Raw genomic sequence first — 227,440 nt, forward strand, 5'->3', positions numbered from 1 at the left:
GCGCGCCACTGCGTCGCGTAATCGAGCAGTACCCGGAAGCTGCCTGCCGCCAGACCGGTCAGTGCGCCGACTACGGCCGCGGCGAGGACGAACCCGATGACGTTGCCGGCGCGTCCCTTATCCATCACAGCCCACCGCGGGCGACCAATTGCGCGGCGATGACGTTGCGCTGGATTTCGTTGGTGCCTTCGCCGACGATCATCAGCGGGGCGTCGCGGAAGTAGCGTTCGACGTCGTATTCGGTGGAATAGCCGTAACCACCGTGGATTCGGACCGCGTTGAGCGCGATCTCCATGGCGATTTCGGACGCGAACAGCTTGGCCATGCCGGCTTCCATGTCGCAGCGCTCGCCACTGTCGTAGCGTTCGGCGGCATACCGCGTCAGCTGGCGCGCCGCGGTGAGTTTGGTGGCCATGTCCGCCAGGTAATTGCCGACCGACTGGTGCTGCCAGATCGGCCGGCCGAAGCTCTCACGTTCCTGGGCGTACTTGAGCGCGTCCTCCAACGCCGCGGTGGCGACGCCGAGCGCGCGTGAGGCGACCTGAATCCGGCCTGTCTCAAGGCCTTTCATCATCTGGCCGAAACCCTTGCCGGGCTCGCCACCGAGGATCGACGACGCGGGCGTGCGGTAGCCGTCGAACGTCAGCTCGCAAGATTCGACGCCCTTGTAGCCCAGCTTGGGCAGATCGCGTGAGACCGTCAGCCCGGGACCGTGCTCGACGAGTACGACCGAAATGCCTTTGTGCCTTGGCTCGGCGGTGGGATCGGTCTTGCACAGCAGCGCGATCAGCCCCGAGCGGCGCGCGTTGCTGATCCACGTCTTGGACCCGTTGATCACCAGGTCGGTGCCGTCCCGGCGGGCAGTGGTCGACATGTTCTGCAGGTCCGAGCCACCGCCCGGTTCGGTGAGCGCCATGGTCGCGCGCAGTTCGCCGGTGGCCAGGCGCGGCAGATACGTCTGCTTCTGCTCCTCGGTGCCGAACAGACCGATCAGCTTGGCCACCACGGTGTGACCGCCCATGGCGCCGGCGAGGCTCATCCAGCCGCGCGAGAGTTCCTGCGTCACTTCGACATAACACGGCATCGACACCGGCGAACCGCCGTACTCCTCGGGGATGGCCAGCCCGTAGATGCCGATCTGCTTCATCTGCTCGATCCACGCCTCCGGGTACGTATTGGCGTGTTCGACGTCGCGCACCGTGGGCTTGACGTCACGGTCGATGAAGGCGCGCACGGTCTCGACAAGCAGGGCCTCTTCGTCGGTCAGCTGAGTGGACACGGCCACTACCTTGCCAGGGCGATGCCGCTGCCGAAGCCGGTCGGTCTAGGCGAGTTTCCGGTGCGCGGCCTGCTCGACGAAGAGTGGGATGAAGTCCCGCACCGCGTGATCGTGGAAATCGGCGTGAATACGGCGTACGACGGCCGTCACGGTCCGAGGGTCGATGTTCGGGTAGGTGATGGTCAGCTGCGCCACCAGCGCGTCGATGGCGGCGTATTCGGCGGCCCGCGCGGTCGTGAGATCGACCTCGGCCTCGTCGTCGATCTCGGTTCGGTCCGTGCCCTGGTGCTCGATCGCGAACGCGTCGTACGCGGCGACGACGCGTTCGGGCGTGGCGTCCGGGTGCTCGCGGGCCAGTGCGTCGAGCGCAATCCAGCAGGTCGGGCCCAGAATCGTGGTAGGTGGCGGCCGGTCTCCCCGCGTGATGGCCGCGGTGAGCAGATCCCGGAAGGTCTGCTCGGCGGGGCTCGTGGGTGCTTCGGACATGCCAGCGACTGTACGGATCGTTGGTTACCGCCAGGCGACGCGCACGTGAGATCGACTTTTCGCCCCACGGGGTGGGACAGACGCCGTCCGCGAACAGTGGTCCCGCCCACAATCGGCAGCGCCCGTCAACGAAGGAGCGCGAATGTACCTGCACGTCGACCCCACCCAGGTCCCACCGGCCGTCGAGGTGCGTGAACCGGACGACTTCACGGCCTTCAAGGTGGTCATCGAAGTGCCCGAGCACGCCTGGATCGCGCCGGACGTGCTGACCGAACTGGCCGGCCGGGGCGATGACGACGAATGGCGGCAGAACCTCGCCGGGATGCTGGCATACGCCGCGGGCAAGGGCTGGTGCGACGAGGCCGGCCGGGTCCGGGCCCATGTCGAGGTGACTAGCGCAGCACCGCACCGGGGTTGAGGATGCCGTGCGGATCCAGAGCGTCTTTGATGCGCCGGGTCAGCGCCATGGCGTCGTCCCCCAGCTGAGTGGGTAGCCAGTCCCGTTTGAGCCGCCCCACGCCGTGCTCGCCGGTGATGGTGCCGCCGAGCCCGATGGCCAGCTCCATGATGCGGGCGAAGGCGCGCTGGGCGCGGTCGGTGGCGTCGGGGTCGGTGGGGTCGTACACGATGATCGGGTGGGTGTTGCCGTCGCCGGCGTGCGCCACCATGTAGATCTGCACGTCGCAGGTATCGGCGATGTCCTCGACCCCGGTGACCAACGCGGGCAGCTGCGGTATCGGGACGCCCACGTCCTCGAGCAGCAAGCTGCCGAGCTTCTCGACCGCGCCGAACATGCCGCGGCGGGCGGCGGTGAACGCGGCGCCCTCGGCCGGATCATCGGTGGCGAAAACTTCGGTGGCACCGCACTTCTCGCAGTTGCGCACGATCGTCGCCACTTCTTCCGCCGCGGCCCCCGGCGCGTCGGACTGCATCAACAACATCGCCCGGGCCGACCGGTCCAGGCCCATCCGCATGTGGTCCTCGGCGGCGTTGATGCTCGCGTGGTCCATGAATTCCAGCATCGCCGGCTGGATTTCGCCGGTGATGGCGACCACCGCGTTGGCGGCATCCTCGACGGAGTCGAACAGGGCCACCACGGTCGACGCGGGCGGCTGTGCCGGGATCAACCGCAGCGTGAGCTCGGTGATGACCCCCAGAATGCCCTCGGAGCCGATGAACAGTTTCGTCAACGACAGTCCCGCAACGTCTTTCAGTAACGGACCACCCAGCCGCAACGCCGTGCCGTCGGCCAGCACGACCTCCATGCCGAGCACATAATCACCGGTGACGCCGTACTTCACGCAGCACAGGCCGCCCGCGTTGGTCGCGGCATTGCCGCCGATCGACGAGATGTCGATGGACGACGGGTCCGGCGGGTACCACAGACCGTGTTCGGCAGCCGCGCGCTTGACCTCGGTGTTGGTCAGGCCCGGCTGCACCACCGCAGTCCGGGTGGCCGGATCGATCCGGACGTCCCGCATCCGTTCGGTGCTGAGCACCACGCAGCCGTCGACGGCGTCGGCCCCGCCGGACAGGCCCGATCCGGCGCCGCGCGGTACCACGGCGATGCGATGTTCGGCGGCCCACCGCAACACCTGCTGCACGTCCGCGGTACCGGAGGGACGCACCACGGCGAGCGGGGTGCCGGCGTTCGGGTCGGCCGCCGAATCGCGGCGGTAGCGCTCGATGATGTCGGGATCGGTGATCAGCGCGCCGTCGGGCAGCACATCGGCAAGACGGTTCAGCGCGTCGGCGTGCATCGTCGGACTGTATCGAGATCGCGACCGCGACGGACCACACTGGTCCGCTGGGCGGATTTGTCGACGTTGCCTGCGCGGGCCCCACGGCGGGCCTACGATTTGCCCGTGTTGCTCACCGAGGGTCAGGTTTTCGCCGGATACACCATCCGGCGGAAATTGGGCGCGGGCGGAATGGGCAGCGTGTACCTCGCTTCGCATCCGCGGCTGCCGCGGCTGGATGCGGTGAAGGTGCTGTCGGCCGATCTGACGTCCGATCCGGAGTACGGACCGCGGTTCCTGCGCGAAGCGGACCTGGTGTCCACGCTGTCACATCCCAACATCCTCGGCGTCCATGACCGGGGCGAGTGCGACGGCCAGCTCTGGATTTCGATGGACTACGTGGCCGGGACCGATGCCGCGCAGCTGCTGCGTGAGCACTATCCCGCCGGCATGCCGCCCGAGGTGGCGCTACCGATCATCCAGGCCGTGGCGTCGGCACTCGACCACGCGCACCGGCGCGGACTACTGCACCGAGATGTGAAGCCGGCCAACATCTTGCTGGACGCCGAGACGTCCCGCATCTACCTCGCCGACTTCGGGATCGCCCGGCCGATGAACGACTCGGCGGGGCTGACCGCGACCAACATGGCGGTGGGAACGGTCGCGTACGCGGCACCCGAGCAGCTCCGGGGCGAGGGGATGGACGGCCGCACCGATCAATATGCGTTGGCCTGCACGGCATTCCAGCTCCTGACCGGGAATCCGCCGTACGCGGACAGCAATCCGGCGGTGGTCATCACCAAACACGTCACCGCACCGGCGCCGTCGCTGGGGGAGCACCGCCCCGAACTTCGCGGCCTGGATCCGGTCCTGGCCCGTGCCATGTCAAAGTCGCCCGCGGCCCGTTTCGCCAGCTGCGGGGAGTTCGCGCACGCCCTTGAGCAGCAGTCGCGGCAGCCGATACCGATGGTGTCCAACGATTTTCGCAATCAGCCGACCCTGGCCGCGCCGGTGCCGCCACCGCCCACGGGGTACGCCCCGCCGCTTCCGAACCCGCCGCAAGCGTTCCCCGCGCCACCGGCGCGGTCGTCACGCTCCGGTGTGCTCATCGCGGTCCTGGCGGTGATCGCACTGCTCGTCGTCGCCGGTGGCGTGTTCGCCGGAGTGAAGCTGCTGGGACGGGACGATCGCCCCACCGCGAAGCCCGCGGCGTCGAGCCCGACCGCCGCCCCGGCAGGCAACGGCTTCAGCGGCAGGTACCGCGCCGAATACGGTCCGGCCACCGATCTGCAGGGCACGGCGATTCCCGGCGGGCCGGCGATCACGGGTCAGTGGGACGTGCGGTCGTCGTGCGGCGCCAACGGCTGCATCGCCAACGCGTCGTACACCGGCAAGAGCGCCGTGCCCGTGGTGTCGAACATGACGTTCGACCAGGTATCCGGTGACTGGGTGGCCGTCGGCACCGGGGCCGTGAAATGCACCGACGCACCCAACGAGGCGCCCACCGAAGTCTGGGTGGTCTTCACCTTGACCCCCAAGCCCGACGGCACCTTGGCAGGTGAGACCACACGAAGCGCCGTCAACGGGTGCAGCAGCATGAAACGGACCGTCACGTTCACCCGCACCGGTGACGGCGAGTTGAGCGCCGTGGCCGACCCCGCCGGCCTGCCGCCGCGCACCACGTCGCCAGCCTCGACACTGCACGGCCGCTACCACGAGAACATCGTGTACACGGTCGGCGGCTTCGGCCCCGGTGCGGCCGATTTGCAGGTGCGCACGCAGTGCTTGCGCACCGGGGATCGGTGCATCAGCGCGTTCCACGCGGTGGACGGCGTGGTCACGTTGATCTTCGCCGGCGGCAAGTGGACCCGCACGGAGGAAGGGACCGTCCCGTGCGCGCTCGGCGGGACCACGCACGTGAAGATCAGCGCTGAATATCCGCTGCCGACCGACCTTCAGGATCCGATTCCGACGCTGGAAGGCCGCGGCACCAATACGTCGACGGGCGGCGAATGCAAGGGCGGCGATTTCACCGACAAGTTCATCCGCACCGGCGACTGACGGCTGCGCGCCGGAAAGCGCGGATCGCACAGCAGACCGAGGCCGACCGACTTAAGCTGACCACCAGCGATTTCGCCCAGATCATCCGGGCGCTGCGTGGTGACGAGTTCTCGGGGAGCTGACCATGGCCGAGCCGCCGGTGATCGAGATCCGCGAATGGGGCCGGCCGGCCCGCCGCATGACGCTCAGCAGGCCGGTGCAGTTCGGCCGCGAGTGTGATGGCGTCAACCTCGCCGACAATGAGGTGTCCCGCCGCCATCTGCGCCTGGTTCCGACCCCGACGGCGCTGTCGGTCGTCGACCTCGGCAGCAGCAACGGCAGCACCGTCAACGGGGTGCCACTGACCGGACGGGGCACGCTGTCGACCGGCGACGTGATCCGGCTGGGCCGCACCGAAATCATCGTCGTACACGCCCCGAAACTGTCGAGCGGGGAGCCGGCGCCGGTCGCCGCGGCCGCCCACGACCCCACGCGGACGATGCAGGTGATCAAGCTCGTCGATGTCCCGGTCCCGGCGGCTGCGACAGCCGAGGTCCGGCCGGCGGGGCTGCGGCTGGCCGAGCGGGCCCTGGGCATCGATCCGACCGGAACCCGGGACCTGTTCCCGTCGTACACCGAACTGCCACACAAGATTTCGCGCCAGGTCTGGCTCGCAGTCCGGGTCGGTAGCGTGCTGGCGTATCTCGCGGTGGTGGTGACGCTGTTCGTCCGGCCGGCCGCGGGTCTCTTCGTCTTCTTCCGCGTGATCGTGCCGCTGTGGCCGGCGTTGTTCTTCATCGCGCCCGGTGTGTGGCGCAACATCTGCCCGCTCTCGGCGTCGAATCAACTGCCTCGGGTGGCCGGGTTCAGCCGGGCCGCTACCGCGCCCGGCTGGTGGACGCGCAACAGTTTCCTGATCGCCGCCGCCCTGTTCTTCGGCATCGCGGGAGCGCGGCTGGCCGGCCTGGACCGCAGCGGACCGGCGATGGGCGTGGTGCTGGCCGTGATCATCGCGTCGGCGTTCGCCGGTGGGTTCCTGCTCAAAGGCAAGAGCGGCTGGTGTTCCAGCATCTGCCCGCTGCTACCGCTGCAGCGCACGTACGGGCAGACGCCGTACGTCACCTCGCCGAACAGTCACTGTGAGTCCTGCCTGGGCTGCGCCAAGAACTGTTACGACTTCAAGCCCCGGGCGGCCTGGCAGGCCGACATGGCCGACCCCGAACCGCGATGGAGTGCGCCGCGCGTGTTGTTCGCCGCCGCGTTACCGGGATTCATCATCGGGTTCTTCACGGTGCATGCCCAGCAGGGCGGAACGACGACCGAAAAGTACGGTGTGCTGGCGCTTTTCGTGTTGGTGAGCGTCGGGCTCTGCTATGTGCTGCAGGCGGTCACACCGCTGAGCCAGGCGATGGTGACGGCGATCTTCGCCGCGGTGGCGATCAACGCGTACTACTGGTTCTCCGGTCCCATCATCGTCGACTCGGTGCGACAGATCACCGGTCTCGACGCCCCCTGGTTGCGGTGGCTGATCACCTCGGCAATCGGTGTGTTGACGCTGTGGTGGCTGGCCCGAACCCGGGTCAGTGAGCTGCAATTCGCGTACGTCACCGGAGCGCGGCCCGAACCGGTGCTGCTGAACCAGCCGAAGGTGCCGGCGCGCGCGGACGGCGCCGGCGGCGAAACCGCCGCGGTGCGAGTGCGTTTCGAATCAGATGCCGAGCCGGTCGGGGCCGACATCGGCATGAGTCTGCTCGACGTCGCGGAAAGCAGTGGACAGCCGATCGAGGCGGGCTGCCGGATGGGGGTGTGCGGCGCCGACCCCGTGTCGATCGTCGACGGCATGAGCTGTCTGTCGCCGGCAGAGGCCGACGAGCTCAAGACGCTGAACCGGCTGGGTCTCGGCAAGTCCAGCCGGATGGCGTGCTGCGCCCGGATCCAAGGTGGCGACGTCACGGTGTCGCTGACACCTGAGCGCGCCGACACCACCGCGAGCAGGCCCGTCGGCTACGACCGCTCGATCGTCAGCATCGTGGTGATCGGCAACGGCATCGCGGGCGTGACGGCCGCGGACTTCCTGCGCCGCGGCCACCCTGACTGCGAAATCCATTTGGTGGGAGCCGAACCACACGGTCTGTACAACCGGATGGGCATCTCGCGCCTGGTGTACGGCCGGTCGGCGATGCAGGGGCTGTACCTGCTGCCCGAGCAGTGGTACGACGACCACGGTGTCACCGCCTGGCTGAACACGTGGGCATCCGGCATCCATCTGCGCTCGCGGGTGGTACGCCTGGGCACCGGCGAGACGCTGCCCTACGACAGGCTGATCCTGGCGATGGGGTCCAGCGCCTCGGTCCCTGACATTCCCGGACTGAACCGGCCCGGAAGCGTCGTGCTGCGCTCGGCTGCCGATGCGATGCGGATCCGCGCTTACGTGCAGGAACGGCGGGCCCGACACGCAGTGGTGGCCGGCGGTGGGCTCCTGGGGCTCGAGGCCGCGTACTGCCTGCATCAGCTGGGGCTGCACGTGACGGTGCTGGAACGCGGTACCCGGCTGCTGAGCAAACAGATCGACGCGCGCTGCTCGCAGCTCGTGGCCGAGCATTTCGCCCGCGCGGGAATCACCATCGCGCACAAGGCGGAAACGGCGGAAGTGCGCGGCGACCCCGCCGTCACGGGCGTGCGGTTCAAGGACGGCCGGATCCTGTCGTGCGAGCTGTTCCTGGCCGCCACCGGTATCCGGCCCAACATCGAATTGGCCAGGGACGCAGGACTTCCCGTCGGTAAGGGCGTGCTGGTCGACGATCGCATGCAGACCCGCGTGCCCGGCGTCTACGCCGCCGGCGACGTGGCCGAGCACGGCGGCCGGGTGCTCGGCCTGTGGCCGGTGGCCACCGAACAGGCCGAGGCGGCGGCGGTGAACGCGCTCGGCGGTGACCGGACGGTGCCGGTCGAGACCCCACCGACCATCCTCAAAGGTGTTGAACTGGAGCTGTTTTCGATCGGCCCGGTGGATCCCGGCGCCGGCGACGAGGTGGTCGTCATCGACCGGCCGGCGGTGCCGTCCTATCGCAGGCTGGTGGTGTCGAAGGGCCGCGCGGTCGGGGCGACGGTGCTGGGGCACCATCCGGCCGACCTCGCGGCCGCACAGAAAGCGGTCCGCGAGCAGCGACGTGTCGGTCCGGTGGCACTGGGGGTGTTGCGGACGGGGAACTGGGACATTCTGTCCGACACCGAAAGGCTTGCCTACTGACTCTGGGCCGGCACCTGGTAGGTGAGGATCTTCTGGCCGATCCGCAGGTAGCAGCCGGGGAGCAACTCGACGGGCTGGTCGCCGATCTGCGTCCAGGTCTGGTCTCCCGGCGACGCGATGTGCGTGCCGCCGACGGTCTGCGCGTCGCGGACCAGGACCATGCCGCCGTTGACCGTGACATACGCGTGCACGCGCGACACCTGCGGATCGTCGGGCAGGCTGATCGGCGACGCCGCCCCGCTCACCACCGCGGGGTCGATCATCGGATTGCGGCCGATGATGTACGCGCGGTCCAACGGGTACACGGCGCCGTCGTCGGCGGTCAGGTTGCCGGTGACGGGACGGGCGCGCGTGGTCGCGGGCGCCGGCTGTGGTGCGTGCTGGGCGGTGGACCGCGCCAGTCGCGACTGCAGTACGAAGCCGCCGCCGGGCACCACGCCGGCGACCAGATCGGTGTCCGCGCAGGGCACGAATGTCGTTGTGGTGCCGCAGATTGTGATCCGGTCGAACCAGGAGGCGACGGGCTCATCGACCAACGGCCGGCCGCCGCTGCTGAGGCGCTGCTGACCGCCCCCGGCCTCGACGTCGGCGATCACGTCGCCGCGCACGATGAGGTGCAGGCAGTCGCCGGCCGGTACCAGCGCGCCGAAGGGCGGCACCGTGTCGGATTCCGGCCCGTACGCGAGCGCGGCGAGCGCCTGGGGCAATGCCGGCGGCGCGACGGTGGTCAGCACGCGCAGAAGCGGGCGGGCTCTGGCGCCGTCGGCCACATATGTCAGTACGTCACCGAATCGGGCGACCAGACCTTCTCCGCGGCCGATGGCCACGTAGTGCCGCTTCTGTTCCACCTTGTCGCCGCCTCGGTAGTTTGCCGCAGATGCTGATGATAAGTCAGCGTCCGACCCCGTGCCATGTGGCGAGTGGGCTGCGTGATCCGATCGCGGTCATCGTCGACGGCCCAGATAGTTGTTGCGCCACGACAGCACTACGCCCTGCAGGACTGTGGTGGGATCAAGGGGTGGGCGTCGATCCCGAAGTTCGCACGACGGCGGGTGTGGTGCGTGGACAGTGGGAGTCCGCAGTTGCGGTTTTTCGTGGAATTCCCTACGCCCAGCCGCCCGTTGGTCCGCGGCGATTTCAGGCGCCTGCGCCCGCGCAGCCGTGGGACGGTGTGCGCGACGCACTGCGATTCGGGCCGCCGGTTCCGCAGCCAGGAATGTCCACTGTCATCGACGCGACCGGCGACGAAGACGCACAGTGGTTGACGCTCAATGTGTGGTCGCCGGATCTCAGCGCTTCCGGGTTGCCGGTACTGGTATGGATTCACGGCGGTAGATACATGGTGGGCGGCACTGCCAATCCGCACCAAGACGGCGCGGTGCTGGCCAAGGCAGGCGTTGTGATGGTCAGCATGAACTACCGCGTCGGTGTGGAGGGTTTCGCTCTGATCGGCGGCTGCCCGAACAACCGTGGGCTTCTTGATCAGATCGCTGCGCTGCGGTGGGTGAAGGACAATGTGGCCGCCTTCGGCGGAGACCCGGGCAACGTCACCGTCTTCGGTGAATCCGCCGGCGCTGGAAGTGTCGCGGCACTGCTCGCGATGCCGATCGCGGCCGGATTGTTTCGCCGCGCCGTAGCACACAGCGTGCCCGGCACCTTCTTCACCGAACGTCTCGCCGCCACTGTCTCCGCTGAGATTGCAGCTGAACTCGGTACGCGAGCCACCCGGGTGGAACTCGACACCATTCCGCCCCACGCACTAGTAGAGGCCAGCCAGGTAGTTCTGGAAAAGATGCCCAAATTCGCCGACTCGTGGGGTCCCATGGCTCTCACCCCGACACCTTTCTCGCCGGTGGTCGACGGTGCGGCACTGCCTGAAGTGCCGTGGCGTGCGCTGGCTGGCGGCGCTGCCCGCAGTGTCGAACTACTGGTCGGGCACACCCGCGACGAATACTCGCTGTTCAATACCTGGCGCGACAAACACATGACCGACGCGCAGCTGACGACAACCCTGCAGCGACTCGCCCCAAAACCACACGGGGCCAACGGATATCGCGCCGCCTACCCGGATGCGTCGTCAGCCGAGCTGTATGAAATCGTCAACGCCGACTGGCTCTTCCGCATGCCCAGCCAACAGCTCGCCGAGGCCCAACACGCAGGCCAAGGAGCGGCGTGGCTGTTCGAACTGTGCTGGAGCTTCAACCAAGACGAACGAGCCTCCCACGGGCTGGCCACCTTGCTGGTCTTCGGCACTCTCGGGACCGACGATGTGACAAATCATCGCTCAGCGCACCGGAACGCCAACATCGAACTCGGGCGTATATCCAGTGACATGCGCACCGAATGCGTGAACTTCGCCGCCCGCGGCAATCCTGGCTGGCCCCACTACGATTCGCACGCAAGACTCACCCGCGTCTACAACGCCGAACCGACCACCGAGCCGTACCCCGAGGAACCGTCCCGTCGCCTGTGGGCCGAGCACCGATTCGATGCCCTCGACCTCATCGGCCAGTAGGCACGTCACGGTCAAGTTCTGTCTACGTTGCGATGACAGCGCGACTTTCGCTGTCGGAGCGCTAACCGGAGTGGCCGTCCATGTGGGCGACTATTCGTTCGAGGGTGCGGCGGCAATTGGTGCTCATGATTGGGTTGCTCGCCGCGTAGTACCAGACTGCTCCAATTGCTTGTTGGAATGCCCATCCGCATCCACGTTGCCATTCCGCGTCGTTGCATCGCAGTTGGATTTTGAGTTGTTCGCGCCGCTGACTGTCAAGCAGATGCCATGCGCTGACCAGGTCCAGGGCGGGATCTGCGGCTTTGAAACCGCTGGTGTCAAGGATTCCGACGAGGTGCCCGTTCGTGGTCAGCATGTTGGGGGGAATGAGGTCACAGTGGCTCATCACGTCGGGGCTGTCGCCACGCGGAAGTTCGCGCAGGTGTTTCCAGATCGAGCTCAACTTGGGGACGTCGAGCAATTCGGTGCTGTTGGCGAGGCATTCCTGGACCCACTGGTCGTGGGCTAGCAAGACACCTCCGCGACCGTGCCCGTCGTGGGTCCGGCCGCGGGTACCGATTGAACGCACAGACTGTATGAAATCACCCAGATCTCTTGCAAAGAAATCAGATTCCGCGCAGCTGTCAGCGGTTGCGGTGTCTCCTGGTAGCCAGGAGTAGATCGACCAGGCAAGTGGATAGCCTGCACCCGGTTCGCCGATCGCGAGTGGCCTTGGGATGGGGAATCGTGTCTGACTGCCGAGTTCGTCAGCGGCGGATGCCTTTAGCCGCAGCGGTTCTCGCATATCGACGTCGCCGCTCGGCGTTAAGGGAAAGCGCGCCGCCATCTCCCCGCCGATGCGGAAAATCGCATTCGTGGTGCCGGCGCCGACCACGGGCCGAACGGATAGACCTGCCCACTGCGGGAACTGTCCAGCAATCAACACCCGCACTGTCTTCACGGACACTGACAACTGGTCGGGATGCATCTGCACGACGGCAGGCTCGCACGCAGTACTGATCTCTATCAAACAATTTCTTGATTTCCCAAGCGGAGTCAACTGGTTCGCGGCCTGGAACAGCTTGTGACTTCACCACCCCGTGAGGCGAATAATCTCAGCGGCGATGTCGGCTACGGCGCGATCGTCAGTGGGGATGTGATGGGCTGAGTCGGCAACGCCAAGCTGCAGTCTTGTACTCATGTCGGCGCTGGAGGCGAGATGCTGGTCGAGAGTTGAGCCGATCTCGCGTTGACCGAGGCGTTTGGCCGCCGTGGTGTCGGTACAAGTGAGTAAGACTGAGATGACGTTGGGGTTGCCGCCAATCGCGGTAGTGAGGCGTGTGATCTGTTCGGGCAGCACGCTGACGGTGTTGGTGTAGATCATGCGGTGATAACCCAGCGCGCGGTAATTCGCTGACATTGCGGAGAGATTGCGCTCAGCTAGGTCGTGCTCCCGGGGTGGCGGGTGGGCCATGTCGAGGAAGTCGCCGTCGATTAGGCAGTGTGAGATGTCGCTGGCACTGAGTTGGGCATGCATCTCGAAGCTGACGCTGGTCTTGCCGGTCCCGGATCGTCCACCGATGAACACCACGTCGCTGATCACGTACTGCAGTGTCGCCTGTCATAGCAGTGGTTCGCGAGAGGTTTTCTTATGCCGAACGCACCGCGGGTTCTAGAGCGGTGGATTGGAGCGCATGGCGACTCCGTTTGGCGACACCACTGACGCCTCGGTGGACTACGCCGGTTACATCGCAGTGGCATCTCGGGCGAGGTGCCGATCAATCTGTGAATTGCAGTGACCGCTGATAGCGCACTTCGTCGACGAGATGGTCGCCGATCGAGTCGGTGCGTTGTGTCCCGTCGTAGTACCAACCCGCCGATTCATAGAAGTGTCGGGCTCGGTCGTTCGCCGATAGAACCCACAGTGACGCCATGTTGTAGCCGCGACTCCGCAGGTGCGCGCAACCAGCGGTGATGAGGCGATGCCCGATTCCGCAGCCCCAGTTGTGCGGGTCGACGTAGATTGCCCAGATCTCGCCACCGCCTTGGAGGTCGTCGTCTCTACAACGACCTGTGGTGACGTGACCGCAGATCGTGTCCCCGTCAATAGCGACCTGAGTGAAGGGACCTTCGGGGTTCATCTGTTCGAAGGAGTACCGGCTGGCCCTGTCGTCGGGTCGCAAGGCATCAAGGTACGGAGCTGGAAGTAGACCGCGGTAGCCGATTTGCCATGACCGGACATGAGCCTCTGCAACAGCCATTGCGTCCGCAGCAACGGCTTCCCTGATGTTGACGGGCATGAGCAATCGTGACAGCACGGCTGCATTGGATTCAAAGGATTTTCATCGACCTCCGTTGGTGCACAATTGCACCGGTGACCCGGATGCGCGTAGCCGCTTACGTCATTCGCCGGGAACGACACACATGGGAGTTGCTCGTATTTGAGCAAGCGGGGATGCCAGAGGCTGGTGTTCAGATTCCCGCCGGTGGAGTTCGGACGGGCGAGACGCCCGAACAAGCTGTCCTGCGCGAAGTTGGCGAGGAGACGGGCCTCGTCGGGCTGAGGCTCCGCGCGCAGTTGCAAACGGAGAACAAGCCACACCCCGTGACCGGGCAATTACGGATGACCACGTTCTTCGTAATCGACGTGCCCCATCAGACCCCAGATGCGTGGTCGCACTCAGTCCTCGGTCTGGACGCCGACGCCGGGATGACCTTCAACTGTCGGTTCGTCGCCCTGCCTCTGCAGCGTCCGCTGGCCGATGATCAGGACGCCGGCCTCGGCTTGATCGACCCAGACCTTATGACGGTGGCCCGACGGCGATTGTCCTAGTTTGAACGCCGTGCTCCCAATGCGGTTCGATTGGCGGCGTCAACAGTTTGGGCGAGCAACACTGCGATAGTGGTGGGTCCGACGCCACCGGGAACGGGGGTGATCAGGCTGGCGCGTTGAGTGGCGGCGGAGTATTCCACGTCACCGATGTTGCCGGGGTTGTAACCGGCATCAAGGACAACGGCGCCGCGCTTGATCCAGTCGCCTTTGATGAGTTCGGGATGGCCAACGGCGGCGACAACAATGTCGGCTTCGGCGATGATGGCCGGCAGGTTGGTTGTCTTGGAGTGGCAGTAGGTCACCGTGGCGTTGCGCCCCAGCAGCAGCATCCCGATCGGCTTGCCCAAGATGGGGCTGCGGCCGATTACGACGGCATGGTGGCCGGCCGGGTCGACGTCGTAGGCATCGAGTAATCGCATCATGCCACCGGGAGTGCACGATTGAAATCCATTGCCACCCAGCGCCATAGTGGCAAACGATGCATAAGTGACTCCGTCGACGTCCTTGCCCGGTGTGATCGCCTCGAAGACCTCGCGCTCGTCAATCTGTCTCGGCATCGGGTGCTGCACCAGAATGCCGTCGACACCGTTGTCGTTGGCGAGCTCAGTGACAAGTTCGACGGCCTGGGCGGTGCTGGCCGTCTCCGGCAGATGGCGGCGTTTCGAATCAAGACCGATGCTCCGGCACCGGTTGGCCTTCATACGCACGTAGGTGTGTGAAGCAGGATCATCGCCCAGCAGGACGGTAGCTAGGCACGGCTTGCGGCCATGCGATCGTTCAAAATTCGCTGCCCGGTAACGGGTTTCGTTCAGAATCTGGTTTGCGACGGCGGTGCCGTCCATGACGGATGCGCTCATGCATTCTCCTCAAAGGTGAGGAGCACCCAGGCGGTCGATGCGTCCCAGTTCAGCTTCCCGGTGGTCACCCACCTGCGCCAGTCGCCTTTGCCGATCGTAGCCGCCGCGTCCAGCGGTGCTTGACATCATTTGATCCGTTGGCGACGCCCCCTAGTGGTCGACGTCAGGGATCGGAGCATCTTCCAGCTAGCTGCAACGCGGGAACGGGTGCTCGCCGGAGCGACAAACGTGCAGGTCAAGCCCGACGATGGAAGCACTCCGGAACTCCGGCTGTCGACGTGAAAGCGAGGACCGACCATGAAGATCACCGTCAAGCACTTCGCCCCCTGGCTGGCCGCTGTCGCCGCCATCGGAGCGTTCACCCTGGCACCTGTCGCCGGCGCAGACCGCGACGAGGCCAAACAGTCTGCCGGCGCGCTGGATCAGCCTCTCTGATCGCGCGTCCGGCGACCGGCCCGGCTCCACCGGACCAGTGTTTCTGCCTTCCAAGGGTTTTCGATGAGAAGGCGGTATCGAGGGGTGACATTGGTGGGGAGCCGGGCCGTTTCGGCTGTGTGGCGCGGCCCCGTGCGGCCCAGCGCAACTCGGGCCGTCAGGCGATGAGGGCGCGGATGGCGTCACCCGACAGATCGAGTTTCGGCAGGAACCTCGGGGGCGAGTCGGTCAACTCTGCGACGGGCAGTTCGGTGAAGGTCGAAGTCAGGATGGCCATGACGGTGGCGGTACCCGCGTGGGAGTTCAGTTGGGCGACAAGGTCGAATCCGCTCTCCTCGCCGAGGTTCACGTCCACCAGCGCGATGTCCGGCCGGAGCCGTTCGACGGTGTGCATCCCGTCCGAGAGCGACCGCGCCGTACCGACGACATCGATGCCGCCCTGTTCCAGGAGTGCCGTCGCCGCGGCGAGGTAGTCGGCGTTGTCGTCGACGATGACGCATCGCAGAGATTGGGCGTTCGTCATGTACTGCATTGTCGCGCGGGTGATGCCGTCGGGGCATTCCTGCTAGCTGCTATCTGTGCCGATGGCGACGGCTTCTTCCAGCGGCATCTCGGCGACCAGCGTGGTGCCGGCGCCCGCGATGCTGGACACACGGAGCTTGCCGCCGAGCGCTGCCACGCGGTCCTCGAGCCCGAGCAGGCCGCTGCCGGCGTCGAGGTTGGCGCCGCCGACCCCGTCGTCGGCGACGGCGATGCGCAACGACGTCGCGTCGGTGTCGACGTTCACGGTGACCACGGACGCCTGCGCGTGCTTGGCGGCATTCGTGAGGGCTTCGGCGACGGTGTAGTACGCGGCGATCTCGACGGCCTGCGGCAGCCTTACCGGGACATCGACATTGACCTCGACGGGCAGCGGCGCGCGCCGGCCGAGGTCGCGCAGTGCCGGACGCAGCCCGCCGCGCGACAGGATCGCGGGATGGACCCCGTGTGCGAGTTCGCGCAGCTCGTCGCTGGCGGTGCGCAGGCCGTCGCCGATGCCGGCGATCCGGGATTGCAGTTCGGCGGGATCCTCGGGGATAGCCATCTGGAGGGTGCGAACCTGCAGGGCCAGGGTGACGAGGCGCTGCTGGGCGCCGTCGTGCAGGTCGCGTTCGATGCCGCGCCGCGCGTTGTCGGAGGCGGTGACGATGCGGGCGCGGGATGCGACGAGCTCGGCGCGCGCATGCGCGTTCGCGATGGCCGTGGCGATGAGCTCGGCGAAGTCCTTCAGACAGTCTTCGGTATCGGCGGGCAGCGGATCGGGACCGGATGTGCCGACAATCATTGCGCCCCAGAGTTGTCCGTCGACCGTGATGGGCACGCCGACGCACGCGTGCAGCCCGAGGTCGCGGACGAGCGCCGCCGTCGAACCCCCGGCGTCGTCGTGGGTGTCCATGCGCGCCGGGCGGCCGGTCGAGCGGACCATCGCGATGACGTCGTCGCCGTCGAGGGGAAACGTGGTCCCGACGGAGATTGCCGTGAGTCCCGGCTCATCATGTGCCGCAACAAGAGTCGCGGTGCCGCTCGGCTCGTAGCGCACGAGCCCGGCGTTGCGGACGTGCAGTACCGCGGCGACTTCGTCGGCCACACCGGACAGGACGTCGGACGGTGATCTGCCTTCGGCGATCTGTGTCGCGACCCGTCGCAGCGCCCCCTGTTGATCGGCCAGTTCACGCACGCGCTCGGTGGCCTCGGTGGCGACCTGCCAGCTCTGGTACGCGTCGCGTGCGCGGTTACGCAGTTGCCAGCCAAGGACATTCGCGATCCCGGCAATGGGCAGGAACACCGAGACGGTGAGAATGTCGATGGGTTTGAGGGGCAGGAGCGGGCCGCCGTCCAGATGCACCCACAGATAGGCGACGGTGCTGGCGACGGTGGTGAGCAGTGACAGGCCCAGGCCCCAGCCCGCGCTCATGACCAGCACGCCGAACATGAAGACGATGGCGTAGGTGCTGTGCGGCGGCGGATCGCGCAACAGCTGCACCACTCCGACCTCGGCGGCGATCAGTCCTGCCGCGACCAGCAGCCCGACGTACCACGGCGGGGTGGAGACAGCCGGATTCCATCGTGCCGGGTTCATGGGCCGCCTCCCGCCTGGTCGCCTGATCTCGTCACGACCCTAACCGTGGTCAGGACGGCGCAGACGGCGACTTGGCCGAAGCGTCAGAACGACTGATCGATGTGGCCTGCCGGCGCGTTCGTGTTGTGTTCGCCGTTCTGGTACTGGCTGTAGGTGTCGGTGCCGGAGGGGACGGTCGGGTTGGTGTCCGCGGCGGCGACGGGTGCCACCACGAGTGCCCCGGCGACCGCGGCGATGGACAACCAGACAGTGGCGCGCTTCAGGGAGTTCTTCATGATCGGGGCTCGCTTTCGGTCGGACGGGAGGGTTCGGGATCAGGTCAGTGGTTGTGGAACAGCAGGAAGCCGTAGTCGCCGCCGAACGGCTGCTGCAACTGGCCGGCTTCCTGGGCTGCCGGGCCCGGCGTCGCCACGACCTGGGCGTTGCCGTTGCTCTGGGTGACGGTGGACCCGGTGGGCAGGGTGGCGGCCGCCGCGGTCGGGGCGACGACGATGGCCAGGGCCGCCGCTGCGGTCGCGGCCAGCGGGATGATCCGGGTGCGGGTGATATGCATTGTCCTCTACCAGCTTTCGGTGTTCTGAATTCTTCGGTTGGCCGTGTCCGGCTGGTATTCAGAATGCTCCGCGGCGTCGTCGGTGTCGTCGATGCCAGCGCCCAAATAGGGGGTAGGGCTAGCTGCAATACGAGCTCCCTGTCAGCGGGTCCGGGGCCGATTCACAGGACCGCGAGCGACGCGGGATCGCGGCCAGGCAAGATGAACGCAATGAGCGGCACGTCCGGCGTCTGACGGCACGGCGGCCATGGGTCGAGACGAACAGGACACAGGTGGACGCAGTGGAGGGGACGCGCGTCGTTGTCGCCGACGACGACGTGCTGCTTCGGGAAGGCGTGGCGAGCCTGCTGACCGGCGCGGGCTTCACCGTCGTCGGGCAGGCCGGTGACAGCGGCGAGCTGCTCACGTTGGTCCGGGACACCGTGCCCGACCTCGTGGTGACCGATATCCGGATGCCGCCGACGCACACGACCGAGGGCCTGGACGCCGCCAAGGTGATCCGCGGCGAACTGCCGAACGTCGCGATCCTGGTCCTGTCGGCGCACGTGGACGTCGAGCATGCGATGGAACTGCTCAGCGGCGGCCAGCGCATCGGCTACCTGCTCAAGAGTCGCGTCATCGATGTGACCGATTTCCTCGAGACGCTGCACCGCATCACCGGTGGTGCCTCGGTGGTCGACCCCGCCCTCGTGCAGGAACTCTTCGCGGCGCAGCGGCGGGAGGACCCGCTGGCGGTGTTGACCGAACGCGAGCACGAAGTGCTGGCCCTGATGGCGGAGGGCCGGTCGAACGCCGGCATCGCGCATCAGCTCTGGGTGACCGAAGGCACCGTCGAGAAGCACGTGCGCAGCATTCTCAGCAAGCTGAACCTGCCCGACACCGGTGAAGATCACCGCCGGGTGCTGGCCGTCATCACCTTCCTGGATTCGCGCTGACCTGCGGGCGGGAGACGCCGCCCAGCGCCCAGATGGTCACGTAGGCCAACCCGAAGAACGCGGCCACCGCCACCCCGACCCCGGTGGACTGCACGTACGACAGCGGCGCGCGCACCCACTCGAACGTGGCGGCCACGACGGCGTGGGGCCGGGTGACCAGGTCCCAGGAGTTCCACCGCTGAAAGCGGCCGATCACCACGCCGATCGCGCAGAGCCCCACGGACGTGACCACGGTCAGCCAGCCCCAGACCGGCCCGAACTCGCGATCGATCCGTTTGTGCACCAGTAACAGGGACACGGTGCCCAGCAGGATGCCGGTCCATGCGGCGAACCCGTACTGCAGGACGTGGCGCCACAGCTCGTCCTGCTCACCCAGATGCACCAGGTCGGTGACGAGGTACGGCGCATTCGGCAGGAACGCGAGCCAGGCCAGACCCAGCGGAAGCAGCCAGCGGCGGCGGGTCACTACCGAGAACGCGGCGGCAAAGCACATCGGGATCCAGGCCAGGAACATGTTCCAGACCAGGAACCGGGTCGGGTAGGACAGCGGCGCCTCGGGATCGGTGATCCCGAGGACCAGCGTCAGGGCGGTCGTGGCGAGCAGAGCGGCGACCAGCAGGTACCCGCGGAAATCCATCACCTGACCAGTGTGCCTGCGATTTCGACGAGTTTGCGGCTTCGAGGTTTCACCCGGTCCGTGCCCGGGTACGTGAACCCCAGGGCAGCGCCTGCCCTGAGCTGATCGAGCGAAGCCATGGAGGGGAGCAGTCCTTGACGGACGCGAGCGACAACTCAATACGGTCGATTCGACGCGTGGCGGCGATCGGTACAGAGGCGCCGACGGCAGCGGGCGCAATTGCGTGGTCCGCGCGCGTATCCCACTGTCCAATGAGGTAGTGGCACAGACATTTTGACGAGGTTAGTCGGCTACCGCGCAAGGCGGTAGCCGGCTGACCGGACTCCGCATCACGAAATCGATTGGAAATCAACAGGAAACTCCAGATGACGCCGCCGGAGTGCGGTCTGTGGGACGGGTACTTTCGTCGCCGTAAATCGGATCGCTGACAACTCAGCGAGCAAACATACTGCAGCAGAACAAATTTGAATCATCCGCACGTCGACGGTGCACATCGGGTACGGTGGAGCCGGAGACGTCCATCAAGGGAGCTGACTTCCACCATGTGCGGCATTGCCGGCGAAATCGCCTGGGGCCGTGGTGCTGATCTGGCGGCGGTTGCTGCCATGACCGACCGCATGGCACCGCGGGGCCCGGACAGTAGCGGATTGTGGGTGCGGGACGGGGTGGCGTTGGGCCACCGGCGTCTGGCAATCATCGATCTGTCCAGTCACGGACACCAACCCATGCACGATCCGGAGCTGGGCCTCACCGTCGTCTTCAACGGGTGTATCTACAACTATCCCCAACTGCGCCAAGAACTTTCGGGCAAGGGATACCGATTCTTCTCCCACAGTGACACCGAGGTGGTGTTGAAGGGATATCAGGAGTGGGGCGAGCGTGTCGTCGAGCATCTCTACGGGATGTTCGCCTTCGCGGTCGCGGAGATCGAATCGGGCCGGGTGCTGCTGGCGCGCGACCGCCTCGGCGTCAAGCCCCTGTACTGGTGTGAGGCCGCCGGGGGAGCGCTGCGCTTCGCGTCGTCGCTACCGGCCCTGGTTGCCGGCGGCGGCGTCGATACCGAACTCGATCCTGTTGCCCTGCAACACTATCTGAGCTTCCACTCGGTCGTGCCCGCTCCGCGCACCATCCTGCGTGGGGTGCAGAAGCTGCCGCCGGGCACCGTCATGCGCATCGAACGCGATGGCAAGCGCACGGAAACGACCTACTGGGAACCGGTTTTCGAGCGGTCGCTCGAGCGGGCCGACTGGACCGAGAACGACTGGCGGGACGCAGTGCTGGCGGCACTGCGCACCGCGGTCGAGCGTCGCCTGGTGGCCGACGTGCCGGTCGGCTGCCTGCTGTCCGGCGGCCTGGACTCCAGCTTGATCGTCGGCCTGCTCGCCGAAGCCGGCCAGCACGGCCTGGCCACCTTCTCCATCGGCTTCGAATCCGCCGGTGGCGAGGAAGGCGACGAGTTCAAGTACTCGGACATCATCGCCCGTCAATTCGACACCGATCACCACCAGATCCGTATCGACTCGTCACGCATGCTGCCTGCGCTCTCCGGTGCCGTCGAAGCCATGAGCGAGCCCATGATGAGCCACGACTGTGTGGCGTTCTACCTGCTGTCGCAGGAGGTCAGCCAGCATGTGAAGGTCGTGCAGTCCGGGCAGGGCGCCGACGAGATCTTCGCCGGCTATCACTGGTACCCACCGATGGCGCAGGCGATCGACAACGATCCAGCCGACGCGTTGCAGCGCTACCGCGCCGCGTTCTTCGACCGCAGTCACGATGCGGTCAACCGCCTGCTGCAGCCGAGGTGGCGGCTCGAGCACGATTCCGCGGGCGCGTTCGCGCTGCAGAACTTCACCCATCCCGGGGCGGGCACCGCGACCGACCGCGCATTGCGGCTCGACACCACCGTCATGCTCGTCGACGACCCGGTCAAACGCGTCGACAACATGACCATGGCCTGGGGTCTGGAGGGGCGCGTGCCCTTCCTCGACCACGAGCTGGTGGAGCTCGCGGCGACATGCCCGCCGGAACTCAAGACCGCCCAGGACGGTAAAGGTGTGCTGAAAGACGCTGCGCGCAAGGTCATTCCGGCCGACGTCATCGACCGGCCCAAGGGCTATTTCCCGGTGCCCGCGCTCAAGCACCTCGCCGGCCCGTACCTCGACCTGGTCCGCGATGCGCTGCACAGCCAGGCCGCGCGTGATCGTGGTCTGTTCGCCCCCGATGTGGTCGCGCAGATGCTGGACGACCCCAACGGCAACCTCACCCCACTGCGCGGGAATCCGTTGTGGCAGATCGGATTGCTGGAACTCTGGCTCGCCAACCACGTCGACGGAGCAGCCCGATGATGACAACGCAGAGCGGCGAGATGGCCGAGGGTGTCGTACAGGATATGGGTTGGGGGCGGCTGGTTTTCGGTCAGACGTTCCACGATCCCGACGAGTTCGGGACGGCGCTGCGGGAGGAGGGCAGCGGCCGCCGCGACATCGGGATGTATCTCGATGCGCCACACGTCTTCGTGGCGCTGCACGCCCACGAATTCTTCATCGACCCGAGCTTCACCTACCGGCTCGACCTGACGAAGCCCATGCAATATCGTCCGCCCGATGTCCCGGGATTGACGGTCCGCCAGGTGAATTCGATCGAGGACTGCATCGCGATCAATCACATCTACGTGCGGTGCCACATGGTGCCGGCCGACAGCGACCTCATGTGGACCAACAGTCAGACCGCGCCGCACGTGGTGTATCTGGTCGCCGTGGACGACGAGACCGGGCAGGTGGTCGGCACGGTCACCGGCATCGATCACTGCCAGTTGTTCGGGGACCGGGAGAACGGATCCAGCCTGTGGTGCCTGGCGGTCGAGCCGACCGGCACCCGGCCCGGCACCGGCGGCCTGCTGGTGCGCTCGCTGATCGAGGAGTTCAGCCGGCGGGGACGGTCCCAGATGGACCTGTCGGTGATGCACAACAACGACGGCGCGATCGCGCTCTATGAGCGCATCGGCTTCACTCGGGTGCCCGCCGCGCTCGGGATCAAACGCAAGAACGCCATCAACGAACCGTTGTTCGCCCCGGTGAAACCGGAGGAAGAACTGGGACAACTAAACCCGTATGCCCGGATCATCGCCGACGAGGCGATCCTGCGGGGCATCGCGGTGGACGTGCTCGACGCTCAGGGCGGCTACCTCCGGCTCACCCACGGTGGCACCAGCATCGTCACCCGTGAATCGCTGTCCGAGCTGACCAGCGCGGTGGCGATGAGCCGGTGTGACGACAAGCGCGTCGCCCGGGCCGTCGTCGCGGAGGCGGGCATCCGCGTGCCGGAGGGCTGCACCGCGACGTTCACCGACGAGGACTGCCGTTTCCTGGAGAAGGTGGGGACAGCCGTCGTCAAACCGGCCCGGGGCGAACAGGGCGCGGGCATCACCGTCGGCGTCACCAACCCCGATGATCTGAACCGTGCCATCGGCCTGGCCATGCAGCACTGCCCCGACGTCCTCATCGAAGAACGTTGTGAGGGTGAAGATCTGCGCATCGTCGTCATCGACGGGAAGGTCATCGCGGCGGCCATCCGCCGGCCGCCCGAGGTGATCGGCACCGGCACCCACACCATCCGCCAGCTGATCGAAGCACAGAGCCGGCGCCGGTCGGTGGCCACCCACGGGGAATCGGTGATCCCGCTGGACAGCGTCACCGATGACACCGTGCACAAGGCTGGTTGGCAGTTGGACGACGTGCTGCCCGCCAACGAACGACTGATCGTGCGTCACACCGCCAACCTGCACACCGGCGGGACCATTCACGACGTCACCGACGAACTCAACCCCATGCTGGCGAAAGTGGCGGTCGACGCGGCGGCTGCGATCGAGATTCCGGTGACCGGGATCGATCTGATCGTGCCGTCGGTGGGCGGCGAGGAGTACGTGTTCATCGAAGCCAACGAGCGGCCGGGCCTGGCCAATCACGAGCCGCGGCCGACTGCACAGGCGTTCATTGATCTGCTGTTCCCGCGAACCGCGGCGACGCCGTGGGCCTGGCATCCAGACCCGATCGAGCAACACTGACAATTGGAGAGATGATGGCTGAGCCCGACGATGCCGAGAACGTACGGATGTCGCCGGACGACCGAGGCTGGATGGTCGACACCCTGTTGGCGCTGCTGCAGACGCCGAGCCCGTCGGGTCGCACCGATGCCGTGATGCAACTGATCGGCCAGACCCTGACCAAACTCGGCGTGCCGTTCACGCTGACCCGGCGCGGTGCACTCATCGCCGAACTGCCGGGGCGGTCGCAGACCACCGACCGCGCCATCGTGGTGCACGCCGACACCATCGGCTGTATGGTGCGCGAACTCAAGGACAACGGCCGGCTCGCGCTCGTGCCCGTCGGCACCTTCTCGGCGCGATTCGCCACCGGCGCCCGGGTCCGCATCCTGCCCGACGACAACGACAAGTTCTTCACCGGAACCGTGATGCCGCTCAAGGCGAGTGGTCATGCGTTCGGCGACGAGATCGACACCCAGCCGACCAGTTGGGACGACGTCGAGGTCCGTGTCGACCGCAGCGTGTCGTCGCGCGCGGATCTCGAGCAGCTGGGGCTCAACGTCGGCGATTTCGTCGCGCTGGTCGCCAGCCCGGAGCTGACGGAAGACGGCTTCGTCGTCTCCCGCCACCTCGACGGCAAGGCCGGCGTGGCCGTCGCACTGACACTGGCCAAGGTCGTCGCCGAGCGCAACATCGTGCTGCCGCACCGCACCACGCTCATGGTGACGATCACCGAGGAGGTCGGCCACGGTGCCAGTCACGGCCTGCCGCCCGACGTCGCGGAACTGGTGTCGGTCGACAACGCGGTCTGCGCGCCCGGCCAGCAGTCGCTCGAACACGGCGTCACCATCCCGATGGCCGACATGCACGGACCGTTCGACTATTACCTCACCCGCAAGTTGTGCAAGCTGGCCCAGGAAAAGGGAATCACCCACGCCCGCGACATCTTTCGCTACTACCGCTCGGATGTGGCGGCGGCCATCGAAGCCGGCGCCGCGACCCGGGCAGCTCTCGTGGGATTCGGGCTCGACGGCAGTCACGGCTGGGAACGCACCCACCTCGATTCGCTCGAGGCGACGTATCTGCTGCTGTACAGCTGGCTCCGGACGCCGCTGACGTTCGCGATGTGGGATGCGCAGCCGTTCGGCGATCTGGAAGATTTCCCCGCCGAGCAGGCCGCGGCCAGCGAGCAGTGGGTGCCGCTGTCGCGCGGCGACTTCCACGACCCGGGCGCCGCGTCTCAGGGGCACCACTGGCCACCCGAGGAGGGCAGCGCCGACGTCTCGCCGCAGTAGTTCGGGCGTAATTGGAGGGTTTACTTCGCCGCGGATTGGGTCACAGAAGCTGGAAAACCGGCCGGACCAACCTTGGAGGGATTTTGATGAGAACTGTGTCGACGACCGCCACCGATGACGTCATCGACTACGTCAAGGCCCGGCACCTCATGGCGCGTGAGTTGTTCCGAAAGACGTTGCACGCGGCCGACGCCGCCGCGCGCCGGCAGCGCTTCGCGGAGCTGCGCGCCGCGCTGACCGCGCAGGAAGTGAGCGGGGAACTGCTGGTCCACCCGAGGGTGCGGCGGGAGCTGGTGGTCGAGTCGCTCCGCGGCGAGACCGATGACACCAAGGAACGGCTGGACCGTATGGCACGGCTGGACCCGGCCTCAGCAGAATTCGAGACGGCGCTGACCGACTTGCAGCAGGCCACCGAAGACCACACCCGGCGCGTCGAAGCCGAGGAATTTCCGCTTTTGACCGACCGCCGCTGATCAGCGCGGCGCGGACTATTCGACGCGGGGTTGCGCTGGGGAGTGGCCGAGCTTGCCCATGACGAATTGTGCTGCCTGGTCGGCCATTCCGTTGTCGGAGTACTCCACGTGGGCGGCATTGTCGCCGCCGCCCGTCGAACACACCGGGTCATCGGCGATGCACAGATCGAGGGTCTTCGACACGTAACGCGAACCGACCGTGATCGGGGGCGCGCCCGTGTAGACCATCTGCAGGAAGCCGGACGACGGCTTGCCGAACAGGACGACTGCCGCGACGTGGTCTGCCACGAATGCCGGCATCGGCCCGGTGATACCCATGGGCAGGGTGACACCGGCGGGGACGGCGTCTTCGGTGATGTAGGCGGCCACCGCCGCGCCCTGGGAATACCCGCCCAGCACGATCTTGGTGGTGGGGCAGACGGATGCAGCGCTCTGAACCCGGTTCGTCGCGTCAACGACCCCATCCGCGGCGGTCGCGAAGTCGAGCGACGCGGGGTAGTCCACCGGGGCCACATCGACCGTGCGGCCCGCGGCCCGCGCGGTGAGGGAGTCGACGAAGGCCTGGCCGGCCTTGCCCACGCCCGGCGGTTCCATCGTGCCACGCGCGAAAATCACTTGAATATCAGGGCACGGCTGCGCAGGCGCCGGAACGCTGCCCGCCGGCGCGGCCAGCATCAGGGTCGTCAGGGGCACCGCCGCTGCGATGCAACATGTGATGGTCTTCATGACGGAATCCACCGATCCTCGGCTCACCGGTCGGATCGCTCCATTGCGGTCGACGAATACGGCGGGTTTACCCCGCGTCCGAAGTTCTAAACCACCGTTCGCATCACTTGATGACTACCCGAATTGCCAACGGTCGGTGTTCGCCGACGGCCTGGCCGAGTGATCACCGGCCTGAGCGCAATGGTCGCAGCAGTACTGGCGGCCGTCGAGTCGTAAGCCGTGGCCCAAGATTCGGCATCCGCAGTGGCGGCACATCGGGGCCACCATGGTGGCCATGCATTCGATGCAGTCGAAGCTTGCGCTGCGCCCGTTCCAATTGACAGTGAACGACTCGTCGCAATCGGTTCCGCAGGTAATACATACCGCCATCGAAAAGAGCCGTTCCTGTCGAGGTTTTCAACTGTTGGTCGGTGCCGTTCCCGGGCATACCCTGGGGCGGTCCCGGCCAAACCTGTTCTGGCAGAAAAGTTTTTTGCCGCCTGACCAGCTGTGATGGCCGGTCGGCGCGGCGCCGCGGTGGTGCCTCGATGGGTTCGGCGGTATGGTCGGATGCAGCGTCAAGATGGCGCAGTTGCTTAGACCGAAGCGACGGCAGCTGAGCGCCACCGGTCCGGTACGCGGCCGCGGTCCAGATGAGGGCACGGCTGTATTGATGCCGTAGGTGGCGATCGGCGACGGCAGATTGCCGGTCCACCTCATTGGTGGAAACAACACGCATGCACGGCGCCGAGTCGATACTCAGGGAGCCGAATCTCCCGGTGCGTGTTGTAGGCCTGGGGAAGGCACGTCATGTCAACTTCGTTGCTGGAGCAGCGTTTACCTGCAGGAGCCCGCTACGCCGACGAGTATGCGGACGTACCGGAATTGGTGGCGGAGCTCCGCGCCCTGCCAGCCGAATCCGACGAGTTCGCTCGGCAGCGCGAGCAGATCGTCTTGCGGTGCTGCCCGTTGGCGGACCGGCTGGCGCGGCATTTCGATGGCAGAGGAGAGAACCTTGACGACCTGGTCCAGGTGGCACGACTCGGCCTGATCCAGGCGATCAACCGCTTCGATCCGGACAACGGTGCGGGGTTCGTCGCGTTCGCTGTCCCGACGATCATGGGGGAGTTGCGCCGCCATTTTCGCGACTATGGCTGGAAAGTCCACGTGCCGAGGAGCATTCGCGACATCCGTCAGCAAATCAAGGGCGCGACAACGGAATTGACGCAGCGGCTAGGGCGCACACCGACCGCCGGTGAACTGGCGGAAGCGTTGTCCGTCTCGCCGGAACAGATCGTCGAAGGCTTGCTGGCGGCCAATGCCTATCAGCCGCAATCGCTCGACACGCCCGTCGTCGACAACGAGGACAACGCGCAGTCGCTCTCCGACCTGCTCGGTGACGTAGACGAGGGGTTCGAGCGCATCACCGACCGCGAGTCGGTCAAACCGGTGCTGCAAGCGCTGCCGGTGCGCGAACAGCGGATCCTGTACCTGCGGTTCTTCGCGGCCAAGACGCAGCGCCAGATCGCGGAAAGCATCGGTGTTTCGCAGATGCACGTCTCGCGCATCCTGGAGCGCACCCTGCGGGACATCCGGGAGCAGGTCGCGCAGGCCTGACGGCGCTCTGGCGTAACGGGTTACGATGAATCAGGTCCGGTTCGCCGGCCGGATCGACGACCATGCCCGAGCACCGAGCGACGGATATGACGGATACGCCTGTCGACAGTCAGGAGTCGTGGGACGTCGCCGCCGTCTTCAGCGGCGGGGAGAATCAGCGCGTCGGCACATTCCAGTACTACGTCGCCGACCAGCGCTGGGTGTGGTCCGACCAGGTGGCCCGGATGCACGGCTACGAGCCGGGGGCGGTCGAGCCGACCACCGAATTGTTGTTGAGCCACCAGCATCCTGATGATCGCGCGAAAGTGGCGGAGATCCTGGACCGGGTCAAGACGGGCGGGCAGTTCAGCAGCCGCCACCGGATCATCGATGCCGCGGGCTGCACCCGCTGGATGGTCGTGGTCGGTGATCGGATTCTCGACGAGTCCGGTCACGTGATCGGCACCGAAGGTTTCTATGTCGACGTCACCGACAGTGTGCAATCTGATGTCACGAAGGCCATGTCCGGCGTCGTCGAGGCCCGTGCGCTGATCGAGCAGGCCAAAGGTGTGCTCATGGTGGCCTACGGTGTCGACGCGGACCGCGCCTTCGACATCCTGAAGTGGCGGTCCCAGACGACCCAGGTGAAGCTGAAGACCGTCGCAGCTCAATTGCTCGACGCGCTGATGCGCCAAGGCCTTTCGCCTGAGAGCACCAGCGTCGTCGATCGTCTGTTGGTCGCTGAAACGGGCCTCACGGACGTCTAGCCGTGCCCGCTGCCGCAACCCACTCCGGGAATGCAGCCGCTGCCGCCCGGAATGCCACCCGGGCCGGCGTTCACGCCGCCGGAACCGCAGGCCGTGCCCCATTGGGTGGGCACGCAGCCGGCACCTCCCGGGCCGCCTCCGGGTCCACCGTTCACGCCGCCGGAACCACACTGGCCGTTGACACAGCCGCCACCGCCCGGGCCGGGGCCGGGATCATCGACGGGCTGCAGGGGGTAGCTGGTGAGGACCGGATGGGCGCCCACGGTGCTCGGCACGATATCGGCTGACACGAACGAGGCGGCCACGCCAGCCGATGCGAACGCTCCGGCCGCCAGCAGGGGAATCAACTTGTTGGTGAACATATCTGGTTCATTGCCGTCTGACGGGGCGGTCAAACATCGGGGTCGTCGGATTCGCAGATCGGTCGTTCTGAGGCGCGTGCCAGCGGCTACTACGTTGTGTCGTAGGTCACGTCCAGTAATACTTGCATCGATCATGCTTATTTAAATAGCCTGGCAGGCAGGTGGAGGACGGGCATCGGCTAGTCGTCGATCCAGGTCGCGCCCACGCATTCACGACGAAGTGAGAGGTCCTGCCATGTTGTCCACGTCCACGTTGTCGCCGGCCCATGCCGAGGTTGTCAAAGCCACGTTGCCTGTCATCGGCGGTGCCGTCGGCGAGATCACGCCTGTCTTCTACCGCCGGCTGTTCGCGGCACATCCCGAGTTGGAGCGGGACCTGTTCAACCGCGGCAACCAGGCCAACGGGTCGCAGCAGAAGGCATTGGCCGGATCGGTCGCGATGTACGCCACGCTGCTCGTCCACCCTGACGCCCCCGGGGCGGACGTCATCGAGCGGATCGCCCACAAGCACGCGTCGCTCGGCGTGGCGCCGGAACAGTACCCGGTGGTCTATGAACATCTGTTCGCGGCGATCGTCGAGGTGCTCGGCGCCGACGTCGTCACCGCGGAGGTGGCCGAGGCGTGGACCGCGGTGTACTGGTCGATGGCCGACATGCTGATCGGCCGGGAACGGGAGCTGTACGCGGCGGCCGGAACCAGTCCGGAGCATGTCTGGATGCCGGTTCGGGTGGTCGAACGGGTGCAGCAGTCGCCGCTCACCGTCGCCTTTGGGCTCGCCGCCGTCGATGGTGCCGAACTTCCGGATTTTGCTCCTGGACAGTACATTTCGGTAGCCGTGCAGCTGCCCGACGGGGCACGGCAGATTCGTCAGTACAGTCTGTCCCACGCGGGTGCCGACGACCGGTGGCGCATCTCGGTGCGCCGCGACGGCGCGGTGTCGTCGTACCTGCACGAGTACGTGTTCGAAGGCGACGTGCTGCAGGTGTCGCACCCCTTCGGCGATATCACCCTGGACAGTCCGGCGGAGACGCCACTGCTGCTGATCTCGGCGGGCATCGGGATCACGCCGGTACTCGGCATGCTGTATTTCATCGCGGCCGAGCAGCCGGGACGCCAGGTGACCGTCGTGCACTGCGACCGCACCCGCGCCAGTCACGCCCACCGTGCCGAGTTGGCGGATCTGGTCGCGCAGATTCCCGGTGCCGCGCTGCACACGTGGTACGACGGACTGCCTGACGGCTATCCTCTGACGGAACCCGACCGGCGCGGTCGAATTGACCTGAGCGCCATCGCATTTCCGCCGGATGTCAACGTCTACATCTGTGGTCCGACGCCCTTCATGGAAGCGGCGGTCCGGCAGCTCGGGACGGCGGGCGTGGCGCGTGACCGCATCTGGTTCGAAGCGTTCAGCCCGCTGGCCGTCTAGCCGCGCCGCTGATGAGTACGCCGACTGCGATCCAGATCGCCATCACCTTCGTCTGGTTGGGGATGGTGCTCGCCATCTCCTTCCTGGAGGCGCCGCTCAAATTTCGGGCGCCGAACGTCACCGTGCCGATCGGTCTCGGTATCGGGCGTCTGGTGTTCCGGGCGCTGAACACCGTCGAGCTGGTGTTCGCTGCGGCAATTGTTCTGGCGGCCTTGATGAATCGGCCGTCGGTGACCGTCATGGTCGCGTTCGCCGTGGCCGTGGGGGCGCTGGCGGTGCAGCTGATTGCCGTGCGGCCGGGGCTCAACCGTCGGTCCGACGAGGTGCTGGCCGGGCGCGAAGGGCCGCGCTCCCGCGGTCACCACGTCTATGTGGTGCTGGAGTTGGTCAAGGTCGTCGCGCTCCTGGTCGCCGGCGTGGGTTTGCTCTAGTCGAGCCGTGCGAGCAGTGTCGGTCGGGCTACGTAGCCTGGGGCCATGAAGCAGCAAGTGCACTTCTTCACGCTGGCCACGGTCGATCTCGATGCCACCCGGCAGTTCTACGGTGCGCTCGGCTGGACGCCGACGCTCGATGTGCCGGGGGAGATCATCTTCTACCAGACGGCGCCGGGCCAACTGCTCGGGTTCTTCCTCGCGGAAAAGTTCAACGCCGATCTCGCGCAGGCTGCCGACCACTCACAGGTCAGAGGAATCACGTTGGCACACAACGTCGACAGCCAGGACGAAGTCATCGCGCTGGCGGCTGCCATGATCGCCGCGGGCGGCACCACGCTCAAGCCGCCACAACCCGGGCAGTTCGGTGGCGTGTTCCACGCGCATGTGCAGGATCCGAACGGCGTGATCTGGGAGATCGCCCATAATCCGAACTGGCGCATCAACCCGGACGGCACCGTCAGCCTGGGGTAGAAACCCTTACATCTTGATGGCAGGCAAGAGCCGGATCAGGTTCCAGGTCCGGTTGCGGCGGGCGCACAGACTCGAAATGCCCAGTGCGCCGAGCCAGATGCACACCAACACGATGATGGCCTGCCACAGTCGGCCGTCGATACCGCCCAAGATCAACTGGCGAAGTCCGTTGACGCCGAACGTCATCGGATCGAACTTGTGCATGACCTGGAACGGCCGGGACGTCGTCTCGACCGGATACATGCCGCCGGCGCTGACCATCTGCAGCATCAGCAGCGCCATGATCAGCACGCGACCGACGGCGGGCCCGACCAGCGCGTTGATGGCCTGCGTCGCGGCGACGAAGGCCAGCGAGATCAGCATCATGAAGCCGAGCATCGCCACGGGATGCGCCACCTGCATGCCGAGGGCGAACCGCACCACGCAGTACAGGATGATCGACTGGCCCAGTGCGAGAACCGCCGCGGGCAGATAGCTGGCGAACACCACACGGATGGCCAGCACCTCGGCCGCGATAGGACGGTTCTGCAAGGGCCGCAACACCATCCACAGCACGAGCGCGCCGAAGAACAGGGCCAGCGTCAGGAAGAACGGGGCCATGCCGGTGGCGAAGTTGGGGGCGCCGTTCTCGTGCGAGGACTCCAGATTCACCGGACCACCGATGGTGTCGGCGATGGCCTGCTTCTGCTGCTCGGTCCACGTCGGCACCTGCTTGGCGCCGTCGGCCAGCTTGGTGGCCAGCTCGTGGTTGCCGTCCTTGAGCTGAACGGTGCCGGACTTCAACTGGCGCGCCCCGTCATCGAGTTGCACGATGCCGCTTGCCAATTGCGCATTTCCGGTGGCCAGTTGCTGGGCGCCGTTGCGCAACTGGTTCAGCTTGTCGGTGAGCTGCTGGCCGCTGCTGCCCACCTGGTCGAGAGCAGTCCGGAGCGGGCTGCCGGGGGACCGCAGAGTCTCGGTCATCGAGATCGCGGCATTGCGGCCATCGGTGATCTGCTGACGGATCTGTGGCGTGAACTGATGGCCGTTCAGCTGGTCCTGGACGCCGCGCAGCGTGTTGACCGCACCGACCGAAACCGGGTCCTGGTTCACCGAAAGTTGTTGGATCACCGAACCGATCGCCGCTGCCGCGGTGTCTTGGGCGGTGGCGAGCGCACCGGCCTGGTCGGCGGCCTGCTCCAGCGCCGTCGCGCTCTGCTGCAACTGCTCGGTGCTTCCGCCGACCTGTGACAGGGCCTTGGTGACCTTCAACAGGGGGTCGGTGGCCTGGGTGATGCCCGAGGAGAGTTGTTTGGCTCCGGAGGACAGCTTGGCCGAGCCGTTGCGGGCGTTGTCGAGACCGCTGACCAACTTGCCCGCGCCGGTGTCGACCTGCGCTGCACCGTCGGCCAGTTTCTGTGCCCCGTCGGCCGCCTGCTTGATGCCGGTTCCGGACGAAACCACCACGGACAGAATCTGATTGACGGCCTGGCCGGAGATGCGGGTCGACACCGCGTTGAGCACCTGGCTCGTGGCAGTGCGCCCGATGGTCGAGGAGATGTAGTTGTTGGCGTCGTTGTACACCGCGATCAGCTGTGCTTTTTCGGGATTGCCCGTGACCGGTGAGGCGATGGCCTCGCTGAAGTTCTCCGGCAGCTCCAGCATGAAATAGAACTTGCCGTGCTCGACGCCGTCCCGCGCCTCCTTGTCGCTCACCACGTGCCAGTCCAGGCTGTGGTCGGCGGTCAGGCTCCGGGCGATCTCGTCGCCCGCGTTGACGTGGACGCCTTCGACGACAGCGCCGCGGTCGGCGTTCACCAGGGCCACCGGCATCTTGTTGACCTGGCCGAACGGATCCCAGAACGCCCACAGGTACAGCGCGCCGTACACCAGGGGCAGCAGCATCAGCACCACGATGGCGGCACGCGTCATGCGGCTGCGGCCGAATCGCTTGATCTCCGAGCCGAATGCGAGTCCAGCAAGCATGGTCAGGCCTTTCCGGTCTGCATACGGCGGTCATGCAGAACGTGGTCGGGGGCGTCGTCGCCCAGCGGGTTGGTCACACCGACGACGACGGTGCGGTGTTCGGCGAGGGCGCCGAGCCGCTGGACCGCGAGGGCGCGGCGTTCGTTGTCGCGGACCTGCTCGAGGTCGCCGACGACCAGCACCGGCCGGTCGGACATCAGCGCCAGGGTGATGCGCAGCAGGAAGAGCTCAAGATCGGACAGCCCGATGATGAAGGTCTTCGGCGACAACAGGGGAATGTCGTCGCCGAACACCGCCGCCATCTCCGGGACGTCCGACTGGACCGGGACCCACGCCGGGAACGGCGACACCCAGCGGCGCTGCTCGGTGATCACCGTCTGCACCGTCACCATTTCTTCGAGGTCGTCGATGTCCGCGAATGCGGCGATGGCACAGTGCTTCCGGATGCCGCGGGGCCCCGTCGCGCCATTGACGGTGACGGTGCCGCGCGTCGGCTTGAGCCGACCCGCGAGCGACAGCAACAGCGTGTGCTGAGCGGGACCGCCCGGCATCTGGATGGCGTGGAACCCCGGCTGCAGTTCGAGATCGACATCAGAGAAGAGCGCGCCGTGTTCGCCCACGACAGCGAGCCCCTGCGCGGTGATAACCGGCGGGCTGTCCGCTGTCTCGGGGGCGGCCGTCGTCTCGTCGTCCATTGCTGCTCATCTCCGGGGTCGAAGTAACGATGGCCAGTAAATCAGCGTGCAAGGGCAGAAACTCCGATAGCGGCGTTCTCGCAGGTGTGATGTCACGCGGGATTGGTGGCGATATGCCGTGGCGGACACAGCGGTCACGCTGACGTCGCGCGTCGCTTGCAGGTAATCTCTGTGCGGCCCATCACTCGACGTCTGTCAAGAATAAAATTCTCGATTTCGGGCAGCAATGATTTCGTGTATGAGAGTCCCATTGTTATCGTGCCGTTATGCATCGCTTCGGGGGAGTTCTTGCCGCATGTCTGCTCATCGGTTCATTGCTTGCGGGACCGCCCGCGGCCCACGCGGACGGCGACGAGCCGCAGTACGCCGAGTTCTACCTGCCGCCCGATCCGCTGCCGCCAGGCCGGCCCGGCGACCTGATCCGCACCGAACCCTCGCGCCTGGTACTCGAGCCGTCCGGCCAGCTCGGCGCCATCATGGCCACCGGCACGCGAATCATGTACCGCAGCACCGATGCCCGCGGAAACCCGGTCGCCGTGACCGGCACCTACTTCGAGCCGTACAACGACTGGCCGGGTAAAGGGCCGCGGCCACTGATCAGTTACGCGGTGGGCACGCAGGGCCAGGGCAACCAATGCGCACCGTCGCGGCAGTTCAACCAGGGCATCCACTACTCGGGTGGCTGGGACATCATGGTCAACTACGAAGAGGCGTTCATCGCCACGATGGTCGCGCGCGGTTTCGCGATCGTGATGACCGACTACGAGGGCCTCGGCACTCCCGGGATGCACACGTACGTCAACCGCGTCGCCGAGGCCGCCGCGGTGCTCGACGCGGCGCGCGCCGCCAAGAAGCTGCCGGGCACCTCACTGGATCCCGATGGGCCCGTTGCCTTCTGGGGTTACTCGCAAGGCGGCGGTGCCGCGGCGTCGGCGGCCGAGTTGGCGTCGTCCTACGCGCCTGAGCTGCATGTCGTCGGCACATACGCCGGGGCTCCGGTGGCCGACCTCAAGGAACTGTTCCCGTACACCGACGGCAGCGCGCTGGTCGGCGTGGTCGGGTACGCGCTCAACGGCGAGATCTACGCCTACCCGGAGTTCGCCGACCTGATCCGCTCCAAGCTCACCCAGCGCGGCAAGGACATGCTCGAGAGCGTCTCGCGGCAGTGCGTCGGGCAGACCATCGTCGACTTCATGTTCCGGCACCTGCAGCCGTACTTCACCGAGGACATCAACGTGCTGGTCGAGGAAGAGCCCTTCAAGACACTTTTCGAGATGCAGAAGCTCGGCAAGTACAAGCCCAACGCGCCGGTTCTCATCAACAGCAACCGATACGACCCGCTGGTGCCGTGGACGGCCGCCAATCAGCTCGGCCGGGACTGGTGCGACAAGGGCGCCGACGTCGAGTTCCGCACCAACGAGGAACCGCCGTTCCTGAACAAGCTGGTGATCAACCACGCCTTGCCGATGCTGGTCGACGGTGAGCCGGCGATGCAGTGGATCGCGGCGCGGTTCAACGGTGAGCCCACGTCGCCGAACTGCGGGACGTACTGAGCCGACGGCTCAGTCGCTGCCCGCTGCGGAGGCGCGGATCACGCGGTCGCGGCCCCGGCTCTTCGCTTCGTACATCGCCACGTCGGCGCGGCGGATCGCCGACCGCAACCCTGCCTTGTGCCCCAGCTGAGAGACCCCGATGCTCACCGTTCCGGCGAGCACGGCGTCGTTGTGGCTGAATGTCGCGGCGGCGAACGCCACCCGCAGTCGGTCGGCGATGACCGCAGCCTGACTTTCGTCCACGCCCGGCAGCATGGCGCAGAACTCCTCGCCGCCGATGCGGGCCAACAGGTCGCCGCTGCGCAGGTTCGACCGCGCCACGCAGGCGAATTCGGTCAGCAGCCGGTCGCCGGCCTCGTGCCCGAAGACGTCGTTGACGGCCTTGAACTCATCGAGGTCCATCACGATGACCGAGCACCGCAGCTGCCGTGCCACGCATTCCTCGGCCAGGCGCTGCGCCTGAATCATGAAACCGGCGCGGTTCAGCGTGCTGGTGAGCGAGTCGAGCATCGCGGCATCAGCCAATTGATCCTCGAGCCGTTCCCACCCCATCAGCGACAGGCACAGGTTGATGGCCATGACGGCGAACGCGAAGAAGAGCATCGGCACCGACACGACCGCGCTGGTCGTGGCGAACTGAACGGCGCCGGGGTCGAGATGCAGGCTCACCGAGCGGGCGACGGTCGCCGCGGCCGCGACGACATACAGGCCGATCAGGATGCGCCGTGACGCCAGACGCTCGACGCGCTGAGCCTTGATGCCGTCGACGACACTCAGCGTGAAATACCCGGCCAGTACGAGGGCGGTCAGGGACACCCGGGCCGGGATGCTGACGGTGAACGGCGGTATCAACTGGAATGCGGCCAGTACCGCCAGCGGTCCCGCGGCCATCACGCGGCCGCGGACCGGTTGGCCGTTGAAGGCGCACAGGCCGCCCCAGATCAACGACCAGCAGGTGATGATCAGGACGTTGGACACCGTCACCGACAACACCTCGGGGACGAACCCGCGCGCGCTCAGCAGCCCGGCGCCGAGGGCACCGGCGAAGTTGCCCGCGCCCCACAGCTGGACCGCCGGATGCCGCCGCTTACCGGCCCCCACCCAGACGTGCAGCAACCCGAAAATCAGGGCGGTCATGGAGACGACCATCCACAGGGTGCGCACGTCGGGATTCATGTCGCGCTACCGGGTGCGCCCAGGGGCGTGCGGCGTCGGGATCGGCTGAGGCATAGCGCAAACTTACTCGCCGCTGCCGACGACTGTCGGCAGCATTGGGTAGGGTCCAGCCCGTGAATTTGAGCGTCAAGTCCGTCGTCAAGTCTGTGAACGCCCGCCTGGCCGAAGAGTTGGCCGTCGCCGAAGGTCAGGTCGACGCCGCGGTACGGCTGCTGGACGAAGGCGCGACCGTGCCGTTCATCGCCCGGTACCGCAAGGAAGTCACCGGCAGCCTGGACGACGGTCAGCTCCGCACCCTCGAGGAGCGGCTCCGGTACCTGCGCGAACTGGATCAGCGGCGCGACGCCGTGCTGGCCTCGATCGAAGAACAGGGCAAGCTCACCGACGACCTGAAGGCGGCGCTGCTGGCCGCCGACACCAAGGCTCGCGTGGAGGACATCTACCTCCCGTACAAGCCGAAGCGCCGCACCAAGGCCCAGATCGCCCGTGAGGCCGGTCTGGAGCCGCTGGCGGACCGGCTGCTCGCCGACCCGACGCTCAACCCCGATGACGTGGCTGCCGAGTTCCTGGGTGAGGAGGTGGCCGACGTCGCCGCCGCGCTCGACGGGGCACGACACATCCTGGTGGAGCGGGTGTCCGAGGACGCCGAACTGGTCGGTGTGGTCCGTGAGAAGTTCTGGTCTGACGGCACCCTGACCACCAAGCCGTGGTCGGAGGAAGCGGCGAAAAGCCCTGCCGCGCAGAAGTTCCGCGACTACTTCGAGTACTCCGAGCCGCTGGAGGACATGCCTTCTCACCGCGTGCTCGCAGTGCTGCGCGGTGAGAAGGAAGAGGCGCTGTCGCTGAACTTCGACGGTGGCGACGAGACGCTGTACCAGGCCATGATCGCCCAGTCGCTGGGTGTCGACATGGCCGCCGGCGGCGCCGCCACGCCGTGGCTGACCGCGACGGTCGGCTGGGCCTGGCGTACCAAGCTGATGTTCTCGGCCGCCGTCGACGCCCGGATCCGGCTGCGGCAGCGCGCCGAGGAGGACGCCGTCGCGGTGTTCGCCAAGAACCTCAAGGACCTGCTGCTGGCCGCGCCGGCCGGGACCCGCGCCACACTCGGGCTCGATCCCGGGTTCCGCACGGGCGTGAAGGTCGCGGTGGTGGACGGCACCGGCAAGGTCGTCGACACCTGCGCCATCTACCCGCACCAGCCGCAGAACAAGTGGAACGACGCCAAGGCGACGCTGGCCGCCCTCGTCGCGCGGCACAACGTCGAGCTGATCGCCATCGGCAACGGCACCGCCTCGCGCGAAACCGATGCGCTGGCAACCGAACTCATCGCCGACCTGAAGGCGGCCGGCGCGTCCGGTCCCAAGCGGCTGCCGACCAAGGCCATGGTCAGCGAAGCCGGGGCGTCGGTGTACTCGGCGTCGGCCTACGCCGCTCACGAACTGCCCGAGTTGGACGTGACGCTGCGCGGCGCGGTCTCGATCGCCCGTCGGCTGCAGGACCCGCTCGCCGAACTGGTCAAGATCGAGCCGAAGTCGATCGGTGTCGGGCAGTATCAGCACGACGTGACGCCGGGAACCCTGGCCCGCAGCCTCGACGCGGTGGTCGAGGACGCGGTGAATGCCGTCGGCGTCGACCTCAACACGGCCTCGGTGCCGCTGCTGGCCAAGGTCTCCGGCGTGACGGAATCGCTGGCCGAGTCGATTGTGTCGTATCGCGACAAGACCGGACCGTTCCGGAGCCGCAGCGGCCTGCTCGACGTTCCGCGCCTGGGCCCCAAGGCCTTTGAGCAGTGTGCAGGCTTCCTGCGTATCCGTGAAGGCGACGACCCGCTGGACGCCTCGGGCGTGCACCCCGAGGCCTACCCGGTGGTGCGGCGCATCCTGGACCGCGCCGGCGTCACCCTCGCCGAACTGATCGGCGATGAGCGCAAGCTGCGGGCGCTCAAGCCGGGCGATTTCGCCGACGAACGCTTCGGCATCCCGACCGTGACCGACATCCTGGGCGAACTGGAGAAGCCGGGCCGCGACCCGCGCCCCGCGTTCTCCACCGCGACCTTCGCGGCCGGCGTCGAGAAGGTCTCCGACCTCAAGGTCGGCATGGTGCTCGAGGGCGTCGTGACGAACGTGGCCGCGTTCGGCGCGTTCGTGGATGTCGGCGTTCACCAGGACGGCCTGGTGCACGTGTCGGCGATGGCCGACCGCTTCGTCTCCGACCCGCACGAGGTGGTCAAGTCCGGCCAGGTCGTCAAGGTCAAGGTGCTCGAGGTCGATGTCGAGCGGCAGCGCATCGGGCTGAGCCTGCGGCTGAACGACGACCCGCAGCGCGCCCGCGACGGCAAGCGGCCCGAGCAGGGTGGCGCTCCCCGGCGTGATGGTGGTGGTCAACCGCGACGCGATGGCGGCAACCGTGGCGGCGGCGGTGGCAACAGCGGCGGCCAGAACCGCGGCAACCAGGATCGTGGACGTAATCCGCAGCGCGGCAACGGCGGTGGCCGCCGCGAGTCGGCGCCGTCCGGTTCGATGGCCGACGCCCTGCGCAAGGCGGGCTTCGGTAAGTAGCGGTGTTCTCGCGAGAAGACATAAAACTGTCGATACCCCAGTGATTTTCGACAGTTTTATGTCTGCTCGCGAGCGGGAGGTGCCCCCAGCTCCGCGAGAAGAGATCAGGAATCGAGAAGCACGGCCGATCGGCGCCCGATTAGCGTGTGGGTATGCCCAGCAGAACGCGTGCCGCTGACAGCCATGACCTCATCCGCGTAGTCGGTGCCCGGGAGAACAACCTCAAGGACATCAGCGTCGAGATCCCCAAGCGGCGGCTGACTGTCTTCACCGGAGTGTCCGGCTCCGGCAAGAGCTCGCTGGTGTTCGACACCATCGCCGCCGAGTCGCAGCGGCTGATCAACGAGACGTACAGCGCGTTCGTCCAGGGCTTCATGCCGTCACAGGCCCGCCCCGACGTCGACGTGCTGGAGGGCTTGACCACCGCGATCATCGTCGACCAGGAACGGATGGGCTCCGACCCACGTTCCACGGTCGGCACGGCCACCGACACCGGTGCGCTGCTGCGCATCCTGTTCAGCCGGATCGGTGAACCGAACATCGGCTCGCCGCAGGCGTTTTCGTTCAACGTCGCTTCGATCAGTGGGGCCGGCGCGGTGACCATGGAACGCGCCGGACGCACCGTCAAGGAACGTCGCGACTTCAACATCGTCGGCGGCATGTGTCTGCGGTGCGAGGGCCGCGGCGCGGTCAACGACATCGACCTCACCGTGCTGTATGACGACAGCAAGTCGATCAACGAGGGCGCCATCACCATTCCCGGCTTCAGCACGGAGGGCTGGTACGGCCGAATCTTCAACGGCTGCGGCTTCTTCGACCCCGACAAGCCGATCCAGAAGTTCACCAAGAAGGAACTGGACGCCCTGCTGCACAAGGAGGCGACCAAGATCAAGGTCGACGGCGTCAACCTCACCTACCTGGGTCTGATCCCGCAGATCAAGAAGTCGTTCCTGAGCAAGGACGTCGAGGCGATGCAGCCCCATATCCGGGCGTTCGTCGAGCGTGCGGTGACGTTCACGACATGCCCCGAGTGCGAGGGCACCCGGCTGTCGGAGCTGGCACGCTCGTCAAAGATCAAGGGCGTCAACATCGCTGAGGCCTGCGCCATGCAGATCACCGATCTGGCCGAGTGGGTCGGCGCGCTGGCCGACGACAAGCGCCTCGGCGCCGGCGTGGCGCCGCTGTTGGCGACGTTGCGGCACACGCTCGATTCGTTCGTCGGCATCGGGCTGGGCTATCTGTCCCTGGCGCGGCCCGCCGGCACGCTCTCCGGCGGAGAAGCCCAGCGGGTCAAGATGATTCGTCATCTCGGCTCGGCGCTGACCGACGTCACCTACGTGTTCGACGAGCCGACCATCGGACTGCACCCGCACGACATCACCCGCATGAACGAACTGCTGATCCAGTTGCGGGACAAGGGAAACACCGTACTGGTCGTCGAACACAAGCCGGAAGTGATCGCCATCGCCGACCACGTGGTGGACCTCGGTCCCGAGGCGGGCTCGCGCGGCGGTGAGGTGGTCTACGAAGGCACGGTGAAGGGGTTGCGCGGCAGCGGCAGCATCACCGGCCGGCATCTCGACGACCGGGCGGCGCTGAAGGATTCGGTGCGAGAGGCCAACGGGGCGTTGGAGATTCGCGGTGCCAACACCAACAATCTGCAGGACGTCGACGTGGACATCCCGCTCGGTGTGCTCGCCGTGATCACGGGCGTGGCGGGCTCGGGCAAGAGCTCTCTGCTCGACGGCTCGGTGGCCGGGCGTGACGGCGTCGTCACCATCGACCAGGCACCGATCCGGGGATCGCGACGGAGCAACCCGGCCACCTACACCGGACTGCTCGACCACATCCGCAAGGCATTCGCGAAGGCCAACGACGTCAAACCCGCACTGTTCAGTTCGAATTCGGAAGGCGCCTGCCCGGCGTGCAACGGTGCCGGCGTCATCTACACCGACCTGGGAGTGATGGCGACCGTCGAGTCCCGGTGTGAAGAGTGTGAGGGCCGCCGGTTCGGTGCCTCGGTACTCGAATACACCCTGGGCGGGCAGAACATCGCCGAAGTGCTGGCCATGCCTGTCGCCGAGGCCGCGCAGTTCTTCTCCGACGGCGACGCGAAAGTGCCGGCCGCAGAGAAGATCCTCGCTCGGATGGTGGACGTCGGGCTGGGCTATCTGACGCTCGGGCAGCCGTTGACCACGCTGTCCGGCGGGGAGCGGCAACGACTCAAGCTCGCCACGCAGATGGGGGAGAAGGGCGACGTCTACATCCTCGATGAGCCGACCACCGGCCTGCACCTGGCGGACGTCGAGCAGCTGCTGGCGCTGTTGGACCGGATCGTCGACAGCGGCAAGTCCGTGATCGTCATCGAACATCACCAGGCTGTCATGGCCCATGCCGACTGGATCATCGATCTCGGTCCCGGTGCAGGTCACGACGGCGGGCGGGTGATTTTCGAGGGCTCTCCTGCAGACCTGGTCGCGGCCGGCAACACGTTGACCGGGTCCCACCTGGCCGAGTACGTCAAATAGCAGTCAAGGCTGCCACCGCTGAGCGGTGGCAGCCCTGACTGTGAAACAGAGGGGTCGTCGAACGGTTAGACGGGCATCTCCGGGCCCTCGGGAGCCGGCGCCGGCGCCTCGGGAGCCGGGGCCGGGGCCTCGGGGGCAGGCGCGAAGTTGGCCGCCTCGATGATCTCCGGGGCCGGGAGGTCGGCCGGACCTGCGGGAGGAGCCAGCGGCGCGTCCAGCGGGCCGTCGAGGGGCAGATCGGCGGGGATGTCCTCACCCGGGGCGATGGGCAGGTGCATGTGGTGGGTGAACTGGCGCTGGAAGGCGCCGCCGCCACCGATGCGGACGCCGCCGCCCTCGCCGCTGGACACCGGGGTGCCGTCCGGCAGCGTCACGGCCGTGTGGCCGCCGTTCCAGCCGATGTTCAGGGCGCCGGGCGCGGTGCCGGGCAGGAAGCCACGAGCCCGCAGAGCGGCCTCTTCGTTGCCGGTGTTGAACCGGTTGCCGTAAACGGGGCGGCCGGTGGCCGCGTTGGCCACCCAGGAGGCCAGTCCGGAGCAGTCAGTGCCGCGTGCCGTGTCTCCGCCGGAGATGTACGGCGTACCCGAAACCTGGTTGACCAAAGCCAGCAGCGATGCGGTCGCAATAGCAAACATGGCGATGAACGCTAGCAACGGAAAATCGACAGCGTCAAAATTCCGTGTCCGCCATCACGTTTCGCGAATCCTGTGGTGTGCGTTACATCCACGTTTATTCGCGTCTTGTTGGGGCAGAGGCGATTTCACGTATTCGCAGGTGAATGCACAAAACATACTGCCATACACAGCTTTTGCGCAAATGCAAGGTCGTCACGGTCGTTGCGAGGTCGTGACCAGCTAATTCCGAAAGGGCTCTGCGAGGCCTCAGCGCGGTTTTGGCGCCGATTTCGACGCCCGGCCCGGCAGCTCGTGCCGCCGATCCGGCGGATACTGGCTGACCATCTGAAACGGTCAAGTTACGGTGGGTCGATGTGGCTGTCGCAGTCCCGGTTCGAGCTGACGGAAGGGGTGCCCGGGGCGCCCGATGGCGTCCGCACCTTCTATACAGATCTGGCGAACATGAAGCTGGTGCATCCGCTCGTCGTCGCGGTGGACTGTCTCGCCGATCAGCAGGATGTGCGGGGCCGCCGTCGTGACTATCGGGTGCGGGATCGCATCCCATTCGGCCCGTTCAGTCTGCGCGTGACCTACCGGGCCACGGTGCTGATCGCGCCCGACGGCGTCGTGCACACCGAGGCGCGCCAATTTCCGTCCGTGCGGCTCAGTGGCACGGTTACCTTCGCACCTGCCGGCGCCGGCACCACTGTCGCCGAGGCGGTGGATATAGAGGCGCCTTTTCCGCTTATGGTCTTCACTGCCGCGCAGGCGGAGAAAGCGCACGCGGCGATGCTCTCGGCTATCCGGCGTCACTTTGAGGAAAGCTCGGCCTGATCCAGGCGGCTGGATGGGGTGCCGCGCTGGATGGCTTCATATACCTGGCTCGACGGCGACTCTCTCGAAAAAACTTTGGTCACTTTGTTTTCAATGGTCGCAGAAGGTAACTAGTGGCCCATTCGTCACAGCGACTTGTCGGTGATTCGAACTAATGTTCGAGTATGGCCATCGACTCCGCTACCGTCCTCAACGCCTACGCGGCGCTTGAGGATGCGATCGCCACGGTCAACGGCCTGGACTACAGCGGGTTGCCCATCAAAGTCCTGTTGGAGCTGCAGTCCCGCCGCGAAACCCTGAAGTGCGCCGCCGAAGCCGTCGATCACCAGATCCTGGCGGCCGCCCAAACCCAGGCGACGGCGAAGGAGATCGGGGCCAAGGATTGGCCTGAGGTGTTGCATGTGCGGCTGCGGATCAGCCGGGAGGAGGCCCGTCGACGGGTGCGGGACTGCGACAACGTGGGTCCGCGCTCGGCGATCACCGGGGAGGCGTTGGGCCCGGTGTGGGAGTTGGTCGCCGCGGCGCTGGCTGAGGGTGCGATCAATGGCGAGCACGTCGCGGTGATCACCTGGTTTTTCGGCAAGGTCCCGTTGTGGGCGGCTGATCCGGTCACCCTGGCCCAGTGTGAAACAGATCTGGTGGCCGACGCGAGGGTGAAAACCCCCGAAGACCTCCGCAAAGCCGCGGCGGATTTGTTGTACCGGCTCGATCAGGACGGGCCCGAACCCGACGACACTGAGCCGGACTCGAAACGCTCGTTCGTCATGGGCAAGCAGCGCCCTGATGGCCGTACCGACGTCACCGCGGAACTGGATCCCGAAGGCCGTGCCTACTGGCAAGTGCTGTTCGACAAGTACGCCGCCCCGGGCATGTGCAACCCCGCCGACCCACACCCCTGCTACTCCGGGACGCCCACCCAAGAACAGATCGACAACGACACCCGCACCCTAGCCCAGCGGCAGTACGACGCCTTCAAATTCGTGGGCCGGATGATGCTGGCCACGGGGACCTCCGGGGTGCACAACGGATTCCCGGTCGCGGTGATCGGCACCTGCACCGTCACCGACCTCGAGAAGCGCACCGGAATGGCGCTCACGCACACCGGCACGAAACTCCCGGTCAAAGACCTGGTTCAGATGGCCGCCAGCGGAGCCGACCACTACCTCGTCGTCTTCGACGACCACACCGAACAACCGCTGTACATGGGCCGAGCACGTCGCACCGCCACTGTCGCCCAGCGTTTCGCCCTCTTCGCCCGCGACCTGGGCTGCACCAAACCCAACTGCACCGCCCCCGCATCCCGCTCCCAGGCCCATCACGTCAACACCAACTGGCGTGATGACGGCCCTACCGACATCACCAACCTCACCCTGGCCTGCGGACCCGACAACCGCCTGGCCGACACCGGCGGCTGGACCACCACCATGGGCCCCGGCGGGCGCACCCACTGGACCCCACCACCCCTACTCGATGTGGGCCAGCCAAGGACTAATCGCTACCACCACCCCACGCTGTATCCGACCGAGGGTGAGGACGCAGATGGCGAAAGTGATAGTCCCGCAAGGTGATACGGCGCACTGAGCTGGTCGCGTCGGGTCGGCGCGCGCCTTGGGTGGGATCGACGGCCCCGCCGTGTGAGCCGTGGGGCTGCGGGGTTATGGCAACCACGCTGCGCGGCGCCACCGACTACCAACGGATGACGACAACCACGAGAGGCGAAGATGTTGCGTTGCAGCCGAATCGGCTACTCACTACCGCCAGGGGTAGGAGGAGCCGGCAGGCTACCAGCGCTGATTGCGCGGTGTGGCGATCAGGCGGGTGGCGTGGTCAGGCCGGGAGGCGGTCAGCTCGGGAAGAACCCGTCACCGGTCTTGAAGCCGGGCTGCCAGCCGGCGGGACCGAGGCACAGCAGCGGGCGGCCGTCGGGGGCCTGCGCCGCGGTCTGCGGGCCCGGGCACGGAGAACCGATGTCCTTCACACCCTGGATCGCATAGGAGTATCCCCAGAACCCGGTGTCGACCGGCGGCCACTGGTTGGGGATCCAGTGACAGGCCATGGAGGCGCCGCCCGGGCCGCGGCCGAAGATGAAGATGTCGTGGTTGTCGCACGGCGCACCGTTGACAGCCTGGTAGTTCATGCCGGGGACGTCGGTGGGGTAGCGGCCGGGATCGTCGCTGCCGCCCAGGGCCGGATCGGCGTTCGCGAAAGGTGCCAGCCCGATGGCGGTTCCGGCGATCGCGGCGGCCACCGTCAGTACCCGAAACATCCTGGTCATCTCCCCTCGCACTACTGCCACACGACAATGTGGCAAAGCGTAGCGTGTCAGCCGCGTCGCCGGGGATATTGTCGGCAGGTCAATATCAGTGGGGTTCGTGCCGCGGCGTCTGATCGTCGTCATGCGGCTGCGGACCGGCCTGCTCGGGCGCGTCCAGCACGCTCACTCCGATGCCGTAGGGCAGGAACCTGACCTTGCGGGAGGGATCGATGTTGTTCTTGTTGGCCCGCAGGGCTTCGAGTTCGGAGGGGTAGACCTCCTCGACGTGCGCTCCGCCGTCGGCGGCCACGGTGTACACCACCCACACGCCGTCGCCCGTGTCGCCGGTGGTCTCGGGCTGGGTTGCGTGCCGCGGCGTGCGGGTCAGATCGTTGACCACATTGGCCCAGGCGGCGCCGCGGCCGAGGCGGTCGAACACGCCTCGGATGCCCTCGCCCGTCTCGCGCAGGACGCGATCGAACTCTTCCGGATCGATGCCGAACGGGCCGTTGTTGCTCATACCGACCAGTGTGCGCGACATCGGCGACATCTGCCACGACCATCTGGCCGGCCATCCGCTCGCAGCGGAACTCGGCGGTGGTGGACGATGGAGACATGTCCGTACCGCAATCGCCGACCCGCGACGACCTCCTGGCCACCGTCGAGCGCTCGCCCGCCGCCACGGCCGCGCATGACAAGGCCGCCTGGGTGGGGCTGTTCAGCGCCGACGGACGCGTCGAGGACCCGGTCGGCTCGCGGCCGCACGTCGGGCGCCGCGCTATCGCGCAGTTCTACGACACCTTCATCGGGCCCCGCACCATCATGTTCCACCGGGACGCCGACATCGTGCTGGGCAATACCGTGGTGCGTGACCTGGAGCTCGAAGTGCACATGGGCTCGAAGGTGCAGCTGCGCATTCCGGTCTATCTGCAGTACGACGTGGTGACCGAGGGCTCGGACCCGTCGCTGAAAATTTCTCGGCTGCAAGCATTTTGGGAGCTGCCGGGCATGGTCGCGCAGTTCGTGCGGTGCGGCGCCGCGGCGCTGCCGGCCGGATTGGGGCTCTCGGGGGCGCTGCTGCGTAACCAGGGCCCCGGCGGCGCGCTCGGTTTCCTTGCTGGCCTGCGCACCGGTGGTACGCGGGCAAAACGGTCGCTCACCGGGCTGTTGGCCGATGCGGCGAATGGAGACGAACTCGCGGTGAAGCGCCGGCTCAGCGAGCCCGTGCAGATCACCCGCGGCCTCGACACCCGGCTCAGTGTCTCCGAACTGGTCGAGGAGCTGACCGGCAGCCGCGTCGCGAAGGTGATAGCCGCGGGCCGGTACGTCCTGGCCGGCGTCCGACGGGACGGCTACCGCGGGGTGGTCATCGCGGAGCTGGGCCTCGGCGGCCGGGGCATCATCGGCCTGCGACTCTTTGCCGAATGAAGCCGCCAGTTGCCGCGGCTTCCGTCCCCGACATGAGAACGTAGTTACACCATGCCAGTGCAACCACAACACGAATACATGTCCTACGAGGAATTCGGTCGACGATTCTTCGAGGTCGCCGTCAGTGAGGAACGTGTCGCGGACGCGATCGGCGGCATCGCCGGTGAAGCCTTCGACATGGGTCCCATTGCCCAGGGCCCCGGCGGGCTCGCGAAGGTCACCGCGCGCGTGCAGATCAAACACCCCGTGGTGGCCAGGACGCTGGGTGAGGAGATCACCTTTGCGATCCGCATCCCGCTGGAAATCGACATGACGCTCGACCTGCGCATCGACCGGCCCCGATTCATGGTGTTCGGCGAGATCAATCTGACCGCGACCGCGCGGGCCGCTCATCCGCTGCTGCTCGTCATCGACGTCAAGACGCCGCGGTCGTCGGACATCGCCATCCACGTCACGTCGTCGTCGATCCGCGCCGAGCTGCTGCGCATCGTCGGCAACGTCGACGGCGAGATTCGGCGGTTCATCGCCCACCACGTGGCAGGCGAGATCAACAGCGCAGATGCCAAGGTCATCGACATCGGAACCCGGATCGCGAGCGCCTGGACGGGTGTCTGAGACGGCCGTGAGGCGGCATCGGCAACATGCTTCCCTTATGATGAGGGCATCATGAAGAGCACATTCGGTACCGCTATCGCAATCGCAGCTACCACGGCCGGCATCGTGGGCAGCCTCGTCACGGCCGGTCCGGCCAGCGCCGATGCGGGTGTCGACGCCTTCAACAACGCGCTCAGCAACGCCGACATGATGCTGCCGAACGGCTCTGATCCGGTCGCGCTCGGCCAGTCGGTGTGCCCGATGCTGGCTCAGCCCGGCCAGAGCCTGGCTGACGCGGCGGCCAAGGTCGCCGACTCATCCGGCATGTCGCTGGGCCCGGCCACGATGTTCACCGGCTTCGCGATCTCGTCGTTCTGCCCGGGGGTTGTCGGCGCGCTCGGCCGCGGCGAGTCGCCGCTGCCTTTGGGTCTACTCGGCCTCGGATAACGCAGGGCTGGCGTCGAGCGGCGCCATGACCGGGCGCTTCGGCTCGAGCCCCTTGCCCCGCGAACTGCCCAGCGTGTGCCGCCAGACCCAGGGCATCAGCATGTTCTGCGCCCACATCAGCTGCGAATACATCCGCTCGCGCAGTCGCGGCAGCACAAGTTCACCCTCTACCTCTGCCCAGCGGTGATCGCTGCCGGGCAAACCCAGCGCCTCGGCAGCGGCGTCGGCGAACAGCTGATGGCCGTGCGGGGAGCCGTGCACCCGGTCGACGGCCCAGGTCGCGGGGTCCAACATGGAGGTGGCCGTCGACAGATCGACCAGCCGGAAGCCGAAGTGGGCCGAGTCGGACCGGATGACCTCGTTGATCCGGCGCAGCCGGCCGCTCAGTACCCGCCCGACCGGCAGGATGCGGGCGATGTCGGGAAACGTCGTCGTGACCACGGTCGCGCCGGTGGCGGCGAGTTCGGTATGCACGCGCCGCATGTCCTCGAGCGCCTTGTCGAAGCTGCGCACCGGCCGCGTGACGTCGTTCATCCCGATGCAGCTGGTGATCAGGTCGGGGTTCATGTCCCGGGCCAGCGGCAGCTGCCGGTCCAGCACGTCACTGATGCGACGGCCCCGCACTGCGAGGTTCGCGTACTGAAGTCCGGGCTGTAACGCGTTGAGTCGCCAGGCCAGGCGGTCGGCGAAGCCTCGAACGGCGCTGTCGTCCGTACCGTCCATGTCCAACAGGCCCTCGGTCTGGCTGTCGCCGAGCGCGACATATCGGGAATAGCCGATGGTCACGACCGTGACTGTAATGAAGGATCGGCAAATCTTCAGCGCGGCGGGTCAGCTCGGCCAGATCACGTCGAGCGGACGGCCCACCACACTGAGTTGGTTGATCAGCTCGTCCAGTACGGCGCGTGGCAGGTCGAACCGCCATTCCGGCAGCGTCGCACCGACCCGTACCACCCCCGGACCGAGCTCCACCGAGGTCAGGGTCATGCCGTACGGCAGCTCGGGCAACCGCACCGGGTAGGCCGGGGCGAGTCCGGGCACCGGCACCCGGGCCGTACCCAGCGTCAGTCCACGGGGCTTGAGCCACAACGTGTTGCCGTGCAGGTGGGGATCGACCTCGACGACGCCGGAACGGAAGCGCGACAACCGGATTCGGGCGACGCCGTCCTCGCCGATCTCGGTGCTGACGCGCGGTTCGGCGGCCTGGATCAGCTCGTCGAGCGAGTCGGACGGCACCTCCACCGTCAACTCGACGGGCGCGGCGGCCAGCATCGGTGGCACCGACGGCCGGATGTGCAGGTTGTTCAGCTTTGCCGAGATCGTATTCAGCACGGTGCCAGCCCATTTCACCTTGTGGGCGGTGATGTTGACGGTGCCGATGTGGCCGACGGCGAAGATGCTGGCATCCCACCTGGAATCGAACTCGGCCACCGTGAGGGCCAGGTCACTGGTGCGCAGGCGGACGGTGATCCGGCGCCCGATCACCAGCGGTCGCACCGTCAGCAACGCCGTCCGATAGGCGGCGGCCGCCCCGGTGCTCATCGGCAGCACCGCGGCGGTCGACACCACCGAGGTGAACAGATCGAGCGGTCGGAGCGGGTCCCACCGGCGCGGCGGACGCGTCATGGGCTCCAGCATGCCTGGATCTGCCGCCGGTGCACCACTCGGTGCCCGGGGAACGGGCTCCGGGTAGCGTCGAGTCGTGGCTGAGTCTGATGAGCTGTACCGGCAGCGCGACCGAGCTGATTCCTTCGGAGGCGCCGCCCGGTCCTATGACCAACACCGGCCCCGCTATCCGGAGGCCATGCTCGACGAACTGGTCGGGACGGGCTCGGTCCGGGTGCTCGACGTCGGCGCCGGCACCGGGATCGCGTCCCGCCAACTGATCGCTCACGGTGCGGAACTGGTTGCGCTGGAACCGGATCCGAGGATGGCCGAGATCGCCGCCGAGCACGGCGTCACAGTCGAGGTGGACACCTTCGAGGACTGGGACGACGCCGGCCGGACCTTCGACGTGGTCCTGTTCGCCCAGTCGTTCCACTGGGTCGACCCGGCGGCGGCACTGCCGAAGATTCGCCGGCTCCTCGTGCCGGGCGGCCGGCTGGCGCTGGCGTGGAACCGGCTGTTCCCGGTCCAACCGTCGCGCGCGGACTTCGCGGAGGTGTACCGCGACTTCCTCGATGCCGCTTCACCTTTGGTGACCGGGACCCCCACGGGCGGGACGGGATCGGGGATGGACAGCGGCGACGTGGTGGCTGACCTGGAGGCCGCCGGATTCGCCGTGCAACAGCTGACCTACGCCCGTGGTGAGCAGTACAGCCGCGACCAGTGGCTGGACCTGGTGTTCACCTACTCCAACCACCTGGTACTGCCCGCCGACCGGGCCGCGGAGCTGCGGGCGCGGCTGGGAGCGGTGATCGGCGACGGCGGCGTGCAGGTCGGCGGCGACACGCTGCTGATCGTGGCGCAGCCGACGTAGACGGCGGCTAGTCCCGGAGGCGGCGGATGGGCCGCGTCTCGATGGCGTTGAGCGTCAGGGCACGGCGCCGGATGCGCCAGCCGCCGCCGGTCCGGGCGTACTCGTCGTCGTACCTCAGATGCCACACCAGATCGGTGACGACGGAGTCGGCGTCGCGGGTCCAGTGGTGGGCGACGCACGTGATGCGCCCACGGGCGTGGTCGGAAGCGTCGGTGTAGACCTCGCCGACGATCTCGTGCTGGGTACGGGCAACACCCGCCAGGGCGGCCATCGCCGCCCGCACCCCGTCTGGCCCGTGTTCGGTCCGTACCGGGTCGAGGGATCGGGGCGGGTCCGGAAGGACCAATTCCGCTGTGCTGGTGAAGAGTTCGACGACGTCGTCGAACCGGCGGTCGTCGACGGCCGCGGCGTAGCGGTGCACCAGGTCCGTCAGCGCCAGCCGGTCGGCCACTGTCAGCGGCACGGCGTGAGCCCCAGCCGTTCGGCGCACGCCGACAACATGTCCTTGGCCTCGTCGATGTCGGTGACGGGCGGCATCGCCAGCACGATGCGGTCGGCGCCGAGCTCCGCGAGCCGGCCCGCGCGATCGGCGTCGACCTTGGGGACCAGGTGTCCGAGGGACAGCTCGAGGGCCCCCGGGTCGCGGCCGGCGCGCTCGGCCGATTCCCGCATCAGCGCGATCAACCCCGATAGTTCCGCGCCGGCGACGCCGAGCGGCTGCAGACCGTCACCGCGCCGGCCGGCCCGGCGGGCCGCAGCCCGGCTGTGCCCACCGATGTGGATCGGGATCGGCGAAACCGGCTTGGGATAGCAAGCGGCGTTGGCGAATTCGAAGAACTCACCGGAATGGGTGGCGCCCTCGGGCTGGTCCGACCACAGCAGCCGCAGGACGTCGATCTGCTCGTCGGCCCGGCGGCCGCGGGCATCGAACGGGGCCCCGCACGCCTCGATCTCCTCGCGCAGCCAACCCATGCCCACGGCCAGGCGAATACGCCCGCCGGACAACGCATTCAGGGTCGCGACACGTTTGGCCAGCACCACCGGGTGGTGGTTCGGCAGCACCAGCACGCCGGTCGCCAGGCCCAGTGTGCTCGTCTGCCCGGCCAGGAACGTCAGCAGCTCCAGGGGATCCGGGACGGCGCAGTCAGCGGGGATGTCCACCCGGCCCGAGGCGTCGTAGGGATACACGCTCGAGTACTCGGTCAGCAGCACTGTATGTTCCACGGCCACAATGGATTCGAAGCCGCAGCTCTCCAGGTGGCGGGCGAACTGCGTCATCCAGACCGGGTCGGCGGTGACGCCGGCCGCGACCGGCGCGACCACGGCGAACGTGGGCGACATCAGCGCCTCCGCTCGCTACGGCGAATCTCTTCCCAGCACTGCAGCCGCGTCATCCCGGTCCGGTCCATGCATTCACGGATCGGCGTTTCCTGTTCGGGCGCAGGCGTTTCGGTGGTGGTCGGGGTCGTCGGCGGCGGTGGCGCGGTGGTGGTCTCGACCGTCACCGTGCTGGTGACCGTCGCCTCGGTCGGCTCGGCGGGAGACTCGGTGGGCGCGACGGCCGATGTCGGGCTCGGCGGCGCCTCGGTGGTCGACGGCGAGGGGGTCACCGGGGGAGCCGTGGTGGTCGTCGCGGCGGGACGGGGCAGTGCCGGCTGCTCGTCTTTGGCGCGAGTGAACTCGATGGCCGCGAAGACGAGTGCGGCTATCAACAGCACCGTGAGCACGACGGGGAGAATCAGCGACCGGCGCGACCGGGTGGTCTTGTCGGGCTGCAGGACCTGCGTGCGACCCGCCGCGGCGGGAGCCAGGATGGTGGCATCGGCGCCCGGCACGCCGAGCCCGTGCTGAAGGGCGCGGGCGAAATCGGCGCACTTGTCGTACCGGGCCTTGGGATCCTTGGCAAGTGCCTTGGCCAGCACCGGGTCCAGGGCAGCGAGATCGGGCCGGCTCTGGGACAGTGACGGCGGGGGAGCGCTGAGGTGCTTGCCGATGATCACCGCGGCATTGGAGTTCTCGAACGGCGGCGCCCCGGTGAAGAGCTGAAACGCGGTGGCCGCCAACGCATATTGGTCGGCACGACCGTCGATGATGCTGCCGGTCAGCTGCTCCGGCGCGGCATAGAACACGGTGCCGACGGTCATGTTCGTCGCGGTCAGTCCGGCGGAGTCATTGGCGCACCGCGCAATGCCGAAGTCGGCCAACTTGATTCGCCGGCTCGCCGGATCGGTGTCGCTGATCAGGATGTTGGCGGGCTTGACGTCGCGGTGCAGCAGATCGTGCTGGTGCGCGTAGTCGAGCGCGTCGGCCACGGCGCTGATGATCGCGACCGCCTGGTCATCGGATACGCCGCCGGCGCCCCGGAGCAGCCGGCTGACGTCGGTGCCGTCGACGTACTCCATCGAGATCCACAACTGGCCGTCGAACTCGCCGCGGTCGTAAACCCCGACGATGTTCGGATGCGACAGCGCGGCGGTCAGATCCGCCTCGCGCAGGAATCGCTCGCGGAACTCCTGATTGGTGGACATCTCGGGACGCAGGACCTTGAGCGCGTCCTGCCGGGGAAGTCGCGGGTGCTGGGCGACGTAGACCTCGCCCATGCCGCCGGAACCCAGGCACCGGACGATGGTGTACCCGGCGAAATCCGTCCCCTCGGCCATTGGCATTGGGGCATCGTAAACCGATGGTCGATGGCATCGGCCGTTGGCTTGTGTTCGAGAATCGGTGAAACTCCCGAACACAAGCCAAGACTGACGGCTACAGGTCCAGTGTCAGGGGGCCGTCGCCCTGTGCCCGCGACACACAGATCAGCGCCTGACCGGCCTCGCGTTCGGCCTCGGTCAGCAGGCCGTCACGGTGGTCGACCGCACCGGCGAGCACCTTCACCCGGCACGTGCCGCAGAAGCCCTGCTGACACGAATACGGTGCGTGCACACCGGCTTTGATCAGGGCCGTCAGCAAGGTTTCGTCGGCCGCGACGGCGACGGTCTGGCCCGTCGAGGCGACCTCGACCTTGAACTCGTGGCCATCGGTCACCGGCGGCGCGGCGAAGCGCTCGAAGTGCAGCTCGATGTCGTCCGCCCCGACCAGCCGCGCGCGGATGGCATTGAGCATCGGCGCCGGACCACACGTGTACACCGAGGTCCCCGGCCGGCAGTCGCCCAGCAGGTCGTCGGCCGTCGGCAGGCCGTCGACGTCGTCGGTGCGGATCTGCACCCGGTCGCCGAACCGCGTCAGCTCGTCGAGAAACGGCAGACTGTCGCGGCTGCGGCCGACGTACAGCATCGACCAGTCGATGCCGAACTGCTCGGCGCGCGCCAGCATGGGCAGGATCGGCGTGATGCCGATACCACCGGCGATGAACCGGAGCGTGCGGGTCGGCGAGCCGAAGCCGGGCACCGCCAGCGGGAAGGCGTTGCGCGGCCCGTTGGTGGTGATCACGTCCCCGACCGCAAGCTCATGCGCCTCGATGGAGCCACCGCCGCCATCGGGTATGCGCCGCACGGCAATTCGGTATGCGCCCTGCTCATCGGGATCGCCGCACAGCGAGTACTGGCGGACCAGGCCGCTGGGCAGGTGGATGTCCAGGTGTGAACCCGGGTGCCAGCTGGGCAGTTCCGACCCGTCGGCGCTGACGAACGTCAACGCCACCACGTCCTGATCGTGCGCGACCACCTGACGGTCGGCGATCTTCAGCGCGATGGTGCGTTCGACGACGGCCGGTACCGGGGGCTTGCGCACCCGCGTCGATACCCAGAACGTGCTGCTGACGACGGCGTCGGCCACGGTGACCAGCAGGTCGTGCGGCAGCAGGCCCATCACGCTGGGCGGTGCCAGACGTGACCGGAAGCGGCGCGCCCTCACAGGTGTGCGGCGCGGGCGGCGGGCGAGGCGGCCAGGTACGCCACGGCCTGCGCGGTCGAGCCCATCTCTTCCGGGCTGTAGTTCGGCTTGAAGTACACCAGTGTCTGGGTCAGCAGCAGGTTCCGGTACTTCGGCAGGAGCCCCAGCTTGGAGTCGCGCATGCGCAGGCGCTGCGATTTCCACCAGCCGAGCTTGAGCTGCGGGTCGCTCTTGACCAGGAACCGCATGCCGCGCTGGAAGAACACGTACATCAGGACCGCCACGACGCTCATGGCGCGGATGCGGTCGAAGTAGCTGTTCCGGAAGTACACGGCGACCTCGTGGGCCACCGAGCGGTGCTCGACCTCTTCGGCGCCGTGCCAGCGGAACAGGTCCACCATGACGGGGTCGGCGTCGTAGTTGTCCCACGTGCAGTTCAGGACGAAGTCGCCGAGGACGGCGGTGTAGTGCTCGACGGCCGCGATGAACCAGAGCCGCTCGATGAGGTTGTTCATCTTGCGGCGCGGGTCGTCCGTATTGGCCGGCGCGAGGATGTCCTCGAACACGAACTCGACCTGATCGAGCAACGGCGTGACGTTCATGCCACTGCGCACCAGGTAGTCGTTCATGACGGTGTCGTGCGCCTCGGCGTGCATGGCCTCCTGGCCAATGAAGCCGCGAACGTCGTCGGCGAGCTTCGGATCCTTGATGAGCGGCAGCGCCTCGTTGAACGTCTCGATGAACCAGCGCTCACCCGCCGGAAGCAGGATGTTCAGCAGGTTCACCACATGCGAGGCGACAGGGTGGCCGGGAATCCAGGACATCGGCTTGTCCGCGGTCTCGAAAGCCACGTTGCGGGCCTGGATCTGCACCGGACCCGGGTCTACCTCGTGAGTGAAACGTTGTGGTCGCAGCATGGAACAGCTACCTCCGGATCCTCAAGCATCGTTGCGAGTGGATTCAGTGTAAGCGTTTTATGTGGGAACGGCGGTACTGGGTTTTGCCGTGATACGCCGAAGCGGCATCCCAGCAGCCAAAAACTATGTCTTGACCTCCTGGAATGCCGCTTCTGCAAACAGTTACATACCGGGGACCGACATGCCCGGCTGCGGGCCGACCGGCGTCGCCTGGACCGTCGTCACGCCGTTGGCGCCGACGTGCGGGCCCTGCGGAGCGCCCGGAGCGCCGCCGGCCGCACCGGCCGATGCGGGTGCACCGGCCTGGGCGTTCTCGACGGCCTTGGTGGTGCAGTTCAGCATCAGGATGACGCGGCCATGGCTGCCCATCTTCTCCTGATCGACGATGCACTGTGCCTGCGGCACGTCGCTGCCGACCGATCCACCGAACGTGGCCTTCACGCCCTGGCTCTTGAGAATCGAGACGGCGCGGGCGTAGGACTCACCCACCACATTCATCGAACCGGCACCACCGGGATCTGACGCGGCCACCGACGAGCCGAACATCGCGGTGGCACCCACCGCCACCGCACCTGCTGCCACGGCGCTTGCCGTCAGCATCTTCAGCTTCTTCACCTGACCTCCTCGAGTACAGCGAAGATAGCGCAGATGGCGGGGTGGAGAAACTCGAATCAACTCAATCCCGGTGTCACGGCGTCGGCCATCACCTGCGCCAACGCGGCCGCACGAGCATCGGAAAACAGGTCTTCGAGGAGGATTTTCCGGCCGTCCGGACCCGCCAGCGGTACCCGCCAGTTCGGATATTCGTCGGTGGTGCCCGGCTGATTCTGGGTCCGCACGTCGCCGACCGCATCGGGCAGAGCCAGCGCCAGCAGCCGCGACGGGGTGCGGGTGAGATAGCGGTACAGGGCCAGGACGGTCTGGTCGGCGTCGATCGCCTCGGGCGCGTTCGGTGGCAACAATCCCGCCGCCCGTAGGACGTCCAACCAGCGCTGCTGGTCGGCCCGGTCGGCCGCGACCTCTTCCTTGTACGGACGGGTCAGCAGCCCGAGGTCGCGGCGCAGCCGCAGATGCGCACCGGCGAGGTAACCCGCCGTCGGTGGCAGGTCATGCGTCGTCACCGCCGACAGGCAGTACTCGCGCCACCGCGGCGCGGGCAGCGGTCCGCCGTCCTGATCGGCCTCGAACCACAGGATCGAGGTGCCGAGCAGGCCGCGGTCGCGCAGGTAGTCGCGAACCCACGGTTCGACGGTGCCGAGGTCCTCGCCGACCACGACCGCACCGGACCGGTACGCCTCGAGCGCCAGGACGCCGATCATCGCCTCATGGTCGTAGTGGACGTAGGTACCGTCGACCGGCGTCGCACCGTCGGGAATCCACCACAGCCGGAACAGGCCGATGATGTGGTCGATGCGGACGCCGCCCGCGTGCCGCAGCACCGCCCTGACGACGGCGCGGAACGGTTCGTACGCCCGCTCCACGAGTTCGTCCGGACGCCACGGTGGCTGTGACCAGTCCTGCCCGAGCTGGTTGAACTCGTCCGGCGGCGCCCCGGCCGACACCCCGGTCGCCAGCACATCCTGCAGAGCCCACGCGTCGGCGCCGCCCGGGTGCACGCCGACCGCCAGATCGTGGACGATGCCAAGGGACATGCCCGTCTGGACCGCGGTGGCCTGGGCGGCGGTCAGCTGGTCATCGAGCTGCCACTGCAGCCATCGATGGAAATCGATACGGCTGCTGTGCTTTTCGCCGAATGCCCGCACCGCCGGATGGTCGGGGTGCTGAAACTCCGCCGGCCAGTCGCGCCAGTCGTCGCCGTGCTTCTCGGCCAGCACGCACCACGTCGCGAAGTCGTCGAGCGTCCGGCCGGTCCGTTGCCGGTAGCCGTCGTACGCGAGGGCCCGCCCCGCCGAGCGGTGGGCCCGATACACCTCCTTGAGCGCGTTGCGCTTGGACTTCCACGCGGCGTCGCGATCGATGAACTCGTTCTTGTCGGCGCGGGACTGTGCGTCGGCCCGCGCCTTGCGCAGCGTGGCCGGGGTGCGGACGGCGGTGTATTCGGGGATGGCCTGCACCCGCAGATAGAGCGGGTTGGCGAACTGGCGCGACGTCGGCAGATAGGGCGACGGCTCCATCGGGGCCACCGGACCGGCGGCGTGCAACGGGTTCACCAGGATGAAATCGGCATGATGCCGGGCGGCCGACCACACGGCGAGGTCGGTTAGGTCCGTGAGGTCGCCCGTACCCCAGGAGTTCTGCGAACGCACGCTGTAGAGCTGGGTGGCCAGGCCCCAGGCCCGGCCGCTGCCCAGGCGGCTCGGGAGCGTCAGCGCATCGGGGGTGACGATCAGGACGGCATCGGCGTCCGCGGCGGCGCCGGCCTGGACGTGCAGCCGGTGGTAGCCCAGCGGGAGATCGGCGGGCAGCTCGAAGGTCGCCTCGCCGACCAGGCGGCCATCGAGATCGAAAGGCGGCCGGTTGTTCTCCAGCTGGCGCAGCCCGGCCCGCACCGAACCGTCTTCCAGCCGGATCCACACGCCGACGGGTGCGCCGTGGGTGACGTGCACCCAGAAACTCGTCGGCTGGCCCGACCGGGCGACGATGGTGGGGTACAGGGTGCGCTGCCAGTACGCGCGCTCGTGGTCGGCCAGGGCCGCCGCGCGCGCCTCCTCGGAATCGGCCGGTACGCCGAGCGCCGCGAGCACGGCGACCAGTGTGGACGCGGCGACGGCGTGTTGGGCGCCGCTCCAGTCGACGTACTCGGTGGCCACACCGTGGCGTCGGGCGAGCTCGACGAGCGACGCGGTGCGATCAGTCATGGGCGCCATCTTGCCGCGATTCGGAGCACCATGGGAGCTGAGCGCGGGCCGTCCGGAAGGCGAGGTTGCGGGCGCATTTCCGGCCGGCGGACGGTGTGCGTCCGGATACGCTGCGCGCGGAGGTGTCGACGTGAGTTCCGATCTGCTGTCCGACGTGTTGCCCACCATGCTGCACGACCCGGTCTCGTACGCCATTCCGTTCTTCGTGGTGGCGCTGCTGCTGGAGTGGGGCGCGGCCCGCAAGCTGGCGTACGACGAGCAGCGGCCGCCGTCCGGCGCCTATCTGCGCGCCGACGCCTGGGCCAGCATCTGGATGGGCGCGGTGTCGCTGTTCACCAGCGGTGTGCTGAATTTCCTCGCGCTGGTCGGCTACGCGGCGCTGTACGTGTACGTCGCGCCGTGGCACCTGCCGGGCGACGCCTGGTACACGTGGGTGATCGCGATCCTCGGCGTCGACCTGATCTATTACACCTATCACCGCATGGCCCACCGGGTGCGGCTGTTCTGGGCCACGCACCAGGCGCACCACTCCAGCGAGTACTTCAACCTGTCCACCGCGCTGCGGCAGAAGTGGAATCCCTCCGGCGACCTGGCGATGAAGGCGGTCTTGCCGGCGCTGGGCGTGCCGCCGTGGATCGTGTTCGCCAGTTTCTCGCTGAACCTGGTGTACCAGTACTGGATTCACACCGAACGTATCGGGAAGCTCTGGCGGCCAATCGAATACGTCTTCAACACGCCGTCGCATCACCGTGTGCACCACGGCCGGGACCAGCAGTACCTCGACAAGAACTACGGCGGCATCCTGATCATCTGGGACCGGCTGTTCGGCAGCTTCACGCCCGAGACCGCCCGGCCGAACTACGGATTGACCAAACCTGTTGGCACGTATGACATCTGGAAACTACAGACGCACGAATACGTCTCGATGGTCCGAGATGTGCGCCAGGCCAACGGATTCGGTGACCGAGTGGGTTACGTGTTCGGTCCGCCGGGATGGCAGCCGGCGGGACCGGGGTCTGCGCCGGTTCGCTGACAGGGGCGTAAACGCTATCAGAACGCTGTGAATCCTTCGCGATAACTCATTGTTTGCCAACTGTTTTGATTTGGGCGAGCGCAAACGCTGGCGTTCCCCGGAACCGCCGGTACTGTCGATGAGCGACAGGGTGAATCGAACCAAAAGGAGCTGGACTTCATGGGTGACACACTTCAGAAGGGCGAGAAGCTCGAGGTCGGCCAGTCGCTGACGTCGAACAACGGTGCGTACCGGCTGGTGCTGCAGGACGACGGCAACCTGGTGCTGTACGCAGGGGAGCAGTCCGTGTGGGCCACCGCAACCGACGGCCAGGACGTCAAGCGCGCCGAGGTGCAGGAGGACGGCAACTTCGTGCTGTACACCCCGGACAAGCCGGTGTGGGCCAGCCAGACCGCCGGCGCCGACAACGTCCGTCTCGTGCTGCAGGACGATCGCAATCTTGTGCTCTACAGCGGTGACGACGCCAAGTGGTCGTCCGAGACCCACACCGACGAGGCGCCCCCGGCGCCGGTCGAGGCGGCCCCGGAGCCCGCCCCCGCGCCCGAGCCTGAGGTGGCTGCCGAGCCGGTCGCTGAGGTCGTTGCCGAGCCCGAGCCCGCCCCGGTGCCCGAGGCCCCCGCCGCACGCACCTACACCGTGCAGTCGGGTGACACCCTGTGGGCCATCGCCGAGCAGTTCTACGGCGACGGCAACCGCTACCCGGAGATTGCCGGCGCCAGCGGAATCGACAACCCGGACCTGATTCAGCCCGGTCAGCTCCTGACCATTCCCTGACCTGGTCGGACCCTGGCGGCCCGGATCGAAAGATCCGGGCCGCCAGCGCATTTCAGGGGCAGCTTGTTTGCTGGTGCGGGACGGTCGCCGGCCGCCCGGGGCGGGGGCTTTCCCGTCCCGTGTTCGGGTTTGCGGGGTAGGCTGGCGCGACGTCCGTCCCGAGGTGATGGGAGCAAGGTCATGTTTGTGGGGGGTATGCGGGCCGTGGCAGTAGCCGCGGTCGCTGTGCCGATGTTCGCTGTGGGCGGCCCGGCGCCGGTCGCGTCGGCTGATCCCGGAGTGCTCGTCTACCCGGGCATGGAGATTCACCAGGGCACCACGCGCTGCACGCTGGGTTATGTGGACCCGGTCGCGCGGACGGGCTACACCGCAGGTCACTGCCGTGGCAACGGCCCCGTCACCGACAAGGATGGCCGCTTCATCGGCACCATGATCACGTTCCGGGACAACACGCCGGACGGCGCCACCATCGCGACCGACCATCAGATCTCCGACTGGGAGTCCATCAACATCGCCGGCGACGTCATGGTGAACAACATCCTGCCGGGCGGCCGGATGCTCGTCACCGATCCCGCGGTGAATCCGCAGCGCGGCGCACCCGTCTGCCACTTCGGCGTCGTCACCGGTGAGACGTGCGGCACTGTCGACGCGGTGAACAACGGCTGGTTCACCATGTCCAACGGCATCGTCAGCCAGAAGGGCGACTCGGGCGGGCCGGTGTACACCGTCACCCCCGACAACCGGGCCGTCCTCGTCGGCGTCTTCAACAGCACGTGGGGGCATTTCCCCGCGGCCGTCTCGTGGAGCGCGACCGACCAGCAGACCAATGATGCCGTCGTGCAGCAGGCTGCCGCCGGGGGCTGAGCGCCCTCAGGCGTGCAGCTCGAAGATTGGGATGCTGGACGCCGCCTGGCTGATTTCAGATTCGGTCGACTGCGGCGTCAGCTCTGCGCAGTGGCCTTTGACCTCCCAGTACCACCGATCCAGATAACGTTGCAGCAGAGGCGTTTTCGCTGCGTCCGGCACCTCTGTGACCCTGAGGTTGCGGCTGCGCCAGCGGGGGCCGAGCTCGACTTCGCCGGCGGCGCGGACGTTGCGGACCCACTCGGTGTTGCCCCGTGGTGAAACCAGGTACCTACGGCCGTCGACGGTGAGCACGTTGATCACGACGCCGCGGAGCTTGCCTGTGCGGCGTCCCCGTACCCGCAGCGCGCTGGTGCCGGCCAGGCTGATCCCGGCCTCGGCAAGCCGGCGGATCACTTCGTTGCCGGCGCGTGCGATGGTTCCGGGCTCGTCATAGCGCGTGGTCATGTTCGTCCTTTCGATGAGAATTCGAGAAACCAGAGCAGTGCTCTCTAATTACGATGGCACGCGAGACCGGGTAAATCAAGAGCAGTGTTCTCGTTTTATGTCAGACTGGCGGGCGTGGGTAAACGTCAGGACTCCCGGGATCGGATCGAACGTCAGATCATCGAACTCGGCCGTAGGCACCTCGAGACCGACGGCGCTGCGGGGCTGTCCCTCCGGGCCATCGCCCGCGACCTCGGCATGGTCTCCTCGGCGGTCTACCGGTACGTGCCCAGTCGTGACGAACTGCTCACCCTGCTGCTGGTGGACGCATACACCGAGTTGGCCGACGCCGTCGACGCCGCCCGGGCGGAGGCGGGAGCGGACTGGCGCGAACAGATCACGGCGACCGCTCGGGCGGCACGCGCCTGGGCGATCGAACAGCCGGCCTGTTGGGCGCTGCTGTACGGCAGCCCCGTGCCCGGCTATCACGCCCCGGCCGAGTCGACCGTGGGGCCGGGTACCCGGGTGGTCGGAGCGTTGTTCGATGCGGTGGCCGCCGGCATTGCGGTGGGGGATATCCGATCTCCGGGCCATGTTGCGCCACAGTCGATTTCGTCTGATTTCGCGCGGCTGAAAGATGGATTCGGGTTCTCGGGCGACGACGCCGCGGTGACCCGGTGTTTCGTGCTGTGGGCGGCGATCGTCGGGGCGATCAGCTTGGAGGTGTTCGGCCAGTACGGACCCGACACGTTGACTGATCCAGCGGGGGTCTTCGGCCTTCAGCTCGACGTGCTGATCGGCATGCTCGCCGCGTGATGGACCGGTCGCACCGGCGAAACTAGAACGCGTTCTAGCCATGGTCTCGTCTCGACGTTATTGTCTAGTCGATCGCTGATCGGACACGTGTCCAGATCCACCGAGACCGGCCCAGGAGAGACGATGCAAACAGTTCCCGAGATCGTCAACGTTGCCGACGTGACCGAATGGTCCGACGAGGCCGACGTCGTCGTGATCGGCTTCGGTATCGCGGGTGGCTGTGCCGCGGTCAGCGCTGCCGCCGCGGGCGCCAAGGTCCTGGTGCTGGAGAAGGCGGCCGGTGCGGGCGGCACGACGTCCATGGCCGGCGGTCACTTCTACCTCGGTGGCGGCACGGCGGTGCAGCAGGCCACCGGCCACGACGACACCGCCGACGAGATGTACAAGTACCTGGTCGCCGTCGCCCACGACCCCGAGCACGACAAGATCCGGGCCTACTGCGACGGCAGCGTCGAGCACTTCAACTGGTTGGAGGACTTGGGTTTTCAGTTCGAGCGCAGCTACTACCCGGGCAAGGTGGTGGTGCCGCCGGGCACCGAGGGCCTGTCCTACACAGGCAACGAGAAGGTATGGCCGTTCTGCGAGCAGGCCAAGGCCGCACCCCGTGGGCACTCCGTCCCGGTGCCGGGTGAGCTGGGCGGCGCGGACATGGTCATCAAGCTGCTGCTGAAACGGGCGGACGAACTCGGCGTCGAGATGCGCTACGAGACCGGCGCGACGAACCTCGTGCTCGACGACACCGGTGCTGTCGCCGGGGTGGCATGGAAGAACTTCGGCGTGACGGGCACCGTCAAGGCCGGTGCGGTGATCATCGCCGCGGGCGGTTTCGCGATGAACCCCGAGATGGTGGCCGAGCACACGCCGGCGCTGGGCCAGAAGCGAAAGACCAAGCACCACGGCGAAGTCGAGCCCTACATCCTGGGCAACCCGAACGACGACGGGCTGGGCATCAAGCTCGGCGTCTCGGCCGGCGGCGTGGCCAAGAACCTGGACCAGCTGTTCATCACCGCTGCCGCCTACCCGCCGGAGATCCTGCTCACCGGCGTCATCGTCAACCAGAACGGCCAGCGCTTCGTCAACGAGGACTCCTACCATTCGCGCACATCGGCTTTCGTGCTCGAGCAGCCCGACCAGGTGGCCTACCTGATCGTCGACGAAGCGCACACCGAGATGCCGGCGATGCCGTTGATCCGGTTCATCGACGGCTGGGAGACGATCGCGGAAATGGAAGAGGCACTGGGCATTCCGGCCGGGAACCTGGCGGCGACGCTGGAGCGCTACAACGCCAACGCCGCGGCCGGCGCCGACCCCGACTTCCACAAGCAGCCGGATTGCGTTGCGGCCCAGGACAATGGGCCGTGGGCGGCATTCGACCTGTCGCTCGGCCGGGCCTTGTACTCCGGATTCACCATGGGCGGCCTGTCGGTCAGCATCGACGGCCAAGTGCTGCGCGCGGACGGCAGCGCGGTGCCGGGGCTGTACGCGGCGGGCGCCTGCGCGTCCAACATCGCGCAGGACGGCAAGGGCTACGCCAGTGGCACCCAGCTGGGCGAGGGATCGTTCTTCGGCCGCCGGGCCGGCACCCACGCCGCCACGCGGTGATCAGACGCCGGCGGGCACGCCGTCGTCTTCGATCCGGGTGAGCCGCCAGTTGCCGTCGCCCAGCAGCTCCAGCTCCTGCTGGTGATGCTGTTCGACGGTGCTGCGGTGGCTGACGCTGACCACGGTGGTGTCGGGCAGTTCGTTCCGAACCAGTTGGTACAGCATCATTTCCAGGCCTTCGTCGAGTGCCGAGGTGGACTCGTCGAAGAACACGGCCTTGGGCCGGGTCAGCAGCACGCGGGCGAAGGCGACGCGCTGCTGCTCGCCGGGGGAGAGGACCTTGGCCCAGTCGTCCACCTCGTCGAGCCGGTTCGCCAGGTGCGGCAGGGCGACCTTGCGCAGGACCTCCTGCAGCTGCTCGTCGGTGTGGGCGCCCACCTTGCTCGGGTAGGACACCACCGCGCGCAGATCGCCCAGTGGCACATACGGCAACTGCGACAGGAACAGCGTCTCGTTCTCGTCCATCGGGAAGTGCATGGCGCCGTGGCAGAAGGGCCACAGCTTGGCGAGGCTGCGCAGCAGTGTCGTCTTGCCGCTGCCGGACGGGCCGGTGACCACCAGTGCTTCGCCGGGGTACAGGCACAGATCCAGCGGCGAGATGAGTTCGCGGCCGTCCGGGGTGCTCACGGTGACCTGCTCCAGCGTGATGGTGTCGTCGGGGCAGTCTTCGGTGGCGAGCTCGGGTAGGTGCCGCGCCGCGTCGTTGGCCGTCACCAGGCCGTGCAGACGGATGATGGCGGCGCGGTAGCCGGCGAACTGGTCGTACACATTGCGGAAGAAGGACAGGCCGTCCTGGATGCTGCCGAACGCCGACGCCGTCTGGTTCATGTCGCCGAGCTTGATCTCGCCGGCGAGGAAGCGCGGGAACTGCAGGACGTACGGCAACGGCACGATGATCTGGCTCATCGACAGGTTCCAGCCGTTGAGGCCGATCATCCGGTTGACGTACCGCTTGTAGTTGTCGACGACGGGCGCGAACAACCGGCGCAGACCCGTCCGCTCGGCGAGCTCACCGTGGTAGAAGGCGACGGCCTCGGCCGCATCGCGCATCCGCACGAGCGCGTAGCGGAAGGCGGCGTTGAAGCGTTCGTTGTCGAACGACAGCCAGATGATGGGACGGCCGATCCAGAAGGCGACCACCGAGGCGATCAGGACGTAACCGAGTCCGATCCAGAACATCGCCTTGGGGATGGTGAGCCCGGCGATGGTCAGCGTGCCGGACAGGTTCCACAGAATCGCGGTGAACGAAAGCATCGATGCGATGGCGTTGATGGCGCCGAACAGCAACGTGGAGGTGGTCATGTTGTTGGGCGTGTTGGGCAGCGGGCCCACGCCGGCGGTGAAGATGTCGATGTCGCTCTGGATGCGCTGGTCCGGGTTGTCGATCGTGTCGTCGATGAACCGCGACCGGTAGTACGCCTTGCCGTCCAGCCAGTCGCCCGTGAGCCGGTCGGTCAGCCAGGCGCGCCACCGCAGGATGAACCGCTGCGTCATGAACAGGTCCAGCATGATGCGGCAGACATGCAGCACGGCCAGCAGCGAGAAGATGCCGATCGACATCCAGAACCCGTGTGCGCCAGAGTCCTTCACGGCCTGGTCATGGCCGGCCAGGCCGGAGGCCACCACCTGGAAACTGGTCATCAGATCGTTGCTCTGATAGCTGAAGAGCACCGTGAGCCGGACGCCGGTGATCACCGACAGCAGCAGCGCCGCCAGCCACAGCCACACGATGATGCTGTCGCGGCCGACGAAGTACGCGCCGGTGATGCGCCAGAACTGCCGTCCCCAGACCGTGAACCGGCCGATGGCGGTCACCACCACCAGCGTCGATACCGCGGCGATCAGCCAGGCTTTCGCGATCCACCACAGCGAGGTAGTGAGCTCACTGCCCCATTCGAGGGTCGGGGTGAACAAATCCATCCCCGCAAGGTACCCGTGACCTATTGACGTTCGCGCTGCGACAGGCAATGACGTGAGACGCCGGTCACCTTCCGCGGGTCTCCGGCAGGTGGACGGCTGCAGCAGAGCGGCCGGACGGGACCGGTACCTTTGACCTGTGGCGAAAACCAGCACCGCGAAATCCGGCCGGCTGAGCAGCAAGTTCTGGAAGCTGCTCGGTGCTTCCACCGACAAGAACCAGAACCGATCGATGAATCAGGTTCGGGCGTCGGCCGAATTCGACGACAAGGCCGCGGGGCTGGACGACGAGCAGATCACCAAGGCCGCCAAGCTGCTCGAGCTGTCCGAGCTCGCCGATGCCGCCGACATCCCGCAGTTCCTCGCCATCGCCCGCGAAGCGGCCGAACGCACCACGGGCCTGCGGCCGTTCGACGTTCAGCTCCTCGGCGCGCTGCGCATGATGGCCGGCGACGTCGTCGAGATGGCCACCGGTGAGGGCAAGACCCTGGCCGGCGCGATCGCGGCTGCCGGCTACGCGCTGGCCGGCCGGCACGTGCACGTCATCTCCGTCAACGACTACCTGGCCCGCCGCGACGCCGAGTGGATGGGACCGCTGCTGGCGGCGATGGGCCTGACGGTCGGCTGGATCACCGCCGAGTCGACGGCCGACGAACGGCGCGCCGCCTACGAATGCGACGTCACCTACGCCTCCGTCAACGAGATCGGATTCGACGTGCTGCGCGACCAGCTGGTCACCCACGTCGACGACCTGGTGTCGCCGCGGCCCGACGTCGCGCTGATCGACGAGGCCGACTCCGTGCTCGTCGACGAGGCGCTGGTGCCGCTGGTCCTCGCCGGCACCACCCACCGCGAGACCCCGCGCATGGAGATCATCCGGCTGGTCGGGGAGATGACCTCCGAGAACCGGGTCGACGACTCGCTGCAGTACTACGACACCGACGCCGACCGCCGCAACGTGCACCTGACCGACGCCGGGGCGCGCAAGCTGGAGAAGGCGCTCGGCGGCATCGACCTGTACTCCGAGGAGCACATCGGCACGACCCTGACCGAGGTCAACGTGGCCCTGCACGCGCATGTGCTGCTGCAGCGCGACGTGCACTACATCGTGCGGGACAACGCCGTTCACCTCATCAACGCCTCGCGCGGCCGCATCGCGTCGCTGCAGCGCTGGCCCGACGGCCTGCAGGCGGCCGTCGAGGCCAAGGAAGGCATCGAGACCACCGAGACCGGCGAGGTGCTCGACACCATCACCGTCCAGGCCCTCATCGGCCGCTACCCGACGGTGTGCGGCATGACCGGCACCGCGCTTGCTGCCGGTGAGCAGCTGCGCCAGTTCTACCGGCTCGGGGTGTCGCCGATTCCGCCGAACACGCCGAACATCCGCGAGGACGAGACCGACCGCGTCTACATCACCGCGGCCGCCAAGAACCAGGCCGTCATCGAGCACATCCAGGAGATCCACGCGACCGGCCAGCCGGTGCTGGTCGGTACCCGCGATGTCGCCGAATCCGAAGAGCTGCACGCGAAACTGGTCAAGGCCGGCGTGCCCGCCGTCGTGCTGAACGCCAAGAACGACGAGGAAGAAGCCGCGGTCATCGCCGAGGCCGGCAAGCTCGCCACCGTCACCGTCTCCACCCAGATGGCCGGCCGCGGCACCGACATCCGCCTCGGCGGATCCGACGAAGCCGACCACGACGCCGTCGCCGAACTCGGTGGCCTGCACGTCATCGGCACCGGCCGGCACCACACCGAACGCCTCGACAACCAGCTGCGCGGCCGCGCCGGCCGCCAGGGCGACCCGGGCTCGTCGGTGTTCTTCTCCAGCTGGGAGGACGACGTCGTCGTCTCGCACCTGGAGCCCGAGAAGCTCCCGATGCAGACCGACGAGGACGGCCGCATCATCAGCGACCGCGCCGGCCAGATGCTCGAGCACGCGCAGCGCGTCGCCGAGGGCCGGCTGCTGGACGTGCACGCCAACACCTGGCGCTACAACCAGCTCACCGCGCAGCAGCGCGCGATCATCGTGGAACGCCGCGAGACCCTGCTGCGCACCACCACCGCGCGCGACGAGCTCAAGGAGCTGTCGCCGGACCGGTACCAGGAACTGGTCAGCCAGATTGGGGAAGAGGGCGCCGAGGACGAGCTCGAGCGCATCTGCCGGCTGATCATGCTGTACCACCTGGACCGCGGCTGGGCCGACCACCTGGCCTACCTGTCCGACATCCGCGAGAGCATCCACCTGCGCGCGCTGGGACGCCAGGATCCGCTCGACGAGTTCCACCGCATGGCGGTCGACGCGTTCGCATCGCTGGCGGCCGACGCCATCGAGGCCGCGCAGCAGACCTTCGAGACCGCCAACGTGCTGGAGGACGAGCCCGGCCTGGATCTGTCCAAGCTGGCCCGCCCGACGTCGACGTGGACGTACATGATTCACGACAACCCGCTGGCCGACGACACGATGGCAGCGCTGAGCCTGCCCGGGGTATTCCGTTAGGTTTAGCCCTATGGACCCCCAGCGAGAAGCCGGAGGCGGATCGCATACAGACGTGGAAGCCGAGTCGGGCGACCGCGTGCTGACGATTCCCAACGCGCTCAGCGCGTTGCGGTTGCTGCTGGTCCCGGTGTTCCTCTACCTGCTGCTGTCGGCGCACGCGAACGGCTGGGCCGTCGCGATCCTGATGTTCAGCGGCTTCTCCGACTGGGCGGACGGCAAGATCGCGCGGCTGGTGCCGAACCAGTCGTCGCGGCTGGGCGAGCTGCTGGACCCGCTGGTCGACCGGATCTACATGCTCGTCGTGCCGGTTGCGCTGGCGATCGCGCACGTCGTGCCCTGGTGGTTCGTGCTGACCCTGATCGGCCGCGACGTCGTGCTGGCGGCCACGCTGCCGCTGCTGCGCGGCCGCGGGCTGACGGCGCTGCCCGTCACCTATATCGGCAAGGCCGCGACGTTCGCGCTGATGTCCGGCTTCCCGCTCGTGCTGCTGGGACAGTGGCCCGACGCCTGGAGCCGCGTGGTGCTGGCCTGTGGTTGGGCGTTCCTCGTGTGGGGCATGGCCATGTATCTGTGGTCGGCGGTGCTGTACCTGATCCAGGTGGCCATGGTGCGCAGGGAGCTGCCGCCGGTCGCGAGGTCGGCGGCGTGACGGAAGCCGGGACGCCCCGGGACCGGGCGCTGGGCGGCTACTGGCCGGAGGCCGGCCGTAACAGCCACGTCGCCGACGAGCCGGTCCGGATTCCGGTGCCGTCACTGCTGCGCTCGCTGCTGACCGACCATCTCGATCCGGGCTACGCCGCCGCGGCCGAGCGCCGCGAGGCGGCCGGTGACGGTGCCCGGCGCGGCTCCCGGCGGTTCATCGACGGCGCCTGGCTGCTGGTCGGCGTCGCCGCGGTGTCGGTGGTGTTCGTGACGGCGGCACAGCACGCGGTGTCGATGGCCCCGGCCAACGACCAGACCCAGCATGTCCTGTCGGCCAACGCGCGCACCGCCGAAGAGCGGACCCGCGACAGCACCGCCACCCGCGACGCCCTCGCGGGCCAGGTGGAGGCCGCGCGCCGCAGCCGGCTGGCCGGCGACGAGAAAGGCCGTGAGCTGCTGGCCGCCCTCGAGCAGGCCGAGTTCGGCGCGGGCGTGACCGCGGTGACCGGCCCCGGCCTCACCGTCACCGTCACCGAGCCGCCGCCGAGCCCGAACCTGTCCGATGTGTCGAAGCAGCGCGTTGCCGGCAGCCCGCAGATCATCCTGGACCGCGACCTGCAGCTGGCCGTCAACTCGTTGTGGGCGGCCGGTGCCGAGGCGGTCTCCGTCGGCGGCGTGCGGATCGGGCCGAACGTGACCATGCGGCAGGCCGGCGGTGGCATCCTCGTCGACAACCAGCCGGTGGCCAGCCCGTACGTCGTCGTCGCCATCGGGCCGCCGCACGCCATGCAGGAGGTGTTCGAGCAGACCCCTGCCATGCAGCGGCTGATGCTGCTCGCCCAGTCGTACGGCGTGGGAATCAGCGTCCAGACCCGCGACCGGCTGACGGTGTCGGCCGCGTCGGTACGAGATGTCAACTTCGCCAAGGAGATTGGACCAAAGTGAGCAGGGCTACATGATCGGGATCGCGGCACTGGTGGTCGGCATCGTGCTGGGGTTGATCTTCCACCCCAGCGTGCCCGAAGCGGTCCAGCCGTATCTGCCGATCGCCGTGGTGGCGGCGCTGGACGCGGTGTTCGGGGGACTGCGGGCCTACCTGGAACGCATCTTCGATGCGAAGGTCTTCGTGATCTCGTTCGTCTTCAACGTCCTGGTCGCCGCCGTGATCGTCTACGTGGGCGACCAGTTGGGCGTGGGCACGCAGTTGTCCACCGCGATCATCGTCGTGCTCGGTATCCGGATCTTCGGCAACGCGGCGGCGCTGCGCCGAAGGTTGTTCGGGGCGTGACGGTGCGACATGGCTGACGACGAACAGCACGCGGAAGAACACCACGGCCGGCACGAGCTGCCCGACGGCGTCCCGGCCCGGCTGCCGCGCACCCGGTCGCAGTTGATGTTCGGCGCGCTGGCCGTACTGCTCTGTGTGCTGCTCGGGGTGGCCATCGCGACGCAGGTGCGCCAGACCGAATCCGGTGACGCCCTCGACACCGCGCGGCCTGCAGACCTGCTGGTGCTGCTCGACTCGCTGCAACAGCGCGAGGCGTCTCTCAACACCGAGGTGGCCGACCTGCAGAAGACGCTGTCGTCGTTGCAGGCGTCGGGCAACAGCGACCAGGCCGCCATCGAGAACGCGCAGGCGCGCCTGCGTGCCCTGTCGATCCTGATCGGCACCGTCGCGGCCACCGGCCCGGGCGTCACCATCACCATCGAGGACATCGCACCCGGCGTGTCGCCCGAGACCTTGCTCGACGTCATCAACGAGTTGCGCGCCGCCGGCGCCGAGGCCATGGAGATCCGGTCGGGACGCGGTGACCAGCAGACCGCGGTACGGGTCGGTGTCGACACCTGGGTGACCGGCACCGCGGGCGCGCTGGTCGTCGACAACGTGACCATGAACCCGCCCTATTCCATTCTCGCCATTGGGGATCCGCCGACGCTCGCGGCCGCGATGAACATCCCGGGCGGGGCGATGGACAGTGTGAAACGGGTGGGCGGCACAATGACCGTGCAACAGGCCGACACGATCGACGTGAGTGCCTTGCGGCAACCGAAACCGCGCCAATACGCTCAGCCCGTCAAGTAGACGCCGGGCCTGATCGTCGAGCCGTATTCTTACTGACCGACCAACACACTGTCTTGAAACTGCAAGGAGCGTCGTGAGCGAAACGCCAGCCGATCTGCTGTACACCACCGAGCACGAATGGGTGCGCCGCACCGGCGAGGGCACCGTACGGGTCGGAATCACCGATTTCGCGCAGGGCGCGCTGGGCGACGTCGTCTACGTCGATCTGCCCGAGGTCGGCATCACCGTCGCTGCCGGCGACGTGTTCGGTGAGGTCGAATCGCCCAAGACGACGTCGGAGCTGTACGCCCCGATCGCCGCGAAAATCGTTGCGGTCAATGGTGATCTGGAAGGCTCGCCCGACCTGGTCAACTCCGATCCGTATGACGCCGGCTGGCTGATCGAACTGCAGGCCGACGCGGCCGAACTGGACAGCCAGCTCGCCGGTCTGCTGGACGCGGACGGCTACCGGGCGACCCTGGACGAGTAACCCTTTTGTTAGGGTGCTGCGGTCCGGTTCGGCCGTGGCGACACCAAAGTCGGCTCGGCGGATCCGGTGGTGGCGGGCACACTGGCCCGCGCCGCGCGGTACGGTCAATAGTGAGACGTATGCGACATTCGATGACTGCTGGCAGCACCTGCCGGCTGGTCGTGCAAAAGAGCGCCACAGCAGCCAGTAGAGGAGCAGCGCGTGACGGATAACGACAGCGGTTCGGGGACCGATTTCGGCTCCGAGGAGGCAACAGTGGAGACCACATCGGTCTTCCGGGCGGACTTCCTCAATGAGCTCGACGCCCCGGCTTCGACGAGCGGCACCAGTGCCGTCTCCGGAGTTGAAGGACTGCCGGTGGGCTCGGCCCTCCTGGTGGTCAAGCGCGGGCCGAATGCCGGCTCTCGATTCCTGCTGGATCAGCCGAGCACCTCGGCGGGCCGTCATCCTGACAGCGACATCTTCCTCGACGATGTGACGGTGAGCCGTCGCCACGCCGAGTTCCGGCTCGAGTCCGGTGAGTTCCAGGTGGTCGACGTCGGCAGCCTCAACGGCACCTACGTCAACCGCGAGCCCGTCGACTCGGCGGTGCTGGCCAACGGTGACGAGGTCCAGATCGGCAAGTTCCGCCTCGTGTTCCTGACCGGCCCCAAGACCGACGACAGCTCGGCTGGTTAGACCGGCGGTCAGTCCATGACGCAGCCCGACCGCAGTGCAGTGGCCGGGATGTCGATCGGAGCGGTGTTCGATCTGCTCCGGCCAGACTTCCCGGATGTGACCATCTCCAAGATCCGGTTCCTGGAGGAACAAGGTCTGGTCACGCCCGAACGCACTGGGTCGGGCTACCGTCGTTTTACGGCCTATGACTGCGCGCGGCTGCGGTTCATCCTGTCCGCGCAGCGGGATCAGTACCTGCCGCTCAAGGTCATCAAGGCCCAGCTGGACGCCCAGCCCGACGGCGCGCTGCCGTCGAACGGATCCGCTTACGGCGTACCGAAATTGGTTCCGGATCCGGACAGCGACCAGGCCGGTGTCCCGGCTGACGTCGCGCCCGCCCAGGTCCGGCTCAGCCGCGAGGACCTGCTGCAGCGCTCCGGCATCAAGCCGGAGCTGTTGGCCGCGCTGGTCAAGAGCGGCGTGATCATCCCCGGCCCGGCGGGGTTCTTCGACGAACATGCCGTGGTCATCGCACAATGTGCCCATGCGCTGGGCGAATACGGTGTCGAACCGCGGCACCTGCGGGCCTTCCGGTCCGCCGCCGACCGGCAGTCTGACCTGATCGCCCAGATCGCCGGCCCCATCGGTAAAGCCGGCAACGCCGGGGCCCGTGACCGGGCCGACGAACTGGCCCGCGAGGTCGCGGCGCTCGCCATCACGCTGCACACGTCGCTGATCAAGTCTGCCGTGCGCGACGTTCTCGATCGCTGAGGACTAGACTCGAATTCGTTGATGGCACACGGATTGCGGAGGGCAGACGCAGATGGGCGAGGTTCGTGTGGTCGGCATTCGGGTGGAACAGCCGCAGAACCAACCCGTGCTCTTGCTGCGCGAATCCGACGGTGACCGCTACCTGCCGATCTGGATCGGGCAGTCCGAGGCGGCTGCCATCGCGCTCGAGCAGCAGGGCGTCTCACCGGCTCGTCCCCTGACGCACGACCTGATCAAGGATCTGATTGCCGCACTTGGTCATTCGCTGCGCGAGGTGCGCATCGTGGACCTGCAGGAAGGCACCTTCTACGCCGACCTGGTGTTCGACCGCGACATCACGGTGTCGGCGCGGCCGTCGGACTCGGTGGCCATCGCGCTGCGGGTGGGCGTACCGATCTATGTCGAGGAAGCGGTACTCGCCGAAGCCGGTCTGCTGATCCCGGACGAGGGTGACGAGGAGTCGTCCGGCCCCGTGCGCGAGGACGAGGTCGAGAAGTTCAAGGAGTTCCTCGACAGCATTTCTCCGGACGATTTCAAGGCGACTTAGGCCGGAGTACGGGCCCCTTGTTACGGATGCATCTCAGTTAGGTCAGCGCGTGTCGACACTCGGTGCGCCGTTTGCGGATTCGCCGAATCCGCGCCACATACTTTCCTCGTTCTGGTGACAGGCTGAACTGGCCCGGCGGGAAGCGTATGCTCGACACATTCGAGCAGCGGACATGCCCGCCGAGCAGCAGTGGCCGCCAGGCAGGGTTAGTTCGATCGGCGAGAGGATCAGGCAGTGGGCGACGAGACGCCACGTCAAGAGCAGTTGGACCTGACGACCAACGGCGCGCCTGAGCAGGCCGCCCCGACACCGGCTCCCGTGCCGGTGCAGGCAGGCCTGTTCCCTGATGAGTCTGTTCCCGACGAACTGGTCGGCTACCGCGGGCCGAGCGCCTGCCAGATCGCCGGCATCACCTACCGCCAGCTCGACTACTGGGCTCGCACCTCGCTGGTCGTCCCGTCGATCCGCGGCGCCGCCGGCTCCGGCAGCCAGCGCCTGTACTCGTTCAAGGACATCCTGGTCCTCAAGATCGTCAAGCGACTGCTCGACACCGGCATCTCGCTGCACAACATCCGCGTCGCGGTCGACCACCTGCGCCAGCGCGGCGTCCACGACCTGGCCAACATCACGCTCTTCTCGGACGGCACCACGGTGTACGAGTGCACGTCCGCCGAAGAGGTCGTCGACCTGCTGCAGGGCGGTCAGGGCGTATTCGGCATCGCGGTCTCCGGCGCCATGCGTGAGCTGACCGGCGCCATCGCCGACTTCCCGGGCGAACGCGCCGACGGCGGCGAATCCATCGCCGCACCCGAGGACGAGCTCGCCTCGCGTCGCAAGCAGCGCGACCGCAAGATCGGCTGAGTCCCGCCTCCCAAAGCACGAGCAACGGCCCCTTCTCCCCGGCGAGAAGGGGCCGTTTGCTGTCTATTCGCGGGCTTATGTGACCGACCGGTAGACTGGCGCGCGCATCGTCCCGACGCGGGAGAGTTCTGTGGCCGCCAGCCATGGACGCCGAAGGAGCAATACCTCTCCATCAACCTCTCAGGCCCCCGGACCGCGCCGGAGCCCGATGCCTCTGGAAAGCGGCGAGCTGCGACTCGCCCGCCCATGGGGAAAGGCCGACCATCGTCGGGCCGAATCTCTCAGGCACCGACGACAGAGGGGGAGGAACCCCTAGCGGTTCCGTGGCAAGCCTGCCCCGAGCCTGAACGTCTGGAGAGGCCGTCATGACCGACAGCACGTCCCGTTCCTCTGCCGAGCACCACCAGCTTCGCTTCGTCGACCGGCACATCGGTCCGGATGCCGACGCGGTGGCCACCATGCTCGGGATCATCGGCGTCGACTCGCTGGAAGAGCTCGCCGCCAAGGCGCTGCCCGCGGGCATCCTCGACGCGCTGTCCAGCGCCGGCCTGGCCCCCGGCCTCGACGAGCTGCCGGCCCCGGCGTCCGAAGAGCAGTCGCTGGCCGAGCTGCGCGCGCTCGCCGAGACCAACACCGTCGCGGTGTCGATGATCGGCCAGGGCTACTTCGACACCCTGACCCCGGCCGTGTTGCGCCGCAACATTCTCGAGAACCCGGCCTGGTACACCGCCTACACGCCGTACCAGCCCGAGATCAGCCAGGGCCGCCTCGAGGCCCTGCTCAACTTCCAGACCATGGTCACTGACCTGACCGGCATGGAGATCGCCAACGCCTCCATGCTCGACGAGGCCACCGCCGCGGCCGAGGCCATGACGCTGATGCACCGCGCCGTCAAGGGCGACTGCCGCCGCCTCGCCGTCGACGCCGACATCTACCCGCAGACCGCGGCGGTACTGGCCACCCGCGCCGAACCGCTGAACATCGAGATCGTCACCGCCGACCTGCGTGACGGCCTGCCCGAGGGCGAGTTCTTCGGCGTCATCGCCCAGGTGCCCGGGGCCAGCGGCGCCGTCAACGACTGGTCCGCGCTGATCGCGCAGGCCCATGAGCGCGGTGCGCTGGTCGCCATCGGCGCGGACCTGCTGGCGCTGACGCTCGTCACCCCGCCCGGCGAGATCGGCGCCGATGTCGCCTTCGGCACCACGCAGCGTTTCGGCGTGCCGATGGGCTTCGGCGGCCCGCATGCCGGCTACCTGGCCGTGCACGGCAAGCACGCCCGGCAGCTGCCCGGGCGTCTGGTCGGCGTCTCGGTCGACGCCGACGGCGCCAAGGCCTACCGGCTGAGCCTGCAGACCCGTGAACAGCACATCCGCCGCGACCGGGCCACCAGCAACATCTGTACCGCTCAGGTGCTGCTCGCGGTGATCGCCGCGATGTACGCCAGCTACCACGGGCCGCGCGGGCTGACCGCCATCGCGCACCGCGTGCACGGCCACGCCCTTGCGGTGGCCATGGGCCTGAAAGAGGCCGGTGTCGAGGTCGTCCACTCCGGATTCTTCGACACCGTCCTGGCCCGCGTTCCCGGCAAGGCCGAGCAGGTGCAGGCGGCTGCCAAGGAGCGCGGCATCAACGTCTGGCTCGTCGATGCCGATCACATCTCGGTGTCCTGCGACGAGGCGACCACCGCCGACCACGTCGACGCGGTGCTCGCGGCGTTCGGCGCGACGCGCGGCGGCCACCACTGGGACGGCCCGGAAATCCATACGCGCACTTCGGAGTTCCTCACCCACCCGGCGTTCTCGCGGTACCGCACCGAGACCGAGATGATGCGCTACCTGCGCTCGCTCGCCGACAAGGACATCGCGCTGGACCGCAGCATGATCCCGCTGGGCTCGTGCACCATGAAGCTCAACGCGGCCGCCGAGATGGAACCCATCACGTGGACCGAGTTCGCACAGCAGCACCCGTTCGCCCCGGCGTCGGACACCCCGGGCCTGCGGAAGCTGATCGCCGACGTGGAGTCGTGGCTCGTCAGCATCACCGGCTACGACTCGGTGTCGCTGCAGCCCAACGCCGGGTCGCAGGGTGAGTACGCCGGTCTGCTCGCCATCCGCGCCTACCACGAGGCCCGCGGTGAAGCCGGCCGCAACATCTGCCTGATCCCGTCGAGCGCGCACGGCACCAACGCCGCGTCGGCCGCCATGGTCGGCATGAAGGTCGTCGTCGTGGCATGCCGGGAGAACGGTGACGTCGACCTGGACGACCTGCGCGCCAAGATCGCCGAACACGCCAGTGACCTCGCCGCGCTGATGATCACCTACCCGTCCACGCACGGCGTGTACGAGCACGACGTCGCCGACATCTGCGCCGCGGTGCACGACGCCGGCGGTCAGGTGTACGTCGACGGCGCCAACCTCAACGCGATCGTCGGCCTGGCCCGTCCCGGCAAGTTCGGGGGCGACGTCAGCCACCTGAACCTGCACAAGACGTTCTGCATCCCGCACGGCGGTGGCGGTCCGGGCGTTGGCCCGGTGGCGGTCCGGTCGCACCTCGCGCCGTACCTGCCCGGCCACCCGCTGGCCGCCGAGCTCGCCGACGACCACACCGTGTCGGCGGCGCCGTACGGCTCGGCGTCCATCCTGCCGATCACCTGGGCGTACATCCGGATGATGGGCGCGGCGGGTCTGCGGGCCGCGACGCTGACCGCGATCGCGTCGGCCAACTACATCGCCCGTCGTCTCGACGAGCACTACCCGGTGCTCTACACCGGCGAGAACGGCATGGTCGCGCACGAGTGCATCCTGGACCTGCGGGCCATCACCAAGGCCACCGGCGTCACCGTCGACGACGTGGCAAAGCGCTTGGCGGACTACGGTTTCCACGCACCGACCATGAGCTTCCCGGTTGCGGGCACGCTGATGGTCGAGCCCACCGAGAGCGAGAGCCTGGCCGAGGTCGACGCCTTCATCGCCGCGATGATCGCGATCAAGGCCGAGATCGACCAGGTCGGCTCCGGTGAGTGGCCGGCCGACGACAACCCGCTGCACAACGCACCGCACACCGCTGAGTGCCTGCTGGTCGACGAGTGGAAGCACCCCTACACCCGCGAACATGCCGCGTACCCGCTGGGCAAGGGTTTCCGGCCGAAGGTGTGGCCGCCCGTCCGTCGTATCGACGGCGCCTTCGGCGACCGCAACCTGGTCTGCTCCTGCCCGCCGATCGAGGCGTTCGCCTAGGTCCGTGCAAAAACGTCCCGCTCAGAGCTTCTGAGCGGGACGTTTTTGTACGTAAGTGGCGGCGTGTCGCGCGCAGACACGGCCGCTCGCGGGTTCTGAGAATCCAGCTAGGGCAGGGCAGCGGCGACGGCGTTGACCAGCTCAGGCGCCGCCGAGGTGGGCATGCCGGTGAACGTGCCGCCGGTGAGCTGCGCGACGGCCTGCCACGTCGAGCTGTCCGAGTCGGACCCGATGTCGATGACGTTGATCGCCACCGGGCGGGCCGGATCGAACGCCGACTTGATGTAGTCCTGTAGGCCCTGGCCGTCCAGTGACTGGTCGGTGTGCGGGCCGGACGTGATCAGCAGGATCGAATTCGCCTGGCCGTCGACATACTTCGACATCGCGTCGCCGTAGAGCATGCGCAGCGTCGTGAACGAGACATGACCGCCGCCCGACGAGCTCTGGTTGTTCAGGTTCGAGATCAGCTGCGTCGCGTGCGCCTGCTCGCTGAGCGGCGCCGCCGGAATCTCGCTGCGCCCCGAGACGCCGTCGAACGTCCACAGACCCACCGAACTGTTCGGCGACATCGCCTTGAGCCGGTCCATCAGCGCGGTGGTGACGTTGCCCAGCCGGGTCTTGGCGCCGTCGCTGCTCGGCATCGACTGGTCCAGCAAGATGGTCACAACGCCGCTCTTCGAGGTGCCACCGACGGCGTTCGCCAGCGTGGCGCGCGTGCCCGTGTCGCCGACCGCGAGGGCGTCGGGCAGGGAGCCCAGGTTCACCACGTCGTTCTTCGGGGGATTGCCGCCGCTGACGCGGAAGCCGGCCTTGGACAGCTCGGCGAGCTGTTCGGGCTTGCGCAGGAAGCGTTCGAACTCGCTGGCCGCGGTCACTTCCTCATGCGACAGGCCCTCGCCGCCGAGCAGCACCGCGGGGTAGTCGGCGACTGCCGGTGCGCCGGGCGGTAGCCAAGCCGCCAGCTTGCCCTTGGCGTTGTCGGTGTGTTCCGACCGCTGATAGAGCTGCTGTTCGGTGGTGACGACGGCGTGTACCGGCGCCGTGGCCGGGTCGCTCGCGGAGATCAGCGCGTCCAGCGCCGTCGAGGCCTTGGGGTCGGCGAGCTTGGGCTGCGCGGCCGTCAACCGGTGCACGGCACCGGCACCGGCGTTGACCGGCCCGCCGTTGGCCGCGGCGGACGCGACAGCTTCGGCCGCCAGATAGGCCGCGTCGCTGTTGTCGACGGTCGGTACGGCCAGCCGCAGCGAACCCCAGCCCGGCAGGCTCAGGCCGTCCAGCGCCGTCGGGTTCGTCTGCAGCGCGGGCAGTGTGCCCCAATTCTGCTGGGCCAGAGCATCTTTGAGCTGCGGCCGGACTGCCAGCAGCACCGGCGAGGTCGCCAGCGACTTGGCTTCACCGCTGACGGCCTGCTCACCGGCGCCGGCCACCAGCCGGGCCGCCGACACCGAGCTGGCCGGAACCCACAACGCGGGCCGCGGGCCCAGGTTCGACGGCCACTTGTTCACCACACCGTCGACGACGGTGGTCGGGTCGCTCGCCTTGACCTCGACCTTGACGCACTTGTCGCCGATGGGCGCGGCGGTCTGGCTGTATTTGCCGGCCAGCGAATTGAGCTGGTCGGAGATCGACGGGTCGGCCAGCACGGGCACGCTGACCGAGCCGGACACGCACCGCGCCGAGGCCTCCCGGCTGCGGTCGGACAGCACGCTGCCGAAGAACCGCCAGAGGATCACCGCGGCGACGACGACCACGACGGTGACGAGCGCGGCGATCACGCCGACGCTGACGCCGCGCCGCTTGGTCTGGATGGCCCGGTGGCTACCGGTCCATTCGCCGCCCTCCCAGTCGCCGCCGTGCGAGCGGACCGAGGCCCGGCGCGGGACGGACGGGAACGCCTGGGTGATGCTGTCGGCGGTGAGGTCGGGCTGGTCCGAATAGTCGGTGTCGCCGTAGTCGGGCTCGTCGGTGTCGTACCGATCGCCGTTGTCGGCCGGCGGTGTGGCGGGGGGTGGGGTGGCAGCACGCGGGGTTTCTGCAGCAGGCATCCCGTGCATCTCGGCCCAGTCGTCCGGCACCCGGAATCCCAGAGCGCTGGTCGCGGTGTCGTCGGCCTCCGGGATGTCCGGCGACAACGCGTCGTAGTCAGAGATCGCGTCGTCGCGTGACTCGTCGGCGTTCGATTCGTCGTCGTCGGGAGCTCTGTGCCTACCCATTGGTGTCTGCTCCTGGTGTCGGCGTGCAATCGGCGGACCCGTGTCGAGTGACGCGGGCCCGCCGAATTTTAATCAACGATGATGGGGGAGTTGACCGTTCACGAACCGGCGTGTGCGGCCTTGAACTCCCGCCGGCGCCGATGCAGGATCGGCTCGGTGTAGCCGTTGGGCTGGCTGCAGCCCTCGAGGATCAACTCCTGCGCGGCCTGGAAAGCGATGCTGCCCTCCGGATCGGGCGCCATCGGCAGGTACGCCGGGTCGCCGGCGTTCTGCTCGTCGACCACCGCGGCCATCCGGCGCAGGCTCGCCTTCACGTCATCCTCGGTGATGACGCCGTGCCGCAGCCAGTTGGCCAGCAGCTGGCTGGAGATGCGCAGCGTGGCGCGGTCCTCCATGAGGGCGACGTTGTGGATGTCCGGCACCTTGGAGCAGCCGACACCCTGGTCGATCCAGCGCACCACGTAGCCGAGGATCGACTGGCAGTTGTTGTCGACCTCTTCGTGGATCTCCTCGGGCGCCCAGGCGAGTTCCTTGGCCAGCGGGATGGTCAGCAGCTCCGTGCGCGTGGTGCGCTTCTTGCCGGCCAGCTCTTCCTGCACCTCGCGGACGTCCACCTGGTGGTAGTGCATGGCGTGCAGCGTCGCGCCGGTGGGCGAGGGCACCCACGCGGTGGTGGCGCCGGCTTTGGGCTGACCGATCTTCTGCTCGACCATGTCGGCCATCAGGTCGGTCATGGCCCACATGCCCTTACCGATCTGTGCACGGCCGGCCAGACCGTCGGCCAGACCGGCGTCGACGTTGGCGTCCTCATAGGCCTTGATCCAGGTCTGGCTCTTCATGGCGCCCTTGCGGACCATCGGGCCGGCTTCCATCGAGGTGTGGATCTCGTCGCCGGTGCGGTCCAGGAAGCCGGTATTGATGAAGACGACGCGGTCCTCGGCGGCCTTGATACAGGCGTTGAGGTTGACCGTGGTGCGGCGCTCCTCGTCCATGATGCCGACCTTGAGAGTGGCCGCGGGCAGGCCCAGCACATCCTCGACGCGGCTGAAGAGCTCGCAGGTGAACGCGACCTCTTCGGGGCCGTGCATCTTGGGCTTCACGATGTAGATGGAACCGGTGCGGCTGTTGGTCAGCTCGCCGTTCTCCGGCGTCGACTTCAGGCCGTGGATGGCGATCAGACCGGTGAACAGCGCGTCCTGGATGCCTTCGGGAATCTCGTTGCCGTCGGCGTCCACGATGGCATCGTTGGTCATCAGGTGGCCGACGTTGCGGACGAACAGCAGGCTGCGGCCCGGCAGCACCAGTTCGCCCTCGCCGTCCGGCGTGGTGAAGACGCGGTCGGGGTTCAGGGTGCGGGTGAAGGTCTTGCCGCCCTTGCTGACCTCTTCGGACAGGTCACCCTTGTTCAGGCCCAGCCAGTTGCGGTAGCCCAGCACCTTGTCGTCGGCGTCGACGGCCGCGACCGAGTCCTCGAAGTCCATGATCGTGGTGATCGCCGACTCCAGCACGACGTCCTTGATGCCGGCCTTGTCGGTCGAACCGATCGGCGACTCGGGGTCGATCAGGATCTCGATGTGCAGGCCATGGTGGACCAGCAGCACCGACCAGGCCGGGTCACCGAGCTTGCCGGTGTAGCCGACGAATTCCTCGGGGCTGGCCAGTCCGGTCGACAGCCCGTCGCCGAGTTCGGCCTGCAGCTGGTGCTCGTCGTCGATCTTGAGGCCGGTGATGTCGGCCCACGAGCCGGTCGCCAGCGGGACGGCCTGGTCCAGGAAGTTACGGGCGTAGGCGATCACCTTGTCGCCGCGCACCTGGTTGTAGCCACCCTTTCCGGCCTCGGCGCCACCCTCGTCGGAGATGACGTCGGTGCCGTACAGCGCGTCGTACAGCGAGCCCCAGCGGGCGTTGGCGGCGTTGATCGCGAATCGGGCGTTCAGGATCGGCACCACCAGCTGCGGTCCGGCGGTGCTGGTGATCTCCGGGTCGACGCCCGAGGTGCGGATGCAGAACTCTTCCGGCTCCGGCTGCAGGTAGCCGATCTCGGTGAGGAACTCCTCGTACGAAGTCTTGAACTCGTCGGTGTCGACGGGATCGATGACGCGGGCGCGGTGCCACTTGTCGATCTGCGCCTGCAGATCGTCACGGCGGGCCAGCAGCTCCTTGTTCTTCGGGGTCAGGTCGGTGATGACCTTGTCCACTCCGGCCCAGAAGCTGTCCGGGTCGACCCCGGTGCCGGGCAGAGCCTCGTTGGTGATGAAGTCGTGCAGTACGCGGGCCACCCGCAGATTTCCCACCGTCACACGATCAGTCATTTTCTTCTTCCTCCTAAGCAGCCCACGCGGCGACCATCCACTTTACCCGTGGGTAACCGCAGCTCACCGGCGTGTCGGCCATTGAGAACCCGGTCACACCGTCAGTGCGGTGTCGCGCCGGGCAAACCGATGGCCGGGACGCCGGGTGTGTGCAGCCGTCCGGCCAGCCATGGCAGGGCCGCGGCGAATACCTCTGCGGCACTGGGGAACGTGTGGTCACCGCCGTGCGGGACCACTGAGCACTCGATACCGGCGGCGCTGACCAACGCACACATGTAGGTCGCGACGGCGGTGTGGCTCTCCGGGTTGTCCGGCGGTTGCACGTTCGTCGGCGTGCCGGCCTGAGCCGGTTGGTACACCACCGGCCCGTTCTCCGACACCGCGAACCAGCCGGCGACGCCGGTGTACGGCCCGTGCTTACGGACCACCGTCGCCGGATCGAAATGGGCGAATGCCGCGGCGTCACCGCCGAAGAGCCGCGCGATGGTCTGCGGTTCGGAACCGGCGTTGGGCCCGACCTGGCCGTCCATGTCGACGAACGTCTGGAACAGTTCGGGGTGCATGACGGTCGTCATCACTGCACACGTGCCACCGGCCGACCAGCCGACGATGCCCCACCGCGACGAGTCGGGACTGGCCGAGAACGTCGAAGTGACAAATGGCACAACATCTTTGGTGAGGTGATCGGCGGCCATGCCGCGCGGCCCGTTGACGCACTCGGTGTCGTTGGAGAACTGGCCGCTGGTGTCGACGAACACCAGAATCGGCGCGTTGCCGCCGTGGGCGGCCGCGAAATCGTCGGCGGTGCGCTGCGCGCCGCCGGCCGTGGGCCAGTCGGCGGGCCACCCGAACTCGCCGCCCACCATGACCACCGCCGGTAGCTGTGGGGCATCGTGGGCGAACCAGGCGGGCGGCAGGTAGACCAGCTCCGGACGCGCGCGGAAGCCCGACGCGGTGGTGGGAATCTGCACCGACACCAGGACGCCGCGGTCGGGGCGCTCGCCGGAGCGGCGCATGTTCAGTGCGGTCGCGAGATCGGTCTCGCCGCGTAACTCGGCGCCGGTGGCGCGCTGCCACAGCGCCTCGACGGTCGGCAGGTAGCCGGTCCACGTGTTCACCGCCAGACCCGCGCAGACCGCGCAGAGCGGCACCACGGCCACGGCCACTGCCCGCCGCCACCAGTGCAGGCCCGGCCACCCCGCGACGGCGACGACGAGCGCCACCCCGGTCAGCACGATCCACACCCACAGGGACGTCGGGGCCGGCCCGCCCGCGAGGCCCTGATCAGAGATGAACCAGCTGCAGGCCAGCGCGAGGACGACACCGGTCGCGACGGCCACCGGCAGCCACAGCCGCAGCCAGCGCGGCGACCGCCGCCCGACGGCGACGACGAGCGCCAGCACCGTCACCACCTGGATCAGCGTCGGGAGCCAGCCGTCGAGGAGGCCGATGTTCATTCGGCGTCCCCGGGGTCCGCCGGCGGCGGGGGCGCGGGCTGCTGGTGATGCGGTGCCTCGGTCTCGGCCGCGGTTTGTTCGGCGGTCTGGGTCACCTCGTCGCTGCCCGAGCCCGACTGGTCGGTGTCGGATTCATCCGAGCGCGAACTGGCCGTCGAGGTCGGTGTGGCGGAGGTCGGGGTGGCGCCGGGGCACGTGTTCGGCGCGGGCACCCCGTTGAACCGGTCGGTGATCCAGCCGAGCGCATCGGCTTCGTCGGGCTGGACGTAGTCGATGACGTCGCCCATGGCGCAGGCCCGTTCGACGGCGGCGGCGGTCTGCTCCGGCGGCACCAGGCCGTCGGGCGGCCCCGGCGTGATCAGCATCGGCGCCGCGGCGGGTGCCTGCGGCAGCGTCGCCTTGCGCAGGTAACCGCGCAACGCGTCGGCGGCGGCCGGCGTCGTCGGGCCGAGGTCGTTCGGGCCCAGCGAATCCAGCACGCCGCTGCGGTCGGCGACCGCCGGGCCGCGGCAGGCCGACAGGGTGTCCCAGTGGTCGCGGGCGGCGCCGCGACGGTAGTCCTCGATGGGGAATCCGGGGTAGGCCTGCGGCATGATCGCGAGGTACTGCTGCAGCATGAGCTGCTGGTCGCGGTTCAGGTTCCCGCCCGCCGAGGCATCGGCCAGCCACTCGAGCGCCGCGGTCGGGGCCAGTGCGACCGCGCCCTGCGGACGGAGCCCGCCGCCGTAGTCGGTGGCGAGCTCGGCGGCCGCCCAGGCAGCCTGTCCGCCCTGCCCGGTGCCCACGGCGACCCAGTTGGTCGACGCGGCAGACACCAGTTTGCGCGTCGCCCGCGCCAGGTCGATGAGGTTGAAGCCCTCGGTCGTGGAGTCCAGGTACGGGTGATAGGTCTCGTCGAGCCCGATGCCCTGATAGTCGGTGATCGCCACCAGATAGCCGGCGCCGACCATGAGCCGCACGGTCGGCAGCAGGCCCAGCAGGCTCGGCGACGACGACGGCGCGCAGTCGGACTTGATGCCGCTGCCCGGGTTGGCCAGCGCGATGATGCGCCAGCCGCCCTCGGGTGGTTTGCCCTTCGGCAGGAACACCGAGCCCGTCACCTTGGGGTGGCTGTCGTTGATGCCCGACGTGGAGACGTACGTGATGCGTGCGGAGATCGCGGTGAGCCCGGCCAGTTCGGGGTCGACGGTCGTCAGCGGCTGCGCGGCGACGAGTGTGCCGGGGCCGGCGCCGCTGTAGTCACCCGGCAACACCTGACCGCTGCGCTGCGTACTGCGCCCCGATGAGTCGTCGGAGCAGCCGGCGACGGTCAGCACGGCGGCCAGGGCCGCGGCGGCGACCCGCAGCGCCGTCCGGGCCGTCACAGCATGCCGCCGTCGGCGTCGGATGCGAGCAACGCCCGGCACGCCGACAGCAGCGAGTCCCGCAGCGGCACAGCGAGATTGGCGATGTCCTGCTGGCGGCGCACATACTCGGCGCGGCCCGACGGGTCCTCGATGGCGATCGGCTCGATGCCGTAGTCGTTCAGGTCGTACGGGCTGGCCTGCATGTCGAGGACGCGTGCGTCCGCCGCGAGGTCAAGGCAATCCATCAAAAGATTCGACTCCAGCAAAGGTCCGAGCTTGTAACTCCATTTGTACAAGTCCATATTTGCGTGCACACAGCCCGGCTGCTCGGTGGCCGCCTGGGTGTGTCGGGTGAGGGCTTCTCCGTTGCGCGGTGCGGCCGCCTCGGTGAAGAACCGGAAAGCGTCGAAATGCGTGCACCGCAGCGGCATCGACTCGACCACGGCATCGGTGTCGGAGGGGCTGAGGCGCAGCGGCACCTGGGCGTGCCGTACCTCGGGAGCGCGGTAGACCATGGCCCATTCGTGCAGGCCGAAACAGTTCAGCCGTGCCGGACGGGCCGCCGTCGCAGCCAACAGCTCGGCGACGAAGGCGACGGTCTCGCGGCGGCCGGCGAGGTACTCGGGCGTCACCGTCACGGCGTCGCCGCGCCGGCCGTACCCGGTCCGGTCGGCGAACCGCATCGCGTCGGGACCGCTCAGGGCCCGGCCGAACCCCGGATGCCAGCGCCGCAGCTGTCGGGGCTTGAGGCTGTAGTACGTGAACAAGAAGTCCCACACCGGGTGCGGCTCGCCGGCGCGCATCCGGCGCTCGTGCGGGGCCAGGAAGGCGTCGACGCGGTCCAGGTAGCGCTGTTCGCGCGGGGCCCAGTCGTCCTCGCTCAGGACCCGCGGCGGTGCGCACACCGTGTCAGACACGGTGGGTACCGTCACGCACCACGCCGACGAGGTCCTCGACCAGGTCTTCCAGCGCCACCATCGCGGTGACGTAGCCGTCGGTGGTCACCAGGGACAGGTGACTGTTGTTGCGGCGCAGCCACGACAACGCGTCGGCCACCGGCAGCGTCGAGGCGACCATGGGCAGCGGGCGCACCATGGACCGGTCCAGGACCGCGTCGTTGTCGTCCATGCACGGCAGCACGTCCTTGATGTGCAGGTAGCCGAGGTAGGCGCTGTGCCCGTCGGTCACCGGGAACCGGGAGTAGCCCGTCTCGCGCAGCGCCTGGGCCACCGCACCCACCGTCGGGCCGGTACCGGGCGCGGCGATGGGCACCGCGCGGATGTCCTGCAGCGGTATCGCGACGTCCTTGACCGTCCGGGTCCGGATGTCCAGCGCGCGCTTGAGCCGGACGTGTTCCTCGGCGTCGAGCAGCCCCTCCGACAGGGACTCCGTCAGCATCTCGGACAGTTCGACCGACGAGACCGTGACGTCCAGTTCGTCCTTGGGCTCGACCCCGAGCAGCCGCAGCGTGCTGTTGGCGCACCAGTTGTAGAAGATGACGAACGGCCGGGCGATGCTCATGTACACCAGGTACGGCGGGATCAGCAGCATGGCGGCCTTCTCGGGCCCGGCGATGGCGATGTTCTTGGGCACCATCTCGCCGAGGAGCACGTGCACCGTCACAACGATCGCCAGCGAGACGGCGAACGCCACGGTGTGCAGCACCGTCTCGGGGACGCCGAGCGCGTCGAAGGGCTCCTCGAGCAGGTGCGCTACGGCCGGCTCGCCGACGCGGCCCAGCAGGATCGAGCAGATGGTGATGCCGAGCTGGGCACCGGCCAGCATCATCGACAGCCGCTCACCGGCCCGCAACACGGTGACGGCGCTGCGCTTGCCCTGTTCGGCCAGCGCCTGCAACCGGTCGCGCCGCGCCGAGATGAGCGCGAACTCGGCGCCGACGAAGAACGCGTTGGCGCCCAGCAGCACCATGGTCAGCAGGATGCCGAGGACGTCATTCATGGTCGGCTCCCGACTCGTGCGGGTCCAGCTGCGTCAGCTCGAGCTGGTCGATGCGCCGGCCGTCCATCCGGATCACCGTGGCCTTCCAGTGCACCGGGTCCAGTTCGGGGTTGTCCGGGTCGAATTCGGTGAGGACGACGGTGTCGCCGACGTCCGGGATGTGGCCGAGCTCCTTGAGCACCAGGCCGCCGATGGTCTCGTAATCGCCTTCGGGCGCACGGAACGGGGTCTCGGTGTCCACTTCGTCGATCCGCATCAGACCCGACACCAGCCAGCCGTCGCGCACCTCGACGACGTCGGGGGTGGCGTCGTCGTGTTCGTCGCGGACGTCGCCGACGATCTCCTCGATGAGGTCCTCGACGGTGACCATGCCGGCGGTGCCGCCGTATTCGTCGACCACGAGCGCGGTCTGGACGCCGTTGGCCCGGATCTGGGTCATCACCGCGTCACCGTCCAGGGTCGACGGCACCGTCGGGACGGGCCGCGCCAGCTGCGCCAGCCGGGTGCCGGCCCGCAGTTCGACGGGTATCGCGAAGACCTGTTTGACGTGCACGATGCCGACGGTCTCGTCGAGGTCGCCGGCGACGATCGGGAAGCGCGAGAAGCCGGTCCGGATGGCCGTCTCGATGAGGTCGGCGACGGTGTCGGTGACCTCCAGCGACTCGATCATGGACCGCGGCGTCATGAGTTCCTCGGCGGTGCGGCCGCCGAATTGCAGTGAGCGGTCGATCAATTCGGCCGTCTGCGGGTCCAGCGATCCGCTCTCGGCGGAGTTGCGCACGAGCGCCAGCAGTTCCTGCGCGGACCGCGCCGAGCGCAGTTCCTCGGCGGGCTCGACCCCGAGCCGGCGCAGCACCCAGTTGGCGCAGCCGTTGGTCAGCTTGATCACGGGGGAGAACACCAGGGAGAAGAACCACTGCAGTGGCACCGTGGCACGCGCGGTCGGCACGGGCTTGGCCACCGCGAGGTTCTTGGGCACCAGCTCGCCGAACACCATCGAGACCGACGTCGCTATGAGCAACGCCAGCGTCAGGGCCACCCCGTCGGTGAACCGGTCCGGCAGGCCGACGGCATGCAGCGGGCCGCGCAGCAGTCGCGCCACCACGGGCTCGGCGAGATAACCGGTGATCAGCGTGGTGATCGAGATGCCGATCTGGGCACCCGAGAGCTGGAACGACAGGTTGCGGTGCGCGGTGCGGATGATGCGGTCGCGGCGGCCGCCGTCGCGGGCGTTGGCCTCGACGGTGCTGCGCTCGAGGGCCGTCAGGGAGAACTCGGCGGCGACGAAGATCGCCGTCCCGAAGGTGAGCAGGATGAACGCGGCCAGGCTCGCGATGGTCAGCGCGGTGGTCACTGTGCACCACCGCTCGGGGCGCCGGGCCGACGGCCCGGCTCGCTACTGGGAGGTTCGGCGTCCATTGACTCGAGGCCCAGTTCCGGGAGCGCTTGATCGGCCTGGCACGCTCCCGTCTGGCTCGGGACGGTCAACGCCCCAACGGGTGCCTGCGGCACGTGCTGCCTTTCGCTGAATCGATATCGATGGCCGTCTGACGCCTGCTGCGTCCCCGGCCGTACGGCAATGGTAGCTGGTCGGCCCTTTCGGACCGGCTCACCAACCCGTCGGCAGTGGGTGCCCTTCGGCGAATCCGGCGGCCGACTGCACCCCGAGCACCACCTTCTCGTGCAGCTCGGCCAGGTTTGCCGCGCCGACGTACGTACAGGTGCTGCGGACGCCCGAGGTGATGTGGTCGATCAGGTCCTCGACGCCGCCGCGCACCGGGTCCAGCGCCATCTTCGACGACGAGATGCCCTCTTCGAACAGGGCCTTGCGGGCCCGGTCGAACGCGCCGTCGCCGGCGGTACGGGCCGCCACCGCGCGCTTGGAGGCCATGCCGAAGCTCTCCTTGTAGACGCGGCCCTCGCGGTCCATCAGCAGGTCACCCGGGGACTCGTACGTGCCGGCGAACCACGAGCCGATCATCACGTTCGACGCGCCCGCGGCCAGCGCCAGTGCCACGTCGCGCGGGTGCCGGACGCCGCCGTCGGCCCAGACGTGGCCGCCGAGTTCCTTTGCCGCCGCGGCACATTCGACGACGGCCGAGAACTGCGGCCGGCCCACGCCGGTCATCATGCGGGTGGTGCACATGGCACCGGGGCCGACGCCCACCTTGACGATGGACGCGCCCGCGTTGATCAGGTCCCGGGTGCCGGCGCCCGAGACAACGTTGCCGGCGGCCAGCGGCAGGCCGAGATCCAGTGCGGCCACAGCGGACAGCGCGTCGAGCATCTTGGACTGGTGCCCGTGGGCGGTGTCGACGACCAGGACGTCGACACCGGCTTCGGCCAGGGCCCGGGCCTTGGCGGCGACGTCGCCGTTGATGCCGACGGCGGCCGCGATCCGGAGCCGGCCCTGCGCGTCGACGGCGGGGGCGTAGATACCGGCGCGGATGGCCCCGGTGCGGGTCAGCACGCCGGCCAGCGAGCCGTCGGCGTTGGTCAGAACCGCCATGCCTGTCGGGGAGTGCTCGAGCAGGTCGAACACCTTGCGCGGCTCGGTGCCCGCGGGCGCGGACACGAAGTCGGTGGTGGCCACGTCGCGGACGCGCGCGAAGCGGTCCACGCCGGCGCAGCCGGCCTCGGTGACCAGGCCGAGCGGGCGGCCCGCGTCGACGACCACCGCCGCACCGTGGGCACGTTTGTGGATCAGGGCCAGCGCGTCCGAGACGGAGTCGTCGGGGGCGAGCACGACCGGGGTGTCGACCACGAGGTCGCGGCTCTTGACGAAGTCGACGGTGCCCCGGACCGCGTCGATGGGCAGGTCCTGCGGCAGCACCACGATGCCGCCGCGGCGGGCCACGGTCTCGGCCATCCGGCGGCCGGCGACCGCGGTCATGTTGGCGACGACGATCGGGATGGTGGTGCCCGTGCCGTCGGTGGTCGCCAGGTCGACGTCGAAGCGCGACGTCAGTTCCGACCGCCCCGGAACCACGAAGACGTCGTTGTAGGTCAGGTCGTACGGGGGCCGGTGGCCGTCGAGAAACTGCACGCCTTCAGCCTAATGGCCGCGCCTGACAATGCCGAGCGGACGCAAAACTGCCCCTCTGCGGTGCAGAGGGGCAGTTTCGTGCGTACCGAGCGAAGCTACGCCTCGACCTCGGTGCGGTCACCGCTCCAGAGGGTGTGGAACTTCTTGCCCTCCGGGGCGTCGGTGCGGCCGTAGGTGTGGGCGCCGAAGAAGTCGCGCAGGCCCTGCGTCAGCGCGGCGGGCAGCCGTTCGGTGCGCAGCGCGTCGTAGTACGACAGCGACGACGCGAAGCCCGGGACCGGGATGCCCAGCTCGGTGGCGGTCACCACGACGCGGCGCCAGCTGTCGATGCCCGACTCGACCGCGCTGCGGAAGTACGGCGCCGCCAGCAGGGTGGCGAGTTCCGGTTCGGCGTCGAACGCTTCCTTGATCCGGTTCAGGAACTTGGCGCGGATGATGCAGCCGCCGCGCCAGATGGTGGCCAGGTCGCCGGGCTTGACGTTCCAGCCGTATTCGGCGCTGCCGGCCTCGATCTGGTTGAAGCCCTGCGCGTACGCGACGATCTTGGAGGCGTACAGCGCCTGCCGCACGTCCTCGATGAATTTCGTGGCGTCGCTGGGCTTTTCGCCGAGGTGGCCCGAGGCCAGGCCGACCGTCGCGCGCCGCTGCGGCACCGAGCCCGACAGGGCGCGGGCGAACACGGCTTCGGCGATGCCGGTGATGGGGATGCCGAGGTCCAGCGCGGACTTGACGGTCCATCGGCCGGTGCCCTTCTGCTCGGCCTCGTCGACGATGACGTCGACCAGCGGCTTGCCGGTCTTGGCGTCGACCTGCTTGAGCACCTCGGCGGTGATCTCGATCAGGTAGCTGTCCAGGTCGCCCTTGTTCCATTCGGCGAAGACGTCGGCGATCTGCCCGGCTGCCATACCGAGGCCGTCGCGCAGCAGCTGGTAGGCCTCGCCGATGAGCTGCATGTCGGAGTACTCGATGCCGTTGTGCACCATCTTGACGAAGTGGCCGGCGCCGTCGGGCCCGATGTGCGTGCAGCACGGTACGCCGTCGACGTGCGCGGAGATCTCTTCGAGCAGCGGCCCGAGCGAGACGTACGACTCGGCGGGCCCGCCCGGCATGATCGACGGGCCGTTGAGGGCGCCCTCCTCGCCACCGGAGATGCCGGCGCCGACGAAGTGCAGGCCGCGCTCGCGGATCGCCTTCTCGCGGCGGATGGTGTCGGTGTACAGCGCGTTGCCACCGTCGATGATGATGTCGCCGGGCTCCATGGCGTCGGCGAGCTCGTTGATGACGGCGTCGGTCGGATCGCCGGCCTTGACCATGATGATCACGCGGCGCGGCTTCTCCAGCGCGTCCAGGAACTCGGCGATGGTCTCGCTGCGGACGAACTTGCCCTCCGTGCCGTGCTCGGCCAGCAGCGCGTCGGTCTTGGCGACGGAGCGGTTGTGCAGCGCGACGGTGTAGCCGTGGCGGGCGAAGTTACGGGCGAGATTGGAGCCCATGACGGCCAGGCCGGTGACCCCGATCTGGGCGGTAGCGGTGGTTGATTCCGGGTTTCCCGACGAGCTCACGGCTGGCCCTTTCGTTGTTTGGTTGTGGCGCAAAGCATTTCGGACCGGCCGGGGCCGGTGCGGCGTCATCCGCCACGGAAGCTGATGCTGCCAGTCGCAAAGTCTACGAGAAGAACAACCGGTGCAATTCAGTCAGCCAGGGCACAGCCACTGCGACGGTCGGGACGACCAGGACGGAGGCGGCGGCCAGGTACGCGCCCGCGGCCACCCAGGAGCTGTTGGGTTCACCGGCCAGGCGCTGCACCCGCAGGACGGTCGTCGGGCCGCCTGCGGCGAGAGCGCCCTTGGGGGCCCGGCCGGACGCGCAGGCCACCAGGGCCCGGGCCAGCGGTGTCGGGCCGGTGGCCCGGACGGCGGCGTCGTCGGCGAGCAGTTCGATCAGGAAGCGGACCGCGTCGAGGGCGCTGGCGCTCCGGACGAAGCGGGGGAAGGCGGCGTGTACGGCGATGAACATCTCGAGCACCAGGTCGTGCCGGGCGCGCAGGTGGGCGTGTTCGTGGCTGAGGATGGCGGCGATCTCGCTGTCGTCGAGGTGCTTGAGCGCACCTTCGCTGAGGACGACGCGGCTGCGCACGCCGGGCAGGCAGTAGGCGAGGGGCTGCTGGACGTCGAGGATGCGCAGGCCGTGGCCGATGAGATGACGGGCCTGGGGTGCGGGTGCGGTGTCGCGCGAACAGTCGAGCAGGTCGACGATCATCCGGTGGTGGGCGCGCCGGCGTCGTGTCGCGATGGCGACCTGGACGAAGGCGATGAGCAGACGGGCGCCGACGACGAGGGTCAGCGCGAAGACCGCGACATGGGTGATCCACAACGGCCAGCCCAGGACGCTGATCTCGCTGGTCGCGGTGGTCGTGGGACGACCGTCAGGGCCGGGCGCGAAAAGCCTGCTGGCGACGGCGATACCGGCGCTGAAGGCGGACAGTACGGCGGCGATGGCGACGGACTGCCACAACACGATCGCGGCCCGGGGGGCCCGCTTTGGCCACGATGCGCGCGCCAGCAAGGCGGGTACCGGCCCGACCAGCAGTAGCGCGACGAGAGTGAAGGCCAGGGCGGACACGCGCTAAGTGTCTCTCAGTCGGTGCCGGAATTGCCAGTCGCCGGTGGGATTCGGTGCTTGGCTTCCAGCTCATCGAGGGCGCGCCGGAGCGCATCGGCCTCGTCGACGCCGACGCGTTCGACGAAATGAACCAGCGCCGCAACGCGGCTGCCGGAGTCTGCGGCCTGGTCGAGGGCGTCGACCATGAGCCCGGCGACCAGCTCGTCGCGGCCGTGGGTGGGTGCGTAGCGGTGCGCGCGGTCGTCACGATGCTGGACGACCAGATTCTTCTTCGCCAGGCGCTGCAGCACCGTCATGATCGTGGTGTAGGCCAGATCCCGGCGCGTCGCGAGTGCTTCATGCACCTGACGCACGGTTTGCGGCTCGCGGGACGACCACAGGTGGTCCATCACCTCGCGCTCCAGCTCGCCAAGTCGCGTCAATTTCGCCATGTCCTATTTCACTCTTTCCGCAGTCTTCTCAGGGTACTACGCATTTACTACCGTGCGTCGTATCCATTTCGGATGTTCTCCCCAACGCCCCGACGGCGCGTCGGGGTTCCCGGTCAGGGCTGTTTTTGTGCTGCTTGTGAGTCCCGTCACAGCGGTTTACATCTCGCGGGTCGTCACTATAGTAAGGCTAACCTAACTTAAGGATGTGTTCATGCCCTCCGCTGTGATTGACCCGCTGATCGCCACGATGGACATCCGCCGGATGCTCCCGCTGCACGAGTCGAGCCGTCGGCTGCGCGAGTTGTGCCCCAGCGATCCCCGGGTCTACGGCGTCGCGGTGATGGACGACATCTCCCGTCGCCGGTGGTGGCCGCTCGCGGAAGCCGTGACGGGCGACCGCATGCAGGCGATGTACGACACGGCGATGGGCGACACCGGCAGTGCGGCGGTGGCCGCCCAGCAGGTGGCCGCGATGCTGGCGCACGTCGTCGTCGGCCGCGTGGTGCCGCTGCTGGTGCTGGAGGGCCGCGCCTGGGACCCCGGCCTGGAGAACCTGTGGGTCCACGTCGACTCGGAGGGTGGCATCGACTGGGTGGGCGTCGCGGACCCGACGTTGCGGGTACTGCCGGGGGATCCGGTGTTCGGCGGCCGGGGAGTGCCGGCGACCCGCCGGATCGGGGAGGGTGTCGTCGCCTTCCCGGGTGAGGAGGCGCTCGCGACCTGGCTGGCGCATCGCTGCCATCGCGCGCTGAATCCGCTGTTCGCGAAGCTCTTCGATGTCAGTGGCGGCATCCTCGCGGTACCGGCGATGTGGCACATCGTCGGGGCGTCGGTGGTCGGCACCGCGACGCAGGTGCCGCTGCTGGCCGGGGTGAGCGAGGCCGACGGTATGGGTCGTGCGCAGGCGGTGCTGGACACCCTTGTCGGGTTCGGTGCGCCGGTGCGCGGACTTGACCGGGTGCAACTGGCAAGGGCTTGCTAATTAGGCAAGCCTTGCCTACTATTCAGGAGTCGAGAGACCACCGGACCGCGCCGGAATCCTGAGGGCTGCAGTGATTCCCGGTCCATTCGAAGAGCAGGCCCCGCACCATTCGGTGCGGGGCCTGCTCGCTTTCATGCCACACGGGTGTGGTGACCGCCGCCCCGGGCGCTCGTGTAGACAGCTATTCGTGACGACATCTGTGCCCGAGGGCCTCGGCAAGGGCTTCGACAACGAAATCGGACTGACCTACCTGGAGGTCACCCCGGACGGCGGCCGCGCCCAGCTGACCATCACCGACAAGATCCTGCAGCCGTGGGGCATCGTGCACGGTGGCGTCTACTGCGCCATCGTCGAGGGCCTGGCCAGCGTGTCGGGCCATGTCTGGCTCGCCGAGCACGGCGGCGGCACCGTCGTCGGCGTCAACAACAACACCGACTTCCTGCGCGCGCTCAGGGGTGGAACCGTCACCGCCACCTCGACGCCGATCCACCGCGGCCGGCGGCAGCAGCTGTGGCTGGTCACCATCACCGACGAAGACGACCGGCCGGTGGCCCGGGGCCAGGTGCGGCTGCAGAACCTCGAGGGCTGACCCCTCGGGTGCGGTGAGGGCCCGAAAGCCACCGCCCGACATGCCATTCCCAGCGTGCCGTGGCAATATCGCCCCTTATGCGTTTGACGCCGCATGAGCAAGAACGCCTGCTGATTTCGTACGCCGCCGAACTGGCGCGCCGACGGCAGGCGCGAGGGTTGCGCCTCAATCACCCCGAGGCGGTCGCGGTGATCACCGATCACCTGTTGGAAGGCGCGCGCGACGGGCGGACCGTCGCGGAGCTGATGGTCAGCGGCCGCGAGGTGCTCGGCCGCGACGACGTCATGGAGGGGGTCCCGGAGATGCTGTCCGACGTCCAGGTCGAGGCCACCTTCCCGGATGGCACCAAACTCGTCACCGTCCACTACCCGATCGCCTGAGGCCCGACGATGTCCGAGCGCGCGACCGTCGAGGGAACGGGGCTGATCCCGGGTGAAATCCTTTACGGCGAGAGCGATATCGCCATCAACGCCGGTGCCGAGCGGCTGACGCTCGACGTGGTCAACGGCGGTGACCGGCCGGTGCAGGTCGGCAGCCACGTGCATTTCCCGCAGGCCAATTCCGCGCTGGAGTTCGACCGCGCCGCCGCACACGGGTACCGGCTCGACGTGCCGGCGGGCACCGCCATCAGATTCGAACCCGGTGTGGCGCAGCGGGTGGCGCTGGTTCCGTTGGGCGGTACCCGCGAGGTGTACGGGCTGTCGCTGAACCCGCCCGGAAAGCTGGATGGCTGATGAGCGCTCGCGCGAAGAACGGACGGCACGAATGAGTTCCCTTTCCCGCTCCCGGTATGCGGCGCTCTTCGGGCCGACGACGGGTGACCGGATCCGCCTGGCGGACACCGATCTGCTGATCGAGATCACCGAGGACCTCAGTGGCGGTCCGGGCCTGTCGGGCGACGAGGCGGTCTTTGGCGGCGGCAAGGTGCTGCGCGAGTCGATGGGCCAGGCGCGCACGACGCGGGCCGACGGCGCGCCGGACACCGTGATCACCGGCGCGATCATCATCGACTACTGGGGAATCATCAAGGCCGACATCGGGATTCGGGACGGCCGCATCGTCGCCATCGGCAAGGCCGGCAACCCCGACATCATGTCCGGGGTGCACCCCGACCTCGTGGTGGGGCCGTCCACCGAGATCATCGCCGGCAACGGCCGCATCCTCACCGCGGGCGGCATCGACTGTCACGTGCACTTCATCTGTCCCCAGCTCCTGGAGGAGGCGATCGGCGGCGGCATCACCACCATGATCGGTGGCGGTACCGGGCCGGCCGAGGGCAGCAAGGCCACCACCGTCACGCCCGGCGCCTGGCATCTCGGGCGCATGCTGCAGGCGCTCGACGGCTGGCCGATGAACATCCTGTTGCTCGGCAAGGGCAACACCATCAACCCCGACTCCATGTGGGAGCAATTGCGCGGTGGCGCAGCCGGTTTCAAGCTGCACGAGGACTGGGGCACGACACCGGCCACCATCGACGCGTGCCTGCGGGTGGCCGAGGAGGCCGACGTGCAGGTCGCCCTGCACTCCGACACCCTCAACGAGATGGGTTTCGTCGAGGACACCCTGGCCGCGATCGCCGGCCGGGCCATCCACGCGTACCACACCGAGGGCGCCGGCGGCGGCCACGCGCCCGACATCATCACGGTGGCCAGCCACCCGAACGTGATGCCCAGCTCGACCAACCCGACGCGGCCGCACACCGTCAACACCCTCGACGAACACCTCGACATGCTGATGGTGTGCCATCACCTCAACGCCGCCGTGCCCGAGGATTTGGCGTTCGCGGAGAGCCGGATTCGGCCGTCCACCATCGCCGCCGAGGACCTGCTGCACGACATCGGTGCCATCTCGATGATCGGCAGCGACAGCCAGGCCATGGGCCGCATCGGCGAGGTGGTGATGCGGACGTGGCAGACGGCGCACGTGATGAAGAAGCGCCGCGGGCCGCTCGAAGGCGACCCCGGCGGCGCGAGCGGCAACGACAACAACCGCGTCCGCCGCTACGTGGCGAAGTACACGATCTGCCCGGCGGTGACGCACGGCATCGACCACGAGCTGGGCTCGGTGGAGGTCGGCAAGCTGGCCGACCTGGTGCTCTGGGAGCCGGCGTTCTTCGGCGTCCGCCCGCATCTCGTGCTCAAGGGCGGCGCGATCGCCTGGGCGGCCATGGGCGACGCCAACGCTTCCATCCCGACGCCGCAACCCGTCCTGCCGCGGCCGATGTTCGGCGCCAACCCGACGGTGGCAGCCGGCCTCGCGGTGCATTTCGTCTCGCCCACCGCCATCGAGGACGACCTCGCGGCGCGACTCGGCTTGCGGCGCAGGCTCGTTCCGGTCAAGAACGTCCGCGGCCGGGGCAAGGCGGATCTGCCGCTCAACGACGCGATGCCCGACATCCGGGTCGATCCCGACACGTTCACCGTCCGCATCGACGGCGAGGTCTGGCAGGAACAGCCGGCCGCCGAGTTGCCCATGGCGCAGAGATACTTCCTGTTCTGATGGACAGCGGCTGTTCTGATGGATAGTGGCCTGGCCACCCTGCTGGCACTGGCGGATTCACGGTTGCCGACCGGCGGGCACGTGCACTCCGGCGGCGTCGAGGAGGCGGTCACCAGTGGTCTGGTGACCAACGTGGTGACACTGCGGGCCTACCTGCGCCGGCGGATCCGGACCCAGGGGCTCGTCACCGCCTCGATCGCCGCTGCGGTCCACAGCGGCCTCGACCCGGTGGCGGCCGACCGCGAAACGGACGCGCGCACACCGGCTCCCGCGGCCCGGCAGGCATCCCGGGCGCAGGGCCGTGGGCTGGTGCGGCTGGCGCGCCGAGTCTGGCCGGACACCGATTGGGGCAACGTGGGTACCCGGCCACATCTCGCGGTGGCCTCGGGCGTGGTGGGCCGCGTCAGTGGCCTCGACCCCGAACAGACCTGCGCCACAGTCGTTTACACCACCATGACGGGCTCCGCGACGGCAGCGCAACGCCTGCTCGCGCTCGATCCGGCCGACGTCGCCGCGCTCACCTTCGAGCTGTCGGGGCTGTGCGACGCCACCGCGGCCGAAGCGGCGAAAGGCATCGCGGACCTGTCCGATCCACTGCTCGACGTCCTGGCCCAGCGACACGCCGGCCGCGACCGCCCCCTGTTCGCCTCCTGAACCGAAAGGTCCACCATGCCACCACATTTCATCGACGGTCAGCCGCACCATCACCACGACCGGCCCAAGCGCGAGCGGCAACCCGGTGAACCGCTGCGCATCGGCGTCGGCGGGCCCGTCGGCTCCGGTAAGACGGCGCTGGTGGCCGCATTGTGCCGGCAGCTGCGTGACGAGCTGTCGCTGGCAGTGCTGACCAACGACATCTACACCACCGAGGACGCCGACTTCCTGCGCCGGCACGCCGTGCTGCCCGACGAGCGGATCGCCGCGGTGCAGACCGGTGGTTGCCCGCACACCGCGATTCGCGACGACATCACCGCGAACCTCGACGCCATCGACGACCTCATCGAGTCCAACGACAAACTCGACCTCATCCTGGTCGAGTCCGGGGGAGACAACCTGACGGCGACATTCTCCTCAGGTCTGGTCGACGTACAGATCTTCGTCGTCGACGTGGCCGGCGGCGACAAGGTGCCGCGCAAGGGCGGGCCCGGCGTCACGTACTCGGATCTGTTGGTCGTCAACAAGACCGACCTGGCGCCCATGGTCGGCGCCGACCTCGATGTCATGCGGCGCGACGCCGGCAAGGTGCGCGGTGACCGCCCGACGGTGCTGATCTCGCTCACCGAGGACCCGGCCGCGTCGCTGGTGCAGGCCTGGGTACGTGAACAACTCGCCGGCGCCGAGGTGACGAACGCCTGAGTGATGCACACCCAGGTTCTGATCGTCGCAACCCCCGGCCGGGGGCCGCGCATCGAGTGCGTCGGCGGTGTGGCCGCGCGCCGCACCGCTCCCGACGCCGTCCATCTCGTGTCCACGGCCGCAACACCGCTGGGCGGTGACACCATCGACGTGCGCGTCATCGTCGAGGCCGGTGCCCGGCTGCGGGTGCGCAGCGTGGCCGCGATGGTGGTGCTGCCCGGTGCGACGACGACGCAGTCGCGCTCGAGCTGGGAGCTCGAAGTGGCGGGGGAGCTCGACCTGGATCCGGAGCCGACGGTCATCGCGGGCGGCAGCAGCCATCAGGCGACGACGCGGCTGCAGATCGCCGAGGCGGGCCGGGTGCGGCTGCGCGAACGGGTGCAGGTCGGGCGTGCCGGCGAGCAGCACGGCTTCTGGGAGGGGTTGCTGCACGTCGACCACGAGACGGTGCCGGTCGTGCGGCACCGCGTCGAACTCGGCGCCGGTGCGGTCAGCGATGACGAGATCGCCGCCCCGCGCGCCTACGTCAGCGAATTTTCCTACCCCGAAAGCGATCTCGGCGTGATCCGTACCGCAGATGGGTACGAATCACGCCGAGATCAGGTGGTCATGGCCCTGGCCGACGGGGGTTGCCTGTCGGCCTGGCAGGGACCAAGGCTCTAGTTCAGGAAGCCACCGGGTCTGGGGTGGCCTGAACCGACGACGCGATCTCTTCCAGTTCCCCGATGCGGGTGCGGGCGTAGGCCTGCTGCTCGGTGATGGTCAGCTGACCGCGCTGGCGGCTCAAGAACGTCACCGTCCAGGACAGCAGCGTGGCGATCTTGGTCTTGAAGCCCACCAGGTAGATCAGGTGCAGCCCCAGCCAGGCCAGCCAGGCGATGAAGCCGCCGAATTCGAGCTTGGCCTTGTCACCGAGCGGAATCTGGGCGACGGCGTTCCACTTGGACACCGTGGCCATCGAGCCCTTGTCGAAGTACGAGAACGGTTCGCGCGGCTTGGGTTTGGTGCCGTGTGCGCGGGCCTTGGCCTCGTTCTTCAGGATGGCGGCGACGTGCTTGCCGCCCTGGATCGCGCCCTGCGCCATGCCGGGGACACCATCGACGAAGGCCATGTCGCCGACGACGAAAACGTTCGGGTGGCCGGGGATGGACAGGTCCGGGTTCACCTTGACGCGGCCGGCACGGTCGATCTCGGTGTCGGACTGGTTCGCCAGGTCGCGGCCGAGCGGGCTGGCCTGCACGCCGGCGGACCACACCTTGCATGCCGACTCGATACGCCGGATGGTGCCGTCCTTGTCCTTGACGGTGATGCCATTGCGGTCGACGTCGGTCACCATGGCGTTGAGCTGAATCTCGACGCCCATCTTCTCGAGCCGGTTCTTGGCCTTGAGGCCCAGCTTCTCGCCCATGGGCGGCAGTACCGCGGGCGCGGCGTCGAGCAGGATGACCTTGGCCTCGGTCGGGTCGATGTGCCGGAAGCTGCCCTTGAGGGTCTGGTCCGACAGCTCCTGGATCTGGCCGGCCATCTCGACACCCGTCGGGCCGGCGCCGACGACCACGAACGTCAGCAGCTTCTTGCGGCGCTCCGGGTCGCTGGAGCGCTCGGCCTGCTCGAACGCACCGAGGATGCGGCCGCGCAGTTCCAGCGCGTCGTCGATGGTCTTCATGCCGGGCGCCCACTCGGCGAAGTGGTCGTTGCCGAAGTAGGACTGACCGGCGCCGGCGGCGATGATCAGGCTGTCGTACGGCGTGCTGTAGGTGTGGCCCAGCAGGATCGAGTCGACAGTCTGGTTCTCCAGGTCGATGTGCGTCACATCGCCGAGCAGCACCTGGGCGTTCTTCTGGTTGCGCAGGATCAGCCGGGTCGGTGGGGCGATCTCACCTTCGGAGATGATGCCCGTCGCCACTTGGTACAGCAGCGGCTGGAACAGGTGGTGGGTGGTACGGGCGATCAGCTTGATGTCGACATCAGCATGCTTGAGCGCCTGGGCGCTGGTCAGGCCACCGAAGCCCGATCCGATGATGACGACCTTGTGGCGATCCGATGCCGTAGCTCCGGGGTGGACCATGTTGAGGGGCTCCTCGACGTACTACTACAAGACTGTTTACACACACAGGCTAGTCGCAGCTGAATCGATCAATGCAGTGAGATGCCCCACCGAGCCGGGTCAGGCGTTGAGGGCCGCGGTCAGCGCTGCTCCGAGGGCCGAGATGACGCCGGGTACGTATCCGGTCACGCTGGTCGGAATGTTCAGGATCACGCCGCCGATGCCCGCGTCGAACACCTTGGCTTTGAGCTGTTCGGCGACGCTTTCGGCGCTGCCCGCGACCATGCGCTGGGTCATCTCCGCGGGGATCAGGTCCGGCGTCGCCTTGTCGTCGACGAAGGCGGTGACGAGCATGCTGGTTTCCAGGGTCGCCGGGTCGCGGTCGATCTTCTCGCACGCTTCCTGGACCACGGCCACCTTGCGCGGCGCCTCGTCGAAGCCCGACACCAGATTCAGGTGGTCGAAGTGCCGGGCGGCGAGCGGAATGGTTTTCTTCTCGCCGCTGCCGCCGATCAGCAGTGGGATGTGGTCGCGGAAGCGGGGGTTCGCCATGGCCTCGACGGTGCGGTAGTACTTGCCGGTGAAGGTCGGGCGCTCGCCCTTGAGCATCGGCAGGATGATCTGGAGCGACTCGTCGAGCCGGTTGAAGCGGTCGGTGAAGGTGCCGAAGTCGAAACCGAGTTGCTCGTGTTCGAGCTCGAACCAGCCGGTGCCGATGCCGAGGATCGCGCGGCCCTGGCTCATCACGTCAAGGGTCGTGATGGCCTTGGCCAGCAACGTCGGGTTGCGGTACGTGTTACCCGTGACCATGGTGCCCAGCTGAACGTTCTGGGTCGCGGTGGCCAGGCCGCCGAGCGCGGTGTACGCCTCGAGCATCGGCTGGTCGGGGGTGCCGAGCATCGGCAGCTGATAGAAGTGGTCCATCACGAAGACGGAGTCGAAGCCTGCGGCCTCGGCTTCCTGCGCCTGGGCGATGACGGTCGGGAACAGCTCGCTGACACCCGTGCCGTAGGAGAAGTTGGGAATCTGAAGACCGAGTCGAATCGTCACGATTCGACCCTAGTCACCAACCACGTTGTCGCGTCCTGTGTTTCGCCGGACGCGAAGCCGGCACAAATCGGGAATAAAACTGCCCGATGAAGTGATGGGTCAGGCGAAGGTCGCGAGCGCGCCGGCGCTCACGTGCAGCGTCTCGCCGGTGATGTGGCGAGCGGCCGGCGTGGTCAGGAAGAGGGCGAGCTTGGTCAGCTCGGATCCGACGGTCGCGCCGCTGGTCTCGACGCCGTCGTAGCCCGCTTCGGAGCCGCGGCCGGCGGCGACCACGTTGATCGTGATGCCGCGGATGCCGAAGTGCTCGGCCTGGCCGGCGGTCCAGTTCGACACGGCCGCCTTGATCGCGGCGTCGGCGGTGCCGTCCTTGGGGCATTCCGGCACGACGGTGACGATGGCGCCGCCCGAACGCATCTGGTCGCCGAGGATCTGGACGGTCAGCACGGCCGACAGCAGCGACGAGTCGAGCGTGTTGCGCCACACGGCGGCGCGCTCGGCCAGGGTGTAGGTGCGCGGGTCGCCGGCGGACCACACGGGTGCCGGGACGTTCACGATGGTGTCGAGGTGCTGCGGCAGCTTGTCGCGCATCTGCTCCAGCGCGGCGCCGTCGGTGTTGTCCAGCACGATCGACTCGACTTCGAGTTCCTTGGCGGCCACTTCGAGCTCGTCGCGGCGGGCGCCGGCGATGGTCACGTTGTGCCCGGCGTCGCGGAATCCTGCGGCGATGACGCGGCCGAGATCGGTATCGCCTCCGGTGACCAGAACGTCCATGAACAGGGCCTCCTCGTGTGCAACGCTGAACGCGGTTGCCGCCATGTTACTGGACAGTAGCTAGCTGACGAAACTCGCCACGCGGAGGAATGGGCCCTAGGGTTTTGCGCATGTGGCTCATGCGCAAGTTGATGCGTGCGGTGGCGGTGTTGGTCCTGCTCGGCGGCGTGAGTGCACTCTCGGCGTGTGATTCGAGCCCGAAACCGTCGGGTCCTGTGATCAACGTGTACGCGGCGGCATCCCTGAAGCAGGCGTTCACCGCGTTCGCCGACCGCTACAAGAAGGAGAACCCGGGCGCGGACGTGCAGTTCAACTTCGCGGGCTCGTCGTCGTTGGTCGAACAGCTGACGCAGGGCGCCAAGGCCGATGTGTTCGCCTCGGCCGACGCCAACAACATGACCAAGGCGGCCAAGGCCGGGTTGCTCGCGGGCACTCCGGTGAACTTCGCCTCCAACACGCTCGTCATCGTGACGCCGCCGGGAAATCCCAAGCATGTCAACAACTTCGGTGATCTGGCCCGGCCCGGGCTGAACGTCGTGGTGTGTGCCCGTCAGGTGCCGTGCGGGACGGCGACGCGCAAGGTCGAGAAGATCGTCGGCGTCGAACTCAAGCCGGTCAGCGAGGAGACGTCGGTGACGGACGTGCTGAACAAGGTCACCAGCGGCCAGGCCGACGCCGGCGTGGTCTATCAGACCGACGCCAAGTCGGCGGGCGACAAGGTTGCCAAGGTCGAGTTCCCGCAGGCGGCGTCGGCGGTGAACATCTATCCGATCGGGGTGCTGAAGTCGGCGGCCGACGCGTCGGCTGCCCAGCGGTTCGTCGACCTGGTCACGAGTGACACGGGACGCCAGATCCTGGCGCAGTTCGGGTTCGCACAGCCTTGAACCCCGGGCTGCCGCGCTGGATCTACGTCCCTGCGGCACTGGGTGCGTTGTTCGTCGTCCTGCCGCTGATCGCGGTCGCGGCGAAGGTCGACTGGTCGCGCTTCCTGGAGCTGATCAGCAGCGACTCGTCGGTGACCGCGCTGGTCCTGAGCCTCAAGACCGCCGCGGCCAGCACCGTGCTCTGCGTGGTGCTGGGCGTGCCGATGGCGCTGGTCCTGGCGCGCAGCGGCTCCCGGGTGGTGCGCTGGACCCGCCCGCTGATCCTGCTGCCGTTGGTGCTGCCGCCGGTCGTCGGCGGTATCGCGCTGCTGTACGCCTTCGGCCGGCTCGGGCTGATCGGCAAGTACCTGGACGCGGCGGGCGTGCACATCGCCTTCTCGACGACGGCGGTCGTGCTGGCGCAGACGTTCGTCTCACTGCCGTTTCTCGTGATCGCGCTGGAAGGCGCGGCCCGCACGGCCGGATCGCAGTACGAGGCGGTCGCGGCCACGCTCGGGGCCCGGCCCACCACGGTGTGGCGGCGGGTCACCCTGCCGATGCTGGCCCCGGGCCTGGTGTCCGGTTCGGTGCTGGCCTTCGCGCGGTCGCTGGGCGAGTTCGGCGCGACGCTGACGTTCGCCGGTTCCCGCGAGGGGGTGACGCGGACGCTGCCGCTGGAGATCTATCTGCAGCGCGAGGCCGACGCCGATGCCGCCGTCGCGCTGTCGCTGGTGCTGGTCGTGGTCGCGGCCGTCGTGGTGCTCGTGACGGGCGGCGCCCGGTTCGGTCGCGGGCCGTTCGAAGCGGAGACCAGACCGTGACGGGCGGTCTCGCGGTACGCGCGGTCGTCGAAGGTCGCGGCATCGATGTGGAGTTCGACGTCGCCGCCGGCGAGGTGCTGGCCGTCGTCGGGCCCAACGGCGCGGGGAAATCCAGTGTGCTGCACGTGATCGCCGGCCTGCTGCGGCCCGACGCGGGCACCGTCACGGTGGGTGGACGCCAATTGACGGACACGGCGTCGGGCCGGCACGTCGCGGTCCACAACCGGCGGGTCGGCCTGCTGCTGCAGGACCCGGCGCTGTTTCCCCACCTGACGGTCGCCGGCAACGTGGCCTTCGGGCCACAAGCCCGCCATCTCCACCGCCGGGGCGCACACACCGAGACGCGGCGGACGGCGGACCGCTGGCTGGGTGAGGTCGGCGCCGCCGAACTGGCCGATCGCCGGCCGGGGCAGTTGTCGGGCGGTCAGGCACAGCGGGTCGCGCTGGCCCGGGCACTGGCCGCCGAACCCGACGTGCTGCTGCTCGACGAACCGCTGTCCGGTCTGGACGTCACGGCGGCCTCGGCGATGCGCCGGCTGCTGCGTGGTGTCCTGGCTACCGGCGGACGTAGTTCGGTGCTGGTCAGCCACGACCTTCTCGACGTCGTCACGCTCGCGGATCGGGTGGCGGTCATCGAAGGCGGCCGCATCGTCGAATCGGGCACTGTCGCCGATGTGCTGACCGCGCCGCGGACGGTGTTCGGGGCGCGGTTCGCGGGCGTGAATCTGGTCAGTGGGCGCGCGGGCGACGACGGCGGTTCGGTGCTGGCCGCGGGACAGACGTGGCGCGGTGTCTGGGGGCCCGACGTGACACCGGGCGGTCCGGCGATCGCGGTGTTCGCTCCGGCGGCGGTATCGGTGCGCCGGGAGCCGCCCGGGGCCGACGTCAATGTCGTCGCCGTCGGGGTCGCGGAACTGGATCACCGCGGCCCGGTCATCCGGGTGCGTGCCGAGGCGGCTGACGACGGCGGCGGGGGTCTGGCGGCCGACATCAGTGCGGAGGTGGCGGCAGGTCTGCGGCTGATTCCGGGGGAGCAGGTGTACTTCGGCGTCGATCCGCAGGACGTCGCGATTCGCCCCGCGTGACGGCACGCCCGGCCCGTCCGGGGCCGCATCGGGGCTCAGCAACCGGGTGATCTCGCCGTGGTCTGTCCAGATGTCGCGTGCGAGCTAACAGACTCGTGGAGGAATTAGCCGCAACTCGCACTTGCGTCACGCCGGTAACACTGTATTTTCGTCCCCATGCGACACCCGGATGCGCGGACAAGTGCCCGCAAACGCCTTCCGAAATCCCTGACTGCTGCTGTGGCAGGTGCGGCGGCCGCGGCGATCGCGCTGCCGAGCGCGATCTCGTACGCCGACCCGGTGCCGCCAGCTCCTGCGCCCGCCCCGGCTCCTGCTCCGGCACCCGCCCCGGTCGGCGAACCGGCGCCCGCTCCGGCCCCGGGGGTCGATGTGCCGCCGCCGCCCGCGGCGGACCCGGCCGCACCGCCGGCCGACCCCAACGCACCGCCACCACCGCCTGCTCCCGGTGCGCCGGCGCCGGGTACCGCCGCGGGTGCGGCTCCGGCAGCCGCTCCGGCGCCGCCGGCTGAGCCCGGCCGGGTCAACAACGACGCCGGTGGCTTCAGTTACGTTGTGCCGCAAGGCTGGAAGATCGCCGACGCCACGCAGCTCTCGTACGGCCAGGCGCTGCTGACCAAGGCCCCGGCCGCGGGTTCGGAGCAGGCCCCGAGTGACACCAGCGTGCTGCTGGGCCGTCTGGACCTGAAGCTGTTCGCCGGTGCCGAGTCCGACAACGGCAAGGCCGCCAACCGGTTGGCCTCGGACATGGGTGAGTTCTTCATGCCCTTCCCGGGCACCCGCGTCGGCCAGGAGACCACCGCGCTGACGGCAGGGTCCCTGCCGGGTGCGGCGTCGTTCTACGAGGTCAAGTTCACCGACACCGGTAAGCCCAACGGTCAGATCTGGGCGGGTGTCGTCGGCAACCCGCCGCCGGACGCCACGATCCGCAGCCAGCGCAACCCGCAGCGGTGGTTCGTCGTGTGGCTGGGCTCGGGGAACCACCCGGTCGACAAGGCCGCCGCCGTGACGCTGGCCCAGTCGATCCGCCCGTGGAACCCGCCGCCTCCGCCTCCGGTCGACCCGAACGCTCCGCCCAAGCCTGCCGATCCGGCCCACCCGATGGTCGGCGTTCCGGTGCCGGTGACGAACGCGCCGCCGGAGATGGCCCCCGCCGGATAGTTGCTCAAACGAATCGAGGACCGTGCCCAACCGGGCACGGTCCTCGATTTCTTTTCGCTGTGAGTTCTACGTAGAACTCTTCGACTTCACGAAGCGGTAGAGCAGGACGAGGATCACCGCGCCGACCAGCGCGCCCCAGAACGAGTGCTCGATCGGCGGGCGGAAATCGAGCTTGTGCGGCGCGTAGACGACACTGCTCAGCGTGCCGCCGACATAACCACCTGCGATACCGAGCACGCACGTGAGGATCCACCCCATGTCGTCCTTCCCGGGTACGACGAACCGGGCGATGGCTCCGACGACGAGGCCGAGAAGAATCAACCAGACGATGTGCATCATTGTCATGACCTTTCGATTGACTGATACATCTCGAGGCTAGCCCCGTTCGGCGAGCCGCAACGAGGTCTGAAATGCAGCGATCTGGTGACGGTTAGGGGGCCAGCCCGCCGGCGCGGTTTCTAGGTGAAGTGCCAGACGGCGGCCGCGGCGAGCGCACCCATGCCGTTGAGTGACCAGTGCAGCGCGATCGGCGCGAGCAGGCTGCCGGACCGGCGCCGCAGCCAGGTGAAGACGAATCCCGCGGCAGCGGTGGCGACGACGGCCATGGCGACGCCGGCGATCATGCCGACCGCCCCGCCGCCGAGGACGCGCGTGAATCCGACGTTGCTGCTGGTCAGGCCCAGTGAGGTGGCGATGTGCCAGAGGCCGAACAGCAGCGAGCCCGCGGCGGCGACGCCGCGGAATCCCCAGGCCCGGTCGAGCGTGCCGTGTAGAACGCCGCGGAAGGCCAGTTCCTCGGGGATGACGGTCTGCAGCGGGATGACGATCATCGACGCAAGTAAGGCGCCGGAGATGGTCGCGTAGTGGTTGTTGAGGAACATCGGCCGGGTCCAGGGCAGCAGTACACCGACGGCGATCACCGACCCGACGAGCAGAATGGCACCGAGTGCGTAGCGCATGCCGGTCCGCCAGTGCGCGCGGCCGAGTCCGAGTTCGGTCCACCCGAGGCCCCTTTTGCGGACCAGAGCCACCAGCCCGAGCGCGGCGAGGGGCACGACGACGATGTTCGCCCAGGGGGTGGTGAAGTGGGCCAGCAGATTGGTCGCGACCAGGACGGCCACCACGACGGCCACGTCGATGTAGACGCGCGGGTGCCGCACGGCTGGTGAGCCGGTTGGTAGGCATGCTGCAGCGGCGGCTGCCGAGGCGTCGATCATCTCTGGCGAGTGTACCGACAGGCGCCAAAGAGCCAGGTCACAACAGTTGGCGACGACCCACTAACGTGATGGAGTGCCCCTTGATCCCCGAACCCCGGTGCTCGTCGGCTATGGCCAGGTCAACCAGTACGACGAGAACCCGGGTGGCGAGCCCGTCGACCTGATGGAGGCCGCGGCACGGGAGGCGGCCGATGCGCGCGTGCTCGAGGCGGTCGACGCCGTCCGGATCGTCAACGTCTTCTCCTTGCGGTACCGGGATCCCGGGCTGTTGCTGGCGCAGCGCATCGGCGCGTCCGGCGCCGTCACCCGCTACTCCCCGGTCGGTGGCAATGTGCCGCAGTCGTTGGTGAACCAGGCGTGCCTGGACATCCGGCAGGGCCGCAGCGACGTGGTGCTGATTGCCGGCGGGGAGACCTGGCGGACGCGGACGCGGTTGAAGGCGCGCGGTGAGCGCCTGGCCGGAACCGAGCAGGACGGGTCGGTGCCGATGGCGCCCAGCGACCCCGACGTGGACATGGTGGGGCCGGCCGAGCTGCGGATCGGTTTGGTGGCGCCGTCGCATGTGTACCCGATGTTCGAGCAGGCGTTGCGGATCGCGGCGGGGGAGGGCGTCGAGGACCACCGCCGCCGGATCGGGGAGCTGTGGGCGCGGTTCAGTCAAGTGGCAGAAGGTAATTCGCATGCCTGGAGCCGGGAGGCGGTGCCTGCCGAGCAGATTTGGCAGCCCGGTCCGGACAACCGGATGATCAGCTGGCCGTACACCAAGCTGATGAACTCCAACAACATGGTCGACCAGGGCGCCGCCCTGATCCTGACCTCGGTGGGCAAGGCCGAAGAACTGCGGATCGCCAGGGACCGTTGGGTTTTCCCGCATGCGGGTACCGATGCGCATGATCCGTACGTGCTGGGTGAACGCGGCAGTTTCTCGGGGTCACCGTCCATTCGCATCGCCGGGCGCCGCGTGCTGGAACTCGCCGGCTTCGGCATCGACGACATCGATGCGGTGGACGTGTACTCGTGCTTCCCGTCGGCGGTGCAGGTAGCGGCCCGTGAGCTGGGTCTGGCGCTCGATGATCCGGCGCGGCCGCTGACGGTGACCGGTGGCCTGACCTTCGCCGGCGGGCCGTGGAACAACTACGTCTCGCATTCGATCGCCACCATGGCGGAGCGGCTGGTGGCTAGTCCCGGCCAGATCGGGCTCATCACCGCCAACGGTGGCTACCTGACCAAGCACAGCTTCGGCGTCTACAGCACCGAGCCACCGGTGAACGAATTCCGTTGGGAAGATGTGCAATCCGAGGTCGATGCCGAGCCGACGGTGGTGGCCGAGGACGACTGGTCCGGTACTGGCACCGTCGAGTCCTGGACCACACCGGTGACCCGCGAGGGTACGCCCGAGAAGGTCTTCGTCGCTGTCCGTACACCCAGCGGCAGCCGCGCGCTGGCCGTCATCACCGATTCGTCGCAGGCCGAGGCGAGCACCCGCGAGGACCTCGCGGGTGCCACCGTGACCGTCAAGCCGGACGGCACCGCCGGGCTCGATTGACATCCCGGGCGCGTATCAGTGCCCGTCCTTCCACTGTCGGTACCCCTCGGGCAGACACAGCGCGCAGGGGCGGTATCCCGCAGCGGTGGCAGTGATTTCGTCGGCGAAGAACACCCGATGGGTCACGTAGCCGCCCTTGGCGATGGCGCGCAGCGCCGATGGGCAGTCCAGCCTGCCGTACAGCTTGTTACCCCGATGGCCACCCAAGCGCCCCGGTGTCGCGCTGGCATAGGGGCGGCCGTCGGCATCGACGAGTGTGTACGTCGTCATGCGGCGTCGTGGAAGATCAGGCCGAGCGTCATCCGGTTTCCCGAGCGCAGGGTCGAAACGCCATGGCGCACAGGGCCGACGGCCCACCCGCGTTTCGATGCCACCGGCCGTTCGCGCGTGGTGATGACCAGCCCGTGCCCGAACGGGATGGAGATGGCCGAGCCGCGCGACTGCGCGCGCGGCCGCTGCTCGTACAGCAGGAATTCGCCGCCGGTGTAGTCGACCTCCGGGCGCGTCAGGTTGATGACGACCTGCAGCGGAAAGACCAAGTCCCCGTACAGATCCTGGTGCAGGGCGCACCAGCCGCCGGCGCCGTACTTGAGCAGCAGCGCGGTGGTTCGCGTCTGCCCGGCCCGGTGGCAGGTGTCCAGCCAGTCGTCGAAACTGTCGGGCCACGGCGGCTCGCGTCGCAGCCTCGTCCACCAGTCCCGGGCGATCGGCAGCAGCTGCGGGTACAGCGCGTACTTGAGCTCGGTGACGATCTCGGGGTAGGGCCGGTGGAAGTAGCGGTACTGGCCTTCGCCGAACCGGTAGCGGGCCATGTCGATGGTCGACCGGAATCGGTTCGTATCGGGGTAGATCGCCGCCAGCTCGGCGGCCTCGGCAGCCGTGACGAGAGGTCCGGTCAGCGCGCCGCCGACCGTCTCGAGCTCGGTGCGGACGGCTCCCCAGTCGGTGGCGGCGACGCGCTGCTGCCAGACGCTCATGCTGCGGCCTCCAGCTCCAGCAGGAGACGCTTGGCTTCCGGACCACCGAGGTAGCCGCCCATCGCACCGTCGCTGCGAACCACCCGGTGGCACGGAACTACAACGGGCAGTGGGTTTTTCGCGCATGCTGTGCCGACAGCGCGGACCGCCTTGGGGCTGCCGGCCAGCGCGGCGACAGTGGCATAGCTGGCCGTCTGCCCGTAGCCGATCTCCGGAAGGTGATGCAGCACCGCGGCTCGGAATCCGGCGGACAGCCGCCAATCCAGCGGTACATCGAAGGTTCGGCGGGTCCGGGTGAAGTACTCGTCGAGTTCACGGGCGACCGCGTCGAGCCGGGCCGGGGCCCGCAGGATGCGCGGGCTCACCTTGTCGGCAAGCTGCTGCAGCACGGCGTCGTGGTCTTCGATGGCGTAGGCGACACGGATCAGGCCCTGGTCGGTGGCCGCCAGCAGCAGCGGACCGACGGGACTGTCGACGATGCGGTACGCGACGTCGAGCACCCCGTCGCGCTGGGCGGCGGCGGCCAGCCGATTGTGCAGTTCGACGAGCCGGTCCGGGCCGATGTCGGTGATGCGCGTCAGGTCGTTGGTGATGATTTCGCCGTTGATCATTGCGGGCTCCCTCCTGCGGTCTGCAGCGGCGCGGTGATCTCGACAAGTTCACCGCGGTAGGTACGTCGTAGCGTGGCGATGCCGTCGCTGGCGGCGCGGCGTGCGGCCGCGGCGGTGCCGCCGAGAATCTCGGCGATCTCGTTGTAGGGCAGGCCCGCGAGGTAGTGGTACGCCACAGCGTGCTTCTGTTTGGGTGGCAGCCCGTCGACGGCGGCCGCCAGATCGTCGAAGTCGCGGACGTCGCCGGGACGTGCCGGCTCGGGTACGACGTCGGTGGGAATCGGCTGGCGTGTCCGGGTTCTGGTGATATCGATGGCCTTGTGGTGCGCGATGGTCACGAGCCATGCCTCGAAATTCGCGTCGATCGGCAGATCGGGATAGGCCTTGAGGGCCGCCAGGAACGTCTCTGACCAGGCGTCGTCGGCGTCGTGTGTACCGACGATGGCGCAACAGACCCGAAAGACCGTGGGGCCGTGGTCGCGCACCACGGTCTCGAATGGCGGTTTGTCTTTCACACCCAGTAGACGCTCCGTCGCCGGCATTTGTGAGGTCTCGATCCTCACCGATTTACCGATGCTAGGTGCCGCGGATGGTGCGTCTAGTTGGTCGACGGTGTTGGTGGTGGTTCGAAGGGTTGGTACCACCACCATTGAGCGCGCTCCCCGGTGGGTCCGGGGCACGGCGGAACATCCGGACGGGCTGTGGTGGGTGGTCGCGCGAGGGATCCACCGTCGAGTTGGCGGCCTGCGGCTTCGGTGACGACCAGCCGGTCGGCCGGTCCGGTGATGGTGATGATGCCTCTGTGGTGCAAGCGGTGGTGGTACGGGCACACCAGCACCAGGTTGTGCAGTTCGGTTGCCCCGCCGTTCTCCCAGTGGATGATGTGGTGGGCGTGCAAGCCGCGGGTGGCCCCGCACCCGGGGACGCGGCAGCAGTGGTCGCGATGCTCCAGCGCGCGGCGCAGGCGGCGGCTGATGGTGCGCGTCGACCGTCCGGCGCCGATCGGCTGACCGTGCCGCTCCAACCACACCTCGCAGGTGGCATCGCACAACAGCAGTCGACGTTCCTCATCGGTCAGCACCGACCCCACATGCAGTGCGGCCGTGCGCTGTTCGAGGTTCACGTGCACGACGACGGTGGTGTGCTGACCATGCGGGCGACGTTCCACGTCGGCGTCCCAGCCGGATTCGACCACGCTCATGAAAGCGTCCACACCGTTCGGGAACGGTGGAGCCACCTCCGACACAGCTCCTTCGGCGTCGTGGTCGCGTTTCCAGTCCGCGACCAACGCATCCTGATGCGACGCCAGCGCGGCATCGACCTTCGCCGCCTCCAGTTTCGGCAACCGGATTTTGTAGGTGACCGAGCCGTCGTCGTGGCTGGTCTTGGAGATCGACCGCTCGGGTTCGGGCTTCGAATCGGGCTCGGGATCCGGGCGCGGTTCCAGCTTCACCGCCGTGCGCAGCTGGGTGACGGTGGCGCTTTCGGCGAACTGGGCGTAGTGCTCGTCAGAACCGTCGGCCGCGTGTTCGGCCACCACCCCGACCTGGTCAAGCGACAACCGGCCCGCGCGCATCGCCTCAGCGCAGCGTGGAAATTCCTCCAGACGGTGCGCCACCGCCACCATGACTTCCGCATTACGCGGTGACACACCGGTTTTCCACGCCATCAACGACACCATCGACCGGGCGCCGGTGGCACCCCAGAGCCCGTCACGGTCCATCTCGGCCGCGATCTCCACCAGCCGCGCGTCGATCGCATTGCGCTGCCCGGTCAGCTCACTGATCTCGGCGAAGAACGCATCCATCCGCTCGCACGGCGACGGCTCAACATCGAAAGCCGTTGCGGTGCTGGACATGACACCATCAAAGCAGAGGGGTACGACAAAAACGGCGACGCGCTATCCGGCCAACGTGGACAACGAAACCGACGGATCGGCGAGCGCTCCGACGTCGACCGGTCGCCGAGACCGGATGAGGTTCTTGATGTCGTCGAGTCCTTCCCAGATGTTGACGTTCATGCCGGCCAGCACGCGATGTCCGCCGTCGAGCCAGAACATGGTGAACTCGCGCGTGCCGAGATCGCCACGCGTGATGGCCATCTGATAATGCGGCGCGTATCCGACGTATTCCATGCCGAGGTCGAACTGGTCGGTGAAGAAGTAGGGCAATTCGTCGTAAGTGGCTGCCGTGCCGAGCATTCCGTCCACGGCCACCGCCGGCTGCTTGAGGGCGTTGGCCCAGTGCTCGGTACGGATTGGAACCCCGAACAGCGGATGCTCGGCCGCCGCGATGTCGCCGACGGCAAAGATGTCGTCATCGCTGCTCTTGAGGGATTCGTCGACGGCGACGCCACCGTCGGCGATCACCAGTCCAGAGCGTTCCGCGAACTCGACATTCGGCTTGGCGCCCACCGCGATCAGTACCGCATCCGCCTCGACGGTGGCTCCGTCGCCGAGTCTCAGGCCCGTCGCCTTGTGGTCAGCGGTGGTGATCTCGTCGACTGTGGTGCCCAACCGGAGATCGACGCCGTGGTCGCGGTGCAGACCGACGAACACCTCACCGGCTTCCCGGCCCAGGGAGGCCTGCAGCGGTAGCGCCGCGGTCTCCACGACCGTGACGTCGGCGCCCAGTCCACGGGCGCTGGCCGCGACCTCGAGGCCGATCCAGCCGGCTCCGACGATCGCCAGCCGCCGGCCTTCGGTGAGTTGAGACAACAGTTCGGTCGCGTCGTCGATGGTCCGCAGGTAGTACACGCCGTCGGCGTCGGATCCCGGGATCGGAGGCTTGCGGGCGCGGGATCCGGTGGCCAGCAACAACTTGTCGTAGTGCTCGTGGTCGCCGTCGTTGAACGCCACCATGTGCGCGGTGCGATCCAGCGTGGTGATCTCGGTGCCGAGCTTCAGGTCGACGTCGTGCTCGGCGTACCAGCTCTTCGGCTGCACGGTGAATTCTTCGACGGTCTTCTTGCCGACCATGAATTCCTTGGACAGCGGGGGACGTTCGTAGGGTAGCCGGTCTTCGGCACCGAACAGCATCACCTGCCCGTCAAAATCCTTGCTGCGCAGGGCTTCCGCGGCTTTGGCGCCCGCCAGCCCGCCGCCGATGATCACAAAAGTGGGTGAGCCGGCCATTCGAGATTCCCTTCATCGATCTGAATTGCTGCTTGCGGAGCTAGGTTTCGATGCGTTCGCGGACGGTGTCGTCGAGCGAAGCCCGCACGAGCGCGGCCGCCAGCCGGGCGTTGCGGTTCGGGGCCAGGCTGCTGAGCTTCCGGGCATCGGTCGGCAGGCCCAGGTCCTTCGCCGTGGCGAGCGCACGATCGTCGAAATATGGTTGCGCCCAGGTCCAGACGTCCTGGATCTCGCGCAGGAAGATGTCGGCGCCCGTGCGGCCGATACCGTCGAAGCCCTGCAGGGCCTTGCCTGCCGCCCTCACGTCGTGGCGGGCCCTGATCCGCAGGTTGCGCAGGTCGCCGCCGTACTCGTCGTTGACCCGGGCCGCGATGCGGGTCATCCGGGTCGCCGAGCTCTCGTCATATCTGGCGTAGCCGGCGCGTCCGAACGCTCTGATCATCTGGCTGCGGTCGGCGTCGAGCACCGCGGCGGGGGTACGGAGCCCGGCGCGGAACAATTCTCGCGCCGCGGCGACCGCGGTTTCCGCGGCGATGGGCTTGCTCGCGAGCATGCACAGCGACAGCAGCTTGAACAGGGGCATCGGCTTGTCGCGGAGGGTTATCCCGGCTTCTTCGGCATACGTGGTACCGGCTGCGTCGAGCAACCGCGCGACGATCTGTCGATCCCGTGCCATAACCCCCGCATACCCAACGGCGCGGTGCGCAAACGCTACTTGGGCGGCAGGGTGCCCGCGTAGTCGACGCCCCGGTCGACCCAGGCCTGCAGCTGGCGTTTGGTTTTCAGGCCGTCGGGCGCCACGCGCAGCCAACCCCGCATCTCGCGGCCGCCCATCACCATCAGTTCGACGTGCCGGCGCCCCAGCAACTTCTCGGTATCGTCGGGTGCGACCCGGACCAACAGGCCACGGTCGTGGCTCGCGGCCACCGACATGTGGCCGTTCAGCAGGAACGCCAGCCCGCCGAACATCCGCTTTTCCTCGATGCCGCCGACCGGGCCGAGCAGCTCTCGGATCCGGTTGGCCAGATCCTCGTCATAGGCCATGTGGTCAGTCTGCACCAATCACCCGTCGGCTTTGGCTATCTTGCCGCTGCACGGTCAGCGAACACGTTAGATTCCACACGTGCTGATCGCGGCGTTACGGGACCTGCAGTGGCGGCGCCGCCGATTTCTCATCGCGGTGGTCGGCACTTCGTTCGTCTTCGCCATGACACTGGTGCTCACCGGGCTGGCCAACGGATTCCGGGTGGAGGCCAGCAATACCGTCAACTCGCTGGGCATCGACTACTTCATGATCCAGAACGGGGCGGCCGGTCCGTTCCTGGGATCGTCGCCGTTCGCGCAGACCGAAGTCGAACGCGCGCAAAAGCTTCCGGGCGTGCAGGCCGCCGCCGCGGTGGTCTATGCGGGCACGACGGCACTCGACAACGGGACGCCGCGGACCATGAACCTGTTCGGCGCCCCGACTGCCGGGCCGGGTATGCCGGCGATGTCGCAAGGTCGCCCGCCCGCCACACCCGACGAGATCGCGGTGTCGTCGACGCTGGGCCGCAAGATCGGCGATCAGATGCACATCGCCTCGCACACGCTCCAGGTGGTGGGGATCGTCAACAACTCCACCGTGCTGGCGCAGCAGCCCAACCTGTTCCTGACGACGGTGGGCGCGCAGCGCCTGGTGTACGGCGGGCAGCCCGTCATCGCGTCCGTGGGCATCCGGGGTAACCCCACCAAGGCGCTCGACGGCTACCGGCTGGTGGACCGCCACGGTGCCATCGACGACATGATGCGGCCGTTGAAAGTCGCGGTGGACGCCATCAGCATCATGGCCGTTCTGCTGTGGGTGGTGGCCGCGACGATCATCGGAATGTTCATCTACATGTCGGCGATGGAACGCACCCGCGACTTCGCGGTGTTCAAAGCCGTTGGGGTGAAGACGAAATCGATGATGGCCGGGCTGGCGTTGCAGGCCGTGTTCATCGCCGTGTGCTCCGCGGCGATCGGTGTGCTGCTGGCGATGGTGCTCGGGCCGATGTTTCCGATGCGGGTGGACGTCCCGGCCGGGGCCTACCTGCTGCTGCCGGTGGTGGCCATCACCATCGGGCTGATCGCCAGTCTGGCGGGCATGCGTAGAGCGGTGACGATAGATCCAGCGATGGCATTCGGGGGGCCATAGACCATGAGCGACTTACAGATTCGTGACCTGGTGGTGGAATACGGCAAGTCCGCCGACAAGATCCGGCCCATCGACAATTTCCAGCTCGAGCTGTCGGCGGGGTCGCTCGCGATCCTGTTGGGGCCCAGCGGTTGTGGGAAGACGACGTTGCTGTCGTGCATCGGCGGCATCCTCAAACCGACATCGGGCCAGATTCTGTTCGACGGTATCGACGTGACCACACTCGGGCCCAAGGCGCTGACCGACTATCGCCGCAACACCGTCGGCATCGTGTTCCAGGCGTTCAACCTCGTGCCCAGCCTCACCGCCGCCGAGAACGTCATGGTGCCGATGCGGGCCGCCGGCATGAGCCGCGGCGCGGCCCGACAGCGTGCCGCCGAACTGCTCGACCGCGTCGGTCTGTCACACCGCATGACGCACCGCCCCGGCGACATGTCGGGCGGTCAGCAGCAGCGCGTCGCGGTGGCGCGGGCCATCGCGCTGGACCCGCCGCTGATCCTGGCCGACGAGCCCACGGCGCACCTCGACTTCATCCAGGTCGAAGAGGTGCTGCGGCTCATCCGGGAACTCGCCGACGACCGCGTCGTGGTGGTCGCCACGCATGACAGCCGCATGCTGCCGCTGGCGGACCGGGTCGTCGAACTGGTCCCGACCGTCGCCAGCACCGAGCGTGAGCCCGAGGTCTTCGAGCTCGAAGCCGGAGATCTGGTGTTCGAGCAGACGACGATCGGTGACCTGATCTATGTCGTGCGGGAAGGCCGGTTCGAGATCACCCGCGAGATGCCCGACGGCGAGACGATGCTGCTGTTCACCGCCGGCCCCGGCGAGTACTTCGGCGAGATCGGGCCGCTGTTCGGGATTCCGCGCACCGCGACGGTGCGCGCCCTCACCGACGGCGTGGTCGTCGGCTACACCGTCAAGGATTTCCGGGCCCGGCTCGGGCCCGACCGCATCCACGAGCTCATCGAGCATCGCGCGATCCACCTGGCCGACGAACCACCGTCGGCCGACATCGCCTGAGGGTCCAGTTCTATCCGCGAGCAGACACAAAACTGTCGAATCTCGATCGAAAACGACAGTTCTGCGTCTGCTCGCGGTATTCGGTTGTCAGGCGGCGTTGGTCACGGCCTCAGCGGCCGGCTCCAGCGCCTGGGCGATGATGTCGGCGACGTCGGTCATGGGCCGCACATCGAGTGCGTCCAGGACCTCTGCCGGGACCTCGTCCAGATCCGGCTCGTTGCGTGACGGGATGAAAACCGTTGTCAGCCCGGCACGTTGGGCCGCCATCAGCTTCTGCTTGACCCCGCCGATGGGCAGCACGCGCCCGTTCAGCGTGACCTCGCCCGTCATCCCGACGTCGGAACGCACGTGCCGTCCGGTGGCCATGGAGACCAGCGCGGTCACCATCGTCACACCCGCGGACGGACCGTCCTTGGGCACCGCGCCCGCGGGCACGTGGACGTGGATGCGGCGATCCAGTGCCTTCGGATCGACGCCCAGCTCCGCCGCGTGCGACCGCACGTACGACAGCGCGATCTGCGCCGATTCCTTCATCACGTCGCCCAGCTGACCGGTCAATTGCAGACCCGGTTCACCGTCGTTGGATCCGGCCTCGATGTAGAGCACATCGCCGCCCATACCCGTGACGGCCAGGCCGGTCGCCACGCCCGGCACCGCGGTGCGCTCCGCAGACTCCGGCATGAACCGCGGACGGCCCAGGTAATCGACCAGATCCGGTTCATCCACGGTGACCGACTCGACGCCGGTGGCCAGCTTGGTCGTCACCTTCCGCAGCGCCTTCGCCAGTAGTCGCTCGAACTGCCGCATGCCCGGTTCGCGGGTGTAGTCCGCGGCGATCTTGCGCAGCGCCGCGTCCGTCACCGTCACCTCGTCGGTGGTCAACGCCGCCCGTTCGGCCTGCCGGGGCAGCAGGTAGTCCCGCGCGATGGCGACCTTGTCGTCCTCGGTGTAGCCGTCGAGCGTGATCAGTTCCATGCGGTCCAGCAGGGCGCTGGGGATGTTCTCGATGACGTTGGCCGTCGCCAGGAACACCACATCGGACAGGTCCAGATCCAGGTCCAGGTAGTGGTCGCGGAACGTGTGGTTCTGCGCCGGGTCCAGGACCTCCAGCAGCGCCGCCGCCGGATCGCCGCGGTAGTCCGAGCCCACCTTGTCGATCTCGTCGAGCAGCACAACCGGATTCATGGAACCGGCCTCACCGATGGCACGCACGACGCGGCCCGGCAGCGCACCGACGTAGGTGCGCCGGTGTCCGCGGATCTCCGCCTCGTCGCGCACACCGCCCAGTGCGACGCGGACGAACTTGCGACCCAGCGCACGCGCCACCGACTCGCCCAGCGACGTCTTACCGACGCCGGGAGGCCCGGCCAGCACCATGACGGCGCCGGAGCCGCGGCCGCCGACGACCGCCATACCGCGCTGGGCGCGGCGGGCCCGCACCGCCAGGTACTCGACGATGCGATCCTTCACGTCGTCCAGCCCGTGGTGATCGGCGTCCAGGATCTCCCTGGCGGCCTTCAGATCCGTCGAATCCTCGGTGCGCTCGTTCCACGGGAGCTCCAGCACGGTGTCCAGCCAGGTCCGGATCCAGCCGCCCTCGGGGGTCTGCTCGCTGGACCGTTCCAGCTTGCCGACCTCGCGCAGCGCCGCCTCCCGCACTTTCTCAGGTAGATCGGCCGCCTCGATGCGGGTCCGGTAGTCCGCGGGCTCCTCGGCCCCGGTGCTACCGTCCAGCTCACCCAGTTCCTTGCGGATGGCGTCCAGTTGCTGGCGCAGCAGGAATTCCTTCTGCCGCTTGTCCATTCCGGCGCGGACGTCCTCGGCGATCTTGTCGTTCACCTCGACCTCGGCCAGGTGCTCGCCCGTCCACTCGATCAGCCGGCGGAGGCGACGACTCACATCTGAGGTCTCCAGCAGCTCGCGCTTCTGCACGTCGGTCAGGTAGGACGCGTAGCCCGCGGTGTCGGCGAGTGCCGACGGCTGACTGATCTGGTTGACCGCGTCGACGATCTGCCACGCCTCCCGGCGCTGCAGGATGGCCAGCAGCAGCTTCTTGTATTCGGCTGCCAGGGTGCGGGTTTCCTCGGTCGCCTCGGTCTCGGCGATCTCGTCGACCAGGACCCACAGCGCACTGCCCGGGCCGGATGTGCCGGACCCGATGTGTGCGCGCCGCTCACCGCGGACGACGGCGGCGGTTCCGCCACTGGGCACGCGGCCGACCTGGACGATCGACGCCAGGACGCCGTGGGTGGGGTAGCGGTCGTCGAGGCGGGGCGCGATGAGCAGCGTCCCGGCCTCGCCGGCGGCTGCGGCGGCCTGGGCCGCGTCGACCGCGGCACGTGCGGCCTCATCGAGTTCGATGGGCACGACCATGCCCGGCAGGACGATCGGCTCGGTGACAAACAGGACGGGAACAGCGATGGGCGCTGTTGTGGCGTCAGACATCCGTACCTCCAAAGTTGAATCTCCTGCGCTCAACCTTTGGGGGTCTCGATTTGTTCCGCGCTCCTCGGCTCGCGCTGACCGCGCTGTTCCCAGCGTGCCGCGGCCCGCCTGCCGACCACGAACGTCGCCGTCATCAGCAGGCCGGTGGTGGCAAGCGACAACACCGAGGTCAGGGCGTTGGCAGCGTCGACCGACATGGAGAAGATGACCGCCAGATGGAGTGCGCTGCCGAGGAGCAACCCGACGCCCCACATCGCTGAGAGCAGAATGTGCACCCGCCGCCGGTAGGCGACCGCGGCCGGGCTGGTGTCCTGTTCTCCGGTCTGAACGCGCTCCGACACGACCTGGGTGAGCGGCGTGCCGACCACGCAGCTGCCGAGGAAGATCAGGCCGCCGAGGCCGCCCACCAACGTGTTGCCCGCCAGCAGCATTCGCGGATCCGACGTGCTGACGCCGACGGCCAGGCTCAGCCCGAAGTTGAGCATGAGAAAGCCCGCGAACGGGTCGAGACGGCGAGCGCTGATCGCGTCGTAGGCGACCTTGCCGCCGGCCAACACCGTGGCGGTGAGCAGGGCCACATATTCGGAGACGCCCGCGGCCCGCAGTCCGTAGTACGCGATCAGTGGCGGAGCGATGTCCAGCAGGACGCCGCGGATGATCGGTCTCATGGACTGTGCCTGGCTCACGGCGACGACAGTATGTGGTGATCCTGAGTGGCCGCCAAAAGCGGGAGCCTGCCGTCTCGGGGGTAACGGCAGGCTCCCGTGATTACAAGTGAAGCACCAGGACGCCGAGGTTCCATGGACCGATGCCGAAGAGAGACATAGCAGTTGGCTAACAGTTGAGACTCGGAACGGCGCTCACGGCCGGAAGCACGCTTCGTACAACCCCTTCATGGTGCCGGCGAGTTCCGCGACGGGGCCGTCGACCGGCACGCCGGGCGCGACGGCCGAGATGGGCAGCGCCGCAACGGGGGCGGGCGCGGCGCCCCACTCGCCGAGCCAGCCGACCAGTTGCGCCGACGACGTCGCGTAGACGATGCGGCCCAGGCCCACCCAGGCGTGCGCGGCCGAGCACATCGGGCAATGTTCACCGGAGGTGTAGGTCACCGCTGCGGCGCGCTGAGCGGGATCGAGATTGGTTGCCGCCCAACGGGCGATGGCGAATTCGGGGTGCTGGGTCTGGTCTCCGCCGGACACCCGGTTTCGGTCTTCGAAGACCACGACACCGTCGGCGTCCACCAGGAGCGAGCCGAACGGTTGGTCGCCGTCCTCCAGCGCCTCACGGGCCAGCTCGACGCAGCGGTTCAGGTGGCGCAGATCATCGGCGGTGACGGTCATGGCACGGAGTTTACGGAGTCACAGATCGTCGATACTGATGATCCGATCCTGGATGGCGCGCGCGACCAGCGCGGCTTTGGTGCCGGCCGGGCGGCCGGCGGCGATGTATTTGGCCCGGATGCGCTGCAGATGGGTGCGCACGGTACTGGGCGCCAGGAACAGCTGCTGGGCGACGAGTTCCTTGCTGTCCGTCCGGAACCACGCCAGCAGTACCTCCTGCTCCCGTGGTGCCAGTACCGGGCGCAGGCAGAAGTCCCGGTCGTCGAGAGCGGCTGCCACGTTCGGGCCCACGTAGGGGAACGGGGTGACGGCGGCCCGGATGGCCTTGAGCAGGTGCTCCCGTCCTGCGGTCTGCATCAGGTAGGTCCGGGCGCCCGAGTCGATCGCGGTGCGGATGACGTCGCGGTCGGTGAGATGCGAGTACACCACGACGTGGTAGCCGCGGTTGGTGAGGTCGCGGACAGCGGCGAGACTGTTCGCTTCGTCCGCCCTCAGTCCCAGGACGACCACCTGGGCGTCGTCTTCGGGAACGGGGTGACGTCGCAGGAACTCCTCGGTGTCGGCGTAGTAGGACGTCGGGGTCGCGCAGAGCGCGTGGTCGTCGCGGAGCCAGGCCGCGATGCCGGCATGGACGACTTCATACGAGTCGACGACGGTCACCTGTGAAACCTGATAGCCAGCGAACGGATCGATCCGCATCGTCCTGAACTCCTTTACAACCGGATCCCGCCGGCTCGCCCGCAGTATCCGGGATCGCATTGCCGCGTTGTCCATCGAAATTTGCTACGCGAACACCGGCGGCGCCTGTGTCGAGACTCTAATCGGCGGCTGTGACGATGTACAGCATTCCGGCGCAAGGGGCGGATGTTTGGCAAATGTGCGTCGCGGCGATTCGGCGATGTGGTACCGCCCCGGGCTATCTAGCTGGTAGAAGAGTTTCGGCCGGGTTGCCGAGGTGTTAATTTGGGGACCCGTACCGCGCTGTGCGCCGCCGCGTCGCGAGAGTCGAGGGGTGTACCGCCGGTCTCGGTAAATCCGTTCCCGGGGTTCGCGTATTGGATTTGCTGCAATTGCGTTTCGCCGTTGCTGCGGCCGTAGTGATCCACGGCGGCGATCTGCCCGCCGGGAATCGCCGCCGTCGTGGCGAAAACCGTTGCCGCGCAGGCAATGGGACCCCACCCTCGACAGCCTGATTAGAACGTGTTCTAGTTCAAGGGTGCTCGAGGACACCATTCAGAAGCTGAGCGCCGACGAGGTGGCGCGGATGCGAGCCGTCTACGAACCGCTCACGCAGTCCGTACGCGAGCTCATCGATGCCACCATCCGGACAGAGGTCGGAGCCGCGGCCATCGCCGCCGTGCAGGCCGAGATCGACGCCGCCACCGCCCAGCTCCGCGCGCAGCAGCTCGAGGGTTCGTTCGGCATCAGGTTCGGCGCGCAGGGCAGTGAAATGCCCTGGGGCAATGCGGTGATCGGGGTTCGAAACCCGATCGCGCCGCCCGTGGTCCTCATCCGGGCTGCCGACGGCAGCGTGTCGGCCGACTTCCGTCTGGGCGCCGCGTACGAAGGCCCGCCGGGCCACGTTCATGGCGGGGTGTCGGCGATGATCCTCGACCACGTCCTCGGCGAGGGGGCAAGCCTGCCGGGACAACCGCGGCTCACCGGCACCCTCACCATGCGCTACCGGCGCATGACACGGCTCGGCGATCTGCACACCGAGGCCCGCATCGTGCGGACCGAGGGCATCAAGACCTATGCCGTCGGGCACATCGCCGATGCCGAGGGCATCACGGTGGAGGCCGAGGGCGTATTCATCACGCCGCGCTGGGCGCGGGACTGACGGGGAGATTCGATGGAGAAGGTCATGGTCACGCTGCGGCGTGACACCGCCGACGACGCCTGGTGCGAGCGGCTGCGCACCGAGGTCGCCGAGGAGTTGCTGGCGCTCGGGGTGCCCGGATTGGCGGTCAACGTCAAGGACGGCGCGGTCCGGGACTCGCTGATGCTGCTGACGACGCTCGAGCCGCCCGTCGTCGCGGTGGTCAGCGTGTGGACGCAGCAGTACTACGGCGCGCAGATGACCGCGGTGCTGGATCGGCTGCGGGCCGAATGTGCCGAGCTGGCCGCATATCTGGTCACCGAGTCGGTCCCGATGGCCGGCCCGGCGATCGTTGTCGGGGAGCGCACCACGGGCCTTGCCAACGTCGCGTTGCTGCGCCGCCCCGACGGCCTGGACGAGCGAGAGTGGTTCCGTCGCTGGCACATCGACCACACGCAGGTGGCCATCGACACCCAGTCCACGTTCGGTTACACGCAGAACGCGGTGGTGCGCTCGCTGGCGCCCGACGCCCCGCAGCTCGGCGCCATCGTCGAGGAGCTGTTCCCCATGGAGGCGACCACGAGCCTGCATGCCTTCTTCGGCGCCGCCGACGATGCCGACCTGGCCGACCGCGCGGGCAAGATGGCCGCCAGCACGTCGGCCTTCGGCGCCAACGTCAGCATCGACACCGTGCCCACCAGCCGCTACATCATGCGAAACCCGTTTGGAGACAACCTGTGACCGACCCCGCCGCGCTCGTTCAGATCGACGACACCAACCGGGTCCGGACCCTGACCCTCAACCGGCCCGACGCGCTCAACGCGTTCAGCGAGGCGCTCTACGACGCGACGACGATCGCGTTGAAGGAGGCCGCGGCCGACCCGGAGGTGTCGGTGGTCCTGCTCACCGGCGCCGGCCGGGCATTCAGCGCCGGCAACGACCTGGTCGAAATGCAGGAGATGGTCACCAACCCCGAATATCAGATGGGGGAGTACGGCTTTCCCGGCCTGATCGAGGCGCTGACGGCGTTTCCGAAGCCGTTGATCTGTGCGGTGAACGGGGTCGGCCTGGGTATCGGCACCACGATCCTCGGCTACGCCGATCTGGCGTTCATGTCGACGACGGCGCGGCTCAAATGCCCGTTCACCAGCCTGGGCGTGGCGTCGGAGGCGGCGTCGTCATACCTGTTGCCGCGGTTGATGGGCCGGCAGAACGCCGCCTGGCTGCTGCTGTCCTCGGAATGGGTGAGCGCCGAGGAAGCCCTGCGCATGGGTCTGGTGTGGCGGGTGTGTGCGCCCGACGACCTGTTGCCCGAGGCCCGTCGTCATGCGGAAATCATTGCGTCGCGGCCGCTTTCGAGCCTCATGGCCGTCAAGCACGCGATGGTGGAACCGACCCGTGAGGCGATTGCCGCGGCGACGCAGCGCGAGTCGGGCCAGTTCGCCGAGTTGCTCGGCGGCGCCGCCAACGCAGACGCGCTGACCGCCTTCGTGGGGCGCAAGGGGTAGCGCTAACCCGCCTTGTGGACCGGGCAGTCGGTGCGGGCCGCTTCGATGATTGCCCGCACGGTGCGGCGGCAGCGGCCGCAGTCGAGGCCGGCGCCGCACTTCTCGGCGATCTGCTTCGACGTGGTCGCGCCACCCTCGACGAGTTCGGTGACGACCTGGCTCGTCACCCCGGTACACAGACAGACGAACATCAGTCGGCCGCCTCGTCGATTGACGTGATGTGGGCCAGGGTTCCGACGAAAACGGTTGGGTAGACGCCGAATCCGGCGGCCGACATCCATTCGGCGGCGGCGTCGGGGTGATCGATCCAGCGGCGGGCGGCGGCCTCGTTCTCGATCTGTTGCAGGATCAGCACCTCGTGGCCGTCGTCGAAGGCCCGGTATACCCAGACCTTGCACACGCCGGCGTCCCGGAACCGGGCGGCGGCGTCGTGCACCTTGTCCATCAACGCGGGGACGTCCTCGACCGCGGTCACGACGCCGACGACGACGGACGCGACCGAATGCTGGCCCGGTGGTGGCGTGGCGAGATCGATCTTCTCGACCACTTCGCCGGCGAAGACCGCGGGGATGTCGTCCACGCCGGAGGTGTCGAAGAATTCGAATATCGCGGGCGAACGCAGAACTTCGCGGACGGAATTCGCATTACGGATGCCGACGGTGGCCAATACCCGTCCCGGTTCCCAAAGTGACGAATACACCACGACGTGGTGTGCGGAGAGTTCGGTGAGAATTGAGCGGTGCGATTTCAGCCGCTCCCACATCGATTCCACATCATCGACGCGATAATCGGCGGCAAGAATGAGCGAATGCAGCGGCTGCTCGCTCATCGGGTCCTGCCATTCCATAGGTTCGCCGGGGACCGCGACGGGCGTCGCGGGGGTTAGTGCAGTCTAACCTTACTTAGGGCAGCCAGTCCATAGCCGCTGGCCAGTGGCGAAGTCCCGGATCTCGATACCTGGGATACGCGGCCGAATCGGATGGGAAACGCGGGGTCAATCCCGTCGCCCTATGGGAGGCGCTGGACTAGGTTGGAAACCGGCGCGTCGTTGTTCCGCGCCCGTGACACTTGACCCAGCCCCGATGGTGTTAAAGGAGCCGAAATGCAAGGCGACCCCGAAATCCTCAAGCTGCTCAACGAGCAATTGACCAGTGAACTCACCGCGATCAACCAATACTTCCTGCATTCGAAAATGCAGGACAATTGGGGCTTCACGGAATTGGCCAAGCACACCCGTGAAGAGTCGTTCGAGGAAATGCGCCACGCGGAGACGCTCACCGACCGCATTCTGCTGCTGGACGGCCTGCCCAATTACCAGCGGTTGTTCTCGCTGCGCGTCGGACAGACCCTGCGCGAGCAGTTCGAGGCCGACCTGGCCATCGAGTACGAGGTGGTCACCCGGCTGAAGCCGGGCATCATCATGTGCCGCGAGAAAGGCGACGCGACGAGCGCCAACATCTTCGAGGCCATCCTCGCCGACGAGGAAGGCCACATCGACTACCTGGAAACGCAGCTGGAGCTGATGGACAAGCTCGGCGAGCAGCTCTACGCGGCACAGTGCGTGTCGCGCCCGCCGTCGTAACGGGTACCGCTCGGACGCGGCCTCGCCCTTCGGGGCGGGGCCGTTGTCGTTCGCGCTGAATTCGTCCGCCAAAAAACTAGAACTTGTTTCAGTTTTGGCGTAGCGTGCGAAAAGTGAGCCGAATCGGAGATTTCACCGACGAAGACGTAACCGCCTGGGTGGTCAAGTCACCCGACATCGGCACGGCCATGGCGGGTTTCACCAACGCCGTCTACACCAAGGGCCGCCTGCCGCTGCGCGTGCGCGAATTGGCCCGTGTGGTGATCGCCCTCGACAACGAGTGCGTGGTGTGTCAGAACACCCGCGATTCGGCGGCCGAGGCGGAGGGCGTCGACGAAGACCTCTACAACCACGCCGGCGTGTGGCAGACCTGGCCGGGCTACTCCGAGCAGGAGCGCATCGCCGCCGAGTTCGCCTACCGGTTCGCCTCCGACCACACCGGGCTGCGCGACGACGAGGACTTCTGGGCCCGTGCCGCAGAGCATTTCAGCGACGAGCTGCTGACCGACCTGGCGCTGTCGTGCGCCATGTGGCTCGGCATGGGCCGCATGCTGCGGACCCTCGACATCGGTCAGGCCTGCAAGATCACCCTCTGAGCGAGGTCTAGACCAGGCCCGTCGCGTCGAAGATCCACGACATGTCGGCGGTCGCGAAGTTCTCCAGCCAGGACGGCGGCGCGAAGTTCGACAGCGCACCCATGTCCCAGTAGTCCTTCCACAGCGTCACCTTGCCGTTCTCGACGCGGTGCACGGTGACGAACTTGAGGATCGCGGATTCCCCGGTCTCCCAATGCCATTCCTCGTGGTGCTCGTACATGGCGTCGGCGCCGTTAGTCAGCAACAGGCCGTCGAAGTTCTCGTACGAAGCCAGCGGCTCCAGGCCGATCTTGAGCCGCTTGACGATGTCCTCGGGCCCGCGCGCGGCGGCGGCCGGCCCCACCGGCATGTCCAGGTAGATGCAGTCGTCGGACACGAAATCCTTCAGCCGCTCCCAATCGCGCGCCGACAGCGCCTGCCACAGACCGTGGACCGTATCCTCAACCGACACTGGCGAACTCACCTTCCTTGGCGACGGGCAGAGCAGGGGTCTGACGGGCGAACCGCAGGAAGCGGCCCGTGCGGGTGGTGCCGACCAGATCGGTCGGCACGCCGTCGCGCACGACCTGCCGGCCGCCGACGAACACCGCGGCGACGGTGGCGTCGTTGCGGTTGACCATGCGGGACAGCCCGCCGTACTGCTCGACGGGGTCCTCGGCGTAGGCGTCGAGCGAATCGTCCAGCCGCTCGGGGTCGATGACAACGAGGTCGGCGCGGTCGCCGACGCGCAGATGCCCGGCGTCCAGGCGGTACCAGTCGGCGAGTTCACCGGTGAGCCGGTGCACGGCCTGCTCGACGGACAGGAAGGGCGTACCGGCGCGCTCGGCGTCGCGCACGTGCCGCAGCAGGCGCAGGCCCATGTTGTAGAAGGCCATGTTTCGCAGATGCGCGCCGGCGTCGGAGAAACCGAGCTGGATGCCGGGGTCGCGGGCCAGCTTCTTCAGCACCTCGGGGCGGTGGTTGGAAATCGTTGTGCGCCAGCGGACATCGCGGCCGTATTCGAGCACCAGATCGAGGAAGGCATCGACCGGATGCAGCCCGCGGTCGACGCCGACCTGACCGAACGTCTTGCCGACGAGGGATGCGTCGGGGCAGCCGACGATCTCGGCGTCGAAGAAGTCGCGGTGCCACACGCGCACGCCGAACTTGTTCTCGTAGTCCTTGCGGAACTGGCGACGGTACTCGTCGTTGCGCATCAGGTCGTTGCGCTCGACCTCGTCGCGCAGGTGCAAAGCCGCTGCGCCCGAACCGAATTCCTCGAACACCACGAGATCGATGCCGTCGGCGTACACCTCGAACGGCACCGGCAGGTGCTGCCACCGGAAGTTGCCGCCGAGCTTGTTCACCAGCCGGGCGACCGGACCCATGATGGTGATGGCGTACGGATTGGCCTTGATGTCGGCGGCCGACAGCAGGCTGGTCTTGAGGTTCTCGCGGAACAGGCCGAGCGACTGGGCCAACTGCGACACCAGGTTCAGTGGGTTCTGCAGGTCCGGACCCGACTGCAGGATGCGGCCCGAGCGACGCAGCTGCGTCTTGAGCCGGCGGAGCTCGCGCGCCTTGGCATAGGTGGACGGCAGGGTTCGGGACCGGCAGGTGTCGCCGTCGATCTTGTCGAAAAGCAGCTGTTGCGAAGACATTCCGACGAATCCGGCCTGCAGCGCGGCCGCCAGCATCTGCTCCATCTCGGCCTGCTCGCCGCGGGTGGGACGCACGTCCTTGCGGGTGGCGCGGTCCAGACCCATGACGGCGGTGCGCATGTCGGAGTGGCCGATGAAGGCTGCCACGTTCGGCCCGAGCGGCCGGTCCTCGAGCGCGGTGACGTAACCCTCTGCGGTGTCCCAGGTCTTGTTCTCGTCGACGGCGGTGATGACGTGGTCGCGCGGGATGGCCTCCACCCGGCCGAACAGGTCACCGGCGTCCTCACCGCCGACGTGCACCGTGGACAGCGAGCAGGAACCGAGCATCACGGTGGTCACGCCGTGCCGCAGCGACTCGGCCAGGCCGGGGCCGGCCAGCACCTCGACGTCGTAGTGCGTGTGGATGTCCAACAGGCCGGGCGTCACCCATTTGCCGGTGGCGTCGACGACGTTCGGGCACCCGGTGTCATCCAGGTCCACGCCGATCGCCACGACGTGTCCGTCGCGGATTCCGATGTCCCGGACCGCGGAAGGCGCGCCGGTTCCGTCGAACCAACGGCCGCCCGCGATGATCGTGTCGAACGTCGTTGCAGAGGTCACCTAACTATAGAAGCGTGCCGGTCAGGCCCATGTCAATGAAAAAGTGAACACTTTCCAAAAAATGTCTACTCGTCCTGGGGAAACCTTGTGACGACGCTCAGGATCAGGGCGGATACTGGCTCGGGTGACCCCCTTGCAGCGGTACATCGCCGAGGAAATCGCCACCGACCACGTCGACGGATTGCTGTCCCGTCGTGAGGCGCTGCGCAGGCTCGCGCTGCTGGGCGTGGGCACTGCGGCCGCCAGTGCGCTGATCGCGGCATGCGGTGAGAATCGAGGCCCCACCGCGGCCACCACGTCGAGCACGTCGTCGGGCAAGCCGTCGATCGCGCCCGGCCCACCGCCCGGTATGGAGAACGCAATCCAGCCCGAACCGATCACCTGGGCCGACGGCAAGCTGCAGGGGTCCTGGGCCGCGGCCGCCCAGCCGCGCGGTGCCGTCCTGGTGATCCACGAGAACAAGGGCCTGACCGATTGGGTGCGGTCGGTAGTCGGCCGCTTCGGCGGTATCGGGTACTCGGCGCTGGGCATCGACCTGTTGTCGGCGCAAGGCGGCACCGCGGCCTTCACCGATCCGGCCGAGGCCACCGCGGCGCTGGGCAAGATTCCGCCGGACCAGTTCATCGCCGACCTGCGGTCCGGGCTCGACGAACTGCAGCGGCGGGCGCCCGGCATGAAGCTCGCGGTGCTCGGATTCTGCTTCGGCGGTGGGCTCACGTGGCAGCTCCTGGCCGCCGGCGAGCCGAGGCTGGCGGCGGCGTTGCCGTTCTACGGTCCGCTGCCCGACCCGCACGACTTCGCCGGCTCGAAACAGGCTGCGGTGCTGGCCTTTTACGGCGCCAAGGACGCGCGCGTGACGGCGAGCAAGGACGCCGCGGCAGCCGCGCTCGAGCAGGCCGGCATGGTCCATCAGATCGTCGTCGAGCCCGACGCCGATCATGCGTTCTTCAACGACTCGGGCCAGCGGTACAACCCCACCGCGGCCGCCGACGCCTGGACACAGACGCAGTCCTGGCTGCAGAGGTACCTGGCATGACGACGACGCGCATCCCGGCTCTGCTCGTGGCAGCGGCACTCGCCGCGGCAGTGACCGCAGCGTGTTCGGCTCCGGCCCCGGCACCCAACAGCACCCCGACAACCAGCGCCGTACCGGTGACCGGTCCGGTGCAGGGGCCGGCCATCACCATCACCGCGCTCAACTTCGGCGACCCGCTGACCGTGCCGCCCGGCGCAAAGATCACCGTCGTGAACAGCGACGACGTCGCGCACACCGTGACGTCAAAGGTGAAGGGACAGTTCGACGTCAAGGTCGGCGGCAATGCGCAAGCCACCTTCACCGCACCCACGGCACCGGGCCGCTATCCGTACTACTGCGTGTATCACCCCGGGATGGTCGGTGTCCTGATCGTCCAGTAACCGGTCAGCGCGGCGGCGTCCAGCTGACCGGCAAGCGCTTGATGCCGTGGATGAACTGCGACCACAGCCGGTCGGGCTCGTCGGTGGCCGTCAGGTCGGGCACCCGGCGGTGAATCTCCTCGAACGCCACGGCGATCTCCCGGCGGGCCAGGTTCGCACCCAGACAGAAGTGTGCGCCACCGCCGCCGAAGCCCAGGTGCGGATTGGGGTTGCGGTGCACGTCGAACAGCCAGGGCCGGTCGAATTTCGCCTCGTCGCGGTTGGCCGAGCCGTACCACAGCGTAACCTTCTGCCCGGCTTGCATTTTCACGCCGGACAGATCGAAGTCCTGCGTCAAGGTCCGGCGCATGTAGACGACGGGGGAGGCCCAGCGGATGATCTCCTCGACGGCGGTGGGCGCCACCGCGTCGTAGTCGGCCCACCACTGGTCCCGCTGGTCGGGGAACCGGCTCAGCGTCAGGACCCCGTGGCTGATCGCGTTGCGCGTCGTCTCGTTCCCCGCGACCACCAGCAGGATGAAGAATGACGCCACCTCGCTCGAGGTCAGTCGTTCGCCGTCGACCTCGGCCTGCACCAGGGCAGTGGTCAGGTCGTCGTGGGGATTGCTGCGCCGATCATCGGCCAGAGCGGTGGCGTAGGCGCCAATGTCCATGGCGCACCGGAAGAACTCCTCGTAGTCGGTGGTCAGATCGGGATCGCCGAACCCGAGAATGATGTTGGTCCAGTGGAAGATCCGTTCGTGATCCGGCTCCGGGATGCCCATCATGTCGCAGATGATCTGCAGCGGCAGGGGACCGGCCAGGTCGGCCACGATGTCGCCGTGCCCGTCCGGGTGCCGCTCGATCATGGACTCGACCAGGCTGCGGGCCCGGTTGCGTACCGACGCCTCCGTCCGCGCCACCACTTTCGGGGTGAACGCACTGCGCACGATGTTGCGCAGTCGCGTGTGCCGCGGGTCGTCCATGACGATCATCGAGCCGAAATACTCGGCCAATTCCGGCGTTTGTTCGGGGATCGTGATGCCGTCGGCGGAGCTGAAGATGTGCGGGTGACGGCTGGCGAAGAACACGTCGTCGTACCGCGTCAACGCCCAGTGGCCGGGGCCCGTTTCGAACCCCTCCTGGGCCAGCTCGCCGTGGAAGGCGATGGGTGCCTCGCGCCGCAGCGTGGCGAACGCGCCGTCCCGGATCGCATCGCGCCGGCCCCAGAACTTGATCGAACCGAGGTCGATGTCGGACAGTGCGAGGTCCGCCGGGGGTACGCCGTTCTCGAGTAACGCGATGGCCATCTTCGGAGCGTAAAGCCCGGCTGTACCGCACCGCGGGAGAATCGGCTGCGAACATTCCGTTGGACGTGATAGTTCCTTGTGGTGCGCAACCCACATGCAGGACAACCGTTTACGACCTCCGACGAGGACATCGCCCGTGCTCTGCTGGACGTCAGCATCCCGACGCTGATGCTGTCGCTGGTGCACATGTCCGGTGATCCGGAGCTGATCCGCGGTGCCCTGCGCCCTGCCGGGCTGTTCCTCAACGAGGTCCAGGGCTACATGTCCGAGGGCGACAAAGCCGCGGTACGCACCCTGGCTCTGCAGGTTATCGCCGACTACCGTGACCGCGGCTGTCCCGAGCCGGAACCGATCGGCGCGGAGCTGCTCAAGGAGATGATGGAGTGGCTGGTCTGCGAACCGGTGCCCGACGAGTACGTGCCGATGGTGCTGGAGGAGATGGAGCTCGACGGGACGGATGTCCGAGCCGGGGCGGCGGGGCGTGACACCGAATCGGCCGCGGATTTTCCGGTCCTCGTCATCGGCTGTGGCGAATCGGGACTCCTCGCCGGTATCCGCCTGAAAGAGGCGGGAATTCCGTTCACCATCATCGAACGCGCTGCCGGGGTCGGCGGCACCTGGTGGCACAACAGCTATCCCGGCGCCCGCGTCGATGTCGGAAATCACTTCTACTGCTACAGCTTCGAACCCAGCGACCACTGGACGCAGTTCTTCGCCGAACAACCGGAACTACAGGCGTATTTCGAACGCATCCTGGACAAGTACGGCATCCGCCCGCACGTCCGGTTCGAGACCGAGGTCACCGGCGCGACGTGGGACGAGGCCACCGCGACATGGCAGGTGGCTGTCCGCACCGCGGACGGAACGGTTGAGACGGTGTCGGCGCGCGCCGTCATCAGCGCCGTCGGGCAACTCAATCGTCCTTACCTGCCGGCCATCTCGGGACGCGATGATTTCGCGGGCCCGGCATTCCACTCGGCGCAGTGGGATCACGACGTCGACCTCACCGGCAAGCATGTCGCGATGGTCGGCGCCGGCGCCAGCGGCTTCCAGATCGCGCCGTCGATCGCCGGGAAAGTCGCTTCGCTCAACATCTTTCAGCGCACCGCGCAATGGATGTTCCCCAACCCCAACTACCACGCCATGGTCGGCGACGGCGTCAAGTGGGCGCTGAGGCACCTGCCGTTCTACGGCCGCTGGTACCGCTTCCTGCTGTTCTGGCCCGGCTGCGACAAAGGTCTGGCCGCGGCCCGCGTCGACCCGGACTATCCCGATCAGCAACGCGCGGTGAGCGAGATCAACGATGTCACCCGAATCATGTTCACCGAGTGGATCAAAGGCCAGATCGGTGACAACCCGGACCTGCTGGCCAAGGTCATCCCGGACTACCCGGCCACCGGCAAACGCACGTTGCAGGACAACGGAAGTTGGCTCCAGACCCTCACACAGGACCACGTCGAACTGATCCGCACACCCATCGCGCGCATCGAGCACGACGCCGTCGTGACGGCCGACGAGCAGCGCCATCGGGCCGATGTGATCGTGTACGCCACCGGTTTTCACGCCGGCAAGGTCTTGTGGCCCATGACCGTCGTCGGGCGTGACGGCCGCGTACTGGCCGAGCAGTGGGGTGAACGGCCCACCGCGTATGTCGGTATCACGGTCCCGGGATTCCCGAACTTCTTCTGCATGTACGGTCCCGGCACCAACCTCGCCAGTGGCGGCAGCCTGATCTTCCACTCGGAATGCCAGATGCGTTACATCTCAGAGTGTTTGGACCTGCTGCTGGCCGGACACGGGACGTGGATGGAACCGCGGCCCGAGATGCTCGACGACTGGGTGCAGCGCAGCCAGGCCGAGATGCGCACCATGGTGTGGTCGCAGCCGTCCATCCGGCACTCGTTCTACAAGAACGCCGACGGCGACATCTACACGCTCAGCCCGTGGCGTCTGGTCGACTACTGGACCTGGACACGGACCGTCGACCCGGAGGACTACACCTTCGGGTGAGCGGCCGGCCCGGTCAGCTGTTGACGGTCTCGTCGTCCGGCAGATCGTGCCGGACCACCCGCACCCGCCCGTGCGGCAGGCACGCGGCATAGCCGTGGTGCTTGCCGTAGAGCTCCCACGAGGTGTGCTCCTGATCGGTGGGCACGTCGATGCGGTGTCCGTCGGCGAACGCCAGATGCAGGCTGCCGTTGTCATCCCATTCGGCGTGTGTGCACTTCTGGCCGGCGAAATCGAACAACGGCCGCTCTTGCTTGCGCACGTCGGCAGGGTTGATCGCGACGACTTCCTGCGGGTCGGTCTCGGTGGCAGGCAGGGTCAGGGCCAGCGGTGCCGAGATGACGAGCTCGTTGTAGTCCTCCAGGTCCAGCACCAGTCCGTCGCGGAAGGAGATCCGCTGCACTGCGCATCCTTTAATCCACTGTTCGGTCATAACCCACTGTGTTACGACCTGGCCCGCTGCGCAAGATCGCGCCGTGCGGTGACGCGCTAGCGGTTGACGAGGGGAAAGGCGAGGGCGCAGCCGGATTCGATGGAGTGGGCCCAGGCGTCCTGCTCGGCAGAGGCCCGCAGGTGCCGGGGCCGCGCGGTCCAGCCGCAGGTGCACGTCGCGTAGGAGCAGCCGAGGCCGCGGACATGAACGCCGACCACGCCATGGGACACCACGGTGGGCTGGGTGAGTGGCGGTGCCGTCATGATGTTGACCTCCTGGCCGGTCTTGTTCACAATTCTCGCTCCGCCCCGTCACAGGATCAGGCAGCGACAGGTCACAACTAGGCCACTGGATTACCTCATCTGGCTCGCGTCAAACTTCGCGGTGGCGAGCGGGCCACGCCGAGCGGCGGTCGTGAAGATGGCTAATACTGATAACGGTTTGAACACAGCGCCGTGGACAACTGGCAAATCATCGCAGGTCGGTGGCTTGCGGACGGGTGCATTGTGGCCCAGATAACGGGTAAGGTCACCGGTCAAAGGGTGGCTTGTCTCACCACGATTCCGGATAGTTCCCGCACGCCGAAGCGCGCGTCATCGCCGGTCGTGCGTCGCCGCCGTGCGTTTTTTGAAGGGGTTGTTTGCGTGGACGCGGTGCTCGGTTTGGCCATGACTCCGTCGTCCATCGGCCTCGTCCTGGTGGAGGGCAACGACGTCGACGGGTTCACCATGGACCACGACGCCGTCGAGATCATGAATTCCGGTGATGCCACCGCCGCCGTGCTGCGCAGCGAGGCCCGGGCGGCGACACGCGGGCTGCGGCTCAAGTCGATCGGGCTGACGTGGAGCGACGACGCCGACGCCGAGGCCTCGATGCTGATGCAGTCGCTGTCGGACTCGGGGTTCGACAACGTGGTGCCGGTGCGCTTCCCGGAGGCCAACGAGGCCGTGGCCCGCGGCATCGCCGACGCGCTGGGCTGTGGGACCACCGCGGTCTGCACCATCGAGCCCGAATTCGCGATCACCATGATCGTGCACGCGGCCAGCGGCGCCGTGCACACCGCCGTCAACCACTCCATCGGCTCCCGGGCGGGCCTGACCAGCTGGCTCAGCGCGGTTTTCACCCGCGCGGACTGGCAGCCGGAGGCACTCGTGGTCATCGGGTCCGCCGGTAACTTCGAGGCGATCCTGCCGGGGCTGCAGGATGCGCTCTCGGTGCCGGTGTTCACGCCGGAAGAAGCGGATTTGGCCCTTGCCCGCGGCGCTGCGCTGGTGTCGGTACGGTCGGGCGATTCCGAACTGTCCGAGCCGTACTACTTCGGTGACGAGGCGCGCCCCGACGAATGGGCCGGTCAGGATTTCGGCTGGGATCCCACCTTCGACGCGTTCGAGGAGCAGTTCGAGCGACCTGTCTTCGCGCCGGCCGGCCGGCATCGTTCGGGCGGTTCGTCCCGCTGGGAGCAGGTGTCGAGCTCGCCCGCGCTGCCCCTGGCGATGCTGGCCGTGGGATCGACGGCGTTCGTGGCATCGGTGTCGATGGCGGTCACGCTGCAGTTCCTGCCCTCGCACGGTGGTACCTCGACGTCCGTCACCAAGAGCCCGCGGCCCGCGGCCGCCGAGCAGGCGGTCGCGCCGGCCGAGCCTCCGACGGTGCATGTGGCGCCCGCCGCCGAGCCGTCGGCCGAGCTGTCGGCGCCCGTCGAGGCGCCGCTGTCCGATGCGCCGGTCGTCGAGCCGCCGGCGGCTCCCGTCGTCGAGCCGGAACCGGCAGCGCACCCCGACGGCCTGCCGGCAGCCGACGCGCCGCCCGCCGCCACGGACATCCCGCCGGTGGAAATGCCGTCGAACGCGGTCGCCGTCGCAGTACCGGCCGAGGCCCCGGCGCCGCCGGCTCCGGCGCCGGCCGATGTCGCCCCGCCGGCTGAGCCCGCCGCGCCACCGCAGTAAAGCCTGAGGTCGGGACCCACGGCGTGCGGCTAACCGAAGTAACGCCTGGCGCCGAACTACGATATGTAGTGAACGTATCTCGGACCGGAGGATGGACCCCTTGCCCAAAACTGTGCGTTATGCGCTGGCTGTCGCCGCATCTGCGGTGATGATGCTGAGCGGCTCCGTGGGTGCTGCTGTCGCGGCGTTGCCCGAGTCCCTTCCGGTCGTCGCGATCACGCCGAGTGGCGGACCTGCCGTCGGGGTCGGGATGCCCGTCACGGTGACCTTCGGTCGGCCGGTGGCCGACCGGGGCCGCGCCGAGGGGACCATCGAGTTCTCGTCGCCGAAGATGACAAAGGCACCCGCCGGGACATTCTCGTGGCTCGCGGACAACAAGGTGCAGTTCACGCCCACCACGTACTGGCCGGCGCACTCGTCCATCACGGTGTCGGTCGGCGGGGTCAAGCAGTCGTTCGAGACCGCCACGGCCACCCTCGGCGTCGCGAGCATCAGCGGACACACCTTCACGGTGAGCATCGACGGCCAGGTCGTGAAGACCATGCCGGCGTCCATGGGTAAGCCCAAGCACCCCACGCCGGTGGGTTCGTTCACGGCCATGTCGAAAGAGAGCCCCGTGGTCATGGACTCGCGGACCATCGGCATCCCGCTGAACGACCCGGAGGGCTACAAGCTGACGGTCTACTACGCGGTGCGGGTCACCTCGGGTGGCGTCTACGTCCACGCGGCCCCGTGGTCCGTTGCGCAGCAGGGTAATTCGAACGTGAGCCACGGCTGCATCAACCTGAGCACCGACAACGCGTCGTGGTACTACAACCAGGTGAACATCGGCGACCCGATCGTCATCAACGCGTAGCGCTTTCGCGGATAGCCTGCGCCGTCGCGTCGTCGGCGGGCAGGAACGCCTCGATGCTCAACTCCGCGGCGGTCAGGTCGAGCGCTGTGCCGAATGTGGTGACGGTGCTGAGGAATGTCAGCGCCTCGCCGTCGGGACCGTCGATCTCCAGCGGCACCGCAACGCCGCCGAGGTCGGACGATTCGACGTCGCCACCGGGGTAGGCCTCGATCTCGGTGAGCAGATCGTGAAGCTCGGTCGAGGCACTGCCGGCCACCTCGCGGCGCAGGCGGCCGATCACGTGGTGCCGCCACTGCCCGAGATTGCGGATGCGGGGTGCCAGCCCGTCCGGGTGCAGTGAAATGCGCAGGGCGTTGGGTGGATTCAGCAGCTCGGGTGCGACGCCCTGGAGCAGCACCGCGATGCCGGCGTTGGCCGCGACGATGTTCCACAGATGGTCGACGGCCAGGCACGGGAACGGCTCGTATGCGGCGAGCACGCGATCGATCCCGGTGCGCACGGCGCTCATCTCCGGGTCGTCGAGCGACCGCTCGGCGTACACCGGCGCATGACCCGCGGCCAGGAGCAGCCGGTTCTGTTCTCGCGCAGGAACATTCAGCACACTGCCGAGCTTGAGCACCATGGCGCGGCTCGGTGTCGACCGGCCGGTCTCGATGAAGCTGAGGTGGCGGGCCGACACGTCGGCCTCGATCGCCAGGTCGAGCTGGCTGATGCGTCGCCGCTGGCGCCACTGCCGCATGAGCGCTCCGAACGGTTGCGGCGAATGTGTCGGGGCGGCGCTGGTGACGGTCACGAGTCAAGTGTCGCGGCTGCACGACCTGGTGGCGACTACCTGAGAGGTAATTGCGGCAATTACCTGACGGGGACAGTCTCGAATCGTCCGACAACGCAGCAGGAGGCGATCGAGATGCGCACCACCCACCCCGCAACCGAGCCGTCGACACCGGCGCCGCCGGTCTGGTTGCGGGCGGTCATGGCCGCCGACCGAACCGGATCGGCCTGGTACGTCGGTACCGGTTTCTTCTTCGCGCCCGTGTTGATGCTGGTATCGCCGTGGCCCGCGCTGACGACCGTGCTGTGGGTGGTCATCGCCGTCACCGGCTTGTGGCTCGGCCTGCTCGGCGTTGCGATGGCGACCGGCCTGGCGATGGTGCTGCACTCGGGCCAGGAGCTGTCCGACGACTACTGGCAGTCGCTGCTCGACTATCCCGACCGGTCGAAGGTCAGTGCGCGACAGCCGGTTTCGCGTTAGCGCCGGTGTAGTCGACCTGCCAGTGCTTGATGCCGTTGAGCCAGCCGGACCGCAGGCGCTCGGGCTCACCGAGCGGACGCAGGTCCGGCATGTGGTCGGCGATCGCGTTGAACATGAGGTCGATGGTCATGCGGGCCAGGTTCGCCCCGATGCAGTAGTGGGCGCCGGTCCCGCCGAAGCCGACGTGCGGATTGGGGTCGCGCATGATGTTGAACGTGTACGGGTCCTCGAAAACCTCTTCGTCGAAGTTGGCCGACCGGTAGAACATCACCACCCGTTCGCCCTTCTTGATCGGCACGCCGCCGAGTTCGGTGTCCTCCGTCGCGGTGCGCTGGAACGAGGTGACCGGCGTGGCCCAGCGGACGATCTCGTCGGCTGCCGTCGCCGGACGTTCCCGCTTGAAGAGTTCCCATTGGTCGGGGTGTTCCGCGAACGCCATCATGCCCTGGGTGATGGTGTTGCGGGTGGTCTCGTTGCCCGCCACCGCCAGCAGGATGACGAAGAACCCGAACTCGTCGTCGGAGAGCTTGTGGCCCTCGACGTCGGCCTGCACCAGGCGGGTCACCAGGTCGTCGCGCGGGTTGGCGCCCCGGTCGGCGGCCATCGCCATGCCGTACATGATCAGTTCGACCGACGCGGTGATGGCGTCGTTGCCGGCGAATTCGGGGTCCATGTCGCCGACCATCTGATTGGACCAGTGGAACAGCTTCTTGCGGTCTTCCTGGGGCACGCCCATCAGCCCGGCGATCGCCTGCAGGGGCAGCTCGCAGGACACCTGCTCGACGAAGTCGCCGTAGCCCGCGGTCGCGGCCTCCTGCACGATTTGTTGTGCGCGCCGGCTCAATTCGTCCCGCAGCAGTTCGATGGCGCGGGGCGTGAACATGCGCGAGATGATCTTGCGCAGGTGGGTGTGGTGCGGTGCGTCCATGTTCAGCAGCACGAACTTGCCGCGCTCGATCTGCTCGGTGACGGTGCCGTCCTGGTACCGGGGGATGGCGGTCTTCGCCTGGCTGGAGAACACGTCGCTGCGGCGGGACACCTCCTTGACATCCTTGTGCCGCGTCACCACCCAGTAGCCACCGTCGTCGAAGCCGCCCTTGCCCATGGGTTGTTCGTTCCACCAGATCGGCGCGACGTGGCGTAGTTCGGCCAGTTCCGCGACCGGGAGCCGCTGGGCGTAGATGTCGGGGTCCGTGAAGTCGAATCCGGCTGGGATGTTGGGTGCCGTCATGTGACGCTCCTCACTCTGCAACGTGTTCCAATTTAGTACCGCGTGCCGGTCGGGGCCGCAAGGTTATGCCGATAATTCGGCTCAGATTCTGGGCGAATGCCGATGCCCGCCGATGAGCGCAGCACTATTCGTCGTAGCTGACGCGCCCGCGGCAGGTGCGTTGTGGCGCCGGCCCCGATGGGGGATTCGTACGGTCGCACCACATTGATCCGGCAAATTCCCAGCAATACCGCAGTCACCTGTAGCACCATTGGTTACCGGAGACGGACGGGAGGGCAACACATGAGAATCCTGGACAGCGTCAAATTCCGCGCCGTGGGTCTGGCCTGCGCAGCGTTGCTGCTGCCGGTCGCGTCGGCAGCGCCCGCGTGGGCCGACGACACGGCGCCGGTCGACCTCTCGGCCGCGCCGATCGATCCGCCGCCACCACCCGTGGATCCGAAGCCGGCCCCGGTCGGGAAGCCGGTCCCGGTGGCGAACGCCGCGCCGGTGCCGCACCTGTCCAGTCCCGAGAATCTGCCGCCGTACACGACGACCACCGCGGAGGGGTCGCAGGACACCGACCAGCTGTCGTATCTGCGCGACGTCTGGCACGCCGTCCAGGAGCGCGAGATCAGCCCCAAGGAGGCCCTCGTGCTGCTGGCGCAGCGACCCATGGACGCCGATGCGGCACCGCCGCCGGGGATGCCCGCCGGTCCGCAGGCGCCGGTGGCAGCTCCGCCCGCGCCTGACGCTGCGGCCGGTTAGCTCGGCCGGCCGGCGTCGCGCACAGCCGTCAGCGCCTGGTGGACGACGCGGTAGCACTCGCACGCGATCTGCCGGAGCGCGACGCGGTCGACGATCTCGATGTTGCCGCGTCGGTAGATGATCAAGCCCTCGCGTTGCATCCGTGCCGCCGTGTCGGAGATGGTCGGGCGCTGCACACCCAGCATCTGCGACAGGCTTTCCTGCGTGCTCGAGAACTGTTGGCAGTCGTATCGGTCATGGGCGGCCAGCAGCCAGCGCGCCAACCGTGCGCGCACCGAGTGCGCGCTGGTGCACAGCACGTTCTGGGCCGTCTGGATGAGCAGATAGTCGGTGAACCGGTCGATCGCGTCGTGCCACGGGCCACCTTCCGTGGTCACCTGCAGAAACTCCGCGACCGGAACGTAGGCGGTGTCGCCGGCGCACCAGCAGACGACGGTCTGGCGGCTGTTGCGCGCGCCGAGATGGCCGGCGATGCCGACCAGGCCCTCGGATCCGACGGTGCCCACTTCGATCCCGGCGCCGTGCTCGGATTCGGCCAGGACCGAATAGACCGAATCGAGGGGGAAGTGGATGTGGCTCAACGGGTTTCCGGCCCGTTGGGCGACGTGGCCGATGGGGCTGAAGTCGATCTGGATGTGCGGCAGCAGTCGGTCGAGGCGGTCGCTGTCGAAGGTTGCGAGCACCGCGTTGCGGTGCAGATCGCTCAGCTCAACCCCCGTGCCCACCCATGCAAGCTACTCGACGGGTGCGCCGTCCCGATACGGACAAGTCACGGCGCGTCGGTGATTTGTTATGTCAGAGAGCTGACATAACGGCTAGTATTTGCGGGCCCGACCGTCAACGCGGCCTGGGTGTAGCCCTCATAGAGATCAAACGATTGGTTCCGTATGCCTGATGCACTGGCCGATGACGCCGATGCCGACAACGCGCCCGAGCACTGGGAAGTCGCTGCAGTCCTGGCCGGCGGCGATTCGCCGAAAGCCGGGGGATTCAAGTTCTTCGTCGCCGATCAGCGGTGGGTCTGGTCCGAAGAGGTGGCGCGGATGCACGGCTACTCGGGGCAGGTGGAGCCCACGACCGAGTTGCTGCTGAGCCACAAGCACCCCGACGACCGGGCGAGGGTGGCCGAAATCCTCGAGCGGGTGCGGTCGGGCGGCCTGTTCAGCAGCCGGCACCGGATCATCGACACCGATGGCAAGACCCATTGGATGGTGGTGGTCGGTGACCACCTGACCGACGAATCGGGTGACGTGGTCGGGACGCAGGGCTACTACGTCGACGTCACCGACACCATGCAGGCCGACCTGACGTCGGAGATCAAGCAGGTCGTGAAATCCCGCGCCACCATCGAGCAGGCCAAGGGCATTTTGATGGCGGCCTACGGGATCGACGCCGACCGCGCGTTCGACATCCTCACGTGGCGCTCGCAACTGACGCACGTCAAAGTCAAAACCGTTGCGGCACAGTTTCTCGAAGCGGTCATGCGCGAGGGGCTGTCGCCCGAGAGTGTCAGCACGATCGACCGGCTGCTCCTGCCGGGCGACCCGGTCGCCAGCTGATCAGGCCGTCAGCGCCTCGATCCGGGCCGGCACATGCTTGTGCCACGGGGTACCCGCGAACGCATCGCGCCAGTCCGCCGAGGTGAGGTCGTTGGGCGCCACGCCGGGCACCCGCTTCTCGCCGTCGGCCTCGGTGAAGTCCACGCCGAACCCGTTGGGCAGCGAGGCGTGGCCCGGCAGCATGACGTCGGTGACCTCCACCGCGGCCTCCGCGGTCCCGGCGGCCGTCGTGATGCGGGCCCGTCCGCCGTCGACGAGTCCCAGCGCCGCGGCGTCCTCCACGCTGACCCGCAGCGCGCCGTCGGCGTCACGCTTGCGCCAGCCCGGATCCCGGATAATGTCGTTGGCCGTGAACGCCCGGCGCTCACCGGCCGACAGCACAATCGGGTATTCGTCGGAGATCAGCGGCGGCCGGTCGGTGGCGAGCGCCGCGAGTTCGGAGAGCATCTCGGGTATCTCGAGGACGAACTTGCGGTCGGGGTGCGTCACCAGCGTCCAGTCGTCCGCGTACTCGTGCTCCGTGAACGTCACCCCGGACCGGCCTTCGAGGATCGCGGTGAACAGCGCGTTGCCGTCCGGGTGGCCGGCTCGGCGGACCGCATCCGGGTAGGTCATGGCGGTCTTCTGCGCCAGCCCCCACAGTGCGGCCGCACCGGCCAGGCCCTCCGGCAGTGTCGGGCCGAGGGTCTCGTAGAGCACATACGGCAGCACGCGGCCCAGCGCCGGGTTGGCGCCCACCGCACCGAAGAACGCTCCGAGGTAGGCGTCGAGGCCGTCACGGGCGGCCCGGCGCAGCGGGTCGAGTTCCGCGTCGTCGACGACGCCGAGCGCGCGCACCAGCCGCGCCCAGATCTCGGGTTCGGGCAGGGTGCCGGGCAGCGGCGTCATCAGGGGGTGGCGCAGATGAAAGGTGTTGTGCGGGAATTCGAGATTGAAGAACGTGGCCTCGGGTTTCTCGAACTGGCTCGCCGCCGGCAGCACGTAGTGGGCCAGTCGGGCGGTCTCGGTCATCGCGACGTCGATGACCACGACCAGTTCCAGCGCGCCGAGCGCGTCGCGCACCGCATTCGAGTCGGCGATGGAGTGCGCGGGGTTGCTGCTCTCGACGATCATCGCGCGGAAGCGGTCCGGATGGTCGGTCAGGATCTCCTGCGGCACGACGTTGGACGGCAGCAGCCCGGCGATGATGGGAGCGCCGGTCACCGGAGAGCGGCCGACGCCGCCCGCGGCGAACAGTGGCGCGAACGACGAATGCAGATGCTGCCCACCACGTTTGGCGAAGTTGCCGGTCAGGATCCACAACATCTTGTTCAGGTACGAGCACAAGGTGCTGTTGGGCGCCTGCTGAACGCCGAGGTCCTCGAACACCGAAACGCTTGCCGCACCGGCAATCCGGCGTGCTGCCGCGCGCAACAGCTCGGCGTCGACGCCGCAGCGCCGGGCGAACTCGTCGATGTCCACCGCGTGCAGCGCCTCCCGTACCGGTTCGACGCCGGTGACATGTTCGGTGAGAAACGCCTCGTCGCACAGGTTCTCCTGGACCAGAACCGCGGCCAGGGCCGACAGGCACCACGCGTCCGTCCCGGGGCGGACCCGCAGGTGGAAGTCCGCCATCTTGGCGGTGTCGGTGAGTACCGGATCGATGACGACCATCGACCGCTGCGGGTCTTTCGCGATGTCCTGCAGCACGGTGCGGGCTCGCGGGAAGCTCTGTGACATCCACGGGTTCTTCCCGATGAACACCGACACCTCGGCGTGTTCGAACTCACCGCGGGTATGTCCGCCGTAGAGCTGCGCGTCGACCCAGAACTCGCCGGTCTTCTCTTGCGCCAACGCATTTGACCGATACCGGCTGCCGAGCGCCTTGAGGAACGCACCGCTGTAGGCGCCGCCCAGGTGGTTACCCTGGCCACCGCCGCCGTAGTAGAAGATCTTGTCGCCACCGTACTCGTCGCGGATCCGCGAAAAGCCCTCGGCGATCTCGGAAATCGCCGTGTCCCAGTCGATTTCCTCGTAGGTGCCGTCGGAGCGCCGGCGCATCGGTGAGGTGAGGCGGTCGCGGTTATTCTGGTAGTGATCCAGCCGCAGTGCCTTATTGCAGGTATAGCCCTGCGAGGCCGGATGTGCCTTGTCGCCACGGATTTTCGACAGGGTGCGGCCGTCGAGCTGGACGACGATGCCGCAGTTGCATTCGCACAGGATGCAGGCGGTCGACTGCCAGCCGGCCTGGGTTTCGGTCATGAAGACGCCTTCCGTTGGGTGATGGCGGCAGACACGAGGGCGCGCAGCTGCCGATGCACGAGGTCCAAGGGGGTGGTGGAGCCGGTGGTGCGTGCCACCAGCACGGCGCCTTCGATGGCGGTGGTGGCGAGCATGGCCAATTCGGCGGCTTGTTCGGCGGACACGCCGTCGGCCCGCAGCTGCTCTTCGAGCTGGCCGAGCCAGCGGGTGAAGGCGGCTGCGGCGCGTTCGATGACGGGCGGGTTGTCGGCCTCGACGGCGACCGCGACCACCGGGCAGCCGGCCCGGAATTCGGTCTCGGTGAGTTGGGTCCGGAAGCCGTCGACCAGCACGTCGAGTGCCTCGAGCGCGGTGCCGGCCTTGTCGATCCGGCGGGCGATGTACTCGCCGGCGAAATCGATTGCCTCGCAGAGTAGTTGGGTGCGACCGCCGGGGAAGTGGTGGTATGCCGAGCCGCGCGGTGCCCCGCTGTGGGCGAGCACGTCCGCGATGGCCGTCGACTGTGCGCCCCGCTCGCGGATGAGCAGTGCCGCAGACACGATCATGCGTTCACGAGGACCAGCCATCCGCGCCCTTCCGTCCGATTATGTATGCAACCATACATAATCGGCAGGCGCGGGTGAAGGGGATCGAGTCCGCTAACCCTCGGATCCCAGCCACCAGGTGACTGCAATCCGAGGTCTTGGCGGTTATCCACAGCCTGCTCACCCGGGATCTGGTGGACGACGGCGCGTTGTCGCGAAGATCGACGTCGTGGACAACGGGGGCGGGGTGGCTGACGCTGAAATTGCTGAGGTGCTCGGCCGTCAGGCTGGTGTCATCGCACGCCGACAAGTCCTCGAAGCCGGCCGACACGACCCGTACATCCGCCGGATGCTCAGGCGAAACGAATGGGCCCGCATCCATGACGGCGTCTACGTCAACCACACTGGACCGCCCACTTGGCAGCAACGCGCTTGGGCTGCAGTCCTTTACGCGGCACCCGCAGCGCTGTGTCTGGAATCGGCGATGTGGCGCGAAGGTCCGCTGATCCACGTCGCCGTGGATGTGAACCGGACTGTGTTGGTAGAGCCCGACGGCGTGCGCATCCACCATCTCGCTCAGTTGGACCAGCGCGCCCTGTGGCACGTCGGACCGCCGAGGGGCCGCTACGAGGAGGCCGCCCTCGATGTCGCTTGCCGGACCACGGAATTCGAGGCGATCGCTGTTCTCGCGGATGTCTGCCAGTCGCGACGCACCACCGCGCAGCGCCTCCTCGCGGCACTGGACGGCCGAGCGCGGATACCTCGTCGACGGTGGCTGCGTGCCGTCCTGGTCGACATCGCCGACGGGACATGTTCGGTCCTCGAACACGGTTACTTGAACCGTGTTGAGCGGGCGCACGGGCTGCCCCGAGCCACTCGGCAGGCCCGGTCGCGTTCGTCGGCGGGAGTGCGCTACCGCGACATCGAGTACGGGCAGCGACTGGTCGTCGAGCTCGATGGCCGGCTGTTCCACGACTCGGCAGCCGCGCGGAACAATGATTTCGAGCGTGATCTGGACGCCGCAGTCGATGGCCGGTTGACGGTCCGACTCAGCTACCAGCAGGTTTTTGACCGGCCATGTCAGACCGCCGGGAAGATCGCCCAGATCTTGAAGCAGCGCGGCGTGGAGGTGTACGGCCACCCGTGCGGACCGGCGTGTGCGTATCCCGCCGTCGATCTCGCGGCCTGATCAGACCCGATTCGCTTAACCCTCGGATCCCAGCCACCAGGTGACTGCAATCCGAGGCACAAGCGCGTCAGTTCACCAACCAGAGCACCAGAAAAGCGGACATGCCGGCCAAACAGAACAGATGGTCGCGGCACACCGACCGCGCCAGCCGGGTCTGTTCGGCGATGGTCCCGCGCCGGTGTCCCAGTGCCACGGCGTGCGGGACGGTGCGCAGCAATGCCAAAAGGACCGGCCCGCCGGCCAGGACCGCGGCGACCCCGACCAGCCACGCCGGAAGGACGCCGCGAAAAGCGTCAAAAGCCAACGCCGCCAAAAGGATCACCATCACGGCGGCGATCAACAGGCTCATCGGCCGGGACGTGGTGGTGGCCCGGTGGTAGTACGCGGCGATGGACGCCAGCACGGGTTCCGGGAGTTCGGCCGCCCTGCGGTGGGGGAGCACCTGAACATCGAAGATCAGGTCCATCCAGAGGACGGCGATCAGGAACCCGCTGCCGGCGGCCTCGATCACACGGACGCGGCTTCGTTCAGCTCCTCGAGCCGGCCGGTGGCCTCCAGGTATTCCTGCACCCAGCGCTCGATCACCGCGGACGTCTTCTCCACCTTGGTGAACTGGCCGACCACCTGGCCGACGGGGTTGAACGCGACGTCGACGCTCTCGTTCGGATACTTGTGCGTGGCTGCCACGGCCATGCCGGAAACCATGTACTGCAAGGGCATTCCGAGCGGCTTCGGGTTGCCTTCCTTCTCCCAGGCCTCGGTCCAGTCGTTGCGCAGCATCCGTGCCGGCTTGCCGGTGAACGACCGGCTGCGCACGGTGTCCTTGCTGCTGGCCTTGGCGTACGCGGCGTGCTGCTGCTCGGAGTGTTCGCTCTCCTCGACCATCACCCACTGCGAACCGGTCCACGCACCCTGCGTGCCGAGCGCCAGCGCCGCGGCGATCTGCTGGCCGCTGCCGATGCCACCCGCGGCCAGGACCGGGACGGGCGCGACCTCCTTGACCACCTGCGGCCACAGCACGATCGAGCCGATCTCACCGCTGTGCCCGCCGGCCTCGCCGCCCTGGGCGATGATGATGTCGACGCCCGCGTCGGCGTGCTTGCGGGCCTGCGACGGCGAGCCGCACAGCGCGGCGACCTTGCGGCCCTCGGCATGGATGTGGTCGATCATGTCCCGCGGCGGGGTGCCCAGCGCGTTGGCGATCAGCGTGCACTTGGGGTGCTGCAGTGCGACCTCGACCTGCGGGGTGGCGGTGGCCTCGGTCCAGCCCAGCAGCTGCAGGGCGTCGTCGTCACTGTGGTCGACGGGCACGCCGTGGTCGGCGAGCAGCTTCTTCGCGAAATCCAGATGCTCCTGCGGCACCAGGGCGTTGAGCTGCTTCTTGAGAACCTCGGGATCGAGGTCGACCTGGTCCATGCCCTCGTACTTGTTGGGGATGACGATGTCGACGCCGTAGGGGTGGTCGCCGATGTTCTCGTCGATCCACTTCAGCTCGATCTCGAGCTGCTCGGGGGAGAAGCCGACCGCGCCCAGGACGCCGAAGCCGCCGGCTTTGCTCACCGCCACGACGACGTCGCGGCAGTGGGTGAAGGCGAAGATGGGGTATTCGATGCCGAGTTGGTCGCAGATAGCGGTGCGCATGGGAAGTCCTTGTGCTGGGGGCCGAGGGCAGAAACAGCAAAACTGAAACGTGTTCTAATTTAGTACCGCGTCACCGACCGGGGCGCAAGACTACGCGCGGATTTGGGCCCAGATTCCGGGCGACGGCCGTTCCAGAACGTCAGCGACGCACGAGCCGCCGGAGCCAGCCGGACCGATCGCTGGGCGGGGCCGCCGCGCGGACCACCGTCCAGCCGAGTCGCTCCGCTTCGGCCGCCAGCCCGGGACGTGGATTCACCGGAATCGGGTGCCCCACGACGTGCATCAGCGGCAGGTCCTCGTCGCCGTCGGCGTAGAAGTAACTCTGTTGCAGGTCAACCTGATTGGCCTGGCTGAACGCCTCGACCGCCGCGGCCTTGCGGTGGCCCCAGACGATGGGCCGCACGATGTCACCGGTGAGGGCGCCGTCGGCGTCGACGGTGAAGTGATTGCAGATGACGTGCTCGACCCCGAGGTAGCGGGCCAGCGGCATCACGTGCATGGTCAGGGCAGACGAGCTCAGGACCACCGTGTGGCCGGACCGCTGGTGCGCGCGCACGACCTCGCGCATCGTCGGGAAGATCCTGGCCTGTACGTGGCTGCGGAACAGCTGCTCGCCGAGTGCCTCCTGTTCGGCGAGGGACTCGCCGCGCAGGTAACCGGCGGCGCGCACCAGCAACCGCTCAAACTCCATGCGGCCCAACTTGTATCGCAAAGTCGCTTCGAGAATTCCGGTGAGTTCACCGAAGGCCGCCTGCCGTTGCCGGAACCGGTGGGCCGCGTGCACCGTCGCGATGAAACCGGACACCAGCGTGCCGTCGACGTCGAAGAACGCGCCGATGTTCGAGCCGTTCGCGCCGGGGGCATCGCCGTCGGCCGCAGTGATCGGCCCGGTGATCGGTCCGGCGTTCGGCGCAGCCATGCTGACCAGTATGCCGGGCTTCCCGGCTACTCATCGGCCGGGCGGTAGCGTGACCGGTCATGGGACGCGTGGACGGAAAAGTTGCACTGATCACTGGCGGCGCACGGGGCATGGGTGCGGCGCACGCCCGGATGCTGGTCGCCGAGGGCGCCAAGGTCGTCATCGGCGACATCCTCGATGAGCAGGGCGAGGCGCTGGCCGCCGAACTCGGGGATGCCGCGCGCTACGTGCACCTCGACGTCACCGACGCCGACCAGTGGGCGGCCGCGGTCGCCACGGCCACCGAACAGTTCGGTCTGCTGAACGTTCTGGTCAACAACGCCGGCATCAGTGCCCTCGGAAAAATCGGCGAGTTCGACATGGCCAAGTGGCAGAAGTGCATCGACGTCAACCTGACCGGCACCTTCCTGGGTATGCAGGCCGTCGTCGCGCCGATGCGGGAGGCAGGCAGCGGCTCGATCATCAACATCTCGTCCATCGAGGGCATGCGCGGTGCGACACTTTTGCACGCGTACGTCGCATCCAAGTGGGCGGTGCGCGGCCTGACCAAGTCGGCGGCCATCGACCTGGGCAAGGACAACATCCGGGTCAACACAGTACTGCCGGGCTTCATCCGCACGCCGATGACGAAATATTTTCCCGACGACATGATGACGGCCCCTCTGGGGCGGCCCGGACAGTCCGATGAGGTAGCGACTTTCGTGGTATTCCTGGCCAGCGACGAATCGTCGTTTGCCACCGGCAGCGAGTTCGTCGTCGACGGCGGTCTGACGACCGACGTGCCACATAAGTTCTGACCTCAGCGATTCCGGAACTGGCGGTCTGACGGGGCACAATGAGGTGCCCCCACATCGCGCATTCGGTTGTAGAAGCGCGTTCAGATGCTGATGTTCTCGGAGGGAGCAGGGCTATATCAACCGAGTTGCGCCGCGGTGCAGTGCTGGGTGCCGTCATGTCTCTGGTGCTGCTGTTCGCGTGCACCGGTGATCTGCCGCGCCTGCTGAAGCCCATGAGCGCGGCCGCAGAGGTCGAGCTCGCGCAGGGCTGGCAGCTGGCGTCCGCGCAGGGCCTGGTCGCCACCGGAGCGCAGCTCAGCCTCGACGGATTCCCCGCGGCGGGCGCCGGCTGGCACCAGGTGCGGCACATGCCGTCCACGGTGCTGCAGGCGCTGCAGGACGACGGCACCTACCCGGACCTCTACTACGGCGACAACCTGCTGAGCAAGGTGCCGCAGGACCTGTACAAGCAGGACTGGTGGTACCGCACGACGTTCGTCGCGCCGGCCGGGCACTCGACCTACCGGCTGAACTTTCCCGGCATCAACTACCGCGCCGAGATCTGGCTGAACGGGCATCAGATCGCCGACAACCGGCAGGTCGCGGGCATGTACGTCGACCACACGCTGGACGTGTCGAAGTGGGTCGAACGCGGCCGGACCAACACGCTCGCCGTCAAGGTCACCCCGGAGCGCGCGCTGCAGGACGTCGACGGTGTCGAGCTGGCCGACAGCTGGTTCGACTGGATCAACTGGAACTACCTCGGGTATCAGGGCCCCGGTAAGAACCCGGCCAACGGCAACTCGTTCGTGGCGGACCGCAACGCCGGCATCCTCAAGCCCGTCACCCTCAAGATGTCCGGCGACGTGGCGATCACCGATGCGACCGTGAACAGCCAGCTGCCGTTGCCGCGCACCGACAGCGCGCAGCTGAGCGTCCGGTCGGGCCTGACCAATTACTCCGACCAGCGCGTCAACGGTGTGGTGCGGGCGACCATCACGCGCGCCGGCAAGGCGGACATCGACATCGAGAAGCCGGTGTCGCTCGGGCCGGGGGAGAGCCGCGACGTCACGTTCAGTCCCGGCGACTACGAGGCGTTGCGCGTCTCCCATCCGGACCTGTGGTGGCCGTACACCATGGGCCGGCCCGACCTCTACGACCTCCGGATCCAGTTCCTGCAGTACGGCCAGGCCACCGACGAGTTGAAGCAGCGCTTCGGCATCCGCTCCATCGAGCAGGGCCGCGACGGCAGCGAGGAATTCCCGCAACTGGGCTCCGGCGGCAACTTCTACCTCAAGGTCAACGGCCGCGATTTCCTGGCGCGCGGGGCCACGTACACCCCCGACCTGCTGTACCGCGACGACCCCGACCGCGACAACGCGATCCTGCGCTACGTCAAGGATCTGGGTCTGAACATGATCCGGATGGAATCCAAGATTCCCGGCGCGCGCTTCATTGAGCGGGCCGACGAACTGGGTATCCCACTCATGGTGGGCTGGATGTGCTGTAACCAGTGGGAGAAGTGGCCACAGTGGGGCCAGGAGGACCACCGGGTCGCGCAGGACAGCCTCCGCTCGCAGATCATGATGCTGCGATCGCACGCGTCGGCATTCGTCTGGGCCAACGCCAGCGACGGGCACCCGCCCGCCGACATTCTCGAGCAGTACCACGAGATTCTGCGAAAGCTGCACTGGCAGAACGCCGTTGTCGACACGGTGTCGTCGTACACGACCGACTCGTCGGGGAACCGCCTGTGGGACGGCATCCAGATGGCCGGTCCCTATACGTGGCGGCCCCCGGCGTACTGGTTCGACGGCGACTACGCCGCCGCACGCGGCGCGTCGGCCGAACAGGGCGACAACGAACACATCCCGCCGTTCGCGAGCCTGCGCAAGTTCATCCCGCCGGACAAGCTCTGGCCCATCAACGACATGTGGTACTTCCACGCCGGCTCCAATCCGGGCAACGAGGCGTTGGCCAGCATCCGCGACGCCGTCGTGCAGCGTTACGGATCGTCCAGTGGCGCCGAGGAATTCACGCGCAAGGCCCAGCTCGCCCATTACGAGGCCACACGGGCCCAGTTCGAGTCGTTCGCCGCGCTGGGCTGGGCGGACCACAAGATGACGATCTACTGGATGCTCAACAACCACTGGCCGTCGTTCTTCGGCAACATCTTCGACTACTACCTGCGGCCGGGCGGTGCCTACTACGGGGCCAAGAAGGGCCTGCAGCCGCTGTCGGTGACGTTCGATTCGTACGCCACGGGCGACCACAGCACCGCCAAGGTCAGCATCACCAACCAGAGCCCGGAGAACGCGGTGGGCCTGCGCGTGCGCACGCGGGTGTACGACATCAACGGGACCCTGCGCGACGACCGCACCAGCGACCCGTACGACGTGGCTTCCGGTGCCGCCGCGGTGGCGCTGACGCTGCCGCGGATGGTGCCCGATTCCCGGGTGTTCTTCGTCCGGTGTGAACTGGTGAACCCGGTCGGCGAGGTCATCGCCGACAACGACTACTGGCAGTCGCAGCAGGACGACATCGGTGACCCCCGCAAGGACGTCGCCTTCGAACTGCACCAGACCGCGTGGGCCGACATGACGCCGCTGAACTACATGACGAAGGCCCGCCTGGAGGTCAGCGCCGCCGGCACGGTGAACGGTGACGGCCAGCAGGTCGTCGACATCACGCTGCGCAACCCGACCAAGCAGGTCGCGTTCTTCGAGCGGGCCGAGCTGACCACCGCTCCCGACGCCGACGAAATCCTGCCCATCGAGTACAGCGACAACTACGTCACGGTGTACCCGGGGGAGACCGCGCACGTCCGGGGGCTGGTGCCGAAACCGGGCGTGAACGCGGGCTGGGTCCGGGTCGGCGGCTACAACACGCCGCCCGTGACGGTCCCGGTGACCGGCAGCCGTCCGCCGCAGGACTCGGCGGAGGCGGCCGCGCGGGCCTCGGTGGCCGACCCCGGTCTGGCCGAGCCCGACGTCCGGCCCGCGGCGCCCGACGCGGTACCGCGGGTCCCGAGACCGGGCGCATAGGACATGATGGTGAGTCGACGTGAAGGAGAAACACATGGCTGACGAACGCTCCGCACTGGCCGAGCGCACCGCCGCAAGCGGGTGGCAGCGGCACACGGACGACCGCGTCGACGTCTACCTGCGTGGCGCGTCCCGGGTCCGCGTGATCTGGCGCGGTGACGACGCGATCAGCGGCGGCACGCGGTTCCAGGACGACATCATGGAGCAGTACACGCGCGAGCTCGACACCGTGCGCGCCTGGCTGGCGGTCTGACCCGGCCCGCAGCGCCGTACCCTGATCGCCATGGGCGTGCGTGCGGGCATCGTGGTGACCGGGACCGAAGTTCTCACCGGCCGGGTCCAGGACCTCAACGGGCCGTGGCTGGCCGACCGGCTGCTCGAACTCGGCGTCGAGCTGGCCCACATCACCATCTGCGGTGACCGGCCCGAGGACATCGAAGCGCAACTGAATTTCCTTGCCGCACAAGGTGTCGACCTGATCGTCACCAGTGGCGGGCTCGGGCCGACGGCCGACGACATGACCGTCGCCGTGGTGTCGAAGTTCTGTGGCCGCGAGCTGGTGCTGGACGAAGCGCTCGAGGAGCGCATCGCGGAGATCCTGCGGTCCTTCATGGGCCGGTTCCCGGGCGCCGATTTCGAGGCGGTGCGGGCGGCCAACCGTAAACAGGCACTGGTGCCGGCGGGTGACGGCGTCGAGATCCTCGACCCCGTCGGCACGGCACCGGGTGTCGTGGTCACCCGCGGCGGCGGCGCACCGACGGTGATCGTGCTCCCCGGACCGCCCCGCGAGCTACGGCCGATGTGGAGCCGCGCCATCGAGACGGCGACGGCACAACATGCGATCGCCGGCCGCACCGTCTACCGCCAGGAGACCATCCGGATGTTCGGGCTACCCGAGTCCGGGCTGGCCGAGACCCTGCGGGAGGCCGAGACCCTGGTGCCCGGCTTCGCGGGGCTGGAGATCACGACGTGTCTGCGTCGCGGCGAGTTGGAGATCGTCACCCGCTACGAACCCGATGCCGCCGACAGCTACCGGCAACTGGCCGCGTTGCTGCGTGAGCGTCATCCGCACGATGTCTTCTCCGAGGACGGCGCACTGGTCGATGATCAAGTGGCGCAACTCCTTTCGGGCCGCACCATCGCGACGGCCGAGTCGTGCACGGCGGGTCTGCTGGCGGCGCGCCTGGCCGACCGGCCCGGCTCCTCGGCCTACCTGGCCGGTGGCGTGGTGTCGTACTCGAACGAAGCCAAGGCCGACCTGCTCGGCGTCGATCCCGCGCTGATCGCGGCCCACGGTGCGGTATCCGAACCGGTGGCCGAGGCCATGGCGGCCGGCGCGCTGCAGCGGTTCGGCGCCGACGTCGCCGTGGGCATCACCGGCATCGCCGGACCCGGCGGCGGCAGCGACGAAAAGCCGGTCGGCACAGTATGTTTCAGTGTCGGGCTGGCCGACGGTGCGACCCACACGCGCACGATCCACCTGCCCGGCAACCGGGCCGACATCCGCGAGCGGTCGACGACCGTCGCCATGCACATGCTGCGCCGCGTCCTCAGCGGCCAGCCTGTGACGGTCTGACCGGCGTTACTGGTCCGCCAGGTCGGCGTCCCAGACCTCGAGAATCTTGGTCAGGATCTCCTCGGGCACACCGAGACCCGCCAGATGGCTCTCGCCCGGCAGCGTGAACATCTCGGCGTCGGCGATGCGCGCGACCGCGTGCTCACCGTGGGCGTAGGGCACGATGTGGTCGGCGTCGCCGTGCCACCAGCGCACCGGCACCTTGATGTCCTCGAGCCGGAAGCCCCAGTCGCGGGCGAACACCACGATGTCGGCGAACGGCGCGGCCAGCTGCTTGCGGCTGCCGTTGAGCAGGTCGTCGAGGAACATCGCCTTGAACTCGGGGCGGCTCAGCAGGTTGCGGTCGCCGTCGGGGGAGATGCGCGCGTACAGGTCCAGGGCGGGGGAGCCGAAGGGCGCGATCACCTTGATGAGCGACCCCGCCACCCAGCGGATGGGGGTGTCGGCGACCTCGAGGATCGGCCGCACGATCTTGGCCAGCTCCATCAGGCCGCTGCTGATGCCGTCCTCGCCGATCAGCGGAGCGACGCCGCCGAGCACCGCGGCCATCACCACCCGGTCGGGCATGGCGGCCGCGGTGGCCAGCGTGTACGGGCCACCGCCGGACAGGCCGATCACCGCGAACCGGTTGATGCCGAGGGTGTCGGCGATGGTCCGCAGATCCTCGGTGAACCCGAGCACGTTCTCGTACTGGTACGGCGTCGAGGAACCGATGCCGGGACGGTCGATGCCGATCAGCCGGATGTTGTTGCGGGAGGCGAAGCTGCGGGCCTCGGTCGGGATCTGCCGGCGCGCGCCGGGCGTCCCGTGCAGCCAGAACACGGCGCGCCCCTGCGGGTTCCCGAACTCGGCGAAACCGATCTGGCGGTCCTCGCCGACGGCGATGTTGCCTTCCAGCTTCGGGCGATCGATCGACATGACCATGGCCGAATTGTTGCACGCCGCAGTTTGCGGGCTCAGAGGCGCGGGTAGCGGTCCGCCCAGGGCGCGGCTTGTTCCAGCTGCCGGGCCAGTTGCAGCAAGATGGTCTCGTCCGGCGCCATCAGCTGGACGCCGATCGGCAGTCCGTCCGCGGTGCGGCCCAGCGGCAGGGAAATGGCGGCCCAGCCCGTCACGTTGGCCAGTGACGTCCAGCCGGTGGTGGCGAATTCGACGTCGAAGAATTCCCGGGTGCTGGCTCGGGGCTGATCGAGCAGGCCGTACGGCGGCGGTCCCGACAACAGGGTCGGCACGAGCAGGACATCGTGGCCGGCCATGCCGGCGGCGAACCGCCGGGTCTGGTCGTGGACGGCCGCGATGGCTTCGGCGTAGGCCAGACCGGTGGTGGCGAATCCCTCGCGGATCATCATCCAGGTGCTCGGTTCGAATTCGTCTTCGCGTGGCGGGCGGCCCAGGTGCGCCGCGGCCAGCTCATGCAGTTGGACGTTGCTGACCCGGTGCAGCACCGCGACGGCGTCGGCGACAGCGTCTGGATCGATGCTCGGCGCCGACGGTTCGACGTTGTGGCCCAGGCCCGCCAGCAGCGTGCCGGTGGCCTCGACAGCGGCGGCGACCTGCGGGTCGGTGCCCGGACCCGGGAACGGCGAATCCACGGCGATCGCGATGCGTTGCGCCGCCGGGGTCTGCGCGATGGCGTCGAGGAACGGCTGGGCGGGCCGGGGCGCAGAGTACGGATCGCCCGGCGCACTACCGGTGACGGCATCGAGCAGCGCCGCGCTGTCGCGGACGGTGCGGGTGAGAGCGTGCTCGTTGACCAGCCCCTCCAGCCCGTGCCCGGCGCTGGGCGCGAACGAGGTGCGGGCGCGGCGCGGTTTGAGGCCGACGACGCCGCAGCATGATGCCGGCACCCGGATCGAGCCGGTGCCGTCGCCACCAGAGGCGGCGGGCACGATGCCGGCCGCGACGGCGGCGGCGGACCCTCCGCTCGATCCGCCTGGGGTGACCTCCGGTGACCACGGATTGACAGTCGGCCCGAACAGGGACGGTTCGGTGGTGCAGTGGTTGCCCCACTCCGGGGTGTTGGTCTTGCCGAAGATCACCAGCCCGGCGTCCAGATACCGATGCACGATCCAGGCGGTCTGGTCGGCGACATGGCTGCGCAGCGCCCGTGACCCCATGGCCTCCGGGGCGCCGGCCAGCGACGCCCCGAGGTCCTTGAGCAGGAACGGCACCCCGGCCAGCGGTCCGGCGGTGCCGGTGCGCAGCACGCCGGACTCATCGAGCCGGCGGGCCTGTTCACGGCCGCGGTCGAACAGATCGGTGACCACGGCGTTGAGCGCGCGCGCCGATTCGAGCCGGGCGATCGCGGCCTCCAGCAGCTCGGCGCTGCTCACCGCCCCGCCGGCCACCAGTTGCGCTTGCCCGACGGCATCGTCCACGAGATCGGTCACCAGGGCATCCTGCTGGCGCGCAAGCGATCTGGCAACCGTGACCGGTTGATTTGGTCAGCCGGCGACGGCCTTGCTGTCGGCGCGGGTCTTCCACAGGCTCGCCACCGTCGTCACGACGAGCGTGACGATGATGACCGCCAGCGACAGCAGCGTGGGAATCTGCGGTACGTGCACGGGCTCACCGCCGTTGATGAACGGCAGCGTGTTCTCGTGCAGTGCGTGCAGGACCAGCTTCACGCCGATGAACGCGAGGATGAAGGCCAGGCCCTGCGACAGGTAGACCAGCCGCTTGAGCATGTCGCCGAGCAGGAAGTACAGCTGGCGCAGACCCATCAGCGCGAACACGTTGGCGGTGAACACCAGGTACGGCTCCTGCGTCAGGCCGTAGATCGCCGGAATCGAGTCGAGCGCGAACAACAGGTCAGTGGTCCCGAGCGCGATGATGACCAGGATCATCGGGGTCAGGACCCGCTTGCCGTTCACCAAGGTGTGCAGCTTGCTGCCGTCCCACTGGTCCGAGGCCTTGAGGTACTTGCGGGCGAACCGCACCATCGAGTTCTCGGCGTCGTCGTCGTGCTCGGTGTCGCGGGCCAGCTTGATCGCGGTGTACACCAGGAACGCGCCGAACAGGTAGAAGATCCACGAGAACTTCGAAATGGCAACGGCGCCAAGGGCAATGAAGATGCCACGGAAGATCAGCGCCAGGATGATGCCGATCAGCAGCACCTCCTGCTGCAGGATTCGCGGCACTTTGAAGCTGGCCATGATGATCAGGAAGATGAACAGGTTGTCGATCGAGAGGCTGTACTCGGTGAGCCAGCCCGCGAAGTACTCGACACCGTATTGACCGCCGTGGAACTGCCACACCCAGATGCCGAACGCGATCGCGAGGCCGATGTACAGCGCCAGATATCCGGCGGTTTCGCGGGTGGTCGGTTCATGCGGGCGGCGGCCGATCACCACCACGTCGAAGAGAAGTACGGCGATCGTCACCCCGAGGGTGATGGACCATTCCAGCGTCGAAACATTCATATGAGGGTGCCTCCGGGCGTCAGTAAACGACCGAGGTCTCTACCACCGCCGTAGCGGCCCACAGCACCGGCTGCCCGACATTGGACAACGTGATGACGACACTGCGGCGAAGGAATACTCCCCTCAGGAACCATTATCGCAGACCGCCGGCGTCACGCCGTGACCACCACCGTCAACTGCGACCCGTCGCGTTCGACGCGCATCCCGGCACGGCGGGCGACGGCGGCGACGGCGGCGGCGTCGCCCGGTTCGGCGCGGCTGCCGGCGAGCGCCCGGGCCAACCGGCCCTTGTGGGCCTTGTTGAAGTGACTGACGACGGTGCGCCGCCCGTCGGGATGTTCGGTGTAGACGTCGACGGTCACCGCACCGGGAATCTTGCCGAGCGCCTCGTATGAGCCGGACCGCAGATCGACGATGAGCTCCTGTTGCTGTAGCTGCGCCAGCACGGGTTCCAGGACCGGCTTCCAGCGGCTGGCCAGGGTCCCGCCGGCGGGCAGCTTCGACGATGCCGACAGCCGGTAGGCCGGAATCGGGTCGTCGGCGCGCAGCAGCCCGAACAGCGCCGATCCGACGGCCAGCCGCGCGCGGGCCCGGGTTGCGGTGGCGCCGCGCAGCGAGCCGATGTCCAGGGCGTCGTACAGCACCCCGGTGTAGCGGTCGATGGCTGGCATCGTCGGGGCGCTGCGCAGTTCCGCGTTCCGCTGGATCTCGGAGTCCTGCGACGCGGAGATGGCGAGGGCCTTGCGGCTGGCTTCCGGGTTGGCTGCGAGCGCGACGAGCTCGTCGAGCAGTGCCGTGCGCAGCGGCGTGAGTTCCGGCACACTGAGCGCGCCGAGCCGCAGCGGCGGTCCGTCGCCACCTGGGCGCTTGGTCTCCGAGGGCGGCAGCAGCACGATCACGGCGAAGACGGTAGCCGACGCCGGTTGGTACGACGCGTACCATCTACCTGTCAATCAGGGGTGTTTGCTTTGCCGCTGTGGTCGCGGTGGCCTAAAGTTCGGTACCTACTGACGTCGGGGCAGAGGTCGGTGGGCCGAGGTTCCGTACCTGCGGTGATTACCAGAAATGCTGGGGTGGTTATGGGTAGGAACGCCAAGTTCGCCGTTGACATGCGGGTTCGCGTCAACCGTGGCGACGCCAAAGACGTGCGTGGTGTGATCGTGGAGGACTACGGCGATCATGCGGGCTATTCGGTCGATGTCGGTGAAGACCATATTGTCGACGCGGCGCGCCGCTGGGCTGTCCTGCTGGACAGCGGCACCCTCGTTTTCGCCGACGACGCACACCTGAAGCCCGAATAGTCCCGGTTAACCGGAAGCGATGAGCAGCGGCACCAGCTGCTCGGCATCTGTCCACGATCCGTGCTGCCCGATGAGGGCAGATTCCAGAGGCTCGACCGTCCGACGTACCAGTCCGGCGTTGTCCCGGGCCGCTGCCACGACATCGCCGATGCGGCTGCGCGCCGCGTCACCGACCCGCGCGCCGAACCAGCCCTCGGCGATGGCCTGCTCCTTGGTGCGCACCCAGGCCTTGGCGCCCAACGTTTCTCGCCACGCGTCGGCGACCGCATCGGCTGCTCCCGCCGCGACATAGACGTGCCGCGCCCGGGCCTCCCCGGCGACGGCGACGACGCCGTCCAGCAGCTCGGGACGCGCATCGATGTCGACGACGTCGGCTTCGTCGAGGTTGACCATGCCGTGGTCGGCGACGACCGCCAGCAGCCCGCCGGCCGGCAAGGCCTCGACGATCGATTCGACCAGCCGGTCCACCTGCCGCAACTGCATCCGCCACGCCGTCGACCCGGCGCCGTACAGATGGCCGAGCATGTCGAGATCGGCGTGGTAGCCGTAGCAGAAGCCGCCGTCGGCGACGGCCTGCTGCACGCGGGCGGCGAGGTCGCCGAGCCGATGCACCCCGACGTACTGGCCGCCGCGGAGCACCGCGCGGGTCAGCCCCGAATTGGTGAACTCGGCGCCCGAGATGACGCTCACCGCCACGCCGGCGGCGGTGGCCTGACCGAACGTGGTCGGCAGGGGCTGCACGTCCTCGGGCACCAGCACGTCGCGCAGATCGGCGCCGACGGGGTGCGGCGTCCAGCGCAGCGCGTTCACCACGCCGTGGTCGGGAATCCGGAACGAGTAACCGACCATGCCGTGTTCGCCCGAGCGTCGGCCGGTTCCCACCGCCGCCAGACCCGCGCTGGTGGTCGACGGATACCCGACGCGCAGGTTCCGTCCACGCAGTCCCGCCAACACCGGAGCGTCGTCGGCGTAGGTGTCTAGGAGCTGCGCACCGAGACCGTCGATCAGCAGGACGCACGCGCCGCGAACACTGCCGGGCAGGTCGATGGGCCGGTGCACGCCGTCGAGTTGGGCACCGGCCACACCCATCGCGGACAGCACGGCCGGCACCACGTCGGCCAGATGTGGCGCGTCGGGTCGCGGGCTCGGGAGATCCATGGCCGCGAGCTTAGGGATTTCCCGGGTGAAGTAAATGCAATTACTGCGTGGGAAGCCCCATCGGCGCCGAGAGCAAATTCCTATTCAGCACCGTGAATAGGGAAAACGCAATCATCTCGCAGTGCGAGCAAATGCGTCGTTATCCGCCCCAGCCCCGGGTGCCGTCCCAGCCGCCACAGATGCCGTTGAAGCAACCGTGTCCGAAGCCGCCGGTGACGGGGTTCCAACCGCCGCAGCCGCGCCAGTTCGCACCGTCGCCGCAGCCACCGCCGCCGCCCTGGCCATCGGGCCCGCCGTAGCCGTTGTCGGCAACCACGGTCCGGTCCGCGCCGATGCTCCCGGTGAGGGTCATCGCTGCGGCCGGAGCGGCAACTATCGCTGCTGTGGCGGCCACCGCGGCGACCGCCGATGTCGTGAATTTCCGCCTAATTAGCATGTCTACAGAATGCTCCTGAGCGGCCGAATATTCCAGCCTCGGGCACCCCTCAATGGATTTCTGTGAGCAGAGTTACTGCTCGGACACGCCATTCTCGGGGAAAGGAAAATCGGCCGGGTATCGCGCGCTCGGGAGTGTCATCCAAGAAAAGTCACAGGTTTCCCATCGGGACCCGAGTGTTCGCCGCTGTTACCCTTTTCCCGTCATGAGTGTTGTGCCGAGCGGTGAAATCAAGGCACTGTCCGGCCTGCGCATCGTCGCCGCAGTGTGGGTGGTGCTGTTCCATTTCCGTCCGCTGTTGAAGCAGGCGTCACCGCCCCTGAGCGACGCTCTGGCCCCGATACTCGACTGCGGCGCGCAGGGCGTCGATCTGTTCTTCATTCTCAGTGGGTTCGTCCTCACCTGGAACTACCTCGAGCGCATGGGGCCGGCCTGGTCGACACGGGCGACGCTGCATTTCCTGTGGCTCCGCCTGGCCCGGGTCTGGCCCGTCTATCTGGTCACCATGCATCTTGCCGTGGCCTGGATCATCTTCACGCTCAACGTCGGCGACTTCCCGTCGCCGGAGGCGGCCACCCTCACCGGCCCCAACTACCTGCGTCAGCTGTTCCTGGTTCAGCTGTGGGTGGTGCCGTACTTCGACAACTCCAGCTGGGACGGCCCGGCCTGGTCGATCAGCGCCGAATGGCTGGCCTACCTGTTGTTCGGGTTGTTGGTCATCGTGCTGTTCCGGGTGGCCCGGGCGAGCCGGGCGCGCACGCTGCTGTGGCTGGCCTTCGCCGTCACGCTGCCGCCGCTGCTGTTCCTGGCCGCCACGGGCGAGTTCTACACGCCGTGGAGCTGGCTGCCGCGCATCATCCTGCAGTTCACCGCAGGTGCTCTGGCGTGTGCCGCCGTTCGAAAGCTGAACCTGACCGATCGGGGCCGCACGATCGCCGGGGTGCTGTCGGTGGTGCTGCTGGCCCTCATCGTGGGCCTCGTGTACTGGTTCGACGCGCATCCGATCCCGACCATCCGCGACGACTTCGGCCTTGTCGACGTCTTCTTCCTGCCGCTGGTGGTGGCCCTGTCGGTCGGCACCGGAACCCTGCCCGCGCTGTTGTCGACCCGCGTGATGGTCTACGGCGGCAAGGTGTCGTTCGGCCTGTACATGGTCCACGAGCTCGTGCACCAGGGCTGGAACTGGGCCGCGGCGCAGTACCGCATCGAGATGTTGCCGAGCTGGAGCACCAAGTTCATCGTGCTGGCGCTGCTGGCCGGCTCGTTCGCCGGTGCGGTCGTGCTGTTCCACTACGTCGAAGAGCCGGCGCGGCACTGGATGCGCCGCATGGTCGGTCCGGCGGACGGCTCGAAAGCCGTTGTAACGCAACGCAAGCTGCAGGCGATATCTGACGACGACGAAAAGCGCGCCGAGCGGGCGGGCTGACCGGAATCCGTCCTACCACCGAGTGATCATGGGAGACCAGTGCGCCATCTGACCACCTTGTTGCTGACCGCTGCGCTGTGTGCGGTGTCCGTGGTGAGTGCGCCCGGTCCGGCACACGCGTACCGGAATGTGCGCCCGGGGATGCCCGACCGCGTCGCGGTGATCAGCGATTCGTACACCAACGGCACCAACTTCGGCGGCCAGGGCCCGCACAGCTGGCCGGCGCAGGCCGGCCGCAATCTGGAGGCGTGGGGCGTTCCGATCACCGCCGACGTCGCCGCCGAGGGCCGGGCCGGATACGTCGTGCGCGGCGATCACGGCAGCATCTTCCTGGACCTCACCCGGCGTGCAGTGCGTCCGGACGACGCGCTGGTGGTGTTCTTTGGCTCCCGCAATGACCAGGGCGCCGACCTCGTGCAGCTGTCGGGCATGGCGCACGACGCCTTCGCCCAGGCGCGGGCGACGGCACCCGGCGCCAAGCTGCTGGTGATCGGGCCGCCATGGCCGACGGCCGACGTACCGCCGGGGGTGCTGCAGATCCGCGACATACTCGGCATGCAGGCCGGGATGGCCGGCGCGACGTTCATCGACCCGATCGCCGAGCGGTGGTTCGTCGACCGCCCGGACCTGATCGCGCCCGACGGCGTCCACCCGACCGACGCCGGGCACGATTACCTGGCGGGCCTCATCGCACCGCGGATCCGGGCCGAACTGCCTACTCGTTGATCGGCAGGTCGTCCCGCACGTCGTAGCGGACGTCGTTGCCGCCGTCCTCGCGGGCGCGTTCCATCGCCTCCTCGGCGGCGGCCAGCAGCGCGTCGATGACGATCTCGGGCGGGTGCACCGTAAGCGGAGCCAGCGGCGTGCAGACCACGCCGATACTCGCCGTCACCCGGGACGGCGTCGACTTCATGGCGCCCTGCACGCGGTCGATCAGCGGTGACGCATCGGGGCTGGTGAAGGTGTCCGCGACGATGAAGTCGCTGTCGGAGATGTGCGCGGCGATGGCGTTGCGGCGCACCGTCTCCCGCAGCGCCTGGCTGACGTCGATGCGGGCCCGGTTGGCGCGCCGTTGGCCGGACATCGACGACAGCAGCGGAAAGCTGTCGATGCTGACGACGGCGAGCACCATGTGACGGTCGTCCTGCCGGTTCCGGGCGGCGAGCAGATTCGCGGCGCGCGAGTACAGGCCGTCGGTGTTGAGCAGCCCGGTCAGCGGTTCGATCTCGCTGTGGTGGATGTCCGTCGAGCTGAGCCCGATCGCGACGCGGCACGTGAAGAACACGAAGACGTTGAGCAGCGCGATGATCAGGACGGCGCACGCCGCCAACGCGGGGTCGTGCGACGCGACCCGGATTCCGAGGTATCCCAGCGTGAGCCCACCGAGGAGCCAGGGGCCGGCCAGCACGCTGGGGCGGTGCAGGAAGGCCACATAGCCGCTGGAGAAGATGAACGCGCTGGTCGCCAGCAGCCCGAGCATCGGATCGGTCATGATCAGGCAGGCCGCGCTCATCGGGATCGCGCCGAGGGTCACCGAGATCGCCGAGAACTGCTGCGAGGGCCAGGAATGGCGCAGCCAGACGGCGCCGACGCCGAGCGCGAAGACCCCCACCGCGACGGCGATCGCCTGGCGCACCGGGCCGTGCGGACCCGCGGGGCTGAGCATCAGCACCACGGGAACCATCCCGAGCACCGCGTTGAGTGCGGCGATCACCCGACAGGTCCTGGTCTGCAGGCCGCGGACGGCGAGCAGCGAGGTGAGCCAGTAATAGTGATTTTGTCCGGCAGCGGTCATGCGGCTACCCGAGGTCTCCCGCGTCAGCCGGCCGGCGAACCGGAGGGCCTGTCACGCTGCATTGCATATGCAGCAGATTAACAATCGCGCGACGCGGTTTAGGCGGCCGTCGGCAAACTCTGTGCATACGTTCAGCCTCAGCTACTACAGCCGGCGGCGAACTGGGCACCCGCGATTCGCCGGTTCGGGCGATTTTCCTGCGCGGATGCGCCGGGTCGCCTAAAGTGTCTGCGGAACAACGGCTTTGACCTCTGCCAAAGGCATCGTCGCCGGTTTCCCGCCGCAAATTCGCGTGACACACATCACTCCCAAGTCTTGACTCAGTCCAAAAAAGCGCGTAGAAGTGAACACGTGACGACCGACTACACGGAGCAGCTGCGTTCCGCAGATCTCCGTGTGACACGGCCCCGCCTCGCGGTCCTGGAGGTGGTGGCGGGACGTCCGCATGCCGACACCGAAAGCGTCTTCGACGCGGTCCGCGCGATCCTGCCCGACGTCTCCCGCCAGGCGGTCTACGACGTACTGGCCGCACTGACCACCGCCGGGCTGATCCGCCGAATCCAGCCCTCGGGTTCGGTGGCCCGGTACGAGACGCGCGTGGGGGACAACCACCACCACGTCGTGTGCCGTTCGTGCGGCGCCATCGCCGACATCGACTGTGCCACCGGGGAAGCGCCCTGCCTGACCCCGTCGGACACTCACGGCGTGCTCGACGGTTTCGTCGTCGACGAGGCCGAGGTCATCTATTGGGGCATGTGCCCCGACTGCGCGGCAGCCACAACTTCACGATCACATCCGTGATCGCAGCACAATTCACCACCCTCGAAAGGAAGTGCAGTGCCTGAGGAAACTCACCCTCCGATCGGAGAAGCACAGACCGAGCCCGCCGAAAGCGGTTGCCCGATGCGCATCAAGCCGCCTGTCGAGGGAGGTAGCAACCGGGACTGGTGGCCCAACGCCGTCAACCTCAAGATTTTGCAGAAGAACCCCCCGGCGATCAATCCGCTCGATGAGGGCTTCGACTACCGCGAAGCCGTGCAGACCCTCGACTTCGAGGCCTTCGAGCGCGATTTCGACGAGCTGCTGACCAACTCGCAGGACTGGTGGCCCGCGGACTTCGGCCACTATGGGCCGTTTTTCATCCGGATGTCGTGGCACGCCGCGGGTACCTACCGCGTGCAGGACGGTCGCGGCGGCGGCGGACGCGGCATGCAGCGTTTCGCCCCGCTCAACAGCTGGCCCGACAACGTCAGCCTGGACAAGGCGCGCCGCCTGCTGTGGCCGCTGAAGAAGAAGTACGGCAAGAAGATCTCGTGGTCCGACCTGATCGTCTACGCCGGCAACCGCGCCATGGAGCACATGGGCTTCAAGACCGCCGGCTTCGCCTTCGGCCGTCCCGACTACTGGGAGCCCGAGGAGGACGTCTACTGGGGCGCCGAGCACGAGTGGCTGGGGTCGCAGGACCGCTACGCCGGCGGCAAGGGTGACCGCACCAAGCTGGAGAATCCGCTCGCAGCCAGCCACATGGGTCTGATCTACGTCAATCCCGAAGGCCCCGAAGGCAATCCGGATTACCTGGCCGCCGCCATCGACATCCGCGAGACCTTCGGCCGCATGGCGATGAACGATGTCGAGACCGCGGCCCTGATCGTCGGTGGCCACACCTTCGGTAAGGCCCACGGCGCCACCGACATCGAGAACGGCGTGGAGCCCGAGGCCGCCCCGCTCGAGCAGCTGGGCCTCGGCTGGGCCAACCCCGGCGTCGGCAACGAGACCGTCAGCAGCGGCCTCGAGGTCACGTGGACCCACACCCCGACCAAGTGGGACAACTCGTTCCTGGAGATCCTCTACGGCAACGAGTGGGAGCTGACCAAGAGTCCGCAGGGCGCCAACCAGTGGAAGCCCAAGGACGGCGGCTGGGCCAACTCGGTACCGATGGCACAGGGCACCGGGAAGACCCACCCGTCGATGCTGACCACCGACCTGTCGATGCGGTTCGATCCGGTCTACGGCGAGATCACCCGCCGCTGGCTGGATCACCCGGAGGAGCTCGCCGAGGAATACGCCAAGGCGTGGTTCAAGCTCCTGCACCGTGACCTGGGCCCGGTCAACCGCTACCTCGGGCCGCTGGTGCCCAAGCAGACGTGGATCTGGCAGGACGTCATTCCGGCCGGCACCCCGCTCTCGGATGCCGATGTCGCCACCCTCAAGGCCGCCATCGCCGGCTCGGGTCTGACGGTGCAGCAATTGGTTTCGACGGCGTGGAAGGCGGCCTCGTCGTTCCGCTCCAGCGACTTGCGCGGTGGGGCCAACGGCGGCCGGATCCGGCTGCAGCCGCAGGTGGGCTGGGAGGCCAATGAGCCCGACGAACTGCGGCCGGTGATCGCGAAGCTCGAAGAGATCCAGGCCTCGGCCGGTGTGGCGGCGTCGTTCGCCGACCTCGTTGTCCTCGGCGGTGTCGTCGGCCTCGAAAAGGCAATCAAGGACGCCGGTTTCGATGTCGCGGTGCCGTTCACCTCGGGCCGCGGCGATGCCACCCAGGACAGCACCGATGAGGAGTCGTTCGCCTGGCTGGAGACACTGTCCGACGGCTTCCGCAACCACGTCGGCAAGGGCGATCCGCTGCTGCCCGAATACCGGATCATCGACAAGGCCAACCTCCTCGGTCTGTCCGGTCCGGAGCTGACGGTGCTGATCGGCGGTCTGCGGGTCCTGGATGTGAACTACGGCGGCACCAAGCTCGGCGTGTTCACCGACAAGCCGGGGGCGTTGACGACGGACTTCTTCGTCAACCTGCTCGACATGTCCACCAAGTGGGCCCCGTCGTCGGACGACGACGGCACCTACGTCGGCACCGACCGCGCCAGCGGCGCGCCGAAGTGGACCGCCAGCCGCGTCGACCTGCTGTTCGGCTCGAACTCGCAGCTGCGGGCGCTGGCCGAGGTGTACGCCGAGGACGACGCCAAGGAGAAGTTCGTCAAGGACTTCGTCGCGGCGTGGACCAAGGTGATGAACGCCGACCGGTTCGACATCTAGTCGGAACCTGACTCAGTACCCCGTGGGCCTTCGGGCTCACGGGGTACTGTGCTTTTCGTGCTCCTCGACGAACTCCGCTGGTTCGTCGTCCTGGCTGAGGCCGAGCATGTCACCGATGCCGCCGCGGAGTTGGGCGTCGCACAGCCGACCCTGTCCCGGGCCCTGGCCCGGCTGGAAAACCAGGTCGGCACACCGCTTTTCGACCGCACCGGCCGTCGGCTCCGACTAAACGGGTACGGGCAGATCATGCTCGAACACGCCCGCCGCGGCATTGCGGAAATGGATGCGGCACAGAGCCGCATCGCGGCACTGCTGGATCCGGACAGCGGCCTGGTCCGGTTGGCTTTTCTGCATTCGGCCGCGAATTGGTTTGTGCCGGAGGTGCTTCGGCAGTTCCGGGCGCTGGCCCCGGCGGTGCGCTTCGAGCTGTTCCAGGGTGCGGCGCACGACATCGCGGAGCGGCTGCGTACCGGGCAGGCCGACGTCGCGATCACGTCGCCGCGGCCGACGCAGGTCCCGTGCATCTGGCGCGTGCTGTACGTCGAACGGTTGTGCCTGGCGGTGCCCGCCGACCACCGATTGGTGGGCCGTGTCCGCGTGCGCCTGAGCGAGGTGGCCGACGAGACCTTCATCGCACTCGGGGCGGATTTCGGGCTGCGTCAGCTGACGGATCAGGTGTGGGCCGAGAGCGGCATCACGCCCGAGATCGCGTTCGAAGCCATGGAGATTCCGACGATGGAAGGCTTGGTCGCGGCGGGATTCGGCGTCGCCGTGGTACCCGTGCCGCGGCCCGGTCGCGGTGATCCGGCGGTGATCTACATCCCATTGTCCGATACCCGGGTCAAGCGCGAGATCGGCATGGCGTGGGTCAAGGGTCGCGAATTATCCCCTGCCGCAGCACGATTCGCCGAGCTGGTGAGCACGACGGCATCTGATGCACGAAACGCATGAATTTACCCAAACTAATGTATTGGACACATGAACTCGGGCGTTCCTAGCCTGCGTTCGTGACTGTTGATGCGCCCGTCTGGACCGGCCATGTGCGCGGTTCCACGGAGTACCGCAGACTGCTCGGTGCGCTGTTCTGCGCAGGCGTGGCGACGTTCGCGCAGCTGTACTCGCCGCAGGCGGTGTTGCCGCTGATCGCGCGCAGCCTGAATACCGGCGCGGCGGCTTCCGCGCTCATGGTGTCGGCGTCGACGATCGGTCTGGCGCTCGGTGTCATCGGCTGGTCGACGCTCGCCGACCGCATCGGCCGGGTGCGCGCAATGTCCTACTCGGTCTGTGTGGCAACGGGTTTGGCGCTGCTGGTGCCGTTCGCGCCGACATTCCAGCTGCTGCTGGCCGGACGATTCGCCGAAGGGTTGGCGCTCGGGGGAGTGCCTGCCATCGCGGTGGCCTACCTGACCGAGGAGATCGAGGCCGGCCACGCCGCCCGGGCCGCGGGCACCTACGTGGCCGGCACCACCATCGGCGGTCTGCTCGGCCGCCTGGTGGCCGCTCCGGTGGCCGAGTTCACCGACTGGCGGTGGGCCATGTTCGTCGTCGGATTGCTCTGCAGCGCAGCAGCTGTCGGCTTCATGCGGCTGGCTCCCGAACCTCAGGGCTTCGTCCCGGCCGACGAGGAAACCGAGGGCTCTCTGGCGCACCGGCTCGCCGCCAACCTACGCAACCCCAGGCAACTGGTGCTCTACCTGCAGGGCTTCCTGCTCATGGGCGGGTTCGTCGCGATGTACAACTTCCTCGGCTTCCGGCTGAGCGCAGCGCCGTTCAGCTTGCCGCAGACCGTCGTCAGCCTGGTGTTCGTCGCCTACCTGGCGGGCACCTGGGCGTCGGCGTGGGCCGGCGCCGCGGCCAGCCGGTACGGCAGGCGCCCGGTCCTGCTGGGCAGTGTCGCGGTGATGGGGATCGGTGTGGTGATCACCTTGAGCCACAACGTCTTCGCGGTCCTCGCCGGTCTGCTGGTCGCCACCGCCGGGTTCTTCGGCGCGCACGCCACGGCCTCGGGCTGGACCGGCCAGTTGGCCACGGTGGGCAAGGCGCAGGCCGGCTCGCTGTACAACCTGGCGTACTACGCCGGGTCGAGTGTCATCGGGTGGGTCGGCGGTATCGCCTTCGACACCGCCGGGTGGGCGGCCGTGGCGGCCGTCATCGTGGGGCTGCAGGTCGTCGCCGGACTCGCGGCGGCTGCCGTGCTGCGTGACTAGTGCTGGTTCGCCCGCTGGTGGACCCGGTCCTTGATGGCCTCGGGCAGCGCGTCGGCCGGAAGCAACCGCGGTAGCAGGTCCGGTTCGAGGGTCAGGGCGCGGAACACCATCGCGACGGTGACGTCGTGCGGCGGGCGGGAGACCACCGTGATCGACGCCCCGGCACGGAGCACTCCGGGCGTCACGACCCGCAGGTAGGCGCCGGGCACGGCCCGTGTGGTGAAAGTCTTGACCCAGCCACGGATTTCGAGCCACTCGGCAAAGGTGCGGCACGGGATGCGGGGCCGGCTCACTTCCAGGAGCGGGCCGCCGTCGCCGATCTGCCAGCGCTCGCCGATGAGGGCGTTGTTCACCTCGAGCCCCGCGGTGGTGAGGTTCTCGCCGAACGAGCCGTTGGCCAGCTCGCGGTCGAGGCGCACCTGCCAGTCATCGAGGTCTTCGCGGGCATAGGCGTACACCGCCTGGTCGTCACCGCCGTGGAACTGCTGGTCGCCGATGGTGTCGCCGACCAGACCGCTGCCGAGGCCGCCCTGCATGGGCCCGGGGGCGCGGACCGGTACCGGCTCGGACGTCGGGCGCTTGTCGATTCCGGTGCTCAGCTGATCCTTGTCGGGGCTGGGTCGAGGGACCGCCAGATTCACCGTCAGAATCGCTGCCATGGCGCAAGCCTAGAGGTGCCGCCCGGCGCCTTCGACCGGGAGTGGTGCGGGTCACCGGCAGCGCCGAATTTGGCCGCCCTGGATCACCTTTCGATCACATTTTCGATAAAGATCGCGCGCTGACCTGCATTTATGTGGGATAAGACGCGCGCGTGGGGTAAAAGTGACGTTAGTGAAATTTGTGGCGAGAGGGACCACCGGGGTCACGACCCCTGCGTAGACCACGCAGCGTCGTGTGCCGGTGGCGCACGACGAGAGGTGGCCGAGATGCGGCGGATCATTGTGACGGTGGCGAGCGCGGCACTGCTGGCGGCGCCCATGGCGGTGGCAGCTCCGCTGGCGTCGGCGCCCCTCGCGTCGGCCGACAGCACCTGGACCGGCGGCACCCACCGACAGGCGATCGACTTCGTCATCCAGCGCGCGCTGTCGCAGCGCGGGGTGCCGTTCGTCTACGGCGGCGGCAACGCCAACGGCCCCAGCCTGCCGCCGGCCAGCGTCACGACCGCGGCCGCCCCGGTGGCCCAGCCGGCGCCTCAGGTCGGCCTGCAGCCGATGGGTGTCGCGCAGCCGGCGGCAGCGCCGCAGACCAACACGCTCATCCCGGGCCTGTCGGGTCTGTTCGGCCCGTCGCCGACCGCGAGCGCCATCACGCCGGCGCCGACCACCCCGGGCTTCGACGCCTCCGGCCTCGTTCAGTACGCGTTCGCCGGCGTCGGCATCAAGCTGCCGCGGTCGTCAGGCGAGCAGTACAAGGTCGGCCGCAAGATCACCGCGGACCAGGCCCTGCCGGGCGACCTGCTGTTCTACGGGCCGGCCGGCTCGCAGAGCGTCGCGCTGTTCGTCGGCAACGGCCAGATGATCGAGGGCACCGAGCCCTCGGTGACAGTGGGCCCGGTGCGCACCAATGGCATGGACCCGTACCTGAGCCGCATCATCGAGTGGCAGTAGCGGCCGCAGCAGCACCCCAGCGCTGCGGGCGTGACGCAGTCTTGACAGACTGTCGGGTATGGCACAGATAACCCTGCGTGGAAACCCCATCAACACCGTCGGCGAGCTGCCCGCTGTCGGGTCCGCGGCCCCGGCATTCGCCCTGACCGGAGCCGACCTGGGTCCGGTGACCAACGACCAGTTCAGCGGTAAGTCCGTGGTGTTCAACATCTTTCCGTCGGTCGACACCCCGGTGTGTGCCACCAGCGTGCGGACCTTCAACGAGCGGGCGGCGGCCGACGGCGCCACCGTCGTGAACGTGTCCAAGGACCTGCCGTTCGCGCAGAAGCGCTTCTGCGGTGCCGAGGGCATCGAGAACGTCACCACCGCGTCGGCGTTCCGCGACAGCTTCGGTGAGGACTACGGCGTGACGATCGCCGACGGCCCCATGGCCGGCCTGCTTGCCCGCGCCATCGTGGTGATCGGCGCCGACGGCAACGTCGCGTACACCGAACTGGTGCCCGAGATCGCCCAGGAACCGGACTACGACGCAGCGCTGGCCGCCGCCAAGTAGTGCCAGCTCTTCGACGGACGGGGCGTGTGCCAGGGGCACGCGCCCCGTCCGCTTTTCTGCATCGGGCATGATGACTTGGTGCAGCTGCGATTACCGATACCGGCTTTGTCGTTGCGAGCCATCGTCGTCGTCGCCGCGTTGTCGGTGGTCGCGACGGTGCTGATCATCGGAACCTGGGTGTGGATCGGTGTCACCAACGACCAGTACAGCCAGCTCGATCGGCGGCTGGACTCGCTGAGCAGCCTGCCCGACGTCAATACCCTCCTGAGCATCGCCCGGCAGAACCCCACCGGCACGCCGCAGTCCGAGGGTTCACTGGTCCAGACCGTCCGCATCGGCGCCGCCACGGTCTCGATGCCGCCGGAGATCGTGCTGCCGCAGTTCGAGGCCGGGTATGCCACCACCACGATCAATGGCGTCGAGTACCGGGTCCGCACCGTCACCACGGGTTCGGCGTCGATCGCGCTCGGCGCACCGCTGTCGGAGGCACAGCGGCAGATTCGCAACCTGCACATCCGCATTCTGGCCATCTGTAGCGGCATCATCGTCGGCACGTTCGTGGTCGGCGGCTCGATGTGGTTCGTGATGATCAACCCGTTCCGCAAGCTCGCCCAGCAGGCCCGGCAGATCAATTCCCAGTCGAAGCCCGAAGAAGTCCACGTGCGGGGCGTCTCGGAGGCCGTGGAGATCGCCGAGGCGGTCGAGGGCATGCTGGCGCGCATCGGCGAGGAGCAGGAGCGCACCAAGGCCGCGCTGGAATCGGCCCGCGACTTCGCGTCGGTGGCATCGCACGAATTGCGCACCCCGCTGACCGCCATGCGCACCAACCTCGAGGTGCTGTCCACGCTGGACCTCGGGGCGGAGCAGCGCGCCGAGGTGATCGGCGACGTCATGCGCACGCAGAGCCGCATCGAGGCGACGCTGACGGCGCTGGAACGGCTCGCGCAGGGCGAACTCACCACGGCTGACGATCTGGTGCCCGTCGACATCACCGAGCTGCTCGACCGCGCCGCCCACGACGCGGTGCGGGTGTACCCCGACCTCAACGTCGCTCTCGTGCCGTCCCCGACGGTGCTGATGCTGGGGCTGCCCGTCGGGCTCCGGCTGGTCGTCGACAACGCAATCGCCAACGCCGTCAAGCACGGTGGCGCGACGCGGGTGCAGTTGTCCGCCGTCAGCTCGCACGACGGGGTGCAGATCGCCATCGACGACAATGGCACCGGCGTACCGGAACACGAGCGTGACGCGGTGTTCCATCGCTTCGCGCGAGGATCCACCGCGTCACATTCGGGTTCGGGTCTCGGTCTGGCATTGGTGGCTCAGCAGGCCGAACTGCACGGTGGCACAGCGTCTTTGACGCAGAGTCCGCTCGGCGGCGCGAGGCTCCTGCTGGAGCTGCCCGCGCCGCGTCCGCAATCGGACTGAGCTAGATGCAGGCGCCGAAGATGCAGAATCCGCCGTCGGGCTCCCAGCCGCCGTTCCAGGTGCCCGGCGGGTTCCAGCCCCAAGCGGGCGGCGGCGGCGGACCCCAGCCGGGTCCGGGTCCCGGACCGTTCCAGCCTGGGCCGTGACCCCAGCGCGCCGGGACCGGGGCCATGCCGGTATCCGCACTCGCGGCACCCGCGCCCAGTCCGACGGCTCCGGCGGCAACGCCGCTGGCGAGAGCCAAACCAACAATGAGTTTTATCGATTTCATGATCTACTCCACTCCTCGACTCAATCGATTGCTGCAACAACGTTGCGGCGCTCGCTGTTTCTCGGTCTGTAGCCATTATCGTTAGTCAACCTATGTATGGCCTGTGCTCGCCTTAGGTGGTGGCTTTCGGTTTCCGCAGCCGACTGCACCGCCTAGATGCAGGCGCCGAACAAGCACACTCCGCCGTCCGGTTCCCAGCCGCCGTTCCAGGTGCCCGGTGGGTTTCCAGGTGGCGGTGGCGGGCCCCAAGCCGGTGGCGGTGGCGGGCCCCATGCCGGTGGCGGCGGCGGGCCCCAAGCCGGTGGCGGCGGAGGTCCCCAGTGGTGGTCCGGTGGCGGAGGTCCCCAGCCGGGGCCGGGCGGCGGTGGTGGTGGGCCCCAGTCGGCGCTGGCGACACCGGTGCCCAGCGCGAGCGCGCCGGCGGTCAGGCAGCCCGCGACCGCCAGGCCCGCAATCATTTTCGGTGGTTTCATCGTGAATCGTCTCCGTTCTCGGTTGTCGGCGGAAGCCATCGAGCTCCGGCTTGCCCATGCAACGCCGCCAGGTTGTGGATCAGCTGTGCCCGACGTATGTAGTGGGTCTCGATTTGGGCAAGGGGAGTACGCCCCGGACCTCGTGCGGGCGGGCCGGTCAGGTCGCGCTCCCTACAATTGGCCGATGTCCGTCAATCGTCGGGTCACCCGAGCCGGAGCCGCGCAATGCTGATCGGCGTCCTCGCGGCGCTGGTCGCCTGTTTCAGTTATGGCACCGCGTCGGTCCTGCAGTCCCGTGCCGCACGTCGAGACGGCGAGGCTGCCGAAACCGGTCCGACGTTGCGCTCGACCGTGACGGCGATCCTGACGCCCCTGTTCCTGGTCGGCATGCTGCTGGACGGGTTGGGATTTCTCGGCAGCCTGGTGTCGGCGCGGCTGATCCCACTGTTCCTGTCGCAGACCATCATGAGCGCCAATCTCGCGGTGACCGCCGTCCTGAGTGTGCTGGTGCTCGGAGTGCGGCTGCGCGCGCGGGACTGGGCTGCGATCGCGATAGTCCTTGTGGCACTGTGCATCCTGGGCTTCAGCGCCGGTGAACTCGGCACGGAGGTGCCGGGCCGGCACATGCACTGGAGCGTGCTGGCGGCCGCGGTGCTGATCTTCGTCTTCGGGGTGGTACTCGTCCAGGTGCTCGGCAAGAAGGCGGCGGTTCCGGCCGGGCTGATCGCCGGCGTGCTGTACGGCGCCATGGCGGTGGCGGTCCGGATCGTCCACGGGCTCGACCCGTTCCGGTTGGACGTGCTGATCTCCGACCCGGCGGCGTGGGCGGTCGTGGTCGCCGGCGGCGGTGGCTTCTACCTCTTCACCGTCGCACTGCAGATCGGTTCGGTGAACGGTGTGGCCGCCGCACTCGTCATGGGGGAGACGGTGATTCCCGGCGTGGTCGGCGTCCTGCTGTTGGGTGATGTGGCCAAGCCGGGACTCGGGTGGCTGGTCGGGGTCGCTTTCGCCACCGCGGTCGCCGGTGCGGTAGCGATCGCGATCTTCGGTGCGGCAGAAGAGGAACCGGCGGTCGCCACGGCTCAGGCGTGAACCGTGGCGACCAGACCGTCTAGTCCTCCTTGCGGATCAAGCGGCCCAGGGCCTCACGGTCCGGTGCCAGCAGTTCGTCGATCCGCGCCTTGTTCACATCGGCGACGATGATCTCGCCGACCTCCTGGTAGACGTTGCTGAACAGGCCGTGCGACTTCATCTTCTCGGTCTGATAGATGTTGTCCTCGGTCGGCGTCACGTAGTAGACGATCTCCGACTTGAAGCGGTGGATCAGCCAGACATGGATCAGATCCATCAGGCGCTTCTGCCGCAGCTTCTCGGCGAAGGTGTTCTGGTCGCGCACCGTCAGGATGTTGCGGCCGTAGCGGTCCTTGATCGGGTCGACGACGACGTTGGCCAAGGGCTCGTCGCCGCTGCCGTAGATACCCAGATCCAGGACGTCGGAACCGGCGCGGCGGGGCCGCAGCTGCACGTGCAGCTTCTCTCCGATCTGGTAGTGGTCGCTCCACATGGCCAGCCACTCTTCGAGCAGCTTCTTGGGCACCTCGGTCTGGACGAGGTGCTGGTGTTGCGTGGAGCCGGCACCCATTGCCTTGGTGGTCGCGGTGCGGCCCGACGACGCGGCCAGCGCGGCATCGCTGCGCGGCCCGCCGACGAGCGTCTGCGGTGTGCGGTAAGGAGATTCGACGAGCCGCATCTTGCGTTGCAGCCGGGCCAGCGCCAGCATGCCCTCCTGTCGCAGGGACGTCGCGAACTCCTCGCACGCCACACCGTCCACCTGGTGGCCGCCGTAGGTGATGAAGTTGAAGACGAAGCCCATCTTGCCGAGTTCCTCTGGGAACGCCCGCATCTCGTCATCGGTCATGCCGGTGGTGTCCCAGTTGAACGACGGCGACAGGTTGTACGCCAGCATCTGGTCGGGGAATTCGGCGTGGATGGCTTCCGCGAATTCCCGGGCGTCGGCCAGGTCCGCGGTTTTCGTCTCCATCCACAGGATGTCCGCGAACGGCGCGGCCGCAAGGGATTTCGCGATCGCGTACGGGATGCCGCCGCGCACCTGGTAGTAGCCCTCGGGGGTCTTGGCGAGCTCGCAGTCCCACGCCACGTCGGCGCCCAGTTCACGGGCCTTCTCCCGAGCCGCATACAGCGACGCGCGGGCTGCGAACTTGCGCCACTCCTCGGGGCTCACCGTGGTGGCCTCACCCTCCTTGGCCCGGAACTGCAGCACTTCGGCCACGGCCTCGCAGTAGGTGTTCAGGCCCGAATCCGCCTGCCACGCCTCGACGAACTTCGACTCGACCTTGTCGAACACCGAGTCGACGGACTGCCCGGAGGTCTGGTCCCAGGCGGCGGCCGCCTCGTCGATGAGGCCCGCGATGCCGTGACTGTCCAGCCAGGCGTCGGCGGATGCGTACTGGCCCTCGGGCAACGCGTAGAGCAGGTGCCCGCGCAGGTCGGTGACACCCTTGTCGTGGAAGCGGCGCACCATCGCCAGGAAACAGGACTTGTACGACGGGATGTTGAGATTGGTGGCGCCCAGCAGGAACGGCTGGTCGCGCTCGTCGGCGGCACTGTCGATGAGGTTGGCGGCCTCGGCGTCGGTGCGCGCCACGATGATTCCCGGCACACCCATCATGTCCAGCTGGAAGCGCGCGGTGTTGAGGCGCTTGAGCTGTTCATCCGAGGGCACGAGCACCTTGCCACCCTGGTGGCCGCACTTCTTCGTGCCGGGCCGCTGATCCTCGATGTGGTAGCCGGGGACGCCCGACTCGACAAAACGGCGAATCAGGTTGCGTACGTGGGCATCTCCGCCGTGACCGGTGTCGGCGTCGGCGATGATGAACGGCCGATAGTCGATCGCGGGCGTGGCCGCGCGCTGTTCCTCGGTCATCTGCAGGCGTAGGTACTGCTGGTTGCGGTCCGCGGTCAGCAGGGCACGCACCAGCCCGGCGGCCTCGTCGGGCACCTGGCTCAGCGGGTAGCTGGCCAGGTCGGGCCCGGGGTCCTCACTGATGGAGCCCTTGGCCGACGTGGCCCAGCCACCGAGGTAGATGCCTTCGATGCCGATCCGCTTCATCACCACCGCCTGGCCGGGGGAGTACGGCCCGAACGTCGTGATGCTCTTCTTCTGCGCGAACAGCTCGCGCAGCCGCGGATAGAACGCTTCGGCGGCCTGCCGGGCCACCGGATAGTCGGACGGGATGGTGCCGCGCTGTTCGACGACCTGCCGCGCGGTGTAGAGCCGCGTGATGCCGTCGAAACGGGGGCTGTCGAAATACTCCTGCACGTCGGCGACGTTCTGCTCGAACGACGTCGCAACTGCTTCGAGAGTCATGGACTGCTCCTTGCTGAGCTGGTTTCCGATGAGCTCTCCGAGCCTATCGCCGCGGGGCTGCCGTGAATACGCGATCAGACATTCACATCGAACCCGAGGGCGACGTCGCAGGCGGCCTGTCCGCCGCGGATACCCCAGTTCTCGAGCGCGCTCTCGCGGAGCAGGATCGTGATGTGGTCGGCCGGAATGTCGAAGGCGGCAAGGCGGCCCGTGATCTCGCGGTACAGCGCGCGCTTGGCGTCCACCGACCGCCCGGCGAAACAGTCGACGGTCACCAGGGTGTACCGCTCGGGATGCGCGAGATGCGGCGCGTGCGAAAACCGGTGCGGCTCATGGACGAGGAGCCGGACGTGCTTGTCGCCGACCGGGATCTGGAACGCGGCGACCAGTGCAGCGTGGACGGCATCGATGATGGCGACCTCGTCGGACTGGCTGTACTGACGGCGGACCTCGATCAGTGAACTCGGCATGGCGCTGATCGTCACACCCGGCCGCCGTCAGCGCACCTGAATTTCCGCCGGTGTCGCCGGTTCGAACCGCACCCGGTAGACCGCCGGCCAGTACTTGCCCGTGACCAGGAACTGCCCGTTGCCGCTCGCCCCGCCGAGATGCGCGATGCCGTTGAGCACCCCGATGTCGCCCTGCCAGGCGGCGTCGCGCAGGCCGGTGGCGTATGCCACGGCGGTGACGACGCCCGTGGTGGCGTCGATCTCGATGATCTGGTCGGTGGGGAACACGTTGGCCCAGATCCGGTTTCCGATGCAGTCGAGGCTGTTGAGCCCCGACACCTGAATTCCGTTGTAGGTCACCGCCAGGGTGCCGGTTTCGCGCATGTCGCCGAGACGATGGATGCGCAGAACCGGGGACCCGTCACTGCGGATCAGCCGGTCGCCCGCGCGGCACAGGCCCCAGCCCTGACCGTCGAGCGGCACCTCGCGCAGCATCGTCAGCGTGGCCTTGTCCCACTCGATGGCGACGCCGTTCTCGTACGTCAGCTGCCACAGATGCGCGCCGGCGTCGGCGATGCCCTCGCCGAAATACGCCGGCGGCAGCGGGACCGCGCGACGCAGCCGGCCCGTGCCGGCGTCGAGCTCACGCAGTTCGGATTTTCCTTCGAGGCCCGTGCTCTCGTACAGCGTCGCGCCGTCGACGAACATGCCCTCGGTGAAGGCGACGGTGTCGTGGTCGAACTGTTCGAGCACGACGGGCCGCAGCCGGGCGACCTGATCGGCGGCGGCGGTGGGGACCATCGTGAGCCCCACCAGCAGTACCGCGGCCATCAGGTATCTCACAATGACGCCACCACGACCAGGAGCGAGCCGACGGCCGTGAGCGTCACGGCGGTGATCGCGGCGGTGTGTTCCTGTACCCAGTGGCGCATCCGCTCCAGGCCCTTGTCGGCGTACCGCGAGGCGACGAGGTGCGCGAGGATCGGCGCGGCAGTCGTGGATCCGGCCAGTACGACGAAAAAGCCGATGGCACCGGCCTTTTCGGCGGGCGCGGTCAGCAGGGCGTCGATGGCCACGCCGCCGGCGACGCACGCCAGGATGAACTTCGGGTTCGCGACGGCGAAGACCAGCCCGGTGACACCCGTGACCACTGGCGACGCGGACTGCAGCCGCGTGAGCCAGCCCGTCGCCTGCGCGTAGTGCGCGCGCCGCAGCCACGTGACGACACCGAGCACGATCAGCACGATGCCGATGCCGAGCTGCAACCGGGAACTGGTCGCGGCGGCGTGCGACCGACCGACGGGCGACACCAGCACCACCGCGCTGATGACGGCCGCCATCCCGGCGAGCCACCCGCACAGGTAGGTCAGGCCGGTGCTGCGGGGCCGGTCCGAGTACAGCAGGAGCAGCACCGGCGGCAGGACCGCCATGGGGGACAGCGCCACGATGAGCGCGTCGGGGATCAACCACGTCACACGAGCCATCTTGCCTGCGCGCAGCCTGCCCGCCGCAGACGCGCGTCCGGTGATCGGGCAGGCTGGTGTCCACGATGGCACCCCGCATATCCCTCTTGGACGACCCCGCCGACCTGTCCGCGCTGCGCGCGGCGGGCGCTGACCCCGACGAACTGCTGGCATCGTTCGCCGAGTGGGCCGAGGCGTCGGGGACCGCGCTGTACCCCGCGCAGGAGGAGGCCCTGATCGAACTGGTCAGCGGCGCCAACGTCGTGCTGGCGACGCCGACCGGTTCCGGCAAGTCGCTGGTGGCCACGGGTGCGGTGTATTTCGCCCTCGCCGCGAACCGCCGCAGTTACTACACCGCGCCGATCAAGGCATTGGTCAGCGAGAAGTTCTTCGCATTGTGTGACGTCTTCGGCGCCGCGAATGTGGGCATGCTCACGGGCGACGCGGCGGTGAACGCAGGGGCGCCGATCATCGCGTGCACCGCCGAGATCCTCGCGAACATCGCGCTGCGGGAAGGCGCCGAGGCGGACATCGGGCTGGTGGTGATGGACGAGTTCCATTTCTACGGCGACCCCGACCGCGGCTGGGCGTGGCAGGTGCCGCTGCTCGAATTGCCCAAGGCCCAGTTCCTGTTGATGTCGGCGACGCTCGGCGACGTGACCGTCCTTCGCGAGGACCTCACCCGGCGTACCGGCCGGCCGACGGCACTGGTTGCCGGCGCCGAACGCCCCGTGCCGCTGTTCTACAGCTATGCGACGACCGCCATGCACGAGACCATCGCCGACCTGCTGCAGACCAAGCAGTCGCCGATCTACGTCGTGCATTTCACCCAGGCCGCCGCGCTTGAGCGGGCGCAGGCGCTGATGAGCGTCAACGTGAGCACCAAGGAGGAGAAGGTCGCAATCGCCGACCACATCGGCGGCTTTCGCTTCACGACGGCGTTCGGCTCGACGCTGTCGCGGCTGGTTCGGCACGGCATCGGCGTGCACCACGCCGGCATGCTGCCCAAGTACCGGCGCCTGGTGGAACAGCTCGCCCAGGCCGGGCTGCTGAAGGTTATCTGCGGCACCGACACTCTCGGCGTGGGCATCAACGTGCCGATCCGCACCGTCGTCTTCTCGGCGCTGTCGAAGTACGACGGCACCCGAACCCGGCTGCTCAACGCCCGCGAGTTCCACCAGATCGCCGGCCGCGCCGGACGGGCCGGCTACGACACCGCGGGCACCGTCGTCGTGCAGGCTCCCGAGCACGAGGTCGAGAACCTCAAGCAGTTCGCCAAGGTCGCCGACGATCCGAAGAAGCGGCGGAAGCTGGTGCGCCGCAAAGCTCCCGAGGGCATGGTGCCGTGGGGTGAGAACACCATGAAGCGGCTCGTCGAGGCCGCACCCGAGGCGCTCACGAGCAACATGCGGGTGTCGACGGCGATGATCCTCGACGTCGTCGACCGTCCCGGTGATCCCTGCCTGGCCATGCGCCGGTTGCTCAGCGAGAACCACGAACCACGGAAACGGCAGCTGCGGCACATCCGCGAGGCGGTCGGTATTGCTCGTTCACTACTGCAGGCCGGGGTGCTGGAACGTCTGGCCGAACCGGAACCGGATGGGCGCCGGTACCGCCTCACGGTCGACCTGCCGCCGGATTTCGCCCTCAACCAGCCGCTGTCGACGTTCGCGCTCGCCGCTGTCGAACTGCTCGACCCGGATTCGGATACCTTTGCGCGCGATGTGGTTTCGGTGATCGAGGCGACCCTCGAGGACCCGCGCCAGATCCTTGCGGCGCAATTGAAGAAGGCCCGGGGCGAGGCCGTCGCGGCGATGAAGGCCGAGGGCATCGAGTACGACGAACGCATCGAACTGCTCGACGACATCACCTACCCGCGTCCGCTCGACGATCTGCTGACGCACTGCTTCGAGGTGTATTGCCGGAGCAACCCGTGGGCGGCCGACGGGCACCCGGCGCCGAAGTCCGTCGTGCGCGAGATGTGGGAGCAGGGACTGACGTTCAAGGAGTACGTCAGCGCCTACGGCCTGACCCGCACCGAGGGCGCGGTGCTGCGCTACCTGTCGGATGCCTTCAAGGCGCTGCGCTCCGGCGTGCCGGCGGCCGCCCGCACCGACGAGCTCACCGACATCGTCGAGTGGCTGGGCGAGCTTGTGCGCCAGGTCGATTCGAGCCTGCTCGACGAATGGGAGCAGTTGACGAGCGCCGATCAGGTCGACGAGGTCGCGGTGATGGCGCCGGTGCGGCCGCTGACCGGCAACGAGAGGGCATTCACCGCGATGGTCCGCAACGCGCTGTTCCGGCGCGTGGAGCTGTGGGCCCGGCGCCGCTGGGAGGAACTCGGGGCCTTGGATTCCGGATCGGGGTGGACCGCGCAGCGCTGGGAAGCGGTGGGAGAGCAGTACTTCTCCGAGCACGAGGACATCGGCACCGGGGCCGATGCCCGCGGGCCCGCGATGTTGATCTTCGACCGGGCGCCCGGCGTGTGGCGCGTCCGTCAGATCCTGGACGACCCGGCCCACGATCGCGACTGGGGTATCGACGTGGAAGTCGACCTGGCCGCGTCCGACGAGGACGGCGCACCGGTCATCCGGGTCGTCGATGCCGGGCTTTTCGGTAGCTGAGCGCACTTCTCGGGCACACTGGGCGCATGACCGCCCCTGCCCCCGAGCCCGTCAGCGGGACCCGAGGGTTCCTGCCTGCGGTCGAGGGGCTGCGGGCGGCGGCCGCATTGGGTGTCGTGCTCACGCATGTGGCATTGCAGACGGGCTACACCGACGGTGTCGTCGGTCGGTTGCTGGCCCGCTTCGACCTGTCGGTCGCCGTGTTCTTCGCGTTGTCGGGTTTCCTGCTGTGGCGCGGTCACGCCGCCGCGGCGCACGGGCTGCGGGCCGAACCCGAGGTGGCGCCCTACTACCGCTCCCGGTTGGTCCGCATCATGCCCGCGTACCTGCTGACGGTGGTCACGGTCCTGACCCTGTTGCCGGATGCCCGCAGTGCGGACCGCACGGTGTGGATCGCGAACCTGACGCTGACCCAGGTCTTCGTTCCCAAGACGCTGATCGCCGGGCTCACCCAGATGTGGAGCCTGTCGGTCGAGATGGCCTTCTATCTCGTGGTGCCCCTGCTGGCGCTCCTGGTCGCGAAACTGTCGCTGCGGCTGCGGGTCCCGGTCATCACGGGCGTGGCGCTGCTCAGTTTCGGCTGGGGCTATCTGCCGATCCCGGCGTATCACGGAGCCAATCCGCTGAATTGGCTACCGGCGTACGCGTCGTGGTTCGCCGTCGGGATGTTGTTGGCAGAGTGGATGTTCCGGCCGTACGGCTGGCTGCACCGGTTGGCGCGGCAGCGTTCGATCCTGATGCTCGTGGCGGTCGTCGCGTTCCTGGTCGCGGCTTCGCCGCTGGCGATGCCCGGGGCACACCACCACGCCACCCTCGGACAGTTCATCGTGCGGACCGCGCTGGGCGCCGTGATCGCCGGGGCGCTGCTGGCGCCGCTGGTCCTGGACACCCCGGACGGCCGGCATCGCGTGCTGGCCGGTGCCCCGATGGTGACGCTCGGCCGGTGGTCGTACGGACTGTTCCTGTGGCATCTCGCCGCATTGGACATGGTGCTCGCCATGCTCGGGCAGACGACGTTCCCCGGCGCGCTGCCGGTGGTGATGGTCCTGACGACGACGTTCGGCTTCGCGGTGGCCGCGGTGAGTTACGCGTTGCTCGAGGAGCCGTGCCGGGTGGCGCTGCGGCGCTGGGAAGCCCGGCGACGGGCCACGGTGGCGACAGTCCCGACCTAGAGTTGCAGGGTGCGATTCACGCGTCAGGGGCCGCTGGACCAGATGAACGCCGCGGTGGCGGATCTCGAATTGCCAGACGCGGTGTACAAGACGTGCCCTTGGCAGCCACGGGATCTCGTGACGGAGGGCCTGCGACAGTGGTTGCGGTGCTGCGGGGCGGCCATGCGCGACGGTCAGGTGATCGGTATGCCGTCGCACGCCGTCGATGAAGCCTGGCACGGCCTGATTCTCTGCACCGCAAGGTATTCGGCGTTCTGCGACGCCGCCTACGGCCAGTTCCTGCACCATCATCCGGAAGGCGGGGCACCCGCCGGTGCGGTGTCGGAGCCGATGCACGAACAACTCCGGCGGACGGTCATCGCCTGGGAAAAGGTCGCCGGTCCCCGTGAGAATTGCGTGCTGTGGGACCTCGATGAGCGCGTCGGCGTCGAGAAACCGTGGGGGATCGCTGCGGCGCGGGTCGACGAAATCAGGTCGGCGTACCGGGCTTTTCAGGCCCGAACGAGATGACGGAGGCCGGTACACGCGATAGCCTGACCCGTTACGGACGCCGGTGAAAGGACAGACGAGCATTTTGAAGACCGAGCGACAGCGTTTTCGACCGCCGGTGATCGTCGGCGGCATGCTGCTGGCCGGTGCGCTCGCGGCGGCCGGTCCGGCTGCGGCGGACCCGGCCACACCGACGACACCTCCTCCGGGCCAGCCCGTCGTGGAGCCTGCGAGCGGTCCCGGCGGCCCGGTGGCCGCGCCGCCGATCGGCGCTCCGACGGTCCCCGAGATCGAGAACCCGCAGTACGGTGCGGGGAACACACCAGGTCAATTCGGCTACATCCGGGACCTTTGGCACACGTTCCACAGTGGAAATCCGCTGGCAGAGCTGACCATGGTGCCCGAGGATGGCGGATCCGGGGCTCCGGCGGGTGCCGGCCCTGCGCCCAAACTGCCACCAGGGTTCATCTCGCTGACCGATCCGGCGTCGTCGAACCCGATCGTCGACACCGGACCCAAGACCGGTGGACCGGCGCTGCCTCCCGGCTACTACCCGCTGAACGGCCCGCCGCCGCCCGGGTACTACGACGCTCCGGCCACGCCGGCACCGGGTGCGCCCGGCGCGCCGCCGCCGGCCGCCGGATTCGCGCCCACCCCATCGCACTGACTCGACGGCGTAATGTGATTACATACGCTAAGTAATCGCAGTCTACGCAGGGGAGCATGTGCATGACCTCGATCAAGAAGACCTTGTCTGCCGCCGCCGTCGCGGGGTCGCTCGCCGCGGCCGCGCTCGGCTTCGGTGTGCCGCTGGCCGCCGCGCAGCCGCCGCCACCGGCGCCCGGGCTGGGCGAGGAGGTCCCGCCGTGGGCCCCGAAGAAGCCGGCTGAGGTCTGGGACGGTCAGCCCGTCGTGTGGACCTCGGCATGGGGTGGCCGGTGGGGCGTCTGGATCAACGACGGCTTCATCCCGCTGACGTCGAACCCCGTCACCAACGGCGGGTAGCCGCCGCCGTCACCATCGTGCCGCGACGTTGGTGCCGATCTGGTTGGCAATCTGGACCGCCGTGTCCGCCGGATCGGGACTGCACGTGTTGATGTCGATGATGACGTTGTTCTTGTGTGCCAAGGCGCGGCCGCACGCCCAACCGGGTGCGGCCGCGTCTTGTTCTGTCGAGACGACGCTGAGGGTGTCGTGCGCGTTGGTGATCGGCCCGACGGACCACTGCGACTGACTCTGCGTGTGCGTGTACTGCTTGCACGCCGGCCACAGCTGCGCTGACACGTTGAAGAACTCCTGCGCCTTGTCCTGCGTCGGGAACAGCACGACAGCCTGCTTCAGATAGTGGGTGAACTTGTCCCCGTCGTTCATGCTCTGCTCACGCTCGGCCCAGAAGCCGCTGTTGGCGTACGCCGCCGCTTCGGCGGCGCCGTCGATGACCAGACACTCGGGTGGCGCCATCGTGGCGCTGTTGTCCGACATGGTGGCCTGGGCGCTGAGCACCGTCATGGCCGCAGACCCCATGGTCGCGTTGACCTGTTCGGGGCTGAGCAGCAGACCGTCCAGTTCCCGTTCGACCAGAGGCCGGGCCACCATCGGCGGCGTGGTCACCGGCACGGCCGTGCCCGTGGTGCTACCACATCCTGCGGTCAGAACCGCGACCATGACGACGGTGACGGTGCCGACTGAGCTGCGCATATATCCTCCCGTCGCGGCAGCGGCGACCAACTGACATGCTGCGCTGTCCTCCCCAGCGCGGCACTCCAACGCTTCCATTGTGGCGTCAGTTGAGGTCGGGGCCACCTTTGCTCGACGGTGTTTCGCGGTAACGATGAACCAAGTTCTTGATAACAGGTTCGCCGCACCGCCGCAGCATGACGGTCAGTTCGACACGTCGAGGATCTTGATCGCGAAGACCAGCGAGTCACCCTTCTCGATGCCCGCGCTCGGCTGGCCGTCGGGGTAGCCGTCGGCCGACGTCATCGCGACGGCGACGGTGGAGCCGACCTTCTGTCCGGAGATGGCCTTCTGGAAACCGGGCACCACGCGCAGGAGCGAGAAGGTGGCCGGCGCGCCGCGGTCGTAGGCGCTGTCGAACTTCGATCCGTCACGGCCGTTGAAGCCCGCGTAGCAGACGGAGACGGTCGCGGTTTCGGGGACGACGGGTCCGGTGCCGGCCTTCAGCGTCTGCACCTGCGTCTGGTTCACGCTGAACGGGCCCTTGACGGTGACGACCGGGGCCGCGGTATCGGTGGATCCGGTCACGGCAACGCTGCCGGTGGCGCCGTTGAGCGTCCACTCGGGCGATCCGCCCTGTCCTTCTGCCGTCGGGCAGGTGCGCGCAGCTGCGGTCGTGGAGTTGTCGAGGGCGGTCACCGGGCTCGGGGTGGTGGTCACCAACGGTGCCTGGGTCGTGGTCGCCGCCGCCGGCTTTTCGTCGGAGCCACACGCGGTGAGGGCGACGGCGAGAGATGCGGCGCAGGCGGTCAGGGCAACGGAGGAGGACACGCGGGAGAAGTTCACCGGTGTCACGCTACCGGGGCGCGATCGGGATGAGGACTGCGACCAGGAAGTCGGATTTGTCGGTGAACACCCGCAGATCCCAGGTGGACAGCAGCAGATCCGGGGTGAGGCCGGCCTGGCTGGCGTCCTGGAAGAACTGACCGAACTCGTAGTCGCGGCCGGCGCCGAACCCGATCACCACGCGGCCGTCGTCGGCCAGGTGGGCGCGGAGTCGGGAGAGCACTTGCACGCGCGTGCTGGGGGCGACGAACGTCATGACGTTGCCGGCCGACACGATCAGGTCGAACGGCTCCGGAATACCGCGGGCCGGCAGGTCGAGTTCGGCGAGGTCGCCCACCAGCCAGCGCGGCCCGGGGTGATCCTCTTCGGCGGCCGCGATGAGAGCGGGATCGACATCCACCCCGACCACGTCGTGCCCGGCCGCGGCGAGGTAACCGCCGATCCGACCGGGGCCACAGCCGGCGTCGAGGATCCGCGCGCCGCGCGATGCCATCGCGTCGATCAGGCGGGCTTCGCCGACGAGATCCTCGCCGGCGCGGGCGAGCGTCCGGAAGCGTTCGATGTACCACTGCGAGTGGCCGGGATCGGCTTCGACTTTCTGCATCCACAGGCTCTGCTCGACCATGCGTCCCATTGTCGCAAGTCCGAACTTCAGCGCGGCGTGCTGTCGACGACGCTCTTGGCGATCAACATCGTCGCGGCCTCCTGGATGTGGTCCGCGTCGATACCCGCCCAGGCAAGCAGCTCGCGTGCCGTGCCGGACCCGGGCATCCCGCGGACTGCCAGATGCGCGAGGCGAATATCGGCACGATCGTGCGCGACGAGGGCGTCGAGCACCGCCGATCCGAGACCGCCCTCGGGGTGGTGGTCCTCGGCGACGACAACGCGTCCACCGGTGGCGCCGACAGCCGCGGCGACGGTGGCGGTGTCCATCGGCTTGATCGAGTAGCAGTCGATGACCCGCGCGGTGATGTTCTCGCTGGCGAGTTGCTCTGCAGCGCTGAGGCATTCGTGCACCGTCACGCCGGCGCCGATCAGGGTGACGTCATCGTGATCGGATGCGCGCAAGAGCTTGGCACCGCCCACCGGGAACTCCTCGGTGGCGTCGTACAGCACCGGGTAGGCGCCGCGCGTGGTGCGCAGGTAACAGATTCCCGGGGTCTCGGCCATCGACTGCACCAGGGCGGCCGTGCTGGTGGCATCACTCGGGTACAGCACGACGGCGTCGTGGACGGCGCACATCATCGCCAGGTCCTCAAGTGCCATCTGTGACGGGCCGTCCGCCCCGATCTCGACACCCGCATGGGAACCGACAAGTTTCACGTTCGCATCTGAGATCGCGCCCATTCGAATGAAGTCGTAGGCGCGCGTCAGAAATGCGGCGAACGTGGAGGCGAACGGGATGTATCCGCGGACGCTCAGGCCGGTGGCCGCGGCCACCATCTGCTGTTCGGCGATGAACATCTCGAAGTAGCGGTCGGGGAATGCTCGCGCGAATTCGCCCGCGTGGGTGGAATTTCCGACCTCGCCGTCGAGTGCGACCACGTGACGGTTGCGGCTGCCGACCGACACCAGCGCGTCGCCGTACGCCTTGCGCGTGGCGATGTCGGCACCGAGTTGGTAACCGGGGAGGTCCACGGCTTCGACGGTGTCCCATTGCTCGGCCGGCGCGGGCGTCGGCGGTTCGAGGCCGCGCACGATCAGTCGGCGCCGGCCGCCGAGTTCCGCGATCGCCCGTTCGGCCATGTCTTCGGGCAACGGTTTGCCGTGCCAGTCCGGGCTGTCCTCCACCTCCGAGAATCCCTTGCCCTTGATGGTTTTGGCGATGATCACCGTGGGCCGGTCCACGGCGTCCGGAGCGGCCACGCCGGCCATCGCGTCGTCGATCGCGGTGAGGTCGTGGCCGTCGATGACGACGGTCCGGGCGCCGAAAGCCTGACAGCGCCGCTCGTAGGCCGCGACGTTCCAGCCGAGGTCGGTCGGGCCCCGCTGTCCCAGCCTGTTCACGTCGATGAGGGCGACCAGGTTGTCGAGCTTGTAGTAGGACGCTTTGTCGAGTGCTTCCCACATGGAGCCTTCGGCCATCTCGCTGTCGCCGCACAGCACCCAGACCCGGTAGGGCAGGCCGTCGAGGTATTTCCCGGCCAGCGCGAGTCCGACGCCGTCCGGCAGGCCCTGGCCGAGTGAACCGGTCGCCACGTCCACCCACGGCAATACCGGTGTGGGATGACCTTGCAGGCGTTGCCCGAACCGGCGGTAGCCGTCGATCAACTCTTCGTCGGTGATCGCACCGACGGCCGCGAAGGCCGAATACAGCAGCGGCGACGCGTGACCCTTCGAGAAGATGAGGTGGTCGTTGGTGACGGCGGCCGGATCGCGCCAGTCATACCGCAGGTGGCGGCTGATCAGGACGGCGACGAGATCCGCGGCCGACATGCTCGACGTGGGATGACCGGAGCCTGCGCTGGTGCTGGATCGAATCGAATCCACGCGCAGACGAGCGGCCACTTCGGCCACGGTGTCCATGGGGGTTGGTGGTGGTGTCGTATTCACACACAGCCCATACCCGGTGTCACCGTCGGTACACGCGCGCTCGAAGCGTCACGGCAGACACCGCGTGGATTCGACGATCTGGGCGGCCATGTTGCGCTGCATCATCTTCAGGGCCGCGTCGCCGAGTTCCGGGTCGATGTGCGCGACCGCGTCCGGTGGGACGATGACGTCGTAGTGCCGCAGGTACCCGTCGAGGGCGCTGTAGAGAATGCACTGTTCGGTGACCTGCCCCGTCAGGATCAGCGTGGTCACGCCACGTTGCCGCAGGAGGTAGTCGAGCGCGGTGGCATAGAAGACGCTGTGCCGCACTTTGGTCAGGAAGGTGCTGCCGTCCGCCGGCACCAGCGGCTTGACGAGCTCGGGGTGGCGCCCGGACAACGCGGCGTCGACGATGCCCTCGCCGCCGACGCTGAAGTCTTCGTGATTGTCGTTGACGTACACGACGTCCACGCCTTCGTGTGCTCGGGCCGCTGTCAGCAGCCGGTGCAACGGATCGAGAATGTCGGCGACGTTCGCCGCGAGTTCGTCGCCGTCCTCGTGCCGGTAGTCGTTGAACATGTCGATGATCAACAGGGCGGTGTCACTCACTGAAGGTGCATACCCGGACGTCACCGCAGGCACACCTGCTGCCGTCACCGTGCGGCGTCGCGCAGGATCTGTTGCAGCCCTTGCAAGGGGTCGGCGCCGTCAGGCGGCGGCAGGGGTGGCGGCAGTGTCGACGTGGCGTCTCCGGACCCGGGTGGCGGCGGTGGTGGTGCCGGGGGAGGCGGTGGCGGCGGCGCGGTCGGCGGCGGGCCGGTCTCCGCGAGCTTGGCGTCCAGCCGGGGCAGGGCCTCGGCGCGGATCCGGCGACGCTGGGTGTCGGCATCGGCGTTGCCCGCGAAACAGTTGGTGGGCGCATGCGTGACGGCATCTCTGGCCGCGGTGTACTGCCGTACGGCGGCGTCGCGGTCGCCCGATGCGGCGGCTTGGTCGCCGAGGGTTTCCCGAATCAGCTCGAGGTTGACGCGGACCGGGCACGACTGGTCGGCCGCGGTCTGCGCCAGTGCGCGGCCGAATTCGCGGTCGGCATCGTGCAGCCGGTGCTGCAGCACCGCGAGACTCCCGCCGGCGTACGACGTCCGGTTCGGCTCGATCACGTTGAACTGACGCAGGATTGCGACGTCGTCGGACAACGCGGCGGTATCGCGGTTCGCATAGTCGGTGACCGCCGAGTCGCCGACGACAGCGACGGATCCCAGCTTCGCGGCGAGGATCAGCACAGCCGCGACGATCGGTGCCGAGCCCAGGAGCAGTCGGCGACGCAGCCTGCGTCGGTCGGTTGTCATGGCCGTACCCGGTCCAGTCGGGTGCGGGCGGCTTCCCGCAACGTCAGGAACAGCTCGACGAGAAGCAGCGCGGCGGCGAGCCCCGAGAGCACCCAATAGAGTTCCGTCCCGCGGTACGCGGAGCCGGCGGCCTGTGGGACGGGGCGGGCGACGTCGGTGAGCGCCGTGTCCGGCAGCCCTGCCTCGCCCCGCTGCACGTACGGCACCCCGACCTGCTGGGCCACGGTCCGCAGCGTGGGGGCCGCGTCGTCGCCGTACCCGATCACCGCCCCGCCGGCGACCACACCTTCCGGCAGGTCGAATTCCCTTTGCGGAGTAGCGGATTCCGATGTTCCGGCGCCGAGGTAGTAGACGAGGTTCTTGGCGTCGGGGTATTGCTGGACCGCGCTGAGCAGCTGATAGCGCAGCACGGTACTGGCCGCGCCGGCGTCGACATGCGACAGTTCCGGTGTCTGATACGTGACGGGCGTCGTCACGACCGGTTTCAGACTCCACGCATCGGCTGACAGCGGCCACTCCAGTGCCGGGCCGGAAGCGAATCCGACTACGGCGAACCGGGCGGTCGGATAGCGGTCGACCAGTTGTGCGATGTCGGCGCTCGCCTCGGCGGCGCGTGAGCGGCCGTCGGGACCTGGTGCCGCCATGTTCGACGAACGGTCGAGGACCAGGAAGACATTCGGCTCGAGCGCGCCTGCGGTCTGGGGCGGTGGCGCTGTCGCGCCGATCGTGGGACGCGTGGCCGCAGCAATCAACAGCAGCGCGGCCATGCCGAATCCGGCCCAGCGCCACGTCCGCCACCCGGCGTGTTCGGTGCTCCGGCGTCGCCACCATGCGGCGCCGCCCGCTGCGAGCAGCGCCACCAGGAGTGCGGCATCCGGTGTCTCTACCGGTTTGGCGGCAACGTTCGTCCGATTCGCCGGAGGCGGATGGCGGGTGATGTCACGCAACGACGCTCCGATGTCGGTGGCCGGGTGTGATCTGCCGCCGGTGTTGTGTACGAGCTCGGAGACCGTGCCCGCGCCGTCACCGATGATGAGTGCGTTTACCTGAATCTTGCTGCTGGTTGCCAGGTCTCGAAGTGCGGCGCCGTCGAACAACCGGCCGGCCTCGCCGCTGGAAGCCTCTGGCCCGACGTAGATGAGCGACCGGCGCGTTGCCGAATCCTTGGCGGCCGGTGGGAAGCCGGTCATGCACAGCGCGAGCAGGTCGCCGATGTTCGGGGTATATCCGGCGTAACGCACCGGCGCGACAAAAGGTCTGGCGTCGCTTCGCTTGATCTGACGACCATAGGCGGTGAACTCCGCGGCAACGTACTGGTAGTCCCGAGTCAACGGGACGACACGGCGATTGGCAGACGTCAGCCCGATCCGCTCCGTACTGAACCTACGAGCGGCGTCGGCGAAGTACTGCAGCGTCGCGGTCACGGGGGCGTCAGAGACCGGGGCGCCGACACAGACCATGATGTCTTGCGGCGCAGCGGCTTCGGACCGGCGGTCCAGCGTCGGCAGCCCGGTCGGTCGCGCCGTGGCCACCAGTGCGGCGCCGAAGCTCACCGCGAGCAGCGCGACAGCGGACCACACCGAGATCGTGTTCCGGCGCTGTGCCCGGCGATATTCGGGAAGCCGCCTCAGGCGGCCGGTGTTGGCGAGCGGTCTCACGTCGCCGGGGCGGTGGCGGTGGGGCCACAGCACCGCGAACGCCACGCACGCCGCCAGCGCGACGCATCCGATGATCGCGGCAATCGGCCAGGTCAACTCCATCGCATGACCAGTCCTTCGGCCGTTGCACAGGCCTCGTCGACATCGACGGTCGAGTATGGATTGAATTGCACGTCAACGAGTTCGGACAGCAGCGGTGCGGCGGCGCCCGCCGGGCCGGCCGCGATGGAACCGACGTGCATGTACTGCACCCGAAGCCCCGTAGCCGCATGCAGGAACCGGCGGAGTTCCCGGCTCAGCGCCGCCCCGGCCGCCGGCGCCGAGAGGTCGCCCGACCGATGGCGCCGGGCGATGCCGCGAATGTCCCGGACCGCGCGCAGCTTGATCAGCTCGTCCCGTACGACGCGGACCAACCGGACGTCACCGATCCGGCGTGACGCCGACGTCGCCAGGAACAGCCAGGCGTACCAGGCGATTACACAGAGGATCAGCGCGGCCGAGGCCCACGGACACCACCCCGAATAGGGCTCGGGGCCGATCACGTAGCGCAGCAGATCGTCATCTGGCACGTGCGTAGACCCCCGTCATCGCCGTCAACGCAGATTTGATGTGGGCGCTCGCACCGATGCGCGCATGTGGTACGCCGGACACGGTCAGAAACTCCGAAAGACTCTGGCGCCGTTCGTCTTCCGATCGCCGGTACGCCTCGGTGACGGCGCGGTCGAGTGCGGACGGCGGTAAGAGGAACTGCCCGTCGGCGGTGTCGTAGCTGCGGCCGGTGCCGGAGTCGACTGGCGGCATGTCGGTCACCAACGCCCACAGCACGTCGTGCCGGGCGGTCAGTGAGCGCAGCACGTCTCGCAACGCGTCACTGATCTCGGGCTCGTCGGACACGATGAACACCAGCAGCCGGTGGCGGTAATGCGTGGCAAGCCAGCGGAGTTGGACCAGCAGGTCGCTGCGGGCGGGTGATTCGCCCGTCAACTGAAGGTAGTGGTGCAGCATCCGCTCGATGTGCGTCTCGCCACGGCGCAGTCGGGTGTCGATACAACCCCGGCGGTCTCCCGTGACCAGGCCGATCTCGTCGGATCGGCGCAACGTCATGAGCCCGATCGCACCGATGACGTGCATGGTGATGTCCTTCTTGAGCTCTCCCGATGGCGCGAGCGCCGACGCATTTCGGCCGGCGTCGGCGACCACCACGATCTTGTGGTGCTTCTCGGACACGAACTGCTTGATCAGGGTGTGGCCGGAGCGCGAACTCGCCTTCCAATCGATGTCCCGGACGTCGTCGCCCGGAACGTAGGGGCGAAGTTCGTCGAACTCGAGGCTCCGGGTGTGAATCAGCGCGTAGCGGCCGCCTTCCAGCAGACTGCCCGGGTCGCGGCCGATGTGAATTTTCGCGGCGTCGAGGTGTTTCCCCATGTCGGCCTCACGGCACCGGGACCGTCTGCAGCACCGCGTCGACCACTGCGTCAGGCGTGATGCGAGCACTCGCGGCTTCGAAGCCGAGAATCAGTCGATGCCGCAGTACACGGTGTGCGAGCATCGAAATATCCTCGGGCACAACGTGTCCGCGGTCGTGGATGACGGCGAGTGCGCGTGCGGACCGACAGAAGGCGATGGTTGCGCGGGGGCTCGCGCCGTATTCGATGAGTCGGGCGAGGTGCGACGGTAGGTGTTGGGCGGGGCTGCGCGTGACGTCGACAAGTCGGCTGGCGTACGCGACGAGCGCACGATCCAGGTGGACCGCGCGGACGATCTCCTGCACGCGGCGCACGTCGTCGAGCGATACCACCGGGGCCGGGTGACGGGCTCGGTCGTATCTCCCGGCGTCCATGCGGTCGATGATCTCGATCTCGTCGGTGATCGACGGGTAGTGCACGAGCTCCTTCAGCATGAACCGGTCTGTCTGGGCCTCCGACAGGGGATAGGTGCCTTCCTGGTCGACGGGGTTCTGGGTGGCGATGACGAGAAATGGCTCGGGTAGCGGGTATTCGACGCCGGCGATGGTGGTCTGACGTTCCTCCATCGCCTCGAGCATGGCGCTCTGCGTCTTGGCGCTCGAGCGGTTGACCTCGTCGAGCAACACGATGTTGGCGTGCACCGGGCCCAGCTGGGTGGTGAACGAGTTGGTGTCGGCCTCGAAGATCTGCGTGCCGATGATGTCGCTGGGCAACAGATCCGGCGTGCACTGAATGCGACGGAAGCTGCCACCGACCGACGCCGCCAGGACGCGCGCCGCGGTGGTCTTCGCAAGACCGGGCACGCTCTCGATCAGCAGGTGACCACCACCGAGCAGCGCAAGGAGCATCGTTTCACGCAGGTGCTCCTGGCCCACGACGTGATGTGAGAACGCCGATGCCACGGCGCCGACGATGTCTCGGGCCTCGGCAATGTCGCGTTGGTCGGGCTGCATTCGGGGTAGCGTCATCGGTCCTTCCGCATATGGCTTGAGCAGCACCTTCACGGCACCGTCCGTTTTCTCCCGACATCGGCCTTCTTCCGGTATCGACCATCGACGGGGCCCGTTGACGGTTTGCAAGAATGAGCAGTGGCTACCCCAACTCCGGTATCCCAAAACCCGAGGCCAGGACCGGTGATGAAACCAGACACCGCATTTGACGATTTCGTCGACGTGCTCGACTACCCGATGTTCGTTGTCACCGTGCAGGCCGACGGCGAGTCCGGCGGATGCCTCGTCGGTTTCGCCACGCAGGCGAGCATCGATCCGCCGAGGTTTCTCGTCGGGCTGTCCACGGAGAATCGCACGACCTCGATCGCACGGACGGCAACCCATCTCGCGGTGCATCTGCTGCCGCGCGAGCAGTTGGAGGTGGCCGAACTGTTCGGCGGTGAGACGGGTGATGCCGTCGACAAATTCGAGCGATGCGACTGGCACGTCGGGCCGGAAGGCACTCCGGTACTCGATTCGGCGCTGGCCTGGTTCGTCGGTGAGATCATCGCGAGGTTCGACATGGGCGACCATGTGGGGCATCTGCTGGCACCTGTCGCCGGCGGTGCCTCCGGCGCCGCGAGCCGCCCGGTGTTCTTCGACGACGTGAAGGATCTCAACCCCGGACACGGCGCGTAGACAGGGCTGAGATGACCGGTATCGCAGGGAAAGTCGTCGCCATCACGGGTGCCAGCAGTGGCATCGGCGAAGCAACAGCCCGGCTGCTCGCCGAACGTGGCTCGGCGGTGGTTCTCGGTGCCCGCCGGGGCGCCCGGCTCGACGATCTCGGCGGCGAGATTCGCGCCGCCGGCGGGCGGGTCGTCACGTGCACGACCGATGTGACACTGCGTGCCGACGTGGACGCCCTGGTGGCTCGCGCGGTGGACGAGTTCGGCCGGCTGGATGTGTTGGTGAGCAATGCGGGGATCGGCAAGATCGGACCCGTCGCCGCGCTGGACACCGACGGCTGGTCGGAGATGATCGACGTGAACCTGCGCGGCGTGCTCCACGGCATCGCCGCGGCGCTACCTGTATTCCAGCAGCAGGGTGCCGGGCATTTCATCACGACGGTGTCGACGGCAGGGCTGAAAATCGTTCCGGGGCAGGCGGTTTACGCCGCCACCAAGAACGCGGTGCGAACCCTGATGGAAGGTCTGCGGCAGGAGTCGACGAGTGGCGTCGTACGAACGACGTCGATATCTCCAGGCTTTGTCCGCACCGAGCTCGATGCCGCGATCGACGATCCCGCCTTTCGCGACCAGATTCGCCGCAAGATGGATGACTTCGGCCTGCCCCCGGAGGCGGTCGCACGTGCGATTGCGTTCGCCATGGAGCAGCCGCACGACGTCGAAATCGGCGACATCACCATCCGCCCGACGGTGCAGGGCTAGCCGGCGCTAGCGCGCCGATAACTGCCGGGCGATCTCGCCGTACCGTTCGAACCGGTCGGTCCCGCCGAGGGCGTTGTAGAGAACGACGCGCGTAGCGACACCCTCGTACTTGGCAATCAGCTTGTCCGCCAGGTCATCCCAGGTGGATTCGGTGGCGAAGGCGGCGATGTGGTCGTCGGTGATCTGCGCCATCATGCCTGCCATATCGCCGGCCTTCTGCTTCTCCCGCAGGCGCGCGGTGGTGCCTTCGAAACCGGCTTCGTCCCAGATGAACGCGTAGTTGGGGGTACTGCCGTAGAAGCTCATGCTGGCGCGGACGAATTCACGTTCGTTGTGGCGTTCTTCGTCGGTGTCGCCGACAATCGTCATGGCCGGGATGATCGTGTCGATATCGGCGGGGGAGCGGCCCGCCTTCTCGGCTCCGGCAGCCACATTGGGCAGCACGTGGCGGGCGACGTAACCCGGCTCGCCGAGTGGGTGGATGTGCACGCCGTCGGCGACCTCGCCGGCCATGCGCAGCATCCACGGATTCACCGCGGCGATGTCGACCTTGGGATCGGGCGCATCGATGGGTCCCGGGCTCCACTGCGGCGTGATGAAGTCCAGGTCGTAGAAATCGCCGTGATGGTCGAGCTTGCCGGTCCGGAAGGCCGTGAAACACGCCTTCACGGCGCGCACGTAGTCGCGCAGCCGCGGGCCCGGCTGTTCGAAGGGCATGCCGTAGCGCCGCACCACATGCGTCCGCACCTGGGTACCGAGACCGAGCCTGAACTTGCCGCCGGTGGCTTCCTGCAGCTCCCACGCCGAGGCCGCCGTGACAAAGGGGCTGCGCGGAAACGCGACCGCGACACCGGTGGAAAGTTCGAGTCCGGGCGCGGCCTGGGACGCGACCGCCGCGCTCAGATATGCGGTCCGGCCGGTCTCGGTCAGGAGAAGACCGGAGAATCCGGCGGCTTGGGCGCGCTGGGCGAGTGCGCCCATCTGAGCGAAGGGCTGCGGAACTGTCATCACGTCGATGTGCACAGCGGCAGCCTACGGTTGTGGCGCCTGACGACGGTCAAATACCACGTACCACCGGGCCCGAAGCACCACGCATCGTCAGACGCGATGTCTACATCGCGCGGATCCACCCTGCGGCGTGATGGCAGGTACTAGCGTCTGGGCAGCGGCAGTTCACTTCGGAGGGGGTAGGCGTCATGCGGGTGCTGGTCACGGGCGGGACCGGGTTCGTCGGTGGTTGGAGTGCGAAAGCCATTGCGGACAAGGGACATTCGGTCCGGTTCCTGGTGCGCAACGCGGCTCGGTTGCAGACCAGTGTGGCCCAATTGGGCGTCGACGTCTCTGACCATGTGGTCGGCGACATCACCGATCGTGACTCGGTGCTGCGCGCGCTGGACGGGTGCGACGCCGTGCTGCACGCCGCGGCGCTGGTCGCCACCGATCCGAACCAGGCGGCGCAGATGCTGAGCACCAACATGGACGGTGCGCGCAACGTGCTGGGCGGCGCCGTGGAACTGGGCCTCGATCCGATCATCCACGTATCGAGCATCACCGCGCTGTTCAATCCCGATGTGGAGAAGCTCGAGGCCGACCTTCCGGTGTTCGGCGGTACGGACGGCTACGGGCGGTCCAAAGCCCAGGTCGAGATCTACGCCCGCGGGATGCAGGACGCCGGGGCGCCGGTGAACATCACCTATCCCGGCATGGTCATGGGTCCGCCGGTCGGCAACCAGTTCGGCGAGGCCGGCGAAGGCGTGGCGCAGGCACTTCAACTCGGGGCGATTCCGGGTCGCAGCGCGGCGTGGACGGTGGTCGACGGTCGGGATCTGGCCGATCTCCACGCGGCATTGCTGGAGCCGGGCAAGGGACCCCGCCGCTACATGGCGGGCGGCCATCGCATTCCGGTGGACGAGCTGGCCCGGCTGTTGAGCGAAGTCGGCGATAAGACCATGCTCTCCGTTCCGATTCCCGACACGGTGCTGCGGATGGCCGGCCAGGTGCTCGATCGGCTGGGACCATTGCTGCCGTTCCAGACACCGTTCACCGAAGCGGCGATGCAGTACTACACCCAGATGCCCGACTCGGATGACACCCCGAGCGAGCGCGAACTCGGTGTCACCTACCGCGATCCGCGAATCACCTTGGCCGACACCGTCGCCGGCCTTCGTAAGCTGAACCGCTGAGGCGAATAATGACTGATGTCAAGAAGTTTCAGGTCACGTTCGACTGCGCGGTACCCGAGCGCGTGGCGCGGTTCTGGTGCGACGTGCTGGGGTACGTCGTCCCGGCGCCGCCGCCGGGATTCGCAACGTGGGACGACTTCGATCGCGCGCTGCCACCCGAACACCGAGGTTCGAAGTTCGCGTGCGTCGATCCCGCAGGGGTCGGCCCGCGACTGTTCTTTCAGCGCGTTCCCGAAGGCAAGACGGTGAAGAACCGGGTGCACCTGGATGTGCGGGTGGCCACCGGGCTGGCCGGGGAGGAACGCCTCGCAGCGCTCGAGGCGGAGTGCGAGCGGCTGGTCGCGCTCGGCGCGGTCCGGGTGCGGCTGCTTCCCGCCGACGACATCAACGAGTCGTGCATCGTCATGCAGGACGTGGAGGGCAACGAGTTCTGCCTCGACTGATCGCAGGCGCCCCTTCAGCGATTGCCAGGAATTGCTGATACTTTCCGGGCCGTGTCCGTGCTGAACCGAAGAGCCTTCTTGGCCGGCCTCGGCGCAGCCATCACCATCCCGCCTGCCGTGGCGACCATCGAGGTGGCGCGAACGGCGCTGGCCACCGCCTTGACGGCGCCCCACGCCGCGGCCTCGCCGCACCCGCGGGAACTGCTGCGCGCAGCCGCGACAACAAAACCGGCGCTGCTGCCACCACCACCGGCCGCGGCCCGCGTCGCACTGCCCGGGACCGGCGTGCTGAGCGTCCTGCCCGGCCACGGCGACCTGCTGGCCCTCACCGTCGACGACGGCGTCGACAGCAACGTCGTGCGGCTGTACGCCCAGTTCGCGAAGGACACCGGCATCAGGCTGACGTTCTTCGTCAACGGCACCTACCGGTCCTGGACCGACAATGCGCCACTGCTGCGGCCGCTGGTCGAATCGGGCCAGATTCAGCTGGGCAACCACACCTGGTCGCATCCGGACCTCACCACGCAGTCGCCGGCGCAGATCGCCGACCAGATTCAGCGCAATCATGCGTTCCTGGCCAACACGTACGGCATCGACGCGCGACCGTATCTGCGGCCGCCGTACGGCCGGCACAACGCTGCCGTCCGGGCCGTCGCCGCCGACCTCGGCTACACCGTCACGACGATGTGGACGGGGTCCTTGGCCGATTCGACGGTCATCACCGAGGACTACATCGTGAAGATGGCCGACACGCATTTCCGTCCGCAGAACATCGTCCTCGGCCACCTCAACCATGCCCCGGTGACCCACGTCTTCGACCGGCTCGCCGACGTGGTTCGCACCCGGAACCTGCGCACGGTCACCTTCAACGACGTCTTTCTCCCCAGCCACCCGACGCCATAGACCTCGGGGGAACGAGCCGGTCGTCGCCGCATCTGAGAAAAGAAATGCGGCGACCGGTTCAACGGCGTAGATGTGGTCAAGCAGGGTTTGCGACGACAAGAGGGGCGCCATGAGGCAACAGGTTGCGATCGGTGTGGTGGGCATGGCAGTCATCGTGGGGGCCGCGGGCTGCAGTTCCGAGAAGCCGCCGTCGGAGACGACGAGCTCGACCAGCAGTAGCACCACCACCAAGTCCACGTCCTCGTCGGCATCCACCACGACGGCCTCGCCCACTCAACCGGCGACGGGCAATCCGCCACCGGGCCAAGCCGAGGTGACCGTCGACGGGGTGCGGCAGAACATCACCGGCAATGTGGTCTGTACCAACGCCGTCGGAAACTTCAACATCGCCATCGGACAGAAGGTTTCGGGCGTGGCGGTCGTCCTGACACCCGACGCCGCGACCGTGCACTCGGTGATCCTCGGCAACGTCAATGGCGTCATCCTCGGCTACCAGCAGGGCATGTCGGGCGGTCAGGCCACCGCGTCCAAGGACGGCAACACGTACACCATCAGCGGTAGCGCTACCGGGGTGACGGCAGCGCTACCGCCGGTGATGGTGACCAAACCCTTCGAGATTCGCGTTACCTGCAGCTGAGGGTCACGCCGCGATCTGGGTGACGTTGAGGTGCTTGTGCGCCTCGGCCTTTCGCTGCGCGAGCTTCGAGTGGGACCTGCCGTAGACGAAGTACAGGGCGACGCCGACCACCATCCACACGACGAACCGCAGCCAGGTCTCGACCTCGAGGTTGATCATCAGCCACAGGCACGACAGTGCCGCGAGGATGGGGATCACGGGGACGAAGGGCACCCGGAAGCCGCGCTCGAGATCGGGCCGCGTGCGCCGCAGGATCGGTACGCCGATCGCCACGAGGATGAAGGCGACGAGCGTGCCGATGTTGACCATGCCCGCAAGCGTGCCGAAGTCCACGAACGCTGCCAGTACCGCGCACACCACGCCCACGATGACGGTCAGTCGCACCGGGGTGCCGTGCTTGCCGGTGTGCGAAAGCCGCTTGGGGAGCAGACCGTCGCGGGACATCGCGAACAGGACGCGGGTCTGGCCGAGGAACATCACCATCACGACGGTAGACAGGCCCGCCAACGCGCCGATGGAGATGATGTTCTTGGCCCACGTGTCACCGTGGAGGGCGAATGCCGTTGCGAGGGTGGCATTTTCTCCCTGCAGCTCGGTGTACGGCACCATGCCGGTGAGGACGAACGACACCGCGACGTAGCAGACGGTGACGATGGCCAGCGCGCCGAAGATGCCGCGGGGAACGTCGCGTTGCGGGTTGCGGGTCTCTTCCGCGGCGGTGGCGACCACGTCGAAGCCGATGAAGGCGAAGAACGCGATGCTGGCGGCGGTCAGCAGACCCAGCCACCCGAAGCTCGTGCCGCCAGTTCCGGTGAGCCAGGCCAGCATTGACTGGTGTACGCCGTCCGCCTTCGCCGAGGGCTGCGCCGCCGGGATGAACGGCGTGAGGTTCGAGGCCTTGAAGTAGGTGGCACCGACAACGAGGATCAGCACGATCACCGACAACTTGATCGCCACGGCGACGGCCGAAACTCGCGATGACAGCTTGGTTCCGGTGGCCAGCAGCACGCCGACGATGGCGATGATCACCAGCGCACCCCAGTCGAACTTGACCGACCCGAGGTGCACCACCGGTGACACCGTCCCGCCTAGTACGTGGCCGAGATACTGCGACCAGCCTTTGGCGACAACGGATACCGCGAGCGCGAACTCGAGGATCAGATCCCAGCCGATGATCCACGCGACAAGCTCTCCGAAGGTGGCGTACGCGTAGGTGTAGGCGCTGCCGGCGACGGGCACAGTCGAGGCGAACTCGGCGTAGCACAGCGCGGTGAGCCCGCACGTGATCGCCGCGATGACGAAGGCGACCGACACGGCCGGCCCCGCCATGTTGCCCGCGGTCTGAGCGGTAAGGGTGAAGATGCCGGCGCCGATGACGACGGCAACGCCGAAAACAGTGAGATCCCTTGCCGTCAGGTCTTTGCGGAGCTTCGAATCGGGTTCATCGGTGTCCCGGATCGACTGCTCGACTGACTTGGTGCGGAAAAGCCCGCCGCCGGCGCCCATCAGATGGCTCCGTCGAGCCGCTGTTCGGCGAACAGGTTCGCAGCGGCGCCGATGCTGATGCCCGCCTCGCGCGCGGTGGCGATGATGTCGCGGCAGCGGTCGTAGATGCGGGTCACGTCGGCCTCGACGGCAGTGCGGTCCGCGCCGTGCAGCTCACCGGCGACCTGGATGAGGCCGCCGGCGTTGGCGACGTAGTCAGGTACCCAGGTGATCCCGCGACGGCCGAGCAACAGCTCGACGTCCGGGGTCGCGAGCTGGTTGTTTGCGGCACCGCAAATCAGCTTCGCCTCGATGGTGTCAGCGCTCATAGGCGTCAGCGTAGACCCGAGGGCACACGGAGCATAGACATCGACAGGGGCGTCGGCAACCGAATTGAGGAGGCGCACGGACGGGTGGTCGCTCGACAGGCGCAGCAGTGCCGCGGCGTTCACATCGGTGGCGTACACGTCCGCGCCGTCCGCGAGCAACAGTGCGATGAGTTCGCGGCCGACCTTGCCGACGCCCTCGACGCCGACGGTCCGACCGGCCAACGTCGCTGCGCCCCAAACGGATTCGGCGCCCGCGCGCATCGCGTTGAAGACACCGAGCGCGGTGAGGCGGGCGCTGTCACCCGAGCCGCCGGCCACGGCGCTGCGGCCGGTGACGTGCGAGGTGTACTTGCCCATGATGTCGAGATCGTCGGTGTTGGTGCCGACGTCGCCCGCGGTGACGTACCGTCCGCCCAGGGTGTTGACGTAGCGCGCGAAGGCCGCGAACAGCGCTTCGCTCTTGTCGCTGGTCGGGTCGCCGATGATCACGGACTTGCCGCCGCCCAGGTTCACCCCGGCCGCCGCGGCCTTGTACGTCATGCCCCACGACAGCCGCAGCACGTCCTCGAGCGCCTCGAATTCGTCGGCGTAGGGGTACATCCGGCAGCCGCCGAGGGCCGGGCCCAGCGCCGTCGAGTGGATGGCGATGATGGCCTTGAGGCCGGACTCGGCGTCCTCGCAGAAGACGACCTGCTCGTGACTGCGGGAGCTCAACTTGTGCGAGCGACCGAAGACTCCGGAGGGGGTGGACACCGGTGAGGTGGACACAGAGGTCACTACTACTTCCTTTCTGGTGCCGCATGTTCGGCGGCATGGGTTGACGCTGCCGCAGGTGTGGCGGCAGGACAGCTGCGGTGGTGGCCGGTCAGGCCGGGATGCCGAGCTCGCGCAGGCGGGCCCAGTACAGTTCGACGTTGCCGAGTTTGATGTCCTCGTAGCCGCGGACGATGTCGGGCAGTCCGGCTGCCTCGACGGCGGTGGCGTAGTTGTCGACGGTCAGCTCGGCCGCCAGGCGCAGCACCATGGCCGTGTAGTGAGACAGCAACTCCCGCTCCACTTTCCGGACGTGGGCATAGCCGAACGGGTCCAGCTTGGTGCCGCGCAGTACCTTGGCCTTGGCCAGCATCTGCAGTGCCACATGCGATTTCGGACCGAATCCGACCTTCTTCGTGCGGCCCATGGCGCGCAGGACGGGCGGATGCAGCTTGTAGGTGAGGTTCTCCCCACCGGGCACCTGCGCCTGCACGTCCGCCAGGAATGCCGGATCGACCAGCAGCCGGGCGACCTCGTACTCGTCCTTGTAGGCCGTGAACTTGTGCAGCCCGCGGGCGACGGCCTCGCTGAACGCCCTGTTGCCGGTGATGGTGCGCTCGGACTGCCATACGGCCTGGACCGTTTCGACGTAGCGCCGCGCGACCTTGGCGCTCTGGTAGCGGACCAGCTCACCGGCGCGCAGTTCGACCAGCCGGCGGACCTCACCCTCGAACGTGGTGCTGGCCAACAGCTCCGGGCTCGCCACGGCGGGCACGGCCTTGGGCCGCACGGCGTCGACGGCGGCGGCGAACGCGGCCGGATCGGCGACCGCGACACGGCCCCAGCGGAACGCTGCCACGTTGGCGGCGACCGCGACACCGTTGATGCCGATGGCCTCTTCGATGCTCGCCTCGGGCAGGCGCAGGCCGCCGTTCTGGAAGGCGGCGCCGACGACCAGGAAGTTGGCCGCTGCGGTGTTGCCGAACAGGGCCTGTGCCGCGGCCAGTGCATCGAAATGAGTCAGCGTGCGGGTGGCGGCGGTCAGCCGGTCCAGCAGCAACTGCGTCTCCGGGTAGGCGACGGACTTGTCGTACACCATGTCGCCGGTCGGGGTCTGGCTCGTCGAGGCGACCGCGACGGTGCGTTCGGCGCTGCCGTAGGCCAGGTTCCGGTTGTCGGTCGCGGTGAGTAGGTCGATCGCGATGATGCAGTCGGCGCTGCCCGAGGTGAGCCGGTTGGACGGCTCCAGGGCGGCTGTCGAGAACCGCAGGTGCGACACGACCGGTCCGGCCTTCTGGCTCAGGCCGATCTGGTCGAGGCTCTCCACTTCGTAACCGGCGCGCAGTGCGGCGGTTGCGAGCACCTGGTTGACCGTGACGATGCCGGTGCCACCGATGCCGGCGAGCAGGACGTTCTGGGTGCCGGTCGGGACACCGAACCCTGGATCCGCGACCCGCGGCGGCTCCGGTGCCTTGCGCCGGGATGCCTTGCGGCCCTTCTTGTCCGGGGTCAGCTCGACCGTGACGAACGACGGGCAGTCGCCGTCGAGGCACGTGTAGTCGGTGTTGCACGACGTCTGGTCGATGCGGGTCTTGCGGCCGAATTCGGTGTCGACCGGCTGTACGGACAGGCAGTTCGACTTGGTGCCGCAGTCGCCGCAGCCCTCGCAGACGGCTTCGTTGATCACCACGCGGGTGTTGCGGGTGGGCAGTGTGCCGCGCTTGCGCTGACGGCGGGCGTCGGCGGCGCAGTGCTGGTCGTAGATGAGCACGGTGACGCCCGGGATGTCCCGCAGTACCTTCTGCGCCTCGTCGAGCCGGTCGCGGTGCCACAACAGCGTGCCCTTGGCGAGGGCTTTCTTGTTGTGCCGCTTGGGTTCGTCGGCGCAGATGATGATCTGCTTGACGCCTTCGGCCGTCAGTTTGTGGGTGAGGCCCGCCACGACCAGGCCGCCTTCGACGTCCTGCGCGCCGGTCATGGCGACGACCTCGTTGTAAAGCAGCTTGTAGGTGATGTTGACACCGGCCGCGATGCAGGCCTGCACCGCGAGCTGTCCGGAGTGGAAGAACGTGCCGTCGCCGACGTTCTGGAACAGGTGCGGCACGTCGGTGAACGGCGCCTGCCCGATCCACTGGCTGCCCTCGCCGCCCATCTGCGTCAGACCCACCACGGCGCTGTCACTGCGGCCGGACATGGTGACCAGGGTGTGGCAGCCGATGCCGCCGCCGCCGATGGAGCCTTCCGGGATCGCGGTGGAGCGGTTGTGCGGGCAGCCGCTGCAGAAGTAGGCGGTTCGCTTGGCGGACAACACTTCCAGCGACAGCGGCGGGGGCGGGGTGCGCTTGAGCTCGACGTGATCGCGCAGCACCCGGCGCAGCGGGGCGAGCAGGCGCGCGGCGGTCAACTCGCCGCCGAGGGGGAACAGCGGCGCACCGGCCGCGTCGTGCTTGCCGACGATCTGCGGGGCATCGGCGGTGCCGTAGAGGATTTCACGGACCTGGGTTTCGATGAACGCCGTCTTGTCCTCGACGACGATCACCTGCTCGAGACCGCGCGCGAACGTCCGGACAGACTCCTGCCCGACGGGATACGGCATTCCGATGCGCAGCAGGCGGATTCCCGCGCGGTGCAGTGCCGCGTCGTCGACGCCGAGGTCGAGCAGCGCCTGGCGGACGGCGTCGAAGGTGGTGCCGGTGGCGGCGATGCCGACCTTGGCGCGCACCGGATCCACCTCGAGTACGTCCAGCTGGTTGATGTCACCGAAGGCACGGACGGTCGCCCAGCGCGGACCGTAGAGGTCGGCCTCGGCGAGCAGGCTGTCGGCCGGGGCGGCCATCGGCCGCTGGACGTAGGTGAACGGCTTTCCGTCCCAGAGGATTTCGGGTGCGGTGATCGCGAAGTCGGCGACGTCGGCGTCGACCGTCCAGGCGCCGTCAGCCACGTCGGCGACAATCTTCATCGCCACGACGCAACCCGAGGCCCGCGACAGCGCGACACCCTGCATGCCCATCGTGATGATCTCTTCGGCGTTGCGCGGGAACAGGACCGGGATACCGAGGGCCGCGAGGGACCGCTCGCTCACGGCGGGCACGGTCGACGATTTGGAGGCCGGGTCGTCGCCGACCAGCAGCAGCACGCCGCCGCGAGGGTTGACGCCGTACATGTTGGCGTGGCGCAGAGCGTCCGTCGCGCGGTCGACGCCGGGCCCCTTGCCGTACCAGACGCCGATGACGCCGTCGTGGGTTGCCTTGCCGGCGGGCAGGTCGGTCTGGCTGCCCCAGACCGCGGTGGCGGCGAGTTCCTCGTTGAACCCGGGGGTGAAGACGACGTCGTGCTCGGTCAGGACGCTCGGCATGCCCAGCAGCATCTTGTCGACGCCGCCGAGGGGGCTGCCCTGGTAGCCGGAGACGAACGTCGCGACGCGGCGACCGGCGCGCAGGTCGCGGACGTGCTGCTCGACCATCATCCGCGCGATGGCCTGCACGCCGGTCAGCAGAACCGGGCCGGCGCCGGCGCGGTACCGGTCTTGAAGATCGTAGGGGGCGCCGGGCGCGGCCGGACTGGTCGCGGCAAGTTCGGATCGGGACAGAACACTGGTCACTGACAACCTCCACACTTCCCACAACCCAGATCGTGAGCTGCAAAGCGAGAACTAACTGCAATCGGTGCAGCGAAATCTGCCGTGGAGTGTGTTGTGTGTCAACAGTCGGCGAAAATATTGATCAGACTGCTCAATTGTGACGTGGCGCACTGTGACGCACGCATCATTTTGCTCGACGCCCCGTCACGTACTGCACAAGGGGGAGTGATCGGTATTCGACCGGAGTCGCCATCGCCAGCATGGTCTCGGAGTGCTTGACCCCGTCGATCCGGTGCACGCGCTGAATGACGCTGAGCAGTTCTTCCTGCGTCTGGGCGGCGATCCGGACCAGCAGATCCGCCCGCCCCGTCGTCGCGTGGACTTCCAGCACGTGCGGGACATCCCGCAGCGCCTCGATGATGGCGTCCATCTTGGTCTGGTCGGTCTCGATGAAGACCAGCGCGTGCACGGCGAAGCCGAGTTCCGACAGGTTGATGTTCGGCGGGTAGCCGCGGACGAGGCCGGATTCCTCGAGCCGCTTCATGCGCGCCTGCACGGTGTTGCGGGCGACCTTCAGCCGCGACGCCAGTTCAAGGATCGGGGTGCGCGGGTCGGTCGCCAGCGCCGACAGCAGCGCGGAATCGAGTGCGTCGATCTTGATGGCCATGCGGCATTTTCCCACGGGGTCACCGTGGGTCACGCCGATTCGGCGACGCTCACCTGCGCTTCGCACCGGACGTCGAAGTTGACGGAATTGGCGATGAAACACAGGTGATGTGCCCGCTCGTGGACGCTCGTGAGGGCCTCGCGGTGCCGGTCGTCGGTGATCTCGACGACCGGGCGCAGCACCACCTCGGTGAAATGCCCGCCGCCGTCCGGGGTTTGGGTCATGGTGCCCGACGGGTGATCGGAGTATCCGGTCACCACGATGCCCTCTTGCGAGCACAGGGCCAGCACCCACAGCATGTGGCACTGCGACAGCGAGACCACGAGCAGTTCTTCGGGGTTCCAGCGCTGCGGGTCGCCGCGGAACGACGGATCAGCGCTGCCGAGGATCGTCGGTTTGCCGTCGGCGCTGACGTCGTGCGCGCGGTCGTACTCGCGGTAGCCCGAGGTTCCGGTGCCGGTGTTGCCGGTCCACGTCACGTCGAGTTCGTAGTGGTGCGTCTTCGCCATGGCGGGCGTCCCCTTCGTCGGTGCGGTCGCGTACCTCCGTTCTAGCGCACGCGCACCGACGCTCAGTGCTTACGGCTCCCGCGGTCGCCCTTCTCCTTGGACGCTTTGGAGGTGTCTGCCTTGGCCGTGTCCGCCTTGCCCGTGTCCGCTTTGGCCGACGAGTCGTCGCTCTTGGCCGCGCGCTTGGACTTCTTGGTGGGCGCGGCCGGCTTGGCGTCCTGCGGGTCGGCGGCAGCCGTCGACTGGTCCGCGTCCGACGGCTTCGACGTGGCCGGTGTGGCAGCCGATTTGGGTGCCGTGGCGTGGTCACCCGGCTTCTTGGCTGCCGATTTGCGCTCGGAGGCGGGCGACTCTTCCGGCTTCTCTTGGGATTTGGTGCCCTTTGTCAGAGCCCGAGCGACACCCGCCGTTGGCTTCGCGGCCGTTTGCGCCGCGGTGGCGGTCGATTGGGTGGTCGACTCGGCGGTCGTACCGGTCGAAGCCGCGGCGGCCGGCCGTGGCGCGTGGGTGAGGACGTTGGCCAGGCTCTGAACCGACGACACGACGTTGGCAACCGCCGTCAACGGGTTCTGCCCGCTGAGCACGGTGCCGACTCCCGTGGTCGAGAGCGTGGCGACGGCGTAGTAGACGCCGACCGCTGCCCGCAGCACCCTGACGACATAGATCACCGGGGTCAGCGGTGCGAGGTGGGGTGCCAGCGTGGCCGTCACGGTCCGCGTGGCGCCGGCCGCGGCGGCGCCTGCCGATCCGATTCCGCTGACCAGCTGCTTCACCTGAGGGGAGGACGAGGCGCCGGGGAACGCGGTGACCGCGCTGACCAGACTCTGCAGGTGCGCCGCCGTCGACGTCACCTTCTCCACGGCCTCGTACTGACCGGTGCTGGAGTCGACCTGTGCGCTCAGCACCAGCAGCGGGAAGTCCGGTGTCTGCCAGTAGATCACGTCGGAGGCGACGGCCTCGGCCGCACCGCCGACGTTGCCGACGTACCGAATCGGGTTGAAGGCGGCGTCGACGGCCGCCGCCGTGAGCGCGTACCGGTACTCGGCGCCGTGCACCGTCGTCGGGTGCGTCGTCGGGAGAACCGGCGCGGCACTGGTGACCACGACGGCTGCCGAGCACACCACCGACAGCGTCACGGTCTGCGTCTTGATCCACATGCGAATTACCTCCTCGATTCCCCGCCATGGCGAGTTTTCCGAAAACCGAACCCCCGCTTAGGCTTCGGCGCCTTCTCTTTGTCTTCCTTCGCATCCGACGCGTCCGCGCTCTCTGGCGGCGCCGGCTTGGCCCTGCCCAGAGCCTTTGCAGCCAGGGCGACGATCGACGGCCGGGCCGCGGGTTCGCGCGGTGCGACCTGCGGGCGGCGGACGTAGGCCCGGTCGATCTGCGGTCGGAGCAGAGCGTCGATGAGGGACGTGTTCAGCCCGGCATCACGCAACGGTTGTGTGAGTGGCAATCGCCGGGTGGGCACCACGTAATGCGTGGTGGTGCCGCCGGCGGCATTGGTGCGGACGGTCGTGAGCGTGCCCGGTGTCGCCGGGTTGGCGGCCGACCCGTAGTCGGTGTGCACGAATCCGATTCCCATGACGGCGTTGAGGACAGCCAAACGCGTCGGCTTGTCCGGCCAATCCGAGAAGCCGTCGTACTCGCGGACGATTTCGGTGGTGGGGTATGCGCTTGCCCTTGGCACGTTCGGTGCGAACAGTTGCAGTGCCGGATTCTTGGTCGTGATGCCGCCTGTGGTGTTCTGCGGGTCACCGAAGGTCACGAACTGGAGATTGTCTGCACGACGACGGCTGAACGAATCCTGCAGCGAGCGCGAAAGTTTCACATAGTTCAGGACGATGGCGCCCTGGCTCAGGCCGGCGAGGGTGACGTCGGCGTCCTCCGGAACCGCGGCGAGGGTCGCGTTCACCTTGGTGGTACCAATGACGGCGTCAGCTCCGAACAACAGGCCGGCGGGGTAGCCGATGCCATGGATGGTGCCGCGGGAATCCAGATATCCGTCGGCCAACCCGAGGGCCTCGCGCGAGGTCGGTGAGACGTCGCACAGGCACGTGCCCTGCAGATAAAAGGTGACGTCGGGGCTTTCAACCGATGCCGCCGCCGACGGCGGCACGCTGATCGCCACGCAGAGTACGACAACGAAACCTGTTGCACTGCAGCGGTTCAGACCGGCCACGGGGCAGTTCCTATCTGTGCACGAGGAGGGGATTGCGGTTGATACGCAGCGCGCGACCAGTCGGGCGACGATGTCGCCCGTGGTGACGTACGTGGAATCTCGCTGATGAGTCAGCGGCGGTGATGGCGGCGTGGAGCGAATGATTCTCGCCGGCGCGTCTGATGTGCCCTGCCGTCCCCGACTACCCCCGTTTGGTACCTCAGTACAACTTGACCAGGCGAAATTAACACCGCTGCAGCATCTTTGCATGCCATGAGACGCAGGTCACCGCAAGGTCAGCGCCGGAACACCACCCAGCGCATCGCCGCGTACATGTAGACCGCCTCGCAGGCGCCCGCGGCCATCCGGGCGACGTGGTACTCGACGCCGAGCGCCGACAATCCGGTCGACACCCCCAGGATGAACGCCAGGTAGTTGACGGCGACCACGACGACGTAGACGGCCAACTGCGGACCGACCGCACCGTGCGAACTGAAGTTGAAGATCCGGTTCAGCACGTAACTGAGCCCGAACGCGCAGACGTACGACACCGTGACCGCCACCGCCAGTGGCAGCCCCAGCCCGTCGCGCAGTCCGGTGAGCAACAACAGGTCGATCGCGAACGTGCAGCCGTTGATCAGGGCGAAGCCCAGGAACGTCGGAGCGACAACCGTTTTGAGTCCGAAGGGCAGCCGGCTGACGGCCAGTTCGCAGCCCCGGTGGAATCGGTCGACGGCGCGCTGCAGGCCACTCGCCGAGTCGACGGTCACGCGGGCACTGTGTCATGGGCCGGCATCGGCCAGGTAGCCGCGAGACGAACTCTGCGCTGCGGACCGGCGGCGTCCCGTATCGTCCACCGCGATGAGCGTCGCCACCATCTCGTCGGCGGTCGCGACGTTCGCGGTCACCAACATCGACGACCTCGTGGTACTCGCAGTGTTCTTCGGCCAGGCGCGCGGCCACCGCAGTGCGGCGACGAGGGTCTTCGCGGGGCAGTATCTGGGCTTCGTCGCCATCGTGGTGGTGTCGATATGCGCCGCGCTTCTCGGTGCGGCATTGCTTCCGGCCGCCGTGCTGCCGTACCTCGGGCTGCTGCCGATCGCATTGGGGCTCAGGGCCGCCTGGGCGGCCTGGCAGAGCCGCGGTGCGCAGCCGCTGGAAGCCGAGGGCGGGCCGTCGTCGTCCGCGCCGGGTGTCTGGCAGGTCGCCGGCGTGACCTTCGCGAACGGCGGCGACAACATCGGCGTGTACGTGCCGATGTTCGCGGTCGCCACCCCGGGCACGGTCGCCGTGTATGTCGTGGTGTTTCTCGTCGGGGTCGGGGTCTGGTGTGTCGCCGGTCGATACTTCGCGTCCCACCCGGTCGTCGCCAACACGTTCTCGCGGTGGGGACACCTCATCCTGCCGGTGGTCCTGATTGCGGTCGGGACCACGATCCTCGTCGAAGGCGCCGTCTTCGCGCGGTGACCGCAGTATGTTCACCCGGGTGACCAGCAAACGACTGTCGCCGCTCGATTCGATGTTCCTGGCGGCCGAATCTCCCGAGACGATGATGCACGTGGCGGGACTCATGCAGTTCCGCCCGACGTCGGGCGACGCTGGGGACATCCTGGATCAACTGCGCGACGAGATCTACGGGTCGAACGAGATCGAGCCGCCGTGGAACATGAAACTGCAGACGCCGTGGTTCCTGCTCAATCCGCTGCAGCGGTGGGTCGAGGACCCGAAGTTCGACGTCATGTATCACGTACGGCGGTCCGCGTTGCCGCGTCCCGGCGACCAGCGCGAGTTGGGAATCCTGATCTCCCGCTTGCATGCTCGGCAACTGGACCTGACGCGACCGCCCTGGGAGCTGCACATCATCGAGGGCCTCGACGACGGCAACGTCGCGTTGTACGTGAAGATGCACCACTCGCTCGTCGACGGCTACACGGCGATGAAGACGCTCATCCGGTCGATGTCGACCGACCCCTCCGATACCGACACCCCGTTGTTCTTCCGGAACCCGGTGCCGAAGCGGGAGCGCAAGAAAGACGAGAAGGACAGCAGCCTCATTCCCGACATCGGTGGGCTGCTGCGATCCATCACCTCGGAGTTGTCGACCGTCATCGATCTGCCTGCCGCGTTCGCCAAGCTGGCCATGACCGCGGTGAGCAGGAGTAATCCGCTCGTCGGACCGGGGCAGGCGCCGCACACCATTTTCAACGGTCGCATCGGCCGGAGCCGGCGGTTCGCCACGCAGCAGTACGACATCGCGCGCTTGCGGGCCGTCGCCGATGCGGCCGGCGCGACCCTCAACGACGTCGCGCTCGCGATCTGTGGCGGCGGACTGCGCGACTATCTCCTCGGACTCGACGCCCTGCCCGACAAGTCGCTGATCGCCATGTTGCCGGTCAACATTCGGCCGAAAGACGATCCCGGCGGCGGCAATGCCGTGGGCGCCATTCTCGCGACCCTCGGTACCGACCTCGCCGACGCCCGCGAGCGGATCGAGGCCATCAGCGCGTCGACGAAGGCGGCCAAAGATCAGCTGTCGGGGATGACCAGTACGGCGATCCTCGCCTATACGGCGGCGCTGATGGCGCCGTTCCTCGTGCAGACCGGGGCTGCGACAGTGGGTGCCCCCAAGGTGGCCCCGGCGTCCTACAACGTCATCTTGTCGAACGTCCCCGGACCCGACTACCCGCTGTACTTCCGCGGCAACGAGCTGGTGTCCACCTATCCGGTGTCGATTCCCGTCCATGGTGTCGGCCTGAACATCACGTGTCAAAGCTATTCGGGCACATTGAATTTCGGCTTCACCGGCTGCCGCGACTCGATGCCGCACATGCAGAAGCTGGCCATCAAGACCGGTGCGGCATTGGTGGCGCTGGAGCAGGCCTACGGTCTGCTGTGAAAACAGTGTGTAAACGCAATTGACTCAAGTGCAGGAACGAACCATCACAGCAGCCTCAAGGGTGCTACCTTCACCGGACCAGATAGCGCCGGAGAGTGGGTATGAAATGAGTGCAACGACGACGCGATTCGCTCGCATGTCAATGGGGGCAGCAACGTTCGGCGTTGCATCAGCGGTGGCTGCATTGATCAGCATGCCGATCGCGCACGCTGACGAACTCCAGTGCTCGGACGGCCTGGTCGCCTCCGAAGGCACCTGCGTGCCGCCGGCCGACGGCCCCGCGGCCCCGGAAGCGGCGCAGGGACCGTTCAACGCTCCTGAGTCGTCGCTCGACGACCCCAGCTTGTTCACGCCGCCCTACCAGTTGACCGAGGACGAAGTGGCCTCGCCCGGGTACAACGCCGGAGGCGGCCGGCGGTAAGCCGGCCATGGCCGAAACCGGACACCCGAGCCGCCGGGGAGTACTCCTCGGCGCGGGTGCCGTCAGCGCCGGGATGGTGCTTGCCGCCTGCGGCGGGAAAGAGTCGCCGTCGTCGGGCAGCCAGTCCACGAGCACTGAGACCAAGGCCGCGTCCCCGTCGGTGAAGACAGCCGACGTCCCGGTGGGTGGGGGCGTGGTTCTCGCCGCGGCGAAGGTCGTCGTCACTCAGCCGAAGGCCGGTGAGTTCAAGGCGTTCACCGCGGTCTGTACCCACAAACAGTGCACGCTGTCGAAGGTCGCCGACGGCACCATCGACTGTCCTTGCCACGGAAGCAAATTCAGCGTCGTCGACGGCTCCGTCGTCACCGGGCCGGCGGACGAACCGCTGGCGCCGAAGACGGTGACGGTCGCCGGGGACACGCTGACCGTCGGCTGACCTCGGCCCCTCGGCTACACCGAACCGTCGCATCCGCGGACGCCGCCGGCGGTCACCTTGGGTGCGGTGGAGCTGCCGCCACCGATCGAACTCGGCGCGGTGGTGTGCGACTGGACCGAGACGGTCGGCTTGGTCGGAGGTTCCGGCTGCGGATTGAACGCCTGGGCGGTGCCCGAAGCCAGTCCGAAACCGATCAGTGTCAGGCCGCCCGACAGCAGCGCCGTGCCCGCGGCCTTTTTGATGGTGGTGATCATGGTGTCTCCCTCTCGCTGGTTCGGCCTGCGTCGACCGTTGTGAGCAATGGTGAGATGCCGCCCTTGGTGGATTCTTGGCAGATTCCTGTGGCTCGCGGGTATCGCCCGCCATCTGCTGTGTGTCAGCATGGAAAGGCCGGTCGCAGTGAGCTGGAGCTGATATGGACATCATCAAGCTGTTCCACGCCAGGCGGTTACCCCACCTCGCCGGGGTCGCCACGGTCGTCGCTTCCGCTTTTGTGGGTGCTCCGGCGCCACCGGCGTCCGCCGAGCCCTGTCCCGATGTCGAGGTGGTGTTCGCCCGCGGCACCAGCGAGCCACCGGGTATCGGGATGGCCGGCCGCGCGCTCGTCGATGCGCTGCAGGCACAGGCAGGCAACAAGTCCGTCGCGGTGTATCCGGTGAACTATGCGGCCAGCAGCGATTTCGGGAACCGTCTGGACTTCGTGCAGAGCGTCGTCGACGGGGTCAAGGACGCCGCCACGCATGTCGAAGCGACCGCGGCGGCCTGCCCGCAGACCAGGATCGTCCTCGGCGGATATTCGCAGGGCGCGGTGGTGTCGGGGTTCACGACCGCGAACGCGCTCCCGAAGGAGATCCCGGCGGATTTGGCGGAGTACACCTGGTACGCGCCCAAGCCGATGCCGCCGGCAATCGCGAACCACGTTGCGGCGCTTGTGCTGTTCGGAAAGCCCTCGTCTCAGTTCATGGCGGACATCGGCGCGCCACCGATAGCCATCGGGCCCGCGTATGTGGCCAAGACGATCGAGCTGTGCGTGCCCGACGACACCATCTGCAACGGGGCGCCCGCCGCTGGGCCGTCGTTCGCGCACATCACGTACGGCTCGAACGGAATGGCTGACCAGGCCGCGACTTTCGTCGTCGGAAGGCTGTGACCGCGGCCTCATGACGACGTTCCTGCTCGTTCCGGGTGGTGGGTGCGATCCGTCGTACTGGCGATTTGTGTTGCGCGAGTTGGCTGTTCGTGGGCATCGCGGAATCGCGGTTGACCTGCCGTGCGACGATGATGCGGCCGATCTGAACACCTATGCCGACGTGGTCGCGGCACAACGACTCGATGACGGCGAACCTCCTGTGGTCGTGGCGCATTCATTCGGCGGCTTCACGGGAGCGCTGGCCTGTCCGCGGGTCGGTGCGGCGGAGTTGGTCTATGTCTCGGCGATGGTTCCGCGGCCGGGGGAGCGCCCCGGTGATTGGTGGAGCGCCACCGGATGTGTTGCCGCGCAACGGGAAGCGGCCGCAGTGGGTGGGTACGACATCGACGATGCCGTCGCGCTGTACTACAACGGCGTCGACCTCGCGGTGGTCGCGGAAGAGATCGAACGCGCGCAATCCGAGACCCCGTCGCTGAAACCGTGGCCGGCGGAAGCACTTCCGCAGGTTCCGACGCGGTTCATCCTCTTCCGCGACGACCGGTTCTTCCCCGAAGGATTCATGCGGCGCGTGGTCGCGGATCGTCTCGGCATCGAACCCGAGGTCATGCCCGGCGGCCACATGGCGATGCTGTCGCATCCGGTCGAACTCGTCGACCTGCTGACGAAATCGCGCTGACGGTCGGGATCCGGTCAACTGTCCAAGGCGTCGTGAGCGCGGCGCAGGTATGCCTCCTCGATGGGGTTCGCGGTCAGCGCGGCCGCGCGGCGGTAGGCCTCGGCCGCCTCGGCTGTGCGGCCGAGGCGAGACAGCAATGCGGCGCGGACCGCGTGGTAGACGTGGTAGCCGGCCAGATCGAGCGCTTCCACCAGGTCCAGCGCGGGCTGCGGGTCATGTACCTCGGCGACCGCCACGGCGCGATTGAGCGCGACAACGGGAGTCGGGGCAATGGCCATCAGCTGGTCGTACAGCGCGAGAATCTGGCGCCAGTCGGTGGCGGCGGCAGTCGGCGCGTCACTGTGCACGGCGTTGATGGCGGCCTGGATCTGATAGGGCCCGGGCTGGTTTCGGCGCAGGCATCGGCGCACCAACGCCTGCCCTTCTCCGATGAGGCCGCGGTCCCACTCACTGCGGTCCTGGTCGGTGAGCAGCACCAGATTGCCGTCCGCATCTGTCCGCGCCGTGCGTCGTGCATCGGTCAGCAGAATCAGCGCGAGCAGTCCCCATATCTCGGGCTCGTCCGGCATCAGCTCGGCCAGCAGCCGGCCGAGCCGAACCGCCTCGCCGGTGAGATCGGCCCGTACGAGATCGTCGCCCGAGCTGGCGGTGTGTCCCTCGTTGAAGATGAGGTACACCACGGCGAGTACCCCGTGCAGACGGTCGGGCAGGTCGCTGTCGTGCGGCACGCGGTAGGGGATGCGGGCATCGCGGATCTTGCGCTTGGCGCGGACCAGCCGTTGCGCGACAGTGGTTTCCGGGATCAGGAAGGCGCTGGCGATCGCTTTGGTGGATAGGCCGCCGAGCAGGCGGAGCGTCAGTGCGACCCGCGCATCAAGAGCGAGCGCCGGGTGACAGCACGTGAAGATCAGGCGGAGCCGGTCGTCGTGCACGGGGCCTTCTTCGGGCTGTTCGCCATCGGCCGCCGGGTAGAGCAGTGCCGCCTGGGCGTGTCGCTCGCCGCGGACGGATTCCCGGCGGAACCGGTCGACGATCGTGTGGGCGGCGGTGGTGATGATCCATCCGGCAGGGCTCGGCGGCGGGCCGGTCTGGGGCCAGCGATCGACCGCTTTGGTGAAGGCGTCCTGGACCGCCTCCTCGGCGAGGTCGATGTCACCGAATCGACGGACCAGGACGGCCACCGCCCGCCCGTACTCCCGCCGGAACACACCGGCGATCTCTACGGGCGCCATCTGCGGCACGGTTGTGTTCAGCTCCTCAGATCGCCCCGGAACGGGCGCACCTCGATGGGTAGGAGCCGCACGGCTTCCGCCTGCCTGCGCGCCCAGCCGAGCGCGGAATCCAGATCAGGCACGTCGATGATGGTGAATCCGCCCAGATGTTCCTTGCCCTCGACGTACGGGCCGTCCGTCGTCAGGACGGTGCCGTCGCTGACCCGCACGACGGTCGACGCATCGGGACCGTGCAAGCCGCCGGAGAACACCCACACGCCCGCCGCCTTCATATCGTGCTCGACCGCGTCCAGCGCATCCATGATCGGTCCCAGCACGTCCGGCGGTGGCGGATCGCCGACCGGCTGATGCATGGCGAGTAGGTAGTGCATGACCGTCACTCCTCGATCTGGGGGCGGCCGGTTGCCACCCTTCACCTTCTACACGAACGACTACCCCGGATTTCGACAGAAACGGGATTTTCCTCGGCGATCGGCAGAATGTCGGGATGGCCTGGCACCATCGAGAAGCGTGACTTCCGTGCAGCGGCCGGTGCCGCCCATGAATGCCGACGAGCGCACCACACTCGAGGGTTGGCTCGACTTCTACCGCGCGACGCTGGCGGCGAAATGCGAGGGCCTCGACGACGAGCAGCTGCGCACCGCGTCCGCACCGCCGTCTGAGCTGACGCTGCTGGGCTTGCTGCGGCACGCCGCGGAGGTGGAGCGCAACTGGTTCCGCCGGGTGCTCGCCGGTGAGCAGGCACCACCGATTTTCGGGCCCTCGGATCACCCCGAGGGCCACGACGGCGGGTTCGCGCTGTCACCGGAGTCGTCGTACCCGCTTGCGTTTCGCATCTGGCACGACGAGATCGCCCATGCGCGTGCAAACTGTGCCGCGCGCCGGCTCGACGACACCAGCCCGTTCATGGGCGGCGAGGTGAGCCTGCGCTGGATCTACACGCACATGATCGCCGAGTACGCCCGCCACTGCGGGCACGCCGACGTCATCCGCGAACGGATCGATGGTGCAACCGGCGTCTGAAACACGTTCTCGCAGAACGCGGTTAGACCTGGCCCGTGAGATGCTCCAACGGCCCGCAGCGGACGTCGTAGCGCTTGTGGATCGTGTCGAGCGTGGCCCGATGACGTTCCCGGTCCCGGCGGTGCGTGCGCTGGAACCGCACCATCGCGGCCAGCCGTCGAGGCAGCGGATACCAGAGCAACAGGTCCGAGCCGAAACCGGCGAATACCTTGTTAGGCAAATAGTCGAAGGCCAAACTCAGGTTGTAGAGAGTCAGGGGAAAGCCTGGGGGGACCGGGGACCGCCCCATCTTGTCGCGCAAGTCCTCGGCGTCGAGTTCATATAACGGCAGGGTGTGCAGCCCTTCCGTGAACATCAAGTGGGTCAGGAAATACGCCGCTTGGAGCGTGAGGGGAATGGCAGTCGACCTCTGTTGAATCGACAATGTGCGTCCCGACGGTGAGACGAACGGTTCATACGGATGCGAGCCACGCAACAACAGTCCTGTGCAGTTGACCAACCAGGTGCCTTGGGGTACTTGCTCGGTGCGGCCGCTGCGGAACTTGAGTTCCGTTGAGCCATCACGGTCGACCGCGTCGGTGAAGTACTCGTTGTCGGCCCGGCGGAGGCCGCCGTTGATGACAGCCATTTCCGCGTCGGACGTCACGCCGCCGAAGCCATGCGCGAAGTCGCATTTCTCGCCGGTTGGGCCGGTACCGAGCGTGGCGTAATACCAGCGGAGGACCTCGTCTTCGTTGGTGCCGTCGTAGCGCTTGGCGAGTCCGTCCCCGAGGGTGGTGAACGGCAGCCCGCCGAACCACCGCCCACGAATCCCTTCAGGCAGCAGGACATCCCGTCGGAGTGCGATCGAGCCGCGGCCTACCACCATATTCACCTCGCGTCCCGGGCAACGGGTGATGAGCAGGTGGGCGGTGTCCAGGCCGGTCTTGCCGCCGCCGATAATCCACACCGGCGCGTCGGATTCGATGACCTGGGCAAGGTCGTTGGGTGTGGTCGACCGGACGCGATGACTGGTAACGGGTAGTGGCGGGTTCGGCTCGACCTGGAAGCCGAACGCTTTGATCAACCGCTTTGTCTCCACCAGTCGCTCATGTCCTGAAGGGTCCCGCAGCGTCACCCGGACTATGCCGTCGGTCTCCTCGTGCGATACGTAGGCCCAGCCGAAGCGCGCGTCGAGATCGACTCGCCGGGCCACCACATCCATACAGTGCTGCAAATGGTCGAGGATCTCCGGCTTGCTCGCCAGGTAACCGCGTTCCCTACCCAGCGTCCATTTGATGTTGCCGGCGGTGAACAGCTGATACGGCTGATGAAGGCGTACGTAGTCGTAGGTGTCGAGCCACATCCCGCCGACACGCGGCCGCCGGTCTACGAGGACGACTTTGCCATTGGGCCCCAGGTATTGGGCGGCGACCGCCAGCGCGTTGAGGCCGGCGATACCGGCGCCGAGAATGCAGACATCGGATCGATCGACGCGCTGTGAATCAGTCACGGCAAAGATTCACCACCGATTTCCTTTGGCCATCGAGACAATCTCGCATCGAGTATGCGCTGGTAGTCGAAAATTTGCCGGCGTTCTGGAAATCGGGCGGACCCGCTGCTCAGGGGACGTAGAGCAATCCCGAACTGATGTCTGTGAGGGTGAGTGGGATTCGGACAAATGGCGAAAATATCTCTTGAAATGCCCAAACCCCCAACCTACCCACAACCACCGTTCGTGGAATCGCTGCGGCCCTAGGGCTGTACGCCGATTCGCGCTTGCGGGAGGGGCACCATCTAGGGTCCGTTCGGCGCCCTACGGGGCAGTGAGCACCCTGGCGGATACCGTGGACGCCGTGACCAAGCCGCACAAGGTGCCCCTTTCCCCGATGCTCGTTCAATACCTCGTCGGCTTGTTCGCGCTAAAGCACGGCGGGGGCGTGGGCCATAACGTCATCGTCGGTGATGAGGTTGCAGACGAAGCGTCTGAGACTCGACGCGATGTAGACGTGACGGTCTCGATACCAGGCGGCGAGGTCTATCACTTCGCTGGTTACGAAGTGAAGCACTGGAAGAAGTCGCTTGATGTGTCGCACGTCGAAGCACTCGCCCTCAAGCTGAAAGACATGCCTTCGGTGACGCACCGAGCAATCGTCTGCACCTCGGGGTACTCCGAAGCCGCGATAAAGAAGGCGGCCTATCACGGTGTCGACCTCTACGTGATCAAGGAATGGACCAGGCCAATCGAACTTGACTTTCCCGACCTCGCCCCGATGAAAGGCCCGCCATCGGAGGTGTTCAGAGCCTCGCAGCACTACCTGACATGGCCGCAATGGCACATCCACGTTCACATGTGCGACGCGCCCGAGTTCTTGACAATCCCCTGGGCGACTCCGGTTCTCGACGCAGAAGCCAAGCCGCACCCGGCTTATACTGACTTCCGAGAATTCGCAGAATCCATGCTCGTCGCATCGACCGAAACCCTCTGTCTCACAAAGCCGATGACAGATCGGCTGCCGTCAGGATTTCCGCCGTCCAGCGATGAGCCGGCCCCAGCCGAAAATCCGACGTGGTCACACGGTCACACGTTCGATGTTCACCAGATAGGGGCTTACTTACGGGGTCCAGAGGGCGCATTGCACCGAATCGAGGCGGTGACACTGCAGGGACAGATGAGCTGGGAGCGAACACCCATGCTGTACCTCGCAATGGAGAAAGTCCCGACTGGCGAGATGTTCACGTCCGCCCTGATCGGCCTGAGTCCGGTGCCAGGACGCATGCACGCCATCCTATTTCCAAAGGAGGGGCGCGAACTCACAATCAAGTGGGTGACACTGACTCGGAATCAGTTGAACTCCATCAAGCAATTGCAGGTGACACTTGAGGGCAACTGAAGGATCGACGGCTGACGCTTGAACGGCAGTGGGGCCGGTACCCCCCGTGCCGGGGCTCGCGCAATTTCGAGTTAACCGAGGCTTGTAGGTGCTCAGGGCTCCCGTTCCGACATTCCCAACGTCGTGCCTGAACGCGAACCCCTCGACTTCATGCGCCACGAGGTTCACGTCTAACGCGAAGCGCAAATGCTCAAGGGCGGCGGAGTCGAACTGCGGTCACCGAAGTACGGCAGTGAGCGCATCGTCTACGCACCGGGGGCTTGATTGCCGCCGGGTGCGACGCAGTCACCGTGCAGCGGGTAACTGCCACTGCTCGCCGTCGTTGACGCTGAACACGTATTCGCACCTGTTGCCCAAAGCAGAAGACCGTACGCGCAAGGCTGTGGACCAGATGCTGACAGGAGCACTTACTGCGGCCCGAGTGCGGTCCGAGTGCGGTCCGAGGCGCAGTAAGTGCCTACTGGCCAGCGGTTCTAGAGGACGTAGAGCATCTCCTGATAGGTCGGCAGCGGCCACAGGTCGTCGGCCACGACAGTCTCCAGCGTGTCGGCCGCGGCACGGACGGCCTCCATGGCGGGCAACAACGCAACTTGCGCGTGCTTGGCCTCGTCGTAGGCGGACTCGGCCGAATGATCTGCCAGCGCCGCCGTCAGCGTTGCCAACGCGTCACTGAGTGCGGTGATCGGCTCTGAGATCGATTGCAGCAGCGTCAAACTCGGTGTCATGCCGGCTGCCGTCAAAGCAGCGACGTTCTGCGCGAGCTCGGTTTGGTAGCGCAGCGCGGCCGGCAGCACGATGGTGGAACCGATCTCGAGTGCCAGCTTGGCCTCGACGCCGATCGTCAGCGCGTACTGCTCCAGACGAACCTCGTAGCGACTGTGCAACTCCCGCTCGTTGAAGACGCCGTACTTCTCGAAGACCGCGACCGCCTCGGGCTTGATCAGTTCCGGAATGGCGTCCAGCGTGGTCTTCAGGTTCGGCAGCCCGCGGGAGGCCGCCTCGGCTTGCCAGTTCTCCGAGTATCCATCGCCGTTGAACACCACCGCACCATGCTCGGTGATCACCTCGGTGAGCAGCTTCTGCACCGCGGTGTCGAACTCCTCGCCGTCGGCCACGGCCTGCTCCAGATTGGTGGCGATGTAGTCGAACGAGTCGGCCATGATGGTGTTGAGGACGATCATCGGCACCGCCACCGTCTGGCCCGAACCGGGCGCCCGGAACTCAAACCTGTTGCCGGTGAAGGCGAACGGGCTGGTGCGGTTGCGGTCACCGGGGTCGGTCGGCAGCACCGGCAGGGTGTCAACGCCGATGATCATGCTGCCCTTGCCCTTCGACGACGTCGCGGCGCCCTTGGCGATCTGCTCGAAGACGTCGGCGAGCTGATCACCCAGGAAGATCGAGATGATCGCGGGCGGTGCCTCATTGGCACCCAAGCGGTGGTCATTCGTCGCCGACGCCACCGAAACCCGCAGGAGCCCACCGAATTTGTGCACGGCGCGGATGACGGCGGCGCAGAACACCAGGAACTGGGCGTTCTCGTGGGGCGTGTCGCCCGGCACCAGCAATGACCCCAGTTCGGCGTTGCCGACGGAGAAGTTGACGTGCTTGCCCGAACCGTTCACGCCGGCGAATGGCTTCTCGTGGAACAGGCATTCCATGCCGTGCTTCTTGGCGATGGTCTTGAACACGGTCATCAGCAACTGCTGGTGGTCGGACGCGATGTTGGCGCGCTCGAACATGGGGGCCACCTCGAACTGTCCGGGGGCGACCTCATTGTGGCGGGTCTTGGCGGGGATGCCGAGCTTGAACAGCTCCCGCTCGGTGTCCATCATGAACCCCAGCACCCGGTCGGGGACGGCACCGAAATAGTGGTCGTCGAACTCCTGGCCCTTGGGCGGTTTGGCGCCGAACAGCGTACGGCCGGAGTTGATCAGGTCGGGCCGAGCGAGGAAGAAGTGGCGGTCGACCAGGAAGTACTCCTGCTCGGGACCACAGAACGAGACGACTTTCTCGAGATCCTTGTGGCCGAACAGCGTCAAGATGCGTTCCGCGTGAATGCCCATGGCCTGCTGGCTGCGCAGCAGCGGCGTCTTGTAGTCCAGCGCCTCGCCGGTCATCGACACGAAAACCGTTGGGATGCACAGAGTGTTGCCGTTCGGGTTTTCCAGGATGTACGCCGGGCTGGTCACGTCCCAGCCGGTGTAGCCGCGGGCCTCGAACGTGGATCGCAGACCGCCGGACGGAAAGCTCGACGCGTCGGGCTCACCCTGCACCAGGGTCTTGCCGGCGAACTCGGCCAGCGCCTGCCCGTCCGAGACCGGCTCGAGGAAGCTGTCGTGCTTCTCGGCAGTCAGGCCGGTCATCGGATAGAAGACGTGCGCGTAGTGCGTCGCGCCCTTCTCCAGCGCCCAGTCCTTCATCGCGGCCGCTACGGCATCGGCGACCGTCGGATCGAGCTTGGCGCCCTTTTCGATGGTGGCCACCACCGATTTGTAGATCGCCTTCGGCAGGCGTGCCTGCATCTCGGCCTTGGTGAACACGTTCGTGCCGAAGATCTCGCCGGGCGCTTCAGCCGGATCGAAGGTGTACGCCGGTGGCGTATAGGCCTGGACGCCGGCGATCGCTCGCAGCCGGGTGGCATTTCCGCTCAATGCAGTTCCTATCCCTACGTGAATGACCGCTTCACACTAGGGACGCCTCATGGCAGCAGTGTTACGTCGATGTCAAGGGCGGCGTTCAGTACGAGTCAGCTTCGGCGGCCGACATCCTGGCTCAGAATCTTGGGCCAGGTTTCGACGTCCTCCGGGGTGTGCGCGATCGTCAGGGTCGACCGCGGCATCAGTGCGGCGAGGGCTTCCGCGGTCGAGAGCGGGTGCGCCGGGTCGTCGATCCAGGCCAGGATCGTTGTCGGCACGTCGATCCGCGCGATGGCTTCGGGTGCAGGGAGGTCACTGAGCGCGGCACCGCGAAACAGTGACGGCAGCAGGGCGTCGGCGACGTCGGGAACTGTTTCGGGTGCACCCACGGTGGCCGGCGGCTGGACCGCGCCACGGCTGGCGGCGATGAATGCCCCGACGCCCTCGGTCTCGATGAGTGTGGCCGCAGCCTCGTAGTGCGCGGCCTGGGCGCGTCGGGTCTCCCACGCGGTGGCCGGAACCATCAGGGTCAGACCCGTGAACCGTTCTGGTTCGCGGGACGCCGCGTGCAACAGCGTTCCGGTGCCCATCGACGGGCCGACCCCGTGCACCGGTTCGCCGGGAAACCATCGGTCGAGCAGGTTCAACAAGTCAGCGGCGAGCTGTTCCCAGCGATAGTCCTCGGGAACTTTCCGACCCGTCGACTTGCCGTGGCCGCGTGCGTCGTAGCGCAGCAGCCGCGTGCCGCTGAGTCCTCGGCCCAGGTCGAGATTGAGTACGCGATCGCGTGCACGGCTGGAGGTGAGTCCGTGGAGTTGGACAACGGGATGGCCACCTTCGTCGCTCAGTTCAACCGCAAGCTCGGCTCCGGGAACTGCGAAAGTAGGCATCAGGCAACTCTTTCCGTAACCGATCGCCTCGTCGTGGAGTCGACCTGCTGACCGAGCATTCAGGCTAACTGGGGCGCTAGGGTACCGCCATGCGTCTCACGAACGTCTCGCACCTGCGACTACCGTTCGGACGCCTCTGGGGCTATGACGTCTCGGTGTCCGCACCGGGTCGACGCCTTCCGGTGTCCTTTGACCAGCGGATTCATGTCGGTGCGGGAGCCCGGCCCGGTTCGTGGATGGCGTTGTCCATTCGCTTGCCGGAGCGGGTGAGCCGGGAATCGCTGGCCGACGCATGGCTGGCGGTGGTGGCCCGCCATGGCACGTTGCGGACCGCATTCTCGGCGGGGCCGGACGGCGATCCGCAACTTCACGAGATCGAAGTCGGTCCCGGCGGTTGGGTCGAGCATGAGATAGCTGCCGGACAGGCGGTGAACGATGCGCTGCGCGGCGTTCTGGATGCGGCCTGCTCGCCGTATCAGCAGCCCTCACATCGGATGTGTCTGTTGGAGACCGCCGCTGGGTTGACCGTGGTGATAGCCGCCGACCACAGCCACGTCGACATGTGGTCGATGCTGGTGATCGCTCGGGACCTACTGACGCTGCTCGCCGGTGCGCGCAACGGCCGGGCGGCTTCGCTGCCGCCGGCACCCGCATTTGTCGAACACACCCAGGCGCTCCTCGACCGTCCCGCGGCGCCGGACCACGTCCGGGAGACGTGGGCGCGCATCATCGCCGACAGCGGCGGAGTGATGCCGTGCTTCCCGTTGCCGCTGGGCGAGCCCGAGCTGGGGCCCGAGCGCGTCGAAGTCCGGGATGTGTTCGACGTCGATGCCGGTGCGGCGTTCGCCGTGCAAGCCCGCAACGACGGAGTGTCGACTCTGGCGCTGGCGGTGGCCGCGATGACGGCCGTGACCCGGGAGTTGGCCGACGCGCCGCTTCGCGCCGTTTTCCCGGTGCACAGTCGCTTCGACACCACCTGGCATGACTCGGTGGGTTGGTTCATCACCAATTCGGTACTGGAGTCGACCGTCGCCGATCCGCGAGCCGCAGCCGGGGCGGTCAAGGAAGCAGTGCAACTCGGCTCGTGGCCGTTGGCGGACGTGCTGTCCCCTTGGGGCGGCATGCCGATGTCGCCGGGGATGTTCGCGATCTCGTGGCTGGACCTGCGGCGGCTTCCGGTCCGGATCGATGACGTCGGGCTGGACGCTCAGTACGTGAGCGCCGCCATCCAGACCGACGGTGTCATGCTCTGGTTCATCCTGGACGAGTCCGGCCTGCATCTGCGATGTCGCTATCCCGACACCCGCGAGGCGCGAGCGAATGTCGGAGCGTGGCTCGACCTGTTGGTGACGCGTCTGCAGTCGCAAGCACGCACATCGGTTCGGGGACTGCTGCGGGTGGGGGACCGTAGTTTCCGCGTGGAACGGGCGGCCCGTGACGATGTCGCGTCGATCGTCGCGCTGCTGTCCGACGACGAATTCGGCCAGGATCGGGAGACCGCAGACCTCGAAGACTACGAGGCGGCCTATGACGTTCTCGTCCGCGACCATTCCAACTACCTCGGGGTTGTCCGTAACTGTTCCGATGTCATCGTCGCGACGGTGCAGCTGACCGTGATTCCGGGTCTGTCCCGCGGTGGCTCAACCCGGCTGCAGATAGAAGGACTGCGGGTCACCGCTGCCGAGCGTCGGCAGGGTTTGGGCACGGCCCTGGTGCAGTGGTCGCACGAGTACGGCCGGGCACACGGTGCGCGGTTGGCTCAGGTGACGACCGACGAAGCGCGCGAACAGGCTCGGGCGTTCTATGACCGCCTCGGGTACCACGCCGCGCACGTCGGCCTCAAACGCACCATCTGAGTTCGCCTCAGAGGTCGGCAATCGCCGAATGTCGTTGCAGGAAAGCTGTTTCGCCGGTCAGCAGACCGGCGACGAGAAGTGCTGCGCCACAAGCACCGATGGTCGCCGGCCAGCCGAATGATGCCACCGCCGCCGCGCCGAACGCCGTGCCGAGACTTCCGCCCACGAAGTAGACCACCATGTACGCGCTGTTGAATCGGGCGGGTGCGGACGGATCGATCGCCAAGATCGTGGTCTGATTCGCCACCTGTGCCGCGAACAGACCGGCATCGAACGCGGCCAGCGCGACCATCGTCGCCCACGGGCTGCCCAACCCGAAGGCAAGGACCGGACAGGCCGCGCCCGCCACCGCGAGACCGACAAGGATCACCGGCCGGAAACCCAATCGGTCCGTGTAGACACCGGCAACGCGCGTCGCGAAGATCCCGGTGATGCCCGCCAAGGCGTACAGCCCGATCTGCTTGGCGGACAAGAAATATGGACCTTGCGACAATGCGACAGCAATCCCGGACCAGACCGCGCAGAACGCGAAGAACCACAACGATCCACGCAGCGCGCCACGGCGGAGCACCCGGCACCGTAGGAGGAGTCCGGGCACCGCCGCCAATTCGGCGAAGTAGTTCCGCTCGATCGTTCCGGCGGTGGTCGGCAGGAACCACAGGCAAGCGCCGGCGACTCCGACGGTGGCTGCCGCGACCGTGAGAAGCATTGCGTGCCAACCGATCAGGTCGGTCAACCAACCTCCGGCGATCCGTCCTGCCAAGATGCCCGCCGAGATGCCGGCGGTGACGATACCCAGGATGGTCGCACGCCGATGCTCGGGCGCGAGCCGGCCGACGATGGAGCTGAGACCCGCGCCCACCGAGGAGCAGGCGCCGGTCAGCAGCAATCCGAACCCGACCAGCCAGACGGTATCGGCAACGGTGGTCAACGTGAGCGCGCCGCCGAGCGCCAGGAATTGTGAGGCGACCACCCGCCGGGGCGACAATCTGTCGACCAGCGGAACCAGGAGCGCGAGGCCCAGCAGGTAACCGATCGGCCCACACGCCAGCGCCGCCCCGACGGGGGTCGGACCAGACCCGAGCGACCGTGCGATGTCTGCGATGGCCGGTTGCAGCGGGTAGATGGTAGCGGTCCCCAAGGCGGCGGCGAGCGACATGAAAAGGACTGTGGGACCGGTGATTACCGGATCGTCTTGTGCAGTTCTGGTCACGTGTCGACGCTATTGGCCACGTCGCGTGCAGCGCTGGCGGAAATCCGCCATCGCAGTCGGCTAGCTCTTCCAGACCACCTTGTCGGTGCCGCCGGCGTCGCGGTACACGACGCTGTCGGGCGCGGTTCCGTTACGAACGTCGAAGTAGATGCGACCCGTGGTGTAGCTGCCCGGCGCGATCGGCTGGTTGGGCAGTCCGTCGACCTCATTGCCCTTCATGTCCGCATATGTCGAGCTGTTGACGGCCCGGGCGTTGAAGTCGGAGAGGTTCGGCGTCGGTGCACCACTGACGGCGCGCGCGGTCACGTCCGAATACCAGATGCCGTCGTTGTGGCCACTCGGCTGCAGGTTGATGACGGTGTATTCGATCGCGCCGCCGGGGCTGGGAATCTCCGCGCGCTGACCGAACATCACCGCTGTGGGGTCGGCGACCGCCGGGGTCGCCACCAGGATTCCGGCGGCTGCGATGCCGGCAGCGGTTGCCATTGTTTTCGATGCGATCTGCGAGAACGCCATGTCGAGCTCCTTCCGTCACGCTCCTGTTTCCAGGAGTCGGCTGTCTTTGGTCCTTCTGAAGGGGTATCCAGAGGCAGCGACGACGAAACTGACGGCGTGAAGACCGGCCCCGCCGCCGGGGAGGCGTTGCCTAGATTGGGCATCGGCGCTTCTGTATGCATTCTGTGGTGCAGAAGAGCGCCCAGGGTGTGGCCCTGGCGGCGTACGGCCCAGCCTTCGTGGTGGAGGAATCACCGGCTCACATGACGGCTGCAGGGACTATCACCCCCGGAGGGCTGCGCTGCACCGGCGTCATGCGGCGCACCGGCCCGCGCCGTGGTCGCTGACGTGTGTACTCCAAAGACCGACCAGCGGACCGGGGCCCGAGCAGGGCGCACCCGATCGCTGGTGGTGTCGGTTGCTGACGGCAAGGAGCTTCGGCGGCACAGAAGATGGCGTCGACTTCGGCGATCAGCGCTATCACCATCGTGGGGTCGTCCAGACCCAGGGATTGGGCCAGCTCTTCTGGCGCGATGGTGTCAGGCGCCGCCGGCGCCGCAATCGTGCTGTACTGCATCACTTTTCACCTCCTTGCACTGTCGGCATGGCACCGACCATTCAAGAATGTGCCGCAGTTCGCGGGAAGTTGGCCGGCTGGTGCCGGGCTGGACAGTGTCGCAGCCCGGCACCGGCTGTTCGGTCCGGTCAGGCGTTCACCGGCTCCTTGGTCGCCGCCGTGTTGGTGACGGGGCTGCCGTCTTCGGTGATCACTCGACTTTCGTCGATGGCCTTGGCATTGCCGGCTCTGCTCACGCTGATCTTGCGCGGCTTGGCCTTCTCGGCAACCGGGATCACGAGCCGGAGCACGCCGTCTCGGTACTCCGCGGTGATCCTCCCGGTGTCCAGGTTGTTGCCCAGTACCAGCTGTCGGGAGAAGACGCCGCGTGGCCGCTCGGCGGCCAGCATTTCCCGTGACGAATCCACGGGCGCTCGTTCGGCGCGCACAGTCACCACATTGTTCTCGATATCTAGGTCGAGCGAGTCGGCGTTGATGCCGGGCAGGTCGAACTCGACGTGGAATTCGTCGCCGTCGCGCCAGGCGTCCATGGGCATCGCCGCCGGCCGGGCCGCGGTGCCGAGGACTTCTTGGGTAAAGCGATCCAGGTCCCGGAACGGGTCAGTACGCAGCAGCATCGTGGCCACCTCCATCTGTCCTTTCTCTTATGCCATCTATGCGCTTCCAGCTCGATTATCTGTATCGGCTGGCATAGATTTGTTTTAGCACTCGACGCTGGCGAGTGCAAGCACATGGCAACAAGATTTTTCGTCATGGGCGGGCAATCGCCATCGCGGAACCGGACCGGGTCTCGTGCTGGTTGCAATCGTGCAAAGGTATGGCTGTGCACCTGCGGCTCGGGTGAGGGCACGTGTCGGCGAGTCTTAGTCTGGGGTGCGATGACTGGACCGGACTCTCTCATGAAGCGCTGTCGCACAGCGCTTCACGTCGTGGTGTCCGTGTTGACCGTCGCGATCATCGGACTCGCCGGCACTCCGATGGCTCAGGCGGCCGCAGCCGGGGCGCGGTTGGTGGTGCAACACACCTGGCAGGACGGCTTCATCGCGCGCTTCGTTGTCACCAACTACAGCACCGTGCCGATGGCGGATTGGAAGATCGAGTTCGACATGCCGGTCGGGCAGTCGATCTCGCATGCGTGGAGCAGTACCTTCGCCCAATACGGCACGCACTACGTGATCACCCCGGCGAGCTGGAACCGCGTGATTCCACCCGGTGGCTCTGCCAACGGCGGCATCCGCGGAATTCTCAGCGGTACCTACACGCCACCGTCGAACTGCGTGCTCAACGGCCAGGTCTACTGCTCCTAGCGTGATGGCGGTCTGATGACGAGCGAGGCCCTGACGGACTGGCTGCTGGACTCGGATCCGACCCTGCGCTGGCAGGTCGAGCGCGACCTGCTCGACGCCACGCCGGCGGTGTGGGAGGCAACCCGGTCGCGAATCGCGACCGAGGGTTTCGGTGCACGACTGCTCGCGCTGCAGGACCCCGACGGCCAGTGGGCGGGCGGTGCGTTCTTCCCTGCGGACTTCGACTTCGACGACCCTGACGGAGCCGACGAAGGACAACCGTGGACTGCGACGACGTGGACATTGAATGCGTTGCGGGAGTGGGGACTTGATGCATCGGTGTTGCGGGAACGCCGGACCGTCGAGTTGCTCGACGAGCACTCCCGCTGGGAGTACGACGATCTGCCCTACTGGTCCGGTGAGGTGGATTGCTGCATCAATGCGTGGACCCTGGCCAACGGTGTGTGGCTCGGCGCGGATGTCAACGGCCTTGCCGGCTGGTTTCTCGAGCATCAGTTGCCCGATGGCGGGTGGAACTGCGATTGGGTCGAAGGTTCGCGCCGCGCTTCGTTTCATTCGACGCTGAATTCGCTGAAGGGACTGCTCGCGTTCGAGGCCGCCACGTCGGGTAACGCCGATATTCGGGCGGCACGCCGGCGCGGGGAGGAGTACCTGCTCGAACGCCGGTTACTCAACCGGCTCAGCACGAATCAGCCTGTGGGGCAGTGGATCAACGATTTCACCTACCCGATGCGGTGGTCGTACAGCGCCATCAACGCGGCTGAGTACTTCCGCAGCGCCGCGCTACAGGATGGCACCACTCCGGATGCGCGGGTACGCGACGCAGTCGACATCGTGCGGGCTGCCCGGCAGCCGGACGGCACCTGGTTGCAGACGGGCCGGCAGCCGGGGCGGGTGTGGTTCGAGGTCGATGTGCCGGC

Annotated in this window: 227 protein-coding genes and 2 riboswitches (2 of these 229 only partly in view); of the genes, 108 read left to right on the forward strand and 119 right to left on the reverse strand. The window is 67.7% G+C overall.

The features are described 5' to 3' along the window. The 3 genes in view from BR47_RS0104455 to BR47_RS0104465 are tightly spaced (at most 45 nt apart) and all read right to left on the reverse strand, a layout consistent with a single transcriptional unit that may run on beyond the window. Positions 1–125 carry the 5' portion of a ClC family H(+)/Cl(-) exchange transporter gene (locus tag BR47_RS0104455; RefSeq protein WP_020100090.1) on the reverse strand. It extends 1,162 nt beyond the left edge of the window, so 125 of the gene's 1,287 nt are visible here — the first part of the coding sequence; it begins with the start codon at positions 123–125; its stop codon lies beyond the left edge, outside the window. Next, positions 125–1,279, reverse strand: a complete 1,155-nt coding sequence (locus BR47_RS0104460) for an acyl-CoA dehydrogenase family protein (protein ID WP_029118720.1) — start codon at positions 1,277–1,279, stop codon at positions 125–127. The genes BR47_RS0104455 and BR47_RS0104460 overlap by 1 nt, the downstream gene beginning before the upstream one ends. Positions 1,280–1,324: 45 nt before the next feature. Beyond that, positions 1,325–1,765 carry a three-helix bundle dimerization domain-containing protein gene (locus tag BR47_RS0104465; protein ID WP_029118721.1) on the reverse strand — a complete coding sequence of 147 codons (441 nt, stop codon included), beginning with the start codon at positions 1,763–1,765 and terminating at the stop codon, positions 1,325–1,327. A 142-nt stretch (positions 1,766–1,907) separates the two neighbouring features. Here BR47_RS0104465 and BR47_RS29720 point away from each other — a divergent pair, with 142 nt between their 5' ends. Next, the gene (locus tag BR47_RS29720; RefSeq protein ID WP_036426707.1) at positions 1,908–2,183 is read left to right on the forward strand and encodes a hypothetical protein; all 276 of its coding nucleotides are present in this window, start codon (positions 1,908–1,910) and stop codon (positions 2,181–2,183) included. On the opposite strand, the gene BR47_RS0104475 is transcribed toward BR47_RS29720, so the two are convergent. Next, entirely contained in the window at positions 2,158–3,525 is a 1,368-nt protein-coding gene (locus BR47_RS0104475; RefSeq protein ID WP_029118722.1) for an FAD-binding oxidoreductase, read from the reverse strand. The two genes, BR47_RS29720 and BR47_RS0104475, sit on opposite strands and share 26 nt — an antisense overlap. A 105-nt stretch (positions 3,526–3,630) precedes the next feature. Here BR47_RS0104475 and BR47_RS0104480 point away from each other — a divergent pair, with 105 nt between their 5' ends. Beyond that, positions 3,631–5,565, forward strand: coding sequence for a serine/threonine-protein kinase (locus BR47_RS0104480; RefSeq protein WP_051634611.1), 1,935 nt, complete (start codon positions 3,631–3,633; stop codon positions 5,563–5,565). Positions 5,566–5,689: 124 nt separating this feature from the next. Then, on the forward strand, positions 5,690–8,794 hold the full coding sequence (locus BR47_RS0104485; protein WP_029118724.1) for an FAD-dependent oxidoreductase: 3,105 nt from the start codon (positions 5,690–5,692) through the stop codon (positions 8,792–8,794). On the opposite strand, the gene BR47_RS0104490 is transcribed toward BR47_RS0104485, so the two are convergent. Beyond that, entirely contained in the window at positions 8,788–9,642 is an 855-nt protein-coding gene (locus BR47_RS0104490) for an FHA domain-containing protein (protein ID WP_029118725.1), read from the reverse strand. The two genes, BR47_RS0104485 and BR47_RS0104490, sit on opposite strands and share 7 nt — an antisense overlap. A 170-nt stretch (positions 9,643–9,812) precedes the next feature. Here BR47_RS0104490 and BR47_RS0104495 point away from each other — a divergent pair, with 170 nt between their 5' ends. Next, positions 9,813–11,309 carry a carboxylesterase/lipase family protein gene (locus BR47_RS0104495; RefSeq protein ID WP_051634612.1) on the forward strand — a complete coding sequence of 499 codons (1,497 nt, stop codon included), beginning with the start codon at positions 9,813–9,815 and terminating at the stop codon, positions 11,307–11,309. Between the two features lie 61 nt (positions 11,310–11,370). On the opposite strand, the gene BR47_RS0104500 is transcribed toward BR47_RS0104495, so the two are convergent. From BR47_RS0104500 to BR47_RS0104510, 3 genes are all read right to left on the reverse strand, one after another. After that, complete coding sequence (locus BR47_RS0104500) at positions 11,371–12,276, reverse strand: aminoglycoside phosphotransferase family protein (protein ID WP_036426787.1); 906 nt, start codon at positions 12,274–12,276, stop codon at positions 11,371–11,373. 102 nt (positions 12,277–12,378) lie between these two features. Continuing rightward, complete coding sequence (locus BR47_RS0104505) at positions 12,379–12,891, reverse strand: ATPase (protein ID WP_197035044.1); 513 nt, start codon at positions 12,889–12,891, stop codon at positions 12,379–12,381. Positions 12,892–13,066: 175 nt separating this feature from the next. Continuing rightward, entirely contained in the window at positions 13,067–13,588 is a 522-nt protein-coding gene (locus BR47_RS0104510; protein ID WP_036426788.1) for a GNAT family N-acetyltransferase, read from the reverse strand. Between the two features lie 8 nt (positions 13,589–13,596). On the opposite strand from BR47_RS0104510, the gene BR47_RS29725 reads away from it, so the two are divergent. Further along, positions 13,597–14,121 (forward strand): NUDIX domain-containing protein, encoded by a 525-nt coding sequence (locus tag BR47_RS29725; RefSeq protein WP_231506651.1) that lies wholly within the window; start codon positions 13,597–13,599, stop codon positions 14,119–14,121. Here the strand turns inward: BR47_RS29725 and BR47_RS0104520 are convergent. Beyond that, positions 14,118–14,978 carry a bifunctional 5,10-methylenetetrahydrofolate dehydrogenase/5,10-methenyltetrahydrofolate cyclohydrolase gene (locus BR47_RS0104520; protein WP_029118730.1) on the reverse strand — a complete coding sequence of 287 codons (861 nt, stop codon included), beginning with the start codon at positions 14,976–14,978 and terminating at the stop codon, positions 14,118–14,120. The two genes, BR47_RS29725 and BR47_RS0104520, sit on opposite strands and share 4 nt — an antisense overlap. A 17-nt stretch (positions 14,979–14,995) precedes the next feature. Beyond that, a riboswitch (ZMP/ZTP riboswitch) is annotated at positions 14,996–15,073 on the reverse strand. Positions 15,074–15,275: 202 nt separating this feature from the next. Here BR47_RS0104520 and BR47_RS33455 point away from each other — a divergent pair. Then, on the forward strand, positions 15,276–15,413 hold the full coding sequence (locus BR47_RS33455; RefSeq protein ID WP_177127332.1) for a hypothetical protein: 138 nt from the start codon (positions 15,276–15,278) through the stop codon (positions 15,411–15,413). Positions 15,414–15,570: 157 nt separating this feature from the next. On the opposite strand, the gene BR47_RS0104530 is transcribed toward BR47_RS33455, so the two are convergent. The 4 genes from BR47_RS0104530 to BR47_RS0104545 all read right to left on the reverse strand — a co-directional run bounded on the left by BR47_RS0104530 (position 15,571) and on the right by BR47_RS0104545 (position 18,085). After that, positions 15,571–15,936, reverse strand: coding sequence for a response regulator (locus BR47_RS0104530; RefSeq protein ID WP_081831211.1), 366 nt, complete (start codon positions 15,934–15,936; stop codon positions 15,571–15,573). Positions 15,937–15,978: 42 nt separating this feature from the next. Beyond that, positions 15,979–17,532: a GAF domain-containing sensor histidine kinase gene (locus BR47_RS0104535; RefSeq protein ID WP_029118732.1), complete on the reverse strand. Its 1,554-nt coding sequence runs from the start codon at positions 17,530–17,532 to the stop codon at positions 15,979–15,981. An 83-nt stretch (positions 17,533–17,615) separates the two neighbouring features. Then, on the reverse strand, positions 17,616–17,807 hold the full coding sequence (locus BR47_RS0104540; protein ID WP_020100104.1) for a hypothetical protein: 192 nt from the start codon (positions 17,805–17,807) through the stop codon (positions 17,616–17,618). 44 nt (positions 17,808–17,851) lie between these two features. Next, positions 17,852–18,085 carry a hypothetical protein gene (locus BR47_RS0104545; protein ID WP_020100105.1) on the reverse strand — a complete coding sequence of 78 codons (234 nt, stop codon included), beginning with the start codon at positions 18,083–18,085 and terminating at the stop codon, positions 17,852–17,854. A gap of 281 nt (positions 18,086–18,366) precedes the next feature. On the opposite strand from BR47_RS0104545, the gene BR47_RS0104555 reads away from it, so the two are divergent. Continuing rightward, complete coding sequence (locus BR47_RS0104555; RefSeq protein ID WP_029118733.1) at positions 18,367–19,020, forward strand: response regulator; 654 nt, start codon at positions 18,367–18,369, stop codon at positions 19,018–19,020. Here BR47_RS0104555 and BR47_RS0104560 read toward each other — a convergent pair. Then, positions 18,998–19,660, reverse strand: coding sequence for a DUF1361 domain-containing protein (locus tag BR47_RS0104560; RefSeq protein WP_029118734.1), 663 nt, complete (start codon positions 19,658–19,660; stop codon positions 18,998–19,000). The genes BR47_RS0104555 and BR47_RS0104560 overlap by 23 nt on opposite strands. A 539-nt stretch (positions 19,661–20,199) precedes the next feature. Here BR47_RS0104560 and BR47_RS0104565 point away from each other — a divergent pair. The 4 genes from BR47_RS0104565 (at position 20,200) to BR47_RS29730 (ending at position 25,467) form a co-directional block, all read left to right on the forward strand. Then, positions 20,200–22,002 carry an N-acetylglutaminylglutamine amidotransferase gene (locus tag BR47_RS0104565; RefSeq protein ID WP_029118735.1) on the forward strand — a complete coding sequence of 601 codons (1,803 nt, stop codon included), beginning with the start codon at positions 20,200–20,202 and terminating at the stop codon, positions 22,000–22,002. Then, positions 22,002–23,720 (forward strand): N-acetylglutaminylglutamine synthetase, encoded by a 1,719-nt coding sequence (gene ngg / locus BR47_RS0104570; protein ID WP_020100110.1) that lies wholly within the window; start codon positions 22,002–22,004, stop codon positions 23,718–23,720. The genes BR47_RS0104565 and ngg overlap by 1 nt, the downstream gene beginning before the upstream one ends. 11 nt (positions 23,721–23,731) lie before the next feature. Beyond that, positions 23,732–24,994, forward strand: a complete 1,263-nt coding sequence (locus tag BR47_RS0104575; protein WP_020100111.1) for an osmoprotectant NAGGN system M42 family peptidase — start codon at positions 23,732–23,734, stop codon at positions 24,992–24,994. An 86-nt stretch (positions 24,995–25,080) separates the two neighbouring features. Next, positions 25,081–25,467, forward strand: coding sequence for a hemerythrin domain-containing protein (locus BR47_RS29730; protein WP_141772174.1), 387 nt, complete (start codon positions 25,081–25,083; stop codon positions 25,465–25,467). Positions 25,468–25,482: 15 nt separating this feature from the next. Here the strand turns inward: BR47_RS29730 and BR47_RS0104585 are convergent, their stop codons facing one another. Then, entirely contained in the window at positions 25,483–26,142 is a 660-nt protein-coding gene (locus BR47_RS0104585; protein WP_502685816.1) for a cutinase family protein, read from the reverse strand. 165 nt (positions 26,143–26,307) lie between these two features. Continuing rightward, the gene (locus tag BR47_RS33680) at positions 26,308–26,562 is read right to left on the reverse strand and encodes a metallothionein (RefSeq protein WP_081831197.1); all 255 of its coding nucleotides are present in this window, start codon (positions 26,560–26,562) and stop codon (positions 26,308–26,310) included. Here BR47_RS33680 and BR47_RS32940 point away from each other — a divergent pair. The 3 genes from BR47_RS32940 to BR47_RS0104595 all read left to right on the forward strand — a co-directional run bounded on the left by BR47_RS32940 (position 26,468) and on the right by BR47_RS0104595 (position 28,535). Beyond that, on the forward strand, positions 26,468–26,686 hold the full coding sequence (locus BR47_RS32940) for a hypothetical protein (protein WP_155987057.1): 219 nt from the start codon (positions 26,468–26,470) through the stop codon (positions 26,684–26,686). The genes BR47_RS33680 and BR47_RS32940 overlap by 95 nt on opposite strands. A gap of 296 nt (positions 26,687–26,982) precedes the next feature. Beyond that, on the forward strand, positions 26,983–27,789 hold the full coding sequence (locus BR47_RS0104590; protein WP_051634614.1) for a SigB/SigF/SigG family RNA polymerase sigma factor: 807 nt from the start codon (positions 26,983–26,985) through the stop codon (positions 27,787–27,789). 86 nt (positions 27,790–27,875) lie between these two features. Further along, entirely contained in the window at positions 27,876–28,535 is a 660-nt protein-coding gene (locus tag BR47_RS0104595) for a PAS and ANTAR domain-containing protein (protein WP_029118738.1), read from the forward strand. On the opposite strand, the gene BR47_RS0104600 is transcribed toward BR47_RS0104595, so the two are convergent. After that, a complete protein-coding gene (locus BR47_RS0104600) occupies positions 28,532–28,897 on the reverse strand; it encodes a PE-PGRS family protein (RefSeq protein ID WP_231506652.1) in 366 nt (121 codons plus the stop codon). The two genes, BR47_RS0104595 and BR47_RS0104600, sit on opposite strands and share 4 nt — an antisense overlap. Before the next feature lie 235 nt (positions 28,898–29,132). On the opposite strand from BR47_RS0104600, the gene BR47_RS0104605 reads away from it, so the two are divergent. From BR47_RS0104605 to BR47_RS0104615, 3 genes are read left to right on the forward strand one after another with little or no spacing between them, the layout of a single operon-like run. Further along, positions 29,133–30,323, forward strand: coding sequence for a globin domain-containing protein (locus tag BR47_RS0104605; RefSeq protein ID WP_029118740.1), 1,191 nt, complete (start codon positions 29,133–29,135; stop codon positions 30,321–30,323). Between the two features lie 11 nt (positions 30,324–30,334). After that, positions 30,335–30,754, forward strand: a complete 420-nt coding sequence (locus BR47_RS0104610) for a hypothetical protein (RefSeq protein ID WP_029118741.1) — start codon at positions 30,335–30,337, stop codon at positions 30,752–30,754. Between the two features lie 45 nt (positions 30,755–30,799). After that, positions 30,800–31,228, forward strand: coding sequence for a VOC family protein (locus BR47_RS0104615; RefSeq protein WP_029118742.1), 429 nt, complete (start codon positions 30,800–30,802; stop codon positions 31,226–31,228). A gap of 6 nt (positions 31,229–31,234) precedes the next feature. Here the strand turns inward: BR47_RS0104615 and BR47_RS0104620 are convergent, their stop codons facing one another. Together BR47_RS0104620 and BR47_RS0104625 are read right to left on the reverse strand one after the other, a co-directional pair. Continuing rightward, positions 31,235–33,193, reverse strand: coding sequence for a YhgE/Pip domain-containing protein (locus BR47_RS0104620; RefSeq protein WP_020100120.1), 1,959 nt, complete (start codon positions 33,191–33,193; stop codon positions 31,235–31,237). Positions 33,194–33,195: 2 nt separating this feature from the next. After that, entirely contained in the window at positions 33,196–33,888 is a 693-nt protein-coding gene (locus BR47_RS0104625; RefSeq protein ID WP_029118743.1) for a hypothetical protein, read from the reverse strand. 266 nt (positions 33,889–34,154) lie between these two features. On the opposite strand from BR47_RS0104625, the gene BR47_RS0104630 reads away from it, so the two are divergent. Then, entirely contained in the window at positions 34,155–35,441 is a 1,287-nt protein-coding gene (locus BR47_RS0104630; protein ID WP_029118744.1) for a lipase family protein, read from the forward strand. 9 nt (positions 35,442–35,450) lie between these two features. On the opposite strand, the gene BR47_RS0104635 is transcribed toward BR47_RS0104630, so the two are convergent. Next, positions 35,451–36,617: a GGDEF domain-containing protein gene (locus tag BR47_RS0104635; RefSeq protein ID WP_029118745.1), complete on the reverse strand. Its 1,167-nt coding sequence runs from the start codon at positions 36,615–36,617 to the stop codon at positions 35,451–35,453. Between the two features lie 113 nt (positions 36,618–36,730). Here BR47_RS0104635 and BR47_RS0104640 point away from each other — a divergent pair, with 113 nt between their 5' ends. After that, positions 36,731–39,175 (forward strand): Tex family protein, encoded by a 2,445-nt coding sequence (locus BR47_RS0104640; protein WP_029118746.1) that lies wholly within the window; start codon positions 36,731–36,733, stop codon positions 39,173–39,175. Positions 39,176–39,327: 152 nt separating this feature from the next. Further along, positions 39,328–41,703: an ATP-binding cassette domain-containing protein gene (locus tag BR47_RS0104645; RefSeq protein WP_029118747.1), complete on the forward strand. Its 2,376-nt coding sequence runs from the start codon at positions 39,328–39,330 to the stop codon at positions 41,701–41,703. 65 nt (positions 41,704–41,768) lie between these two features. On the opposite strand, the gene BR47_RS0104650 is transcribed toward BR47_RS0104645, so the two are convergent. Further along, positions 41,769–42,338: a glycoside hydrolase gene (locus BR47_RS0104650; protein WP_029118748.1), complete on the reverse strand. Its 570-nt coding sequence runs from the start codon at positions 42,336–42,338 to the stop codon at positions 41,769–41,771. 351 nt (positions 42,339–42,689) lie between these two features. On the opposite strand from BR47_RS0104650, the gene BR47_RS0104655 reads away from it, so the two are divergent. Further along, positions 42,690–43,151, forward strand: coding sequence for an SRPBCC family protein (locus tag BR47_RS0104655; protein WP_029118749.1), 462 nt, complete (start codon positions 42,690–42,692; stop codon positions 43,149–43,151). 164 nt (positions 43,152–43,315) lie between these two features. Next, positions 43,316–44,719 carry an HNH endonuclease signature motif containing protein gene (locus BR47_RS0104660; protein ID WP_029118750.1) on the forward strand — a complete coding sequence of 468 codons (1,404 nt, stop codon included), beginning with the start codon at positions 43,316–43,318 and terminating at the stop codon, positions 44,717–44,719. Between the two features lie 275 nt (positions 44,720–44,994). On the opposite strand, the gene BR47_RS0104665 is transcribed toward BR47_RS0104660, so the two are convergent. Then, positions 44,995–45,417 (reverse strand): hypothetical protein, encoded by a 423-nt coding sequence (locus BR47_RS0104665; RefSeq protein ID WP_020100129.1) that lies wholly within the window; start codon positions 45,415–45,417, stop codon positions 44,995–44,997. Between the two features lie 94 nt (positions 45,418–45,511). Continuing rightward, a complete protein-coding gene (locus tag BR47_RS29735; RefSeq protein WP_051634643.1) occupies positions 45,512–45,925 on the reverse strand; it encodes an Rv0313 family protein in 414 nt (137 codons plus the stop codon). Positions 45,926–46,020: 95 nt separating this feature from the next. Here BR47_RS29735 and BR47_RS0104675 point away from each other — a divergent pair, with 95 nt between their 5' ends. From BR47_RS0104675 to BR47_RS0104685, 3 genes are read left to right on the forward strand one after another with little or no spacing between them, the layout of a single operon-like run. Then, positions 46,021–46,833, forward strand: coding sequence for a nuclear transport factor 2 family protein (locus tag BR47_RS0104675; protein ID WP_029118752.1), 813 nt, complete (start codon positions 46,021–46,023; stop codon positions 46,831–46,833). A gap of 51 nt (positions 46,834–46,884) precedes the next feature. Further along, positions 46,885–47,448 carry a hypothetical protein gene (locus BR47_RS0104680; RefSeq protein WP_036420306.1) on the forward strand — a complete coding sequence of 188 codons (564 nt, stop codon included), beginning with the start codon at positions 46,885–46,887 and terminating at the stop codon, positions 47,446–47,448. Between the two features lie 51 nt (positions 47,449–47,499). Continuing rightward, positions 47,500–47,874 (forward strand): DUF732 domain-containing protein, encoded by a 375-nt coding sequence (locus tag BR47_RS0104685; protein WP_020100133.1) that lies wholly within the window; start codon positions 47,500–47,502, stop codon positions 47,872–47,874. On the opposite strand, the gene BR47_RS0104690 is transcribed toward BR47_RS0104685, so the two are convergent. Next, complete coding sequence (locus tag BR47_RS0104690; protein WP_029118753.1) at positions 47,857–48,660, reverse strand: SGNH/GDSL hydrolase family protein; 804 nt, start codon at positions 48,658–48,660, stop codon at positions 47,857–47,859. The genes BR47_RS0104685 and BR47_RS0104690 overlap by 18 nt on opposite strands. 45 nt (positions 48,661–48,705) lie before the next feature. Further along, positions 48,706–49,500, reverse strand: coding sequence for an LmeA family phospholipid-binding protein (locus tag BR47_RS0104695; RefSeq protein WP_231506653.1), 795 nt, complete (start codon positions 49,498–49,500; stop codon positions 48,706–48,708). A gap of 94 nt (positions 49,501–49,594) precedes the next feature. Between BR47_RS0104695 and BR47_RS0104700 the strand changes: the two genes are divergently transcribed. Next, positions 49,595–50,353 (forward strand): class I SAM-dependent methyltransferase, encoded by a 759-nt coding sequence (locus BR47_RS0104700; RefSeq protein WP_029118755.1) that lies wholly within the window; start codon positions 49,595–49,597, stop codon positions 50,351–50,353. Between the two features lie 7 nt (positions 50,354–50,360). Here BR47_RS0104700 and BR47_RS0104705 read toward each other — a convergent pair whose 3' ends face one another. The 7 genes from BR47_RS0104705 to malQ all read right to left on the reverse strand — a co-directional run bounded on the left by BR47_RS0104705 (position 50,361) and on the right by malQ (position 57,932). Beyond that, positions 50,361–50,816, reverse strand: coding sequence for a nuclear transport factor 2 family protein (locus BR47_RS0104705; protein WP_029118756.1), 456 nt, complete (start codon positions 50,814–50,816; stop codon positions 50,361–50,363). Then, the gene (locus BR47_RS0104710) at positions 50,807–51,694 is read right to left on the reverse strand and encodes an LLM class F420-dependent oxidoreductase (RefSeq protein WP_029118757.1); all 888 of its coding nucleotides are present in this window, start codon (positions 51,692–51,694) and stop codon (positions 50,807–50,809) included. The genes BR47_RS0104705 and BR47_RS0104710 overlap by 10 nt, the downstream gene beginning before the upstream one ends. Next, positions 51,694–53,019, reverse strand: a complete 1,326-nt coding sequence (locus BR47_RS0104715; RefSeq protein WP_029118758.1) for a serine/threonine-protein kinase — start codon at positions 53,017–53,019, stop codon at positions 51,694–51,696. The genes BR47_RS0104710 and BR47_RS0104715 overlap by 1 nt, the downstream gene beginning before the upstream one ends. 91 nt (positions 53,020–53,110) lie before the next feature. Next, on the reverse strand, positions 53,111–54,172 hold the full coding sequence (locus BR47_RS0104720) for a PDR/VanB family oxidoreductase (protein WP_051634616.1): 1,062 nt from the start codon (positions 54,170–54,172) through the stop codon (positions 53,111–53,113). Positions 54,173–54,213: 41 nt separating this feature from the next. After that, positions 54,214–55,113 carry a metal-dependent hydrolase gene (locus BR47_RS0104725; RefSeq protein WP_029118760.1) on the reverse strand — a complete coding sequence of 300 codons (900 nt, stop codon included), beginning with the start codon at positions 55,111–55,113 and terminating at the stop codon, positions 54,214–54,216. Positions 55,114–55,275: 162 nt separating this feature from the next. After that, on the reverse strand, positions 55,276–55,728 hold the full coding sequence (locus BR47_RS0104730; protein WP_020100142.1) for a hypothetical protein: 453 nt from the start codon (positions 55,726–55,728) through the stop codon (positions 55,276–55,278). 56 nt (positions 55,729–55,784) lie between these two features. Then, on the reverse strand, positions 55,785–57,932 hold the full coding sequence (gene malQ / locus BR47_RS0104735) for a 4-alpha-glucanotransferase (protein ID WP_029118761.1): 2,148 nt from the start codon (positions 57,930–57,932) through the stop codon (positions 55,785–55,787). Between the two features lie 166 nt (positions 57,933–58,098). Here malQ and BR47_RS0104740 point away from each other — a divergent pair, with 166 nt between their 5' ends. The 3 genes from BR47_RS0104740 to BR47_RS0104750 all read left to right on the forward strand — a co-directional run bounded on the left by BR47_RS0104740 (position 58,099) and on the right by BR47_RS0104750 (position 60,603). Further along, positions 58,099–58,965 (forward strand): sterol desaturase family protein, encoded by an 867-nt coding sequence (locus BR47_RS0104740; RefSeq protein WP_051634645.1) that lies wholly within the window; start codon positions 58,099–58,101, stop codon positions 58,963–58,965. Between the two features lie 159 nt (positions 58,966–59,124). After that, a complete protein-coding gene (locus BR47_RS0104745; RefSeq protein ID WP_029118763.1) occupies positions 59,125–59,739 on the forward strand; it encodes a LysM peptidoglycan-binding domain-containing protein in 615 nt (204 codons plus the stop codon). 180 nt (positions 59,740–59,919) lie between these two features. After that, positions 59,920–60,603, forward strand: coding sequence for an Rv1815 family serine proteinase (locus tag BR47_RS0104750; protein WP_502685815.1), 684 nt, complete (start codon positions 59,920–59,922; stop codon positions 60,601–60,603). Between the two features lie 6 nt (positions 60,604–60,609). Here BR47_RS0104750 and BR47_RS0104755 read toward each other — a convergent pair whose 3' ends face one another. Next, entirely contained in the window at positions 60,610–61,050 is a 441-nt protein-coding gene (locus BR47_RS0104755; RefSeq protein ID WP_029118765.1) for a nitroreductase/quinone reductase family protein, read from the reverse strand. A gap of 114 nt (positions 61,051–61,164) precedes the next feature. On the opposite strand from BR47_RS0104755, the gene BR47_RS0104760 reads away from it, so the two are divergent. Together BR47_RS0104760 and BR47_RS0104765 are read left to right on the forward strand one after the other, a co-directional pair. After that, positions 61,165–61,845, forward strand: a complete 681-nt coding sequence (locus BR47_RS0104760) for a TetR/AcrR family transcriptional regulator (RefSeq protein ID WP_029118766.1) — start codon at positions 61,165–61,167, stop codon at positions 61,843–61,845. Positions 61,846–61,968: 123 nt separating this feature from the next. Beyond that, positions 61,969–63,447 carry an FAD-binding protein gene (locus BR47_RS0104765; protein ID WP_029118767.1) on the forward strand — a complete coding sequence of 493 codons (1,479 nt, stop codon included), beginning with the start codon at positions 61,969–61,971 and terminating at the stop codon, positions 63,445–63,447. Here BR47_RS0104765 and BR47_RS0104770 read toward each other — a convergent pair whose 3' ends face one another. Continuing rightward, positions 63,448–65,367 carry an ABC transporter ATP-binding protein/permease gene (locus tag BR47_RS0104770; RefSeq protein ID WP_029118768.1) on the reverse strand — a complete coding sequence of 640 codons (1,920 nt, stop codon included), beginning with the start codon at positions 65,365–65,367 and terminating at the stop codon, positions 63,448–63,450. 136 nt (positions 65,368–65,503) lie between these two features. On the opposite strand from BR47_RS0104770, the gene secA2 reads away from it, so the two are divergent. The 11 genes from secA2 to gcvP all read left to right on the forward strand — a co-directional run bounded on the left by secA2 (position 65,504) and on the right by gcvP (position 77,127). After that, positions 65,504–67,861 carry an accessory Sec system translocase SecA2 gene (gene secA2, locus BR47_RS0104775; protein WP_020100151.1) on the forward strand — a complete coding sequence of 786 codons (2,358 nt, stop codon included), beginning with the start codon at positions 65,504–65,506 and terminating at the stop codon, positions 67,859–67,861. Positions 67,862–67,871: 10 nt separating this feature from the next. Beyond that, the gene (locus tag BR47_RS0104780; protein ID WP_036426711.1) at positions 67,872–68,510 is read left to right on the forward strand and encodes a CDP-alcohol phosphatidyltransferase family protein; all 639 of its coding nucleotides are present in this window, start codon (positions 67,872–67,874) and stop codon (positions 68,508–68,510) included. Beyond that, positions 68,507–69,448 carry a DUF881 domain-containing protein gene (locus tag BR47_RS0104785; RefSeq protein WP_029118770.1) on the forward strand — a complete coding sequence of 314 codons (942 nt, stop codon included), beginning with the start codon at positions 68,507–68,509 and terminating at the stop codon, positions 69,446–69,448. The genes BR47_RS0104780 and BR47_RS0104785 overlap by 4 nt, the downstream gene beginning before the upstream one ends. A gap of 10 nt (positions 69,449–69,458) precedes the next feature. Beyond that, a complete protein-coding gene (locus tag BR47_RS0104790) occupies positions 69,459–69,791 on the forward strand; it encodes a small basic family protein (protein WP_020100154.1) in 333 nt (110 codons plus the stop codon). Between the two features lie 9 nt (positions 69,792–69,800). Continuing rightward, entirely contained in the window at positions 69,801–70,586 is a 786-nt protein-coding gene (locus BR47_RS0104795) for a DUF881 domain-containing protein (protein ID WP_020100155.1), read from the forward strand. Positions 70,587–70,659: 73 nt separating this feature from the next. After that, positions 70,660–71,055, forward strand: coding sequence for a glycine cleavage system protein GcvH (gene gcvH / locus BR47_RS0104800; protein WP_029118771.1), 396 nt, complete (start codon positions 70,660–70,662; stop codon positions 71,053–71,055). A 201-nt stretch (positions 71,056–71,256) separates the two neighbouring features. Beyond that, positions 71,257–71,733, forward strand: a complete 477-nt coding sequence (gene garA, locus BR47_RS0104805) for a glycogen accumulation regulator GarA (protein WP_020100157.1) — start codon at positions 71,257–71,259, stop codon at positions 71,731–71,733. A gap of 15 nt (positions 71,734–71,748) precedes the next feature. Further along, positions 71,749–72,483 (forward strand): transcriptional regulator FtsR, encoded by a 735-nt coding sequence (gene ftsR / locus BR47_RS0104810; protein WP_020100158.1) that lies wholly within the window; start codon positions 71,749–71,751, stop codon positions 72,481–72,483. 52 nt (positions 72,484–72,535) lie between these two features. Beyond that, the gene (locus BR47_RS0104815; protein WP_020100159.1) at positions 72,536–73,030 is read left to right on the forward strand and encodes a bifunctional nuclease family protein; all 495 of its coding nucleotides are present in this window, start codon (positions 72,536–72,538) and stop codon (positions 73,028–73,030) included. Between the two features lie 234 nt (positions 73,031–73,264). Then, the gene (locus BR47_RS0104820) at positions 73,265–73,891 is read left to right on the forward strand and encodes a MerR family transcriptional regulator (RefSeq protein ID WP_020100160.1); all 627 of its coding nucleotides are present in this window, start codon (positions 73,265–73,267) and stop codon (positions 73,889–73,891) included. 108 nt (positions 73,892–73,999) lie between these two features. Further along, positions 74,000–74,097, forward strand: a riboswitch (glycine riboswitch). Between the two features lie 159 nt (positions 74,098–74,256). After that, positions 74,257–77,127, forward strand: a complete 2,871-nt coding sequence (gene gcvP, locus BR47_RS0104825) for an aminomethyl-transferring glycine dehydrogenase (RefSeq protein ID WP_029118772.1) — start codon at positions 74,257–74,259, stop codon at positions 77,125–77,127. A 107-nt stretch (positions 77,128–77,234) separates the two neighbouring features. On the opposite strand, the gene BR47_RS0104830 is transcribed toward gcvP, so the two are convergent. From BR47_RS0104830 to BR47_RS0104880, 11 genes are all read right to left on the reverse strand, one after another. Next, positions 77,235–79,340: a substrate-binding domain-containing protein gene (locus BR47_RS0104830; protein WP_029118773.1), complete on the reverse strand. Its 2,106-nt coding sequence runs from the start codon at positions 79,338–79,340 to the stop codon at positions 77,235–77,237. Positions 79,341–79,438: 98 nt separating this feature from the next. Continuing rightward, positions 79,439–81,652 (reverse strand): malate synthase G, encoded by a 2,214-nt coding sequence (locus tag BR47_RS0104835; RefSeq protein WP_029104908.1) that lies wholly within the window; start codon positions 81,650–81,652, stop codon positions 79,439–79,441. Between the two features lie 101 nt (positions 81,653–81,753). Next, positions 81,754–83,109, reverse strand: a complete 1,356-nt coding sequence (locus BR47_RS0104840) for an alpha/beta hydrolase-fold protein (protein ID WP_029118774.1) — start codon at positions 83,107–83,109, stop codon at positions 81,754–81,756. Next, positions 83,106–84,473 (reverse strand): lipase family protein, encoded by a 1,368-nt coding sequence (locus tag BR47_RS29740; protein WP_051634617.1) that lies wholly within the window; start codon positions 84,471–84,473, stop codon positions 83,106–83,108. Before BR47_RS29740 ends, BR47_RS0104840 begins: the two co-directional genes overlap by 4 nt. Beyond that, positions 84,470–85,372, reverse strand: a complete 903-nt coding sequence (locus BR47_RS0104850) for a hypothetical protein (protein ID WP_029118775.1) — start codon at positions 85,370–85,372, stop codon at positions 84,470–84,472. The genes BR47_RS29740 and BR47_RS0104850 overlap by 4 nt, the downstream gene beginning before the upstream one ends. After that, a complete protein-coding gene (locus BR47_RS0104855) occupies positions 85,365–86,414 on the reverse strand; it encodes a hemolysin family protein (protein WP_020100167.1) in 1,050 nt (349 codons plus the stop codon). Before BR47_RS0104855 ends, BR47_RS0104850 begins: the two co-directional genes overlap by 8 nt. Continuing rightward, positions 86,407–87,768 carry a hemolysin family protein gene (locus BR47_RS0104860; RefSeq protein ID WP_029118776.1) on the reverse strand — a complete coding sequence of 454 codons (1,362 nt, stop codon included), beginning with the start codon at positions 87,766–87,768 and terminating at the stop codon, positions 86,407–86,409. Before BR47_RS0104860 ends, BR47_RS0104855 begins: the two co-directional genes overlap by 8 nt. 255 nt (positions 87,769–88,023) lie before the next feature. Then, the gene (locus BR47_RS0104865) at positions 88,024–89,460 is read right to left on the reverse strand and encodes a GuaB1 family IMP dehydrogenase-related protein (RefSeq protein ID WP_020100169.1); all 1,437 of its coding nucleotides are present in this window, start codon (positions 89,458–89,460) and stop codon (positions 88,024–88,026) included. 95 nt (positions 89,461–89,555) lie between these two features. Next, entirely contained in the window at positions 89,556–91,022 is a 1,467-nt protein-coding gene (gene gnd / locus BR47_RS0104870) for an NADP-dependent phosphogluconate dehydrogenase (RefSeq protein WP_020100170.1), read from the reverse strand. A gap of 103 nt (positions 91,023–91,125) precedes the next feature. Next, positions 91,126–92,082 (reverse strand): M56 family metallopeptidase, encoded by a 957-nt coding sequence (locus BR47_RS0104875; RefSeq protein WP_029118777.1) that lies wholly within the window; start codon positions 92,080–92,082, stop codon positions 91,126–91,128. A 14-nt stretch (positions 92,083–92,096) separates the two neighbouring features. Then, positions 92,097–92,513, reverse strand: coding sequence for a BlaI/MecI/CopY family transcriptional regulator (locus tag BR47_RS0104880; RefSeq protein ID WP_029104910.1), 417 nt, complete (start codon positions 92,511–92,513; stop codon positions 92,097–92,099). A gap of 211 nt (positions 92,514–92,724) precedes the next feature. On the opposite strand from BR47_RS0104880, the gene BR47_RS0104885 reads away from it, so the two are divergent. The 8 genes from BR47_RS0104885 (at position 92,725) to BR47_RS0104920 (ending at position 98,602) form a co-directional block, all read left to right on the forward strand. Next, a complete protein-coding gene (locus BR47_RS0104885; RefSeq protein ID WP_029118778.1) occupies positions 92,725–93,495 on the forward strand; it encodes a hypothetical protein in 771 nt (256 codons plus the stop codon). 187 nt (positions 93,496–93,682) lie between these two features. Further along, the gene (locus BR47_RS0104890; protein WP_029118779.1) at positions 93,683–94,084 is read left to right on the forward strand and encodes a PaaI family thioesterase; all 402 of its coding nucleotides are present in this window, start codon (positions 93,683–93,685) and stop codon (positions 94,082–94,084) included. Positions 94,085–94,161: 77 nt separating this feature from the next. Beyond that, a complete protein-coding gene (locus BR47_RS0104895) occupies positions 94,162–94,464 on the forward strand; it encodes an urease subunit gamma (RefSeq protein WP_020100175.1) in 303 nt (100 codons plus the stop codon). Between the two features lie 42 nt (positions 94,465–94,506). Then, positions 94,507–94,818: an urease subunit beta gene (locus tag BR47_RS0104900; protein ID WP_029118780.1), complete on the forward strand. Its 312-nt coding sequence runs from the start codon at positions 94,507–94,509 to the stop codon at positions 94,816–94,818. 31 nt (positions 94,819–94,849) lie between these two features. Next, positions 94,850–96,583, forward strand: a complete 1,734-nt coding sequence (locus BR47_RS0104905) for an urease subunit alpha (RefSeq protein WP_029118781.1) — start codon at positions 94,850–94,852, stop codon at positions 96,581–96,583. 18 nt (positions 96,584–96,601) lie between these two features. Further along, positions 96,602–97,237 (forward strand): urease accessory protein UreF, encoded by a 636-nt coding sequence (locus BR47_RS0104910; protein WP_029118782.1) that lies wholly within the window; start codon positions 96,602–96,604, stop codon positions 97,235–97,237. A gap of 15 nt (positions 97,238–97,252) precedes the next feature. After that, complete coding sequence (ureG, locus tag BR47_RS0104915; RefSeq protein ID WP_020100179.1) at positions 97,253–97,939, forward strand: urease accessory protein UreG; 687 nt, start codon at positions 97,253–97,255, stop codon at positions 97,937–97,939. 3 nt (positions 97,940–97,942) lie between these two features. Continuing rightward, a complete protein-coding gene (locus BR47_RS0104920; protein WP_029118783.1) occupies positions 97,943–98,602 on the forward strand; it encodes an urease accessory protein UreD in 660 nt (219 codons plus the stop codon). Position 98,603: 1 nt separating this feature from the next. Here BR47_RS0104920 and BR47_RS0104925 read toward each other — a convergent pair whose 3' ends face one another. From BR47_RS0104925 to BR47_RS0104935, 3 genes are all read right to left on the reverse strand, one after another. Further along, positions 98,604–100,007 (reverse strand): NAD(P)/FAD-dependent oxidoreductase, encoded by a 1,404-nt coding sequence (locus BR47_RS0104925; RefSeq protein WP_029118784.1) that lies wholly within the window; start codon positions 100,005–100,007, stop codon positions 98,604–98,606. A 99-nt stretch (positions 100,008–100,106) separates the two neighbouring features. Continuing rightward, positions 100,107–101,036, reverse strand: a complete 930-nt coding sequence (locus BR47_RS0104930) for an LLM class F420-dependent oxidoreductase (RefSeq protein WP_029118785.1) — start codon at positions 101,034–101,036, stop codon at positions 100,107–100,109. Positions 101,037–101,135: 99 nt separating this feature from the next. After that, the gene (locus BR47_RS0104935) at positions 101,136–101,807 is read right to left on the reverse strand and encodes an SDR family oxidoreductase (protein WP_029104914.1); all 672 of its coding nucleotides are present in this window, start codon (positions 101,805–101,807) and stop codon (positions 101,136–101,138) included. Positions 101,808–101,938: 131 nt separating this feature from the next. On the opposite strand from BR47_RS0104935, the gene modA reads away from it, so the two are divergent. The 4 genes from modA (at position 101,939) to BR47_RS0104955 (ending at position 105,734) form a co-directional block, all read left to right on the forward strand. Beyond that, positions 101,939–102,691, forward strand: a complete 753-nt coding sequence (gene modA, locus BR47_RS0104940) for a molybdate ABC transporter substrate-binding protein (RefSeq protein WP_029104915.1) — start codon at positions 101,939–101,941, stop codon at positions 102,689–102,691. After that, positions 102,688–103,491, forward strand: a complete 804-nt coding sequence (locus BR47_RS29745; RefSeq protein ID WP_036426714.1) for an ABC transporter permease — start codon at positions 102,688–102,690, stop codon at positions 103,489–103,491. Before modA ends, BR47_RS29745 begins: the two co-directional genes overlap by 4 nt. Beyond that, the gene (locus tag BR47_RS0104950; RefSeq protein ID WP_020100186.1) at positions 103,488–104,576 is read left to right on the forward strand and encodes a sulfate/molybdate ABC transporter ATP-binding protein; all 1,089 of its coding nucleotides are present in this window, start codon (positions 103,488–103,490) and stop codon (positions 104,574–104,576) included. The genes BR47_RS29745 and BR47_RS0104950 overlap by 4 nt, the downstream gene beginning before the upstream one ends. Positions 104,577–104,732: 156 nt before the next feature. Next, a complete protein-coding gene (locus BR47_RS0104955) occupies positions 104,733–105,734 on the forward strand; it encodes an APA family fibronectin-binding glycoprotein (protein ID WP_029104916.1) in 1,002 nt (333 codons plus the stop codon). Between the two features lie 66 nt (positions 105,735–105,800). On the opposite strand, the gene BR47_RS0104960 is transcribed toward BR47_RS0104955, so the two are convergent. Both BR47_RS0104960 and BR47_RS0104965 read right to left on the reverse strand, forming a co-directional pair. Further along, positions 105,801–106,073 carry a GlsB/YeaQ/YmgE family stress response membrane protein gene (locus tag BR47_RS0104960; RefSeq protein WP_020100188.1) on the reverse strand — a complete coding sequence of 91 codons (273 nt, stop codon included), beginning with the start codon at positions 106,071–106,073 and terminating at the stop codon, positions 105,801–105,803. Between the two features lie 119 nt (positions 106,074–106,192). Continuing rightward, positions 106,193–106,951, reverse strand: a complete 759-nt coding sequence (locus BR47_RS0104965; RefSeq protein WP_029118786.1) for a CPBP family intramembrane glutamic endopeptidase — start codon at positions 106,949–106,951, stop codon at positions 106,193–106,195. Positions 106,952–107,024: 73 nt separating this feature from the next. On the opposite strand from BR47_RS0104965, the gene BR47_RS0104970 reads away from it, so the two are divergent. Beyond that, positions 107,025–108,497 carry an acetyl-CoA acetyltransferase gene (locus tag BR47_RS0104970; RefSeq protein WP_029118787.1) on the forward strand — a complete coding sequence of 491 codons (1,473 nt, stop codon included), beginning with the start codon at positions 107,025–107,027 and terminating at the stop codon, positions 108,495–108,497. A 15-nt stretch (positions 108,498–108,512) separates the two neighbouring features. On the opposite strand, the gene BR47_RS0104975 is transcribed toward BR47_RS0104970, so the two are convergent. The 8 genes from BR47_RS0104975 to BR47_RS0105010 are packed head-to-tail and all read right to left on the reverse strand — an operon-like array spanning position 108,513 to position 114,262. Beyond that, entirely contained in the window at positions 108,513–108,767 is a 255-nt protein-coding gene (locus tag BR47_RS0104975) for an Ada metal-binding domain-containing protein (protein ID WP_020100191.1), read from the reverse strand. Next, the gene (locus BR47_RS0104980) at positions 108,764–109,474 is read right to left on the reverse strand and encodes a 2OG-Fe(II) oxygenase (RefSeq protein WP_020100192.1); all 711 of its coding nucleotides are present in this window, start codon (positions 109,472–109,474) and stop codon (positions 108,764–108,766) included. The genes BR47_RS0104975 and BR47_RS0104980 overlap by 4 nt, the downstream gene beginning before the upstream one ends. After that, a complete protein-coding gene (locus tag BR47_RS0104985) occupies positions 109,471–110,085 on the reverse strand; it encodes a methylated-DNA--[protein]-cysteine S-methyltransferase (RefSeq protein WP_090562475.1) in 615 nt (204 codons plus the stop codon). Before BR47_RS0104985 ends, BR47_RS0104980 begins: the two co-directional genes overlap by 4 nt. Beyond that, positions 110,082–110,627 carry an RNA polymerase sigma factor gene (locus BR47_RS0104990; protein WP_020100194.1) on the reverse strand — a complete coding sequence of 182 codons (546 nt, stop codon included), beginning with the start codon at positions 110,625–110,627 and terminating at the stop codon, positions 110,082–110,084. Before BR47_RS0104990 ends, BR47_RS0104985 begins: the two co-directional genes overlap by 4 nt. A gap of 56 nt (positions 110,628–110,683) precedes the next feature. After that, a complete protein-coding gene (locus BR47_RS0104995; RefSeq protein WP_029118789.1) occupies positions 110,684–111,943 on the reverse strand; it encodes an HNH endonuclease signature motif containing protein in 1,260 nt (419 codons plus the stop codon). Between the two features lie 42 nt (positions 111,944–111,985). After that, entirely contained in the window at positions 111,986–113,218 is a 1,233-nt protein-coding gene (locus BR47_RS0105000) for an NAD(P)/FAD-dependent oxidoreductase (protein ID WP_029118790.1), read from the reverse strand. A gap of 40 nt (positions 113,219–113,258) precedes the next feature. Next, complete coding sequence (locus BR47_RS0105005) at positions 113,259–113,894, reverse strand: HhH-GDP family DNA glycosylase (protein WP_029118791.1); 636 nt, start codon at positions 113,892–113,894, stop codon at positions 113,259–113,261. Between the two features lie 35 nt (positions 113,895–113,929). Next, positions 113,930–114,262, reverse strand: coding sequence for a TfoX/Sxy family protein (locus tag BR47_RS0105010; protein WP_020100198.1), 333 nt, complete (start codon positions 114,260–114,262; stop codon positions 113,930–113,932). 79 nt (positions 114,263–114,341) lie between these two features. Between BR47_RS0105010 and BR47_RS0105015 the strand changes: the two genes are divergently transcribed. Both BR47_RS0105015 and BR47_RS0105020 read left to right on the forward strand, forming a co-directional pair. Next, positions 114,342–115,391: an ABC transporter permease gene (locus BR47_RS0105015; protein ID WP_029118792.1), complete on the forward strand. Its 1,050-nt coding sequence runs from the start codon at positions 114,342–114,344 to the stop codon at positions 115,389–115,391. Between the two features lie 3 nt (positions 115,392–115,394). Next, a complete protein-coding gene (locus BR47_RS0105020; protein WP_020100200.1) occupies positions 115,395–116,411 on the forward strand; it encodes an ABC transporter ATP-binding protein in 1,017 nt (338 codons plus the stop codon). Positions 116,412–116,498: 87 nt separating this feature from the next. Here the strand turns inward: BR47_RS0105020 and lon are convergent, their stop codons facing one another. From lon to BR47_RS0105040, 4 genes are all read right to left on the reverse strand, one after another. Further along, positions 116,499–118,856: an endopeptidase La gene (gene lon, locus BR47_RS0105025; RefSeq protein ID WP_029118793.1), complete on the reverse strand. Its 2,358-nt coding sequence runs from the start codon at positions 118,854–118,856 to the stop codon at positions 116,499–116,501. Positions 118,857–118,885: 29 nt separating this feature from the next. Further along, entirely contained in the window at positions 118,886–119,542 is a 657-nt protein-coding gene (locus BR47_RS0105030; RefSeq protein ID WP_231506654.1) for a VC0807 family protein, read from the reverse strand. A gap of 174 nt (positions 119,543–119,716) precedes the next feature. Beyond that, the gene (locus BR47_RS0105035; RefSeq protein WP_020100203.1) at positions 119,717–120,196 is read right to left on the reverse strand and encodes a nucleoside deaminase; all 480 of its coding nucleotides are present in this window, start codon (positions 120,194–120,196) and stop codon (positions 119,717–119,719) included. A gap of 18 nt (positions 120,197–120,214) precedes the next feature. Then, on the reverse strand, positions 120,215–120,895 hold the full coding sequence (locus BR47_RS0105040; protein ID WP_051634619.1) for a LuxR C-terminal-related transcriptional regulator: 681 nt from the start codon (positions 120,893–120,895) through the stop codon (positions 120,215–120,217). Positions 120,896–121,412: 517 nt separating this feature from the next. On the opposite strand from BR47_RS0105040, the gene BR47_RS0105045 reads away from it, so the two are divergent. From BR47_RS0105045 to BR47_RS0105055, 3 genes are read left to right on the forward strand one after another with little or no spacing between them, the layout of a single operon-like run. Beyond that, positions 121,413–122,036, forward strand: coding sequence for a PaaI family thioesterase (locus BR47_RS0105045; RefSeq protein ID WP_029118796.1), 624 nt, complete (start codon positions 121,413–121,415; stop codon positions 122,034–122,036). A 12-nt stretch (positions 122,037–122,048) separates the two neighbouring features. Further along, positions 122,049–122,756, forward strand: a complete 708-nt coding sequence (locus BR47_RS0105050; RefSeq protein WP_029118797.1) for an EthD domain-containing protein — start codon at positions 122,049–122,051, stop codon at positions 122,754–122,756. Next, the gene (locus BR47_RS0105055) at positions 122,753–123,523 is read left to right on the forward strand and encodes an enoyl-CoA hydratase/isomerase family protein (RefSeq protein ID WP_029118798.1); all 771 of its coding nucleotides are present in this window, start codon (positions 122,753–122,755) and stop codon (positions 123,521–123,523) included. The genes BR47_RS0105050 and BR47_RS0105055 overlap by 4 nt, the downstream gene beginning before the upstream one ends. Positions 123,524–123,525: 2 nt before the next feature. Here BR47_RS0105055 and BR47_RS0105060 read toward each other — a convergent pair whose 3' ends face one another. Together BR47_RS0105060 and BR47_RS0105065 are read right to left on the reverse strand one after the other, a co-directional pair. Further along, the gene (locus tag BR47_RS0105060; protein ID WP_020100208.1) at positions 123,526–123,714 is read right to left on the reverse strand and encodes a (2Fe-2S)-binding protein; all 189 of its coding nucleotides are present in this window, start codon (positions 123,712–123,714) and stop codon (positions 123,526–123,528) included. Continuing rightward, the gene (locus tag BR47_RS0105065) at positions 123,714–124,352 is read right to left on the reverse strand and encodes a hypothetical protein (protein WP_029104922.1); all 639 of its coding nucleotides are present in this window, start codon (positions 124,350–124,352) and stop codon (positions 123,714–123,716) included. The genes BR47_RS0105060 and BR47_RS0105065 overlap by 1 nt, the downstream gene beginning before the upstream one ends. Before the next feature lie 273 nt (positions 124,353–124,625). Between BR47_RS0105065 and bfr the strand changes: the two genes are divergently transcribed. Then, positions 124,626–125,105 (forward strand): bacterioferritin, encoded by a 480-nt coding sequence (bfr, locus tag BR47_RS0105070; protein WP_020100210.1) that lies wholly within the window; start codon positions 124,626–124,628, stop codon positions 125,103–125,105. Between the two features lie 113 nt (positions 125,106–125,218). Continuing rightward, complete coding sequence (locus BR47_RS0105075) at positions 125,219–125,701, forward strand: carboxymuconolactone decarboxylase family protein (RefSeq protein ID WP_029118799.1); 483 nt, start codon at positions 125,219–125,221, stop codon at positions 125,699–125,701. Between the two features lie 7 nt (positions 125,702–125,708). Here BR47_RS0105075 and BR47_RS0105080 read toward each other — a convergent pair whose 3' ends face one another. Further along, positions 125,709–126,152 carry a nuclear transport factor 2 family protein gene (locus tag BR47_RS0105080; RefSeq protein ID WP_020100212.1) on the reverse strand — a complete coding sequence of 148 codons (444 nt, stop codon included), beginning with the start codon at positions 126,150–126,152 and terminating at the stop codon, positions 125,709–125,711. Beyond that, complete coding sequence (locus BR47_RS0105085; protein WP_020100213.1) at positions 126,142–127,941, reverse strand: N-acyl-D-amino-acid deacylase family protein; 1,800 nt, start codon at positions 127,939–127,941, stop codon at positions 126,142–126,144. Before BR47_RS0105085 ends, BR47_RS0105080 begins: the two co-directional genes overlap by 11 nt. A gap of 124 nt (positions 127,942–128,065) precedes the next feature. On the opposite strand from BR47_RS0105085, the gene BR47_RS0105090 reads away from it, so the two are divergent. Together BR47_RS0105090 and BR47_RS0105095 are read left to right on the forward strand one after the other, a co-directional pair. Next, a complete protein-coding gene (locus BR47_RS0105090; protein ID WP_029118800.1) occupies positions 128,066–128,977 on the forward strand; it encodes a dienelactone hydrolase family protein in 912 nt (303 codons plus the stop codon). After that, positions 128,974–129,357 carry a cupredoxin domain-containing protein gene (locus BR47_RS0105095; RefSeq protein ID WP_020100215.1) on the forward strand — a complete coding sequence of 128 codons (384 nt, stop codon included), beginning with the start codon at positions 128,974–128,976 and terminating at the stop codon, positions 129,355–129,357. The genes BR47_RS0105090 and BR47_RS0105095 overlap by 4 nt, the downstream gene beginning before the upstream one ends. 4 nt (positions 129,358–129,361) lie before the next feature. Here the strand turns inward: BR47_RS0105095 and BR47_RS0105100 are convergent, their stop codons facing one another. Then, positions 129,362–130,645 carry a cytochrome P450 gene (locus tag BR47_RS0105100; RefSeq protein WP_029118801.1) on the reverse strand — a complete coding sequence of 428 codons (1,284 nt, stop codon included), beginning with the start codon at positions 130,643–130,645 and terminating at the stop codon, positions 129,362–129,364. A gap of 81 nt (positions 130,646–130,726) precedes the next feature. Between BR47_RS0105100 and BR47_RS0105105 the strand changes: the two genes are divergently transcribed. Further along, complete coding sequence (locus BR47_RS0105105) at positions 130,727–132,655, forward strand: flavin-containing monooxygenase (RefSeq protein ID WP_029118802.1); 1,929 nt, start codon at positions 130,727–130,729, stop codon at positions 132,653–132,655. Positions 132,656–132,668: 13 nt separating this feature from the next. On the opposite strand, the gene BR47_RS0105110 is transcribed toward BR47_RS0105105, so the two are convergent. After that, a complete protein-coding gene (locus BR47_RS0105110; protein ID WP_029118803.1) occupies positions 132,669–133,085 on the reverse strand; it encodes a DUF6188 family protein in 417 nt (138 codons plus the stop codon). A 56-nt stretch (positions 133,086–133,141) separates the two neighbouring features. Further along, the gene (locus BR47_RS0105115) at positions 133,142–133,348 is read right to left on the reverse strand and encodes a hypothetical protein (RefSeq protein ID WP_231506655.1); all 207 of its coding nucleotides are present in this window, start codon (positions 133,346–133,348) and stop codon (positions 133,142–133,144) included. Positions 133,349–133,738: 390 nt separating this feature from the next. Here BR47_RS0105115 and BR47_RS0105120 point away from each other — a divergent pair, with 390 nt between their 5' ends. Together BR47_RS0105120 and BR47_RS0105125 are read left to right on the forward strand one after the other, a co-directional pair. After that, positions 133,739–135,031: a DUF7159 family protein gene (locus BR47_RS0105120; RefSeq protein WP_502685817.1), complete on the forward strand. Its 1,293-nt coding sequence runs from the start codon at positions 133,739–133,741 to the stop codon at positions 135,029–135,031. Between the two features lie 91 nt (positions 135,032–135,122). Then, positions 135,123–135,887, forward strand: coding sequence for a L,D-transpeptidase (locus tag BR47_RS0105125; protein WP_036420310.1), 765 nt, complete (start codon positions 135,123–135,125; stop codon positions 135,885–135,887). Here BR47_RS0105125 and BR47_RS0105130 read toward each other — a convergent pair. Then, positions 135,877–136,626, reverse strand: coding sequence for a helix-turn-helix domain-containing protein (locus BR47_RS0105130; RefSeq protein WP_051634647.1), 750 nt, complete (start codon positions 136,624–136,626; stop codon positions 135,877–135,879). The two genes, BR47_RS0105125 and BR47_RS0105130, sit on opposite strands and share 11 nt — an antisense overlap. Before the next feature lie 168 nt (positions 136,627–136,794). On the opposite strand from BR47_RS0105130, the gene BR47_RS0105135 reads away from it, so the two are divergent. Further along, positions 136,795–137,139: a hypothetical protein gene (locus BR47_RS0105135; protein ID WP_029118807.1), complete on the forward strand. Its 345-nt coding sequence runs from the start codon at positions 136,795–136,797 to the stop codon at positions 137,137–137,139. Here the strand turns inward: BR47_RS0105135 and BR47_RS0105140 are convergent. Then, the gene (locus BR47_RS0105140) at positions 137,111–138,370 is read right to left on the reverse strand and encodes a cytochrome P450 (RefSeq protein WP_020100224.1); all 1,260 of its coding nucleotides are present in this window, start codon (positions 138,368–138,370) and stop codon (positions 137,111–137,113) included. The two genes, BR47_RS0105135 and BR47_RS0105140, sit on opposite strands and share 29 nt — an antisense overlap. A 282-nt stretch (positions 138,371–138,652) precedes the next feature. Between BR47_RS0105140 and BR47_RS29750 the strand changes: the two genes are divergently transcribed. Continuing rightward, on the forward strand, positions 138,653–139,117 hold the full coding sequence (locus BR47_RS29750) for a hypothetical protein (RefSeq protein WP_051634620.1): 465 nt from the start codon (positions 138,653–138,655) through the stop codon (positions 139,115–139,117). Here the strand turns inward: BR47_RS29750 and BR47_RS0105150 are convergent. Then, positions 139,114–139,842: a Crp/Fnr family transcriptional regulator gene (locus BR47_RS0105150; RefSeq protein WP_029118808.1), complete on the reverse strand. Its 729-nt coding sequence runs from the start codon at positions 139,840–139,842 to the stop codon at positions 139,114–139,116. The genes BR47_RS29750 and BR47_RS0105150 overlap by 4 nt on opposite strands. 162 nt (positions 139,843–140,004) lie before the next feature. Between BR47_RS0105150 and BR47_RS0105155 the strand changes: the two genes are divergently transcribed. Next, positions 140,005–140,676 carry a PAS and ANTAR domain-containing protein gene (locus BR47_RS0105155; RefSeq protein WP_090562472.1) on the forward strand — a complete coding sequence of 224 codons (672 nt, stop codon included), beginning with the start codon at positions 140,005–140,007 and terminating at the stop codon, positions 140,674–140,676. Here the strand turns inward: BR47_RS0105155 and BR47_RS0105160 are convergent, their stop codons facing one another. Both BR47_RS0105160 and BR47_RS0105165 read right to left on the reverse strand, forming a co-directional pair. Next, on the reverse strand, positions 140,677–142,917 hold the full coding sequence (locus BR47_RS0105160) for a molybdopterin-dependent oxidoreductase (protein ID WP_029118810.1): 2,241 nt from the start codon (positions 142,915–142,917) through the stop codon (positions 140,677–140,679). It lies immediately after the preceding gene. Continuing rightward, on the reverse strand, positions 142,914–143,483 hold the full coding sequence (locus BR47_RS0105165) for a TetR/AcrR family transcriptional regulator (protein ID WP_029118811.1): 570 nt from the start codon (positions 143,481–143,483) through the stop codon (positions 142,914–142,916). Before BR47_RS0105165 ends, BR47_RS0105160 begins: the two co-directional genes overlap by 4 nt. Before the next feature lie 205 nt (positions 143,484–143,688). On the opposite strand from BR47_RS0105165, the gene BR47_RS0105170 reads away from it, so the two are divergent. After that, positions 143,689–144,630, forward strand: a complete 942-nt coding sequence (locus tag BR47_RS0105170) for a type IV toxin-antitoxin system AbiEi family antitoxin domain-containing protein (protein ID WP_036426804.1) — start codon at positions 143,689–143,691, stop codon at positions 144,628–144,630. Between the two features lie 67 nt (positions 144,631–144,697). On the opposite strand, the gene BR47_RS0105175 is transcribed toward BR47_RS0105170, so the two are convergent. The 3 genes from BR47_RS0105175 to BR47_RS0105185 all read right to left on the reverse strand — a co-directional run bounded on the left by BR47_RS0105175 (position 144,698) and on the right by BR47_RS0105185 (position 147,190). Then, positions 144,698–145,096 carry a hypothetical protein gene (locus tag BR47_RS0105175; protein ID WP_051634648.1) on the reverse strand — a complete coding sequence of 133 codons (399 nt, stop codon included), beginning with the start codon at positions 145,094–145,096 and terminating at the stop codon, positions 144,698–144,700. Positions 145,097–145,137: 41 nt separating this feature from the next. Next, positions 145,138–146,271, reverse strand: a complete 1,134-nt coding sequence (locus BR47_RS0105180) for a nitronate monooxygenase (RefSeq protein ID WP_020100232.1) — start codon at positions 146,269–146,271, stop codon at positions 145,138–145,140. 139 nt (positions 146,272–146,410) lie between these two features. Continuing rightward, complete coding sequence (locus BR47_RS0105185; RefSeq protein WP_036426717.1) at positions 146,411–147,190, reverse strand: HAD family hydrolase; 780 nt, start codon at positions 147,188–147,190, stop codon at positions 146,411–146,413. A gap of 59 nt (positions 147,191–147,249) precedes the next feature. On the opposite strand from BR47_RS0105185, the gene BR47_RS0105190 reads away from it, so the two are divergent. The 4 genes from BR47_RS0105190 to BR47_RS0105205 all read left to right on the forward strand — a co-directional run bounded on the left by BR47_RS0105190 (position 147,250) and on the right by BR47_RS0105205 (position 152,586). Beyond that, entirely contained in the window at positions 147,250–147,987 is a 738-nt protein-coding gene (locus BR47_RS0105190; protein ID WP_029118815.1) for a glucose 1-dehydrogenase, read from the forward strand. Positions 147,988–148,142: 155 nt separating this feature from the next. Then, complete coding sequence (locus BR47_RS29755; protein WP_051634649.1) at positions 148,143–151,010, forward strand: glycoside hydrolase family 2 protein; 2,868 nt, start codon at positions 148,143–148,145, stop codon at positions 151,008–151,010. Positions 151,011–151,044: 34 nt separating this feature from the next. Next, on the forward strand, positions 151,045–151,263 hold the full coding sequence (locus tag BR47_RS0105200) for a hypothetical protein (protein ID WP_036420352.1): 219 nt from the start codon (positions 151,045–151,047) through the stop codon (positions 151,261–151,263). Between the two features lie 30 nt (positions 151,264–151,293). Then, the gene (locus BR47_RS0105205; protein WP_455565440.1) at positions 151,294–152,586 is read left to right on the forward strand and encodes a competence/damage-inducible protein A; all 1,293 of its coding nucleotides are present in this window, start codon (positions 151,294–151,296) and stop codon (positions 152,584–152,586) included. A 6-nt stretch (positions 152,587–152,592) separates the two neighbouring features. Here the strand turns inward: BR47_RS0105205 and BR47_RS0105210 are convergent, their stop codons facing one another. The 4 genes from BR47_RS0105210 to yaaA form a co-directional block, all read right to left on the reverse strand. Then, a complete protein-coding gene (locus BR47_RS0105210) occupies positions 152,593–153,510 on the reverse strand; it encodes an alpha/beta fold hydrolase (protein ID WP_020100238.1) in 918 nt (305 codons plus the stop codon). A gap of 32 nt (positions 153,511–153,542) precedes the next feature. Continuing rightward, entirely contained in the window at positions 153,543–154,976 is a 1,434-nt protein-coding gene (locus tag BR47_RS0105215) for an amidase (RefSeq protein WP_029118817.1), read from the reverse strand. A gap of 54 nt (positions 154,977–155,030) precedes the next feature. Continuing rightward, positions 155,031–156,008: a TerC family protein gene (locus BR47_RS0105220; RefSeq protein ID WP_029118818.1), complete on the reverse strand. Its 978-nt coding sequence runs from the start codon at positions 156,006–156,008 to the stop codon at positions 155,031–155,033. A gap of 152 nt (positions 156,009–156,160) precedes the next feature. Continuing rightward, positions 156,161–156,907: a peroxide stress protein YaaA gene (yaaA, locus tag BR47_RS0105225; RefSeq protein WP_029118819.1), complete on the reverse strand. Its 747-nt coding sequence runs from the start codon at positions 156,905–156,907 to the stop codon at positions 156,161–156,163. 210 nt (positions 156,908–157,117) lie between these two features. Here yaaA and BR47_RS0105230 point away from each other — a divergent pair, with 210 nt between their 5' ends. After that, positions 157,118–157,309, forward strand: coding sequence for a hypothetical protein (locus BR47_RS0105230; protein ID WP_020100242.1), 192 nt, complete (start codon positions 157,118–157,120; stop codon positions 157,307–157,309). Between the two features lie 6 nt (positions 157,310–157,315). On the opposite strand, the gene BR47_RS0105235 is transcribed toward BR47_RS0105230, so the two are convergent. Next, complete coding sequence (locus tag BR47_RS0105235) at positions 157,316–158,467, reverse strand: alkaline phosphatase family protein (protein WP_029118820.1); 1,152 nt, start codon at positions 158,465–158,467, stop codon at positions 157,316–157,318. 139 nt (positions 158,468–158,606) lie between these two features. Next, positions 158,607–158,903, reverse strand: coding sequence for a hypothetical protein (locus BR47_RS0105240; protein WP_029104933.1), 297 nt, complete (start codon positions 158,901–158,903; stop codon positions 158,607–158,609). 205 nt (positions 158,904–159,108) lie between these two features. Between BR47_RS0105240 and BR47_RS0105245 the strand changes: the two genes are divergently transcribed. Both BR47_RS0105245 and BR47_RS0105250 read left to right on the forward strand, forming a co-directional pair. After that, positions 159,109–160,329: an acyltransferase family protein gene (locus BR47_RS0105245; RefSeq protein WP_020100245.1), complete on the forward strand. Its 1,221-nt coding sequence runs from the start codon at positions 159,109–159,111 to the stop codon at positions 160,327–160,329. Positions 160,330–160,368: 39 nt separating this feature from the next. Beyond that, positions 160,369–161,055, forward strand: a complete 687-nt coding sequence (locus BR47_RS0105250; protein ID WP_029118821.1) for an Rv0518 family GDSL lipase — start codon at positions 160,369–160,371, stop codon at positions 161,053–161,055. On the opposite strand, the gene BR47_RS0105255 is transcribed toward BR47_RS0105250, so the two are convergent. Continuing rightward, positions 161,045–162,124 carry a GGDEF domain-containing protein gene (locus BR47_RS0105255; RefSeq protein ID WP_020100247.1) on the reverse strand — a complete coding sequence of 360 codons (1,080 nt, stop codon included), beginning with the start codon at positions 162,122–162,124 and terminating at the stop codon, positions 161,045–161,047. The two genes, BR47_RS0105250 and BR47_RS0105255, sit on opposite strands and share 11 nt — an antisense overlap. Positions 162,125–162,475: 351 nt before the next feature. On the opposite strand from BR47_RS0105255, the gene BR47_RS0105260 reads away from it, so the two are divergent. From BR47_RS0105260 to BR47_RS0105275, 4 genes are read left to right on the forward strand one after another with little or no spacing between them, the layout of a single operon-like run. Next, on the forward strand, positions 162,476–162,925 hold the full coding sequence (locus BR47_RS0105260; RefSeq protein WP_020100248.1) for a Fur family transcriptional regulator: 450 nt from the start codon (positions 162,476–162,478) through the stop codon (positions 162,923–162,925). A 36-nt stretch (positions 162,926–162,961) separates the two neighbouring features. Then, entirely contained in the window at positions 162,962–165,160 is a 2,199-nt protein-coding gene (gene katG, locus BR47_RS0105265; RefSeq protein ID WP_029104934.1) for a catalase/peroxidase HPI, read from the forward strand. Between the two features lie 57 nt (positions 165,161–165,217). Then, positions 165,218–166,111 carry a LysR family transcriptional regulator gene (locus BR47_RS0105270; RefSeq protein ID WP_029118822.1) on the forward strand — a complete coding sequence of 298 codons (894 nt, stop codon included), beginning with the start codon at positions 165,218–165,220 and terminating at the stop codon, positions 166,109–166,111. Between the two features lie 56 nt (positions 166,112–166,167). Next, positions 166,168–167,367 carry an MFS transporter gene (locus tag BR47_RS0105275; RefSeq protein WP_029118823.1) on the forward strand — a complete coding sequence of 400 codons (1,200 nt, stop codon included), beginning with the start codon at positions 166,168–166,170 and terminating at the stop codon, positions 167,365–167,367. On the opposite strand, the gene BR47_RS0105280 is transcribed toward BR47_RS0105275, so the two are convergent. Then, entirely contained in the window at positions 167,364–168,026 is a 663-nt protein-coding gene (locus tag BR47_RS0105280; protein WP_029118824.1) for an MOSC domain-containing protein, read from the reverse strand. The genes BR47_RS0105275 and BR47_RS0105280 overlap by 4 nt on opposite strands. A gap of 267 nt (positions 168,027–168,293) precedes the next feature. Here BR47_RS0105280 and ripD point away from each other — a divergent pair, with 267 nt between their 5' ends. The 3 genes from ripD to BR47_RS0105295 all read left to right on the forward strand — a co-directional run bounded on the left by ripD (position 168,294) and on the right by BR47_RS0105295 (position 170,952). Continuing rightward, the gene (gene ripD / locus BR47_RS0105285) at positions 168,294–168,974 is read left to right on the forward strand and encodes an NlpC/P60 family peptidoglycan-binding protein RipD (protein WP_029118825.1); all 681 of its coding nucleotides are present in this window, start codon (positions 168,294–168,296) and stop codon (positions 168,972–168,974) included. 58 nt (positions 168,975–169,032) lie between these two features. Further along, on the forward strand, positions 169,033–169,527 hold the full coding sequence (tpx, locus tag BR47_RS0105290) for a thiol peroxidase (RefSeq protein WP_029118826.1): 495 nt from the start codon (positions 169,033–169,035) through the stop codon (positions 169,525–169,527). Between the two features lie 78 nt (positions 169,528–169,605). Then, positions 169,606–170,952 (forward strand): sensor histidine kinase, encoded by a 1,347-nt coding sequence (locus BR47_RS0105295; RefSeq protein WP_231506657.1) that lies wholly within the window; start codon positions 169,606–169,608, stop codon positions 170,950–170,952. 1 nt (position 170,953) lies between these two features. Here the strand turns inward: BR47_RS0105295 and BR47_RS0105300 are convergent, their stop codons facing one another. Next, positions 170,954–171,223 (reverse strand): hypothetical protein, encoded by a 270-nt coding sequence (locus BR47_RS0105300; RefSeq protein ID WP_036426720.1) that lies wholly within the window; start codon positions 171,221–171,223, stop codon positions 170,954–170,956. Between the two features lie 152 nt (positions 171,224–171,375). Further along, positions 171,376–171,696: a hypothetical protein gene (locus BR47_RS32435; RefSeq protein WP_090562452.1), complete on the reverse strand. Its 321-nt coding sequence runs from the start codon at positions 171,694–171,696 to the stop codon at positions 171,376–171,378. Between the two features lie 225 nt (positions 171,697–171,921). Here BR47_RS32435 and BR47_RS0105305 point away from each other — a divergent pair, with 225 nt between their 5' ends. Further along, positions 171,922–172,788, forward strand: a complete 867-nt coding sequence (locus tag BR47_RS0105305; RefSeq protein ID WP_020100256.1) for a DMT family transporter — start codon at positions 171,922–171,924, stop codon at positions 172,786–172,788. A 19-nt stretch (positions 172,789–172,807) separates the two neighbouring features. On the opposite strand, the gene aceA is transcribed toward BR47_RS0105305, so the two are convergent. The 4 genes from aceA to BR47_RS0105325 form a co-directional block, all read right to left on the reverse strand. Next, a complete protein-coding gene (aceA, locus tag BR47_RS0105310) occupies positions 172,808–175,084 on the reverse strand; it encodes an isocitrate lyase ICL2 (RefSeq protein ID WP_029118829.1) in 2,277 nt (758 codons plus the stop codon). A 74-nt stretch (positions 175,085–175,158) separates the two neighbouring features. Beyond that, positions 175,159–175,554 carry a tautomerase family protein gene (locus tag BR47_RS0105315; RefSeq protein WP_029104939.1) on the reverse strand — a complete coding sequence of 132 codons (396 nt, stop codon included), beginning with the start codon at positions 175,552–175,554 and terminating at the stop codon, positions 175,159–175,161. 27 nt (positions 175,555–175,581) lie between these two features. Further along, the gene (locus tag BR47_RS0105320) at positions 175,582–176,364 is read right to left on the reverse strand and encodes a glutaminyl-peptide cyclotransferase (RefSeq protein WP_231506658.1); all 783 of its coding nucleotides are present in this window, start codon (positions 176,362–176,364) and stop codon (positions 175,582–175,584) included. 8 nt (positions 176,365–176,372) lie between these two features. Further along, on the reverse strand, positions 176,373–177,008 hold the full coding sequence (locus BR47_RS0105325; protein ID WP_020100260.1) for a GAP family protein: 636 nt from the start codon (positions 177,006–177,008) through the stop codon (positions 176,373–176,375). A gap of 74 nt (positions 177,009–177,082) precedes the next feature. On the opposite strand from BR47_RS0105325, the gene BR47_RS0105330 reads away from it, so the two are divergent. From BR47_RS0105330 to BR47_RS0105350, 5 genes are all read left to right on the forward strand, one after another. Next, positions 177,083–179,620: a DEAD/DEAH box helicase gene (locus tag BR47_RS0105330; protein ID WP_036426722.1), complete on the forward strand. Its 2,538-nt coding sequence runs from the start codon at positions 177,083–177,085 to the stop codon at positions 179,618–179,620. Between the two features lie 26 nt (positions 179,621–179,646). Then, positions 179,647–180,792, forward strand: coding sequence for an acyltransferase family protein (locus BR47_RS0105335; protein ID WP_020100262.1), 1,146 nt, complete (start codon positions 179,647–179,649; stop codon positions 180,790–180,792). Positions 180,793–180,801: 9 nt separating this feature from the next. Then, positions 180,802–181,302: a UCP032817 domain-containing protein gene (locus tag BR47_RS0105340; protein ID WP_029118832.1), complete on the forward strand. Its 501-nt coding sequence runs from the start codon at positions 180,802–180,804 to the stop codon at positions 181,300–181,302. 64 nt (positions 181,303–181,366) lie between these two features. Beyond that, positions 181,367–181,948 carry a hypothetical protein gene (locus BR47_RS29760; RefSeq protein ID WP_231387972.1) on the forward strand — a complete coding sequence of 194 codons (582 nt, stop codon included), beginning with the start codon at positions 181,367–181,369 and terminating at the stop codon, positions 181,946–181,948. Between the two features lie 62 nt (positions 181,949–182,010). Further along, the gene (locus BR47_RS0105350) at positions 182,011–182,286 is read left to right on the forward strand and encodes a hypothetical protein (RefSeq protein ID WP_020100265.1); all 276 of its coding nucleotides are present in this window, start codon (positions 182,011–182,013) and stop codon (positions 182,284–182,286) included. 9 nt (positions 182,287–182,295) lie between these two features. On the opposite strand, the gene BR47_RS0105355 is transcribed toward BR47_RS0105350, so the two are convergent. The 10 genes from BR47_RS0105355 to BR47_RS0105405 form a co-directional block, all read right to left on the reverse strand. Further along, positions 182,296–182,979, reverse strand: coding sequence for a sensor domain-containing protein (locus tag BR47_RS0105355; protein WP_029118833.1), 684 nt, complete (start codon positions 182,977–182,979; stop codon positions 182,296–182,298). Positions 182,980–183,162: 183 nt separating this feature from the next. Next, a complete protein-coding gene (locus BR47_RS0105360) occupies positions 183,163–183,804 on the reverse strand; it encodes an FKBP-type peptidyl-prolyl cis-trans isomerase (RefSeq protein WP_029118834.1) in 642 nt (213 codons plus the stop codon). Between the two features lie 10 nt (positions 183,805–183,814). Further along, entirely contained in the window at positions 183,815–184,429 is a 615-nt protein-coding gene (locus tag BR47_RS0105365; RefSeq protein ID WP_029118835.1) for a class I SAM-dependent methyltransferase, read from the reverse strand. 26 nt (positions 184,430–184,455) lie between these two features. Then, positions 184,456–186,312 carry a transketolase gene (locus BR47_RS0105370; RefSeq protein WP_231506659.1) on the reverse strand — a complete coding sequence of 619 codons (1,857 nt, stop codon included), beginning with the start codon at positions 186,310–186,312 and terminating at the stop codon, positions 184,456–184,458. 93 nt (positions 186,313–186,405) lie between these two features. Beyond that, a complete protein-coding gene (locus BR47_RS0105375; RefSeq protein WP_020100270.1) occupies positions 186,406–186,945 on the reverse strand; it encodes a cysteine hydrolase family protein in 540 nt (179 codons plus the stop codon). Positions 186,946–186,989: 44 nt separating this feature from the next. After that, a complete protein-coding gene (locus BR47_RS0105380) occupies positions 186,990–187,685 on the reverse strand; it encodes a hypothetical protein (RefSeq protein ID WP_029118837.1) in 696 nt (231 codons plus the stop codon). After that, positions 187,682–189,445 (reverse strand): VWA domain-containing protein, encoded by a 1,764-nt coding sequence (locus BR47_RS33460; RefSeq protein ID WP_177127331.1) that lies wholly within the window; start codon positions 189,443–189,445, stop codon positions 187,682–187,684. Before BR47_RS33460 ends, BR47_RS0105380 begins: the two co-directional genes overlap by 4 nt. Next, positions 189,436–189,912, reverse strand: a complete 477-nt coding sequence (locus BR47_RS0105395) for a hypothetical protein (RefSeq protein ID WP_020100273.1) — start codon at positions 189,910–189,912, stop codon at positions 189,436–189,438. Before BR47_RS0105395 ends, BR47_RS33460 begins: the two co-directional genes overlap by 10 nt. After that, on the reverse strand, positions 189,902–190,768 hold the full coding sequence (locus BR47_RS0105400; protein ID WP_020100274.1) for a DUF58 domain-containing protein: 867 nt from the start codon (positions 190,766–190,768) through the stop codon (positions 189,902–189,904). The genes BR47_RS0105395 and BR47_RS0105400 overlap by 11 nt, the downstream gene beginning before the upstream one ends. A gap of 7 nt (positions 190,769–190,775) precedes the next feature. Beyond that, a complete protein-coding gene (locus BR47_RS0105405) occupies positions 190,776–191,777 on the reverse strand; it encodes an AAA family ATPase (RefSeq protein WP_029104944.1) in 1,002 nt (333 codons plus the stop codon). Positions 191,778–191,942: 165 nt separating this feature from the next. Here BR47_RS0105405 and BR47_RS0105410 point away from each other — a divergent pair, with 165 nt between their 5' ends. Both BR47_RS0105410 and BR47_RS0105415 read left to right on the forward strand, forming a co-directional pair. After that, positions 191,943–192,437 (forward strand): flavin reductase family protein, encoded by a 495-nt coding sequence (locus BR47_RS0105410; RefSeq protein ID WP_502685697.1) that lies wholly within the window; start codon positions 191,943–191,945, stop codon positions 192,435–192,437. 11 nt (positions 192,438–192,448) lie between these two features. Then, positions 192,449–193,189 (forward strand): SDR family oxidoreductase, encoded by a 741-nt coding sequence (locus tag BR47_RS0105415; RefSeq protein ID WP_020100277.1) that lies wholly within the window; start codon positions 192,449–192,451, stop codon positions 193,187–193,189. Positions 193,190–193,195: 6 nt separating this feature from the next. Here BR47_RS0105415 and BR47_RS0105420 read toward each other — a convergent pair whose 3' ends face one another. Continuing rightward, the gene (locus BR47_RS0105420; protein ID WP_020100278.1) at positions 193,196–194,212 is read right to left on the reverse strand and encodes a TIGR03617 family F420-dependent LLM class oxidoreductase; all 1,017 of its coding nucleotides are present in this window, start codon (positions 194,210–194,212) and stop codon (positions 193,196–193,198) included. A 173-nt stretch (positions 194,213–194,385) separates the two neighbouring features. On the opposite strand from BR47_RS0105420, the gene BR47_RS0105425 reads away from it, so the two are divergent. The 4 genes from BR47_RS0105425 (at position 194,386) to BR47_RS0105440 (ending at position 197,355) form a co-directional block, all read left to right on the forward strand. Further along, positions 194,386–195,372, forward strand: a complete 987-nt coding sequence (locus BR47_RS0105425; protein ID WP_020100279.1) for an NAD-dependent epimerase/dehydratase family protein — start codon at positions 194,386–194,388, stop codon at positions 195,370–195,372. A gap of 8 nt (positions 195,373–195,380) precedes the next feature. After that, the gene (locus tag BR47_RS0105430) at positions 195,381–195,815 is read left to right on the forward strand and encodes a VOC family protein (RefSeq protein WP_020100280.1); all 435 of its coding nucleotides are present in this window, start codon (positions 195,381–195,383) and stop codon (positions 195,813–195,815) included. 51 nt (positions 195,816–195,866) lie between these two features. After that, positions 195,867–196,718, forward strand: coding sequence for a polysaccharide deacetylase family protein (locus tag BR47_RS29775; RefSeq protein ID WP_036426724.1), 852 nt, complete (start codon positions 195,867–195,869; stop codon positions 196,716–196,718). A 109-nt stretch (positions 196,719–196,827) separates the two neighbouring features. Beyond that, positions 196,828–197,355 (forward strand): lipoprotein LpqH, encoded by a 528-nt coding sequence (locus BR47_RS0105440; protein ID WP_029118838.1) that lies wholly within the window; start codon positions 196,828–196,830, stop codon positions 197,353–197,355. Positions 197,356–197,358: 3 nt separating this feature from the next. Here the strand turns inward: BR47_RS0105440 and BR47_RS0105445 are convergent, their stop codons facing one another. From BR47_RS0105445 to BR47_RS0105480, 8 genes are all read right to left on the reverse strand, one after another. After that, the gene (locus tag BR47_RS0105445) at positions 197,359–198,861 is read right to left on the reverse strand and encodes an amino acid permease (protein ID WP_020100285.1); all 1,503 of its coding nucleotides are present in this window, start codon (positions 198,859–198,861) and stop codon (positions 197,359–197,361) included. Beyond that, complete coding sequence (locus BR47_RS0105450; protein ID WP_029118839.1) at positions 198,861–199,946, reverse strand: Glu/Leu/Phe/Val dehydrogenase dimerization domain-containing protein; 1,086 nt, start codon at positions 199,944–199,946, stop codon at positions 198,861–198,863. Before BR47_RS0105450 ends, BR47_RS0105445 begins: the two co-directional genes overlap by 1 nt. Positions 199,947–200,034: 88 nt before the next feature. Beyond that, positions 200,035–203,523 (reverse strand): indolepyruvate ferredoxin oxidoreductase family protein, encoded by a 3,489-nt coding sequence (locus BR47_RS0105455; RefSeq protein WP_036426727.1) that lies wholly within the window; start codon positions 203,521–203,523, stop codon positions 200,035–200,037. Between the two features lie 163 nt (positions 203,524–203,686). Next, on the reverse strand, positions 203,687–204,169 hold the full coding sequence (locus BR47_RS0105460; RefSeq protein ID WP_020100288.1) for an Lrp/AsnC family transcriptional regulator: 483 nt from the start codon (positions 204,167–204,169) through the stop codon (positions 203,687–203,689). 29 nt (positions 204,170–204,198) lie between these two features. After that, on the reverse strand, positions 204,199–204,678 hold the full coding sequence (locus tag BR47_RS0105465; RefSeq protein ID WP_029118841.1) for an OsmC family protein: 480 nt from the start codon (positions 204,676–204,678) through the stop codon (positions 204,199–204,201). Between the two features lie 62 nt (positions 204,679–204,740). Then, the gene (locus BR47_RS0105470; RefSeq protein WP_029118842.1) at positions 204,741–205,835 is read right to left on the reverse strand and encodes a hypothetical protein; all 1,095 of its coding nucleotides are present in this window, start codon (positions 205,833–205,835) and stop codon (positions 204,741–204,743) included. A 5-nt stretch (positions 205,836–205,840) separates the two neighbouring features. Continuing rightward, positions 205,841–206,809, reverse strand: a complete 969-nt coding sequence (locus BR47_RS31920; protein ID WP_029118843.1) for a PE-PPE domain-containing protein — start codon at positions 206,807–206,809, stop codon at positions 205,841–205,843. A gap of 326 nt (positions 206,810–207,135) precedes the next feature. Next, the gene (locus tag BR47_RS0105480) at positions 207,136–207,609 is read right to left on the reverse strand and encodes a GtrA family protein (protein ID WP_020100292.1); all 474 of its coding nucleotides are present in this window, start codon (positions 207,607–207,609) and stop codon (positions 207,136–207,138) included. A 91-nt stretch (positions 207,610–207,700) separates the two neighbouring features. Here BR47_RS0105480 and BR47_RS0105485 point away from each other — a divergent pair, with 91 nt between their 5' ends. The 4 genes from BR47_RS0105485 (at position 207,701) to BR47_RS0105500 (ending at position 210,592) form a co-directional block, all read left to right on the forward strand. Then, the gene (locus tag BR47_RS0105485) at positions 207,701–208,306 is read left to right on the forward strand and encodes a cadmium resistance transporter (RefSeq protein ID WP_029118844.1); all 606 of its coding nucleotides are present in this window, start codon (positions 207,701–207,703) and stop codon (positions 208,304–208,306) included. A gap of 7 nt (positions 208,307–208,313) precedes the next feature. After that, complete coding sequence (locus tag BR47_RS0105490) at positions 208,314–209,735, forward strand: WS/DGAT/MGAT family O-acyltransferase (RefSeq protein ID WP_020100294.1); 1,422 nt, start codon at positions 208,314–208,316, stop codon at positions 209,733–209,735. Positions 209,736–209,928: 193 nt separating this feature from the next. Further along, positions 209,929–210,156 carry a hypothetical protein gene (locus BR47_RS0105495; protein WP_029118845.1) on the forward strand — a complete coding sequence of 76 codons (228 nt, stop codon included), beginning with the start codon at positions 209,929–209,931 and terminating at the stop codon, positions 210,154–210,156. A 7-nt stretch (positions 210,157–210,163) separates the two neighbouring features. Continuing rightward, on the forward strand, positions 210,164–210,592 hold the full coding sequence (locus BR47_RS0105500; RefSeq protein WP_020100296.1) for a QcrA and Rieske domain-containing protein: 429 nt from the start codon (positions 210,164–210,166) through the stop codon (positions 210,590–210,592). A gap of 14 nt (positions 210,593–210,606) precedes the next feature. Here BR47_RS0105500 and BR47_RS0105505 read toward each other — a convergent pair whose 3' ends face one another. Then, positions 210,607–210,846 carry a hypothetical protein gene (locus BR47_RS0105505; protein ID WP_020100297.1) on the reverse strand — a complete coding sequence of 80 codons (240 nt, stop codon included), beginning with the start codon at positions 210,844–210,846 and terminating at the stop codon, positions 210,607–210,609. Positions 210,847–211,007: 161 nt separating this feature from the next. Between BR47_RS0105505 and BR47_RS0105510 the strand changes: the two genes are divergently transcribed. Both BR47_RS0105510 and BR47_RS0105515 read left to right on the forward strand, forming a co-directional pair. Next, a complete protein-coding gene (locus tag BR47_RS0105510) occupies positions 211,008–211,742 on the forward strand; it encodes a cutinase family protein (protein WP_020100298.1) in 735 nt (244 codons plus the stop codon). 10 nt (positions 211,743–211,752) lie between these two features. Further along, positions 211,753–212,418: an alpha/beta fold hydrolase gene (locus BR47_RS0105515; protein ID WP_020100299.1), complete on the forward strand. Its 666-nt coding sequence runs from the start codon at positions 211,753–211,755 to the stop codon at positions 212,416–212,418. Between the two features lie 14 nt (positions 212,419–212,432). Here the strand turns inward: BR47_RS0105515 and BR47_RS0105520 are convergent, their stop codons facing one another. Then, positions 212,433–213,650: an RNA polymerase sigma factor gene (locus tag BR47_RS0105520; protein WP_020100300.1), complete on the reverse strand. Its 1,218-nt coding sequence runs from the start codon at positions 213,648–213,650 to the stop codon at positions 212,433–212,435. Between the two features lie 17 nt (positions 213,651–213,667). Then, positions 213,668–214,021, reverse strand: a complete 354-nt coding sequence (locus tag BR47_RS0105525; RefSeq protein ID WP_036420360.1) for a YciI family protein — start codon at positions 214,019–214,021, stop codon at positions 213,668–213,670. A 169-nt stretch (positions 214,022–214,190) separates the two neighbouring features. Here BR47_RS0105525 and BR47_RS0105530 point away from each other — a divergent pair, with 169 nt between their 5' ends. Next, on the forward strand, positions 214,191–214,673 hold the full coding sequence (locus tag BR47_RS0105530) for a DinB family protein (protein WP_081831201.1): 483 nt from the start codon (positions 214,191–214,193) through the stop codon (positions 214,671–214,673). Positions 214,674–214,695: 22 nt separating this feature from the next. Here BR47_RS0105530 and BR47_RS0105535 read toward each other — a convergent pair whose 3' ends face one another. Continuing rightward, entirely contained in the window at positions 214,696–216,165 is a 1,470-nt protein-coding gene (locus BR47_RS0105535; RefSeq protein ID WP_020100303.1) for an FAD-dependent oxidoreductase, read from the reverse strand. Positions 216,166–216,508: 343 nt separating this feature from the next. On the opposite strand from BR47_RS0105535, the gene BR47_RS0105540 reads away from it, so the two are divergent. After that, positions 216,509–217,546 (forward strand): PDDEXK family nuclease, encoded by a 1,038-nt coding sequence (locus tag BR47_RS0105540; RefSeq protein ID WP_029104949.1) that lies wholly within the window; start codon positions 216,509–216,511, stop codon positions 217,544–217,546. A 473-nt stretch (positions 217,547–218,019) separates the two neighbouring features. Here the strand turns inward: BR47_RS0105540 and BR47_RS0105545 are convergent, their stop codons facing one another. Together BR47_RS0105545 and BR47_RS0105550 are read right to left on the reverse strand one after the other, a co-directional pair. After that, the gene (locus BR47_RS0105545) at positions 218,020–220,197 is read right to left on the reverse strand and encodes a glutamine synthetase III family protein (protein WP_020100305.1); all 2,178 of its coding nucleotides are present in this window, start codon (positions 220,195–220,197) and stop codon (positions 218,020–218,022) included. A gap of 95 nt (positions 220,198–220,292) precedes the next feature. Further along, a complete protein-coding gene (locus tag BR47_RS0105550; RefSeq protein ID WP_029104950.1) occupies positions 220,293–221,072 on the reverse strand; it encodes an alpha/beta fold hydrolase in 780 nt (259 codons plus the stop codon). 89 nt (positions 221,073–221,161) lie between these two features. Between BR47_RS0105550 and BR47_RS0105555 the strand changes: the two genes are divergently transcribed. Further along, on the forward strand, positions 221,162–222,928 hold the full coding sequence (locus BR47_RS0105555) for a GNAT family N-acetyltransferase (RefSeq protein WP_029118847.1): 1,767 nt from the start codon (positions 221,162–221,164) through the stop codon (positions 222,926–222,928). Positions 222,929–222,935: 7 nt separating this feature from the next. Here BR47_RS0105555 and BR47_RS0105560 read toward each other — a convergent pair whose 3' ends face one another. From BR47_RS0105560 to BR47_RS29785, 3 genes are all read right to left on the reverse strand, one after another. Next, positions 222,936–224,087 (reverse strand): MFS transporter, encoded by a 1,152-nt coding sequence (locus BR47_RS0105560; RefSeq protein WP_029118848.1) that lies wholly within the window; start codon positions 224,085–224,087, stop codon positions 222,936–222,938. A gap of 114 nt (positions 224,088–224,201) precedes the next feature. After that, on the reverse strand, positions 224,202–224,657 hold the full coding sequence (locus tag BR47_RS0105565; protein WP_020100310.1) for a DUF1942 domain-containing protein: 456 nt from the start codon (positions 224,655–224,657) through the stop codon (positions 224,202–224,204). A 684-nt stretch (positions 224,658–225,341) separates the two neighbouring features. Continuing rightward, positions 225,342–225,830, reverse strand: coding sequence for an Hsp20/alpha crystallin family protein (locus BR47_RS29785; protein WP_081633360.1), 489 nt, complete (start codon positions 225,828–225,830; stop codon positions 225,342–225,344). A gap of 261 nt (positions 225,831–226,091) precedes the next feature. Here BR47_RS29785 and BR47_RS0105580 point away from each other — a divergent pair, with 261 nt between their 5' ends. Beyond that, on the forward strand, positions 226,092–226,520 hold the full coding sequence (locus BR47_RS0105580; RefSeq protein ID WP_029104952.1) for a cellulose-binding domain-containing protein: 429 nt from the start codon (positions 226,092–226,094) through the stop codon (positions 226,518–226,520). Positions 226,521–226,535: 15 nt separating this feature from the next. Continuing rightward, on the forward strand, positions 226,536–227,440 hold the 5' portion of the coding sequence (locus tag BR47_RS0105585; protein WP_029118850.1) for a prenyltransferase/squalene oxidase repeat-containing protein. It continues 70 nt past the right edge of the window; 905 of the gene's 975 nt are visible here — the first part of the coding sequence; its start codon is at positions 226,536–226,538; the stop codon falls past the right edge of the window.

This window comes from Mycobacterium sp. UNC410CL29Cvi84, assembly GCF_000686745.1.
Lineage (GTDB): Bacteria > Actinomycetota > Actinomycetes > Mycobacteriales > Mycobacteriaceae > Mycobacterium > Mycobacterium mucogenicum_B.

Coding starts and splice junctions, on each gene's coding strand:
- BR47_RS0104465 (WP_029118721.1), bottom strand. CDS start 1,765: ATGTCCGAAGCACCCACGAGCCCCGCCGAGCAGACCTTCCGGGATCTG.
- BR47_RS29720 (WP_036426707.1), top strand. CDS start 1,908: ATGTACCTGCACGTCGACCCCACCCAGGTCCCACCGGCCGTCGAGGTG.
- BR47_RS0104475 (WP_029118722.1), bottom strand. CDS start 3,525: ATGCACGCCGACGCGCTGAACCGTCTTGCCGATGTGCTGCCCGACGGC.
- BR47_RS0104485 (WP_029118724.1), top strand. CDS start 5,690: ATGGCCGAGCCGCCGGTGATCGAGATCCGCGAATGGGGCCGGCCGGCC.
- BR47_RS0104500 (WP_036426787.1), bottom strand. CDS start 12,276: ATGCATCCCGACCAGTTGTCAGTGTCCGTGAAGACAGTGCGGGTGTTG.
- BR47_RS0104510 (WP_036426788.1), bottom strand. CDS start 13,588: ATGCCCGTCAACATCAGGGAAGCCGTTGCTGCGGACGCAATGGCTGTT.
- BR47_RS0104520 (WP_029118730.1), bottom strand. CDS start 14,978: ATGAGCGCATCCGTCATGGACGGCACCGCCGTCGCAAACCAGATTCTG.
- BR47_RS33455 (WP_177127332.1), top strand. CDS start 15,276: ATGAAGATCACCGTCAAGCACTTCGCCCCCTGGCTGGCCGCTGTCGCC.
- BR47_RS0104530 (WP_081831211.1), bottom strand. CDS start 15,936: ATGACGAACGCCCAATCTCTGCGATGCGTCATCGTCGACGACAACGCC.
- BR47_RS0104535 (WP_029118732.1), bottom strand. CDS start 17,532: ATGAACCCGGCACGATGGAATCCGGCTGTCTCCACCCCGCCGTGGTAC.
- BR47_RS0104540 (WP_020100104.1), bottom strand. CDS start 17,807: ATGAAGAACTCCCTGAAGCGCGCCACTGTCTGGTTGTCCATCGCCGCG.
- BR47_RS0104545 (WP_020100105.1), bottom strand. CDS start 18,085: ATGCATATCACCCGCACCCGGATCATCCCGCTGGCCGCGACCGCAGCG.
- BR47_RS0104565 (WP_029118735.1), top strand. CDS start 20,200: ATGTGCGGCATTGCCGGCGAAATCGCCTGGGGCCGTGGTGCTGATCTG.
- ngg (WP_020100110.1), top strand. CDS start 22,002: ATGACAACGCAGAGCGGCGAGATGGCCGAGGGTGTCGTACAGGATATG.
- BR47_RS0104575 (WP_020100111.1), top strand. CDS start 23,732: ATGATGGCTGAGCCCGACGATGCCGAGAACGTACGGATGTCGCCGGAC.
- BR47_RS29730 (WP_141772174.1), top strand. CDS start 25,081: ATGAGAACTGTGTCGACGACCGCCACCGATGACGTCATCGACTACGTC.
- BR47_RS0104585 (WP_502685816.1), bottom strand. CDS start 26,142: ATGCTGGCCGCGCCGGCGGGCAGCGTTCCGGCGCCTGCGCAGCCGTGC.
- BR47_RS32940 (WP_155987057.1), top strand. CDS start 26,468: ATGCATTCGATGCAGTCGAAGCTTGCGCTGCGCCCGTTCCAATTGACA.
- BR47_RS33680 (WP_081831197.1), bottom strand. CDS start 26,562: ATGGCGGTATGTATTACCTGCGGAACCGATTGCGACGAGTCGTTCACT.
- BR47_RS0104590 (WP_051634614.1), top strand. CDS start 26,983: ATGTCAACTTCGTTGCTGGAGCAGCGTTTACCTGCAGGAGCCCGCTAC.
- BR47_RS0104595 (WP_029118738.1), top strand. CDS start 27,876: ATGACGGATACGCCTGTCGACAGTCAGGAGTCGTGGGACGTCGCCGCC.
- BR47_RS0104600 (WP_231506652.1), bottom strand. CDS start 28,897: ATGTTCACCAACAAGTTGATTCCCCTGCTGGCGGCCGGAGCGTTCGCA.
- BR47_RS0104605 (WP_029118740.1), top strand. CDS start 29,133: ATGTTGTCCACGTCCACGTTGTCGCCGGCCCATGCCGAGGTTGTCAAA.
- BR47_RS0104610 (WP_029118741.1), top strand. CDS start 30,335: ATGAGTACGCCGACTGCGATCCAGATCGCCATCACCTTCGTCTGGTTG.
- BR47_RS0104615 (WP_029118742.1), top strand. CDS start 30,800: ATGAAGCAGCAAGTGCACTTCTTCACGCTGGCCACGGTCGATCTCGAT.
- BR47_RS0104620 (WP_020100120.1), bottom strand. CDS start 33,193: ATGCTTGCTGGACTCGCATTCGGCTCGGAGATCAAGCGATTCGGCCGC.
- BR47_RS0104625 (WP_029118743.1), bottom strand. CDS start 33,888: ATGGACGACGAGACGACGGCCGCCCCCGAGACAGCGGACAGCCCGCCG.
- BR47_RS0104630 (WP_029118744.1), top strand. CDS start 34,155: ATGCATCGCTTCGGGGGAGTTCTTGCCGCATGTCTGCTCATCGGTTCA.
- BR47_RS0104635 (WP_029118745.1), bottom strand. CDS start 36,617: ATGAATCCCGACGTGCGCACCCTGTGGATGGTCGTCTCCATGACCGCC.
- BR47_RS0104645 (WP_029118747.1), top strand. CDS start 39,328: ATGCCCAGCAGAACGCGTGCCGCTGACAGCCATGACCTCATCCGCGTA.
- BR47_RS0104650 (WP_029118748.1), bottom strand. CDS start 42,338: ATGTTTGCTATTGCGACCGCATCGCTGCTGGCTTTGGTCAACCAGGTT.
- BR47_RS0104655 (WP_029118749.1), top strand. CDS start 42,690: ATGTGGCTGTCGCAGTCCCGGTTCGAGCTGACGGAAGGGGTGCCCGGG.
- BR47_RS0104660 (WP_029118750.1), top strand. CDS start 43,316: ATGGCCATCGACTCCGCTACCGTCCTCAACGCCTACGCGGCGCTTGAG.
- BR47_RS0104665 (WP_020100129.1), bottom strand. CDS start 45,417: ATGTTTCGGGTACTGACGGTGGCCGCCGCGATCGCCGGAACCGCCATC.
- BR47_RS29735 (WP_051634643.1), bottom strand. CDS start 45,925: ATGAGCAACAACGGCCCGTTCGGCATCGATCCGGAAGAGTTCGATCGC.
- BR47_RS0104675 (WP_029118752.1), top strand. CDS start 46,021: ATGTCCGTACCGCAATCGCCGACCCGCGACGACCTCCTGGCCACCGTC.
- BR47_RS0104680 (WP_036420306.1), top strand. CDS start 46,885: ATGCCAGTGCAACCACAACACGAATACATGTCCTACGAGGAATTCGGT.
- BR47_RS0104685 (WP_020100133.1), top strand. CDS start 47,500: ATGAAGAGCACATTCGGTACCGCTATCGCAATCGCAGCTACCACGGCC.
- BR47_RS0104695 (WP_231506653.1), bottom strand. CDS start 49,500: ATGACGCGTCCGCCGCGCCGGTGGGACCCGCTCCGACCGCTCGATCTG.
- BR47_RS0104710 (WP_029118757.1), bottom strand. CDS start 51,694: ATGTCGCCCACGTTCGCCGTGGTCGCGCCGGTCGCGGCCGGCGTCACC.
- BR47_RS0104715 (WP_029118758.1), bottom strand. CDS start 53,019: ATGCCAATGGCCGAGGGGACGGATTTCGCCGGGTACACCATCGTCCGG.
- BR47_RS0104720 (WP_051634616.1), bottom strand. CDS start 54,172: ATGGGCCTGCTGCCGCACGACCTGCTGGTCACCGTGGCCGACGCCGTC.
- BR47_RS0104725 (WP_029118760.1), bottom strand. CDS start 55,113: ATGCTGCGACCACAACGTTTCACTCACGAGGTAGACCCGGGTCCGGTG.
- malQ (WP_029118761.1), bottom strand. CDS start 57,932: ATGACTGATCGCACCGCGTCGCTCGTCGAGCTCGCCCGACGCCACGGT.
- BR47_RS0104740 (WP_051634645.1), top strand. CDS start 58,099: ATGCTGCACGACCCGGTCTCGTACGCCATTCCGTTCTTCGTGGTGGCG.
- BR47_RS0104745 (WP_029118763.1), top strand. CDS start 59,125: ATGGGTGACACACTTCAGAAGGGCGAGAAGCTCGAGGTCGGCCAGTCG.
- BR47_RS0104750 (WP_502685815.1), top strand. CDS start 59,920: ATGTTTGTGGGGGGTATGCGGGCCGTGGCAGTAGCCGCGGTCGCTGTG.
- BR47_RS0104755 (WP_029118765.1), bottom strand. CDS start 61,050: ATGACCACGCGCTATGACGAGCCCGGAACCATCGCACGCGCCGGCAAC.
- BR47_RS0104765 (WP_029118767.1), top strand. CDS start 61,969: ATGCAAACAGTTCCCGAGATCGTCAACGTTGCCGACGTGACCGAATGG.
- BR47_RS0104770 (WP_029118768.1), bottom strand. CDS start 65,367: ATGGATTTGTTCACCCCGACCCTCGAATGGGGCAGTGAGCTCACTACC.
- BR47_RS0104780 (WP_036426711.1), top strand. CDS start 67,872: ATGGACCCCCAGCGAGAAGCCGGAGGCGGATCGCATACAGACGTGGAA.
- BR47_RS0104790 (WP_020100154.1), top strand. CDS start 69,459: ATGATCGGGATCGCGGCACTGGTGGTCGGCATCGTGCTGGGGTTGATC.
- BR47_RS0104795 (WP_020100155.1), top strand. CDS start 69,801: ATGGCTGACGACGAACAGCACGCGGAAGAACACCACGGCCGGCACGAG.
- ftsR (WP_020100158.1), top strand. CDS start 71,749: ATGACGCAGCCCGACCGCAGTGCAGTGGCCGGGATGTCGATCGGAGCG.
- BR47_RS0104815 (WP_020100159.1), top strand. CDS start 72,536: ATGGGCGAGGTTCGTGTGGTCGGCATTCGGGTGGAACAGCCGCAGAAC.
- gcvP (WP_029118772.1), top strand. CDS start 74,257: ATGACCGACAGCACGTCCCGTTCCTCTGCCGAGCACCACCAGCTTCGC.
- BR47_RS0104830 (WP_029118773.1), bottom strand. CDS start 79,340: ATGGGTAGGCACAGAGCTCCCGACGACGACGAATCGAACGCCGACGAG.
- BR47_RS0104835 (WP_029104908.1), bottom strand. CDS start 81,652: ATGACTGATCGTGTGACGGTGGGAAATCTGCGGGTGGCCCGCGTACTG.
- BR47_RS0104840 (WP_029118774.1), bottom strand. CDS start 83,109: ATGAACATCGGCCTCCTCGACGGCTGGCTCCCGACGCTGATCCAGGTG.
- BR47_RS0104855 (WP_020100167.1), bottom strand. CDS start 86,414: ATGAATGACGTCCTCGGCATCCTGCTGACCATGGTGCTGCTGGGCGCC.
- BR47_RS0104880 (WP_029104910.1), bottom strand. CDS start 92,513: ATGGCGAAATTGACGCGACTTGGCGAGCTGGAGCGCGAGGTGATGGAC.
- BR47_RS0104885 (WP_029118778.1), top strand. CDS start 92,725: ATGCCCTCCGCTGTGATTGACCCGCTGATCGCCACGATGGACATCCGC.
- BR47_RS0104895 (WP_020100175.1), top strand. CDS start 94,162: ATGCGTTTGACGCCGCATGAGCAAGAACGCCTGCTGATTTCGTACGCC.
- BR47_RS0104905 (WP_029118781.1), top strand. CDS start 94,850: ATGAGTTCCCTTTCCCGCTCCCGGTATGCGGCGCTCTTCGGGCCGACG.
- BR47_RS0104910 (WP_029118782.1), top strand. CDS start 96,602: ATGGATAGTGGCCTGGCCACCCTGCTGGCACTGGCGGATTCACGGTTG.
- ureG (WP_020100179.1), top strand. CDS start 97,253: ATGCCACCACATTTCATCGACGGTCAGCCGCACCATCACCACGACCGG.
- BR47_RS0104920 (WP_029118783.1), top strand. CDS start 97,943: ATGCACACCCAGGTTCTGATCGTCGCAACCCCCGGCCGGGGGCCGCGC.
- BR47_RS0104925 (WP_029118784.1), bottom strand. CDS start 100,007: ATGGTCCACCCCGGAGCTACGGCATCGGATCGCCACAAGGTCGTCATC.
- BR47_RS0104935 (WP_029104914.1), bottom strand. CDS start 101,807: ATGGACGTTCTGGTCACCGGAGGCGATACCGATCTCGGCCGCGTCATC.
- modA (WP_029104915.1), top strand. CDS start 101,939: ATGCGTGCGGTGGCGGTGTTGGTCCTGCTCGGCGGCGTGAGTGCACTC.
- BR47_RS0104955 (WP_029104916.1), top strand. CDS start 104,733: ATGCGACACCCGGATGCGCGGACAAGTGCCCGCAAACGCCTTCCGAAA.
- BR47_RS0104960 (WP_020100188.1), bottom strand. CDS start 106,073: ATGATGCACATCGTCTGGTTGATTCTTCTCGGCCTCGTCGTCGGAGCC.
- BR47_RS0104965 (WP_029118786.1), bottom strand. CDS start 106,951: ATGATCGACGCCTCGGCAGCCGCCGCTGCAGCATGCCTACCAACCGGC.
- BR47_RS0104975 (WP_020100191.1), bottom strand. CDS start 108,767: ATGACGACGTACACACTCGTCGATGCCGACGGCCGCCCCTATGCCAGC.
- BR47_RS0104980 (WP_020100192.1), bottom strand. CDS start 109,474: ATGAGCGTCTGGCAGCAGCGCGTCGCCGCCACCGACTGGGGAGCCGTC.
- BR47_RS0104985 (WP_090562475.1), bottom strand. CDS start 110,085: ATGATCAACGGCGAAATCATCACCAACGACCTGACGCGCATCACCGAC.
- BR47_RS0104990 (WP_020100194.1), bottom strand. CDS start 110,627: ATGCCGGCGACGGAGCGTCTACTGGGTGTGAAAGACAAACCGCCATTC.
- BR47_RS0104995 (WP_029118789.1), bottom strand. CDS start 111,943: ATGTCCAGCACCGCAACGGCTTTCGATGTTGAGCCGTCGCCGTGCGAG.
- BR47_RS0105000 (WP_029118790.1), bottom strand. CDS start 113,218: ATGGCCGGCTCACCCACTTTTGTGATCATCGGCGGCGGGCTGGCGGGC.
- BR47_RS0105005 (WP_029118791.1), bottom strand. CDS start 113,894: ATGGCACGGGATCGACAGATCGTCGCGCGGTTGCTCGACGCAGCCGGT.
- BR47_RS0105010 (WP_020100198.1), bottom strand. CDS start 114,262: ATGGCCTATGACGAGGATCTGGCCAACCGGATCCGAGAGCTGCTCGGC.
- BR47_RS0105020 (WP_020100200.1), top strand. CDS start 115,395: ATGAGCGACTTACAGATTCGTGACCTGGTGGTGGAATACGGCAAGTCC.
- lon (WP_029118793.1), bottom strand. CDS start 118,856: ATGTCTGACGCCACAACAGCGCCCATCGCTGTTCCCGTCCTGTTTGTC.
- BR47_RS0105035 (WP_020100203.1), bottom strand. CDS start 120,196: ATGACCGTCACCGCCGATGATCTGCGCCACCTGAACCGCTGCGTCGAG.
- BR47_RS0105040 (WP_051634619.1), bottom strand. CDS start 120,895: ATGCGGATCGATCCGTTCGCTGGCTATCAGGTTTCACAGGTGACCGTC.
- BR47_RS0105050 (WP_029118797.1), top strand. CDS start 122,049: ATGGAGAAGGTCATGGTCACGCTGCGGCGTGACACCGCCGACGACGCC.
- BR47_RS0105060 (WP_020100208.1), bottom strand. CDS start 123,714: ATGTTCGTCTGTCTGTGTACCGGGGTGACGAGCCAGGTCGTCACCGAA.
- BR47_RS0105065 (WP_029104922.1), bottom strand. CDS start 124,352: ATGAGCGAGCAGCCGCTGCATTCGCTCATTCTTGCCGCCGATTATCGC.
- bfr (WP_020100210.1), top strand. CDS start 124,626: ATGCAAGGCGACCCCGAAATCCTCAAGCTGCTCAACGAGCAATTGACC.
- BR47_RS0105095 (WP_020100215.1), top strand. CDS start 128,974: ATGACGACGACGCGCATCCCGGCTCTGCTCGTGGCAGCGGCACTCGCC.
- BR47_RS0105100 (WP_029118801.1), bottom strand. CDS start 130,645: ATGGCCATCGCGTTACTCGAGAACGGCGTACCCCCGGCGGACCTCGCA.
- BR47_RS0105110 (WP_029118803.1), bottom strand. CDS start 133,085: ATGACCGAACAGTGGATTAAAGGATGCGCAGTGCAGCGGATCTCCTTC.
- BR47_RS0105115 (WP_231506655.1), bottom strand. CDS start 133,348: ATGACGGCACCGCCACTCACCCAGCCCACCGTGGTGTCCCATGGCGTG.
- BR47_RS0105125 (WP_036420310.1), top strand. CDS start 135,123: ATGGACCCCTTGCCCAAAACTGTGCGTTATGCGCTGGCTGTCGCCGCA.
- BR47_RS0105130 (WP_051634647.1), bottom strand. CDS start 136,626: ATGCGGCAGTGGCGCCAGCGGCGACGCATCAGCCAGCTCGACCTGGCG.
- BR47_RS0105135 (WP_029118807.1), top strand. CDS start 136,795: ATGCGCACCACCCACCCCGCAACCGAGCCGTCGACACCGGCGCCGCCG.
- BR47_RS0105140 (WP_020100224.1), bottom strand. CDS start 138,370: ATGACGGCACCCAACATCCCAGCCGGATTCGACTTCACGGACCCCGAC.
- BR47_RS29750 (WP_051634620.1), top strand. CDS start 138,653: ATGAGAATCCTGGACAGCGTCAAATTCCGCGCCGTGGGTCTGGCCTGC.
- BR47_RS0105155 (WP_090562472.1), top strand. CDS start 140,005: ATGCCTGATGCACTGGCCGATGACGCCGATGCCGACAACGCGCCCGAG.
- BR47_RS0105160 (WP_029118810.1), bottom strand. CDS start 142,917: ATGACCGAAACCCAGGCCGGCTGGCAGTCGACCGCCTGCATCCTGTGC.
- BR47_RS0105165 (WP_029118811.1), bottom strand. CDS start 143,483: ATGGCTGGTCCTCGTGAACGCATGATCGTGTCTGCGGCACTGCTCATC.
- BR47_RS0105175 (WP_051634648.1), bottom strand. CDS start 145,096: ATGGACCTGATCTTCGATGTTCAGGTGCTCCCCCACCGCAGGGCGGCC.
- BR47_RS0105180 (WP_020100232.1), bottom strand. CDS start 146,271: ATGCGCACCGCTATCTGCGACCAACTCGGCATCGAATACCCCATCTTC.
- BR47_RS0105185 (WP_036426717.1), bottom strand. CDS start 147,190: ATGGCTGCGCCGAACGCCGGACCGATCACCGGGCCGATCACTGCGGCC.
- BR47_RS0105190 (WP_029118815.1), top strand. CDS start 147,250: ATGGGACGCGTGGACGGAAAAGTTGCACTGATCACTGGCGGCGCACGG.
- BR47_RS29755 (WP_051634649.1), top strand. CDS start 148,143: ATGTCTCTGGTGCTGCTGTTCGCGTGCACCGGTGATCTGCCGCGCCTG.
- BR47_RS0105200 (WP_036420352.1), top strand. CDS start 151,045: ATGGCTGACGAACGCTCCGCACTGGCCGAGCGCACCGCCGCAAGCGGG.
- BR47_RS0105205 (WP_455565440.1), top strand. CDS start 151,294: ATGGGCGTGCGTGCGGGCATCGTGGTGACCGGGACCGAAGTTCTCACC.
- BR47_RS0105210 (WP_020100238.1), bottom strand. CDS start 153,510: ATGGTCATGTCGATCGATCGCCCGAAGCTGGAAGGCAACATCGCCGTC.
- BR47_RS0105220 (WP_029118818.1), bottom strand. CDS start 156,008: ATGAATGTTTCGACGCTGGAATGGTCCATCACCCTCGGGGTGACGATC.
- BR47_RS0105230 (WP_020100242.1), top strand. CDS start 157,118: ATGCGGGTTCGCGTCAACCGTGGCGACGCCAAAGACGTGCGTGGTGTG.
- BR47_RS0105235 (WP_029118820.1), bottom strand. CDS start 158,467: ATGGATCTCCCGAGCCCGCGACCCGACGCGCCACATCTGGCCGACGTG.
- BR47_RS0105240 (WP_029104933.1), bottom strand. CDS start 158,903: ATGCTAATTAGGCGGAAATTCACGACATCGGCGGTCGCCGCGGTGGCC.
- BR47_RS0105245 (WP_020100245.1), top strand. CDS start 159,109: ATGAGTGTTGTGCCGAGCGGTGAAATCAAGGCACTGTCCGGCCTGCGC.
- BR47_RS0105255 (WP_020100247.1), bottom strand. CDS start 162,124: ATGACCGCTGCCGGACAAAATCACTATTACTGGCTCACCTCGCTGCTC.
- BR47_RS0105280 (WP_029118824.1), bottom strand. CDS start 168,026: ATGGCAGCGATTCTGACGGTGAATCTGGCGGTCCCTCGACCCAGCCCC.
- ripD (WP_029118825.1), top strand. CDS start 168,294: ATGCGGCGGATCATTGTGACGGTGGCGAGCGCGGCACTGCTGGCGGCG.
- tpx (WP_029118826.1), top strand. CDS start 169,033: ATGGCACAGATAACCCTGCGTGGAAACCCCATCAACACCGTCGGCGAG.
- BR47_RS0105300 (WP_036426720.1), bottom strand. CDS start 171,223: ATGAAATCGATAAAACTCATTGTTGGTTTGGCTCTCGCCAGCGGCGTT.
- BR47_RS32435 (WP_090562452.1), bottom strand. CDS start 171,696: ATGAAACCACCGAAAATGATTGCGGGCCTGGCGGTCGCGGGCTGCCTG.
- BR47_RS0105305 (WP_020100256.1), top strand. CDS start 171,922: ATGCTGATCGGCGTCCTCGCGGCGCTGGTCGCCTGTTTCAGTTATGGC.
- aceA (WP_029118829.1), bottom strand. CDS start 175,084: ATGACTCTCGAAGCAGTTGCGACGTCGTTCGAGCAGAACGTCGCCGAC.
- BR47_RS0105315 (WP_029104939.1), bottom strand. CDS start 175,554: ATGCCGAGTTCACTGATCGAGGTCCGCCGTCAGTACAGCCAGTCCGAC.
- BR47_RS0105320 (WP_231506658.1), bottom strand. CDS start 176,364: ATGGCCGCGGTACTGCTGGTGGGGCTCACGATGGTCCCCACCGCCGCC.
- BR47_RS0105330 (WP_036426722.1), top strand. CDS start 177,083: ATGGCACCCCGCATATCCCTCTTGGACGACCCCGCCGACCTGTCCGCG.
- BR47_RS0105335 (WP_020100262.1), top strand. CDS start 179,647: ATGACCGCCCCTGCCCCCGAGCCCGTCAGCGGGACCCGAGGGTTCCTG.
- BR47_RS0105350 (WP_020100265.1), top strand. CDS start 182,011: ATGACCTCGATCAAGAAGACCTTGTCTGCCGCCGCCGTCGCGGGGTCG.
- BR47_RS0105355 (WP_029118833.1), bottom strand. CDS start 182,979: ATGCGCAGCTCAGTCGGCACCGTCACCGTCGTCATGGTCGCGGTTCTG.
- BR47_RS0105365 (WP_029118835.1), bottom strand. CDS start 184,429: ATGGTCGAGCAGAGCCTGTGGATGCAGAAAGTCGAAGCCGATCCCGGC.
- BR47_RS0105380 (WP_029118837.1), bottom strand. CDS start 187,685: ATGACAACCGACCGACGCAGGCTGCGTCGCCGACTGCTCCTGGGCTCG.
- BR47_RS33460 (WP_177127331.1), bottom strand. CDS start 189,445: ATGGAGTTGACCTGGCCGATTGCCGCGATCATCGGATGCGTCGCGCTG.
- BR47_RS0105400 (WP_020100274.1), bottom strand. CDS start 190,768: ATGGGGAAACACCTCGACGCCGCGAAAATTCACATCGGCCGCGACCCG.
- BR47_RS0105405 (WP_029104944.1), bottom strand. CDS start 191,777: ATGACGCTACCCCGAATGCAGCCCGACCAACGCGACATTGCCGAGGCC.
- BR47_RS0105415 (WP_020100277.1), top strand. CDS start 192,449: ATGACCGGTATCGCAGGGAAAGTCGTCGCCATCACGGGTGCCAGCAGT.
- BR47_RS0105425 (WP_020100279.1), top strand. CDS start 194,386: ATGCGGGTGCTGGTCACGGGCGGGACCGGGTTCGTCGGTGGTTGGAGT.
- BR47_RS0105430 (WP_020100280.1), top strand. CDS start 195,381: ATGACTGATGTCAAGAAGTTTCAGGTCACGTTCGACTGCGCGGTACCC.
- BR47_RS0105440 (WP_029118838.1), top strand. CDS start 196,828: ATGAGGCAACAGGTTGCGATCGGTGTGGTGGGCATGGCAGTCATCGTG.
- BR47_RS0105445 (WP_020100285.1), bottom strand. CDS start 198,861: ATGGGCGCCGGCGGCGGGCTTTTCCGCACCAAGTCAGTCGAGCAGTCG.
- BR47_RS0105460 (WP_020100288.1), bottom strand. CDS start 204,169: ATGGCCATCAAGATCGACGCACTCGATTCCGCGCTGCTGTCGGCGCTG.
- BR47_RS0105465 (WP_029118841.1), bottom strand. CDS start 204,678: ATGGCGAAGACGCACCACTACGAACTCGACGTGACGTGGACCGGCAAC.
- BR47_RS0105470 (WP_029118842.1), bottom strand. CDS start 205,835: ATGTGGATCAAGACGCAGACCGTGACGCTGTCGGTGGTGTGCTCGGCA.
- BR47_RS0105485 (WP_029118844.1), top strand. CDS start 207,701: ATGAGCGTCGCCACCATCTCGTCGGCGGTCGCGACGTTCGCGGTCACC.
- BR47_RS0105490 (WP_020100294.1), top strand. CDS start 208,314: ATGTTCACCCGGGTGACCAGCAAACGACTGTCGCCGCTCGATTCGATG.
- BR47_RS0105495 (WP_029118845.1), top strand. CDS start 209,929: ATGCCGATCGCGCACGCTGACGAACTCCAGTGCTCGGACGGCCTGGTC.
- BR47_RS0105500 (WP_020100296.1), top strand. CDS start 210,164: ATGGCCGAAACCGGACACCCGAGCCGCCGGGGAGTACTCCTCGGCGCG.
- BR47_RS0105505 (WP_020100297.1), bottom strand. CDS start 210,846: ATGATCACCACCATCAAAAAGGCCGCGGGCACGGCGCTGCTGTCGGGC.
- BR47_RS0105510 (WP_020100298.1), top strand. CDS start 211,008: ATGGACATCATCAAGCTGTTCCACGCCAGGCGGTTACCCCACCTCGCC.
- BR47_RS0105515 (WP_020100299.1), top strand. CDS start 211,753: ATGACGACGTTCCTGCTCGTTCCGGGTGGTGGGTGCGATCCGTCGTAC.
- BR47_RS0105520 (WP_020100300.1), bottom strand. CDS start 213,650: ATGGCGCCCGTAGAGATCGCCGGTGTGTTCCGGCGGGAGTACGGGCGG.
- BR47_RS0105525 (WP_036420360.1), bottom strand. CDS start 214,021: ATGCACTACCTACTCGCCATGCATCAGCCGGTCGGCGATCCGCCACCG.
- BR47_RS0105530 (WP_081831201.1), top strand. CDS start 214,191: ATGAATGCCGACGAGCGCACCACACTCGAGGGTTGGCTCGACTTCTAC.
- BR47_RS0105550 (WP_029104950.1), bottom strand. CDS start 221,072: ATGCCTACTTTCGCAGTTCCCGGAGCCGAGCTTGCGGTTGAACTGAGC.
- BR47_RS0105555 (WP_029118847.1), top strand. CDS start 221,162: ATGCGTCTCACGAACGTCTCGCACCTGCGACTACCGTTCGGACGCCTC.
- BR47_RS0105560 (WP_029118848.1), bottom strand. CDS start 224,087: ATGTCGCTCGCCGCCGCCTTGGGGACCGCTACCATCTACCCGCTGCAA.
- BR47_RS0105565 (WP_020100310.1), bottom strand. CDS start 224,657: ATGGCGTTCTCGCAGATCGCATCGAAAACAATGGCAACCGCTGCCGGC.
- BR47_RS29785 (WP_081633360.1), bottom strand. CDS start 225,830: ATGCTGCTGCGTACTGACCCGTTCCGGGACCTGGATCGCTTTACCCAA.
- BR47_RS0105580 (WP_029104952.1), top strand. CDS start 226,092: ATGACTGGACCGGACTCTCTCATGAAGCGCTGTCGCACAGCGCTTCAC.